We start from the raw sequence: 227,678 nt of genomic DNA on the forward strand, positions 1-227,678 counted from the left end.
CACGCTGCGTCGTGGGCTCAGCTGTCCCGAGTGCGCGCGACCGCTCGAGCCGCCGCGGCCCGGGCTGTTCTCTTACGAATCCCCCATCGGCGCCTGCGCGGAGTGCCGCGGCTTCGGCCGCACCATCGGCATCGATCTGGGTAAGGTGATCCCCGATCCGCGCCGCACGCTGAAGCAGCGCGCGGTCCGCCCCTGGGCCGGCAAGTCCACCACCTGGGAACGCTCCGAGCTCGCGAAGCTGTGCCGGCGCCACGGCATTCCCCTGGACGTGCCCTGGGGTGAGCTCGCCGCCGAGCAACGCCAGCTCGTCATCGGGGGCGATGGTAGCTGGGACGACGGGTACTTTCCCGGCGTGCTCGGCTGGTTCCGCTGGCTCGAGACGCGCACCTACAAGATGCACGTGCGCGTGCTGCTCTCGCGCTACCGCTCCTACGACGTGTGCCTTCGCTGCAACGGGCGGCGCCTGAGCGACACGGCGCTCGCCTACCAGGTGGGTGGGCGCGACATCGCGGAGCTCCACGCCATGGAGATCCGGAAGGCGCGACAGATCCTGGCGGAGCTCGAGACGCACACCGGGCAAGGCGAGCTCGCGCGGCGCGAGCTCGAGAGCCGGCTGGCGTACCTGGAGCGCGTGGGGCTCGGCTACCTGACCCTCGATCGCCAGGCGCGCACCCTGTCCGGCGGCGAAGCCCAGCGCGTCACGCTGACCGCAGCGCTCGGCACATCGCTCCACAACGCGTTGTTCGTGCTCGACGAGCCCACCGTGGGCCTGCACCCGAGCGACGTCGAGAGCCTGACCAGCATCTTCAGCGAGCTGGCGCTGCGGCACAACACGGTGCTGGTGGTCGAGCACGATCCGGCGCTGATCCGCGCGGCCGATCGCGTGGTCGAGCTGGGCCCCGGTGCCGGTAGCGACGGAGGACGCATCGTCGCCGACGGCCCGCCCGAGCGCGTGGTGGAGCTCGGGGGTGCCACGCGCCGAGCCGTGCTGCCCGAGCCCCGCCCCGCGCGGCCCGCGCGCGCGCCGCGCGGAGCGCTGAAGGTGTCTGGCGCGAGCGCGAACAACCTGAAGGACGTCGAGGTCGAGCTGCCGCTCGGCGTGTTGGTCGCGATCACCGGAGTCAGCGGCTCCGGCAAGAGCACGCTGGCGGTGGACGTGGTTTACCGGACGCTGGCGCGCCACTTCGGCGCGCTCGACGTCGAGGCCCCGGGCGCCCACACCGGCATCGAGGGAGTCGAGCTCTTGAAGAGCGTGGCGCTGGTCGATCAAGCGCCGCTCGGTCGCACCTCGCGCGGCAACGCGGCGACCTACACCAAGGCCTGGGACGTGGTGCGAGCTCTGTTCGCCAAGGAGCCCGAGGCGCGCGCGCGGCAGCTCTCGGCGGCCCACTTTTCGTTCAACGTCCAGGGCGGTCGCTGCGACGCTTGTGCCGGGGAGGGCTTCGAGACCGTCGAGATGCAGTTCTTGGCGGACGTGCGCCTGGTGTGCCCCGTGTGCCGAGGCCGGCGCTTCAAGGAGGAGGTGCTGGCGGTGCGCCAGCGCGGCAAGAGCATCGCGGAGGTGCTGGAGCTGACGGTGAGCGAGGCGCTCGAGCACTTCCCCGACGTGGCCATCAAGCGCGCGCTCGGACCCGTCGCGCGCCTGGGCCTGGGCTACCTGCGGCTCGGGCAACCGCTCTCGACGCTGTCGGGGGGCGAGGCCCAGCGGCTCAAGCTGGCGCGCGTGCTCGCCGACGATCACCGCGGCGCGCTCTTGATCTTGGACGAGCCGAGCGCAGGGCTGCACGCCGACGAGGTGCGTGCGGTGCTCGGCGCGCTGGACGTGATCCTCGAGGGCGGCGGCAGCGTCTTCGTGGTGGAGCACGACCTGGACGTGATCGGTGCCGCGGACTTCGTCGTCGATCTGGGGCCCGGCGCCGGCGCCGATGGCGGGGAGATCGTTGCCACGGGCACGCCGGCCGAGCTCCGAAGGCTGGGCACGCGCACGGCGCTGGCGCTCGCGGCCCACGGCCGACCGCTCTCTCCCTCGCGCCGCGCTCTCCAGCCGGCCGCGGAGCGCGCGCTCTCGGTCGAGCGTGCGCGCGAGCACAACCTCCGCGACGTGAGCGTGAGCATTCCCCACGGCGCGCTCAGCGTGGTGACCGGCCCCAGCGGCTCCGGCAAGAGCACGCTGGCGTTCGACGTGATCTTCGCCGAGGGCCAGCGTCGCTTCCTGGAGACGCTCACGCCTTACGCGCGGCAGTTCCTGCCCACCATGCCCAGGCCCGACGTGGACCGGGTGACGGGCGTGCCGCCGTCCATCGCCCTCGAGCAACGCACCCAACGCGCCGGCGCGCTCTCCACCGTCGCCACGGTGACGGAGGTCGCCCACTACCTGCGTTTGCTCTTCGCCAAGCTCGGCGTCCCGCACTGCCCGGAGCACGACGAGCCCATCGCCGGCACCAGCGCGGACGCGGTGTACGCCCTCGTGCGGGCCGAGAAGGCCGGCTTCGAGCTCTGTGCGCCGGTGGTGCGCGCCCGCAAGGGCCTGTACCTGGACGTGTTCACCGCCGCGGCGCGCGCCGGCATCGAGCGGGCCCACTGTGACGGGGAGCTCGTCTCCACCGAGGAGCCCCCGCGGCTGAAGAAGACTCGCGAGCACACCATCGACCTGATCATGGGAAGCGTGGACAAGCCCCGCGCGCTCTCGCGCGAGCTGTTCGAGCGCACGCTCGGCTGGGGTGGGGGTGCCGTGAAGCTCCGACACGCTGACGGCAGCGAGCGACTGCTCTCGACCAAGAGCGCCTGCCCGCGCTGTGGGCTCGCGGTGCCGGAGCTCGATCCGCGCTGGTTCTCGTTCAACACCGCGCAGGGGCGCTGCGCGACGTGCGAGGGGTCCGGCTCGATCGAACGACCGGCGCCGCGGCGCCGGGGCAAGAGGCCGCCGCCGCCGCCCAGCTTCGAGGTTTGCCAGGACTGCGGCGGTTCCCGCCTGTCGCCCATGCCGCGGGCGGTGCGCGTGAACGACCAGCGCTATCACGAGGTGGTTCGGCGCTCGGTCGCCCAGGCGCTGGGCCTGGTGAAGGGCTGGCGCTTCTCGGGCGACGCCCGGAAGATCGCGACGCCGGTGATGACCGAGCTGGTCCGTCGGCTCGAGTTCTTGGTCGAGGTCGGCCTCGACTACCTCTCGCTGGATCGCTCGGCAGCCACGTTGTCCGGCGGCGAGATGCAGCGCCTGCGCCTGGCGGCGCAGCTCGGCGCCGGGCTGACGGGGGCGCTCTACGTGCTCGACGAGCCGACCATCGGCCTGCACCCTCGCGACACGCGGCGCCTGCTCGACAACCTGAAGAACCTGGTGAGCATCGGCTCCACGGTGGTCGTGGTCGAGCACGATGCGGACACGATCCGCGCCGCGGACTACCTGGTCGATCTCGGCCCCGGCGGCGGCGCTCGTGGCGGCAGGGTCATGGCCGCAGGACCTCCGCGGGAGGTGCTCGAGAACCGGGACTCTCCCACCGCTCGCGTCCTCCGGGCCCCCGCGGAGGTTCGCCAGGGCCTCGGAGTGGGCCGCGCAGTGCCCTACCTCGAGCTCCTGGGCGCGTGCGAGAACAACCTGAAGGACGTCGACCTCCGCGTGCCGCACGGGCGGCTGTGCGTGGTGGCGGGCGTCAGCGGCTCCGGCAAGAGCACGCTCGTGCGCAAGGTGCTGCTCCCCGCGCTGCGGAGCGCGCTCGGCCTGAGCAGTGAGCCGGCGGGTGCGCACTCGAAGCTCACCGGGCTCGGATCGTTGGCGCGGGCCGTGGCGGTCGATCAGTCGCCAATCGGGCGCACGCCCCGCTCGGTCCCCGCGACGTTCCTCGGCATCTGGGACGAGCTCCGGCGCATCTACGCCCGCACACCCGACGCGCAGGTCGCCGGTTTCTCGGCCTCGCGCTTCTCGTTCAACACGCCCAACGGCGGGCGCTGCCCGACCTGCGAAGGGCAGGGCGTGATCAGCCACGAGATGAGCTTCTTGCCCGACGTGGTCACCCCGTGCCCCGCCTGTGGCGGCAAGCGCTTCGAGCCGCGCACCCTCGACGTGACCTACCAGGGGCTCAGCATCGGCGACGTGCTCGACCTCACCGCCGAAGAGGCCGCGCTGGTGTTCGAGCACCATCCGAGCATCGCCCAGCCGCTCCGCACGCTCACGGATCTGGGCGCCGGCTACGTTCACCTGGGACAAGGCTCGCACACGCTGTCCGGTGGCGAGGCGCAACGCTTGAAGCTCTCGGCCGAGCTCACCGCCAGCGTCCGCCACCTGCCCACCCTCTACGTGCTCGACGAGCCCACTACCGGCCTGCACCTGGCCGACGTCTCGAAGCTCGTCGCGGTGCTCAGCCGCCTGGTCGAGCGGGGGGACACGCTGGTGGTCATCGAGCACCACCCGCTGGTCATCGCCGGGGCGGACTGGGTGGTCGAGCTCGGCCCGGACGGGGGCGAGCGTGGTGGGCGGGTCGTCGCCGAGGGCCCCCCCGCGAAGATTGCCGGCAGGAAGACTCCCACCGGATCCGTGCTGCGGGAGGTCTTCGGGGCTCCTGCGGCGCCGGGTAAGCAGAACGACAGTGCTGCGGAGCGCACCGCGAACCCGCTATGATCGGCGCATGCGCCATCGGGGATCGCTGCTCTGCTTGCTCACCTGCATGACGGTCGCACCGCCACTGGCGGCTCAGGCTGGGAAGGACGAGAAGAAGGAAGACGACATCGTCATCGACAACCGTCCGCGCTCCAAGCAGCGGGAGATCAAAGAGGGGCAGACCGAGACCACGGAGTTCGAGAGCGACACACCGTTCGGCGGCGCGGCGCCGGATCCGCGAGTGCTCCGCGAAGAACGCTGGAAGCCGGGCGTCGGCTGGGGGTTCCGGCTGGGCTTCGCCTTCCCCATGGGCGACTACTCCGGGAACGCCAAGCTCTCGCAGGTGGCGGATGGCCTGATCTTCCTGGGCGGGGAGGTGGGCTACTGGTTCCTCCCGCAGCTCTTCACCGGCGTCGCGCTGAGCGGCGGCTACATGCTGCCGGACTGCGGCGACGACGCCAGCTGCATGGCCTGGCAGCTGCGCGGGGGCCCGCTGGTCTTGTGGAGGGTCGCGCCGTTCTCCAACCTGACGCCGTTCTTCGGCGTCGGTGCCGGCTACGAGTGGATCACCTTCAACGCCTCGACCGACACGATCTCGGCGAACACGTCCGCGCACGGCTTCGAATACGTGAACCTTCAGGCGGGCCTGGACGTCAGGTCGCGCAGCGAGATCTACGGCGTCTTCGTCAGCTGGTCCCTCGGCAAGTACACGAAGTACAGCAGCAGCGTCGAGAGCGATCTGCCCGGGTTCAGCAAGGAGGAATCCGGGAGCATCGAAGATCCACAGACCCACAGCTGGCTGGGCATCGGCGTGCGCGGCACGTTCGAGTGAGCTGCTCTCCCTACTACTTCGCGCCGCCCGGGAGCTTCAGCCGGCCGCCGCCGGTCTTTGCAGGCGGCGGTGGCGGCGGCAGCTCCGGCTGAGTGGGCTGCGTCGGAGGCGGTGGAGTGGTCGGCGCGGTCGGCGGCGGCGGCAAGGTGCTCGGGCTCGTCGTGGGCTTCGGCTTGGCGGTGCTCGCGGGCTTGGTCGTGCTCACCGGCGGAGGCGGCTCCGCGGGCGGCGGAGCCGGGGCCGCGGCCGGCTCCGGAGGCGGCGTGCCTTGCGGCTGAATCACCACCGGGCCGCCACCCGTGGGCACCGACAGCGTCTGCGTGGGTTCGTCGTCCTTGCCACGCATGACGACGACCAGGGCGATCACGCCGCCGATCACCGCGAGCAGGCCGAGCAGTCCGCCGACGAGGAGCCCGGTGCTCGAGCCGCCGCCGCGCGCTGGCGGCGGCGCGTAATAGGGCGCTGCGACGCGAACCGGCGGGGGCGCAGGCGAGACCGCCGGCGCGAACGGAGTCGGCGCGACCTGCGGGAAGGCGCCCGGTGCGGCGGGCGCGTCGAAGATCGGCGGCTCACCCGGTTGCGTCTTGCCAGCCTTCTCCCAGGGCGCGGCGTTTGCCGGCGGGCCGGGCACGGGCTCGTCCACGACGGTCGCCGCGACCTTCTTCGGCGGAGCAGCCTCTGTCGCCTCGGGCGCCGTCTCCGGCGCGATCGGAGCGTCGGCGCGCGGAGCGTCGGGCGCCGTCTCCGGCGGAGCGTCGGCGGCGTTCTTCTCCGTGTCCGGCGCCGTCGTCGGGTCGGACATCTCCTGTGTTCGTTTGGGCGCCGTGGGTTCGTCGCTCATCTGGGGCAGGCTCCGCGCCCTTCTTGGTACCGAATTCCGACCGGACGTGCAAACCTCGCCAGCGTCGTGCTGCGCGTCGTCGTCGATGCTCGGAGCATTTCCGGCAAGAAGAGCGGCGTCGGCAACGGCCTGGAGGCGCTGCTCCGGCACATGCTGCCGCTGGCCGAAGGCTTCCGCTTCCTGCTGCTCCGCCACCCGGATGCCGAGCAGCCCTTGCTGCGGGACGAACGCGTCGAGGAGCTCACCTTCCCGGGTGAGACGAAGAGCGCGGCGACGGTATTCGGTCTGGGCTTCGCCCACCGCTTCGGCGACTGGGACCTGTTTCACTCGCCGGGTGACATCGTGCCCCTCGGCCTCGGCTGCCCCTGGGTGGTGACGACCCACGATCTGATGTGGGTCGAGGCGCCGGAGCTGGCGTCAGCGTTCGCCCCGGTGCGCCTCGGCTACGGGCTCTGGTACCGCGCCACGTTCGGGCGCGCCATCCGCGGCGCGCGCCGGGTCATCGCGATCTCGGAGACCACCGCGCGCGCCATCGCGCGGATCTACCCGAGCGAGGCCGAGAAGGTCCGTGTCGTGCGCCACGGCTTCGATGCGTCGCGCCACGACGCGCGCCTCGCAGGCCCGCGCTCGCTGCTCGAGCCGTGGCTGCCGCGCGGGGTGCGCTACTCGCTGATCGTGGGGCAAGGCTCGCCCTACAAGAACCACGTGCGGATGGTCCGCGCCTTCGTCGAGGCCATGGGCTCCCGCAGCGATCACAGGCTGGTGTTGGTGCGGCGCTTCGCCCGCGTGGATCCGGAGATGGACCGCCTGCTCGCCCGCCCCGACGTTCGCGCGCTGGTCGTGCCTTTGCCCCACGTGACCGACGAGATCCTCTTTGCGCTGTACGCGCACGCACACATGCTCCTGTTCGCGTCGCTCTACGAGGGCTTCGGGCTGCCCGCGCTCGAGGCCATGGGCTTCGGCCTACCCGTCCTGGCCTCCACGACGGACGCGCTCCTGGAAGTGACGGGTGACGCCGCGCTGCACGCCGATCCGTGGGACCACGCCGACCTGGTCGCGAAGATCCGCGCGCTGGACGCGGACGTGGAGCTCCGCGGGCGGCTCTGCGAGGCTGGCAAGCGTCGTGCGCAGAGCTTCTCCTGGGAGCTCGCCGCGCGTAAGACGCTCGAAGTGTATCGGGAGGCAGTGGAGGCAAGATGACCGCATTCATCGCCGGCGCGACCGGCTACACCGGACGGGAGCTGGTTCGCGTGCTCCGCGAGGGCGGGCGGACGGTCGTCGCCCACGTTCGCCCCGACTCGCCCCGCCTCGACGAGTGGCGGGCTCGCTTCGAGGCGCTGGGCGCGGTCGTGGACGCGACCCCATGGGAAGCAGCGCCGCTCCGCGACGCCTTGGTCCGGCACGCGCCCTCCGTGGTCTACGCCTTGCTCGGCACCACGCGCGCGCGCGCCCGCGCCTCGGGCGGACACGACGACTACGAGCACGTGGACTACGGGCTCACCGCCTTGCTCCTGCGCGCGGCGGTGGCGAGCGGGCTGCGCCCGCGCTTCGTCTACCTGTCGGCGTTGGGCGCCACGCCGACCAGCAAGAACCGCTACCTCGCGGTGCGCGCGCGCCTCGAGCGGGAGATCGGCGAGAGCGGCCTGCCCTACAGCTTCGTGCGCCCGGCGTTCATCACCGGGCCCGACCGCGACGACGGGCGCCTCGGAGAGCGCGTCATGGCCGGCACCTTGGACGCGGCGCTGGCGCTCGCGGGCGCTCTGGGCGGGAAGGACCTCGCCGCTCGCTACCGCTCCACCACCGCCACGACGCTCGCGGCTGCGCTCGCGCGAGTCGGCTACGACCCCGCCTTCGAGAACCGCTCCGCGCAGGGCGACGCGCTGAGATAGTCAAAACTTTCCGAGCGCGCGCGACGTGTGGTTGCGGAGAGCCGCGTCGGATTGATTATGCCCGCGAGGCCGGTTCGGGCGCGGCGCGGGGTTCTCGAGTGCCCGGGGGGTGGCACGACGGTTGCTGATGGCTCGGCATGATCGACGAGCCTTCGCGCTATCAGACTTTCTGGCGCGTGCAGCACCATCGGACGGACAACGACGTCGTGCTCGCGCGCGTGCCCACCTGGCTCGCCGAGACCGTGCAGGGGCTCTTTCGCACCGCGATGTTGAGTCGGATCACGGCGCACCTCGGCGGTCGCGAGCTCGCTCACGCGCTGGATCTGGGCTGCGGCGTGGGAGACTGGACGCTCGGCTACCTCGGCTTCGCTCGGCGCGTGACCGGGGTGGACATCAACGAGAACTTCCTGGGCGTGGCTCGGCGTCGCGCGGCGGCGCTCGGGGTCGATGCGCGAGCGAGCTTCGAGGCGGCTGCGCTGGAGGCGTTTCCCGTCGCCTCGGACATCGACTTCGTCGGTTTGGGTGCGTGCCTGATGTACGTCCCCGACGTCCGGGTGAATCGCCTGCTCGCGAAGGTAGCGGGTGGGATGCAGAACGGCGGCTTCGTCTACGTCCGGTCGACGGTCATGGCACCGCTTCGGCGCCGCCAGACCACGGCCTTCGGCGTCTACCGCTGCAAGGAAGAGTACGAGACCTTGTTCCGCTGCAACGGCTTCTCCGTGCTCGACTGCGCCTATAGCAGCGGCGTGGTCGCCGACTTCGTCGGGGCGGGGATCTCGCACTCGGGTGCACGGAGACTCGCCACGCGCTCGCTCGACGCCGTGGCGCGGCTCGGCCGAGCCGCCAAGAACCACACCGAGTACTACAACTGGCTGCTCTGCCGATCGCCCGGCGGCGAGTGAGGCCCGTGCCACACCGATAGTGGTTAATCCACTACAGCGGGCCGGCGGGACACGCTTCGGCGGCCGAAACTGGCGAATTTGCACGGCACGTCGGTTGCAGTGCGTGGGGACGGTCATGCGGTACGGGCTCGAGATGTCGCTCGGTGCTCTGGCGCTGCTGGGAACCTGCGGTTGCGTCAGGACGACCACCAGCGAGCGCGATCTCGGTGCTCCGTCCAGCTTCGTTCGAGAAGATCCGCTGCCGGGCCCGCCCGAGCTCGAAGCGGTCGTGTCGCGCAGAGGCGGATCGCTCGAGCTCGAGCTGTCGCGCGTTCGTTGGTGCCGCCGGCAGGAGATCACCAAGGTCCGGCGGGTGAAGGTCGAGGAGTCGAAGCTCAGCGCTGGCACCGCGGTCGCGTCGTCCGTGGTGATGGGGGTCGGGGTCATCGCGATGAACGTCGCTCTCTTCGCCGTCGGCGGGGCATTCATCGGCGTGGGCTTGCTCCGCTCGGGCACGACCACCACCGAGCTTCCAGTGCAAGAGAGCGCTGCGCCGGGGAAACGCGTGGTCTGCCAGCGGGCGCCGGCTGCCGGCGTGGTGGTGCAGGTCACGGTCGACGACGCGCTCCACCAAGGCATCAGTGACGAGCGAGGCAAGCTCTCGATCGCCGACGTCGAGCGCGGGCGGGTGCGGGTGGCGGTGGACGGGGAAACGGTGCGAGCGCGTCGGGGCAAGCAACAGCGCGCGAAACCGCCGGCGCTCGAGGCGAAGACGCCGGAGCCGCGAGAGAAGCCGGAGCCCCAGGCGCAGGCGCAGCCGAAGCCGCAACCGCAGCCGAAGCCGCAGCCGCAGCCGAAGCGGACGGCGCCGTCGGACGCGGCCTTGCCGTTGCCGCCACCACCACCACCGCCGCCCGGCGTGCGCCTGTTCCCGGAGTGAGACGTCGAATTGACTACGGCGGCGGGCCGGAGTGTTCGTGGCACGAGGCTTGCTGAGCCATGAAGCGTGAGTACCGCGCTTCGCAGTCGTGACGACGCCACGAGCTTCCTCGGCGCGTATGCGCTGTCGAAGGGACCGCGCGAGGTCGAAGAGGCCAGCGACGTGATCCAGCGGCCGCTCGGCTATCTCCTGGCGCGTCTGCTCGAGCGAACGCCGGTCAGCCCCAACGCCGTGACTGGTCTGTCCGTGCTGAGCGCCTTCGGCGCGCTCGCGTGCTTCGTCGGGCAGCGGCCGCAGCTCGCGGCGGCGTTCGTCCTTCTCACGGCAGTCCTCGACAGCACCGACGGGCAGCTCGCCCGCATGCGCAAGAGCGCATCCCTCTCCGGACGCATGCTGGACGGAACCGCGGACATGGTCAGCGGAGTCTGCATCCTGACCGGCGCCGCCTGGATGCTCGTCGCCGAACATGGAACGTCGCCCTGGCGCGCCGGCCTGGTCGTGCTCGCCTGTTTCCTGACCGCGCTCACGACCTCGTTTCAGTGCTCGATGTTCGACCACTACAAGAACCTGTGGCTGCGCATGACGCTGCCGGGCGCCGCGGAGCCGGACGACTGGGAGAGCGCGCTCTTGCGGCGCTCGCGGGCGGGCCGAGTCGGACCCATCCAGAGCTTCGCCTGGGCGACCTACGTCTCCTACCTGAAGGGACAGGTGGACTCCGCGCGGCGCTACGACCCGTGGACCCGTTCTCGCAACTTGCCCCCTTGCGACGCGGAGCGGGCCGCCCGCTACCGCCAGGAGCACGCCGCCGTGATGCGCGTGTGGACGCTGTTTTTCGGCTTCGGGACCATGCTCCTGGGCGTGGCGGCTGCCAGCGCCCTCGACCTGCTCGAGGCCTACGTCGTGTTCCGTCTGCTGGTGCTGAACGCCATCTTCTACGGCCCCTTGCGGGCGGCGCAGCGCAGGGCGTCGCGCATCACGTTCGAAGAGGGGACCACGTTCGCGAGCGTCGCAGCCGTCGTGCCCGTGGGCTGCGAAGGGGAGCGGCCATGATCCGTCAGCAAGGCAGTCACCAGGGAAAGCGCATCTTCTTCGGCTGGGATCGTCACCTCTTGGGCCAGGTGGACGCCTACGTCGCAGCGCTCGGGCGCTTCGGTCCGGTGCTGTCCATCGACGCGATCGACGCTGCGCCGCATTACCTGGCTGCCAGCGAGTGGGTGTGCCGGAACGTCGCGGGGGCGCCCAGGCACGCGGGCGTGCTGATCTGCGCCACCGGTATCGGCGTATCCATCGCGGCCAACAAGTTCAGGGGGATCTACGCCGCACGCTGCTCGAGCGCCGAGGACGCCGAGCTGTCCCGGACGGTCAACAACTGCAACGTGTTGTGCCTCGCGGCCCGCTCCGGGCTGGAGCTGAACCAGCAGATCCTGAGCGCTTTCTTCGCGGTGCCCTACGAAGGCCGACGCCTGGAGCAACTCGAGCTGATCACCACGCTGGAGATGGAGCGGGTGAGCCCGTTGCGCCTGGTGGGAGTCGGCGAGCCACCGTCGCGCCGGCGCGTCGGTTGAAGCGCTCTCGAGCTACGCTCCGGCCGCGACGGCTCGGTGCGTCTGGGCGCCGCAGAGCACGCGGGTCAGCGCCTCTTTCAGCCCGGCCACCTGCTGCGGCTCGAGATCGCCGAGGGTGCTGAGCTGGAAATGCCCGTGGTCACCCGGGATGCCGTAGAGCAGGTAGTAGCCCTCCGCTTCCATTTGCGCCGCGAACGCCGGGTAGGCGAGCCCGGCCGGCAGGCGGAAGTTCACCGCCACCCAGGAGCGGTGCGCCGGGTCGAGCTGGGCGGGAACGCCCAGCGACTCGAGGTGCAGCACGAGCTCGTCCATTTGCGAGCGAATGCGCCGCATGTGAGCCTCGATGCCGATGCAACGCAGGTGCTTGCAGGCTGCGTGCAGCGCTGCGTGCAGGGCCACCGGCTGCGCGAAGCGCGGCTGGTGCCCGCGTCGCTGAGCCTCGAGCTCGGCGCGGAGATCGAGGTAATACGAGCGTGGGCTGGACCCGAGCCGCGACACAGCTGCCAAGCGCGTGAAGACGATGCCGAGCCCGGGCACACCCATCAACGCCTTGGCCGACGAGGTAACCGCCAGGTCGATGTGGGCGGCTTCAAGGTCCAAGGGGTAGGCGAAGGCGTGCGAGACCACGTCCGCCGCGACCAGCACGCGGTGGCGAGCGGCGGCGCGCCCGATCTGGGTGGTCGGATTCGCGAGACCCATCCGCGTCTCGTGGCTCACGAAGTAGACCCAACGGAGGCCCGGATCCGCCGCCAGCGCGGCGTCCACGGCGGCGGGGTCGATGGGGCGGTCGTCGGGCAAGGCGAGGCGGACGTGCTCCACCCCGCACGCCGAGGCCTGAGCCACCAGGCGCGCAGCGAAGAAGCCGTTTTCGACGATCAACCCGCGGCCGCTACCGCTGAGCGCGAGCAGGCAGGCTTCGTTGGCGCCGGTGCCCGTCGTGGTCAGGACGGCGGCGGACCAAGCGCGCGGCTCCCGGATGCCGAGCAACGACTTCAGGTCGGCCTGCGTGGTGCGGAACATCGTCCGGAACCCCTCCTGTCGGTGGTAGTTGCAGGGCGGGTCCGCCAGGTATTCGGCGACCATCTGCGGGATCTGAACCGGGCCAGGCGTGAAGAGCACGAGACGAGAGCGCATGCCTCCTGCCCAAGCAGCTTTCGTTCCGGCGCGTCTCCCCGCGAAAAACCGTGCCGCCGAGCCACGAGCGGTGTGCACGACTGCAACAGGTGTGCGCCGGGCGCCCACGCGCAGATGACCAGACGCGCGGGGAGCGTGACTTCCGTGCGCCGCCGGGCCGCTCCCGCTTGGCATCGAGCTTGCGACGCTCGGCTGGTCATGAAGGCCGTCATCCTCGCTGCGGGAGTCTCTTCGCGCCTGCGTCCGCACACCGACGCGCTGCCCAAGTGTCTCTTGCCCGTAGCAGGGGTCCCCATCCTGAGAGCCGCGCTCGAGACGCTGGACGCCGCCGGCGTGCACGACGTGGCCATCGTGTCGGGGTACCGCGAGCGTCAGCTCCGCGAAGCCGTGCGGCAGTGGTTCCCAGGACGCGACGTGACGTTCATCTCGAACGCGGCCTACGCCAGCACCAACAACTGCGTCTCCTTGCTGCTCGCGGAGGGCTTCGTCCAAGGCTCGGAGCTCCTGCTGCTCGACGGCGATCTGGTGTTCGACCGTGCGGCCATCCACGCGCTTTTGCGTGCCCCTCACGCCAACTGCCTGGCGCTGCGGCCCGCCCACGATCTGGGCGACGAAGAGATGAAGGCCGAGCTCGACGCCTCGCTGCGCGTGCGCGTCTTGTCCAAGGACCTCGACGTCGCTCGCGCCGCCGGCGAGTCGGTCGGCATGTTTCGCTTCAGGAGCACGCGCGAGCTGTACCAACACCTGCGCGCTCGCATCGTCGATCGCGGGCTCGTCGACGAGTGGTACGAAGCTGCGTTCCAGGAGGCGATCGACGCCGGCCTCGAGCTGTACGCCGTGCCCATCGGCGGCGCCTACGTCTCGGAGATCGACACGCCCGAAGACCTCGCGCGGGTGGACCGCGAGCTCCGGGCGCGGGCCGAGGCTCTGCCGCGGCCGCGGCGCGAGCCCTTCTGGGTCGGCCAGGCCTGGGGCAACGATCGCCGACTTCTCGAGCAGGCGGCTCGCATGGGCGTGAGCCGTGTCGAGGCCGACCTGATGCTGTGCTTTTCGAACGGAGGCTACGACGGCGCGTTGATGGTGCACCCGGGCCCGCTCCTGCCCGCTCGCACTCCGGAAGGTCACCTGGCCCATTCGGTGGCAGAGGTCCGCGAGAGATGCGGAGCCGACGTTCCTCGGCTGGAGGAGCTCCTCGCCGATCTCGAGCGCTTCGACCTGCACGCGTTCGTCGAGTCGAAGGTGCCCGGCACTGTCGCTCGCGTGCGGGAGCTGCTCAGGCCACATGCCCATCGTCTGACGCTGATCTCCTTCGACGGCGACGAGCTCCGCGAAGCGACGGCGAGCGGGCTCTCGACCGGGTGTTTGATGAAACACCGCCCGTCGGCCGCTGCCATAGAGGCTCTGCGCGCGCTCTACGGCTTCCGCGTGCTGCTGCTCGACGGCTGGTACCTCTCGCCGAGCACGATCGCCGCCGCGCACGCGCTCGGGCTCGAGGTCGTCGCGTTCGACGTTCCCGACGAGCGGCGAGAGGTGGTCCGGGAGATGGGGGTGGACGGCGTGGTGACGGTCTCGCCGAAATGACCAAGCGGGTCATGGCTGTCCGAGTTGCGTCCAGGCCAGACGGCACACGCCTTGCACTTCGGGTGCAAAATGCGCGACTCACTCTCGTGCCAGGGCTTGGGGACGTTGGTCGCCGTGCGCCGCGTTTCCGCAGCGGAGGCGGCCGCCACGTGGTGGCAGCTGCTGCGAGGGGCTTGGGTCGAGCTCGACCGCTTCGACGACGGGCGCGGGCGGCGGCTGGTGCTCGCGCGCCACGACGGAGTCCCAGCCAGGCCCTGGCATCGCCTCAGCCAGCGTGAGAAGAGCGTGGTGGCGGCGGTGGCCGCGGGGCGCTCGAATCGGCAGATCGCCGCCTTGCTCGGGGTCTCGGTGTCCACGGTCGCCGGACACCTGCGCAGTGCACGCAAGAAGCTCGGCGACCCGCGTCGCGTCGACCTGGTGCGGGAGTGGGGCTCTGGGTCTGTCGGGGAGGAGTAGCTCGATGACACCAGGGGACGACTCTCGGGGCGACCGCCCGCCACCGCTCCCGGCGGGGCTCGTGGTGTTCCACATCGACGTGCCGGGATCGCGCCTCGCTCTGCTCAGCTACGAAGTGGGCGAGTGCGCCGAGCTCCCGCCGCTGTCCGACGCCGAGCGTGCCGTCATGATCGCCGTGCTGCGCGGTAGGTCGAACGCGCAGATCGCCGCTGCCCGGGGCACGGCCACCCGCACCGTGGCGAACCAGGTCAGGAGGCTGTTCGAGAAGCTCGGCGTTCGCTCGCGAGCGGAGCTCGCGGCTCGGTATCGTCTGGAGGGCTGAGGTGGACGAGGCGTCAGGGCGCCGAGAGCCGCAAGCGAATCGCCTCCGCGAAGTCCAGCAAGTCCTGCAAATGGTGCTCGACGACGTCCCGAACGACGTCGACGTCGACCGATGCGTAGCCGTGCACGACTACATTTCGGAACCCGACCGCCCGGCGCATGGCCAGCGCGGTCTCTGGGGGCACCCAGCCTCCGGTGGCGAGCAAGTCGAACAAGGCCTGGTTGGTCCGGGGTTCGCCGAGTCGTTCGTCCGAAACGATGTGCGAGGCGACATCGAGAGCAGCCTGGATCGCGATCTGCAGCGTGTGCTCGACGAAGCGTCGCTCGCGCAAGTCCGTCGCGATCAAATCCGGACGAGCCAGACGCCTCAGCTCGGCAACGTAGGTCTCGACCTGCGCGAGCTTCTTCGCCACCAGCTCGGCATCGGTCACGGCGCCCTCGGTAGCCGGCGGTACTCGTTCAAAACCGGCTGGAGATCGAAGTACTGCGCTCGCTGCCGGGTCTCCACGGCGATGCGTTTCGAACGATCGGCCTCGAGCACGAGGATTCCGTCGGTCAAGATGCGGTGGGCCAAGTCCGCCGGAACCGCCTCGAGGTCCACGACCTCGACTGGACGTTCCAGCAAGCGCTCGAGCCGACCGGCGAGCTCGGTGTCCAGCCGATCGAGCGGGCTAGGAGCTGGGCGAAGGTGAATCACGGCGACATCGACGTCGCTCTCCGCCCGCGCAGCGGCGCGAGCGACGCTCCCGAACAGGTAGACGGCAGCGAGGTCGCTGGCGTTCGCCGCGAAGAACGCGCGGAGTCGGGCCATGACGTCGTCCCGCAGAGCCACCGCGTCGGGCTCGAGAGTGGACGTCGCCGGCGACACCATGCGCCGAGTATACGCCCAAGGCGCGCAGCGCGCCCAGCGTGCGCCCGGGTTCGTCGCTCAGCCGCCCAGCTGCACGGCCGACAGCACTGCGACCTGGATCTCCAGGCGGCGTCCCGGTTGAATGGGCCGACCGTCCAGCTCGACGATCTTGAAGCGGTCGAGCACACGGGCCCCCGAGGTCTTCACCTCGGACTCGACGATCTGCACCTTCTGCTCGAAGAGGGCCTGAGACAGCGCGAGGAGCAACCCGGAACGATCGTCCGTCTCGACCTCGAGCGTCGCCAGATCGCCGTCCGGGTTCTCGACGAAGCGCACCGTGGTCTCGCTGGCCTTGGCGACGGGGCGTCCGGTCCGCCGCGAGGCGACCTCACGGTCGAGCTTGCCCTCGAGCAGCTCGAAGAGCACGCGTCGGACCTCGTCGACGTCGCTCTGAGCGATCCGTGCCGCGCGCTTCGCCGGGTCCGCGTAGCGTACCCAGAACAGGTCCACGGCTTCCTTGCGGCCGCCGGAGGTTTTACGGGTGTGCGCCGTGGCGTCCACCACGTCGAGGTTCGCCAGCACGAAGGCGGCGCTGATGGTCGCGAGCAGTCCCGGCCGATCGTCGGCGACGACGCACAAGACCCCCGGTGCGCCGTGCGTGTGCTCGAGCAGCTCGACGTTGGCGACCGCGTTCCCGCGGCGGAGGGCTGTTCCCGCGTGCTCTGCCATCTCGGCTTGCCCGTGGGTGTTGCGGTAGGCGCGCGACATGCTCGCGACGAACTCGCGCACGTAGTCGGCGGAGGGATCTTTGCGACTCACTGCGGGGGTTCTAGCCTCGACTTGGGGAGTCTTGCCATGATCAGATTACGATCGTCAGGCGTGGCGAGAACCCACGGAAACTGCCGGCTAGGCCGGCGGAGGCCTCCTCGTGCGGGCGCGAGTCGCGACTTTCCGGCGGGTCGCGCTCCGCGGGTGACCTCGAAGAAACCCGCCCGCAGCGAGATTTTCGCGGCGCGAAGCTGGGTTTGCTCGAGTCTAACAGGCAATCCAGCGCGCTCACTGACTGTTTGCGGGCGGAGGCCAGACCGGGATCGGGAACGGCAGCGCCGACGGGAACGGCGGAAGGCCGCTCGGCATCGGCAGCGGCCAGGTCGGCATCGGGAGTCCAGCGTCTTCCCCGGCGTCGGCGCCTCCGTCCTTGGGCTTGGGCTTCGCAGTTCCGGTGGCGGTCGGCTTGGGGCCGGGACCGGGATCCGTCTGCGGAGGCGGGTTCTGCGGCACCTGGGGCGGCGTGTCGGTGCCGCCCTGCCCCGTCACCGTCGTGGCCGGAGTCGTGCCGCCGAGGTTCAGCGGCGGATCCTTGCCGGAGTCGTCCTTGTTCTGGCGCACCCACAAGATGCCGGCGGTGACGGCGCCGATCACGAGAAGCCCGCCGAGGAGCGCCAGGATCAGCCCGACGCCGCCGCCGCTCTTCTTGGAGGTGGCGCGCGGGTACGGCTGCGGTTGGAACGGCGCGGGCGAGGGGCTCGCTGGGCTCTGCCCGTAGGAGTGCGCCGTCGCGGCGGGGACGGCCTGCGCCGCCGCGTTGTGCGCTGCGATGTTCGCGATCAGGTCCTTGCTGGCCTCCTGCGTCCCGCCCATGGGGATCTGCTGCGCGGGCATGTCGCCCACGGTCGCCGGGTGGCCGCCTGCCGGCTCGTCTTCGGGAGGCAACGTGGGCGCCACGCCCGGCGTCGCCGGCTGGAGCGCGGGCTCGTCCGCGGTGATCGGCGGCTTCTGCGGCGTGGTCTCGACCGGCGGCGGAAAGCCCGACACGCCTGCGGGAACCGGCGTGGCCGCGAGCCTACCGGCGTGCGAGAGCTGGCCCGCGAAGGTCGCGAGCGCCGCGCGCATCTCGAGGGCGCTCTGGAAACGCCTGCCCTTGTCCGGCTCGATGCTCTTGTGCACCACCGCTACGAGGTCGGCAGGCAGCGACTTGTCGAGCTCGTCCAGGCGCTTGACCTTGCCGGCCATCACGTTGCCGACGATGGCGGCGGCGTCCTCGCCGATGGCAGGGCGCTCGCCCGCCAGCATCTCGAACAGGATCACGCCGATGGAGTAGAGATCTGCCCGGTGATCGACGCGGTCGGCGGAGTAGAGCTGCTCCGGCGACATGTACTCCGGCGTGCCCATCAGCGCGCCGGGCCGGGTCAGGCCTTTGTTCTCGGCGGATTGCTTGAGCTTTGCGATGCCGAAGTCGAGCAGCTTGCACACCGGTCCCCCGGTGCTCGGCGTGATGAACACGTTGTCCGGCTTCAGATCGCGGTGCACGACGCCGAGCGCGTGGGCGGCCTCGAGCCCCGAGAGGATCTGGAGCGCGAAGTCGATGGCCTGGTCCTTCGGGAGCTTGCGCTGCCGATCGATGAGCTGCTGCAAGGACTCGCCGGACAAGAGCTCCATCACCAGGTAGGGTGTTCCGTCCGGCGTCTGCTCGACGTCCGTGACCTTGGTGACGTGCGGGCTCTGGATGCTGGCGGAGACCCGCGCCTCCTGCAGGAAGCGCGTGGACAGCCCCTGGCGTCGCGTCAGCTCGGTGTGCAGGAACTTCAGCGCGACGCTGGTGCCCAGCACCTCGTGGCGGGCCTCGTACACGGCGCCCATGCCGCCGTCGCCGATCATGCGCAGGATGCGGAACTTGCCGCCGATGACGTCACCGGGATTGGGTCGCATGGTCGGGCGGGGCTCTCGAGGCCCAACATCGTAGCAGGCCTCGAGAGGAGCGAGGCAAGCGGGAGTTCCCGCGCGAATTTGCCCATCAGTCCACGAGCTCGACTCCGTCCACCAAGCGCAGCTCGCGAGGCACGTAGCGGTCGTACTCCCGGAGGAACGTCAGCGAGCGTGGGTCGGCGCGGTCCACGAATAGGATGCCGTCGAGGTGGTCGGTCTCGTGCTGCACCACCGCCGCCGGCACGCCCTCCCAGGTGAAATCGAGCGCGTGGCCTTCGCGATCGAGCCCACGCACGCGCACCTTGCGCGGGCGGCGCACGCGTCCGCGGATGCCGTTCACGCTCAAGCAGCCCTCGTACATCACGATCGAGTCGCGCTCGGCGAGCGGCGCGGTGCCGACCAACGGCTCGATCAGTGGATTAACCAGTACGGTGAACGGGATGCCAGGGAAGTCGGGGTAACGCGGGTTTCGAACCACCTCGATCACGGAGATGCGCAGCGACTCGTTCACTTGTGGAGCGGCGATTCCGGCGCCGTCGGCGTCGCGCATGGTCTCGATCATGTCGTCGATCAGGCGCTGGATCGCAGCGGACGCGAGCTCCGCTGGTGGAACCTCTTCCGCGCGCCGCCGGAGCACGGGATCTCCCATCTGAGCAATCTTGCGAATCGCCATCGCGCCATGTTAGCGAGCGCAGCTTGCGATGGTAGTCCGATCCGCGATCCTGGGCGTTGGTAGCCACGTTCCGAGCAAGGTCGTGACCAACGACGACCTGGCGAAGCTGATGACCACCAGCGACGAGTGGATCTTCCAGCGCTCGGGCATCAAGGAACGCCGCTACATCGAGGAGGACGGCATCGGCGCAGCCGACCTGGCGGTCCCCGCCAGCGAGCGGGCGCTCGAGCACGCGGGAGTGAAGAAGGAAGAGATCGACGCGATCATCTTCGCGACGCTCTCGCCCGACTACACCTTCCCGGGTTCCGGCTGCCTCTTGGGAAACAAGCTCGGGCTGCCGGGCGTCCCGGCCCTCGACATCCGCAACCAGTGCTCGGGCTTCATCTACGGGCTCAGCATCGCGGATGCCTGGATCCGCGCTGGCATGTACGAGAAGGTGCTGCTGGTCGGCTCGGAGGTCCACTCCACGGGCCTCGATTTCAGCGATCGTGGTCGGGACGTCGCCGTGCTGTTCGGCGACGGCGCCGGCGCCGCCGTGATCGGCAAGGCCAAGGACGGAGACACTGGCCTGCTCTCCATCGCGCTTCACGCCGACGGCTCCGCCGCGCAGGACTTGTGGCTCGAAGCGCCGGCGTCGAAGTACATCCCGCGCATCACCAAGGAGATGCTCGACGAGGGCCGGCACTTCCCCAAGATGAAGGGCAAGCAGGTGTTCCGCTGGGCGACGGACAAGATGCCGGAGGTCGCCCATGAGGTGCTGGGCAAGGCCGGGCTCGGCATCCAGGACGTGGACCTGTTCGTGCCTCACCAGGCCAACCAGCGCATCAACCAGCTGGTGGCGTGGCGCCTGGAGATCGACGAAGAGAAGGTCGTCCACAACATCGAGAAGTACGGCAACACCACCGCCGCGACGATCCCCATGGCGCTGGACGTGGCCATCAAGGACGGGCGTCTCGCCGCCGGCAAGACGGTGTTGCTCGCGGCGTTCGGCGCCGGCTTCACCTGGGCCGGCGCGGTGCTCAAGTTCTGAGCGCGGCTACTCCGCGTTGCGGGTCAGCTCGGCCTTGCCGGTTCCGGTGACGTCCAGCGTGCCCTTCTTGTGGTCGAGCGTGCCGCTGGCCTTGGCGGTGCCCTTGAGGGAAAGCGCGCTCACCCAGCCGGTCTTCATGTCGATCTTGGCCGGACCGCTCAGCGTCAGCTCGAAGCGCGTCTTGCCGCCGACGAGCGTCAGCGTCGCGGTCGCGTCGAGCGACAGCACGTCTCCGCTCTTGCCCTTGGAGGTGACGCTGACCTTGGAGCTCGCGTAGTCCACGCCGGCGAGCACGCCGACCAGCGCGCGCGTCTCCGCGGAGCCGCCTTCGAGCTTCTTGCCTTCGGCCAGGCCGTCCGCGCCCAGCCACTTGGCGAGCGGGCTCGGGCCGCCGACCCAGTCGTACTCCGCCATCAGCGCGTCGCGCTCCGCTCCGCTGAGCTCTTTGCCGTCGGCGCGGGTGATGTTCACGTCACCCCCCTTCGACTCGAGCTCGTAGGTGTGACCCGCCGTCGCCGCCGTGAGCTCCACGCCGAGCAACGGCTTCGACTCGCGCTTGCCGAAGACGACCCTCAGCTTCTGCACCGCGCTGCCCTCGCTCGCCAGCACCTCCAGCGCGCGCTCCTCCTCCAGGGACCAGCTGCCGGCCTGCATGCCGCCGGCGGCGTCACCCTTCTTGAGCGTCAGATCGAAGGTCAGCTGCGCGGTGCGCTTCTCGAGCGCCTTGGTGCCGGCGGCCGGCGCCTTGCCGGGCTTGGCCTGCGCGGGCTCACCCGCCGGATCGTCCGTGGTCTCGCCCGGCTCCTTGGCTCCGGGCCCGGAGCCTCCGGCACCACCGCCGCCGCAGCCGGCGACGAAGCCCAAGCAAAGCGCCACCCAGAGTCCCGAGCTCTTCCTGATCCCCATGGTGGGGCGGAGCTTAGCCCGGGCCACGCCCAGAGCCCAAGGGCGTCAGACGCGAGCTCCGCGGCTTTCAGCTTCCGCGCTTGCGGTCCGTGGTTTCCACGACGTCGCCCCGCTCGTCGTCGTGCTCGAGATCTTCGAAGCGCTTGGCCAAGGTGCCCAGGGCGCCGGCCGTGACGTCGAGGGTGCGGGCGCTGGTCTCGACCGAAGCGCGCGCGATGCTCAGGCCGTAGCGGGCCCAGGCCGCGCCCACGCGCAGGAAGGCGCCGGCGATCTCGGCGGCGTCGGAGCGGGTTTCGGCGGTGTGGCTCTGGTTCTCGATGTTCATGATGGACCTCTCCCGATGCGCGCCGAAGCGGCGCGTTTGACACACGTCCGGCTGCGCGAGCACTGCGCTCGCGTCAGGACGTTGGAAATTTTCTTCAGTCAGGCGCTGGGCATGCAGGACGCGCACACGAAGCGCGGGACACCGGGCAGCTCGCCGACGGCGAGCCCGGCTTTGTCGCCCTCCGCGAGGGCGGCGCCGCACTTGGCGCAGTCGCTCGCCTTCGCCATGACGACGGGTTGATAAGCCACCACGTCGTCCAGATTCGGTTTCTTCTCGACCTTCGAGCGCAGCCGCCCGCGCTCGTCGTGGACCGTCTTCGCGGCCCGGCTCAGCCGATCTTCCACGCGCTCCGAGGCGCGGTCGGCGATGCTGACCGCGTCCTCGAGGATGGTGCGCACCAGGTTCGAGACCGGAACCCGAAGCGCGCGGGCCGCCGCCTTCAGCTCGCCTTCGAGCACGGCGGGAATGCGCGTGTGCAGCACGCGTTCCTTCTTGGGCTCGCCGTCATCGGCCGCCTCCACGGTCTCTGGGTTTTCTTCCGGGGGCGGGGACTCGGAGGGTTTTTGTGTCACGACGTGATACATGTATCACCGTGTATCACGCTGGTCAAGGGGCGTCGGGATTTTTTTCGTGGGCGCCCGGGGTCAGGATGGGCGGGTGAGTCGCCTGGCCTGGATCACCCTCGTCGCCGCGGCCTGCGCGGGTCCCGCCGCCCAGGGCTCAGCCGGAGAGATCGTGGTCCCGCCCCAGCGTGCTCCGGAGCGAGGTGACGAAGCGCCGCCTCCCCGGGCCGAGCCGATGGGCGAGCGTGACGACCCTTACCTCTACTTCGTCGGCAGCTGGGAGGGGCTCGTGAACGACAAGCTCCAGACGCGCCTGATCGTCAGCGACGACGGCCGCTTCCACATCCACCTGCCCGTGCACCAGCACCGCCCCACCTGCGATCTCTGGGGCAAGCTGCGCGTGGCCGAGAAGGTCGTCTACTTCGACATCGACAAGAGCAGCTGCGAAGCCGAGAGCGTCGGTTCGACCCTGGAGCGACACGTCGTCACCAAGACCGACGACGTCCTGGTCGTGCGCGCCGCGGACTCGAAGATGCAGATCCGGTACACGCGGCAGAAGGAGCCCTAGGTCAGCGGCTGAACTCGATCTCGCGCAGGAAGCGCCGCATCTGACGGAAGTAGTCGCCGCGGTCCAGGTGCACGAGGTGGCTGCCGGGGAACCAGTGGATTCGACAGCGCCCCCAGTGGTCCCAGAGCAGGCGCGAGTGCGTGGGCGGCGCGAGCCGGTCGCCCACGCCGCCGATGATCATCAGCCGCTCGCGTGGGATGCGCGGCGGATAGGAGAGCGGGCAGCTGACCGAGAGCATCTGCCGCGCGTCGCGCACGTCCTTGCCGGTGGCAGCCAGGGCCGCCTTGAGCACGCTGGCGATGGGCTCCCACTCCAGCACCAGATCCGCGATGCTGGTCACCGGCACGTTGGGGATGGCGAATGCCAGGCGCGGCTCGACGCTGGCCAAGAGCGCGGAGGTGAAGCCGCCCAGGCTCACTCCCGTCACGCCCATGCGCGGCACGCCGAGATCGTGCTCCAGGTGGTCCATGAAGATGCGAAGATCGAAGATCGCCTGCGCCATCGCCTCGTTGATGCGGCTCACGCCGCCGGCGAAGAAGCCGTGGCCCGAGAAAGGCGAGAGCCGGGTCTGGCGCTTGCCGTGGAACGGTAGGGTCACCAGCATCACGTCGTAGCCCTCTCGGTAGAGCCACGGGATGGAGAAGAACCACTCGTTCAAGTGGTAGAGGTCCGCCGAGAAGCCGTGCACGGCGATGACCGTCGGCCGGGGCTCGTCGCCGTGGCGCCAGTGGCGAGCATGGGCCACGCGGTTCTTGCCGTGGTGCAGGTAGGCGCGTCGCTCGTGGGGGTTCACCGGCACGAACGGGCTCTGGAAGCGCACGTCTTCGCACACGCCGTCCTTGGGGCGGAACAGCGGCAGGCGGGCGCGCCGGCGCTCGAGCTTCACCCCGCGAGGCGGCGTCAGGAAAAAGCGATCCGGGTTCCTGCCTCTGGCCATGGAGCCGTACAGCTCGCGGTCGCCGAGCGCGCGGGAGAGCGCCCGCGGGTGGTAGCCGACGGGGATGGCCAGCGTGGCCACGAGCGACGCGCCCAGCGTGCGCAGCACCACGTCGCTGGCCGCCGTCGCGGTGACCTTGGCGCGCTCGCCGCGCGTCATCTCGAAACGCTCGCGCGACCGGTGGAAGTCCGCCGACAGCGACTCCCACCACGGGCGGTCGTCGTCCGACGGCTTGGGTCCCCCGTCCTCGTGCACGATGCGCGATACGACGGTCAAATGAGCGACTAGCTTAGCGCAGGCGGGGCACGCGGGCCTACTTCGGCACCAGCTTCATCTTGCACTTCGGGCAGCGGCTGGGCTTGGTGTCGGTGACTTCCGGGTGCATCGGGCAGGTGTAGACGTCGGCGGCCTCCGCCGCGTTCTGGGCCGCGTCAGCAACCGGAGGCGCGAAGACGACGAGGCAGGCCGCAGCGAGGGCCCAGGTGGAGAGCCAGCGCAACATCGCCGAGAAATCTGCCACGCCCTTCGGCGGGCGCCAGTGACGGGCGTCAACTACTTGGTGGCGCGCGTGCACATCGACACCACCAGCTCGCCGCTGAAGGCGCCCAGAGGCCCCTGACCGGTGAGGCGAGCGAAGAAGAACGGGGGCGGCGTCGGGAGCGCGGCGTCCATCGGCGCCGGGAGCGGGCAGGCCTCGCCCAGCGGGTCCTTGTCGCTGAAGGCGTTCAAGCTGGTTGAGAGCTCGCCGGTGACCGGGATGCTCGACTCACTCAGATTCACCGTCCAACCCGTGGTGTCGAACGGCGCGACGGGCGTGCCGCCGCCGAAGGGCGACGCGAACGGCACGATGCGGATGCTCGGATCAACCGAGGTCACGCCGGGGCCCGGTTCGTGCGGGAACTGACCGTAGAGTGTGGTGCCGGTGACGGGTCCCATCGGCTGAACCATGGCGTTGCCGAAGGCCGGCGGACGGGTGAGCCCGCTGTGACAGGTCAGCATCACCCGCGGCGGCCAAGAGCTGCCCATCTCGACCCCGGTGCCGCACTTGGCTTCGAACTTCCCGCCGTCGGAAAGTCCCTTCACGATGATGCCGTAGGGCTCGATGCGGTCGAGCTCGTCCTTGCAGCGCGCGCTGATCTCGGCTGCCGCGTCGGCGCTCGCCCAGTGCACGTTGTCCCAAGAGGTGAGCGCATCTCCGCTGGCCGTGAGCGTCTGCGCGACGCTCTTGTCCGGACGCACGAGCTCGATGCTCTCGGGCTTCAGGCAGGTGCCGTCGCTCGCCACCAAGCGGCCCGCGACGCGTAAGCCCGCAGGCTTGCCGCTCGTCTCCAGGACGGCCAGCGTGACGCCGTCGCAGTACACGTCGAGGGTGGCGCTGCCTCCGCTCGGCGTGCAGCTGGCGGTGCCGCCGCTGCCCGCGCTGCCGCCGCTGCCGCTCGAACCGGCGCTGCCGCCCGAGCTGCCGCCGCTCTGACCGCCGCCGCCGCTCGAAGTGCCGCCCAAGCCGGCGCTGCCCGCGCCGCCGGAGCCAGCGCCCGACGAACCGGAGCTCGAGCAGGCGGCGTTCGACACCAAGAGCAGCACGATGGGCACGAAACGCAGCGTCATGGGTGCGCGTCCGGTGCTGGCGGCGCGAGCTGCATTCAGCTGGCGATGCCGAACGCTCGCTGATAGCGCCGCCAGGCGTCCCGAGAGCCGGCAACGCGCAGCTTTCCGTTCTGCTCCATCGCCTCCGCGGAGGCACCGCCGTAGAGCAGGGCTCGGAACACCTCAGGGACGGTGTCGACCGTCGCCTCGGCTTCCCAGGGCGTCGCCTCGCGGACGTCCACGTAGTCGCGCTTGGCCCGCACCTGGAAGCGGCGCTCGCCGAAGCCGAGCTCGAGCGTGACCTCCGCCTTGCCGGTGTAGCGGCGCTTGCTGGAGAGCAGCGCCCAGCCGACATCGAGCTTGTCGCCCTTTTTGGGCGCAGCCATGAAGCGAAAGCCGAAGCGCCCCAGGGCCATCAGCACCGGCTCGAGCTCGCGCCCGAGCTCGGTCAGCTCGTAGGCGAAGGCACCCCGGCCGAGCGCGCGCTTCTGCACGATGCCGTTGTCCGCCAGCTCCTTCAGCCTCAGGGCGAGCAGGTTCGTGGTGATGCCGGGCAGCCCTTCGAGCAGGTCGGCGTAGCGGCGCGGGCCGAGCAACAGGTCCCGGGCGATCAGCAGAGTCCAGCGCTCGCCCACCAGGTCGAGCGCCCGGGCGACCCCGCAGAACTGCTGGTAGCTGCGCTTCACGAGTCTCTTCCTAACTTTATCTTAAGATAGTTGCAACTAATAAAAAGTAAAGTATACTCTCTTCATGGCGTCCCCCTCGCTGGCTCTGTCCCTGGGTTTCTGGGTCTTTCCTCCGCTGATGATCGCGCTCCTCCTGGTCGCCGTGGCGGCGGTCTCCAAGCGGGCGGGGCTCCAGCCGGCCGAGCGCTCGCGGCGTTTGCTCGGCATCGGGCTCGCGGTGGGCGGCTTCTGGCTGCTCGGCGTGGGGCTGGCCGCCGCTGGGCTGACCGCCTTCGGCACGCTGCCGCCGCGGCCCTTCCTGCTGTTCATGGCGGGCTTCGCGCTGACCGTCGTCTTCGCGCGCTCGCGCGCCGGCGCCGATCTGGCGCGCCACCTCCCGCTCTGGCTCCTGGTGGGGTTCCAGTCGTTCCGGATCCTCGTGGAGCTGCTGCTCCACCGCGGCGCCCTCGACGGGCTCACGCCGCCGCAGATGACCTACACCGGTTGGAACTTCGACGTGGTCACGGGGCTAGCGGCCGTCGTCGTAGCGATCGGGCTCGAGCGCGGCGTGCTCGGCCGGCGCGCTGCCTGGGCGTTCAACGTGCTGGGTATCTTGCTCTTGGCCAACGTGCTGACCATCGCGGTGCTCAGCATGCCGACGCCGCTGCGGGTGTTCGTCGACCATCCGGTCAACGTCTGGATCGCCGACGCACCGTTCATCGGCCTGCCGACCATCCTGGTGCCCTTCGCGATGCTCGGGCACATGCTGCTGTGGAAGCGCCTGCGCGACGAAGGACGTCAGGTCGGCGACGTCTTGGCGGCGGCCGTGGCGGCCGGCCGCGCCTCTTCGAATGGAGACGGCAGCGACGTGGGCCTAGCGGAGCGGATCAAGCCGAGGGCCAGCGCGACAGAGGCGAACAGGAACATCATCCGGAACTCGGGCGACCAGCTCTCCGTCCACTGATCGAACTGGGCGCTGAGCCGAGACGGCCAGGAGCGCAGGCGATCGATCCACTCGAGGTCGCGCGGATCGAGGCGCACGCTCGAGACGTCGATGGGCGGCGCGTGCGGAACACCGCGTCCCTCGGGCTGGCGATCGTCGTCACGGTCGGCGCGCATGCGGTCGTAGGCGGCCCGGCGGGCCGGGTCCATCAACACGCCGGCCGCGACGTTGATCTGCGCCATGCGGCGCTCGGCGCGGCTCATGTCGTGCGGGTTCAGGTCGGGGTGACTGATGGACGCGAGCCGGCGATGGGCTCTGCGAATCTGCTCAGGGGTGGCGTGGCGGGGGACCTTCAGGACCGCGTACAAGTCGACGTTCACGAGCGCCCGATCGAACCGCATGCGCACCTCCCGGCAGATGAAGGGGGCTGACAGCCCGAGCGTGCCGAAGTTCCGGACCTTGCGCGGCGCCCCGACCGGAGCCATGATTGCGATATTCCCGACCGGAATTATGTAGATTGAGGTTCTAGCGGAAAATGACCGACTTCACCCCTGCGCCGGCGTTGATCGGCGGGCTGCTCATCGGCGCCGCGGCCTCGCTCCTGTGGCTCGGGTCCGGCAAGGTCGCCGGCGTCTCCGGCATCCTGGCCGGCGCGCTCACGCGCTCGCCCGAGCGGGACTGGCGGCTGCTGTTTCTGCTGGGTCTGGTGGCGGGCGGCCTGGGTGTCAGCCTCTGGCGACCCGAGGCGCTGTCGCCTTCGCAGGCGCCGCTGCCGCTCCTCGCGGCTGCCGGCGCGCTGGTCGGCTTCGGCGCTCGGCTCGGTGGGGGCTGTACCAGCGGTCACGGCGTGTGCGGGCTCTCCCGGCTCTCGAAACGCTCCTTCGTCGCTACGCTGACCTTCTTCGCGACCGCCGCGCTGGTCGTCTGGCTGATGCGACACGGAGGCGGAGGATGAAGGCGCTGATCCCGCTCTTTTCCGGGCTGCTCTTCGCGCTCGGGCTGGCGCTCTCGGGCATGACGCGGCCGGAGAAGGTCACCGGCTTCCTCGATTTCACCGGGGCCTGGGATCCGAGCCTGGCCTTCGTGATGCTCGGAGCCATCGGCGTCCACCTCGTCGCGTTGCGCTTCGCCAAGCGGCTCTCCCGGCCCCTTGCGGCAGCGGCGTTCGAGCCTCCTGGTCGAGAGCGCGTGGACGGGCGCCTGGTGCTCGGAGCCGCCCTGTTCGGCGTGGGTTGGGGCCTCGCCGGCTACTGCCCGGGGCCCGCCCTGGTGTCCGTCGGAAGCGGGTCGCTCCCGGTGTTGGTGGTCGCGGGCGGGATGCTGGCCGGAGTGGCGCTCTTCCGCCTCTCCGCGCGGACGCGGCGCGAGCCACGACAATCCCCGGCATCCCTCGGCGCCCGTTCGGCGTGAATCCTCCCGACCACCGCTTGGCTCCCATCGACTGGGAGACACGAAAACATGCACACCACCGAGCTCACCTCCGCCAACTTCGAGAACACGGTCGAAAAGAACGGCATCGTCTTCATCGACTGGTGGGCTTCCTGGTGCGGCCCCTGCCGAGCATTCGCCCCCATCTACGAGCGCGTCGCGGCGCAGCACCCCGACATCGTCTGGGGCAAGATCGACACCGACGCCGAGCAGCAGCTGGCCGGTGGCTTCGGCATCCGCTCGATCCCGACGCTGATGGTGTTCCGCGACGGCATCCTGATCTTCGAGCAGCCTGGGATGATGAACGCCATGAGCCTGGGCGCGCTGGTGGACAAGGTCCGCGCGCTGGACATGGGGGAGGTCAAGCGCCGCATCGCCGAGCACCACCGCGAGCACGCCGCCGAGCAGCGGCACTGACGCCCTTGCCATGCGCCCGCGCCTTCATCAGGATGCGCGCGCATGAGGGTGAACGCGATTGGACTTTCGTTGTGCCTGCTCGCCTGCGACAAGCCGGCGGCACCTGGCGGGGCTCCGCCGAGCGCGAGCGCTCCGCTCGCCGCCAGCGCCCCGAGCCCGATTCCGACGTCGCTGACGCACGGCAACGCCAAGGAGATAGGGGTCACCTGGGCAGACCCCGCGGGCTGGAAGAAGGTCCCGCCGACCTCGCCGATGCGTAACGCGAGCTACGAGATCCCAGCGGCCGGCTCCGACAAGGAGCCCGGCGATCTCGGCGTGTTCTACTTCGGACCCGACAAGGGCGGCGCCGTGGAGAAGAACGTGCAGCGCTGGATCGAGCAGTTCGAGGGGATCGACCCGGCGAAGGTCGAGAAGAGCGAGCGCAAGGCCAACGGCCTCGCGCAGCGGCTGGTGGAGATCCCGAGCGGCACCTACAAGAGCGGCATGCCGGGCGGTCCCACCACCGCCAAGCCGGACTTCGCCCTCATCGGCGCCATCGTGGAGACGCCCACCGGGAGTCACTTCTTCAAGCTGGTTGGCCCCAAGGCGACGGTGGCCGGGGCCCGGAAGCAGTTCTTGGAGCTGCTCGACTCCGTGAAGCCGAAGTAGCGTAGAATGCCCGCGATGCGTTGGTCCTGGCTCATGCTCGCTCTGCTCGGGTGTGCGACGGGCGAGGGCGTCGGCGATCCGTCGCCAGGCGGCGGGGGCGGCCTCGCGGGCGCTGCGCAGGGCGGCGCTGCCGGGGCCGGCGGCTGGCCCAGCGGGGGCGCCGGCGGGCAGAGCGGCGGCGGAACCAGCACCGGCGGCGGCAGCGGCGGCGCCACGGGCGGGGCCGGCGGAGCCAGCGGCGCCGGGACCGGCGGCGGAACCGGCTGCGCGATCCAGGGCTGCCAGGACGGCGCGTCCAGCGGGTCGGGGTGCGCGCAAGCGCGGGTCATCGGTCGAGCGAGCGCGGGCAGCTCCCTGGGCTACGTCAAGACCGACACCACCTGCAACGCGACGAACCAGAGCACGGGTTTCGGCTCGGGCTGCACGGACGCCGGCCGCGACCACACCTACCGGATCTTCATGCGGGCCGGCGAGAGCTTCGCCGCAACGCTCACGCAGGGCGCCAAGTGCGCGTCAGCGCCGAGCTGGGATCGCACGTTCAAGATCTACGCCGGCACGAGCTGCTCCGACACGAGCTGCAGTAACGCGAACTTCTGCTACGCGCCCGGTGCCGGCAACTACAACAAGAGCCTCAACGTCACTCAAGAGGGCTGGTACCACCTGGTCGTCGACGGCGTGGGCGCCGAGGACAGCGGCAGCTACACCTTGACCGTGAAGCTCACCTGCAAGACCCCGGGCTGCGAGTGCTGAAGAAGCTCTGGAGCATCGCCGGCAACACCCAGCGCCTGGACGGCGGCGCGATGTTCGGCAACGCGCCGCGTGCGGTGTGGGAGCGCTGGATCGCCCCGGACGACAAGAACCGCATCCCGCTCGCGTGCCGCGCGCTGCTGCTGCGGGAGGACTCCGGTAGGAGCGTGCTCTTCGAGGCGGGGATAGGCGCTTTCTTCCCGCCCAAGCTGCGGGAGCGGTACGGCGTGGAGCAGGCCGAGCACGTGCTCCTCGTCGAGCTCGAGCGGGCGGGTACGCCCCACTCCGAGGTGGACGTGGTCGTGCTCTCCCACCTGCACTTCGATCACGCCGGGGGGCTGCTCGCGTCCTTTCAGGAGGGCAGGCCGCCGGAGCTCTTGTTTCCGAAAGCGCGCTTCGTCGTGGGGCGCGCCGCGTTCGAGCGCGCGAAACGGCCGCACGCGCGCGATCGGGCCTCGTTCATCCCCGAGCTCCCGGCGCTGCTCGAGGCGAGCGGCCGCCTCGAGCTGGTCGACGGCGAACGCTCGGCGCAGCTCGGCGACGACTACCGCTTCCACTTCTCCGACGGCCACACCCCCGGGCTGATGCTCGGTGAGATCGCCTGCTCCTCCGGCCCGCTGCTCTACGCCGGCGATCTGGTGCCGGGCGCGGCCTGGGTCCACCTGCCGATCACCATGGGCTACGACCGCTACCCCGAGCTCTTGATCGACGAGAAGGAGCGCATCCTCTCCAGCCTGGCCGAGCGAGGCGGGAGCCTGTTCTTCACCCACGATCCGCGGCTGGCGTGTGCCGCGGTCCTCTGGCGGGACGGGCGCTACGTCGCCGAGGCAGCGCAGGAGAGCCTCTGGGGCGCCGAGCTCTGAGCCGCAAAACCCGCGGATGACGCGCGTCGGTTGACGCCGGGCGAGCCAGGGGTAAAGCGCGCCTTCATGCCCAACGCCTACATCTCGGGGACCGGCTTCTACGTTCCGCCCAAGGTCGTGTCGAACGACGCGCTGGCGAAAGAGTACGGCATCGACACGACTCACGAGTGGATCGTGCAGCGCACGGGCATCGAAGAGCGCCGCTTCGCGGAGGAAGGCGTCGGCACCAGCGACCTGGCGGTGCCGGCGGCGCGTCAGGCCATCGAGCGGGCCGGTCTGACCCCGCGCGACCTGGACATGATCGTGTTCGCGACGCTCTCTCCGGACCACGCCTTCCCGGGGTCGGGCGTGTACCTGCAGCAGAAGCTCGGCCTGTGCGACGGGGACGACGCGAAGTTCGTCCCGGCGCTCGACGTGCGAAACCAATGCTCGGGCTTCGTCTACTCGCTGACGGTCGCCTCCTCGATGGTGCGCGCGGGCACGGCCAAGCACGTGCTGGTGGTCGGCGCCGAGACGCATTCGGCGGCGCTGGACCTCTCGGCGCGGGGCCGCACGGTGGCCTCGCTGTTCGGCGACGGCGCGGGCGCGGTGGTCGTCAGCGCCACCGACGAGGACCGCGGCATTCGCGGCACGTACCTGGGCGCCGACGGGCGTGGCGCGGACGTCCTGGCGCAGCGGGTGTGGGACATCAAGAAGCGTCCCTTCATCAAGCTCGACGAGAACGGCGTGGGACAGGTCCCGCCGGAGGACATCTGGGCGCAGATGGACGGTAAGCAGGTGTTCCGCAACGCCGTCGAGCGCATGATCGGCGTGCTGATGCAGGCCTGCGCGGATCAGGGCCTGACCCGAGACGACATCGACCTGTTCTTCTTCCACCAGGCGAACCTGCGCATCAACCAGTACATCGCGAAGGAGATCGGCCTGGGCGAGGAGAAGCTGGTCTCGAACATCCAGCGCTACGGCAACACCACCGCCGCGACGATCCCCATCTTGCTCGCCGAGGCGGAGCAGAGCGGAAGGCTCCGGCGCGGCATGAAGATCGCGATGGTGGCGTTCGGCTCGGGGTACACCTGGGGCGCCGTGATCGCCGACTGGTGAGCGTCAGGCACCCGGTGGGCCGCGGGGGGTCGCCGCCTTCGAGCAGGTGAGCTAACATCCGCTCATCATGCGCTTCCGGACGTTGTTCCTCACGGCTGGGCTCGGAGTGCTGAGCGCGTGTGGCAGCGCCAGCGATCAGGGGCTCAAGGGCGGTAGCAGCTACGGGCAAGGTGGTAGCGGCGCCGGTGGCAGCGGCGGCGCGACGGGTGGCGAAGCCGGCGGTGGCGCTCCGAGCGGCGGCGCCCCGTCTGGTGGAGCGCCGTCTGGCGGAGCGCCGAGCGGTGGTGGAGCGCCCGGTGGTGGCGGCGCTCCGAGCGGCGGTGCCCCGAGCGGCGGTGCCCCGTCTGGTGGAGCGCCGAGTGGTGGTGGAGCGCCGAGCGGCGGTGGAGCGCCGAGTGGCGGTGGAGCGCCGAGTGGTGGTGGAGCGCCGAGTGGTGGTGGAGCGCCGGGTGGTGGCGGCGCGCCGGGCCTCTGCGTGGGGCACTGCGGCAGCTCGAGCCCGCAGCCGGGCCCGACCGGCAATTGCTACTGCGACGCGCAGTGCGTGGCGCAGAACGACTGCTGTCCCGGTTACAAGGATGCTTGCGCGTCGGGTCAAGTGGCCTGCGGCGCCGATCAGTGCGAGCTCGGCTCGGGCGAGCGCTGCTGCCACAAGTACGGGAGCGGGAGCTGGAGCTCCGCTTGCCAGCCCCAGTCGCAGGCGTGCTCGGGGATCGCGACCTCGAACTGCGACGGTCCGGAGGACTGCCCGGGTCAGGTGTGCTGCGGCAAGGTCGCGAACAACTACCTCAGCAGCATGACTTGTGAGGCGGCCTCGGCCTGCCAGTACAGCAGCGGCTACCGGGTGATCTGCGGCGCCTCGGGCCAGTGCCCGTCGGGCTACGTGTGCAAGACCTTGTCCTCACCGCCGGGTTACAAGTACTGCGGCGTGCCCTGAGTCGGGCAGACCCGACGCGGCTCGAGCGCGGTCGCGAAGGGCGAAACCGCGGTCACAGCTCCTTGAGCAGCGCCAGGAGGGCCCGCGCCTCTTCGCCGTCGGTGACCTCGACCAGCGCGCGGTTCACCTCGCACACGGCGTGAGCGGCCAGCACCGCGAGCGCACCCGAGTCTTGGCTGCCCGCGCGGAGCAGCTGACTGGCGGGCGCGGTGTTCGGGCTCAAGAGCAGCCGCTTGCCGTCTTCGTCGTAGCGCAGCGCGCGCTTGCTGCGGGTGGTCGCCACGCTCTCGACCGGGCCCCCGGTCAGCCCGAGGCCGAGCACCAGCGCGAGCAGCGCGCGATGCTCCGGCGCGCTGGACTCCACTGGAGCCGCACCGGTCAGGCTCCTGGTCAGCGCCTTGGTGAAGCGCTCCCACCAGGACGGCCCTTCGCTGATCGCCTCGAGGTCCGGGGGCGCGAGGTCCCGAGGCGCCTCGATGGGCTCCGGCGGTGCGAGGTTTCGCGCGCCGGTCACCTCGCCCAGCGAGCGAAGGACGCCAGTCGGCGCGCGCGCGGCGAGCACCCGGACCAGCGCGGAGCCCTCCGGCAGGAAGAAGCGGGGCATCCCGGCGGGGAAGGCACCCTCCGAGAAGCCACGCCCGTCGCTGGTCCAGAGCGCACCGGCTCGCGCGAGCTCCGCGAGGACGCTGGCGACCTCGAGCGGGGATCCATCCGCGGCCACGAGCGCCGGAGCGGGTACGTCGAGCCCCAACAGGCGAAGCGACAGCGCGTGCTCGTCCAGGGTCGGCGTCTCCACGCCTCGCGAGCGCGCGTCGCGGACGAGGTCGGCGGCGACGCGGACACCGAACTCGTTCAACGAATCCCAGGTCTCCGAGAGCGTCTCCAGGTTGGAGAGTGTGGTCGCGATGTCCAGGGCGATGGCGTTCTTGCCTTCCGGAGCGCCGCCCTCCCAGCGCACGAGCAGGTCTCCCTCCAGCGGTAGGGCCGTGCCCAGGTGGGCGGCGTCGAGCCGGGCCTCGAGCGCGCGAACCATCGGGGCGGCGCGTTCGCCCATGTACACGCGCACCTTCGGCGCCTTTGGGAACGTCGTCCCGAGCCAGAGGCAGCCGGTGACGCGGAAGCCCCCGGCGGGCTCGTCCTCGAGCCAGCGGGCCGCGAGCGCGGCGCTCGGAGCGAAGGTACGCTCCAGCGCCAGACGCGCGACGTCGCGCGCGAGCCGGGCCAGGGGCGGCAGCACGTCGCGATCCGCCGGGCCCTCGAAGAAGCGATCCGGCACGACGGAGTCGTCGTTCAGCGCCATCACGAGCGGCCAGCCCTCGCCGTCGGCCAGCTTGCAGAGCGGACGGCGCTCCACGAAGAGCGTGCCGCCGCGCGCGTCGGCTCGGGCTGGCGAGAGCACGCCGACCTCGCCGCTCACGCCCTCGGTCCGCACCGGCGCCGTGACGAAGCAGGCGGTGCGTTGCTCGGCGGTGAGCATCACGGACGACAGCTGCGGAGCCGTGCGCCGGCGCTCCGCCTCCCGCGTCCGCTCGATCCGCCAGTCCACCTTGACCAGCTCGACTCCGCCGCGCAGAGCGGCGGCCTCCTGCTCCGAGAGCAGCAGCGTCGGGCGCTTCGCCGGTGGAAACGGCGGCTCGAGGGTGGTGTAGAGCCAGCGCGCCTCCGCCACCAGCCCGCCCAGGCTGTGCCAGTAGCCGCCGGTGTCCTCGAACACGGCCGCGGCGGCGAGCGAGTTCTCGTCGCGGAGCTCCGGGTGCAGGCAGAGCGCGCGTCGCGTGGCGTGACGCACGAAGGGCGGCAGCGAGTCGAGCGCGGCGGCCGCTCGCACCAAGAGTCGCCGGGCCGCGGCCTCGAGCTCCTGCGTCAGACGTGCCCGCACCGCTCGGAGCTCGATGGCATCGACCCGCGCCACCGCCCGGAGCGGACACGACAGGTCCACTTCGAAGCTCTCGCTGCGGCCGTCGAGCAAGAGCACGCTCACGCTGCTGCTCGGCCCGCGCGTGAGCTCGAGCTCGCCATCGCCGGACGTCACGCCGAGCTCCCCGAGAGGCGCGCGCAGCGCCGGGTGGACCGGCACGCCGTCGAGCTTCGGTGCAGCCGCGGCTCCGCCGCCCCTCTGGCGTTGGAGGGCGGCGAGCGCTTGGCTCACGTCGGCGAGCTCGTAGCCGTGGCGGCCGAGCAGCGCGGTGAGCTGCGCGCCGAGATCGCCAGGCGGGAGGAACGCCACCGGCTGGTCGAGCTCCGACGGACGCTCCGCCGAGGCCAGCCACTCCGGGTAGCGTTCGGAGCCGAACAGGAGGCGGAGGCCGTTCGCCGCGAGCTCGCCGAGGGCGGCGCTACCGCCCTGGACCGTCGGGAAACGCAAGTGCGGTCCCTGGAAGAGCAGGCGCACGAGCTCGCCGGCGCCCAGATCGTGCAGCGCCAGACACAGGGCGAGCGCCCTGCCGTCCGAGAGCAGCAGGCCCTGCCGAGCGAGCGCCTGCAAGAGATCGAAGGACGCCTCGCGCAACATGCTGCCCACGCGTCCCAGCCCAGCTTCGCTGGGCGCCGAGAAGGCGACGAAGTCCGAAGCGCGTGTGGAGCTGACGTTCGCGACGATCGGCAGCCCGACCTGGCTCGGCCCGAGCAAGTGGATCGGTCGCCCCGCGAAGCAAAGGCTCACCCAGCCGACCCCGGGCGACAGCCCTGCGGGCGGGAGCGCCACCGCGACCTCGAGCTCGCCGAGGAGCTCCGCCGCTGGCCGCGCCGGGACGTGCTGGACCAGGTCACCAGAAGCGTGGCGCGTGTCCAGATCGCGGATCTCGCGCGCCGGGCTCGCCAGGAGCTGCTGCTTCTGGAGCTCCGAGAGAGCGCGCTCGCGGCGCTGGCCCAGCTCCGGAGCGCCGCTCACGGCCCGCGGGAAGAGCCGCGTCAAGAGGTCGCGCTCGCGCTCGCTGCGTACGAGCAGAGGCTGCCAGTCGCCCGTCGAGAAACCCGGCGCGGCGTCGAGCAACGGCACGCTCTCGCCGTGTCGCGCGGCAATCGACGCGATGGACCGCGCGCATGGCGCCCCTCTGTCGTCGAGCGAGCACAAGATCGGCAGCTTCTCGATGCGCTCGAGCAGCTGGCGCTGCTGAGCGTCGGTGGGGCGCTCCGGCTTCCCTGCACGCCCGGCGACGCGGGCGCGTAGGTTCAGCGCGCGTCCGAGCAAGCACAGGACGAGCGCGAGATCTTCGCCGGCCAGCGGCGACACCAGACCCAGGGCTCGTTGCGCTTTCAGATCGCCCTCCAGCGCGTCTACCAGGCGCTCGACGAAGCGCTGCTCGAACCAGGACGGGAGGCGCTTCGGTTTGTAGTGGATGCCGTTCCAGGCGGCGTTCGGCACGGTCGCGGGATCGTCCATGGCCACGATCAGCGAGCTCAATCCGTCGTCGCGCGGGGTGCATGACAGAGCGACGCTCCGATGATGCTCGATGCTCGCTGCGAACACGGCCGGCGCGACGACCACGAGCGCACCTTCGCGCTCGAACCAGAGCTTCGCCGAGAGCGGGCTCAGCCCCTGGCGCACACGCTCGTCGGTGACGGCGCGCATCAGCGCCGCGCGGCGTCCTTCCGGCGTGTCCGTTCGCAGCGCGGCGTCGTCGTAGGGGATGCGCTCGACCTTGCCGTCCAAGAGCGCGAGGATGGCCTCCGTCTCCACGCCGCCGACGATGACCACCGGGCGTCCGTCGGCGGCGGGTCGAGCGGGCGCGTCCCTGAGACGCGAGGCCACGCACAGCGCCTTGGTCTTCTCGGCGTAGGCAGCCAGGCTCGCTAGGCTCACGTAATCGCCGGCGACGCTGGGATAGATCGGCGCGCGATACAGCCGGACGAAGTCCCGCTGGAAGCGCTTCGCGAGCGGGGCGTTCTGACCGAGGCGAGCCGGCACGACGCTGTAGGCCGCGACCGCGTTGCGCAGCACCAGCTCGAGGGCGGCTCGCTCGGGCGCGGGCAGCGTCTCGAGCCGCTCCGCCGCGCGGTCCGCGATGCCGATGGCCGCGAGCGTCACGGCGTGCAAGGCCTGATTCAGTCGCGCGTCGCGCTCCACGCCGTCGTAGTCGAAGCGCGGCCGCAGCGCGCTCGGCCAGGCGATGGCCGCGTCGAACGCCAACGGACAGAAGCTCGGCTCGACGGGGATCGCCTCGAGCATGCGCTCTTCGACGAAGACCCGGAGCAAGGACGGGCGGGTCGCGCCCGCCGGCAGCGGGGCGAGCAGCACCACCTCCCCGTGCAAACCCTGGGTGGTCCCCGAAGCGGTCGAGAAACTCTGCCGGAGGAGCTCGGCAGCCACCGGCGGCACCCGGGGCTCTCCCGGCGCGTGCGCCAAGAAGCGCTGGCGGCGTGCCGCGCCTTCCCGCGCGCGCTTCACCAGGCGCGCGGCGTCCTCGACGTCCATGTCGTCGAGCATTCGCTCCACGAAGTATCCGCGGAGCCACACCACGTCGGAGAGCCAGGGCGCGAGCTCCTCGGGCAGGTCCTCCTTGCTCCTCCAGACCCGCACCGGACGGCTCGAGAGCACCCGCCCGACCGAGACGCGCCCGCCGCCCGGAGAGTCGAACAGCGGCAGGTCGAACAGCGCGCGCACCTCGGGGTCGAGCTGGTGCCTGGCGCGGAGCGCTGCCGTCGCCAAGCACACCAGAGTGCCGAGCGAGGTGCGCCAGGCTTGCTCGGTGAGCGCCGGGGCCTCCACCCCCTCGGGCAGCGCTTCCCTCTGGGCGCGCGCCACCAACCCGGCGAGGAGCTTGCGAAAGGCGGCCTCGGCGGCCGGCAGGAGCTCGCGCGCCAGGGGCGAGTCTTCGCGCAGCGCCGAGCGAGATGCGTTGGTCGGCAGCTCGTCGGCATCGACGACCACGCGCACCGGCGCGGCCAGCCCTTCGGTGGCGCCCAGGCCGAGCAGGGGCGTCCAGCTCAGGGTCAAGAGGCGTACGCCGCGCTCCATCACGTCGATGCGGCACGGCGCGCCGGGCGCGCGGAGCTCCACGGCCGCGCGTCGCGCGAGCGGCAAGGTGAAGGGCACGCGAGCGAGGAGCGGGGGCTCCGGTTTGCGCGGCGCGGGACTGCCACCACACGAGAGCGCCAGCGGCGACTCGGCGGTGTGCTCGATCAAGAGCGCGACCTCGACCGGCACGCTGCTCGACACTGCGCGCTTGAGCACGTCGAGCCCCAGGCGCTTCTTGACGTGGACGTGAGTGCCGCGGGTGAACGCGTCCCTGGGCGGACTGCAACTCTTCGCCTGGAGCCCGAGGGGCTTGTCGCTCTCGTCGGCGAACAGCTCGGGGGTGAAGCGCACGGCGCACGCAGCGGCGTCGTCCGTGCTGGTCACGGTGACCGCTTCGGCGCCCAGGCCGAGCGCGGCGTTCACCCCCAAGGCCAGCGAGCGCAGCGGCGCCGCGCGCTCGTCCTCGGCGTCGCTCAGCGCAAAGTCGAGCAAGCGCGCGAGCCGCTCGCCGGGCAAGGCCGGGCCGTCGAACGCGAACGCCACCTCGTCCGCGTCCCAGCTCACGTTCATCGCGCCGGCGCCCAGCGCGATGGCGGCGCGTGCGAGCTCGAGCGAGTAGCCATGCAGATCCACGAGCAAGTGCTCGCGGAGCTTGGCGCGGGCGCGGCGTGCGTCCACGCGGATCGAGCCGCGCAGCACGACCCGCCGGCCGCTCACCCCATACCTCCGGCGTAGTCCTTGGCCAGGGCGTCGTTGACCCGCGCCTCGAGCGGGCCGCGGCGCGCCAGGAGCAGCATCCGCGCGAGCAGCTGTGCCGTGGCGCGGAGCCGGCGCTTGGCTCGATCACGCGCGACTCTCACGGGCTCGGTGCGGCAGTCGAGCAGGAGCACCGCCCCGCGGCCCCAGCGCTGGGTGGCGCGCGTGGCTGCTTCCACCGAGACGATGCCGTGGGTGGGCGCGCGGGCGAGCACCAGGTCGTGAGGAGCCGCGCCGTAGGCTCGCGCGAGCGTCACGCGTTCGACCACCGTGCCGCTGACGCCGATGCAGCGCCGGACCTCCTCGAGCAGGGCCAAATCCGTGGCGGAGAGCTCGCCGGGCGCGAGCTCGGCGACCAGCATGTGGCGCTCGTAGGCGGGCTCGACGCGGCGCCCGCCGCCGCCGCGCAGCGCGGCCAGGCGCCGCACCACGTCGGCGTGCGGACAGAGCACGACCGGACGCCCCGTGGCGGCGAACGCCGCGCCGAGCGCGTCGGGCTCGGCCACCGTCAAGATGGGAGCGCGCCAGGGCGTGCGCGCGGCGATGTCTTTCGCCGACATCGCCCGCTGGTCGGCGATCGGGCTCGCTAGCGGGAACCACGTTCGGCTCGCACCGAGCGGGGCGGCGTCGCTGCCCGCCGCCGCGAGCAGCGCCAGGTAGAGCTTCGGGCTGTCGCCGGCCGCGACTGCCTCCGCCTGCGCTCTCAGCGCCTCTTCCACCGCGCCGGGCAGGCTTCTTCGTGCCAGCTCCCGAGCGCGCTCGAGCAGATCGTCGAAGGCCTGCTCGCGGCGCACGTTGTCGCGGGACAGCGTGTGCTTCAGCTTCGAGCTCGAGATCTTGACCCGAAGGCCCCCGAGTCCGGGAAACTCCTCGGCGCTGGTCTCGAACAGCGTCAGGCCGCGATTGTAGAAGCCCGTGAACGAAGTGGCGTGCTCGTATGCCAGCGCGTGTGGTTCCGGCGGCAAGTGCTCGGCGCCCACGCCGGGCCCGAGCACGATGCTGTCCTCCCCGTCTACCTCGCTGACACTCACCGCGGCGTGGACCTGGAGCGGCGTGTCGAGCTGGGTGCGCGACGACCCCTGCGGGTTCGCGTAGTCCGTCACCGAGAGCCAGATGGGCACCCGGGCGTGCCGGCACCAGCGCAGGAGGCTCGCGCGCACTTGGCCCGCGTGCTCGTCGAATGCGCTCGACTCCATGGTCTGCGTCAGGGTCACGCTGGTACCCGAGAGCGGTCGCGGCGGGATCTCCTCGACGACGTAGGAGTGGTCGCGCTGGATGGTGGCTCGCCAGGCGCCGCCGTCGCGCCAGGTATCCACGATCACCGCGTCCGGGTCGATGGCCAAGACCGAGATGAAGCCGACGCCGTATTTCCCGATCATCGAGCCGTCGCCCTCCTTCGAGGACGAGAACAGCGTGAGCAGGGCGCTCTCGATGATCTCCGGCGTCATGCCAGACCCGCTGTCGGTGACCCGCGTGCGCGTGTCGCCGTCCGCGCTGCGGATCAGGTCCACCTCGATGCGCGTGGTGCCGGCGTCCATGCTGTTCTGCACGAGCTCGCGCAGGAACGCGTAGGGGTCGGCGAACTGCCGCACCATCTCCGAGACCAGCCCCGGCTTGTCCCCGTCGCGCGGCGCGGGCCGGTCCTTGCGGGCGCGATAGGGGCTCACGGGCCTTTTCGTAGAGCGGTTTGTGCCGCGATGGAACACCGAGCTGGCCCGGCATGGTCCGGCCTTGCCGGCCTGTGTAAGCTCCCCGCCGCGTCCGGCGTTGCCGTCCCGGCACTGCCAGATTTCGTTCGAATCCTTTTCGTTTCTGATGCGTCTCTCTGGCGCACCAAGGACATCGCATGACCCACGGAACATCTGCGCCTGGTTGGCGCGCGGCCGTCGTTCTCGCCGCGCTCACCCTTCCGGCCTGCGGCGGCAAAGGTCCCGAGCACGCCAAGAGCGATCACAGCGGCCCGGCCAAGGAGAGCAAGTCCACCGCCAAGGCGCGCGAGAAGGTGGCGATCACCGTCTACAACCAGAACTTCGGCCTGGTGCGGGAGATCCGCAAGCTCGATCTCGGGGAAGGCAAGGTGAGCCTGGAGTACCGGGACGTGTCGGCGCACATCCAGCCGGAGACGGTGCACATCAAGTCGCTGGAGGGCGAGGACGCGCTGGCGGTGCTGGAGCAGAACTACCGCTACGACCTGCTCAGCCCGCAGAAGCTGCTCGAGAAGTACGTGGACAAGAAGATCAAGGTCTACCGCTACAACGAGAAGCTCGGCCGCGAAGAGATGAAGGAGGCCAAGGTGCTGGCGGTGGAGCAGGGCACCGTGCTGGAGATCGACGGCGAGGTGACCTACGGCTTCCCAGGGCGCTTCGCCTTCCCGGAGGTGCCGGCGAACCTGATCGCGAAGCCCTCCCTGGTGTGGTTGCTCGGCAGCAAACGGGCGCAGCAGCGGGTGGAGGTCAGCTACCTGAGCCAGAACCTGAACTGGGTGGCGGACTACGTGATGGTGGTGGGCGCCGACGACAAGGTCGGCGACCTGAACGGCTGGGTGACGCTGACGAACCAGAGCGGCACGGACTACGAGAACGCCGAGCTGAAGCTGGTGGCCGGTGACGTGCAACGCGTGATGCCGCCGGCGAGCCCCGCGCCCGGGTACTACGCGCAGGCGGAGGCCTCCTCCCGGCCCCGCGAGCAGTTCAAAGAAGAGGGCTTCTTCGAGTACCACCTGTACACGCTCCAGCGACCGACGACGCTGCTGGACAAGGAGCAGAAGCAGGTGACCTTGCTGGAGGGTCACGACATCGGCATCGACAAGAAGCTGATCTTCTGGGGCGCCGAGTACTACTACCGGGGCAACTACGGGCAGGTGGTCAGTAACCAGAAGGTGGGCGTGTATATCGACATCAAGAACAGCGAGAAGAACCACCTGGGCATGCCGCTGCCGAAGGGCACGGTGCGGGTCTACAAGGCCGACAAGAGCGGGGCCAAGCAGTTCATCGGCGAGGACCGCATCGACCACACGCCGCGGGACGAAGAGATCCGCATCAAGATGGGCGAGGCGTTCGACGTGGTGGGGGACCGAAAGCAGATGGAGTGGAACGCCATCGGCAGCTGCACGTCGGAGAGCGCGTTCGAAATAGAGCTCCGGAACCACAAGGACACGGCCGAGAAGGTGGAGATCTACGAGCCCATCGGCGGCGATTGGGAGATGGTGCAGTCGAGCCATCCCCACGAGAAGAAGGACGCGCACACGTTCACGTTCACGGTGGACGTACCGTCCCGCGGCAAGACCAAGGTCACTTACCGAGTGAGGGTGCGATGGTGCTGAAGAGAGTCTTGATCCTGGGCGTGCTCGCCATTACGCCCGCCGCGCTGGCCGGGCCGAAGAAGGTCTCAGGCAGCGAGCAGCGCAAGGAGGTGAGCATCACCGTCTACAACCAGAACTTCGGTCTGGTGCGCGAGGTGCGGGAGATCGACGTCGGCACCGGCACGGTGGACCTGGAGTTCCGGGACGTGGCGGCGAACATCCAGCCGCAGACGGTCTCGATCAAGTCGCTCACCGGCGGAAATTCGCTGTCCGTGCTGGAGCAGAACTACCGCTACGACCTGCTCACGCCGCAGAAGCTCCTGGAGAAGCACGTCGGCAAGAAGGTGCGGGTCTGGCGCTGGAACGAGAAGCTCGGCAAAGACGAGGCGTTCGACGCCGAGGTCCTGAGCGTGGCCGACGGCCAGACGGTGATGAAGATCAACGGCGAGGTCACCTACAACTTCCCCGGCCGTATCGCCTTCCCCAACGTGCCGGACAACCTGATGGCGAAGCCCACGCTGGTCTGGAAGCTGGACAGCAAGCAGGCAAAGCAGCAGGTCGAGGCGACGTACCTGACGCAGAACCTGAACTGGCGCAGCGACTACGTGTTCGTGATCAACGACGCGGACACGGCCGGCGATCTGACCGGCTGGGTCACGCTCACCAACAACTCCGGCGCCGCCTACAAGAACGCCAAGCTGAAGCTGGTGGCCGGCGACGTGCAGCGAATCAGCGGCGGCGAAGACTACGAGTACGAGCGCGCCGCCAAGAAGTCCGCAGAAGCGCCGGCGCAGGACCGCTTCAGGGAAGAGAGCTTCTTCGAGTACCACCTGTACACGTTGCAGCAGCCGACGGACGTGCTGGAGAACGAGCAGAAGCAGGTGACGCTGCTCGAGGCGAAGAACGCCAAGGTGAAGAAGAAGCTCATCTACTACGGGCAGCAGTACTGGTACCGCGGCAAATACGGCGAGGTGCAGAAGAACCAGAAGGTCGGCGTGTACCTCGACATCGAGAACGCCAAGGCGAACGGCCTGGGTATCCCGCTGCCGAAGGGTACGGTGCGGGTCTACAAGGCCGACAAGAGCGGGGCCAAGCAGTTCATCGGCGAGGACCGCATCGACCACACGCCGCGCGACGAGAAGGTCCGCATCAAGATGGGCGAAGCGTTCGACGTGGTCGGGGACAGGAAGCAGATGGAGTGGCGCACGCTCGGGGTGTGCACCTCGGAGAGCACCTGGGAGATCGAGCTCCGGAACCACAAGGACAAGGCGAGTCGGGTGGAGGTCTACGAGCCCATCGGCGGCGACTGGACCATCATCGAGAGCACGCACAAGCACGACAAGAAGGACGTCTTCACCTTCACCTTCGACGTGGACGTGCCCGCCAACGGCAAGACCAAGATCAAGTACAAAGTGCGGGTGAAGTGGTGCTGAAGCGGGTGGGCGCGCTGGCCTTCGCGCTCGTGCTCGCCGCCTGCGGCGGCAAGGGGCCGGAGCACGCCAAGAACCAGGACGGCCCGGCGAAGGACAGCAAGTCGAGCGCGAAGCAGCGCGAGAAGGTCGCCATCACCGTCTACAACCAGAACTTCGGGCTGGTGCGGGAGATCCGGAAGCTCGATCTCGGGGAAGGCAAGGTGAGCCTGGAGTACCGGGACGTCTCCGCGCACATCCAACCAGAAACGGTTCACATCAAGTCGCTGGACGGCGACGACGCGCTGGCGGTGCTGGAGCAGAACTACCGCTACGACCTGCTCAGCCCGCAGAAGCTGCTCGAGAAGTACGTCGACAAGAAGATCAAGGTCTACCGCTACAACGAGCAGCTCGGGCGCGAGGAGATGAAGGAGGCCAAGGTGCTGGCGGTGGAGCAGGGCACCGTGCTCGAGATCGACGGCGAGGTTACCTACGGCTTCCCGGGGCGTTTCGCCTTCCCGGAGGTGCCGGCGAACCTGATCGCGAAGCCCTCGCTGGTGTGGCTGCTCGGCAGTAAGCGGGCCCAGCAGCGGGTGGAGGTCAGCTACCTGAGCCAGAACCTGAACTGGGTGGCGGACTACGTGATGGTGGTGGGAGCCGACGACAAGGTCGGCGACCTGAACGGCTGGGTGACGCTGACCAACCAGAGCGGAACGGACTACGAGAACGCCGAGCTGAAGCTGGTGGCCGGCGACGTGCAGCGCGTGCAGAGCCAGGTGATGACGCTCGACGAGAGCGGCTTCGGGCCCAACGACGCCACGATTCGCACGCGGCCGAACTTCAAGGAAGAGGGCTTCTTCGAGTACCACCTGTACACGCTCCAGCGACCGACGACGCTGCTGGACAAGGAGCAGAAGCAGGTGACCTTGCTCGAGGGCCACGACATCGGCATCGACAAGAAGCTGATCTTCTGGGGCGCCGAGTACTACTACCGGGGCAACTACGGGCAGGTGGTCTCGAACCAGAAGGTGGGCGTGTATCTCGACATCAAGAACAGCGAGAAGAACCACCTGGGCATGCCGCTGCCAAAGGGCACGGTGCGGGTCTACAAGGCGGACAAGAGCGGGGCCAAGCAGTTCATCGGCGAGGACCGCATCGACCACACGCCGCGGGACGAAGAGATCCGCATCAAGATGGGCGAGGCGTTCGACGTGGTGGGGGACCGAAAGCAGATGGAGTGGAACGCCATCGGCAGCTGCACGTCGGAGAGCGCGTTCGAAATAGAGCTCCGGAACCACAAGGACACGGCCGAGAAGGTGGAGCTCTACGAGCCCATCGGCGGCGACTGGGAGATGGTGCAGTCGAGCCATCCCCACGAGAAGAAGGACGCGCACACGTTCACGTTCACGGTGGACGTACCGTCCCGCGGCAAGACCAAGGTCACTTACCGAGTGAGGGTGCGATGGTGCTGAAGAAGGTTCTCGTTCTGGCTGTCCTCGTCGTGGCGCCGGCGGCTCTCGCCGGACCGAAGAAGACCTCGGGCAGCGAGCAGCGCAAGGAGGTGAGCATCACCGTCTACAACCAGAACTTCGGTCTGGTGCGCGAGGTGCGGGAGATCGACGTCGGCACCGGCACGGTGGACCTGGAGTTCCGGGACGTGGCGGCGAACATCCAGCCCGAGACGGTCTCGATCAAGTCGCTCACCGGCGGAAATTCGCTGTCCGTGCTGGAGCAGAACTACCGCTACGACCTGCTCACGCCGCAGAAGCTCCTGGAGAAGCACGTCGGCAAGAAGGTGCGGGTCTGGCGCTGGAACGAGAAGCTCGGCAAGGACGAGGCCTTCGACGCCGAGGTCTTGAGCGTGGCCGGTGGCCAGACGGTGATGAAGATCAACGGCGAGGTCACCTACAACTTCCCCGGCCGCATCGCCTTCCCCAGCGTGCCGGACAACCTGATGGCGAAGCCCACGCTGGTCTGGAAGCTGGACAGCAAGCAGGCCAAGCAGCAGGTCGAGGCGACGTACCTGACGCAGAACCTGAACTGGCGCAGCGACTACGTGTTCGTGATCAACGACGCGGACACGGCCGGCGATCTGACCGGCTGGGTCACGCTCACCAACAACTCCGGCGCCGCCTACAAGAACGCCAAGCTGAAGCTGGTGGCCGGCGACGTGCAGCGGGTCAGCGCCCGGGACGACTACCGCTACCCCACGGGCGGAGCCCGGGCCAAGGCCGAAGAAGGCGCCACCGGGTTCAAGGAGGAGGGCTTCTTCGAGTACCACCTGTACACGTTGCAGCAGCCGACGGACGTGCTGGAGAACGAGCAGAAGCAGGTGACGTTGCTCGAGGCGAAGAACGCCAAGGTGCAGAAGAAGCTCATCTACTACGGGCAGCAGTACTGGTACCGCGGCAAATACGGCGAGGTGCAGAAGAACCAGAAGGTCGGCGTATACCTGGACATCCAAAACACGAAGCAGAACGGCCTCGGCATGCCGCTACCGAAGGGCACGGTGCGGGTCTACAAGGCCGACAAGAGCGGGGCCAAGCAGTTCATCGGCGAGGACCACATCGACCACACGCCACGCGACGAGAAGGTCCGCATCAAGATGGGCGAGGCCTTCGACGTGGTCGGGGACAGGAAGCAGATGGAGTGGCGCACGCTGGGCGTCTGCACCTCGGAGAGCACCTGGGAGATCGAGCTCCGGAACCACAAGGACAAGGCGAGTCGGGTGGAGGTCTACGAGCCGATCGGCGGCGACTGGACCATCATCGAGAGCACGCACAAGCACGACAAGAAGGACGCCTTCACCTTCACCTTCGACGTGGACGTGCCCGCCAACGGCAAGACCAAGATCAAGTACAAGGTGCGCGTGAAGTGGTGCTGAAGCGGGTCTTGCTCGCGGGCGTGCTCGTGGCTGCCTGCGGGCCCCCGTCGCCGCCGTCGCCCCCGGGGCCGCCGGCGACGACCACTGCCGTGCCGCCGCCCGTTGCGGGCACGGCGCCGGAGGTGGCGGCGCCGGAGCGCTCGTCGCTCTCGTGTGCGACCCCGCTGCCGGAGGCGCCCAGCCTGCCCCCCGCCGATCCGAGGGCCGCACCGGTCAGCGCGGGGCAGATGAGCGAGGAGGCGGCCCAGGCCAAGCGCCTGTTCGACGGCGAGCGCTGGCCCGAGGCGATCAGCGCGATGGAACGGGTCGTCTCCGGCGCCAGCGGCGACGACGCCGGCAACCGCGAGCTCGCGGAGTACCACCGCGCGGTCGCCCTGTACCGGGCCGGGAGCGCCGACGACGCGGCGAGCGCGTTCTTGCAGATCGCGTCACGCCCCGCGCACCTGAAGCACACCGAGACAGTGCTCTGGATCGCCAAGCTCGCGGAGGCGACGCCGGTGGTGGTGCACGGGCTCCGGCACTACGACGGCAAGATCGCCGCGCGCTTCCAGAACGCCCAGCAGATGGAGACCTACCAGACCCTGCTGTTCCTGTTCGGGCGCGAGCGCCTCGCTCGCGGCGCGAAGGCCGAGGCGGCGGCGTTCTTCGAGCAGGTGCCCGCCGAGAGCCGCTTCCGCGCGCTCGCGGCGGAGTGCGAAAGGCTCGCCCAGGGGCGCTGAGGTCTACGGCAGGCTGGCGAGCGCGACGTTGTTCAGGGACGTGCCGCCGATGGCCACCGGCGTGCTCCAGGTGCTTCCCACCAGCCGCGAGTGGTAAGCGACACCGTCGCTCTCGATGAAAGCGACCTCCGCGCTGGCGGTGCCGACGCCCTTGGCGACCGCCGGGGAGGAGGTCGAATTCACGTTCGGCGACGAGAGCCCCGCCGGCGCCGACCAGCTGCCGCTGGCGAAGAAGGACAGATAGAGCTTGCCATCGGTGCCCTTGAAGGCGAGCACGGCGCCGCCGCTCGGCAAGGCGGCGAGCGACGGTCGCGCGGCGGTGCTGGCGCCGGTGATGTCGGCGGGGCTCGACCAGGTGCCGCTGGTGCGGGTGGCGTAGCGTAGCTGCCCGCCGCCGCTCTGGGCGTACACCAGGAGCAGCTCTGGCCCGCTGCCGAGGGCGACGACGGCCGGGATCACGTTGTGCTCCATGCTGCCGGAGATCGAGACCGGCGTCTGCCAGGTGCCCGAGGCTCGCTCGTCCACGTACAGGTCGTTGCTGGCGTCGCCGTTCGCGTAGGCCACGAAGGTGCTGGTGCCGACGCCGGCGAGCTCCGCCGCGTTTGGCCCGAACTGGTGGCTGCCGCTGGGGCCGACGGGCTCGACGCTGGACCAGCTGCCGGAGTGAGTGGCGAAGTAGTACTTGAAGTCGGTGCCCTGGAACACCAGCTGCGCGCTCGTGGCGCCGCCGACGATGGCGGGACGTGAGCGCGTCGTGATGCCCGCGCCGACGTTGGCGAGCGCGCCCCAGCCGCTCGTGCTCCAGGTCGAGTACTGGACCGCTTCGTCGTTCGTGTCACCAGAGGCGGTGAAGCGCACTGCAGCGATGGCCGACGTGCCGCCCACCGTCGCGATGGACATGCCGTCCACGGACTTGCCGCTGAGGCTGCTGGTGGCCCAAGCCCCGCCGGCGACGAGCTGACCGCCGAGCACGCTGCTCGCATTGCCCACCACGGCGAGCACGGTGGGGCAGAGCGGGCACGAGCCGCCGCAGTCCACGCCGGTCTCCGTTCCGTTTTGCACGTTGTCCGTACAGCTCGGCGCGCTGCAGGTGTGGCTCGTCGTGTCGCAGACCAGGGACGTGCACTGGCTGCCGCTGTTGCACTCCACGCAGTTCCCTCCGCCGTCGCAGAACTTTCCGCCGCCCTCGGTACACACCGTGTCCAGCGTCTTGTCCGAATGAGACGGCACGCCGGCGGTGCAGAGGTCGTTGGTGCACTCCTTGTTGTCGTTCGGCGTGTCGGTGTCGTCGGTCTGGGTGCTCACGACGCCGGCGCCGTCGCACATCACCTTCTTGCAGTCGCCGGCGGTCTGCTGGGGCGAGGGCCCGGCGGCGACGAAGTCCATGCCGCAGGTGTTCGACAGGCAGGTCCGCGTCTGACAAGCGTTGTCCTGGCCCGGACACTCCGACGCCGCGGTGCACCCGCCGGTGCCACCGGTCCCACCGGTTGCGCCGCCAGTACCGCCTGTCGCGCCACCGGTCCCACCGGTTGCGCCGCCAGTACCGCCTGTCGCGCCACCGGTCCCACCGGTTGCGCCGCCGGTGCCGCCGGTCGCGCCACCGGTCCCACCGGTAGCGCCGCCAGTACCGCCCGTGGCGCCACCGGTCCCACCGGTAGCGCCGCCAGTACCGCCGGTGGCGCCGCCAGTACCGCCCGTGGCGCCACCGGTCCCACCGGTACCGCCGCCAGTACCGCCGGTCGCGCCGCCGCTGCCCGCGGCGCCGCCGCTGCCCGCGGCGCCGCCGCTGCCGGCAATGCCACCGCTGCCAGCGCTGCCAGCGCTGCCAGCGCTGCCGCCGCTCCCAGCGCTGCCGCCGCTGCCACCACCACCGCCGCTGCCGCCGGTGCCACCGCTGCCACCGGTGCCACCGCTGCCGCCCGTGCCGCCGGTCGCGCTTCCCGCAGCGCCGCCGCTCGAGTCGATCTGGTCTCGATCGACGGAGGTGATGAGCGAGCAGCCGAACAGCGGCAGCGTTGCACAGGCGAACAGACCGGTACGGACGAGCGAAAGGCGCATGCGAGACCTCCGAGGGGTCAGGCGACGATATCAGCTCGACGCAGCTTGCCAACCCGTTCAGGCCCACCCACTCAAGGGAGCAGCTTGAACTCGATGCGCCGGTTCTTCTGCTTGCCCTCTTTGGTCGTGTTGTCGGCGATGGGCTCGTCCGGTCCGGCGCCGCGTGACTCGACGCGGCTCGGGTCGATGCCCTTGTCGGTCAGGTACTTCTTGACCGCGTTCGCGCGGGCCTTCGAGAGCAGCATGTTCGCTTCGCGCGACCCATCGGGATCGGTGTGGCCGCTGATCTCGATGCGCAGCTTCGGGTACTGCTTCAGCACCGCCACCGCCTCGTCCAGGGTTTTGTAGCTCTTCCTGCGGATGGTGGCCTTGGCGGTGTCGAACTCGATGCCCTGGATCACGCCGCTGAACTTCTGAATCTCCGCCGGCAGCTCGTCCGGGCAACCGTCGTCGTCCTCGAAGCCGTTCTTGGTCTCGGGCTCCGCCGGGCACTTGTCCACGTTGTCGAGGAGGCCGTCACCGTCGCTGTCCTTCAGCGGGCAGCCGTTCGGCGCGACGCCCTTCTCGTCGGGGCACTTGTCGTCCGGGTCGAGGAAGCCGTCGCCGTCCCGGTCTTTGATCGGGCAACCGTCGGGCGCGACGCCCTTTTCGGCCGGACACTTGTCGTCCGGATCGAAGAAGCCGTCGGCGTCCGTGTCCTTCGGCTTCACCGGGCAGCCGTCCGGGGCCACGCCCTTGTCGTCGGGGCACTTGTCTTCGGGATCGGCGAAGCCGTCCTGATCGCGGTCGCTCGGGGGCTTCGGCGCGGGGGGCGGAGTGCGTCCAAAGGTCAGGGTCAGACCGAGGAGGATCTCCGGGTTCAGCGCCTTGGCGTGGCGCGATGAGCGCGTGTCCGGGTTCTGGGTGATGAAGTGGTCGCGCAGATCCAGGCGAACGCCGAGCAGCTCGGAGAACGCCAGCTTCGCGCCGCAGCCGAGGTGGAACGTGGGATCGCCGTCGTCCTTCAGCTGGTCGCTGAACACTCCTAGTCGGCCGGCGCCCACGAGCGCGAAGGGCGTCACGCTGTAGCCCGGCAGCTGCGCGACGAGTTGCCCTCGTGCCCCCCAGAGCGTCAGGCTCTCGCCACCTGCCTTGCCCATGGGTCCCACCGCGGCTTCGAGCTCGGCGCCGAGGAAGCTCAGCGGGAAGTAGCCAGCGCGCAGGCCCAGCTCGAGGGTGGGGCGGTCGATGGTGTAGTGCTCGGCCTGAACGTCCCTGAGGTTGTGGTTCTGCGAGACCCAGATGGCGCCGGCGAACACGCCGAGCTCGAGCAGGCCGGCTTCGGCGGGGTACTTCTCCAGGAAGCCGGCGCTCGAGTCAGCGCTCGCGGCGTTGCTCGACAGTGACAGCGAGCCGGAGGCTTCTTGCGCGGCGGCAGGGGCGGCGGCGCTCAGGGCGAGGAGCAGAGGGAGGAAGTTGCGCGCGAACGTGCCGGGCATGTCGGGCGCGTTCTGCAAGCCAGATGCCGGGTTTCTCGCAGAGGCTTCGCGCAGGGCCTGTGGACAGGAATCAGCTGCGCGTATCGGCCTTCCTTCCGCCACTTCCGGCAATGCTTGCGCGCAGTTTGGCCGCGGTCTGCGTGAGCGATGCGCCTCGTCCATCCTTCGACGCAGAAGGTTCGTGAAACGCGTCGCGAAAAGCCCGATTTCGCTGAGCCCGGTTCTTGCAAAGGGGCCGTCACCGGTTGAGCGTCTCGGGGGGAGTACGGAGGTAATTTCCCATGGTCAGATTCCCGATTTGGGCCGCAGCCAGCCTAGGGCTGCTGTTCGCTACTGCTTGTAGCGGCGACGACGGAGGTGCGGGACCCAAGGGCTCGGAAGGGAAACCCTGCACCGTGACGAGCAACGGCGACGGCACGTCGACGATCAGCTGCGCGGACGGGACCAAGGTCACCGTCAAGGACGGCCAGCCTGGCGATCCCGGGACGCCTGGCGATCCGGGCGAGGCGGGGCCGCCCGGTGACCCCGCTGAAGCGGGCGTTTCCTGCACCATCGTGGACAACGGCAACGGCACCAAGACCATCACCTGCTCCGACGGGACGACGGTCACCATCGCGAGCGCGCTGAAGGACTACGCAGCCCTGTCGACCGACGAGAAGGCCGCCCTCGATCCGACTCTGACGATCACCAAGGTGACCTTCCCGACCGACGGGAAGCCCGTGATCGACATGAAGATCACCGACAAGATGGGCAACCCGGTCAAGGGCCTCGACGCGGCGACCGCCGGCGCCGGCCTGACCTGGCGGCTGTCGGTGTTGAAGCTCGTCGCCGGAGGCGCAACCGCCCCGGGCAAGAGCGGGAACGACACCTGGGTGAGCTACATCGCGGCCAACGCGACCAGCTCCGCCAGCACGGAGTCCGCCGCCGCCGTGACGCCGGCCCCGGCCGGCCAAGGCGCCCTCAAGGACAACGGCGACGGCACGTACACGTACACGTTCGCCAAGAACATCACCGACGAGGCCAACGCCGGGACCAAGTACGAAGCCGACAAGACCCACCGCGTGGTCGCCCTGGCCTACAAGAGCGGCAATCCGTTCCGGCCCATGGACGCCTGGCAGGATCTGATCCCGCAGACCGGCGCCGACGTGTCCGGTCAGAACGACAAGGTCAACGCGGCTTCTTGCATGAACTGCCACTCGGACTGGCGCGCTCCCGCTCTGGGGACGTCGGCCTTCCACAGCGGCACCCGGTACGAGCCGCACACCTGCGTGGCCTGCCACAACGACCAGCGCCGCTTCACCAGCACCGGTACCGCGAAGACCGAGCCGGCCATGACCGCCGGCACCAAGGCCGGCACCGTCAAGTGGACCGGCAGCGCCGAGATCATCAACGACGAGTCGGTGATCAACTTCCCAGTCTTCATCCACAAGATCCACATGGGTCACAAGCTCGGCCTGGTGCCCGACCGCGGCAACGGCAGCGGCGAGTACGCCGCCGTGCAGTACGACGAGGTGACCTACCCGCAGGACGTGCGCAACTGCACGAAGTGCCACAACACCGTGGCCAAGGCGGACAACTGGAAGAGCTCGATCAGCCGGCGCGCCTGCGGCGCCTGCCACGACACCCGCTCCTTCGCCGCCACGCCGCCGTTCGGCCGCGTCGCCCACAGCTTGGGAGCGTACTCGGACGACACGGAGTGCGCCAACTGCCACGGCGCCGGCAAGGCCAACGCGGTGGACGCGAAGCACGAGCCCATCGACCCGCCGAACACCATCACCACGGGTACGCTGCCGGCCTCGCCGGACGGCCAGTACGTGATGAACGGTTGGCAGGGCGACAGCTCGGCCCAGGGCTACAAGGCCTGCACCGTGGCCTCGCCGTGCACCTGCACGACGGCCGCGCCGTGTTTGCCCAGCGCCAACAGCAACGCCGCCTGGATGGCCGCCGCCGGCTACGTGCCGACTGGAGCCGCGAAGATCACCTACGACATCAAGGAAGTCCTGGTGGATGCCACCACCAAGAATCCCAAGATCGTCTTCAAGCTGCTCAAGGACGGCACCGACGTCGACTTCGGCACCTACGACGCCACCACCAAGCCGGAGCTCATCACTGGCTTCGTCGGCTCGCCGAGCGCGTACTTCGCCTGGTCGTTGCCGCAGGACGGCATCACCTCGCCGGCGGACTACAACGCCACCACCAGCGTCTACATCAAGGGCGTCTGGAACGGCTCGAACACCAACGCGACCCTGACCAAGGACGCGACGACCGGCTACTACACGCTGACCGTCACCAACCTGGCCCTGCCCTCCGTCGCGAAGATGGTCACCGGTGGCCTCGGCTACACCTACAGCATGTCGAGCACGCAACCGCTCACGCAGGTGGACCTGACCAGCAAGTTCCCGTACAGCGCGGTGACCAAGGTCGGCGGCCTGATCGTGCCGGCACCGAACGTCTACAAGGCGGCTACGGGCTACACGGCTCGCCGCGCCATCGTGGAGACGGCTCGCTGCAACAAGTGCCACGACGGTCTCGGCGTCGCGCCGACCTTCCACAGCGGCCAGCGCAACGACGCACCGACCTGCTCGTTCTGCCACAACCCGAACCGCGCCAATAGCGGCTGGGCGGTGAACTCCAAGGACATCATCCACTCGATCCACGCCGGCGCGAAGCGCACCGTTCCGTTCACCTGGCACGGCGAGATCAAGGCTTGGGAGGTCACGTATCCGGGCGTGCTCAACACCTGCACGCAGTGTCACATCGAAGGCACCTACGACTTCAGCGCCAACGCGACGAAGAACGCGCTGCCCAACATGTTGCACAGCACGGCCGCCACCGGCACCTACAGCGGGACCGCGAACGCACCGGCGACCATCCCGCCGTTCCTCTCGCCGTACGTCACGGCGGGCACGAACTACGGCAGCAACTACACCACCTCGGGCACCAGGACCGTGGGCTCGCAGAACACCACGACTGGCGTCGTGGCCTGCACCGTGGCCTCGCCCTGCACCTGCACGACGGCCGCGCCGTGCAACGCCGAGGACACCACGCTGGTCAACTCGCCCATCACCGCCGCTTGCGGCGCCTGCCACGACTCGGCGATCGCGAAGAAGCACTTCGCGGACAACGGTGGCTCGCTCTTCAAGCCGCGCGGCACGGCGCTGGCCACGCCAGAAGCCTGCTTGATGTGCCACGGCCCGAGCAAGATCGCGGCCATCGCGGAGGTTCACAAGTAACTAGCGCTCAGCAACGGTAACCGCGCGAGGCGTCGAGCAATCGGCGCCTCGCGTCTTTTTGTGCTCGAGAGCTGTCGAAGATTCGACAGCTCTTTCACTCTTTCATCGGGGAGGCACGCGCCTCCCCGCCCCGCCGAAGTGAATTCGTCGGGGCCCCACCCCACGCGGGCCGGCTTCGCCGGCTGTCACCAGGCCAGTCTTCGACGAGCTTTCAACCAGGCGAGCTGTCGGACGCATCGGCTGCGTCGCTGCCGCCGGCGTCGCTGGCGTCTCCCGCGTCGCTGCCGGCGTCGCTGCCGGCGTCGCTGCCGCAGATCGGCGGCAACGGCACGCACAGGCAGTTCGGGCTGCACACGACGTCGCCGGGCTTGACCGCGTCGTTCGAGCAGGCGAAGCACGCGAACGGGTTGAAGCAGAAGCCGATCTGGAACAATTGGCTGCTCTGCGCGTCCACCTCGGCCTGCGTCACGCAGTCGCCGAAGCCGCTGGCGCTGCCAGCGTCGGCCGCGGCGCTGCCGCCCAGACCGCCGCTGCCGCCGAGACCGCCGGAGCCGCCGACACCGCCGAAGCCCCCGCTGCCGCCGAAAGCGCTGGAGCCGCCGCTGCCGCCGAAGGCGCCGGAGCCGCCGAAGGCGCCCGAGCCGCCGCTGCCGCCGAAGGCGCCGGAGCCGCCGCTGCCGCCCTTCGCGCCGCCGAAGCCGCCGCTGCCGCCGAAGCCGGCGTCGGTGTCATAGCCCAGCTCGTCCTCCGGCGTCGCGCAGGCGACGAAGCCCGAGAGTCCCAGCACAGCGAGCGTCACCCCAACGCGCATGCCGCATTTCTACCACGGAGCAGAACGCGACAGCGTCGCGAAATCCGTGGCGCCCGCCGCCGACGAGCGCGGACTTCTGCGCGGTTACGCGCTCGGCTCGGCGCTTGCACCTTCATCTACCCACAGGAGAAGCCGAATGCGAACCGAGAGCTCGAGCTCGAGCCGGTGGCTCGATGTCGTGATGCTGTCCGCGGCGGGGGCGCTGCTCTTGCCGATCATCGCCCTGGCGCTCGCCCCAGTCCTGCTCACCTTCATGGCGCTGTGGCCGATCTTGATCCTGCCGGTGCTCGCGGCGCCGCGCTCGCTGCCGCTGGGAGAGCCGCGGCGACCGGCGCAGCGCCGCCGCCCGAGCGTGCGCGAGCTCGACCCGACGCGACACTTGCCGCAGGCGGCGTGAGGCGAGCGAGCGTGGTACCGTGCGCCATGCGCGCGGCGATCTACGGGTGGGCCGCCGTGGGGGCGCTCGCCCTCGCGGCGTGCGGCGGTGACGACTCGTCGGGGGGCACCGCCGGGGCCGCCGGAAGCGCCGGGACGAGCAGCGGAGGGGGAGGCAGCGGTGGCGGGCCGACCGGCGGTTCCGGCGGTCTGGCCGGCGCCGGCGGAAGCAGCGCTTCGGGTGGAGCGGGAGCTGGCGGCGCCGGGGGCTCCGGCGGCGCCGCCTGCGTGGACACCTGCCCGGCGCCCGGCGGCGGGATCACTTGGGAGTGCAAGAAGCGCTTCATGTACGGCATCAACTACGCCTGGAAGGACTTCGCCGGCGACTTCGGCGGCATCGCGCCCTGGAACATCAAGGGCGTCTCCGGTCAGGCGAGCGCTCACCAGAGCGCCCTCGCCGACATGCGCGCGCACGGCGTGAGCGTGGTGCGCTGGTGGATGTTCCCCGACTTCCGGGGCGACGGCGTCGACTTCGACTCGACGGAGACGCCCACCGGTCTCGGTGGCACCGCCGTGGCGGACATCCAGAAGGCGCTCGAGCTGGCGGAGCAGGCCGACGTCTACCTGATGCTCACCGTGTTTTCCTTCGACAACTTCAAGCCGAGCGAGGACGTCGCTGGGATCTGGACGCCCGGTATCACGCCGATGGTCAAGGACGCGGCGAAGCGCAAGGCATTGCTCGACAAGGTGGTGAAGCCGGTCGCGCAGACGGTGGCGCAGAGCCCCTACGCGCGACGGGTCGTGGCCTGGGACGTGATCAACGAGCCGGAGTGGGCGATGATCGGCAGTGACCCGTATGGTGATCCCGCGTTCGAGGCGGACTCGACGCTGGCCCCGGTCTCGTTCGCCGAGATGGAGACCTTCGTCTCCGAGACGGTGGTCGCGTTGCGCAGCGAGAGCCAGGCGCTGATCACCGTGGGCGGCGCGGCGGCGAAGTGGGCCAAGGCATGGACCAAGGTGGGCGTCGATTTCTACCAGCTCCACATCTACGACTGGGTCGACAAGTACTGGCCGCACACGAACCCCGCGTCGAGCTACGGCCTCGACAAGCCCATCGTGATGGGCGAGCTGCCGCCGGGTCCCTTGAACGGCGTGCCCTATTCGAGCGTGGTGAAGAGCTTCTGGGATCAGGGCTACGCCGGCGCGTTGCCCTGGATGTACGACGGCATCAGCGCCGGCGAGCTCGATGCCGTGAAGGCCCTCGCCGACGGCCACGTCTGCGAGACGCACTACACCCAGAAGGCCAATGCCTCCGTCGAGCGAGTGGCGACGACCCGTGCTCTGCCGCCCGTGCGCAGCGTCAGGCGTTGTAGTGTCGTGGGCGGGCGCCCGAGCTGCGTGCGGCTCTGACTACCGCTCCACGAAGTCGAACACCTCGCCGAGCACGCGGGGCGCCTCGGGTCCGAGCTCGCCGTGGCTCGCGCCGGGGAGCTCCCAGAAGCGCGCGCTGACGCCGGCCTTGTCGAAGTGCTCCGCCGCAAGCCGATAGGTGCGGCGATACTCACGCCCGCCGCGCAACACCGCGACGCGCTCGAGGCCGCGGACCTTTTCGAAGGCCGGCACCGCGGGCCCACTCATCAGCACGGCGCGCCGGTAGTGCTGCGGGAACAGCCAAGCCAACGACTCCGCGCGGGACGCCCCTTCGGAGTAGCCTGCGAGCGTCACGTCGCTCTGGGCCAGCTCGACGCCCAACGCCTTGCCGACCGAGCGAATGGCGCGCTGAACGCGGTAGTCAGTGAAGCGGATGTCGTTGCCCCAACGGAAGTGCCCCGGCTGCCCCGCGCAGCCCAGCTCGCCGTGGGGGGCGATCAGCGTGGCATGACGCTGCACGGCGGGCGCCCACTCGGCGATCGTGCTCGCGTCGCTGCAGAAGCCGTGCAGGTAGACCACCACACGCCTCGAGTCGCCTTGGGCCGGGGCCACCCGGGCGGGCGCCTCGCCGGAGATCGGCACGAAGCGCACCTCGGGCAGCCGAGCATCCGGCGCTCGCGCCTCGGGCGACGGCGCCGTTGCCGGGGCCGCGGGCTCGACCGGAGTGGCAGGGAGTCGCTCGGGCTCGGCGCCCCCGGCGGGTCGGGCGTGCCGGAGCGCCCAGAGAGCGCCGCCTGCGCCGACCAGGAGGCTCAGCACGAGGAGGCGGCGCATGAAGGCAATTGTGGCATGCGTCCAGAAACTGCGCCGCTTTTCGGCGGAAGCTCAGTCGGGCGAGAAGCGCGCGCGGAGCCGGATCACCGTCGTTCCCGCGTCGGTAGGGGGCAGCGCCACGGCGGACATCCGGCGCACCACGCACTCCATCACCGCCGAGTCCGGCAGGTCGGAGCCGGCGTTCTTCGCCTGCGTGATGCGACCGTCGGCGGCGACCGTGAGCTCGAGGCCCACGCTCCCCATCAGGATCGGGTTCCGCGCCAGGCCCCGCCCGTAGCAGCTGCGCAACCCAGGCTTGGCCGACTCCAGGGGTCGCTTGCACGCTTCGGCTGTCAGCGCTCCGCTGATCTCCAGGTTCGTGAGCTCGAGCTTGGTCTTCTTGCGCGGCGCGAGCTCTTCCCGAAGCCCTGGGTCCAAGGCCTCGCCGGCTTCGGTTGCGACTTCCGGCAGATCGCCGGCCGCCACCTCGCCGCGGAGCAGCGACAGGACTCTGGCCTCTCGCTCCGCGCGCGGCGCCGATGCGACAACCGGGGCCAAGGCGAGCGGCGGCGGGGAGGCGTCGGCGCTCTGGGCCGCGCTCGGCGTTGGAGCCACCGCCACGGTGGGCTCGGGCGTTCCCGTTCCAGGGTCGCGCGCGCAGCTCGCGCTCGCGAACGCGGCGAGGAGGACCCAGCGGTTGTTCATGGCGCCTCCTTTGCGCCGGCGAGGCTCGGATCGAGCGCCGACAAGAGCGGGCCCAGGGCGCGGGCGTCGAGCGCCACCTTCTGACCCGGCACGAACACCACGTCACCGAAGCCAGCGCGGGAGCGCTTCTGGTCCATGAACCGCTGAATGATGGGCCTGGCCGCGAACAGGAGCTTCTTGTCCGCGCCGAGGGCCTCCTCCAGATCCGAGCGGCGCGGGGCCTCGTAACGAAAGCCCTCGGCGAACGGGCGGACGAAGCTGGCGGTGCCGCCGCTCTCGCGCAGCGCGACGGGGATCGCCGGCCGCGGCGTGACCAGCCAGAGCTCCAGCAGGCGAGGCTCGCCCGAGTCCGGGCGCTCCGGCTCGAAGTACGGGTAGTAAGGCAGCGGAGTGTCGAACGAGAAGCGCACCGTCTCGGACTGCGTCTTACCGACTTCCCCGTCGTCGCTGGGGACCGGGTCGTAGCGCATCGCGACGAAGAAGTATTTGGCGCGCACGTAGTGAGCGAGCCACGCGCGGGTTTCGGGGCCGCTCTCGAGGCGATGCTTGGCCAGCCAACTCGAGAGCGCCGCCTCGTCGTCCGCCGCCAGCACGAAGGCGGTGAAGCTGCCGACCTTCTTGACCTCCAACACGCGCACGCCCCCGCCCTTCGGTCCCGCGCCGGAGCCGAAGCCTTGGCCCAACCCGTGACCGACGCCGAGCGGCGAGCGATACGGGAACGCGGCGCGCAGGCGTTCGAAGGGGTTCTTGGCGAGCTTGGCGACCTCCGGTCGGGCAGGAGTCGGAACCACGAACCCGAAGGGCTGGGAAGCCGCTCGGAACACCACCTCGCGCACGAAATGCTCCCGACCCAGCTCCGGGTCATGGACGATCAGTGTCTGCTCGTAGCTCAGAGAGGGCTTGCGCTCGTCCTTCTTCAGTCTCCCCGAGAACACTCCGCCGCAGGCCTTAGCCAGCTTCGGGCCAAAGGGCCCGCCGCTCCAGAATGCCGCTGAGGCGAGGGACACCGAGAGCAGAAGCCACGCCAGGCGCCGCATCCGTGCGAAGCTAACACGCGAGCTCAGCCGTGCTCCACCACGCGGTTTCGCCCCAGGTGCTTGGCCTCGTACATCGCGGCGTCGGCCTCGCCCAGGAGCGCCTCCGGTGCCTTGTAGGCGTGCTCTGGTCCGGCGAACGTCATGCCGATGCTGATGCTGATGTTCGAGCTGTCCTCGAGCGGCAAGGAGAGGCCGGCGATGTGCGAGCGCAAGCGCTCGGCGAGGATGTGAGCGTTCTCGCGGGTGATGCGCCGCGTGACGATCACGAATTCGTCACCACCGAATCGCGCCAGAAGATCTTCGGGGCGCAAGATGCGTTGCATCGCGGCAGCGACGACCCGGAGCACGGCATCGCCGACGTGGTGTCCGTGTACGTCGTTGATCTGCTTGAAGTGGTCGATGTCCACCAGCAAGACAGCGATGGTGTCCGAGTGACGTTGGGCGAACGAGATTTCACTCGCCAGGCGCTCGAGCAAGTAGCGGCGGTTGTGGACGGACGTCAGCGCGTCCTTCACCGTGGACTCGTACAGGCGCTGCGCTGCTTCTTCCTCCAGCTCATCGGCGCAGGTCAGCTTCAGCACAGTGTGGCCGCCCAGGCGGATTCGGGTGCCGTCCACGATCTGCGTGGGCTCGCGGATGCGCCGCTCGCCGACGAAGGTCCCGTTGGTGGTCCCCAGATCCTCGACGTAGATGTGCTCCCCGCGGCGGAAGATGCGGGCGTGGACCCAGGACAGGCCCGGGTCGTCGAGGACGAAGCTCGCGTTTTCGCCGCGCCCGATCACGATGTCGGCGTCCTCGACTCGGACCACGCGGCCGAGCGGGTCGCCCCGGAGCACGGTCAGGAGGTAGCGGTCGCCAGCGGGGGCCGCGCGCTCCTTGGCCACGAAATCGGCGATTTCGGCCGCGGTCGGGACCCTCAGCTTGGTGGTGCTGATGCGACGAGCCCGGTGCGCGGGCCGGTGGCCGGTGTCGCGCGGGCGGCGGCTCGTAGGCATCATTGCACTTTCGCAGGGATACAAGTCGCGTGCCCGCTGGGGTCGTTCGGGGAAAGCCGATTGGATCCGCGTGCGTCCGAGGCAGTTCCCCTACGGTGCTTGCGCACCATTTGCGATCGCTGCGTCTCGGCATGCGATTGTTGCAGACCGCATCGGGCGAGGTGTGCCGCGAAAACTACCAGCGCCGGCCCGGTGGTGCGTTCTTCAACACTGCATCACCGTGCACCTCTTCGTTGGGAATGCTCGCCGAGAGCTCCGTGTAGAGCTTCAGCATGCGACGGAAGTCGTCGCGACGCGTCTCGGTCAGGTTCTTCCGCTCTTTGGGATCACCCACAACGTCGTACATCAGCCATCGCTCGTCGTCGCCGCGGGAGATCAGCTTGAGCTCACCGTCCAGAACGGCACGCCTTCGGTCCTGAAGGTTGTCGCGCGGCAAGTCCGCGACGATGGGGCGGGGCGGCAGGTCTTCGCCGAACACCTCGCTGACCAGGCTCTTGCCGCGCAGCGGGGGAGAGGCCGGGACTCCCATCAGCTCGAGCACCGTCGGCGCCAGATCGATGTGGCTGCGCGGCGTGCCGATGCGGCGCGGTGGCGCGTCCGGCACCAAGAACAGCAGCGGCACGTGGATCAGCGCCTCCCAGAGCTCGTAGCCATGGCGGATTTGCCCGTGCTCGCCGAAGCACTCGCCGTGATCGGCGCTGACGATGATGGCGGTGCGCTTGCCCCAGGGCTGCTTCTCGATCCACGCGATCAGATCGCCCACCGCGCGGTCGGTGAACCAGATCTCCTGGTCGTAGAGGTCCCGGGGTTCGTCGCCGAAGTCCGGGGCGTCTTCGTGCTCGAGGTAGTCGTGATGCGGATCCAGGTAGTGAAAGTACGCGAACAGTCGCCGTTCTCCGCTCGGGTCGGCGTTCTTGGCGAGCATCCGCTTCGCGGCGGCGGTCAGGCGCTCGCTCGTCGGCTTGGGCTCGGGGTTGTTGTAGATGGTGCCCGGCAGCACGTGGTAGTCGTCGAACCCCTGCTTCATGCCGTTGCCGAAGAAGTAGGCGTGGGCGTGGGCGGCCACCGCGCGGTGCCCCGCGGCCTTCAGCCGCTCGCCCAGGAACAGGTTGTCCGGGTACCACTGCGTGAAGAAGTAGCCGTTGCGCGGCATCTCGCTGGCGTATTTCCCGACCAGGAGCGGCGCGACGGAGCGCGCGGTGACGCTCGAGAGCGAGTAGGCCCGCGTGTAGCTCACGCTGCGCTTCTCCAGCGCAGTCAGGCGCGGCGCGATCTTCCGCCGGTAGCCCGCCCAGGGCATGTCGGCGCGCATGCTGTCGATCAGGATCAAGACCACGTTCAGCGGCGCGCGCTCGGCCGCCGGCGGGGCCGCGTCGGGCGGCTCGGCCGCAGGCGCGCTGGGCGCCACCGCCACGCTGACGGACGCGGGAGGCGTGGGCGCGCGCTCGGCGCTCGGGTCCGCCCGCGAGGTGCTACAGGCCGCGCAAGAAAGCGCGAAGACCAGCTCAATCCAGCGCCGATGCATAGCGAGCGATGGCCTTCTCCACGAAGCGTGGGTCGATCCCGAGCCAGATGGCAGCCGTCCCCAGCACCTCTACCTCGGCGTCCGCCAGGTCTCCATCGGCCAGCGCGATGGCCACCAGGTCTTCGAGGATCTTCTGCCGGCGTTCCGGCGAGACGCGCACACACAGCTTTTCGGCGATGCCGAGCACGCGCCGCTCGAACTCCTCGTCACTCAGCTCTTCGATCAGCGTCCCGTCCGACAGCCGACCCTCCGGTCCCACCAGCCCGATCACCAGCTCGTGCTCGGCGTCCACCACCTTGCCGTCGGCCGCAGCGACCGCCACCCCGGCCAGTGCCAAGAAGTCGCGAACGACGACGCTGGCGTCGCGCCGGTCGTTCAGGCAGCTCGGGTCCATGAGCTGCATGATCGCCGTGACCTCGCGCTCGAGCTCGGTCTGGTCGAGCTCGCCGCCCGTCTTGCCCACCAGCGCGTGGTAGGTGAGCGAGCGCGCGAACACCTCCAAGGCCCTGAGCCGGAGCGGGCTGTAGGGGGTCAGCTTGAAGAAAGCACGCACCGCCGCGTCCGGGTCTTGGCAGCACACCAGGCCGACGCGGTCGGCGCTCAGCCCCGCGTAACGCATCCAGGCGTCGTAGCGAGCGAGCTGCGTCGGGGCCAAGCGACCGTCGCGCTCGAGCAACTCCGGCGAGAGCGAGAAGTGATCGAGCAACGCATGTCCGAGCTCGTGCCCCAACACGAACGTGAGCTCCGCGCCGTCCAGCGTCTCGAGCGCAGCGCTCGACACTCCGACGAGCAGTCGCCCTCGCTCCGGAGCCGTGACGAACGCGTCGGGCAGCGGCTCGGTCAGGCAGTATGCCTCGATTTCGGCCTCGATCCCCAGGTGCTCCACCACGCGGTCGAGCGCAGCGAAGAAGTCGGGGCGGGCCTGTCGGGTCAAGCGCAGGGACGAGACGAGCCGGTCACGGCGAGCGGAAGCCACTTCATCCTCCTCGACCAATTCGCGAAACTGCGGGTCGCCGAGCAGCGCCGCGCGCAGCTCGCGGTCGCCGGCGAGCACCAGCGCGGTGAGGTCGATGCGGGGAGTCAGGGTGCTCTCGGGCATGCGCTCACCACTCCAAGATGGCGTACTCTGCCACGGGGGTGCGGTTCATCAGCCCGTCGATGAAGACGAGCCTGGCCGTCGTCGCCAGCGGCGCCCCGCTCGGCAGGCCCGTGCGATAAGCCACTCGGGTGCCATCGCTCTCCAGGTGGCGCAGCGCGCCCGGGCGGGGTTCCTCGTCCCGGGCCCAGGGCCCGAGCAGCTCGCGACACTTCGCGTCGGCGACGTGCCCGATCACCTGCGTCAGCCCAGCGGGCAGTCGGCGCGGGTCGAAGCGGCGCCCGAGCGTGTCCCCGAGATCGTGCCCGCGGTTCTGGGCGACCTCGGGGTTGGCGGGGCGATGGTAGAGCATCCCTCCGCCCTCGCCGCCCTCCCACGCGCCGGGTCGGTGCAAGCCGCGCACCGAGAGCGCGCCCGCGCTGTGGTTCGACACTGCCGCGTCGAGCGCGGCGTTCAGCGCGCCAGCTACCGCGCTCGCACGCGCGTGCTCGGCTGCGGGTAGGCCGACGGCGGTGAGATGATCGCAGGTGACCCCGGCGTGGCAGAAGACGACTTCGTCGTTCGGCGCGTAGGCCAGGCGGAGGCGTCGTGCTCGGAGCAGCGCCCACACGAGCTCACGTTGCGCCACCGAGAACGCGGAGAAATCCCGCGCCGCGACCTCGGCCGTTGCCAAGCTCGGGTACGCCTCGCACAGCGCGCGCTCGAGGTCGGGCTCCGGATCGCCGTCTCGGTAGGCGAGTATCGCTTGCTCGTGGACCGTCGCGAACGTGTCGTCGTCGAAGTCGCAGAGCTCGCCGACGCGGCCCAGGTCGTGGTTGCCTGCGATCAGCACGACCTGATCGGGTGGGTGGGCGCCGAGCCAGGCCAGGATTGCCAGGCCATCCGCTGCCGCCTTGTGCCGCTCGGTGCTGCCGCCGAAGTCGAAATGGTCGCCGATCGAGACCAGCTCGACGTCGTCGGCGAGCCAGCCGTCTTCTCCCAGGAGCCCGTGGCGCTCCAGGATCTGGAGGAACACCGGGAGCGGGGCTTGCGGGTCTCCCACCGCGACGCGGCGCGAGCGCGGGCGGCCCTCTGCCTCCTGGGGTTGCCACGGCTCGGTCGCGAGAGCGCGAGCGCGGCGCTCGGCGATCTCGGCGCGCACGTCCGGGAGGTTGTCGCATCGCTCGCGCCTATGCAATCGGTGCGTAGCTGCGCGGTCCGAGTCAGTGCGGCATCCACGTGGAGCGCGGAATTCCCGAAGGAAAACTTGCGGCATGGACGCTGCATCCGGGTGGCGCGCGGAGGTTTCCATGCGGGCGAGCTGGTTCGTGGTGGTGGGCGCGGTGGTCTCGGCGGTGACCGCCTGCGGTGGGGAGGACCAAGGCGAGCTCTTCGGCTCCGGGGGCGGCGCCGGAGCCAGCAGTGGCGGGTCCAGCACCGGTGGCAGCGGCGCGACGGGCGGCACGTCCAGCACCGGTGGCAGCGCCGGAGCGCCGAGTGGTGGCGCTGCGGGCGCCGGGGCCGCGCCGACCGGAGGCGCGGGTGGAACCGGTGGCAGTGCAACCGGGGGCACGGGCGGCAGCGCGACGGGTGGAACCGGCGGCAGCGCGACGGGCGGAACCGGCGGCAGCGCGACGGGCGGAACCGGCGGCAGCGCGACGGGCGGAACCGGAGGCAGCGCGACGGGTGGAACCGGAGGCAGCGCGACCGGAGGCACGGGTGGCGCAGCGACCGGAGGCACGGGCGGCAGCGCGACCGGCGGCAGCGGCGGCAGCGCGACCGGCGGCAGCGGCGGCACGGGCGGCGGCTGCACCGTCAAGAAGTGGTGCAAGGACAGCGACAACGACGGCTACGGCTCGCCGTTGAATCCGACTTTCTCCTGCAACAAGCCGTCCGGTGGAGGTTGGATCGAGGACGGCTCCAAGGCGGAGGCGTGCGGCGACTGCGCCGATCTGGTCAAGGAGGCGTTCCCGTTCAGCAACTACTGCGGCGCCGTCGGTTATCAGACCAACACGGGGACGTCCTTCGACTACAACTGCGACACGAACGAGAACGCCTGCGCCGACTACCAGAAGGCGGGCACCTGTGTCCTCGACGCGACCAGCGGCAAGTGCACCGGCGCCGGCTACCTGCCGGTGCCAGGCAGCACCGCCAAGAACCCCTACTGCGGCAGCTCGCAGTTCCAGGACTGCCTCGCCGTTTCGGTGGGGCTCGACGCCGGCGGGACGCTGGCGTGCGTTCCCAGCGTGAAGACGGCGAATCACCTGACCTGCAAGTGACTCGCCCCGCGTGGCGGCAGCTCGCAGGCGTCCGTGCAGCGACCGGTCCACCTCAGGCGATTCTCCGCGAAGGTCTGGTAGGCCCAGTCGAGTAGCTCTGTGACGCCCGGCGCGCGGGACAGCCACACCAGCGGTCCGAAGCCGACGGCGCCGTACAGGCGGCGGAAGACCTCCACCCCCTGGATGAAGCTTCCGTCCGGCAGGCGCGCGTGGATGCGCTGCATCAGGGTGCTCCACTCGATACCTAGCGTGCTCGGGTCGAAGTCCGGCGCAGCGATGTCGGTGAAGCGGATGCGCTGCCGCTTGCGGTCGAGCCGCTGAAGCATGCGGATCTCCTTGGTGCAGAGCGGGCAGTCCCCGTCGAAGAACACCTCGACGTCGAAATCGGGTCGATTCACGGTCAACTCAGCATTGTCCTGGACGACCGAACGTCAAGCCCTCACAGCGACTCCAGGAACGCGATCAGATCCGCCAGCTCCTGCTCGCTCAGGTGACCGGTGGCGCCGTGTGGGTCCCCGCATGCCACGCCGTGGCACACCGAGCTCAGGCAGGTGCTCTCCAGGATGGGCGCAACGTCCCACAGCCGGCGCACGAGAGCGCCACGAGGCAGGCGCAAACTCGAACCTAGCGCTCTGCCGAGGCGTCAACGGGGGGCGAGGAGTGGGATCCGGGGCTCCCAGCCGGAATCAGGGACAGTTCCCGCTCGTGACCTTCTGCCCGGTGTTGGGCATCCCGTCCCCCGGCACGTCCTGGAACACCAGCTTGATGCTCTGCGAGCCGTCCTTGCTGCGCGCCACGTGAGCGTGCGGTCCGGTGGAGTAGCCGGTGGAGCCGGACAGGCCGACCTTCTGGCCGCGCGTCACCTTCTGCCCCTTGGTGACCAGCACCTTGCTCAGGTGGGCGTAGTGCGTCTTGGTGCCGTCGGCGTGCTGCAAGACAACGATGTTCGCGTACGCGATGCACGACGAGCCGCCGCCGTTGTAGCAGGGATCGCCGGGGCCGGTCTTGTCGTAGACGTAGCTCACCGTGCCGTCGGCCATGGCCGTCATGGGCGTGCCGATGCCGAGGGAGAAGTCGTAGGCATAGGCCGAGAGGCCCTGGTGGCTGTAGCTGCCGAAGTTGCCCTGCGTCACGGTCGCGGACTTGCCGCACGCGAGCGGCAGGTAGAAGCCCGGCTTGGTCGTCACGGGCTCGTCCGTCGTGCACTTCGCCAGACCCGAGAACACGAAGCCGCTCAGCGCGCCGGTCTTGATCTCGTACCAGAGGTCGTTGCCGTCGAGCGATTCGCCCTTCACGAACGCGATCACGTCCACGATGGCGCCGGGCTCGAGGGTGCCGACGGGAGCCTTCGCCGTGGACGGGTCGGGCCGCACGTTGGCGACGTTGCCCGCCGGCACGTCGATGCGCACGCGCGGGCAGCTCGCCGGCGGTGCGGTGGAGGTCGAGCCGGCATCGACGGCGGGCGCACCGGCCTGTCCCGCGGCGCCCGCCTGTCCCGCAGCGCCGGCCTGTCCTGCGGCGCCCGCGGCTCCCCCGGCGCCGCTCGCGCCGCCGCTCGCCCAGCTCCCCGCGTCGTCCACCACCACGCCGGGGTTTTCCTCCGGCGCCGGCACGTCCTCGATGTCTCCGCCGCCGCAGGCGCCGAGCGTGGCGATCAGGGCAGCCAGGATGAAGCGGCGCATCGCCTGCGGAAGTTGCAAGGCGCGGGCCCGCGCCAAGTGCGCGACACCACTCGGGCCCGCCGCCAAGCGCGGCTTGCGAATGCCAACGGGGAGTTGGCGGCAGCGCGCTAAGCTCCCCGCCGTGCGCCGCCCCCTCCTGCTCGCCGCCCTGGCGCTCTCCTCCGCCTCGGCGTGCCGCGAGAGCGACGAGCACGCAGCTGCCGGCGGCACGGCCGGAACGGGCGGCTCGGGGGCCTGGGCTGGCACCTCGAGCGGCGGCGGCAGCGCCGCCTGTACCAGCGTGCCGGCGGTCGTCAGCTTCCTCACCGACGACGGCGTGCAGCTCGAGGCCGACGACTACCCGACCGGCGAGGGTCTCGGCCCGAGCGTCGTGCTCCTGCACATGATCCCTCCGGCCAACGATCGCTCGAACTACCCGAAGGGCTTCATCGACGCGCTGGTCGCGAAGCAGATCCGCGTGCTCAACGTGGACCGGCGCGGCGCGGGCGCCTCCGAGGGCGACCCGCTCGAAGCCTACACGGGCGACAAGGGCAAGCTCGACGCGAAGGCCGCGATGTTACACCTGACGAGCGGCGCGTGCGGCGTGGATCCGCTGCGGATCGGCGTCGTCGGAGCGTCGAACGGCACCACCACGGCTCTCGACTACGCCATCCACGCCAGCGCAAACACCGAGCTGCTCTTCCCGAGCGCGCTCGTGTTCCTGACCGGCGGCGCATACACCGAGAACCAGAACAGCCTCGGCGCGCACCACGACGAGCTGGATCAGGTGCCGATCCAGTTCGTATTCTCCGCCGCGGAGAGCGCGTGGAGCAAGGGCTACCAGAACGGTGCGCCGAGCGCGTGGCGCTTCCAGGAATACGATCCAGGCGACCACGGCACCAACATGTTCGAGGCGCGCCCTGAGAGCATCGACGCGGTCGTCGGGTTCCTGGCCGAGGTGCTCTGACGGCCCTTCAGGGCTCGTCGCAGCCGAGCAGCCCGACGGCGCACACGACCACCGCGAAGCGGAGCACTTTCGAGGCTCCCCTACTCGTCCAGCGCGAAGCGCGGCGGGCGCATGCCTCGACCGGCGTGGGTCTGGAGGTGATCGGCCAAGGTCTCGAAGGCGATCTCGTCCGCGGTCCGCGCGGGGACCCCGAGCAGCTCCGCGCAGTGCTTCAGGAACGCGCGCTCGGCCTCGGACAGGTGTCCGTCGGCAGCGGTGACGTGGGCGATGGCGCGCAAGAGGTCGAAGCGCTCCTCGCCCGCGTTGTCGCGGAGCCAGGCCGCGCTCTTCTCCAAGATCTCGTCGGCCTCGGAGCGGTTCTTGATGCGCGCGACCTCGGCCTCCGGATCCGCCGACACCGGCAAGAGCAGCTGCACCAGCGTGTTCCAGCCGGCGTCGTCCATCTCGATGTCGCCGTCGGCGTAGGCGGCCAGCAGGCCGCCGGCCAGGATGAACTCCCGGGCGTTCACGTCCAGCGGCTCGCTGGCTGCGTAGTCCATCAAGCGTGCGATCTCCGCCACCTCGGCGTCCACCGCCGCCAGGGTGCGCTGGCCCGAGCGCACCTCGCCGAAGAGCTGGAGCGCGCGCACGCGGATGGGTGTGGCCGGGTGGCTGAACTCCGCGAACAGCTCGCGGCGGCTGGCCTTCTGCAGCGACTCGAGCTGCTCCAGGATGGCCGCGATGTCGAAGCGCAGGTGCTCCGGTCCGAGCCCGCTCTGGAGCTTGAAGAACGCGCTGACCGCCACCTCCAGGTTGCCGTCCACCGCGGAGAAGCCCGCGCGGTCGGCGCTGATCTCCGCCATGCGGTCCCAGCTCTCGAGCCGGCGTAGGAGCAGCGGCGGTGCCTTGCTCTCACCGCCGGCGCTCCGCCCGAAGGCGGCGTCCGCCAGGCGGGCACGGTAGTGCCGGTAGGCCAGGTGGCCGAGCTCGTGACCGAGCACGAAGGAGAGCTCGGCGTCCGTCATGCGCTCGACCAGCGCGCTGGTGAGCGACAGGACGTGGGGCTCGTCCCCGGACATTCGGTGCATCGCCGCGGCGTTCACCTGCGGGTTCTGCCCCACGAACATCTCCAGGGGCTCGTCGAAGGCGAGCTTCTCTCGCGCGGCGTCGAGCAGGTCCATCAAGCGCGGCGCGATCATGCGAGTCAGCCGCAGCTCCGACGCCAGCACCGCGTCGTACATGGAGCGCACGCCGCCGGACTCCACGAAGTGGTCGATGACCACGTCGAGGCCGAAGCGATCGAACAGCGAGCCGATGAGATCGCGCTCCGGCCCGAAGCGGATGGGATCGAGCACGCTGCTCACGCTATGATGCCTACCACGATCCGATGCCGAAGAGGTTCTCGGTCTGGGTGTTTCTCGCGCTCACGGCTTGCGGCCCGCCGATGCGTCCGGCGCGCACCAGCGAGAGCCAGGCCCCCAGCGAGCGCGAGCTCGAGGCGGCAGAGCGCGTTCGCGAGGCGGACTGCGGCCCGAGCGCGAGCCTCTTGTTCCCCGGCGTCGCGCAGCTCTGCCAGGGGCGCACCGCAGAGGGCCTGACCATGACCGGCCTCGGCGCCGCGGAGCTCGGCACCGGGCTCGCCGTGGGCCTGAGCCGAGACGAGGGCTTCGACGGCTTCTCCCACCCCGGCGCGGCGGTGCCGCTGATCGCCTTCCAGAACATCTACGCCTATTCCTATGCGGACGCGCTGTTCCAGGAGCAGCTGGCCGCGCGCCTGCTCTACGTCCCGGAGGACACCCCCGCCGAGCTGCTGGTGGCGCCGTTCAACAAGAACGTCATGGGGCACACCGACGTCTGGGCGGGGATGCTGGTGATGCTCGCGGCGGGGATCGGGCTCTCGGCGGTCGTGGACGAAGAGCTCGGCACCCGGCACCTGGGAGAAGACGCGAACCTGTTCGGCCGCCGATTCCCGCCCGCGTCGGGCTACCCCCTGGCGGCGGGGGTCGGCGCGGGCTTGTTCAGCCATGTGGCCATCGGCGAAGAGGCGCTGTTTCGCGGCGTCTTGCTCTCGCACATGGCGCGCGAAGCTGGTCCGACCGCCGGTTGGGTCGGGTCGAGCGTGGTGTTCGGGGTCGCGCACGCGCCGAACGCGCTGGCGCTCCCCCACGACGAGCAGCTGCCCTATCTGGCGCTCGGCGTCCCGTTCATCACCGTGCTCGGCAGCTACCTCGGTCTCACCTACCAGTGGCACGACTACAGCCTGGCCGCTCCCGTCGCCATCCACTTTTGGTACGACTTCCTGCTCAGCGCGACCTTCTTCGCGCTCGACCCGGCGCGCTCGCCCCTCGCCGCGAGCGTGCGCGTGCCGTTCTGACCCTCACCGAAAGCGAGAACGGAACGCCCTGACCACCATGTCCACGCAGGCGTCGACGGGCAGCGTCGCCGTGTTCAGGAGCAGGTCGTAGTCGTGCGGATCGGACTGATCGCGGTCGAAGTGCTGGCGGTAGAACGCGGTGCGCTCGGAGTCGATGCGCAGGATCTTGGTGCGGGCGTCGCCGCGGCCCAGGCCGTCGCGGGTCGCAATCCGACGCACGCGTGCGTCCAGCGGGGCGAAGGCGCGCACGCGCAGCGTGCGCTTCGGGTCCAGGATGTACTGCGCGCCACGCCCCACGATCACACCCTTGCCGTGACGCCCGAAGGACAAGATCACCTTGGTGAGGTTCCGCAGGTAGTCCGTCGGTGAGAACGTGCCGCCGTCCATCAGCTCGCTCACCCATTGCTCGATGTCGTCCCGCGCGCGCTCGTCGAGGGACGCGACGAGCTGCTGGCGCACGCGGGCCTGCTTGGCCACCTCGTGGACGAGCTCCTGAGAATGGAACTGGAAGTTCAAGCGCTCCGCCGCCAACCGGCCCACTTCCGCGCCGCGCGCGCCGTACTCGCGCGACATCGCGATCATCGGCTTCTGCTCGACGGACTCTGGCTGGTCGCGCTTCCCCTGGACCTTCTGCTGCTCCATCCAGCGCAGGAACTGCCGATTGACCAGTTGCTCGATGGTGCGGCTCATGCCGCCATCGTACCATCAGTGCGGATCGAGATCCTCCAGACCGTAGAGCGTGGCGCTGGTGCCGAGCGCGGGTTTTTCCCAGCTGCCGAGCCCAGCGGCGCCGAGCAACGTCCCGGCCTCACCTGCCAGGTACTCTCGCACGCCGTCGTGGGTGATCATCGCGGCGTTCAGTCGCTCGGTCGAGCCGGTGAGCGTCTCCGTCCAGTTGCCCGCGGCATCTCGGCGCAGCGCGATGCCGCCGTCTCCCGCCGCCAGGCCCTTCGAAGCATCGGCGGCGATGGCGACGCCGTTCAGCGGGCCCTTCGCCGTGGCCTCCAGCGCGAAGGTCTTGCCCAGGTCCTTGCTCGCCCAGATCTGACCCTTGGAGTCCACGCTGACGATCACGCTGCCGTTCGGCGCCATGTCCACTGCGCGCAGATCTCCCGCGCCCGGCAGGGTCTGGCTGTGCCAGGTCTTGCCCAGATCGGTGGTGCTGAGCACGGTGCCGGCGTCGCCCACGACGACGATCAGATCTGCGTTGAGCGCGGCCGACGCACCGCGCAGCGTCACCGACGTTCCCGTGTCGACGGCCTTCCAGCTGTCGCCGCCGTCGTTCGAGACCGCGAGGTAGCCGTTGTCTCCGGCGGTGACGCCCGTGTACGTGGCAGTCGCGGCGTGGTGGTCGTGCGCGAAGTGCACCGTGCGCAGCGCATCGCTCGTGCCCGAGCCCTGCTTCTGCCACGTCTCCCCGCCGTCGCGCGTGCGCCCGACGAAGCCGCTCTCGCCGGCTGCCCAGCCATCCAGGTTCCCGACGCAGGTGACCGCGAACAGATCGTGCGGCACCAGCGTGCGCGTGCTCCAGGTCACGCCGTCGAAGGTTTGTGCGAACGCGCCGTCGGCGCCGACCGCGGCCTGCCAGCCGCTCGGCGTGCCCGAGTCGCTCTTGCTCGTCTTCTTGTCGTCGTCGTTGCCACACCCCACGAGCAGGAACGCCAGCGCCAGCAGCCCGCCCAACTTGATCCCCGTCATGTCCGCCAGGGTACGCCCCCGAGGGCTGCTGCAAATAGCCCAGGGATTTCAGTACACTATCCGATAGTGTGCGAATTTGTGGGCCCATGTATGTTTTTGTGCGTGCGCGCCTCCGGTCATGGAGTTACAAAGCCCCGCCATGGCCAACCGCACCACCTCCCTCGGGCTCGCGGCACAGCTTGCCGCGCTCTGTTTCCTCGCGACCGCCGCCTGCGCAGCGCCGACAGGAATCGAGAACGAATCGGCCGAGGGCAACGGTGAGCCCGCGGCGCCGGCGGTGGGCAGCGGCACGGGGACCGACACGGTGACCGGCCTCGCGCCGAGCGCAGGCGGGGCGACCGGCAGCGGTGGCAGCGCTGGAGCCGCGGGCGCGGCGGGCGCGGCGGGCGCGGCGGGCGCGGCGGGCGCGCCGAGTGGCGGCGGCAGCGGTGGCGCGCCGACCACCACGCCGGGCCTCGAGGGCGAGTGGGGCTTCGACGACGTCGGAGCGCTGACGACCAAGGACGCCTCTGGGCATTCGCACCACGGCTCGCTCATCGGCACGGGTGTGAGCGTGGTCAACGGCGGCAAAGTCGGCTCGGCGGCGAGCTTCTCCGGCGGCGATGGCCGAATCTCGATCCCCAGCGCTCCGGCGCTGGATTTCACCAAGGCCGCCACCATCGAGCTCTGGGTGAAGCTGAGCAGCATGACGGCGGGCTCCATCGTCGGGCGCCTCGGCTCGTCGGGCGATGGCGTGGCCATCCGCACCGCGCAGGGCAACGTTCAGGCGTCGTTCACTCGCGCCGGCTTCGGCTCGGCCATCGTCACCAGCGAGCCGGGCGTCTTGGCCTCGGGCTGGACTCACCTCGCGGTGGTCAACGACGGCTCGACGCTCAAGCTCTACCTGAACGGGAAGCTCCACAAGACCGAGACCGGAGGGCAGCTCGGCTACGTGAACGGCAACCTCTCCGTGGGCAAGAGCGGCTCGGACATGGCACTGAACGGATACGTCGACGAGCTCAAGTGGTGGTCGATCGCGCGTAGCAACGAGGAAGTTTGCAGCGACGCTGGAGGAGTCTGGGCCAGCGGCGAGTGCGCGCTGTGAGCCGCATCCCGCGTCCGCGCCCCTGGTTTGTTGCACCTTGATTGCGCGGCGGGCGTTCTTCTGTGAAAATTGAAGCCTTGGGTACGCTCGGATTTCCCGAGCGCCCTGGAGGCATTCGATGCAGTCGCTTCTTCGATCCGCGGTCGTCGGGTGCTTGGTGGTCGTGGCGGCCGCCGCGGTCGGATGTGCGAGCGGGGAGAGCAGCGGCACACCCGCTGTCGGCGGCGGGACGAGCATCGGCGGCAGCGGCACCGGCGCGAGCGGCGGCACGAGCGGAACGGGCGGCAGCAGCGTCGGCGGTGGCGCGGGCACCGACGGCGGCGCAGGCACCGGCGGCGGTTGGCCGGGCGAGTGCAGCGGAGCGGCCGAGCAGCCCTGCTATGGCGGACCCGCCGGCACCGAAGGCGTCGGCGAGTGCAAGGCCGGCAAGCAGGTGTGCGAGAACGGCAAGTGGAGCGCCTGCCAAGGCGAGGTCATCCCCGCGGACGAGACCTGCGACAAGCGCGACAACGACTGCGACGGTCTCGAAGACGAGGACCAGGGACAGACGACCTGCGGCAAGGGCGCCTGCCAGGTGACCGTCGAGAACTGCGTCGCCGGTGTGGCTCAGACCTGCACTCCGAAGCAGGGCAGCGCGACGGAGCAGTGCGACGGCACCGATGACAACTGCGACGGCCAGGTGGACGAGGGCTGCTCCTGCACGAACGGCCAGACGCAGGCCTGCTACACCGGCGCCCCGGCCACCAAGAACGTCGGCGAGTGCAGCGCCGGCACGCAGACCTGCAGCGGCGGCAAGTGGGGCACGTGCAGCGGCGAGCAGCTCCCGGTCGCGGAGAAGTGCAACGGGCTCGACGACGACTGCGACGGGCAGACCGACGAGGGCAACCCGCAGGGCGGCCAGACCTGCAATACCGGCAAGCAGGGCGCGTGCGGCGCGGGCACGACTGCTTGTCAGAACAGCACGCTGGTCTGCAACCAGAACGTCCAGCCGAGCGCAGAGATCTGCGACGGCGTGGACAACAACTGCAACGGCAGCGCGGACGAGGGCAATCCGGGCAGCGGTCAGACCTGCAGCACCGGCAAGCTCGGCGTCTGCTCTGCGGGCACGACGCAGTGCCAGAGCGGCGGCATCGTCTGCGCTCAGAACGTCCAGCCGAGCACGGAGACCTGCGACGGCGCGGACAACAACTGCAACGGGAACGTGGACGAGGGCTGCAACTGCCTGAATGGCACCACCCAGGGCTGCTACACCGGCGCCCCGGGCACGCAGGGTGTGGGGCAGTGCAAGGCCGGCACCCAGACCTGCACCAACGGCAACTGGGGCGCTTGCACCGGTCAGGTGATCCCGACGACGGAGACCTGCAACGCCAAGGACGACAACTGCAACGGCTCCACGGACGAGAACAATCCGGGTGGCGGCGGCGGCTGCACCACGGGTCTGCCCGGGATCTGCAGCGCGGGCAGCTACCAGTGTCAGGGAGGCTCGCTCCAGTGCGTGCAGAGCCAGCAGGCGGCGCCGAGCGACACCTGCGGCAACAACCAGGACGACAACTGCAACGGCCAGGTGGACGAGAACTGCGGCTGCCCGCACGACGTGTGCTCGGCGGGCGTCGCGCTGCCCAACGGTTGTGACGCGGCGACGGGCAACTGTGTGTCCAAGGTGTGCGCCGTGGACTCGTACTGCTGCAGCGGAAGCTGGGACTCGATCTGCGTGTCGGAGGTCCGCACCGTCTGCAAGAGCCTGAAGTGCTCCGAGTCCCAAGGGAGCTGCGCGCACACGCTGTGTGTCACGGGCACCCAACTGGTCAGCGGCTGCGACAGCGCGAAGGCGAACTGCGTCAGCGCCATCTGCGCCGCTGACTCCTACTGCTGCACCTACGGCTGGGACAGCTATTGCGTGAGCGAGGTCGCCTCGGTCTGCGCCAACGGCTACAACTGCCTGTGAGCGAGCTCCGCCTCACGCCCATCGGCGTGGTGCGCTCGCCGTTCGGCGAGCCGGCGGAGGCGCCGCGACAACCCGCCGCCGCACGCGGCGTCGAGGCTCGGATCGAGCTCGACCCGGGGCGCGGCTTCGAGTTCGCGCTCGAGGACGTCGAGAGCTGGCGCTACCTGTGGGTGCTGTTCTGGTTCGACCGCGCCGAAGGCTGGCGCCCCAAGGTGCGACCGCCCCGCAGCCGGGAGCGCCGCGGAGTGTTCGCCACCCGCTCGCCGCACCGGCCCAACCCCATCGGCTTGTCGGTGGTGGAGCTGGTGCGCGTGGAGGGGCTCACGCTGCACGTCCGGGACGTGGACATCCTGGACGGAACCCCCGTGCTCGATCTGAAGCCCTACGTCGCCTACACCGACGTCCCACCGGACCCGGGCACGGGTTGGCTCGAGGCCGAGGCTCGACAGGATCCAGGGCCGCGCTGGGAGGTGCGGCTCTCGGCGCGGGCGGCGGAGCAGGCGGGCTTCCTCCGCGACCGCTTCGGCATCGAGCTGGTCGAGCCGGTGACGCAGGCGCTCTCGCTGGGGCCCGCGCCGCATCCCTATCGGCGCATCAAGCGGGACGGGGACGAGCTGGTGATCGCCCACAAGGACTGGCGCGCGCGCTTCCGGGTGGAGGGGACGAGCGTCACGGTCCTCGGCTTCGCGAGCGGATATCGCCCGCGCGAGCTCCACGCCCCGGCGGGCTCCAGCCTGGAGCCGCACCGCTGCTTCGTTCAGGCTTTCGGCTACCCCGGGGACCGGACGTAGCCGAGACGGCCGCGCTGAACTAGAATCGGGGCAGATGACCGGCTGGGCTTTTTGGTCACGGCTCGTCGCCATGCTCGGCGCGACGTTCCTCGTGGGGTGCGCCGTCTCGGACACCAACCTGTTCGGCATGAGCGACGCGGGTGTGAACGACTCGGGCACAGGCGGCGCCGGCAGCGGCGGAGGCCCGCAGAGCGGTGGGTCAGGCGGTGCCGTCGGCGGTGCTGCGGGGTCGGGCGGCGCCGCCACGGGTGGTGCTACGACAGGTGGCGCGGGCGGCAGCACGGGCGCGACGGGTGGCGTCGGCGGTGGCACTGGCGGCTTCGGCGGCAGCACCGGCGGCTTCGGCGGCAGCACCGGTGGCTTCGGCGGCAGCACCGGCGGCTTCGGCGGCAGCACCGGTGGGAGCGGAGGCACCTCCACGGCCAGCTGTTGCACGGCGCACAGCACGCCGGGGTGCGCCACCGCCAGCATCCAGAGCTGCGTCTGCGCGCAGGACTCCTTCTGCTGCACCACAGCCTGGGACTCCGGTTGCGTGAGCGAGGTGCAGACGCTCGGTTGCGGGAGCTGTGGCACCGGAGGCAGCGGCGGAGTTGGCGGTAGCGGCGGAGTTGGCGGTAGCGGCGGCTTCGGCGGCAGCGGCGGTTTCGGCGGCAGCGGCGGTTTCGGTGGTAGCGGTGGCAGCGGCGGAGCGACCGCCGGTGACTGCTGCGTCACGCACTCCACGCCGAGCTGCGGCAACGCCTCCGTCGCCTCCTGCGTGTGCCTCTACGACTCGTACTGCTGCACCTACTCGTGGGATAGCCTCTGCGTCAGCGAGGTCACTTCGTACGGCTGCGGCACCTGCTGACAAAGTGTCAGAGCGGCCCAAGCTGCGTGGCTCCAGCGCGTCAGATTGACTGAGCCACGGCGCTGTTCGGTCGAAATTTGGCCGGATTCTGCGGCGGCACGCGGCTTGCTGGAGCAAGAGCGATGTCTGGTTTTGGTCGTCCCGTGCGCCGTCGTTTCACCTGGCTCGAGCTCGCGCTCGGCGCCGGCATCGCCGCGGTGCTCGTCACCGGAGGCGCGTTCTTCTTTCGCCCCGGGGCGAAGGTCGATGAAGCGGATCTGGCGGTTCGCGACGCGCAGCGCATCCGCGAGGCGGCGGTCGAGTGGCGCGAGGGGAATCCGCGCGGTTGTCCGACCCTGACCCAGCTCCAGCACGAGAGGAAGCTCTCCTCCCAAGCTCGTACCGACGATCCCTGGGGCAGCCGCTACCGCGTCGCCTGCACCGAGAGCGGCATCGTCGTGCTCTCGCCGGGTCGCGACCAGAAGCCAGGGACGGCGGATGACGTGTCAGTCCCGAGGAGCTGACGGAACCTCGCGGAACGGAGCGCGGCCTGGGGGCGCGGTGAGCATCGCCTGCGAGAGATAGGGCATCGCCAGCGGCACCAGATCGATGGACGGATCGAGCTGCTTGCCCAGCCCTTCGGCCACCAGGAGCGCAATGTTCACCACGGTGAACGAGGGATCGATCTGCACGCGATGCCGCCGCAGGATGTTCATCATGCCGCTCACCGCCCGGCTGACCTCGACCTCGCCGAGCTTCTTGTCGTAGAGACCGCCCAGGAAGCCGACGACGTCGCGCTCGAAGGCCCGGTAGTCGGTGCCGCTCACGGTGGGCGCGTAGATGTAGAAGAGGCGCGCGCACTCCGCCCCGTTCTGCTGCGACAGCGCGACGAAGGTCTCCACCCAGGGTCGGAGCAGGTCGCTCGGGATCTCGCTCACCATGCCCAGGTCGATCAGCACCACGCGGTCGTCGGGCGTCAGGATGATGTTGCCGGGGTGCAAGTCGGCGTGGACGAAGCCGTCCGTGAAGATCATCTTCAGCACCGCTTCGCCGCCCAGCCGGGCCAGCTTGGCGCGGTCCCCGCCCACCTTCTCCGGCTCGGTCGCCTTCACGCCGTCGACGAACTCCATGCACAGCACGCGGCGCGTGCAGAGCTCGTCGATCAGCGCCGGCACGCCCACGTTCTCCACCTCGGCGAAGCTCTTGGCGAAGCGCCGGTTGTTCTCCGCCTCGCGGCAGAAGTCGAGCTGACCGTGCAGCGCCTCACCGAAGCGCTCCACCGCCCCGGGCAGCGACAGCATGCGCACGGTTTCGAAGCGGTCGAGCAGCCTGGCCCAGAAGCTCAGGATGCTGAGGTCACGCTCGATCTGCCGCTGGGCGTCGGGGCGCTGGACCTTCAGCGCCACGACCCGACCTGTCCTGAGACGCGCGCGGTGGACTTGCGCGACGCTGGCAGCGGCCACCGGCGTCTCGTCGATCTCGGCGATCAGCTCGCGTTCCTTGTCCGCGCCGACCTCGTCGTCGAGGACGCGGCGCACGGCGGGGAACGGCGCGGGAGGTACGGCGTCCTGCAGCCGCGCGAGCGGCTCGATGAAGCCGGGGCCGAGTAGGTCGGGACGCGTGCTCAGGATCTGTCCGAACTTGATGAACGTCGCGCCCAACTTCTGCAGCAGCCGGGCCAGCGCCTCGCCGCGCAGGAGCTCGACCTGCTCTGGGCCGAGCCGACCCGCCCAGGCGCGCCGCCACAGGTAACCGAGACAGGCCAGCGTGCACGTCACGAAGATGTGCAGGAAGCGCAGCCAGAGTCCGAGGTATCTGGTCAACTTGCGCACTTTCACGCGACGAAATGCCCGCTGTGCAGGCGCTTCTTCGTAGCGTGACCTGCCAGAGCGTCGCGAGTCATGGGAATGTCCAAGTCGAACCTAGTGGCTGGACTCGACCGCGTCGTCGCGCTCGGACTCGGGCGTGCCGGCCGCGCGCCGCCCGCACTCGCGAACGGCGACGACGATCACGGCGATGATCGCGACCACGGCGTACCACTCCCAGCGGTGCCGAGTCGCGGGCCTTGGCGTCGGCGTGGAGATCACCGCCGGGCGCTCGGGTCCGGGGCCGATAGCCGCCTGGATCACGCTCTGGTGCTTCTCCCGCCGCTCCGGCGGCGTGCCTTGGAAGGTGAGCCAGAACGAGCCCGCGCGCGCCTCCGCCTCGCGGGACGCCCCGTAGAGCTGCATTGCCGTCGGCAGGTCGGTTCGGAGCCAGCCCGGGGCTTGAAAGGTCGTCGTCTTGGTCCCGCACTGCGCGCACTCGAGGGAGTCGTCGGTGCCCGGCTCGACCAACATCAGCTCCGCGCGGCACTTCGCGCAGGTCGGCGCGCCCAGCGTGTAGCGGGCGACGAGCCGGCCGTCCGGCGTCACCTGCTCGGCGACTCGGGTGTCGGAGTCCGTCTCCGGCAGGTCGAAGCTCTTCTCGTCGATCTCGGCGAACAGCTGCGTCCAGCTGACGCTGCTCACCTCGACGGCTTCGCCGCAGGCGGAGCAGGCGACTCGCAGGTGCGGCGCGCCGAGCCCCACCGGTCGATGGCAGGCGGCGCACGACGCCTCGATCTCCAGCCGGACGGGGCGCTGGAGGGCAGCCCGGGGCGCGTTCGACATCGGCCCCGCATTCTATAGAAAAAGTGGGGCGCGAGCGGCGATTCGCTCGCGGCCTGGGCCTGCCGTAGCATTCCCTCAGCGTGCGTCGCCGTCGCCCCCCCCACTACGTCGAGCCGGGTGGTCCGCTCTATTTCCCGAGCCCGGAAGCCTACGACGACGAGGGCCTGGTGGCCGTCGGCGGCGACCTCTCCGTGCCCCGGTTGCTGCTGGCGTACGACAGCGGCATCTTTCCCTGGTACGACGAGGGCCTGCCGCCGCTCTGGTGGTCGCCGAACCCGCGCGCCATCATCGAGCCCGCCGCGCTCCACGTCTCGCGGAGCATGCAGCGAGTGATCCGGCACGGCACCTTTCGCGTGACCTGGAATCGAGCCTTCGGCGCGGTGATGCGGGGCTGTGCCGACCGCGAAGAGGGGACCTGGATTCTGCCGGAGTTGCTGGAGGCCTACTCCGAGCTCCATCGGCTGGGGCACGCCCACAGCCTCGAGGTGTGGCAGGGCCCGGACCTGGTCGGCGGTCTCTACGGCGTACAGCGCGGCGGCTTGTTCGCCGCGGAGAGCATGTTCCATCGCGCGACCAACGCCTCGAAGCTCGCCCTGATCGCGACGCTGCGCGCGCTCGCCTCGAGGGGCATCGAGCTGTTCGACACCCAGCTCTCGACGCCCCACCTGGTCTCGCTCGGGGCGACGGCCATCCCGCGCCGCGAGTACTTGGCGCGGCTCGCCCGAGCCAGGCACCTGGACGTACACCTCGACGGGCTCGATCCGGCAGCATTCCTGCTAGAAGACCAATCTTGATAATCCCGACGAAAATAGTGCTAGATTAGCGCCCCGTGTCGCCGATCCCGAGCGCCCGCCTGAGCCACCTCGCCAAGCTCGAGGCGGAGAGCATCCACATCATCCGCGAGGTCGCCGCCGAGTTCGACAACCCCGTCATGCTCTACAGCATCGGCAAGGACTCGTCGGTGATGGTGCACCTGGCGCGCAAGGCGTTTCATCCGGGGCCCTTGCCCTTCCCGCTCCTGCACATCGACACGACCTGGAAGTTCCGCGCGATGATCGAGTTCCGGGACCAGTTCTGCAAGGTGCTGGGGCTCGACCTCCGGGTACACGCGAACCAGCAGGGCCTGGACGAGGGCATCAACCCGTTCGACCACGGCAGCCAGAAGTACACCACCGTGATGAAGACGCAGGCGCTCCTGCAGGCGCTCGCGGCGGGCGGCTACGACGCGGCGTTCGGCGGCGCGCGGCGGGACGAGGAGCGCTCCCGCGCGAAGGAGCGCATCTACTCGTTCCGCGACCGCTACGGGCAGTGGGATCCGAAGAACCAGCGTCCCGAGCTCTGGAACCTGTACAACGCCAAGATCACCAAGGGCGAGAGCATCCGCGCCTTCCCGCTCTCGAACTGGACGGAGCTGGACGTCTGGCTCTACATCCACCTCGAGGAGATCCCCATCGTGCCGCTCTATTTCGCGGCCGAGCGACCGGTGGTGGAGCGCGACGGCGCGCTGATCATGGTGGACGACGAGCGCATGCGGCTCCGCCCCGGCGAGCAGCCCCGCCTCGAACGCGTGCGCTTCCGCACCTTGGGCTGCTACCCGCTCTCCGGCGCCATCCGCTCGTCTGCCACCACGCTCCCGGAGATCATCCGCGAGATGCTCCTGACCAAGCACTCCGAGCGGCAAGGGCGCCTCATCGACTTCGACGAAGAAGGCTCCATGGAGACCAAGAAACGCGAAGGGTACTTCTGAGCGTGAACAGCGAAGAAGAGCTGATCCAGGGAAACATCGAGGAGTACCTGCGCCGCCACGAGCAGAAGGAGCTGCTCCGCTTCGTCGCCGTCGGCTCGGTCGACGACGGGAAGTCCACGCTGATCGGCCGCTTGCTCCACGACACGCACGGCATCTACGAGGACCAGCTCAGCGCGGTCAAGCGCGCGTCGAAGCAGGGCAGCGACGAGATCGACTTCTCGCTCTTCACCGACGGGCTCAAGGCGGAGCGTGAGCAGGGCATCACGATCGACGTCGCCTACCGCTATTTCTCCACGGACAAGCGCAAGTTCATCATCGCCGACACGCCCGGGCACGTGCAGTACACGCGCAACATGGCCACCGGGGCCTCGACCGCCGATCTCGCCATCATCCTGATCGACGCCCGGCTGGGCGTGCTCCAGCAGTCGCGCCGGCACGCCTACATCGCCGCGTTGCTTGGCATCCCCGAGCTGGCCGTGTGCGTGAACAAGATGGACCTAGTCGGGTTCGAGCGCGGCGTCTTCGAGCAGATCCGCGCCGACTTCGCCAGCTTCGCGGAGAAGCTCGGCTTCTCCGGCGTGAGCTTCATTCCGGTGAGCGCTCTGGCCGGGGACAACGTGGTCAGCCGGAGCGAGCGGGCGCCTTGGTACGAAGGCCCGACCCTGCTCGAGCACCTTGAGACGGTGGACGTCACCGGGGCGGTGTCCGGCGCGGAGCTCCGCTTCCCGGTGCAGGTGGTGATCCGCCCGGACCTGAACTACCGGGCGTTCGCGGGCCAGATCGCGGCGGGCAGCGTCGCCAAGGGAGACGAGATCCTGGTCTTGCCCTCGCGCAAGCGCTCTCGGGTCCTCGCCATCGACAGCTTCGCCGGCGAGCTCGAGCGCGCGTCCGCGCCCATGAGCGTGTCCATCCGGCTGGCGGACGAGATCGACGTGAGTCGCGGCGACATGCTCGTGCACCCGAGCGCGATCCCAAGCGTGGGTCGTCGCCTCGACGCCATGCTGGTCTGGATGGGCGAGCGCGCCCTCGACCCGCAGCGCAGCTATTTCTTGAAGCACACCACGCAGTACGTCCGCGCGGAGGTGGAGCGCGTCTCGCACACCATCGACCTCGAGACGCTGGAGCCGGTCTCGGCCACCCACCTCGAGCTGAACGACATCGGGCGCGTCACGCTCTCGTGTCACCGCCCGCTCTACTCGGATCCCTACGCGAAGAGCCGAACCACCGGCGCCTTCGTGCTCATCGACGCCATCACCAACAACACGGTGGCGGCAGGCATGATCCTGGAGGCAGGGCTGGGCGAGCCGGAGAGCGAGCGCACCGGTCCGGTGGGGCGCCCGCGCTCGCTGGTCAGCCGGGCGGAGCGCCACGCGCGCCTCGGGCAGTCGGGGGCGGCGATCTGGCTGGCGGGGCTCCCGGCCTCGGGCAAGAGCAGCATCGCTTACGCGCTCGAGCGCGTGCTCTTCGACCGCGGCAAGGTCGCGGTCGTGATGGACCCGAACGACGATGTCACCGGCGAGCTGGGGCCGGGCGGGGGCAGCCCGCCGCACGCTCCGGAGGTGGCGCGGCGCCTCGCGGACGCCGGGCTCATCGGCATCTTCGCCTTCGAGTCACCGCTGGCCAGCGACCGGGCGCAGATCCGCGCGCTGGTCGGCGCGCTGCGCTACTTCGAAGTCCACGTGGCGACTCCCCTCGAGGTGTGCCGCGCGCGCGACACCCACGGCGCTTACGATAGAGCCCACGGCACACCACCGTTCGAGCCCCCCGCGAAGCCCGACATCGTCGTGTCCGCAGAGCACGACGACGCCGAGCACATCGCGAGCGCCATCGCAGCCGCGCTGGAGGCGCGCGGAATAGTCTGAGCTCAGCCCCGCTTGTCGTGCCGCTCGTACTCCTTCTGCAGGATCTTGGCCGCGACATCGCGCCCCCCTAGGCCGAAGGCCAGCGCCAAGGCCAGGCACACGGCGCCCAAGAGCAGCGCGAAGGCGATGGCGATGAGCTGACGGCCCACGCCGATCTGCTGCAGCGCCATCATCGACGAGAAGGCCACGATCCCGACGTGCGCCACGACGCCCAACGAGCGCACCAGGCGATCGGAGGAGGACTTGGTCAGCTCGTCGATGCGCTTCTTGGACCAGCTGCCTGCCCAGAGGCCCGCGCCCACCAGCACGGCCGCGACCAGCACGTTGGGCAAGAACGCGATCAGGCGGTCCAGCAAGCCGGCGAGCCCGCCCAGATCGAGCGTGCCGAGCACTTGTCGAGTGAACAGCAGCACCACCACCGCGCCCACGATCACTCCGGCGATGTCCGCCGGCGTGTGGATGCCGGCGCTGCCGTGGGAGCCGAGCAGGTCGTCCGTGCCTTCCTTGTCGGCGCCTTCGTCCCCCTTCATGCGCTGCTCGACCAGGTGCTTGGACTCCTCTTCCTGGGTCTTGGCCTCGGCGGTCAGGTGCTTGAACAGGCCGATGTGGACCATCAGCGTGTTGAAGCCCATGGCCGCGAGCAGCCGCGCGGCGACGTTGCCGGTCACGCGAGCCACCACCACGCCGATGGACATGAGCACCGCCGCCACCAGGAGCTTCGGCATGTAGACGTAGATGCGGTCGAGCATCGACCCGAGGGGCACGCTGATCTCCTTGATGTCCAGGCGCCCGACCGCGCTGATGGCGAAGTGCAGGAGCACGAACGCCATGGCGATGGAGCCCAGGATGCCGCTCAGGCTCTGATCCCGGGTCACGCGGCCGAAGCCGAGGCGCGCCATGCCTTTGTCCAGACCCACGCGCTCGAGCACGCCGGACACCAGCGTGCGCACCACACGCGAGAGCACGTATCCCACCGCGAGCAGGACCACGGCCGCAGCCACCTTGGGCAGGTAGGTCGTCACGGTCGCAAAGGCGCTGGACAGAGGCGCCGCCAGCGCGCCGATCTTCAGCGCTTCCAGCACCGGGATGGCGACCACCACCAGGATGAACCAATACGCCACGTCGCCGATGGTGTTGGTGAGCGGGTGCTCGGGGCGGACCTTGGCTTTCTTCTTCTTCTTGCCCTCGAGCTTCTCCTCGCTGACCTCTTCCGTGCGGACCGTGTCGGGCTCCTCGCCGGACAGCTTCTGCATGCGCTTCTCGAAGCCGATGCGTTCCAGCAGCGTCACGAGCAGCTTGCGGACGCCGGTCGCCACAAGGAATCCGACCAGGCCGATGACCACGGCTTTCATCAGGTTCGGCACGGCGCCGGCCACGTCGTTCAGCACCGTCAAGAGCGGTGCTGTTACGGCGGTGATGCCCAGGTAGCTGAAGAACGCCACCAGCACGAACGCCAAGAGCAGGTAATAGACGACCTTGGCCACTGCGCGCTCGACGCGCGAGCCGCGGTCACCGCCGGTCTCGAAGCCGACGAGCTCGGCGACCTTGTCGTCGACGGTGGTGCGCCGAAGCGCGGCGTAGAGCGACTTGTGAATGGCGTAGGCGATGAGCCATCCGCCGATCAGGACGGCGAGCGCGATGCCGAGCTTGGGGAGTCGGGGAATGGTGCTCTGCCAGAGATCTTGGAGCCACGGGGTGGATGCGAGCTGGGGCATGGGTCCTCCTCGCGGGGGAGCGTCCCCGAGCGGGCGAAGGACCACAAGAGCGCGCTCAGAACCGACGGACCGCGCCCACCCAGCCGGGCCCGACGCGGAGCGCGGTCGCGGGACCCTCCTTGTCGCTGCTCAGGAGCAGGTACGCGCCGCCGGCCAGCGCCAGCCCGCCGACGATGAAGCTCGCGCCGGAGACGGTGCCCAGCGTGCGACCCCGGTCCACCGCGTCCATGCCGTCGGCGTTGCAGCGCTTGTTCTCGTCGCAGTTGTCGTCCACGCGGCGCCGCTCGCCCAGCACCATCAGGCCCGTGATGGTGCCGACCGAGACCCCGACCAGGCCCACGCCGCCCAAGGCGTAACCCCAGGTCCGCCTCGAGCTGGACTTGGTCGCGCTCCGGTTGTCGCCTTCGTCTGGGGCCTTGGCACCGAGCGTCAGCACGACGCGCTCGGTCTGCCCCTCGCGCAGCGACACCCGGCGCTGGCTCGGCGCGTGACCCGGGGCTTCGACCGTGAGCTGGTGTGTGCCGGGATCCACGGGCAGCGCGGTGTCGAGCGCAGCGGCGCCCAGCTCGACGCCGTCACGCAGCACTCGCGTACCGGGCGGGGCTCCCGGCGCGAGCACTACCGTGAGCTTCGGCAGCTTGGGCTCGAGGGCGTTGGCGCGCCCGAGCGCGAGCGCGTGACGTTCGTCCGAGGCAGGCACGCGCTGAGTCACCTCGCGAAACAGCGTCCAAGCCGTGGCGAGGTGGCCGAGCCGCTCCTCGCAATCGGCTAGGTTCAGCACCGTGCCCGGCGCAGGATCCAGTCGATTGCTCTCACGGAACTTGGCGCACGCTCGGCTGAAGTCACCGGCCTTCGCCGCCTCGCGCCCCTCGGCGAACAGCGCCTCGGCCGTGGTCGCGTCACGCGTCTGGGCCGCGAGCCCCGGTGAGACCAGCGCCAGCGCGGCGACGACGAGTACGACCCTCATGCTCACCCTCCGGGACTATAGCCGCTTGTCGAACGGATTCGTGCTGGGAGGTTTGGGCTGCACCAACGTGGCCGTATTCGCGGGAGCCGCGCTCGCAGCGGGCTTCGGCGTCTTGGCCACCGGCTTCTTCACCGATGCGGGAGGAGCCGCGACCGGCGAGCGCGCCTCGGGCGTGACCTCCGGGGTCGGGGCCGGCTCGGTTGGTGGTGGAAGGGGCACGATGCGGGTCTCGGTCACCGTGGGCGCGATGCCTGCCGGCGTTGGCGCGATGGGCTCCGTCTTGCCTCGCCAAGCCAGCGCTCCCACGCCGAGCAGGAGCAGCAGCGACGCCGCGGCCGCGCCCAACACCCAGCGCTTCGGCCGAGCCGGCTCGCGCACCGAGTCGATGCCGGTGATCACCGGACGAGCCGTCGTGTAGCTCTTGCCGGTGATGACGCTCGACAGGTCCGGTGGCGCGACCAGCGTCTGGGCGTCCATCAGGCCCGGCGAGGACGGCGTCGGCAGCGAGAGCGGTGCGTCGTGCTCCGAGAGCCCCAGCGCCGAGAGCAACGCCAGGCGCATGCTGTGAGCGTCGGGGAAGCGGTCTGCTTTGTCGAACGCCAACGCGCGATCGACCAGGGACGCGGTCGCGTCGGGGACGCTGGGTAGAACCTCCCCGAGCGATGGTGCCTTGCTGGTGGCGCTCTTGATCAGCTGCTCCTGGACCGTCTCCGCTTCGTGGACGTGACGGCCGGTGAGCAAGTTGAAGATGGTCGCGCCGACGGCCCAGATGTCCGTGCAGGCGTCCACGTCTTCCCAGCGACCGCGGGCCTGCTCCGGCGCCATGAAGGCGGGAGTGCCGAGGAGCGAGCCCGCGCGAGTCGAGCTGCCGTCCGGCGTGAGCTCGCGGAGCCGCGCGATGCCGAAGTCCAAGATCTTCAGCTCGCCACCGCGGGTCAGGAACAGGTTCTCCGGCTTCAGATCGCGGTGGACGACGCCCCGCTCGTGGGCAGCGCCCAGGACGGACAGGACCTGGTTGGCGATGGCCAGGACCTCCGGCGGATCGAGCCGGCCCTTGCGCGTCAGGCGCGCGTCCAGGGTCTCGCCGTCCAGCAGCTCCATCACCAGAAAGGGGGCGCCGTCGTCCGTCACGTCGTCGTCGAGCACCTTCACCGTGCCCGGGTGGTCGACCGCGTTCGCGACGTAGCCCTCGCGCAGGAAGCGCGCCGTCACCTCGGCGTCGATGGCCAGCTCCGGGTGAAGGACCTTGATGGCCACGCGAGACTTGTTGCGATGGGTGGCTGCATACACCGTAGCCATTCCACCCACACCGACGATGCGCTCGAGCCGCCACTTGCCACGGAGCACCGTGCCCAGGCGCGCTTCCGCGCGATCAGTGACGTGGTCGGCCAGGGCCATGGTCTCCATGAGACGTCCGATCAACGGTGTTGGTTCGAACGCTCTTACGGCGGGTCATACGCTACATGGTTCCGGGCTGTTCCGTGCGACCCTTGAAGTAGGTGGTTCTCTCTCCGCGCTCCGCCCACAGCCCGGCACATCCGCGGTGTGGCGAAGGCGCCTACGTAAACATACGCCACCGGACAGTCTCGCACCAAAAACGCGCGGCACGGGAAGGAGGATTCCCCATACCTGGGTAAGATGCCTCGCCATTGGAGGAGCCGTCATGAAGCAGGGGATCAAGCGTCGCGGGTTGTTGATGGGCGTATTGGGTTTGGGTCTCGCGGGCGCATTCTACGCGGGCGTCGCCTACGCGGCGGACCAGCGCCTGGACGACGCCGATGCTGCGGTGGAGAAGGCCATCGCCCTCCTGCAAGCGGCAGAGAACCCCGGCGTGAATCCCCCGTTCGGCGGTCACCGGCAAAAGGCCATCCAGGATCTGAAGAAGGCCCGCGCTCAGATCGCCAAGGCCAAGGCCTACGCCGACAACCCGAAGAACAAGCCCAAGAAGCCGAAGAACTGAGCCCATGCGGGCCGCACTCGTGAGTGCGGCGCTGACCGCGCTCGCGGCTAGCGCCTGCGTGGTGTCCTTCGACGGCTACGAGCTCGGGTCGGGCGGAGGCAGCGCGGGTGCGCCTGCGGGAGGCGCTGGCGGCGGCTCCGGCGGAACCATCACCGCTGGCAGCGGAGGCGCGGCGACCGGTGGCAGCAGCGGCAGCGCGACCGGCGGAAGTGGCGGCGCGACCGGCGGAAGTGGAGGCACGACCGGCGGCGCTGGCGGAGCGACGGGTGGCAGCGGCGGCGCGACCGGCGGCAGCGCCGGCACGACCGGCGGAAGTGGCGGAGCGACGGGTGGCAGCGGCGGCACGACCGGCGGCAGCGGCGGCACGACCGGCGGCAGTGGCGGCACGACCGGCGGCAGCGGCGGCACGACCGGCGGAAGTGGCGGAGCGACGGGCGGCACCGGCGGGGCGACGGGCGGCACTGGCGGCGGACCCACCTGCCCAGGCGGGGGTGGCACCGCTCAGATGCTGGCGATGCCTGGCGGCTGCATCGACAAGACCGAGGTCACTCAGGAGCAGTACTCTGCGTGGCTCGGCGGGAGCCCCTCGACCAGCGGGCAGCCAACCGGGTGCAGCGGCAACACGAGCTTCGTCCCGAGCTGCAACTACAACCCGGTGACCACGGCGAACAAGCCGGTGGTCTGCGTCGACTGGTGCGACGCTTTCGCCTATTGCAAAGCCGCCGGCAAGCGCCTGTGCGGGGCCATCGGCGGCGGCACGGTAGCCCCAGCGTCCAACACCGATCCCGCGAAGAGCCAATGGCACCTCGCCTGCACGCAGAACGGAACCCGGACCTACCCCTACGGATCCATCTTCGACAAGCTCGCCTGCGTCGGTCTGGACAACAACAACTTCATCGCCACGCAGAACGTGGGCAGCGTTCCCACCTGCCAGGGCGGCTACCCGTTGCTCTACGACATGAGCGGCAACGCCGCCGAGTGGGAGGACTCCTGCGAGACGAACGGTGACTGCTACGCCCGGGGCGGGCACTACCTCTCGGTGCCAGCGGATCTGGCCTGCGCTGCGAAGCCGAAGTTCCCTCGCATGTCGCACGACAAGTCGCGCGGGTTCCGCTGCTGTGCGGATTGAGCCTCAGTAGACCGTCAGCGCCTTCTCGATCAGACCCGCGATCTCGTTCAGCTCGGGGTCGGTACCCCCGGGGTTCGCCGCCGCGGCCAGCTGCTTGGCCTTCGCGAGCTCCTGCTTCGCCGTGGACGGGTTCTTCAGCGCCTCGGCGTAGGCGATGATGGCCTTGGCCTTGGCCAGGTACTTGGGCGGGGTGGAGAGCAGCGCGCCGAGCGTCGACTTGGCCGACGTCTCTTGCTTCGCGTGTCCAGTCGGCAGCTGCCAGCGCACGACCACCTCGACCGGATCGGCGCCGTCGAACGCGGACGCAGCGCACGGCGCCACGACCTGGTTGAACACCATGGCATCGTCCGGCGCTAGGTGCTGCGGCTCGATGACCTCGGGGTTCGTCGAGTACTCCTCGCCGTAGAACTTCTGGATGCCCATGTACCAGGGCAAGCGCAGCTCCACGCCCACCGAGCGCGCTGCGATGTCCATGGTCTCGTCGAAGCGCTTGCCGAACATGTTCTTGGCTTCGCTCGTCGTGTCCAGGTACACGTAGGCGCCCCGGCCCGCGTCGGTGACGGTGTTCATCAAGGTGTCGTTCACGCCGGCGCCCACGCCGACGCCGACCAGATAGATGCCGTCGCCGTCGTTCGTGGCGGCGCCGTCGCCGATGATCTTCTCCTGCGTGACGCCCACGTTGGCGATGCCGTCGCTGATCAACACGACCCGGTTGAGCTTGCTCGGGTCGAAGCTCTTCTGCGCCAGGCTGTAGCCCTTGGTGAGCCCGCCGTTCAGGTCCGTGCCGCCACCGGCGGAGAGCGACTTGGCCAATGAGACGACCTTGGCGTCGCTCGGCCCGCTGGCGACGTGCGAGTCCAGCACCACCGCCTGCGCGGTGTTCCAGGTGACCATGCTGACGATGTCGCCGGGCTTCAGCTGCGCCGCGATGGCCAGCACGGCCTCCCGCTGCAACACGATCGGCTCGCCGCCCATCGAGCCCGAGGTGTCGAGGACGAAGGTCAGCACCATCGGGCGCCGTGGCTTCGTCGCCGCGGGAGAGGCCACCCCGATCTGAAGGTCGTAGCTGCCCGGCTCGTCGCCGGCGGCGAGCTCGGACACGATGGAGAGCTTGCCGGCGTCCGCGGCGGGATAGCCGACGTTGTAGTAGTTCAAGAACTCGTAGGTCCTGAGGATGTGGGGCGGGACTTGCTGGCCCGTCGAGAGCAGGCGTCGCGCGATGGTGGGCGACGCCATCGAATTCGAGTCGTCGGAGGACAGGAAGAACACTGCGTCCTCGGTCGGGTCGAGGGCCGCGCACAGGTCCGCGTCGCCGGCGTCGGCGTCGGTTCCCGCGTCCTCGGCTGGGCCGGCGCCCGCGGCGCCGCCGGTGCTGGCGCCGCCGAACCCACCGGTGGCCGCGCCGCCGGAGCCGCTGTAGGCGCCTGCCGCACCGCCGTAGCCGCCGCCGCCGCCGAAGCCCGGGCTCGCGTCAGAGTGCAGACCGCCTCCCATGGACCCGCCAAAGCCGGCGTTGCCGGCCGCGCCCGTCGGAGAAGCGTCACCACCGTCCGAGCTCGAGCACGCGCCGAGCGCCGCTCCCAAGAGGACCAGAACCGCCGCGCCAAGCAAGGTCGTCCGCATGTCTCACTCTCCTGTCGGGGGGCGGTTTGCAACGCCCGTGCCGGGGCGCGTGGCACAGGCTGGCACGCTCCCGATTTCGGGTGCGCCGCCGGGGCGCCTCTGCTTCGATCCCGACCGGAGGGCGTCGGGTTGGAGAGCGAGCTAAAACGCCTGACGCGGGCCTACCAAGCGCTGTGCTCGTGCCAGAGCCAGATCGTGCGCGCCGCGTCGGAGCAGGAGATGCTCGATTCGGTGTGCCGAACGCTGGTCGACGTCGGGCGCTACCGCATGGCTTGGGTCGGGTACGCCGAGCACGATCCGCAGCGAACGGTCCGGCCCGTGGCGGTCGCGGGTGAAGAGGCCGGCTACCTGAGCTCGATTCGCGTCAGCTGGGCAGACGACGTCCACGGTCACGGCCCGAGCGGCACCGCCATCCGCACCGGCCAGCCTCATGTCAACCGCGACAGCGACACGAACCCCGCGTTCGCGCCCTGGCGGGAGGACGCCCTGAGGCGTGGATTCCGCTCCTCGGTGGCGCTGCCGCTGTCAGCGGAGGGGGAGGTGTTCGGCGCGCTGTCCGTCTACTCGGCGGAGCCCGACGCGTTCGACGGCCACGAGTGCTCGCTGCTCATCCGCTTCGCCGAGGACCTGGCGTTCGGGGTGAGCGCCTTGCGCGCGCGCCGGAGCCTGGCGCAGCGCGACACCGAAGCCCGACAGTTGGTCCGCGAGCTGGGTGAACGCGTCAAGGAGCTCACGGCGCTGCACCAGGGAGCGCGCCTGTTGTTGCAGGGCACTGGCACCGTGGAGGACAGACTCCCGGAGCTGGCTCGCCTGCTGCCTCCCGCGATGGAGCATCCAGAGCACACGACCGCCTGCATCAGCTACGCGGGCCACACCTACGCGACCGAAGGGCACGCACCTTCGGCTCGAGTGCTGAGCGCGCAGTTCGAGACGGCCGCGGGCGGGCGTGGCTCGGTCGAGGTCGACGATCATGGCCCGGCCGACCGGGAAGGCGCGTTCCTTCCCGAAGAGCGCGCCCTCCTGGCATCGCTCGCGGACATGCTGCGGGTCGCGCTCGATCGGCAGCAGGCGGTGGAGGCGCTGCGGTCGGCGAACGAGCGCATGAACCTGGCCTTCGAGGCCGCGGGCATGGGTGTCTGGGAGTGGGACGTCGCCGAAAACCAGGTGCGCTGGTCCGAGCACCTGGCCCGCATGGTGGGGCTCGTCGGGGAGCAGCGCGGCCCCTTCGGGGAGCAGCGCGAGCTGATCCACCCGGACGACCGCGAGCGCCTGTACCAAAGGCTGGAGCGCGCGGGCCGAGGTGAGGACGACCTCCGCGGTATGGAGTTCCGGATCGTTCGCGCCGGAGGCGGCTGGCGCCAGATGCTGGCGCGCGCGCGGTTCTTCCCCGAGCCGCCCGCTCGTCCCACCCGCATCCTGGTGGTGCTGCTCGACGTCAGCGAGCGGCACGCGCTGGAGGAGGGGTTTCGCCAGGCGCAGAAGGTCGAAGCCCTCGGCCAGGTCGCGGCCGGTGTCGCCCACGACTTCAACAACCTGGTGACGGTGCTCCTGGGCGCCGCCGAGGCGCTCCGCGAGCAGGCCCCGGCGAACGCTTCATGGCGTCCGCTGGTGGAGGACGTGTCGGAGGCCAGCGAGCGCGCCCGACGACTGACCGCCCAGCTGCTCACCTTCTCACGCAAGAGCAAGTTCCAGCCGGCGGCGGTGGACGTCTGCGACCTGGTGACCCGGCTCGAGCCCGTCCTGACGCGCTTGGTCGGCGAGGCCGCCGAGCTGCGCTTCGAGCTCGATCTCGGCGCCGGCAGGGTCTGGGCCGACCCTGCGCAGATCGAACAAGTGGTGATGAACCTGGTCGTGAACGCGCGCGACGCCATGCCAGAGGGCGGGCGGCTGACGGTGAAGACGCACGCGAGCGAGGTCGTCGGCCGCTCGGGGGCGGGCGCCGGCCCCGCGCGCTACGCGGTGATCGAGGTGAGCGACTCCGGTCCCGGCATCGCCCCGGCGATTCAGGAGCGCATCTTCGAGCCGTTCTTCACCACCAAAGGAGTCGGCAACGGCACGGGGCTCGGCCTTGCGCTGGTGACCCGGGTCGCGCGGGAGTGGCAAGGCTTCGTGGAGCTGGAGAGCTCGCCGGGCCGCGGCGCGACGTTTCGCGTGCTCCTGCCTCGGCTGGCGGAGTGAGAGCTCACCCGTCGCCGCGCGACAGCGCGAAGGCGTGGCGGACGTCCTTGCCGCGCACCATGAACACCACCATCTCCGCGATGTTCGTGGCGTGGTCGGCGATGCGCTCCAGGTACTTCGCGATCGACTGTAGGCGGGTCGCGCGGAACACGCTATCGGAGTCCTTCATCATCAGCTGGAGCAGCTCCGGGAAGAGCTGGGCGTAGTAGGCGTCCACCTGCCCGTCGCGCTCGATGACCTCTTCGGCCGCCTCGGTGTTGCCGGCGACGAAGGCGTCCAGGGCGTCGTGCAGCATGGCCAGGGCGGCTTCGGCGATGCGAGTCACGCTGGTGGTGGCGGGCAGTGGCGGCTCCGCTGCCAGCTCGATCACGCGCTCGCAGACGTTCACGCCGAGGTCCCCCATGCGCTCGAGATCCGTGACCAGCTTCATGGTCGTGGTGATGAAGCGCAGGTCGCTGGCTACCGGCTGGCGACGGGCGAGGATCTTCAGGCACAGCTGGTCGATGTCGAGCTCGAGCTGGTCGATTTGGTTGTCGATGCGAATGGTGAGCCGGGCGAGCTCCGCGTCGCGCTCGCTGAACGCACGCATCGCCTGGGCGAGCAGCTCCTCGGTCCGGGCCCCCATCAAGAGCACCTGCTCCCGGAGCTTCTCGAGCTCCGCCTCGTACTCGCGATCAGTGTGCCTTTGCAGAGATGTCATCCGAACCGCCCCGTGATGTAGTCCTCGGTCTGCTTCTCGCTCGGCCGGGTGAAGATCACGTCCGTCCGGTCGTACTCCACCAGCTCGCCCAGGTAGAAGAAAGCGGTGAAGTCGGCGACGCGCGCCGCTTGCTGCATGTTGTGGGTGACGATCACGATCGTGTACCGCTCGCGCAGCTCGTGGATGAGCTCTTCGACCCGTGCCGTGGCGATTGGGTCCAGCGCCGAGCACGGCTCGTCCATGAGTAGCACCTCCGGCTCGAGTGCCAAGGAGCGGGCGATGCACAGGCGCTGTTGCTGGCCGCCGCTCAGGCTGGTGCCCGAGCGGCCGAGGACGTCCTTGACCTCGTCCCAGAGCGCGACCTGGCGCAGGACGCGCTCGGTCAGCTCCTCGGGGTCCTTGGGGCGGATGCCGTTCAGCTTGAGCCCGGCCAGTACGTTCTCCCGGATGGTCATGGTCGGGAAGGGGTTCGGCTTCTGGAACACCATCCCGACGCGGCGCCGGACCCGAACCGGGTCCACGTCCCGGGCGTAGATGTCCTCTTGGTCGAGCAGCACCTTGCCCGCGACCCGGGCGCCCGGCACCACCTCGTGCATGCGGTTCAGACAGCGGATGAAGGTGGACTTGCCGCAGCCCGAAGGACCGATGATCGCCGTCACGTGCTTGTCCTCGACGGGCAAGGTCACGCCTTTCAGGACCTCGGTGGCTCCGAAGTAGGCCTTCAGGGTGTCGGCGCGCATCTTCGGAGCGTCCGCCGCGGGCGGGGTGCTCTGGCGGGTTTTGGCCCGCGCGGGGCGCGTGGACTCGGCGACGCGGACCAGGGGTAGGGAGCTTTGCATCATCGGGACCTCACGCGGTTTCTCACCAACAGGCGAGCGGAGACGTTCAAGATCAGGACCATGCCGACCAACACCAGCGCGGCGGCCCAGGCCTTCTGGTGCCAGTCGTCGTACGGCGAGACGGCGTAGGTGTAGATCTGCACCGGCAAGGAGGCCGTGGGTTGGGCGAGCCCGCTCGGCCAGAACGAGTTGTTGAAGGCGGTGAACAAGAGCGGGGCCGTCTCACCGGCGACGCGCGCGACCGCCAGCATGATTCCAGTGGCGATGCCCGGCGCCGCGGTGCGTAGCACCACGCGCAAGGTTGCGCGCCACTTGGGGACACCCAGACCGAGCGCCGCTTCGCGCAGCGACTCGGGCACCAAGCGAAGCAGCTCTTCCGTGGTGCGGGTGATGGTCGGCAGCATGAGCACGGCGAGGGCGACGCCGCCGGCCAAGGCCGAGAAGCTCTTGGTCCTGAGCACGATCAGCGTGTAGACGAAGATGCCGACGGTGATGCTGGGGATGCCGGACATCACGTCGGCGGAGAAGCGCACCAGCTTGGCGAAGCGGTGGTTGCCGAACTCGGCCAGGTACACACCGGCCAGAACGCCGGGCGGAATGCCGAACAGACAAGCGAGGCCCACCAGCTCCAAGGTGCCGACCAGCGCGTTGGCCATGCCGCCGCCGGTCTCCCCGACGGGTTTCGGCAGCTCCGTGAAGAAGGCCGCGTCGATGCCGCCGATGCCTCGGGAAGCCACGTAGAACAGCACCAGACCCAGCGGGATCAGCGCGAGCAGCGTGGCTACCAGGCAAGCGCCGCGCACCACCGCGTCCACGAGCTTGCGCCGCGTATGCTTCATCATGAGCGGGCTCCCTGCGGGAGGCGTCCGACGCGCCACACCAAGAGGCGAGCGATGACGTTCAGGATCAGCGTCACCGCGAACAACAAGAGGCCGATCTCCGCCAGCGCGCCCAGGTAGACGTCACCCGTCGCCTCGGTGAACTCGTTGGCGATGACGCTGGCCATGGTGTAGCCGGGGGCGAACAGCGAGGTGCTGATGTCCGCGCGATTGCCGATCACCATGGTGATGGCCATCGTCTCGCCCAGCGCGCGACCCAGGCCCAGGATGATCGCGCCGATGATGCCCGAGCGGGCGTAGGGCAGGATGGCGAAGCGGAGCGCCTCCCAGCGGGTCGAGCCCAGGGCCAGGGCGCCCTCGCGGAGCGTGTCCGGGACCGCGCGCAGCACCTCGCGGGACACGCTCGAGATGGTCGGCGTGATCATGATGGCGAGGATGATGCCGCCCGCCAGCATGCCGAAGCCCTGGTGCGGCCCCTGGAACAGCGGCAGAAAGCCCAGCGTCTTGCCCAGGAAGGGCTCCAGGTGATTCCTGAGGAACGGCGCCAGCGCGAAGATGCCCCACAGGCCGTAGATGACGCTGGGTACCGCCGCGAGCAGCTCGACCAGGAAGCTGACCGGTGCCCGCAACCAGGCCGGAGCGAGCTCGGTCAGGAAGATGGCGACGCCCAGGGAGATCGGCACCGAGATGCAGAGGGCCAAGAGCGACGAGACGAGGGTGCCGTAGATGAAGGGGAGCGCGCCGAACGAGTCGCGCACCGGATCCCAGTCCCGCCCCACGATGAAGCGCCAGCCGGAGTGCTCGATGGACGGCCGGGCGGCCGTCCACATCTCCAGCGCCATGGCGGCCAGCACCAGCACGATGGCCATGGCGAACAAGCTCGCCACGCCGCGGAACAGAAAGTCGCCGAGGTTCACCTCGGGGCCGAGGCGCGCGAGCCAGCCGGGCCGCTTGCGAACCAGGGGGACTTCCGTCCGCGAGCTCATGTCACCCGCCAGAGAGCAGCTTCTCGTTGCCGGAGCGCAGCGACTTGATGCGCTCTTCGGTCTTCTTGATCAAGCTCTCCGGCAGCGGCGCGTAGTCCAGCTCCGCCGCGTGCTTCTGTCCGTCGTGGAGCGCCCACCACAGGAATTTGGCGATGGCCTCGCCTTTGACCTTGTTCTTGGCGTCCTCGTAGACCAGGAGATAGGTGAACGCGGAGATCGGGTACGCCGCCTCACCCGGGGGATCGGCCAGGGAGGCGGTCAGCGTGTCATCCACCTCGACGCCAGCCGCTGCGGCAGTGATGCTCTCCGGCTTGGGCTCGACGAACTTGCCGGCCTTGTTCTTGACGTGGGCGATGGGCAGCTTGTTCTGTCGCGCATAGGCCAGCTCGACGTAGCCGACGGTGAAGGGAGTGGTCTTCACCTGGCCGGTGACGCCCTCGTTGCCCTTGGCGCCCAGTCCCACCGGCCACTTCACGCTCTTGCCGGCGCCGACCTTGTCCTTGAACTCCGGCGAGACCTTGACCAGGTAGTCGGTGAAGACGGCGGTCGTGCCGCTGCCGTCGGAGCGGTAGACGACCGCGATGTCCTTGTCGGGCAGCTTCGCGTCCGAGTTGGCCTCGACGAGCTTGGGATCGTTCCACTTCTTGATCGTGCCGAGGAAGATGCCCGAGACAGCCTCGGCGCTCAGCTTCAGCGGGCCGCTCACGCCCGGCACGTTGTAGGTGATGATGACCGCGCCCAACGTGGACGGGATGTGGTGCAGCTTCGCCGGGGCCTTCTGCACTTCGTCGGCGGTCATGGGCGCGTCGCTCGCGCCGAAGTCCACGGTGCCGGCGCTGACCTGCCGAATGCCGCCGCCCGAGCCGATGGACTGGTAGTTGATGCGGACGTTCGGGTTGACCTTGTTGTACTCGCTCATCCACTTGCTGTAGAGCGGGTAGGGGAAGGTCGCGCCGGCGCCGACCAGGGTCACCTGTCCGGTCGCAGGAGCCGCCGAGCCGCTCCCTGCCGGGCCAGCCGCCGTGCCTTCGGTCTTCGAGCAGCCGAGCGCCAGGGCGATCGGCAGACACACCAACACGCTCACCGCATTCCTTCGGGAAATCATGACGTAGCTCTCCTAACAGCGGCGCCCGCCCGGGGCGGGGCACCTCCGCAACAACCCTGTGACGATTTGGTGACGGGCCGGGGGGCCGGGGATCAGAACGAGACCTGGGCCGCGAGGATCAGCTCGTGGCGCGTCTTGGCCAGCTCGTAGTCGAACACGCTGTAGCTCGCCTGGAGCTTCGCCTCGTGCTTCGCCAGGTAGTAGTTGAGCCCGCCCTCGAACACCCAGGTCTCGTCTTCCTTGGCGGTGGAGTCTTCCTCCACGTTCGGATCCAGGTAGCCGATGCGCGCGACCGGCTGGAGGCGATCGAAGAAGGTGTAGCCGGCGGCGGCATAGAAGCCGTGGCCCCGGATGCGATCACTGCCGGTGGCGGGCACGTCCCAGGCGCGGATGTACTCCGCTTGCAGGAGCGCGTTCGCCATTTCGATGCGGAAGTCTCCTTCCACGCGGTCCTTGGTGGCGGTGCGATCGCGATCGGTGATGCCCATGTAGCCCACCGCGCCGACCATGATCTCCTTGATCGGATAGGCCTCGACGCGCAGGCCGACGTCTTTCTGATTGTTGGAATCGGCTCGGTTCTGCCCTTCGCCGTTCAGGATGCTGAGCGAGTAGTAGAACTTGTCGTCGAACAGCTTCTTGTCGACGCGCAGGCCGATGTCGCGCTTGTCGCCCCACTTACGGGCGGCCGCGGCGCGCTCCGGGAACAGCAGCTTGGACGAACCGTTGTAGCCTTCCCAGCTCACCGGGATCTTGAACTGGCCCATCGAGACGTCGGCGTAGTCGCTCATGAAGGTGATGAAGAAGTCCTGCATGATCGACACGGTGCTCGACTGGCTGACCGTGACGCTGGTCGAGCCGTCGGCGGTCGGCACGGTGGTCTTGTCCGGATCGAGGACCTTGGCGGGGTCGATCATCAGCTGGTACGCGACCTGCTTGGGCAGGATCTCGCCTTTCACTCGGATCTCGGCGCGGCGCAGCCGGAAGGTCGAAGGGGCCTTCACGCCCTCCTGGCGCGGGACGAACAGCCAGCCCTGGAGCAGCGCGCTCGGTTGGAAGACCCCCTGCTTGCCCACCGACATCTTCTTGGGCGCCGGCGGCTCGTCCAACTTCTGGGGCGGGGGCGCGGGCTCGGGCGCGGCGACGGGGACCTCGGGCGCGGCGGCCGCGACCGGGGGCTCGGCGGCGGGCGGTGCTGGAGCCGGCGCTGGCTCGGCTGCCGCCGGCGGCGCGGGCTCGGGTGCGGGTGCGGGTGGCGGCGCGGGTGCGGGCTCGCCCTGGGCGAAAGCGGGTGCAGCGTTGAGGAGAACGAGTGTGACAGTGGCGAACGAGAGGGAGCGGTGCATCATGGTGACCTCGACACGGGCGTTATCTACTCCTCGTGTGACGAGAACGTGACGAGTCCGTGAGCTTCGAGAAAAAATGCCGAGCATTGGGACAGAACCAGCATGATTTGGATCAACTGCGCCACCGCCGTGACGGCAGCGTGTCTCAGCCTGGGGTGCGGCTGCGCGGCTTCCAGCGAGCGACGCCCCGAGCAGCGCGCCGCCGAGGTCGCCGATCACCACGAGGCTTGGGGTGCGACGTTCTCCCTCCCCGCGGGCTGGAGCGGCGGTGAGAACGACGCAGGCGGCATCGAGCTCACCGACGGCGAGCTCGCGTTGATGGTCGGTCGCAGCGCGCTCGCGGAAGGCGAGTCCCTCGACGCCTTCGCGAAGGGCCGGCGCACCACGCTCGAAGAGCTGGGCGCTGCGGAGTCGCTGGAGCAGAGCGAGCAGCGCTTCGGGGGAGAGCGTGCGCTCCTCTACCGCGGCCGTGGCAGCGACGGTGTCGAGCTCCGTCTGCTGGTGACGCGGCTCGACCCCCGCACGGGGCTGAGCTTCCTCCTGATCGGTGAGGCAAAGCAGGCTGCCCGAGCCGACGCCGCGTGGACCAAGCTCCTGGGCTCGCTCACGCTTCCGGGGAAATGACGCCGCGTTCGCCCTTCGGCGCTCCGCTTGCTATGGTTCGGCCCCGGTGACGGAACCCAAGGACTCCGCGGGCCTGGACACCGAGGCCATCGACGACGCCTGGGGCGACGAGCCTGGTCCGGCGCCCGCGCCTGCGAGTGCCCCCATGGTGCCTTCGAAGCCGGTGGCCCGCGCGCTCCGCCCGCCCCGTCCGCTCCGCCCGCTCCCCGCGCCAGCCCCCGCGGCAGCGGCGGACCTGCCGCCGGACGACGAGATCGAGTTCGAGGCCGACGCGGTCGCGCGGGACTCGATGCCCACCTTCCAGCACCCGAATCCGCTCGAGTTCGATCGCGACCCGGACGCCGAGGCCAAGCCGCGCCCTCCGCTGCCCAAGCCGCCGCGGCTGCCGAAGCTGCCGCGAGGCTAGTCTCGACTTGCGCACTTTCACGCCGCGAAGAACTCGCCGCGCGAGCGTTTCGTCGAAGTCAGCCCCGCAGCGTGACCTGCGAGAAAGTCGCGACTCATCCCGCGGGACGAGGAAGCATCCGCCGGCCCACCCCTCCGGGTATCGCGAAGCGCGTTCGCCGGCAGTTTCCGTGGGTTTTCGCCACTCCTGATGATCGTGATCTGATCGTGGCAAGACTGCCCAAGTCGAGGCTAGTCTAGCTCGTCTCCGTAACGTTCGGCGCGGAGCGCTCGGGAGGCATCTCGGTACGCAGCGTGAACGAGAATTGCGTGCCGGAGCCCAGCGTGCTCTCGACGCGAACGCTGCCGCCCATGGCTTCCACGAGATGCTTCACGATCGAGAGTCCGAGCCCCGTGCCGCCGAGCTCGCGCGAGCGACCCGCGTCCACGCGGTAGAAGCGCTCGAACAGGCGCGGCAGGTGGCGCGGCTCGATTCCGGGACCGTCGTCGGAGACCGATACGCGCACCAGGTCACCTTCTTCGGACGCGCGCAGGCTCACCGTGCTGCCGTTTGGGCAGTACTTCACCGCGTTGTCGATCAGGTTGGTGAGCACATGGTCCAGCGCCTTCGGATCCACGCAGACCTTCGGCAGGGCGGCTGGTAGGTCCGCCAGCAGACGGATGCGCTTCTTGTCCGCGCGCTCGCGGAACAGGTCGATCACGTGCGACGCGACGCTGCCCAGCTCGAGCGACGCGAACCCGAGTTTGTAGGTCTGCGACTCGATTCGGGAGAGGTCCAACAGGTCCTCCACCAGCTCGCGCAGGCGCTCGGCGTTGCGGTCGATGATCTCGACGAAGCGCCGGGCCGCCTCGGGGTCCTTCTCCAGCGCGGTGTCCAGCGTCTCCGCGGCCGAGCGGATGGCCGTCACCGGCGTCCTGAGCTCGTGGGAGACGTTCGCCACGAAATCCCGGCGCATCGTCTCCAATCGACGCATGTCCGTGACGTCCACGAACACCGCCAGCGTCCCGCCCTGCTCGCCTGCCAGGGGCGCCGCGCGCACCAGCAGGCGGCGCGGCTTGATGCCGCCCACCTCGATGTCCCTGGAGTGGGGCTCGTCGCTCTCGATCACGTCGTCGAGCAGGGATTTCAGCTGTGCGTGCCGGATCACCTCGAGCGGCGTCTTGCCTTGGGCGTCCGAAGGCAGCAGCAACATCTCGCAGAGCGCCGGGTTCACCAGCGCCACGCGGCCGTCGCGGTCGAGCAGGAGCACGCCCTCTTGCATGCCGCTCAGGATGCCGCTCACCCGGTCGCGCTCGGAGCGCAGCTCCGACAGCGTCGAGCTCAGGCTGCTGGCCAGGGCGTCCAGAGCGCGGCCGAGCTCGCCCAGCTCGTCGGTGCCGGAGCGTCGGGTTCGCGTGGCCAGATCTCCCGCCGCCATGCGCCGGGCCGCCTCCGTGAGCGAGCGGGCGTCCCTCCAGACCAGCTGCGCGGCCGCGCTCGAGAGCACCACCGCCACCGCGATGGCCAGCAGCGCCGCGATGAGCGCGAGGCGTCGCAGGTCCGCGACGGCGCCGTCCACGCGGGCGAGCGACAGCGCGACACGGGCGACGCCGCCCGGCTTGCCATCGCGCTGGAAAGGCTCCGCCATGTAGAGCATGCGCTGGCGCACCGTGGTGCTGTGGCGCACGCTCTCGCCGGTTCGTCCCGCCAGCGCCGCGTCCACCTCGGCGCGACCGCGGTGGTTCTCAACCCTGGGCAGCTCGGCCCAGGTGACGTCCGAGTCGCCGAAGACCTTGCCTTCGAGGTCGATCAGCGTGACGCGCGCCTCGGCGCGCTTGCCCAGATCCTGCGCGAGGAGCTGCCACTCCTCCGGCGAGTCGGCGGGGGCGTCCGAGAGCTCCCGCGCGATCAGCTTCACGCGGACGTGAAGGTCGGTGCGGACGCTCTGGAGCAAGGCGTCTTCGAGCGCGCCGCGCAGGTAGGCGTAGCTGGCGATGACCGACGCGATGATCAGCCCGAGCGAGAGCAGGAAGAGCTTCGCGCGGACACCAAGCCTCAAATGCTCGCCTCGTCGGGCGAGCCCTTGAACCGATAGCCGACCCCGCGCACCGTCTCGACGTAGTCGCGGGCGCCTTCGAGCTTCTCCCGCAGGCGCTTTACGTGCGTGTCCACCGTGCGCGTGGTGATGTCGGCCTGGATGCCCCAGACGTCATCCAGCAACGCAGCCCGAGTCTGCACGCGGTTCTTGCGCTCGTACAGCGTCACCAGCAAGCGGAACTCCAGCGCGGTCAGCTCGATCTCGTGCTCTTCGACCCAGACGCGGTGCGCCTCGCGGTCGATCTTCAGGCAGCCGAACTCGATGGTGGCGTCCGAAGGCGGGCGTTCGCTCTTGGCTCGGCGCAAGATGGCCTGGATGCGCAGCATCAGCTCCCGAACGCTGAACGGCTTGACGATGTAGTCGTCGGCGCCGAGCTCGAACCCGACCACGCGGTCGATCTCCTCGCCGCGCGCCGTGAGCATCACGACCGGGATGCCGCGGGTCGCGGCGTCCTCCTTCAGCGTGCGGCACACGTCCGTTCCGGGGACGTCCGGCAGCATCAGATCGAGCAGCACCAGGTCGGGGTGCTCGGCCCGGGCCAGCCGCAGGCCCTCGACGCCACGCTCGGCCGACAGAGCTTCGTGGCCCGCTTGACGCAGGTTGTACGTGAGCACCTGCTGCAGGTCTCGTTCGTCCTCGATGACGAGTACTTTTGCCATCGCGCCCTCGGAGTAGCCTGATTGTGTGACGAACCGGTGACGGAGTGGGTCCTGGTGTAGCAAAGCTTCTTCTCCTCTGCACTCGGGAAGAGGAAACTCGGGAGGGCAGCCCGAAGACGCGCGCTCACGCCACCGGCGGCAGTCGCTGGCTCGAAGTCAGGTAAGCGCGCGGCGGGACGGCCGTGCTCTCGATGGCGCGAAGGACCTCGTGCTGGACTTCCAGCCGGCGCTCCGGACGGATCGGAGCGCCGTCGAACTCGACCACCCAGAGGCGCTCCAGGCGCCGTCCCCTTTGGAGCTTGGACTCGGCGCGCACCAGCTGAATGCGCATCAGGAACAGCTGCGCCGCGATGCGACCGAAGAGCCCGCGCCCCCCGTCGCACTCGACCTCGAGCAAGCTCAGTACCCCGCTCCCCGACTCGACGAAGCGTACCACCGTGTTCTTCATGCAGCGGAGCATCGCCGCGCAGCGTAAGCGGCGGGTGACCGGGCAGTAGATTCGAGGTGACGCTACCCAGTCAGCGGCTGGTCCACGAACCGGTACCCGACGCCACGCACCGTCTCGACGTAGTCACGCGCGTCACCGAGCTTCTCGCGCAGCCGCTTCACGTGAGCGTCCACGGTGCGCGTGCTGATGCGTGCGTCCACGCCCCAGACCGTGTCGAGCAGGCTCTCCCGCGACTGGACGCGGTTCTTGCGGTCGAACAGCGTGAGCAGGAGCTTGAGCTCGAGCGCCGTCAGCTCCACCTCTTCGTCACGGACCCAGACGCGGTGCGCGTCGCGGTCGATCTTCAGGTCGCCGAACTCGATGGCACGGCTCGCGGCCGTCGGAGAGTCGTGGCGCCGGAGCACCGCGCGCACCCGGAGGACGAGCTCCCGCACGCTGAAGGGCTTGACGATGTAGTCGTCGGCGCCGAGCTCGAAGCCCACCACCCGGTCGATCTCGTCGTTCCGGGCGGTCACCATCACCACCGGGACGCGCCGCGTGGCGGCCTCGCTCTTGAGGGACCGGCACACGTCCATGCCCGAGGTGTCCGGGAGCATCAGATCCAGGAGCACCAGGTCGGGGCGCGACTCCCGCGCCATCCGCAGGCCCTCGCCGCCCTGGGTCGCCTTGAGCACCTCGAATCCAGCGGCGCGAAGATTGTATTCCAGCACGTCCTGGATGTCGTGTTCGTCTTCGATCACGAGCACGGTCGTCATTCAGCTCACAGAGCTAGCGAAGCCGTGTGACCACCGGGTGACGACTGGGTGCCAGGTCCGGCACGCCTCGGCGATGGAGCTCTCGCGAGGGCGCCGGATTGACCCAGGTCAACTCGCCGGAAACGCTGGCCGGCCTCGCCGGGTGGGGGTATCCTCGAGGCATCTTCTTCGTGTCGGGGGAACCGGCGCGTCTCTCTTCGTTGGCTTCGCAACGCGCGAGCGATCGGGAGGTGATTGCGATGGCGTATGTGGGATTCGAACGAAGGTCGAATCGGCGCGCCGATGTTCCTGCGACGGCGGTCCTGCTGAGGGGTGGCGCTGCCGGTGGCCGCTTCGACGTGGCAAACCTCTCCGCAGCGGGCGCGCTCCTGATTGGCGCGAGCGAGCTGGGCCGAGGTGACCACGCGCTCTTGCACCTCGAGGCGCCCGGCTGCGAGCCGGTCGTGGTGCACGCGCGCATCGTCAGGGGTGGCGACGGCGACGGCGTCAACGCGCTGGCCGTCGAGTTCCGGCACCGTTCGCCGGACACGGAGGACGCCATCCAGGACGTGGTGCTCTCTGCGCTCGAGGAGGACGCGCGCTCGAGCCGGAGCGTTCTCGCGGAGCAGGCCGAAGCCTGAGTGTGACGTCCGCGTAACCCGCGTGCGGATTCGGCGACGATCCGGTTCACTGGCAATTTCCAGGATTGCCACGGAGCCGTCACGGCCCTGAGGCAGTCTCCCGGTCGTCGCGATGGACCTCACGACCTGGACCACGACTCAGTCAGACCCGGTGCGCCGAAAGCGCCTGGTCTTCGGCTACACCGTCGGCTCCTTCGGGGCGGGGCTGGTGGCCGTGGTAGTCGCGGTGACCGCCGGCAAGGTGGTGATGGCCGACGAGGACGTGCCGGTGGACGTCACACTGGCGACGGCTCCCGAAGAGCAGAAGGCTCCCGAGCCCGAGCCCGAGCCCGAGCCGACGCCGGAGCCCGAGCAGAAGGCGCCTGGGCCGCGCTTGCCGAAGCTCGCTCCGCCCAAGGAAACCCCAAAGGACGAGCCCGCGGAGTCGAGCAGCGCGGACGACGCCTATGGGTACGGGGATCCGTATCAGCACGGCAGCGGCGGAGGCGGCGCTCCGAAGCCGGCCGCCACCGCGGTCGCTCCGCCTCCACCCCCGCCCCCGCCGCCTCCGAAGCCGAAGCCGGCTGGCCCGACGCGCCTCACCGAGAACGACGTCCCGCCGGTGTCGGTGTCGATGGGCGCGCCGCAGTACCCCGCCGCGGCCAAGGCCGCCGGCGTCGAGGGCACCGTGGTCGTCAAATACGTGGTCACCGAGACCGGCGCCGTCACCGGCGTACAGGTCGTGCGTGGCCCGAGCGAGCTCCACGCCGCGTGCATCGCCGCCGTCCAGAGCTGGCGCTTCAAGCCGGCGCTGCGCGACGGTGTGCCCATCGCGGTCTCCCGCGTCGCGCGCTTTCCTTTCCGCATCAAGACCTGACGAAAGTCGAACACCGGAGAACAACCATGTCCTTCAACCTCGCGCACATCTGGGAGTCGATGGGCCTGCTCGGCAAGGTGATCGCCGCCGTGCTGCTCGCGATGGGCATCGCCAGCATCGGTGTGGTCGTCGAGCGCCTGCTGGCGTTCTCGCGCTCCGCCAAAGAGTCGATCCAGTTCGCGCAGAAAGCGACGCCGCTGCTCCGAAGCTGGGAGGTGGAGACGCTGCTCACCACCGCCAAGGCCCACAAGAGCTCGGCGCTCGCCCGCCTGTTCGCGGCCATTGTCGAGCGCTACATCGGCGGCTTCGAGACCGTGGAGGGCAAGATCACGCCGGTGGAGCTGGCGCGCAACGAGGCCGAGCGGCAGAAGGAGCAGCTCGGCGCCGAGCTCCGGCGCGGCATGAGCGTGCTCGCCTCCGTGGGCTCGGTGGCCCCCTTCGTCGGTCTGCTCGGCACCGTGGTGGGCATCATCGCCGCCTTCCAGGGCATCGCCTCCACGGGCTCCGGCGGCCTGGGCGCCGTCTCGGCAGGCATCGCCGAGGCGCTGATCGAGACCGCCTTCGGCCTGATGGTCGCCATCCCCGCGGTGCTCTTCTTCAACTACCTGACCGCTCGGGTGAACAGCATCGAGCTGGCCCTGGCGCGCTCCGCCGGCGAGCTGCTCGACGAGATGGAGGCCCGCTACGTCCCGCCGTCGAGCTCTCGGGACTCGGACGTCGGCGAGCGCCGGGCGGCCTGAGGAGAGTCGGTCATGGGCATGAGCGCGAGCGCAGCGGCACGGCGACCCGAGCCGGAGATCAACGTCACGCCCTTGGTGGACGTGGTGCTGGTGTTGCTCATCATCTTCATGGTGATCGCTCCGGCGCTGAACGAAGGCGAGCACGTGGACCTGCCCGCGATCTTCCAACCCGACGCCAAGCCCAAGGACATGAATCCCATCGACGTGACCATCGCGCTGAACGGCACGGTGGTGATCGACAAAGAGCGCGTCGAGCCGACTACGCTGAAGGCGCGGCTCGTGGAGCTTCACGCCAAGGACCCCGAGCGGGCGCTGTTGCTCAAGACCGACGCGGCCGCACCCTACAAGCGCGTGCGCGAGACCTTCGCCATGCTCCAAGGCATCGGCTTCAAGGGCATCTCGCTGAAGGTGACCGAGAGGAAGAAGCCCGGTCAGGGCCAGTGAGGGCGCCATGGGAATACACGTCAGCGCAGGCAAGGGCAGCCGAAGGCAGCAACCGACACCCAACGTGAACGTCACCCCGCTGGTGGACGTGACGCTGGTGGTGCTGATCATCTTCATGGTCGTCACCCCGCTGATGACCAAGACCTTCTGGCTCAACCTGCCCAAGCAGGAGAAGACGGACCAGCCGCCGCCCCCTCCGAGTGACGACGCGAACAAGCCGCTGGTCGTGACGGTGGACAGAGCAGGTGCCATCCGAGTGAACCAGACCGTGCTCAGCAAGGAAGAGCTGAAGGAGCGGCTGCCGCGCATGCTGGCCGCCAAGAAGCAGAAGGTCGTGTACTTCGACGCCCACGACGAGCTCGGCTACGGCCGCGCCGTGGACGTTTTGGACGTGGCCCGCGCCGGTGGCGCTCGCTCGATCGCGATCTTGACCGAATCCGTAGTCCGCTGAGGAAAGCCTTCCGAGAGCTGCTCGGCGTCCGACTGGGACGTCCGGGCGGACGTGTACCCCCATGAGAGCTCGACGCTTCATCACCACCTGTTTGATCTCTCTCGTCACCTCGTCCGTTTGGGCCCAGGCGCCCGAGGAGGAAGAGGGGGACGAGGTCGCGCCCGCGCCGAGCGAGCCGGAGAAGGTCCCACCGCCGGCGGAGGAGGCCGCGGAGGAGGGCGGGGAGGAAGACCCCGCACGCCCGCCGCCCAGGGGCAAGGGCGTGATCTGGGGCACGCTCACCGACACCAAGCTGAAGGAGCCGCTGCCGGAGGCGACGGTGACGGTGGTCGGCACGAAGCACAAGACCATCACCGATCTGGACGGGCGGTTCCGCCTGGAGCTGCCGCCGGGCACGTACGTCCTCCGTTTCTTCTACGAGCTCCACAAGGCAGAGCGCGTGTCGGGCATCGTCGTCGGTGCCGGCGAGATCGCGAAGGTGGATGCCCAGCTGATCCCCGACGAGAAGGCCGTGGACGTGGTCGAGGTCGAGACCGAGGCCGATCGCGCCAGCATGGAAGGCCTGATCCTCACCCGCCGGCGCTCCGCCGCGAGCGGCGACGCCGTGGGTCGCGTCGAGATCGCCAAGACCCCGGACCGTACCGCGGCCGAGGCCGCGCGACGCGTGGTCGGCGCCAACATCGTGGACGGCCGCTTCGTGTACGTGCGCGGCCTCGGCGAGCGCTACACCAACGCGCTCTTGAACGGCGTGCCGCTGCCGAGCCCCGAGCCCGATCGCCAGGCCGTGCCGCTCGATCTGTTCCCTTCGCTGGTGCTCGAGGACCTCACCATCGTGAAGTCCTTCACACCGGACAGCCCGGCTGACTTCACCGGTGGCTCGGTGCGGATCAACACCCGGGAGATGCCGACGAAGTTCCTGCTCTCGGCCTCGCTGGGCATGGGCTTCAACACCCAGACCACGTTCGCGGAGCGCCTCTCGTACAAGGGCTCGAGCACCGACTGGCTCGGGTTCGACGGTGGGGCGCGCAAGCTGCCGGACAGCATCCCGAGCCACAAGATCGGCCCGAACGTGCCGCGTCCCGACGGCACGGTTCCGAGCCAGGCCGAGCTCACCGGCTGGGGGCGCGATCTGAACGCCTTCATGAGCCCCGAGGGCGCGACCAGCTTGCCGAACTACAGCCTGAGCCTGGTCGGAGGTGACAGCTTCGACCTCGGTGGCAAACGGCGCCTGGGCACGCTGGCGGCGCTGACCTACTCGCGCAAGTTCCTGCGCCGGAGCAGCGAGGAGATCCGGACCTTCGGCATCGACGGCAACGGGCAGCTCCAGCAGAAGAACGACATCGAGGGCGAGACCGGCCTCGACCAGGTGGGCTGGGGCGCGCTCGCCGGCGTCACCTACGAGTTCGACCCCAAGCACCGCGTCGGCGTGATCGGCTTCCACAGCCAGGCCGGCGACAAGGAGGCCCGGGTGTTCGAGGGCTTCCACGAGGAGCGCTCGGCCATCATCCGCGAGACCCGGCTGCGCTACGTCAGCCGCGGGCTCACCTTCGGCCAGCTCCGAGGCGAGCACGAGATCGACGAGCTCGACCAGGCCAAGCTCGACTGGAGCCTGTTCGCCTCCCGCGCCGGGCGCGACGAGCCCGATACGCGGGGCACCATCTACACCTACGACTCGGGGCTCGACGCCTACACGCTGGAGGACGACGCCCTCTCGGGCTCGCACTTCTTCGCCGAGCAGAGCGAGGAGACCTACGGCGGCGCCCTCGACTGGACGCAGCCACTATTGAAGGGAGACGCGCCCGCCAGCCTGAAGCTCGGCACGCTGCTGAGCTTCCGCGATCGCCAGTTCGATGCGCGGCGCTTCCGCTACCGCTCCATCCCGGGCTCCGACCCGAACCTGCTGCTCCTGCCGCCGGATCAGCTCTTCACCGACGGCAACATCGGGACCTCGCTGAACATCCAGGAGGACACCCGCGCCAACGACTCGTACACGGCGGACCTGAACGTGTACGCCGCGTACCTGATGAGCGACACCAGCCTGTCGAAGCGCCTGCGCCTGATCTTGGGCGAGCGCCTGGAGGTCGCCCGCCAGGGCATCGAGTCGGTCGATCCCTTCGCGCCCGCGGTAGGCAAGATCTCCACGCGCCTCGACACCACCGACCTCCTGCCCTCTCTGTCGCTGATCTTCAAGGCCTCAGAGAGAGCCAACCTCCGGGCCTCGGTCACGCGCACCATCGCGCGCCCGCAGCTGCGCGAGCTGGCGCCCTTCTCCTTCACCGACTACTTCGGTGGCAACAACGTCGAGGGCAACCCCAATCTGGATCGCACTCTGATCACCAACGGGGATCTGCGCTTCGAGTGGTTCCCCAGCGCGAGCGAGGTCCTGGCCTTCAGCACGTTCTACAAGCACTTCGACGGTGCCATCGAGCAGGTGCTCCAGGCGCAGGGCTCGAGCGCCGGCATCGCCACCTTCCAGAACGCCGACAGCGCGTCGCTCATCGGGGTCGAGCTCGAGGGGCGCAAGAAGCTCGACTTCCTGAGCCCCGTGCTGAGGGACTTCTCGCTCATAGCGAACCTGACGCTGGCCCGCTCTCGGGTCTCGCTCGACCCGCAGACGGCGACCTTCGTGACCAACCCGGACCGGCCGCTCTCGAACCAGGCGCCCTGGGTCGTGAACGCCATGCTCGACTACGGGAGCCAGGACCTGGGCCTGAAGGCGCGCGTGCTCTACAACATCGCGGGTAGGAGCATCGTGACGGTCGGCACCAACGGTCTGCCCGACGTGTACGAGCAGCCCCGCCACGCCGTGGACGCGGCGGTGGCCAAGGACCTCGGCAAGCATGTGGAGCTGAAGCTCGCCGCCACCAACATCCTGAACTCCGCCTTCGTGCGCACCCAGGGCGAGAGCGACGACGGCGACAACATCACGCGCAAGTACACCGACGGCAGCACCTACACGCTCAGCGGGACGTACACGTACTGAGAGAGCAGCGCCGCCGCGCGCCGATGTACGGCGCGCTCGGTGCGAGCCCCGGCGACGTTCAGGGCCTCGTCGCGCGAACGGGGAGCCCGGCAGCTCGAGAGCGCCCCGGTGACCGCAGGACGTACGCCGGCGCTGCCGGCGTGGAGGCACCACTCGAGCGTGCGCCAGCCGAGCTCGGCGTGGCGCGCTTCGTCGCGGGCGATGCCGCGGAGCACCGCGGCCTCGACGGGATCATCCACGACGGCGCTCTGGAGCTTCGCCAACCTCGCTGCCAGACCTTCCCCGAAACAGCCGTCGGTGAGGGACTCGCGGGCCAGCTTCTCCAGTGACGGGGCCAGGACCTTGGTTGGTCGCGGGAGCGGTCCGGGCCCCAGTCGGCGACCGAGATAGGCCGACGCCAGCGAGAAACAGCTGCGTGCGTGCCGGACCTCGTCCCAGGCAGCGCGCCCTGCGGCAGCCAGCAGCGATGCCGGTGCACCGAGCGCGCCCAGCTCGAGCGCGAGCTGGGCAAACGCCGCGATCGAGGCGTGCTCGTCGAGGGCCGCGCGGAGCCACTCGTGCCCGCGCGCGCGCCGCTCTCGGTCGCTCTTGCCGGCCAAGCGGAGCGCGTAGGGCTCTGCCCAATCGTCGATCTCGACGGGCTTGGCGGTGACGGCGTGACCGTCTACTCGCAGCACGCGGCCTGCCGGCACGGTGAAGCGCCCCAGGTGAAGCGATCCGAGGGACAGCGTAGCGCCGCCGATCAGGCCGCCTCGAATGTCGCCGCTGACCCCCGAGCCGGCGAAGAGCTCGAGGGAGAGCACCGTGGCGTCACCGCCGGACTCCGGCGAGAGGTCCACGAATGGGCCTCCGTTCAGCCCGAACGCGGTCCCGCTCGGACCGCTGAGCATTCCGGTGAAGCGCGGTCCCGCGACCCAGGCCCAGTTGCTCTCGCCGATGGGGCTCACCAGCTCACCTCCGGTCTCGAGGGCGAAGGCGGGCTTGCCGTCGTCGGTGGTCACGCCGCCGCTCAACGCGAGCGGGAACAAGAGCTGCTCGACGCCCCCTTCCACCGTCGCTTTGCCGCCCGCGGCCAGGCGCCCGTCGATGGACCGCACCTCCGGTCCGGCGCGATACCAGCTCGAGCACGCGGTGCCGAAGAGGGCCAGCGGCGCCAACCAAGCGAGCTCGGTCCGCATCGAAAGGAGTCTACCGCTTCGCGCCGCTCGCGTGGCGCGGGGATTTGGCTGTCGCGCCGCGTGGGCGCGCGAATTACTCTCGGGCGCCTTCGCCTCCGTCATGAGCCACGAGCAGCCCAAGAACCCGCTCCACGGCATCACGCTGGAGCGCATCGTCACCGAGCTCGCCGATCACTACGGATGGCCCGAGTTCGGCGAGCGGGTCGACATCCGCTGCTTCCAGGAGAACCCGAGCGTCGCTTCGAGCCTCAAGTTCCTGAGGCGCACGCCCTGGGCCCGCGCGAAGGTCGAGAGCCTCTACTTGTTCATGCTGCGCGAGCGGGAGCGAGCCGGACGGGCCTAAGGAGAGCACACCGCCTGGGTCACGCCGAAGTACGGCTCGACGTCGAAGTTGGTCCACTTCTGCCCGAGCTTCCAGATGCTGTTGTCGTCCTCGTACAGCACGACGTCGTCGTTGTCGCCGCTGGCGTAGGCGCCCCAGTGCCACTGGCAGATGTCATTGTCGGGGCGGCTGAAGGTGGCCTCGAAGACCTTCGTGCCGTCCTGCCAGGTGACCATCACGCCTTCGTGGTAGTTGATGTAGATGGTGGTGCGTACCCACTTGCCCATGGGAAAGCCGGGTGCGTTCGGGGCGAAGGTCACGGTGCCGCCGGTGTTCTTGATGTGTGCCGGCGTCAGCTTGTTCGAGGTGTCCTCGAGCCCGAGGGTGATCACGTTGTCCTTCCAGCCGCAGTCGTTGTTCACGGTCCAGAAGCTGAACCACTTCCCGTTCTGGAACGCGTACGGCGCCTCCAGCCAGCTCCAGTAGGTGTTCACCACGCCGTTCGGTGCGTCGATGCCGCTGCCCTGGTTGGTGTACGCGGGAACCACGCTGTCGCCGGCGAACTGCAGGCCGCCGTAGCCGCGGTGCGATTGGGTGTCCGCGCAGGTGATCTCGGAGCGGTGCGAGTGCGTGGGGCTGTTCGCCTGCGCGGTGGAGAAGCCGTTGTCGTGGCAGAAGCCGTTGTTCCAGTTCTTGTCGTAGGTCTTGCTGGTCCAGCGCGAGTAGTCGCCGGTCTCGAAGTCCTCGAACCACAGACGCTTGGCGTCGAAGCAAGGCGCGCCGCCGCTGCCGGCGCTGCCGCCGGTCCCGCTGCCACCGCCCGCGCCGCCGCTGCCGCTCGCACCGCCAGTGCCTCCTCCCGCTCCGCTGGTGCCGCCGGTGGCACCACCGCCGCTCCCGCCGACGGCGCCGCCGCTGCCGGACGCGCCACCCGTGCCACCGCCCGAGCTCGAGTCGTCGCCGCCGCAGGCGCTGGCGCCGAGCGCCAGTCCGAACACGATCACCAGGCCCCGCGCGTCGAGCATGCCCAAGAGTCGCCCCTGGGCCGGCGTTGTCAAGGCGCGTCTCACCAACGCTTGGACGAGAAGCGGATGTTCGGGTCGGTGTAGCTCGGGTCGGCGATGTCCGGCGCGGAGCCGAGCTTGGTCTTGGCCTCGCCGTACTTGCCGCCGTCCGCCAGATCCGTCGCAACCACGCCCCAGTGCAGCGCGCGGGAAGAACAGGTGAGTACGCAGGCCGGGATGCGCTTCTCCTGGGGCAGAGTGGTCGAGTTGATGCGGTGGAGGCAGCCCGTGCACTTGTCCATGATGCCGAGCTCGGCGTCGAACTGGGGCGCGCCGTACGGGCAGGCTGCCTCGCAGCGCCGGCAGCCGATACAATCGACGCCGTTGACTGGGTCCTCCGACTTGCTCGGCTTGATGTAAACGATGCCCGTGTTCGGATCCTTGGCGTAACGCTTCACCGGGCAGGCGTTGAGGCATCCCGGGGTCGTGCAGTGGTTGCAGGCCATGGACACGAAGCGCCGGGCCGGCTTGCCGCCGACCAGCGAGTCGTGGACCAAGAGCCTCCGCCGCATCAGCCCGGGCGGAAGGTCGTACTCCTGTGCACAGGCAGCCTCGCACGCGCGGCAGCCGATGCAGTTCGCGATGTTCAGGTGAAATCCGTACTGCGGCATGGTCGGTCTCCTTCGCGCGTCATCCGATCTTGTAGACCCGGCACGCGGCTTCCTTGTGTACCGCTTGTCCCGAGTGGACCTCGGCTCGGCCCTTCAAGAGCCAGCCGTCGTGCGAACCCCTGCCGATGGCGTTCTTGCCGAGCGCCCAGTGGCCGAAGCCGCGGACCCAGCCCACGCACTCCGGATGGATCATCGGCGCGACGTGCGCGCGCGCTTCGACCAGGCCGTCCGGCGACTCGACCATCACTCGGTCGTTCTCACCGATCCCCAGCGCGGTGGCCTTGATGGGGTGGATGATCAGGCGGTTCTCACCGCGCAGGGTCAAGAGCCAGCCGTTGTTGAAGGTGCGGGTGTGGGTGTGCTCGACCTCCTTCCACGACAGGAAGTAGAGCGGGTACGCCGAGGTCGGGACGTCGATGGGCGGGACGTAATACGGCAGCGGGTGGTAGTTGGCGTTGCCGGTGACCGTGACGTTGCCGGGCTTTATGGCTCCGGTCCACGCGCTCGCGAGCAGCGGATCCCAGAACTGAGCGAAGCGCGTCTGCGTCGCGAAACCGCCTTGGAACGGCTCGCCCTGCGGCAGGCTGTAGCTACCGCCTCCTTGGTCCACCACCTTGGTCGGATCGACCACGATGCCGACGGCACTCGTGCCCTGGAGCACGGTGTAGCTGACCGACGCGGTGCCGGCGGTGTTCTTCTTCACGCTCATGGTCGAGGTGTCGAACGTCTTGGCCGACTTGTACGAGTCGGTCTTGCTGCCACCGGCGGGGCCCGTCTCCACCCAGACGGCGTTCTTCTTCAGGTCGGCCCAGCTCATCTGGTTGGCCCACGGCTGGCCGCCGTTGCCGGTCGCCATGAAGCTCTCCCACTCGGTCCTCAGCCAGTTCTCGTCGTTGTCGTTCTTACCCGGTTGGTCTCCGAACCCCACCAGTCCCATGGCCTTGCCGAGGTCGATGACGAACTGCGCCTCCGGCCGGCCTCCGACCCAGCTCTTCACCACCGGTTGCCGCAGTCCCACGGCGTAGAAGGTCCCCCAGACGGCGTTGAAGTCGAAGCGCTCCAGGTAGTTCGCACCCGGGATGATGATGTCGGCCATCAGCGCCGTCTCGCTCAGGTGCGTGTCGACGCAGACGATGAAGTCCATCATCTCGAGCGCGTCCATCACCTTCTGCGCGTTCGGGGTGCTCATGACCAGGTTCTGGAACACGATCACCGCCGCCTTGATCGGGTATGGATTTCCCAGGAAGTCCTTCTGCTCGAGCATCCGGTTGATCGTCTCGACGTAGATCCCGGAGCCGTGGCTGTAGAGGTACTTCTTCGTGTACTTGACGCCCGAGATGGTCACGTCGTCGCGGCCGTCCACGCGCCACTTGTCCTTGGGCGGAAAGGTCGGCTTCAGGTTGCTCGGGCTGGCGCGGCGCGGGAAGCGCAGAGTGCCGTTGGCGTCCACGGCGCCGAACAGGAGTGGCAGGCAGGCGATGGCCCGACCGCCCTGAGTCGCGTTGGTGTGGTGGCCCGGGCCGCTCCAGCTGTCGATGAGGATCTTGCGTCCCGCGGTGTAGGCGTTCTCGAGGGTGGTCGCGATTTGGTCGATCTCCGCCGTGGCGATGCCGGTGATGCCGGCGGCCCAGGCCGAGTCCTTGACCACGCTGTCGTACGTCCCGTCGCCGTCCAGGTACTTGACGAACTCCTCGAATCCGTAGGTGTACTTCGCGACCCAGGCGTCGTCGTACTTGCCGCTCTTGATCACATGGCGGGCGATGGCGAGCGCCAAGGCGCCGTCGGTTCCGGGCAGCGGCGAGACCCACTGCGTCGCCTTGGAGGCCGTGGTGTTGAACACGGGGTCGACGTAGATGAACTGCTTGTCGCCGCCGTCCGAGGCCTTCTTGGACATGCCCCGCGAGAAGATGGCGGCTAGGTGGATCCACTTGATCGCGGACAGGAAGTTCCAGCCGAAGATCAGCATCGTGTCGGCGCCCTCCATGTCGGAAAGCGGGCGATCGTTGCCGAGCACGCTCTTGAACGCGCTCTTGCGCGACGTGTCGCACAGGTTCGCGTGATTCGAGTAGTTCGGCGAGCCGAAGGCGTCGCAGAAGTTCGACTGGGTGTGGGTGAACGAGTGGTCCTCGCTGAACCAGACCAGCGACGAAGCGCCATACTTGGCCTTGATGGTCTTGAGCCGCATCGCGCACTCCGAGATGGCCTCGGTCCAGGTGATGGGCTCGTACTGACCGGAGCCCCGGGGGCCCACGCGCCGGAGCGGTGTCTTGATCCGGTCCGGGTCGTACAGGGAGCGCAGACCCGAGTTGCCCTTGCAGCACAGCCTCCCCAGATCGCCGCCGGTCTGGGCTTGCGTGAAGAAGTCGTTCGGGGCCGCGCCGTTCACGTTGGCGACGTTGTTCGGATTGGTCTTCAGCGGCTCGATCTTCTTCGCCACGCCGTTCTCGACGAAGACCTCGATCCCGCACTGCCCGCCGCACATGTTGCAGCCGCTGGGGATCCAGGCGCCGGATGCCGAGTAGTCCTTGTACTCGGCGGCCTCGGCGGCGTTCACGCCGAGGCTTCCGTTCTTGTTCACCAGCTGCGCCGATACGGCGGCAGCTGAGCCCACGGCGCAACCTCGGAAGAAGTTGCGCCGGTTCATCCTGAACTTGGCGGCGCGCTCGATCGCCTTGGTGAAGTTCTGAGCCTCTTGTGCCCGGAGCGTCGGAAGCTTCTTGCCTGACATGACTCTAGTCCTCCAGATTCAGGGGAAAGTCGCCGGGTAGTTGCCGTGGCAGACGGAGCATTTGGCGACGTCCACCTGCTTGCGGAGGCTCCATCCGGAGCTGTTGCCCCAGCCGCCGGGGTTGACCTCCACTGCGCTGTGACAGCCCGAGAGGCAGTCGAGCTCGGAGTGCTTCTTGAGACCGTGGAAAGGCAGGAGCGGCGGGCTCGCGGTGCCGGTGGTCTTGAAGCCCTGCATGTCCGTGTGGCAGACCTTGCAGTTCGCCGTCTTGTAGATGGCCGTGGCCTGCTTGTGGATCGCGTGGAGGTTCACCTCGCCCGGGTCCCAGCGCAGCACGCGCACCTTCACGCTCGTCGTTTCGCCCTGCTTGACCACCACGGTCTCCTGCGGCGAGTCCACCAGCTGCGTGTCGAGCGCGACCGTGTCGGTGGTGATGCTCACCGCGGCCGAGGTCGCGGAGACCTCGTACACGCCAGCCGGCACCGCCAGCGTGACCTCGCCGTATTTGTCGGTCGTGCCAGTGGCGGCGTTCGGCTCCAGGCTGACGTCCGCCTTCTCCAGCGGCGCCCGGGTCTCGCGGTCGATGACTCGGATCAGGAGCGCGGTCGTCCCCGCGTCGGGCTCCACTCCGCCGTCACCCCCGACGCCGCCGTCGCCGGGCGGCCCACCTTCGCCCGGCGGCCCCGCTTCGCCCGGCGGCCCCGCCTCGCCCGGCGGACCCGCTTCGCCAGCCGGACCTGGCGCGCCCGAGTCGCCGTTGGTCCCCTTGGCTCCCTTCGCGCCAGGGTCGCCGTCACATGCGAAAGCCGCCAGGCTCGAGACCAGCGTGGCCAGGCAGAGTAGCTCGACGTGTCGCCTCGTCATGGTGTTTCTCCGTTCACCGACGCGCCCGCGAGTGCAGGCGGCGTGCCACGCAGATCACAGCGACAAAGCGCGTCTCCGCGCGCAAGGCACGTTACGGACGTCGGACGCGCGCGCGCCCGGCGTTACCCACGGGTAACGGAAACTTCAGCGCGCTCAGCGTGGCTCGCGCCGCTTGAGCTTCTCCCACAGCGTCTTCCGGCTGATCCCAAGCAACTCTGCCGCCTCCGCCTTCCGACCGTTGGTCTGGGCGAGCGCCTCGTCGATCCGCCGGTCTTCTTCGGCCTGGATTGAGTCGGACAGGGTGCTCCGCGGGGTCGGGCTCGAGCTCGCCTCAAGGCCGAGGTGCGCGGGCTCGATCGACTCTGCGGGGCTCATGGCGACGGCGCGCGCAACGACGTTCGCCAGCTCGCGGACGTTGCCTGGCCAGTCATGCGCGCCGAGCGCGTTGCGTGCGGCGCCGCTCAGCGTCTTCGCTGGCTTGCCTGCGTCGCGGGTTTCGCACCACAGGAAGTGCTCCGCCAAGAGCTGCACGTCCTCGCCGCGCTCGCGGAGCGGCGGCAGCCGGATGGGCAGCACCGCCAGGCGATAGTAGAGATCCTCCCGGAACCGACCCGCGGCTACCCTGCCCAGGAGATCGACCTTGCTCGCGGCGACGACCCGCACGTCCACTCGGGTCGGGGTCGCGGAGCCCAGGCGTTGCACCTCCTTCTCCTGGATCGAGCGCAGCAGCTTGGCCTGGAGCGACATCGGGATCTCGTCGACCTCGTCCAGGAACAACGTGCCACGGTCGGCCAGCTCGAAGTGCCCCTTGCGCTGCCGGTCCGCCCCCGTGAAGGCTCCGCGCTCGTGGCCGTAGAGCTCCGACTCGAACAGAGGTTCCGGGATGGACGCGCAGTTCAGCTTCACCAGCGGTCCCTTCGACCGAACGCTGCAGGTGTGGATGGCGTTTGCCACCAGCTCCTTGCCGGTGCCCGTCTCGCCGGTGATCAGGATGGTGGCTCCCCCGTCCGCGACCGCGCGGATCACCCGGTAGAGCTCCTGCATGGGCGGGGACCCGCCGACCATCCCGCAACACACCGGCTCCGGCGCGGCGAGCGTCAGGCTGGAGCTCTTCGCCAGGCGTACCTTCAGGTACCGCTGGATCGTCTCCAGCAAGGTGGCCGTCTCGAAGGGCTTGGTCAGGAAGTCGCGCGCGCCCAGCTTCATCGCCTCGACCGCTGCCGGTATGTCTCCGTGCGCGGTGATCATCACCACGTCCGTGCTGGCGCCGCGGCGCCCCAGCTCGCGCAAGAGGTCGAGGCCGCTCATGTCCGGCAGCCTCAGGTCGAGCACCGCGACGTCGAAGTGGCGGCTGCCGATCAGCCTCATGCCCTCGGCGCCGTTCGCCGCTGCCGCGACCGCGAGCCCGGACTCGTCCAGCGAGTCCGAGAGCGCGATGCGAATCAGGGGCTCGTCGTCCACGAGCAGCACGGAAGGTCGGTTCATGACGCGGGTGCCCTCGGCTCTCTGGCATCCAGGAAGTCGGGCCCGGCCAGGGGCAAGATCACCTCGAACGCGGTCCCCGCGCCCGGCTCGGACTCTACCTCGATGGTTCCACCATGGCGCTCGATGATCCCCAGACTGACCGAGAGGCCCAGGCCGGAGCCACCACCGCCAGACTTGGTCGTGTAGAAAGGATCGAAGATCCTGCCGATGGACTCCGGTGCGATGCCGCAGCCGTCGTCCTCGATGCGCACGATCACGAAGTCTTTGCGGCGACGCACGCTGACGTCGAGGTCTCCGCCGCTCGGCATCGCGTCGATGGCGTTCAGCACCAGGTTGAGGATCACCTGCTCGATGGCATGGACGTCGGCGCGAACCAACGGGAGTTTCGGCTGGCTGTCGAACGAGAGCCGCACGCGCGCCTGTTCGAAGGACGGCGCCAGGAGCTCGAGCACCTTCGGGACCAAGAGGCCCAGCTCGACCTCCGTGGGCGAGAGCTCGTGCTGCTTCGAGTACTCGAGGAGCTGGCGAACCACGCGTTGGGCGCGACCGACTCCGTCCACGACCAAGTCGTAGTAGGCCTTTCGCTTGGTCTCGTCGCGGTCGTTCTTCTGCAAGGCCTCCACGCAGTGGAGCACACCGGAGAGGGGGTTGTTGATCTCGTGGGCGACGCCGGCAGCGAGCCGCCCCACGGCCCAGAGCTTCTCGGAGTGAGCCAGCCTCTGAAAGGTCCTTTCGCGCTCCGCGTGCGCCGAATCGAGGCGCTCGGCCATGCGATCGAAGGCGGTCGCGAGCCGTCCGATCTCGTCTTCGCCCGGGTCGCGCACGCGGGCGGTCAGCCTGCCCTCGCCGATCTCTTCGGCGGCGTCGGCCACTCGCCGGATCCGCCGCAAGATCCGAGACGAGAGCGCGAAGGTGAGGATGAGGCCCGTGACCACGACGCTCACACCGACCAGCGAGAGCCTCGACAGCACCTCACGAGACGTCACCGTGGCGGACTCGGTCGAGACCCCGACGTGCACGTGCCCAGCCACGCCGCCCAGGACGGGCGCGACCAGATCGTGGACGTCGCGATCGCCCAAACGCACGAGCAACGCGGCCCGACCGTCGCGTGGGCTCTTGTGCGCGGCGAGCAGGTCCAGGGGAAATCCGCCGGGGAAGGTGTGAGCGAGCACCGCGTCGTCGCTCCCGACGACGAAGGCGTAGGCGATGTCGCGCTGCGAGCCCACGACGTCCGCCATGCGCCGCTCGGCGGCGTACCGTTCACCCGTCAGTAGCTCGTCGACCGTGACCGCGGCGAGCTGACTCGCCAGGGCCACTCCGCGCGCGTCGACGTGCTCGGCGATCGCCGTCCTCACGGCGCGGTACACGATGGCGACCGTGACCGGCGCGTAGACCGCAAGAGGCACCAGCAACGTCAGGAGCAGGCGCAGGCGCAGGGGGACGGCTCTCATGGCGTCCCGAAACCCCCGGCCACCACCACCGCGCGGTGCATCGCGGCGACACCCTCGTAGGCCTTGGGGTCTCCGGATGCGAAACGCTCGAAGCCCAACGCGTCGAGGACGGCCGTCCCGGCGGGGTGCAGGTGGGCCTCGAGGAGCGCCGTACGAAGCAGCGCGCGCAGAGCGGGCGTGAGCTTGGGCCCCGCGACGAACGGGGGAATGCCGAACTCGGGCGAGCGATGCAGCACTCTCAGCGACTCGACGCGGCCGGGCTCGGACTTGGCGAGTTGCTCGAAGATCAGGCTGTCCACGCCCGCGGCCCGTACGCGCCCGCTGGTCACCAGGTCCACCGAGCCAGTGTGCGAGTGCGAATAGACCGTCTCCGAAAACGGCGCGCGCTCACCCCCGGCGGCTTTGCGAGCGAACCATTCCGGGTAGATCCGCCCGCTCAGCGACAGGGGATCCACGTAGGCGAAGCGGTCGCCGGCCAGGTCCGTCACGTCGCGCGCGGGGTCGCTCTTACGCGCGACGATCAGTGACGCATAGGTCGACTTCCCCCCGACCACCGGGACCGCCAGAAGCTCCGCGCGACCCTTGAGCGCGACGTACGCGCCGGTGCAGACGAAGCCGAAGTCGGCCTCCCAGTTGTCGAGCAGGGCGTTGGTCTCGGAGTAGCCGCGCCGCTGCACGACCTCGACTCGGTGCCCTGTGCGCGACTCGAGGTAGTCCCCCAGCTGACGGTAGGCCCTGGCCGTCTCGCGCGGCGACAGCATGGTGCCGACGGCGAACCTCAGGGTCGGGCCCGGCACGCTGGGCTCCGGCTCGCCACGCCGGCTCAGATCGACGCGAACGTCGGGTTCTTCCCGCCCGCAACCGAGCACGCCGAGCAGCGCGCACCCGCCGGCGAGCAGACGGCGGCGTGACCAGGTCGTCCCCCCGGAGCGCGGGCGTCGGGTCAACATGTCGTCCGGCGCGAAGTGTACTCACTCGGCTGGCGCGAAGCCTGGAGTGGTGAGGCGTCTCTCGTGCAGAATTTTCACCTTTCCGAGCGCGAGCCCGTGCTAATTCAGGCGACGCCGATGGCCAAGAAGACCAGCGCGAAGCCGCAACCGCCCAAGCCCTATCGAGACTTCGTGCGCAAGTACCCGATGCTGGGGGAGGCCTGGGAGCTGACCGCCAAGGCCTCGGCCGCGGGCCCGCTCGACGCGCGCGAGGCGCGGCTGGTCAAGCTGGGCATCGCCATCGGCGCGCAGCGCGAGGGTGCGGTCCGCGCGAGCGTGCGTAAGGCGCTCGAGCTCGGGGTCACGCGGGCGGAGCTCGATCAAGTCGTGGCGCTCGCCGCGGGCACCGCCGGATTCCCTGCCACCGTCGCCGTCTTTGCCTGGGTCGCCGACGAGCTCGGGCGCAAGCGCCGCGGTTGAGTCAGCTGGCCACCGCCGGTTGGGACTCCTTCCCGGCGCGTTCGAGCACCCCGGCGACCGCGTCCTTCAAACGCCTCTCGATGCCCTCGTTGTCCGTGCCGCGGATGTCCACCGACACGAGGTGGCGCTCGTCGAACCCCGCGTTGCGCATGACGCGCTTGAACAGCTTGGCCTGCGTCTCCGGCGCGCAGGCGCCGACCAGCACGTAGGTGTCGGGGCCAGCCGCCTTGAAGACGTCCTCGAGAACCGCGTTCCCTCCTTGGCCACAGAGCTGCGGGTGCAGCAGGCTGTATTTCACGTCCAAATCGGACTCGACGGCGAAGGGCAGCGTATTCATGTTCGCGGCCTTGAACGAATCGCAGAGGCCCTTGCAGTTGCAGAGCAGAACCTTGATTTCCATGGGGCGCTCCTCGGTGCCGAATTTGGGAACGAGCGGAGGCGCTGACCAGCCCAGCGCATAGTTTTCGCGTGCTCGCGCCCTAGCGGCGTGTCGGCCTGCGGCTTGCACCAGCGGGGGACATGATGATGGCCCCGCTGCTCCGCCGAGCGCTCGAAGCCCTGGTGATCGCGCTGCTTCTATCAGTCGTGAGCCCGGCTCGGGCGGCGGGCGCGGCGGACGCCGCTGACGACGGCGATTGTTTCGACGCCAGAGGCTGTCCCATCGACCTGAGCGATCTGGACGACGCCGACGACGCGGGCGACGCGGGCGCTTCCGACGCCGGCAGCGACGCGCTCACGGCCCGGGATGAGCGCGATGCTGCTGCCCCTCCAGCCACCCACCTCGTCTTCTTCTGGGGAGTTGGCTGCACCCACTGCGAGGATGCCAAGCCATTCGTCGCCGCGCTCGGGAAGGAGCGCCCGGACCTGACGATAGAGCTCGTGGAGGTGAGGCAAGACGCGAAGGGCCGAGAGCGATTCCTCGAGACCATGAGGTCGCTCGGCGCCACCGCGGTGGGCGTCCCCACCTTCGTCGTGGGGCGCCGCTACGTGGTCGGTTTTGCGCAGGGACAGAGCGAGGCCGAAATCCGTGCGCTCTTGGGGCAAGGCCCGCTGACCGAGGCGCGGACCGTGGACCTACCGCTGGTCGGACGGGTGGACCCAGCGGCGATTCCGCTGCCGGTGTTCACGCTGATGATCGGCCTGTTGGACGGCATCAACCCGTGCGCGATGTGGGTGCTCCTGGTCCTCTTGAGCATCTTGATCCACGTGAAGTCGCGCGCCCGCTTGTTCCTCTTCGGCGCGACGTTCGTCGTCGCCTCCGGCGTCGTCTACTTCGCCTTCATGACGGCCTGGACGCAGGTGTTCGCGCTGGTCGGGCTGTCGCGCCACCTCACCGTCGCGCTAGGGGTCGTCGTGCTGCTGATGGGACTCGTCAATCTCAAGGAGCTCATCTGGTTCGAGAAGGGCGTGTCGCTCATGATCCCCGACAAGGCGAAGCCCGGGCTGTACCGGCGGATGCGGGGCATCTCCAGGAGCGCGAGCCTGCCGGCCGCCTTCGCGGGCATCGCCGTGCTCGCGTTCGTGGTGAACCTGATCGAGCTCGGGTGCACGCTGGGGTTGCCCGCCATCTACACGCGCATCCTCACGCTGCGCACCGACCTGTCCACGGCGACGCGCTACGGCTACCTGGTGCTCTACAATCTCGCCTACGTCGTTCCGCTCGCACTCATCGTCGTCGTGTACGCCGCGACCCTCCATCGCATCACGCTGGGCGAGCGGGGAGCCAAGGTGCTGAAGGGCGTGAGCGGCGTGCTGCTGGTCGCGTTCGGCGCGCTCTTCCTCGTCGCTCCCGACGTCTTGCGGTGAAGGCGGCGCGGAATGGCGTCTGCGACCGCGCGCAGGGCCTGCCAGGTTGTTCTTTGCTCGTGGCTGAAGCTGCGAGCTTGACGTCTGGCTACGCTAATCGTATATCGACGATTGCCGAATCCGGCGTAAAGTCGGCGTTGAATCGCCGGGCCGGTTACCAATTCTGGAACACCGCCGCTGCTGAAAGGACGCATGGCCACCCTGATCCAGAGCCCGACGCGCATCCTGTTCTTCACCGGCAAAGGTGGAGTCGGCAAGACGTCGTCGGCCTGCGCCACCGCCATCGGGCTCGCCGACGCTGGCAAGCGCGTGCTGCTGGTTTGCACCGATCCGGCGTCGAACCTCGACGAGGTGCTGGGCGTGGAGCTCTCGTCTGCGCCGACGCCGGTGCCGAGCGTGCCCGGTCTGTCCGCGCTGAACATCGATCCCGAGCGGGCGGCGCGCGACTACCGCGAGCGCGTCGTCGGACCGTACCGAGGCGTTCTCCCCGCGGCGGCCATCGCCAGCATGGAGGAGCAGCTCTCGGGTGCGTGCACGGTCGAGATCGCGGCGTTCGACGAGTTCTCGAAGCTGCTCGGCGACCCGGCCTTCACCGCCGACGTCGATCACGTCGTGTTCGACACCGCGCCCACCGGCCACACGCTGCGACTGCTCGAGCTTCCCGCCGCGTGGACCAGCTTCATCGACTCGAACGTGGGCGGGACCTCGTGCCTGGGACCGCTCTCCGGGCTGAGCCCGCAGAGGGCGCTGTACGCAGCCTCCAACGCCGCGCTCCGCGACCCCGCGCAGACGACCTTGGTTCTGGTCGCGCGTCCCGAGCGCTCCTCGCTGACGGAGGCCGAGCGCACGCGCGCCGAGCTCGGGACGCTCGGCGTCACGAACGTCCAGCTCATCGTGAACGGCGTGTTCTTCGCCAGCGACCCGAGCGATGCTACGGCGGTCGCGCTGGAGGCACGCGGCCGGATGGCGCTCGCGTCGCTGCCCGAAGGGCTCGCGGGGCTCGTGCGAGTGGACGTGCCGCTCCTGCCGTTCGGGTTGGTCGGCGTGGACGCACTGCGCAGCCTGGGCAAGCCCGGCGTGGGCGCGGCGCAGTTCCCGGCTTCGGCCGGTGCGTTCCGCGGGGAGAGCCTGGATGCCTTGGTCAGAGCCCTCGCGCAGCCAGGTCGGGGCGTGGTCATGACCATGGGCAAAGGTGGCGTCGGCAAGACGACCCTCGCCGCTCGCATCGCCGCCGAGCTCGCGCGGCTCGGTCACTCGGTCACGCTCACCACCACCGATCCCGCCGCACACGTCGAGGCGGCCGTCCGCGAGCACGGGGGCGGCCCGCCCGACCTCCGAGTGACTCGCATCGATCCAGAGCTGGAGACGCGCCGCTATGGCGAAGAAGTGCTGGCGACGGCGGGCAAGGACCTGGACGTGCAGGGACGGACGCTGCTCGAAGAGGATCTGCGCAGCCCGTGCACCGAGGAGATCGCGGTGTTCCGCGCCTTCGCCGCGACGGTGGCAGAAGGCGCGGACCGGTTCGTGATCATCGACACGGCTCCGACCGGTCACACGCTGCTCTTGCTCGACGCCGCCGAGTCGTACCACCGCGAGGTGCTGAAGAAGCCGAGCGGCAGCCCAGAGGCCGTACAGGAGCTCCTGCCCCGCCTGCGGGACCCCGAGTTCACCCGCGTCCTCCTGGTGACGCTGGCGGAGGCCACGCCCATCCACGAGGCCATGCAGCTCGAGCGCGACCTCGGGCGTGCCGGAATCAGGCCGTTCGCGTGGGTCGTGAACCAGACCCTCGCTCCGCTCGCGGTGACGGATCCCGTGTTGCGGGCGCGCAAGGCGCACGAGGCGGCGCACCTGGGAGAGCTTGCAGGCCACGCTGCGCGCGTCGTGCTCGAGCCGTGGAGCGACGGACTCGCAAGGAGCGCATCATCATGACGAACGCCAGCGCCGGCTTGATGGGCAAGCTGTCCTTCCTCGATCGATACCTGACGCTCTGGATCTTTCTGGCGATGGGGCTCGGGGTGGCGCTGGGCTTCACGACGCCCGGCTTCACCAAGGCGCTGAACAGCCTGAGCGTGGGGACGACCTCGATCCCGATCGCCGTCGGGCTGATCCTGATGATGTACCCGCCGCTCGCGAAGGTCCGCTACGAGGAGCTGGGACAGGTCTTCCGCAACAAGCGCGTGCTCGGGCTCTCGTTGGTGCAAAACTGGGTCATCGGCCCGCTCTTGATGTTCGGGCTGGCTGTCGTGTTTCTGCGCGACAAGCCCGAGTACATGCTGGGTCTGATCTTGATCGGGCTGGCGCGCTGCATCGCCATGGTCATCGTGTGGAACGACCTGGCGAAGGGCGACACCGAATACTGCGCCGGGCTGGTCGCCTTCAACTCGATCTTCCAGGTGCTGTTCTTCTCGGTCTACGCCTACTTCTTCGCCACCCTGCTCCCGACCTGGCTCGGGCTCGAGGGCGCCATCGTGAACATCACCATCGGCGAGATCGCGAAGAGCGTGGCCATCTACCTGGGCATCCCGTTCGCGGCGGGGTTCTTGACCCGGCGCGTGCTCGTGCGCGCGAAGGGCCGCGACTGGTACGAGAAGGCCTTCGTGCCGCGCATCAGCCCGATCACGCTGGTCTCGCTCCTCTTCACCATCGTCGTGATGTTCTCGCTGAAGGGTGAGACCATCGTGCAGCTTCCCCTCGACGTGCTCCGCATCGCGGTGCCGCTCCTGATCTACTTCGTGGTGATGTTCGCCGTGTCGTTCTTCATGAGCAAACGCGTCGGCGCCGACTACAAACAGTCGGCGACGCTGTCGTTCACCGCGGCCTCCAACAACTTCGAGTTGGCCATCGCCGTGGCCATCGCGAGCTTCGGCATCCACAGCGGCGCCGCCTTCGCCGCGGTCATCGGGCCGCTGGTCGAGGTGCCGGTGTTGATCGGGCTGGTGAACGTGGCCCTCTGGGCGCAGAGGCGCTACTTCCCGAGCACCGTGGAGACCGTGAACCCATGAGCCTTGGCACCAAGAGCATCCTGTTCCTCTGCGTCGCGAACTCCGCGCGCAGCCAGATGGCCGAAGGGCTCGGTCGGCTGATCTTCGGCGACCGCGTGCCCGTAGAGAGCGCGGGCAGCGAGCCTTCCAAGGTCAATCCCTACGCCATCGAGGTGATGCGCGAGCTCGGGGTGGATCTCACGGCGCACCACTCGAAGTCGGTGCAGACCATCGACCCCGCGACGGTGGGCACGGTCATCACGCTGTGCGCCGAGGAGGTGTGCCCGGTCTTCCTCGGCCGAGCGCGCCGTCTGCACTGGCCGATCCCCGACCCGGCCAGCAAGGACCTGTCCCTCGGCCGCGAAGAGATGCTCTCGCGCTTCCGCACGGCCCGGGACACCCTGCGCGAGAAGCTCGAGCGCTTCGCGCGCGAGGAGCTCGGGTCGGAGTAGCTCAGTCTGTCGGCTTGCCGCTGCACTCCGCCACGACCTCCCGCGCCACCTCGGCGGGATCGCGCGTGGCGCCAGTGTCGTCCTTGCGCGGATCCCAGCCGGTGATGCGGGCGAGGGTCGCCAGCGGTTGCGAGAGGCGGCGCTCGAGCACGGTCTGCTTGCGATCGGTGGCGGTCTCCCGCTCGGCCTCCCGGAGCCCGCTCTCGAGCACTCCGGCCAGCGCGGGCACCAGCTCCGGCGTGCCCAGGTGCTCGGCCAGCGCCACGTAGCGGTCGCGCACCCACCAGGCGAAGTCGTCGTCGAAGCGGGGCACGGCCGCGAGGAAGGCGCGCACGAAGAATGCGCGCTCCTCCTCGCTCGGGTTGGCGTCGGCGAGCGGGATCTTCTCCAGCAAGGGGGTGATCGCGGCGTTCGCCTCCTCGAGACCGAGATAGCGTGACTGGTCGCTGCTGCCCGGGTAGCCGGTGAAGTGGCGGACGAGCTCGTGCATGCCGTCGCTCAGGCGGAAGTAGAGGTGGAAGTTGCCGCTCGACGTCGAAAAACTACGGCCCCAGAGCCCGTTCGGCGGCGGCTCGAGCTCGCGGATGCGCGCGGTGAGCGCGGGGCGCGCGGTCGCGAGCGCCTTGTCCAGCGCCGGCCCGCCGATGCTGCCGCGCCCGATGCGCAGGGGCAGCACGCCCTCTCGGGTCCGAGCGTAGTACCCGACGTTGCCGATGCCGAGCACGTCGAAGTCGGCCTGCCCGCTCTTCCGGTGCAGGCGCCAGAGCTCCAGGTTGCCGCCGTGCCCAGAGCCGGTCTCGAGCACGACCTCTTCGAGCTCGCCGGTCAGCGGATCGCAGGCGAACGAGACGTCAATGGTGCTGCCGGTGACGGTCGGGTCGTACTCCTTCGTGAGCTTCCGCGCGAGCGCGCGCTCGGCGCTCCGATGATCGACGCAGGTGCTCGCCGCGTAGACCTTCGCGGCCGCCGGCGCCTTGGGCGGGCCGCTCGGCAGGCAGCGGTTCGGTCCCCGGGCGCGCGACGGGGCCGCCTGAGTCGGTGCATCGACGGGCGAGACCGCTGGAATTGCCGCCGCGGCCGGGGATCGCGGGGCCTCGGCGCTCCGAGCGCCGCAGCCGAGAAGTCCGAGACCAAGGAGGAGCGCGCGCCGCACGAGCGATGGAACACGGCGACGCCGTGAAAGTTCCCGACGTCCTTCACACGGCCGTCACCGAGCCGACACGCCGAGACGCTCCGTCCACACTCCATCCCCAAGCATGTGGAAAGTGACGGTCTGCGACGCGCTTCCGAAACACGAAAGTTACGCACGGGGCACTTCTTGGTCACTCGAGGCGCGCAGAGTCCCGCCCGTCCAAGGAGGAATCATCCATGCGTAACTTGTCTCGTCTCTTGCTGGTCTCGTCCCTCGTCACGCTGCCCAACCTCGTCGCGTGCGGTGACGACTCGGACTCCGACAAGCCGAGCTCCGGCGGAGGCGCGGGCGGCAGCGGCGCAACGGGGGGCAGCGGCGGCAGCACCTCTGGCGGCAGCGGAGGCAGCGTGGCTGGCGCCGGCGGAAGCATGGCCGGCTCCGGTGGCAGCATGGCGGGTTCGGGCGGCGGCGGCACCGGCGGCACCGACGGCGGAGTGACTTGTGACCTCAGCGCCACCAAGCCGGTGGAGGACATCACGGGCAAGATCACCGCGAACAAGACCCTCACCAACGACAAGCACTACATGCTCAAGGGCATCGTGACCGTCGAGGCCGGCGCCACGTTGACCATCCCGGCTTGCACCAAGATCATGGGCGACAAGACCTCGCTCGGCACCCTGGTCATCAAGCAGGGCGCCAAGATCATGGCCGATGGCAAGAAGGACGAGCCGATCGTCTTCACCAGCGCGAGCCCGGTGGGCTCCCGCGCGGCGGGTGACTGGGGCGGCGTGATCGTGCTGGGCAAGGCGCCGACCAACAAGACCAACCCGACCATCGAAGGCCTCACCACCAACGAGACCTACGGCGGCAGCGACGCGGCCGACGACAGCGGTGTGATTCGCTTCGTGCGCATCGAGTTCGGCGGCGTCGAAATCGCGGCCAACAACGAGATCAACGGCCTGACCCTGGGCGGCGTCGGCAACAAGACCATCGTCGAGAACGTGATGGTGAAGAACACGCTCGACGACTGCTTCGAGTTCTTCGGCGGCACGGTAAACGCCAAGAACCTGGTCTGCTATCGCAACGGCGACGACGGGCTCGACTTCGACTTCGGCTACTCGGGCAAGGTGCAGTTCTACTTCCACCAGTCCGACCCGGCCCTGGCCGACGAGGCCAACGGTTTCGAGTGGGACACGGACGGCACCAACTTCACCGCCACCCCGCCCACGAACCCCACCGTCTACAACGCCACGCTGTGTGGCCAGAACGCAGTCCTGGCCAAGCAGCAGTACGGGATGCTCCTGCGCCGCGGCGTGAAGGGCACCATCGTCAACGCGCTGGTCAGCGGCTTCGAAGCGGGCGTGGACATCCGGGACAAGCCCGCCACGGACGTGAGCTTGAAGAACAGCGTGTTCTTTGGCAACAACCCCGAGAACATCGCCTACGTCGAGGACGGGTCGAACGCCGACACCAAGAAGGACGACGACAGCGGCTTCGACGAGCTCGCCTGGTTCAACGCCAGCGGCTCGAACAACTCGACGGCGGATCCGAAGCTCGGCGATTGCTTCGCCGCCACGCCGAACCCCATCCCGCAGACGACCATCCCCGGCGCCGCGCCGCCGAACGACGGCTTCTTCGACGCGAGCGCGAACTTCGTCGGCGCGTTCAAGGACTCGTCGGGCAACTGGATGACCGGTGCCTGGATCGACTGGGCCGACAAGTGACCCCGCTTTGGGGCTTCTGATCTCTCGCGCCTCGACCCACAGCTAGGAGCCCCTGCCCCCATCCGCGTGAACTGCGCGGGTGGGGGTTTTTCTTCACCGGGTGGGGTCGCGGTACAGCTCGGACAGCGACAGCTCGCAGCCGAGCGAGGGCAGCTTGACGGGATCTTCGGCGCGACAGACGTCGAGCGTCCAGCGCTCGCCGTCGCGACGCCAGACCTCGGCCCGCTGCTCGTCGTGCGCCAGGAGCACGATCTCTTTCAAGGTCTCGACGCGCTGGTAATGCCCGAGCTTCTCGCCGCGGTCGTATTGCTCGGTGGACTTGCTCAAGACCTCCACCACGACGCTCGGGTTGACGATCGTGTGTCCGCTGGGGTCGTCGGGGTCGGTCTGGAGCGGACCGCAGACCACCGTGACGTCTGGATAGGTGCCGAGGCCCGTTCCCTTGACTCGGACCCGAAGGTCCGAGGTGAACACGCGGCACGGGCGATCGCGCACCGCCACCGTCAGGAGGCCGATGACGTTTGCCGCGATGGCAGCGTGGTCGGGGGAGCCCCCGGCCATCGCCCAGACCACGCCGTCCAGGAACTCGTGCTTGACCTGGCTTCGCTCTTCCAGGTCCAGGTACTCCTGGAAGGTGAACTGCTGGCGGACCGCATGGACCACGCACCCAGGCTAGCAGATGCCGCTCACGGATTCCGGGACAGCCGCACGTCCGCCGGTTCGAGCAGCTCCGCCAGGGCGTCGCTCGAACGCTCGGGGGCACCGACGCCACCGAGCGCGCGCAGGGTCGCCGTCACGTCCGCCAGGTGACGTTTCCCTCCGGCGCTCACCAGTCCGCGCCGCTCGATGCCCCAGCCGGCGGCCACCAGCCAGACCTGCGCCGACTCCGGCGCGTAGCCGCCGTGGCCGGCGAAGTCTGCCGCCCGACCGTGGTCGGTGGTGACCAGCAGGGTCGTGCGCCGGCCACTCCGCTCGAGGCGGCGCAAGGCCGAGGCCACCTGGCCGACGACGTGGTCCGCGTGGCCTAGCGCGCGCAGGTAGCCGCGGTAGTCGTTGCGGTGCGCGTACTCGTCGGTGTCCCCGAGGCCCAGGAAGAGGAAGCTCGGCTCCACCTGCCTCAGATAGCCGCTCGTCCAGCCTCTGCTCGAGCGTCGCCACGAGAGCCTGCGGTACCAAGCGTCCGCCCTTGCCCGAGCTCTCCGGCATGGGTGCGACGCCATGGTCGGCGCTGATCAACACGGCGACGCGCGTGAGCGCCTCGAGCTGCCGGAGCAGCCGGCCAAGCGCTCGGTCCGTGCGCACCAGGGCGTCGGCGTATTCCTGCGACTCCGGCCCGTGCGTGCCCCGGCGCCGTGTAGGTCGCCGAGTAGGCGTGAGCCACCCGGTGCTCCGCTCCGTTCGCCATCGCGGTGCGAATCGCGCCGTCGTCGTCCAGCAGCGGAAGGAGCCTCGCCAGGCTGGAGGCGCCGAGCTGGTCGAAGATGGCGACCACCACCAGGCGCGGCGGAGCCACGTCGGGCGCACGCTCTCCGCTCGGCGGTAGCCGCGTCCGGTCGTTCTGCGACAGCCCGACGCACCCGGCGGCGAGGGCCACCAGCGACAGCGCGACGCGCGTGAGACGCATGGACGGATCCTGAAGGCGCCGGGTGACGGAGCCGTGCCGAGTCCGTAACTAACCCGCTCAGTGCCCCGCGGTGAGGATGTCGCTCTCTGGGCTCCGATTCTGCGGCGCGCGCGCGTCGCTGCACGTGCCCACGAGCATCGGCAGGAGCAAGAGCGGAACGAGTGCGATCACCGCCAGGACCTCTCGAGTGTTCATCTCGATCGAGAGGTACGGGGCGGGGACCTGCCCGGCAATCCCTGGAGCCTCCGTTCGCGCAGGTTTTCCCGGAGCGTCACCCGTTCGCCCGAGGCGTCATCGAGCTGCCACGGACTTCAGTCCGACTTCAGCCGATACCCCACGCCGGGCTCGTTGAGCAGGTAGCGTGGTCGCGCGGGATCTTGCTCGAGCTTGTGTCGTAGCTGCCCGACGAACACGCGCAGGTACTCGGTGTGCTCCGTGTAAGGCGGGCCCCAAACGTCCTTGAGGAGCTGGCGGTGGGTGAGCACGCGGCCCGCGTTCCGGGCCAGCACCGACAGCAACCGATACTCGGTGGGGTCAAGTGCACCTCGCGGTCTTGGACGAACACCTGCCGTTTGACGAAGTCGATGCGCAGCTCCCCGAGCACGAACGACGGAGACTCCGAGCCGGGCTCGGTGCTCGCGGCGTGGCGCAGCGCGACGCGGATGCGTGCCAGGAGCTCGCCGACGCTGAAGGGCTTGGTCAGGTAGTCGTCGGCTCCGGCGTCCAGCGCGTTGATCTTGTCTTCGTCCTGTCCGCGGGCGGAGAGCACGATCACCGGCGTGCGCGTCCACTCGCGAAGCCGGCGCGTGACCTCCAGGCCGTCCATGTCCGGCAAGCCCAGGTCGAGGAGGATGACCTCTGGGTTGCGCTGCGCCGCCTGCGCCAGTCCGTCGGCGCCGGTTTGCGCTTCGGCCAGCCGGTAGCCGTGAGTCCCGAGGGACGCCCGCAAGAACCGCAGCATCTGCGGCTCGTCCTCGATGAGCAGGAGCAGCGGGCCAGGCGCGGTCATCCGAGTCGATCATTCTCCTTTTCGGTCATCTCGGGTAGCCGCTCCGCGGTGGGTTTACCCTCGAGTGGGAAGGACAGCCCGAACGTCGCACCACCGCCGTCGCGGTTCTCCGCCCAAGCTCTGCCGCCGTGCGCCGCGGCGATGGCGCGGCAGATGGCGAGCCCCAGGCCGAACCCCGGTGCTGGGCGCCGGCTCGAGCCGCGGTGGAACTTCTCGAACAAGAGGTCGGCGTCGCCTTGGGCGAGACCGTCGCCGCGGTCGGACACCGAGATCACGATCTCGTGGGGGGCGGCCTTCGCCGCGACCTCGATGGGGGTACCGGCAGGGGTATGCTTCGCGGCGTTCTCGAGCAGGTTCACCAGCGCCTGCTCGGCGAGCGCGCCGTCGCACGGCACCAATAGGTCGGCCGCCACGTCGATCTCGACCGCGCGGCCTTCGAGCAGGCGGTCTACGCGGCGCAGCGCGCCTCCAACGAGCTCCTCCACCGGTTGCCACTCGCTCTTGAGGTGGACTGCACCTGACTCGAGGCGGGTCATGTCGAGCAGGCTCGAGACCATGCGCTCGAGCCGCTCGGTCTCGACGAGCAGCGCCTGGGCGAGCTCGCTGCGCGCCGCTGGGGTCAGCGCCGCGTCGTCTTCGGCGATGGCGCTGGCCGTGCCCTTCAGAACTGCCAGCGGGGTGCGAAGGTCGTGCGACACGGACGAGAGGAGCGTGCTCCGCATCTGCTCGGCCTCGACGCGCAGGCGCGCCGCGCGCGTCTCCTCCATCAGCGTCGCTCTGTCCATCCCGAGCGCGATCTGGATCGCCAAGGCCCGTGCCAGGTCGCGTTGCTCGCGGTCATCGAAGCGGCCCGGGTCTCGCGGGTAGATGCCGAGCACACCGTGCGTCGCGCCGCCCGGGGTGCGGAGCGGCAAGTAGTAACCAGAAGCGCCCGGTGGGCCGTCGGCGGCGCAGCCACCCTGCACCCAGGCACCGAGCCGTGGCAGCTCCGCGACCGCCGGCTCGAATCCGGCGCTCGCACCCAAGAGCTCGAGCTCGGCGCCAGCGTCTTGCCCGAACAGCGCGACGTCCGCGTCGAAGACCTCCGCCAGGTGCTTGCAGGCCACTCGAGCCTGCGCGGAGAGATCGAACGTCTCGGCCAGCTCACGGCTGAGCGAGTACAGGGCGCTGGTTCGGCGCTCGCTCCGGCGAGCCAGCTCCGCCTGATCCTTCACCCGCTGCGTGAGGCTGGGGATCACTACCGCCACGAGGAGCATCACTCCGAAGGTGACGATGTGACGGAGCTCCGCCACGGAGAAGGTCAGGTACGGCGGGATGAAGAAGAAGTTGAACGCCGCCACGCTGAGGAGCGCGCCCAAGATCGCCACCTTGAAGTGCGCGCGCATCGACAGGAGCACGATGCCCAGGAGGTAGGTCATCACGACGTCGGTCAGCATCTTCCGGCCGAACACCGCCGCGGCGACCCCTGTGGCCAGCGCCACCATCAGCACCGCGGTCAGGTAGCCGGTGAAGGGCGGAGTCCGGCTCGCGCTGCTTCGTCCTGCCTCGGGCATCGCCCGAAGCGTACTCGGAATTCCCCAACGGCTACGTCCGGCGCAGCGGTCGCTTTGCCCTCGCGAGCAGCCCGAAGCCGAGCACTGATGCGCAGAGCAACGCCAGCGTCGGCTCCGCGGCGAACTCCTCCCGTGCCCACAGGGCGCTCAGAACCCGCGAGGTCGTCGCCGCGAACGCGGCCAACATCACGGGAGCCAACGGGCACTCCGGCGCTGGCTCAGGTGCCGGGGCCCGCGTCACCGAAGGCGCGGCGGTGCGGTAGGGGCCTAGAGCTGCCACACGGCCCTGATACCCCCGGACCGTGCAAGGAAAGGGTAAGCTTGGCGCCCTCGGCGTAAGGAATCGATCGGGGTCGCTTCTTTACGGAATCTTTATGCTCCCGGGGCCGGTCCTTATTCGGCGGGTGGTGGGCGCTCACTAGGCTGGCTTCTTGCGTGAGCTCGGAGGCCCAGGCCGCCATGTCCAGGAACGAAGCAGAGTGTCCGGCTGAGGCGGAGCAGGTGGCCGCCACGGACGCTGCCCCGGAGCCTGATGCTGCGCCCACTCCCGCGCCGGACCCGGAGCCCGAGCCCGCCCCCGATCCGCCCGCGGCGGCGGTGGCGCCCGAGGCGGCGGCGCCTCCGGCGGAGGTGGAGCCCGAGGCGGAGATGCGGCTCGAGCGAGAGCCGCCCGAAGTCGGGTCCAAGCCCGCACCCGCACCCGAGCCCGCACCCGCACCCGAGCCCGAGCCCGCACCCGAGCCCGAGCCCGAGCCCGCACCCGAGCCCGCACCCGAGCCCGAGCCCGAGCCCGAGCCGGAGACGCCACCGGTGCGCTCGCAGGCGCCGGTCAGCCTGCGGCACGGCGGCCACGCGGCCCCGGAGGGTCGCTACCTGCTCACGCTCTGCTTGAGCGCGCTGGGCGTCGTGTACGGCGACATCGGCACCAGCCCGCTCTACGCGCTCCGCGAGTGCTTCCACTCCGACCACGGGCTGGCGATCACCCCGGCGAACATCCTCGGAGTGCTCTCGCTGATCTTCTGGTCGCTGGTGATCGTCATCTCGCTCAAGTACCTGGTCTACGTGCTCCGGGCGGACAACCGGGGGGAGGGCGGCGTGCTCGCCTTGATGGCGCTGGCGCAGGGCGGCGCCAAAGGGCGGCTCGCGTCGGCGGTGATCGTGGGCTTGGGCATCTTCGGCGCCGCGCTGCTCTACGGTGACGGCATGATCACGCCAGCCATCTCGGTGCTCGGCGCGCTCGAAGGGCTCGTGGTGGCGACCACCGCGTTCGAGGCGTGGATCGCGCCGATCGCGATCGTGATCCTCGTGATTCTGTTCATGGCGCAGCGCCTGGGAACCGCCAAGGTCGGGGCGGTCTTCGGTCCCATCATGCTGGTGTGGTTCGTGACCCTGGCCGTGCTCGGTGTCACCCAGATCGCTCGGAACCCGTCGGTGCTCCTGGCGCTGAGCCCTCACCACGCAGTGGGGTTCATGCGCGAGCACGGTGGCGTCGCGTTCCTGGTGCTCGGGAGCGTGTTCCTGGTGGTGACGGGCGGCGAGGCACTCTACGCCGACATGGGCCACTTCGGCGCGCGGCCCATCCGGCTCACCTGGCTCTTCGCGGCGGGGCCCGCGCTGGTCCTCAACTACTTCGGTCAGGGCGCGCTCATGGTCGCGGACCCGCGCACCGCCCAGAACCCGTTCTTCTTCGCCGCGCCGCGCTGGGCGCTCTACCCGCTGGTGGGGCTGTCGCTGATGGCGGCGGTCATCGCCTCCCAGGCCATCATCTCGGGCGCGTTCTCGCTGACGCGCCAGGCGGTGATGCTCGGGTTCCTGCCGCGCGTGAGCGTGTTGCACACCTCCGCCCGCGAGATCGGCCAGATCTACGTGCCGCTGGTCAACTGGGCGCTGCTCCTCGCGACCATCGGGCTGGTGTTGGGGTTCCAGAGCTCGTCGAACCTCGCCGCGGCCTACGGCATCGCCGTCACCGCGACCATGATCATCACCACCCTGCTCGCGTTCGTGGTCGCGCGGAGGCGCTGGGGTTGGGGGCTCCTGCCCGCCCTCGCGCTCACCCTCGTGCTCGCGCTCATCGACCTGGCCTTCCTCGGCGCGAACGCGGTCAAGATCGCCCACGGCGGCTGGTTCCCGCTGGCGGTCGCCGCCGCCATCTTCATCCTCCTGACCACCTGGAAGCGCGGCCGCGAGTTGCTCGGCGACAAGATCCGCGAGCGCATCGTGCCGCTCGACGACTTCTTCGAGCTCTTGCGCGTCGAGCGGCCGGCGCGCGTCCCGGGGACCGGGGTGTTCATGAGCAGCAACGCCGAGGGCACGCCGCCGGCCCTGATGCAGACCTTCACGCTGACGCGCTCCGTGCACCAGGAGGTCATCCTGCTCACCATGCTGACGGTGGAACAGGCGCGCATCATGCCCGACGAGCGCGTGACCGTGGAGAAGCTCCCAGAGGGCTTCTCGAGGGTGATCGCTCGCTATGGCTTCATGGAGCAGCCCGACATCCCGGCGCTGCTCGAGGAGCGCCACATTCCGGGCTGGTCCCTCGAGCACACCACGTTCTTCATGGGCCGCGAGACGCTGTTGCCGGTGGGTGGCACCGGGATGTCGCGCTGGAGGCAGCACGTCTTCTCGTTCATGAACCGGAACTCCCAGCGCGCCGCCACGTTCTTCAACGTGCCGCCGGACCGCGTGCTCGAGATCGGGTCGCAGATCGAGCTGTGACTTCTCGAAGCAGACTCGGGCTCCGCTCTCTCGCTGCCCGTGTTTGACGCCGCGCCATGCCTTCGTGGAGATGCACTCGGGAAACGCCAGGCGATACCCCCCACACGGGACGGGGGGAGTGCGCCGGTCCCGCCGGTATTCCCGTGGGTCTTGCCCTCAGTGGCAGATCGCGATCTGCTCGTGCCAAGACGGCCAAGGTCGAGTCAGAGCCATAGGAACACCGAGAGCAGCGCGCCCACGCCGCTGATGGCGAACGCGAGCAGCAGGGACACCGTCGGCGCCATGCGCGTGCGCGGGCGTTCCTCCGGCACGAGCGTCTTCAGGAAGGTCAGGAACTGCGCGCCGGCGACCGCGGTGAAGAGCGCGCCCATGCCGACCAGGACGGTGCCGACCACGGCGCCCTTGCCCACCGAGGCGTGCGGGGCGGCGGCAGGGCTCACCAGCTGCAAGAACAGGCCGAAGCGGGCCACCACGAAGCCCAGGGCGATGACCGTGATCCCGGTGCGAACCCACGCCAGGAGCGTGCGCTCGGCCGCGAAATAAACGCGCGGATCGTTCGCTTTGGGCTCCTCGGGCACCGCCGTGCCATAGCCCTGAGCCCACCGCGGCCGCAAGAGACCAGGGTTTTCCGGGCGCCTCGCCGTGAAGGTTGACACCCGCGGTGCGCCGCCGGAATTTCCCCGCCGACCATCTGGAGGTTCTCGTGATCCCGAAGCGCCTTTTCGTGTCTTGCTTGGTTGTGATCGCCGCCCTCGGTTGCGGCTATTCCGAAGACGAGTGGCAGGCTCAGCTCGCCAAGTACGGCCAGCTGGACAAGCAGTTCAAGGACGAGCAGTCCGCGCACGCCAAGACTCGGGAGGAGCTCGAGAAGACCAAGAAGCGCGTCTCCGACCTCACCGACCAGCTCAAGCGGATGGGCGTGGACATGGATCAGCTGAACGCCGCGCTGCAGAAGACCGGCACCGAGAAGGCCGAGCTGGCCGCGAACCTGGAGCAGCTGACCAAGGCGCTCGCCGAGTACAAGGCGCGAGCCGAGCAGCTCGAGCGGATCAAGCAGCGCTTCGAGCTGTTGCGCGACAAGCTCAAGAAGCTGACCAACCTCGGCCTCAAGGTCGAGGTGCGCCGCAACCGCATGGTCATCCGCTTGCCTGGCGACGTGCTCTTCGAGTCGGGCAAAGACGATCTGAAGGACGAGGGCAAGAAGGTGCTGGAGGCGGTCGCCGACGTGATCCGCGGCGACGAGCAGCTGAAGAAGCGCTTCTTCCAGATCGCAGGCCACACCGACAACAAGCCGCTGAAGGGCGGACAGTTCGGCGACAACTGGGGTCTGAGCGTGATGCGGGCGCGGCGGGTGTTGCTCTACCTGGTGGCCTCCACCGACGCCAAGGGCGGTGGTGGAGGGCTCGACACCAGCCGGCTCCACGCGGCCGGCTACGGCGAGACGGATCCCGTGGCGGACAACGGAACCGACCAGGGCCGCCTGGCCAACCGCCGTGTCGAGCTCGTGATCATGCCCGACGTCGAAGAGATGCTCGACCTCAAGACCCTGATTTGACGGGCAATTCCGGGCGGAGATGGGGAACTTTGCCGGGCAGGCGGCTCGCTCGAAACCCGGGCGGGCCCGCCCGCGTAACTGCTCCTGTGGCCGCATTCGGTCCAGATGTCCCCATCGGGTGAGGCCGGCTTCGTCGGCGGACCGAGCTCCTGGGCGGGGCTCGATGTGAGCGAGACCCCGCTCTCGGCTGCCACGCTCGAGGAGCTGATGGAGCGCTACGTGGACGGAGACGCCGCCGCCTTCGACGTGCTCTACCAGCGCGCGGCTCCCAAGCTGTTCGGGTACATCCTGCGACTGACCCGCAATCGAGAGCGGGCCGAGGATCTCCTCCAAGTCACCTTCGCGAAGGTCCACCGCGCCCGGGGCAGCTACCTGCGCGGCGCGCCGGTGCTGCCTTGGTTCATCGCCATTGCGCGGCGCTCGTTCCTGGACGAGCGCCGTTCGGCGAAGGTCCGGACGGAAGACCTCAGCGCGGACGGCACGCTGCCGGAGCCGCGCGGCGACGACGAGGGCCTGGGCAACGACGTGACCGAGGCGCTCGAGCGCGCGCTCGACTCGCTGCCCGAGGCGTACCGCGAGGCGATCATCTTGACCAAGATCACTGGCCTTTCGCTGGCGGAGGCCTCAGAGATCCTGGGTGCCACCCCGACCGCGTTGAAGCTCCGCGTGCACCGCGGCTACGTGCAGCTCAGAGAACGGCTCGAAGAGTACAAGCGACGATGACCGCCCCCGACGAATCCTTCCCAGACCTGGAGTGGCGCGACGCCCCGGCGCCTCGGGCGGAGGTGTCGGCGGCGATCAAGCAGACCTGCACCAAGGAGCTCGACAAGGCCCGCGGGCTCGGCGCCTGGCAGCGCGCGATGCTCTCGGTGCTGGCCTCCGGCGTGGTGGTCGCGGCCTTGCTGGCCATGGGTCTCGCCCAGGACGATCACGACGGCGCGCTCCGGACGGCGATGTTCGGCGCCGCCGGCTGGGGCATCGTGCACCTGGCCGTACTGGTCGTGGGTCTGGTTCGACCGCCGGGCAAGCGCGGCTCCCGGGAGCTACGCTGGGCGCTGGCCTTGGGGTTGCCGCTGGCGTTCTTCGCCTACCTCACCCTCTCCGCGAGCTCCACGCTGCCGTTCGACCGCTTCGTGCGCGAGGACACCCACGCGCCGGTGTGCGGGCTCTTCACGCTCTTGTTCGGTGCGGCTGCCGCGGGGAGCACGCTCCTGGTCTGGCGTCGTACGGATCCGCTGACGCCGGGCCTGTCGGGAGCGCTCGCCGGCCTGTGCGGCGGGCTCGCCGGGGCCGCCGGCATCGGCATGGCGTGCCCGACGCACGAGGCGTGGCACCTGTGGTTGGCGCACGGCACCACGGTCCTGGTGTTCGTGGCGGCGGGTTGGGCGGTCGGGCGCAAGTGGCTCGCCCCGTGAGCCAAGAGAAGGGCTCGCTGCGCCTTCTGATCCTCTTGGTCGCGCTCGGCGTCGGAGTGTACTGGTTCGCGCGCCGCTCGTCGGGCCCGGAGACAGGCAGCCTGGCCAACGACTTCTCCCTCCCCGTGGTGAGCGGCGGAGTCGAGCGCGTGCAGCTCTCCGAGCTGCGCGGGCGGCCCGTCCTGGTCGAGGTCGTCGCGAGCTGGTGCGGCGTGTGCCGTCGCGCGGCGCCGACGCTGGCCGCTGCGGCCAAGGCGCCCCGCCAGCGCGAGGTGCGCTTCTTGGCCGTCAGCGTGGACGAAGAGCGCGCAGACGCAGCCGCGCTGGCGAAGAAGTGGGACATCCCCTACGACGTGGCGCACGACGACGGGCGCTTCGCGCGGAGCTACCGCATCGACCTTCTGCCCACGTTCGTGCTGATCGACGCAGAGGGGCGCATCCGTAAGGTCTCGACCGGCGCGCCGAAGCCGGCCGACGTCGAGCGCTGGCTCGCCGAAGTGGGCGCCGAGCGGCTGTAGTCGAGCTGATGCACCGCCACCGGCATGTCTTCGTCCAGGCCCAAGGTCACCTCGGCTTGACGACCTCTGACTGGCGTGGCGAGGCGCACGTCGCCCAGAGCGGCTCGGTGCGCGAGGCGGCGTACCTCGTGCCGGCACGCTCCAGGTCTGCATCCTGGCTCTCCCGGGCGCTCGATTGGCTGGCGACCCCTCTGGACGACCCGCGCGGCAGCGAGCCGAAGCTGCGCGTTCCCAGCGACGCGACCGGAGGTGATCGACTCGGGCTGTGCGCCGAAGAGCTGCCGGATTTCGACGAGGGGATCGCGCTCGGCGAGCTGTGCTCGGTGAGCGGCACGGTGATCGCGCTCGAGCCTCGCGTGGACGCCGATCCGGTCGTGGCGCGAGACTTCTGGCAGCTCGAGTCACCCGTTTGGCGCCTCGTGGAAGCGGTGGACTTCGGTGTCTTGCCGGAGAAGGGGCCCCCCGTCGCGGTGTGCTGCGCGATGGCGCCGCTCCTGATCGCGCCGGTGACGGCTGCGCCGAGCGAACGGGTCGAAGCGGGGCTGGGTGAGCGCGCCGCTGGGCGGATGCGCGAGCTGGCGCGGCGGAGCCAGGCGCTCTCGTGCCTCGAGCTGCGCGAGGGGGACCGCGTCGAGGTGCGCGGCGTGGTGTGCGAGCCCATCGGCAGCGTGACCCGCTTCGACGTGGTGGAGCGCGTCGCGGCGTACCGCGGCCGCCCCCAGCTGATCACGCGCATCGTCGGCGATGCGCCGGGGACCCGACTGGTGATCCGGAAATCCGGCTAGAAACCGGAGCTGCGTGCGCGCCTGCGGGTGGAGCAGGCTCGAGTGGCGCGCGAAGCGGAGAGACGAACCGTAGCTCGGGCCAAGTGATCGTGCGAGGATGAGCGAGCAGATGCGGCTCGGGGAAGGTCACGGATCGGCGTCACGCCCTCGGCTGACGCATCAGCTTGCGCTCTGGGTTTCGCTCCTTTTGTCGGCGAGCGGCTGCGGCTCGAACCAGGAGCCGAGCGCGGCCGCCGACGCCGGTGACGGTTTCGTGCCCTATTTCGACGGCGAGAGCGTCGAGGGTTTCGAGTTCGTCGGTATCACGCAGGACGACGTGAGCGTCGAGGACGGCGTCTTGAAGTGCAAGTGCCAGCCCAACGGCTACATGTACAAGAACGAGTCGTTTCGGAATTTCGTGATGAAGCTCGAGTTTCGTTTCGAACGCCCGGCGGGCCTCGCGCCCGGTGCAGACTCGACGTTCACGGGTAACAGCGGCTACTTCGTCTACTTGACGCCGCCCCACGAGATCTGGCCGCGCTGTCTGGAGGTGCAGGGCAGCTACCAGGAGAGCGGCGACATCTTCGGCTTGCCCGGACTGCTACCGGGCGCGGACGACCCGGACATGGCGAAGATCGCCGCACAGAGAAGGCCGGTCGGCGAGTGGAACACGCTCTCGATCTCGTCACAGGAAGGAGCGCTCGAAATCGATCTGAACGGCGTCGTGGTGAACACGAGCGCGGCGGGCGAGCTCGTCGAAGGACTGATTGCGCTCGAGAGCGAGGGGGCGGAGATCCACTGGCGAAACGTGATGATTAAGAAGAAGCCGTGAGTGTGTCGCCAGTGGAAGTCACGATTCTTCGCGCCACGCGGGCGCATCATCCGCGCTCCCCGGAGGGGCGCGCTCAGACTCGCCGAAACGGCCTCCGTCAATGCCCGGCGCTGGGCGCCGGGGCTGCCGAGCCCGACGGAGCCGGAGCCGGCGTCGGCGCGGGAGCGGGGGGAGGCGTCGGGTCTTCGCTGCCGCGCCCGCTCACCTTCCACTGCGCGCCTTCCTGCTCCAGCGTGTAGACCACGGTCTGGTTGCCGCCGGCGCCGCCGCGAGAAGCGACGCGCACCTTCGCGCTGCCGGGGCCCCGCGAGAGCAACGCTGCGGTCGCCAGCGCCTGATCGGCGAGCGCCTTCTTCTTGGACTCGCAGCCCGCGGAGTCTTTTTCGCAGTCGGCCTGGGCTTTCTGGAGCTCCTCGGCGATGGGACCCTTGGCGAGCTCGAGCGCGCCCTTGAAGTCGTACGAGCTCCAACGTTGTTGGAGCTCCAGCGCCGCGCCCTTGGGATCGCGGGATAGCTCTGCAGTGGACACCTCGCGTGGCTTGCGCGTCTGCGCCGGGTGCGCGTTGCAGGCAAAGCGAGCGGAGCCCCACATGAGTAGGGTCGCTCCGGCCATCGCTCCCAGCATGATCAACGTCTGCCGGCTCGGCGCCGCGATTTCCTTCTCCGGAGGCAGCGTCGCCTTGACCGGCTCGGCGCGGCGCTTGCGCTTCGCCTCCGGGGCAGGCGGCGTGGCGGCCGCGCGCTTGGCGGCGGACTTCTTCGGCGGAGGCGGAGGCTCTTCCTCTTCGTCTTCGGTCTCGTCGTCGGCCTCGTCGTCGGCCTCGTCGTCGGCCTCGTCGTCGGCCTCGTCGCGCGCGGCAGGAGCGTCTTCGCGCTCCTCGTCGGCCTCGTCGGCCTCGTCTTCCGCGTTCTTGCGATCCTGGTCGTCCGCCATGGGGCACGAAGCATCCACGGAGCGGGCGCCTTCTGCAACCGGATTTCGAGGCCCAGGGAGCTGGAGTTAGGCGAGACATATTCGACGGTTACCTGGCCTGACCAAGAAAATCGGAAACCCGCAGAGCCGCGCCGCCGATGAGCGCCGCAAATGCGCGCCTCCCTCCTCTTGGTCGTCGGGCTCCTGATCTCGGGTCTCACGGGATGCAAAGGGACAGCCCCATTGCCGCCCAAGGCTGTCGAGCTGAACCGCGCTGGAGTCGAAGCGCTGGAGCAGGGCGACCTCGAGACCGCGGACGCGCGCTTCGCGCTGGCCCTGGAGTACAACCCGAAGTTCGTCGAGGCGCTGGTCAACCAGGGGCTGGTGGAGCTGCAGCGCGGCAACTTCCGCCGCGCGCGCCAGCTGCTCACGCGGGCGCGCCGCCTGAACCCGGACGTGGCGCAACCGCACCACGGTCTGGGTGTGCTGGCGGAGCGCGAACGGCGCCCCGATGTCGCGGCCAAGCACTACGACGAAGCGCTGAAGGTGGACCCCGGGTTCGCACCGGCCCGAGCCAACCTGGCGCGGCTCTACTTCGAGAGCGGGCGTTTCGAGCATGCGCGCATCCAGTTCAAGCGGCTGATGGAGGTCGCGCCGGAGGAGCCCGCGGGTTTCGTCGGCCTGGCCGAAAGCCTCTTGCAGCTCGGCCGTCACGCGGAGGCGGAGGACGTTGTGGCGCGCGGCACGAAGCGCTTCCCCGAGTCCGCAGACCTCACCATCCTCTCCGCGCGAAACCTGCTGCGGCGCGGTGAGGTGGAGCCGGCGGTGAAGCTCTTGACGCCGCTCGCACGCTCTCGGGACGACGTGTCGGTGGCTGCGCTCGGCTGGCTGGCGACGGCCGAGCTCGCTCGCGGCCGTGCTCGCCACGCGGTGGGGGCCGCGGAGCGTGCGCTCGCGCTCGATCCTCGGGACCCGGTCTCGGTATACGTGATGGCCGCCGCGCTGACCGAGCTCCGGGACCCGGGCGCCGCGGCCTGGATCGAGCGCACGGAGCAGCTGGCACCGGGCTCCGCGCGGAACATCAAAGCCCCCTGAGGTTCGAGGTATGCTGCGCCGGCCGTGACCGCGCCAGACTCCGCCCTCGCCCCGAGCCCGCTCGCAGCGAGGCCGCGCCGCCTCGGCCCGCTGATCCGGTTCTACGACGGCTGTCTGCGCAGCCGCCTCGGCGCGCAGGTGGGCAAGCTGCTCGCCGTGCTGGTCGCGATTGGGCACGCCATCGCGCTGCCATTTGCGGCTCGGGCTGCCTCCGGCGACGCCGGCGACGCGGTCGTGGTGAACGCGCTCGGCTGGCTCACCTGGCTCGGGGCGGGTGCCATCGCGCTCTCGGCCGTGGGCCGCGGCAGCGACGAAGCGCCGGCCCGGGACCTCGCCTCCACGCGGGGCTTCTCAAAGCGTTCGATGCGCACGGCGGAGCTCTTGGCGAGCGGGCGGCGCACGCTGCGCGTCGTGGGAGTACCTGCGGTGTTGCTGGCGCTCCTGGCGATGGGGCTGTCACGCAGCGTCCCCACGCTCACTGCTCGCGGCCTCTTGCTCCTCGGGGTGCTGGGCTTCGTGAGCGTGATCGCGGCGCTGGTGGCCGGTCTCGTGCGGCTCTCCCGCGCGCTCGGCCCGCACCGGCCGCGCGCCGCGCTGCTCGCGCTGGTGGTCCTGCCGCACCTGTTGCACGAGCTGTTTCCCCGGGTGCCGAGCGTCCCCGCGCTGACCAGCTTCCTGACCACGCAGCTCCTTGGGATCGGAGCGTTCTTCAAATGAGCGCGCTCGAGCTCGAGGGTGTCTTCGCCGGCGCGCTGCAAGGCGCGACGCTGGCGATACCTGCTGGGCTCACGGTGGTGCTCGCGACGCCCGCCGACGGCGGCTCCGATCTGCCGCTGGTGTCGGGGGGCCTGCTCGTCCCACGCCGGGGCACGGTGCGCATCGGCGGTCTCGATCCGGCGCGCTCCCCCGAGGTGCGCGCTCGTCTCGGCCTGGTGCTGGCGGAGGAGTCGCCGTTCGCCGCGCCGAGCCTCCTCGAGGCGGTGCGGCAGATGCTCGCTCTGCGCGGCCAAGCCTCGGATCCAAGGGTCTTGCTCGACCGGCACGGCCTCGGCGCCGTCAGCGGAGTCTCCCCGGAGAAGGCCGGCGCCCAGGCGCGGCGGCACCTGGCCTGGGCGCTGGCGCTCGAGCTCGTCGAGCCGCACGCGCTGGTGGTTCACGAGCCGCTCTCGCTCGGCCCCCTCGCCAGCCGCGAGCGCACGCGGACTGAGCTCCTGGCGCGCGCCGAGTCCGGCGTGCCGGTGCTCGTGGTGACGGCGAGCCCGCGGGACGCCTCGGAGCTGGGAGGCTCGCTGGTGCTGCTCGACCGCGGGCGCTTCGTGCGCCGTCCGGGACCGCCGCTGGCGACGGAGCTGGTTCCCGGCGCGAACGCCACGCTCTGGCTGCACACTCCTGCCGCGCGCGCGCTGGCCGGGGCGCTCGTCGGCGATCCCGCGGTCGCGAGCCTCGAGTGGGACCAGGGGGAGATCCGGGTGCGTGGTGCCGACGTGGACAGCCTCTCGCTGGCGGTGCTCCGGCACGCCCGCGCGCTGAACACGCCGCTGTCGTCGATCGGGATGGCGCTGCCGGCGCTTGAGGAGGTGCGCGCGGCGACGGCCGGGCTCTGGCGCGCGGCCTACGACGCCGCGTTCCGCACCGCCACGGCCCAGGCACGCGAGCGCGAGGAAGCGCTCGCCCGCCAGCGTGCGGCTTCGGCGCCACCGCCGCCTCCGAGCACCGAGGGAGGCTCCGGCACATGACCGCCTTTCTCGCCGGCGCGCGCTTGGTCCGGCTGCGGCTCCTCAGCGTGGCCAGCCTGCTCGGCTTGGGCGTCGCGCTCCTGTCCGTGTTCGTGGTGGCGCTGCTCGAGCGCCGCGCCGGGTCGATCGTGGCCGCGGATCGGGCGCTCACCGGGGTGGCGCTGGGGTTCGTGCTGCCGCTCTTGGCGCACGGCACCGTCGCCCGCGCCCTCGCCGGGGCGCGTCTGGACGCGGCGCTCGGCGACATCGGACGCTGGGGCGGCGACCGGCGGGCGGGTGCGCTCGGAGTGGCGCTCTCGCTCTCGCTGGTGCTGGGCCTGGCGGGCGCGCTGATCGCGGTGCTGGCGGTCGGCGTCGTCCGGGCGCCGGCCGATCCGTTGCTGTGGCGCGACACGCTGACGAGCGCCTGGATCGGCGCGCTCGCCGGTGCGAGCTACGCCGGCTGGTTCTGCCTGGGCTCGACCCTGGGCAAACGCGGAGGCGGGCGCGGCGTGGTCTTGCTCGTGGACTGGATCGCCGGCGCGAGCGCGGGAGCCGCCGCGTTGTTCTGGCCCCGGGGGCACGTCCGCAACCTGCTCGGCGCCGAGCCCGTGTTGGCCATGCCACAATGGACCGCGACGCTGGCGCTCGTGGTGCTCGGCTCGGCCTACGTGGCGCTCTCGGCGTGGCGCGTGCGCCGTTGATCACTCGCCGCAGCTCGCAGGCAGAGTCAGCGTGCCGTCGGCTTGCCGTAGCTCGATGCCTTCGGAGCAGACGTCTTCCGGGGCCTTGGCGTAGTGCTCGTCGTAGAAGCGACGAAACGCGTTTGGGTCGAAACAACCCGCGCGCAGCGTGAAGCCCCAGGCGCTCGCCGCCCAGCGCACGTCGAGGAGCGGATCGGGCAAGAGCAACACGCGCTGCCCGCCGGGGCAGCTCGGATCCGCGGGCAGCCCCTCCAGAAACTGCTCGGCGTCGGCCACTTCGTCCGGGCAGCCGTCGGCGCAGTTGTAGCCGAGCACGACCGCGCCGTGCTCCAGGTTGTGTACCCAGAAGCCGCGGGGAAGCGCAGCGCGGTAGGCCCCGTGCGCCGCCCAGTTCTGGTAGTGCTGGCCCGACGAGGGCGGGTTCGACTGGTAGCTCACCGGGTAGCAGTCCGGGACGTGACCCGCCCCCTCGAGCGGCTCTGCCGCGCTCACCGCCTGGCAAACGCTGTCCGAGCCGTCGGGCAGGTCGCTCATCGCGCCGCAGCTCGTCCCGGAGAGCGCGAGCAGGACCAGGGCGAGGCGTCGGGTGGTCACGGCGGCAGTCTACCCCCGGATTTCGCGGATTTGTCGAGAGCTGGTCCGTTTCGGGACGGCGCGCTAGGCTCCCGCGGCCGTGAGGGGCATCGTCCTTCAATCCGAGAGCTTCGAGGCGCTCGCATTGCAGATGGAAGTCGGAGGCGACGAGCAGGAGCTCGAGCTGCCTTGCACCGACGGCCTCAAGGACGGCGAGTGGGTGCTGGCGACCTTCTGCGTCGGGGAGGACACCACCGCCGTGGCGGCCTGCGTGGTCGATCGCGGTGACGGCCTGCGCTTGGCGTTCACTGATCGGGACTGGTCGAGGCTCTGGCAGTTCGCGAACTCGATGGAGCCGCCCACCATCCCACCGCCCAGCATGCCGCTGCCGGCCTTCGAGATCCGGGCGCCCGAGGACGCCAGCGTCCTGATCGTGGACGACGACTCGGACTTGCAGAACGTGGTCTGCGCCATGCTGCGCGCGGCGGGCTTTCAGGCGGCAGCCGTGTCAAGCGCGGAGGAGGCCTTCGACTCGCTGCGCGAGTTCCGGCCCGACCTGATGGTGCTCGACTGGAACCTGCCGGGGATGAGCGGCGTGGACTTCTGCCGGCGCCTGCGCAAGGAGCCGCGCATGAACCGGCTGCCGGTGTTGTTCCTGACAGCGCACTCCTCCACCAGCGACATCGTCGAGGCGTTCGCTGCCGGAGCCGACGACTTCGTGAGCAAGCCCTTCCGCGCGCCCGAGCTCGCCGCCCGCGTCCTCGGGCTGATCCGGCGCGCCCACATGCCGCCGCCGTCGGTCAGGGGCGGCGGCAGGCCCGGCTGACGCTCACTGCTGTTCCCGGAAGGCTTCCGCAGGGCGCAGCCGCGCCGCGTACATCGCCGGCCAGACGGTGGCGAGCAGGCAGACCAATACCGCGAACACACCCACCAGCGAGAAATCGAGCGGCTTGACCTGAACCGGCAGCCGCGAAATGAAATAGACCTTCGGGTCCAAGGGGAAGCCGTAGACCAGGAGCCCCTTGCAGAACAGGAGGCCGAGGCCGAGGCCGATGGTGGCGCCGATCAGGCCGATGATGGCGCCCTGGTACAGGAACGCGCGCAAGAGGTCCCCGTCGCTGGCCCCCATGGCCTTCAGCACGGCGATCTCCTTCTTCTTGTCCAGCACCACCATGATCAACGTGGCGATGACGGTGAACGCAGCGACCACGATGATCAGCGCCAAGACGAGGCTCATCAGGATTTGCTGGATGCGCAGCGCCGTGAACAGGCCGTGGTTCAGCTCTTCCCAGTCCATGGTGTGGTAGATGCCGTCGGCCAGCCGCTCGTCGAGCTTTCGCGCCACGTCGCGGGCCGCCTCGATGTCGGACACCTTCATCTCGATGCCGGTGACGCTGTCGCCGGAATCGCCGAACACCTGGGCCTCGTAGAGATCGGTGTAGACGAGCTTCGAGTCGTACTGGTCGAAGCCCGCGTCGAACACCGCGATGACGCGGAACTGCTTGGCCACCGGGGCCAGAACGGCGCCGTGGGAATAGGCGTATCCGACGGTCGGAGAGGTCACCTGCACGCAGGAGCCGAGCTCGAGCTTCAGGTTCTCCTTCAGGGTCTTGCCCACGATGATCCCGGGCAGCTTCTTCACGCTCTCCGGATCTCGGCAGGGATCGGGATCCACGTCCGCCGGCAGCAGATCCTCGTCCGGGAGCTCGCTGCCGAACCCGCCGTCGGGCTCGATGGCGCCGGCTGGGGCGCCGCCGTCGAGCTCGTCCTCGGGAGGCTCGTCGTCGATCTCGCTCACCCCGGCGTCGCTCTCCGAAGGGGCGCCGGCATCGGCCCGCGCCGCTCCGGCGTCGGCGCCGCTGGGAGCTCCAGCGTCGTCGGCGAGCGCGAGCTCCTTCTCGATCTCGAGCATCAAGGGGCTCTTGCCCCCGTCCGCGCCGCTCTTCTTCGGCGCCGGCGTGGGGTCGTCGAACAAGCTCTTGCGCCGCCGCTCCGGAGGCTTCGCGTCGGTCAGGCGCAGGCCCTCGACGTTGCCTTCGACGATGTGGCGCGGCAGGTCCAGCACGGTCGGCATGCGAGCCGGATCGACGCCCTTCAAGAGCACGCCGGTCGCCGTCTTCTCCCCGTGCGTCACCATCATCGGGTTGATCACGAAGGGGGCGATGCCGGTGATGCCCGGCACATCCTCGACCTTCTTCATCACCTCGCGGTACTCGCGAAAGTCACTGGAGTACTTGAGGATCAGGACGTGCGCGTTCACGCCCAGGACCTTCTCGCGGAACTCGGCGCGGAAGCCGCCGGTCACGCTCATCACGGTCGCCAGCGCCGCCACGCCCAGGGCCACCCCGAGCACCGCGAAGATGGTCCCCACCGAGACGAAAGCCCGCTTCTTGGAGCGCATGTAGCGGACGGCGAGCTCCAGCGGGAATCCCATCTTGGCGGCCCATGTAGCAGACGGTGCGCTGCGGACGACAGCTCAAACTACCCGCGCATTCCCGCGCCCTTACGTGGGCCCGCCCCGTGCCCCGGCGGATGAACCCCTGACCAGTGCTCCACTTTGGGCGCCCTCGGCTCAGCACGTCCCGAAAAGTGGAGTAAGATTGGACCGTAGCGTAGCTTCGTCGGAACCGCCCAGGATGAGCGAGGGCAGCGAAAAACGGGTGCCGAGCCCGGTGGCGGAAGCCGCCACGGCGCACCCCACCGAGTCGGGCGGAATGCCCCAGGTGGCGCCGCTGAAGCTCGTCACCGTGGTGAACTCCTCGATGGTCGACATCGAGTTCGAGACCAGCCAGGTCACGCGCGTCCCCACCGAGAAAGAACGCACCGACCCGTACATCGGCACGACCATCGACGGCCGCTACCGCGTGGAACGCATCTTGGGCGAAGGCGGCATGGGTGTCGTCTACCGCTGCACCCACACCATCATCGGCAAGAAGGTGGCGATGAAGGTGCTGCGAGCGGATCTCGCGCGCGACAAGGAAGTGACGGAGCGCTTCCTCAACGAAGCGCGCTCCGCGTCGGCCATCGGCAACGCGCACATCATCGACATCAGCGACTTCGGGCTCCTGCCGGACGGCTCCACCTACTTCGTGATGGAGTTCCTGGAAGGGGATCCGCTGACGAAGATCGTCGAAGGCGGCAAGCCGGTGCCGGTCGAACGCCTGGTCAGTATCGCGCGACAGCTGGCCGAAGGCCTGGCGGCCGCCCACACCGCGGGCATCGTTCACCGCGATCTGAAGCCCGACAACATCCACCTGATCAGCCGCGGTGGAGAGAAGGACTTCGTCAAGATCCTCGACTTCGGCATCGCCAAGGTCTCGACCAGCACCGAGGGGCGGCTCACCCGCGCCGGGGCCGTGTTCGGAACTCCCCACTACATGGCGCCGGAGCAGGCCGCTGGCGCGCCGGTCGATCATCGTGGGGACATCTACTCCTACGGCGTGATCCTGTACGAGCTGGCCAGCGGCAAGGTCCCGTTCGACGCCGACAACTTCATGGGGATCCTGACGCAGCACATGTACAAAGCGCCGGTCCCCATCCGCGCTCTCGTGCCGCAGCCCCAAGAGGTGCCGCCGGGCCTCGAGGCCATCGTGCTGAAGTGCCTCTCGAAGCGTCCGGAGCAGCGCTACCAGTCGATGGAAGAGGTGCTCGCCGATCTGGACAAGCTCCGCGCCGGCGCGATCCCGGCGGCAGTGCCGGAGATGATGAACCGCTCTGGCGGGTTCAACGTGCCGGCTGACTACTTCAAGACCGGCGTGCAGGCAGGCATGCCCGCGCCGATGCCGGCGTCGCCGCTCGAGCTCGGGGTGGTGCGCTCGAAGTGGCCGCTCTACGCCGGCATCGCCGGCGTGCTCACCGCGGTGGGGATCGTCGGCGGCATCTTCGCCTTCGGCTCCGAGGGCACCGCGAAGCCCGAGCCCACGGCGAGCGTCGCGCCGCCGCCGCCCAAGCCGGAGCCGACGCCGGAGCCGCCGAAGGCCGCGAAGAAGCAGGTGGTGTTGGCCATCGAGCCCATCGACGCGCAGGTGTTCTTCGGCAGCGAGAGCCTCGGGCAGAGCCCGGTGGTGCTCGAGCTCTCCGAAGGCGAGAAGAAAGAAGTCGAGATCAAGCGTGACGGCTTCAGGCCGAAGAAGCTGACGGTCGACACCTCCGAGGCGAAGCTGTCGGTGAAGCTCGTGCGCATTCCCGGCGTGCGCTACATCCCACCGGTGAAGAAGCCCGAGGAGAAGAAGCCGGCCGGCGGCAAGACGGGCGGCGGCAAGACGGGCGGCGGGGACCCGGCGATCGTCGACCCGTGGAAGTGATGCCCAGCGCGCGGAGGTGCGTGCCGTGAGCGAGCTGCTCGAACGCTCGCTGCCGGACGCGGTGCGCGGCTTGTGCAAGCGACTCCGGGAGGCCGGCTATCGTTCCTGGGTGGTGGGGGGATGCGTGCGGGACCAGGTCTTGGCCGAGACACGCGGCCACGCCGACGCCGCGGTCCGCAACGACTGGGATGTGGCCACGAACGCCCTCCCCGAGGAGGTGATGCGGCTGTTCCGCCGGGTCATCCCCACCGGCATCAAGCACGGCACGGTGACCGTGTTGCTCGACGACGTCGGCTACGAGGTCACCACGCTCCGGGGCGAGACGACCTACTCCGACGGCCGGCGTCCCGACTCCGTGTATTTCGTCGACGACATCGTGGCGGATCTCGCGCGCCGGGACTTCACCATCAACGCGATGGCATACGACCCGCTCGAGCGCTCGCTGATCGACCCCTTCGACGGCATGGACGATCTGCGCGCGGGGGTGCTTCGTGCCGTGGGCAACGCGGCCGAGCGCTTCGCGGAGGACGGGCTGCGCGTGCTCAGAGCCGCGCGCTTCGCCGCGACGCTGGAGGTCGAGATAGAGCCGGAGACTGCCCGCGCCATCGAGCCCTCGCTCTCCAGCTACGCGAAGGTCAGCCCGGAGCGGATCCGCGACGAGTGGATGAAGGCGATGAAGGCCCGGCGCCCCAGCCGCGCCTTCGAGGTGATGAAGGACCACGGCATGCTGGCGATCAGCGCTCCGGAGCTGCTCGAGTCCGTGGGTTGCGAGCAGAACCGCTACCACAGCTTCGACGTCTGGGGTCACGCCATGGCTTGCCTGGACGCCTGCCCGCCCAGCGCCGTGCTGCGAGTCGCCGGGCTCTTGCACGACATCGGCAAGCCGCGCTCGCGTGCCTTCAGCGAGAAGACCAACGACTACACCTTCTACGAGCACGAGCGCATCGGAGCGGAGATGGCCGAGCCGTTGCTCGCCCGGCTCCGCTTCTCGAACGACGAGCGCGAGCGCGTGGTCGGGCTCGTGCGTCACCACCTGATCTGCTACGACGACTCCTGGTCCGACGCGGCGGTGCGGCGCTGGATCCGGCGCGTTTCACCGGAGCTGCTAGCCGACCTGTACGAGCTGAACCGCGCGGACGTGCTCGGCAAGGGCCGCGATGCCAGTGAGGACCTCGACCACCTCGCTGCGTTGAAGCAGCGGGTCGCCGCGCTGATGGCGGCCGGTGCGGCGATGAGCGCCAGGGATCTCGCCGTCAACGGTCACGACCTGATGGAAATCGTCGGGATGAAGCCAGGTCCCGGGCTCGGCAAGGTGCTGGCGGCGCTGCTCGACGAGGTCATCGAGAACCCGGAGCTGAACCAGCGCGAGCCCCTGCTGGAGCGGGCGCGCCAGCTCGCGGAAGGAGAGAGCGCGTGAGGCGCGGTGGTTGGGCTGTCGTTCTGGGGCTGTTTCTGAGCGGCTGCGGCTCCGACGACCAGGCGGAGCAGGGCGAGCCGCTCGACATCCCCGCCGGTTGCAGCCCCATCTCCGCCGAGTGGGACTGCATGCTCCCGTTCCCCTCGGACTTCTACCGCCTGCCGGACGAGACGCTGCCGGGCGGCCACCGGGTCGCCCTGACCGAAGCCGCGACGCCGCGAAACGCGGACGGCGAGCTGGTCGATCTCACGCTCTTGCACCCGAGCGACGGCTTCTCGCCCGGCTCGCAGATCCTGCTCTACCTGCCGGGCAGCGTGGGCTCGAGCGGGCTCACGTTCCACACGGACGACATCTCGAAGTCCCTGAACGCAGCGAGCGCGACCTTGCTCGTCGACACCGAGACCGGCGAGGCCGTGCCTCACTTCGCCGAGACGGATCCACGCGCGGAGTCCGACGACGATCGCGGACTGGTGATTCGGCCGCTGGTGCGCTTGGCGGACGCACGCCGCTACGTGGTGGCAATCCAGAAGCTCGCGGATCCGAGCGGCGCGCCGCACGTGGCCCCGGAGGGCTTCCGGCGCATCCGCGACCGGCAGACCTCGGGGGATCCCGTGCTGGGCCCGCTCGCAACCCGCTACGAGCAGGAGATCTTTCCGCCCCTGAACGCTCTGGGAGTCACGCGGCAGGACCTGCTCCTGGCCTGGGACTTCACCACGCGCACCGAGGAGAACGCGATCGGGGACATGCTCGCCGTTCGCGCCGACGTCCTCGAGTATCTGAAGAAGCCCCCGGCGTTCAGCATCGTCTCCAGCAAGGACGCCGTTGGCCCGCACATCTGGCGGCAAATCGAGGGCAGCGTGAAGGTGCCGCTCTACGTGGAAAAGGACGCGCCCTACGCCGCGCTCAGCCGCGACGCGAGCGGCAAGGTCGTGCCGAAGGGCGAGGTGGACGTGCCCTTCACCGTGTTGATCCCGCCCAGCGTCGGCACCCGGCCGCCCGGCTCGCCCCCGGCGCGGTTGCTGCAATACGGTCACGGCTTCTTCGGCACGCGGGCGGAAGCAGAGGGGCACCCGGCGGAGCTGGCCGACGAGAAGGGCTTCGTGGTCGTCAGCGCCAACTGGGTGGGCATGAGCGAAGAGGACCGCATCAAGGTCACCGACGCGCTGCTCGGCGACACCCAGAACCTGATGCGCTTCACCGATCGCCTGCACCAGGCGATGGCGAACTTCATCGTGGTGGGTGCGCTGGCGCAGACCGCCCTCGGCATGGCCCCCGAGCTCCAGACTCCGGCGGGGCCGGCCTACGATCCCACCAGGCTCTATTTCCACGGCAACAGCCTGGGCCACATCCTGGGCGCGAGCTACGTGGCGCTCTCGCCCAGCATCGAGCGCGCGGCGCTCGGCGTTGGTGGCGCGAACTTCTCGTTCATGATGTTCCGCGCCCAGCCGTTCAACCTGTTCCTGCTCCTGATGGGCGAAGTCTTCGAGCGCAAGCTGGACCAGCAGCGGGTGAGCTACCTGGCGCAGCTGTCGTTCGACCGGATCGACCCGATCTTCTACGCCTCGCGCCTGCTCTCGGGCACGCTGCCCGGCTCGCCCGCCGAGCGCCGCCTGCTCATGCAGATCGGCATCGGCGACCCTTCGGTGCCGCCGCTGTCCGCCGAGATCTTCGCGCGCTCCCTGGGTCTGCCCACCCTCGCGCCCGCGCCGCGGGACATCTGGGGCGTCGAGGCGAAAGCCGGAGCCATCGACGGTTCGGCGATCGTCGAGTTCGACTTCGACATCGACCCGGAGCCCGGCGTGCAGGCCATTCCGCCGGTGGCGAACAACCCGGTGCACGAGGCGGTGCGGCGCTTGCCCGCGGCCCGCGAGCAGCTCAGCCGCTTCCTGAAACCGGGGGGCAAGGTCGAACCGACCTGCGACGGCGTCTGCGATCCGGAGTGACCTGAGAGTTGCGCCGCGACGCCGCGACGCCGCGGAAGAAGGAGATTTCCGTGTTCGGAGGAGACCGGAGAGGGGCTGGTCGGGCTGACGAGCGGGGACCCCGTAGGAAGAGAGGGACGCCGCGGTTGCTCTTGTCTTGTGAAACTGACGAGGGCCCTTCCGACCCGGAAGCCCTGATCAGGTCGGTTGACGTGCTGGGATCAGCGCTCGGGGGAACAGGAGCATCGCAGGGGGCGAAGCGATCTCGGGTTTGAACACCAAGATGTTCTTCTTCTGCTACTTTTCTCGTGGCTTTCGTGGCGCAGTGGCGTTCGTGGCGCAAGTTCTCCGACGCGCTCACTGAGTGACAAGAACGGCTCAGCCGCTGGTCGCGGGCTTGGGGGCGCCGAAGATGCTGGCAGGGCGCTTCTTCTCTTTGTCGCGCGCCGAGCGCTTGTCGCTCCAGGTCGGGATCACCACCCGCTCCCGCGGGGGCAGCGGCTCGCCGGCGATGGCGGCCGTGATCTCCTGGGAGTCGAGGGTCTCGCGCTCGAGCAGCGCTTCGGCCAGGCGATCGAGCTTGTCGCGGTTCTCGGTGAGCACGCTCAGCGCCAGCTGGTGCTGCTCGTCCACGATGCGCCGGAGCTCCTGATCGATCTCCTTGGCGGTGTCCTCGGAGTAGTCCTCGCGGCGAGTGGTCATCTCGCGACCGAGGAACACGCTCTCCTCGTTCTCGCCGTAGGCGACCGGGCCGAGCTTGTCGGTCATGCCGAGCTCGCAGACCATCGCTCGAGCCAGCCGCGTCGCGCGCCGGATGTCGTCCTGGGCGCCGGTCGTGATCTCGTTGAACACGATCTCCTCCGCCGCGCGGCCTCCGAGCGCCATGGCGATGCGCGCCAGCGTCTGCTTGCGGGTCATCAGGTGCCGATCCTCCGTTGGCAGGAACTGGGTGACGCCCAGCGCGGCTCCACGCGGAATGATGCTGACCTTGTGCACCGAGTCGTTGCCTTCGACCATCTTGCCGACCAGCGTGTGCCCGGCTTCGTGCCAGGCCGCCGTGCGACGTTCCGCCTCGCTCATCACCATGCTGCGGCGCTCGCTGCCCATCAGGACCTTGTCCTTGGCCAGCTCGAAGTCCTGCATGGCGACGGCCTCTTTGTCCTGGCGCGCCGCCAGGAGCGCGGCCTCGTTCACCAGGTTCTCGAGATCGGCGCCGACGAAGCCGGGAGTTCCCGCCGCCAGGATGCCGAGGTCGACGTCGGTGGACAGGGGCACCTTCTTGGTGTGGACCGCCAGGATGCCCTCGCGCCCGCGCACGTCGGGGCGGGGGACGATGATGCGGCGGTCGAAGCGGCCGGGGCGCAGGATGGCCGGGTCGAGCACGTCGGGGCGGTTGGTCGCGGCGATGATGATCACGCCTTCGTTGGACTCGAAGCCGTCCATCTCGACCAACAGCTGGTTCAGGGTCTGCTCGCGCTCGTCGTGGCCGCCGCCCAGGCCAGCGCCGCGGTGCCGGCCGACGGCGTCGATCTCGTCGATGAAGATGATGCAGGGGGCGTGCTTCTTGCCCTGCTCGAACAGGTCGCGAACGCGGCTCGCGCCCACGCCCACGAACATCTCGACGAAATCCGAGCCCGAAATGCTGAAGAAGGGCACCCCGGCCTCGCCGGCGATGGCCCGGGCGAGCAGCGTCTTACCCGTGCCGGGCGGGCCCATCATGAGCACGCCCTTGGGGATGCGCCCGCCGAGCTTCTGGAACTTCTTCGGGTCCTTGAGGAAGGCGATGATCTCCTCGACCTCGTCCTTGGCCTCGTCGATGCCGGCCACGTCGGCGAACGTCACCTTGTTCTGCGACTCGTTCAGCAGGCGAGCCCGGCTCTTGCCGAAGCTCATGGCCTTGCCTCCGCCCGCCTGGAGCTGCCTCATGAAGAGGTAGAACAGCACGAGCAGGAACAGCATCGGCAGGAGGATGGTCAGCGTCGTCGTCAGGAACGGATTCGACTCGTCCTTCTGGTAGGTGATGCGGACGTCGTACTTGAGGAGCTCCGTCGCGATCTCGTCGCTGGCCGGACCGATGCTGATGCCGCGCTCGACCGGTCCCTTGGAGGTCGGGTTCTTGATCTGGAAGACGTACTCTCGGTCCTTGATCTCGACCGCCTCGACGTGGCGCTGGTCCTTCGGTGCCTTCACGAGCGCGATGAACTCGTTGAAGGGCATGGGCTGCTTCTGCGGCCCCTCGGGGCTCAGGAACTGCCAGATGGCCAGGAAGGCGACGATCAGGACGACCCAGAGCAGGAGGGTCTTGTGGGGCTGTTTCACTCTTGGACCTCGAGACGAGAAGACGACGAATAGCAGAATTCAGGCGGGTGACCGCGGGCCGAGCGCCCGATGGGGAAGCATACGATTGAGAGGCGGGGTCGTCGATTTGGACGGCCCGGGGACCGATCGGTATCAGTCGTTCGGGCCAACGAGAGGTGATTAATCACTTTTCCGCCTGTTGGCAGCCCCTCTGGGCGTCGCCCCTACGATCTGGGGTGCGCCCGAGCTGGGGTCGAGGCGGATCGCGAGCCCCCCCGCCAGCCAAATTTGCGCGTGCGCGTCTGGCTTCCCCAGCAGCCGGACGAACGCCCGGGTCTGGGCTCGGCCGAGCGGAATGGCGGTGCCGTCGGGACCCCGCAGCTCGGGGGGTGATTCCTGAGCGAGCTGATCGGCGAGCGCGTTCAGGTGCTCCACCACGCGGGGCGACAGGGATTCCATCAGCGGCAGTAGCTCGTTGCGCACCCGGGTGCGCGCGAAGCGCGGGTCGTCGTTGCTGGGATCGCTGGCGAACCGAATGGCGTGCCGCCCGAGGTGGGCCTGCACATCCGTTCGGCGCGCTCGGATCAGCGGACGCAGCAGGTCGCCGGTCCGCGGCGGGAGCACGGCGAGGCCCCGCGGACCCGAGCCACGGAGCAGGCGCAGGAGAAAGGTCTCGGCCCGATCGTCGGCGTGGTGCGCGGTGGCCAAGAGCTCGGCGCCGGCGGCGTCGCGAACGCGACGGAGCTCCCGATAGCGGGCCGCGCGGGCTCGGGCCATCAGGTTCCCGCCCGGCGAGACCGCGATCCGCGAGCGCTGGAACGGCACGGCGTGAGCGCGGGCCAGCTCCTCGGCGAGGTCGAGCTCCAGGGCGGCTTCCTTGCGCAGACCGTGGTCGACGCCGTGCGCGAAGAGCTCGAAGTCGAGGCGCTCTCGGAGCCGCGCGAGCGCGTGCAGCAGGGCCTGGGAGTCCCCGCCCCCGGAGACTCCGAGCAGAATGCGCGCACCTCTGGGCAGCCCACACTCGGTCCTGAGAGTTCGCTCCACGAGCTTGAGCACGGTCGGCGGGTGCGACCGCCGAGCGCGGGTCATGCGAGCTCGAAGTCCTTGCAGAAGGTGACCTCGTCTACCCGAGCCAGGTCGACGCCGTAGTGTGCGGCGACCGGGTAGCCGTTGCCGCAGGCGCGCTGGTCGCTGGCGAAGTGCGCGCAGTGGTCGCAGGTGAAGCGGAGCTCGAGTGCGCTCGCTTCACGGCGCAAGCGCTCGTCGACGACCGTGATCAATCCTTGCACCTGAGCGTTGCCCAGCCGCCCGTCGCGTCGCCATTGGCGAGCTTCGACTTCGAGACCCAGGTCACGACCACGCGCTCGCGGGCTGCCGCCATGGCGATGTGCGTCCCGTCGAAGGTCGTCAGGTTGTTGGGACCGAGCGAGACCGGGAAGTCCATCGAAACCACGGGCTTGCCGGAGAGGCTGCCGTCGGCGCCGTCGAGCCGGTGTACCGTGATGCCGCCGGCGCGGCCCTGCGCCACGAACAGATGGCTGCGCAACACGGTCAGAGCGCCGCCTTGGACCGTACCTGCACCGACCACGAAGGGCGCCTTGGGGGTGACGGTGCCGCTGAGGTACTCCGCGGCCTGCACGGTCATGCCGGCTCCTGCCGGGATCGCCGCGGCGACGCGGTTGTTCCAAGCCGTCAGGGCTGCCCACGGCGCCGCCTGCGGGAGCGAGAACTCGGCCGACAGGTTCAGCGTGTCGGTGGCCCGGTCGCCTACCTTGACCAGCGTCACGCTGCCGCCGTCGGTCTGCACTGGTGCCAGGAACGCGCGCACCTGCGGGCTGGTCGCGACCTGAGCGTAGGGGATGTCGGCGTCGCCGAAGGGGCGCGCGATCGGCACGACGGTCTTGAACACCGCACCCTGGAGCACGACGCGCTCGACCACCGGCGTGGTGTCCGTCAACACGCGGTAGATGAGCTCCCATTCACCCTCGGTCGCGGCGGGGGCGAGGGGGTTTCCCTGCGCCATCCACAGCTCCTTGAAGGCGCCGTTGCGCGGACCGGAGGCCTGGTCGACCTGCCCCTTGGAGGAGAAGGGAATGAAGACGGCGCCGGCGCCTTTGCCGCAGTCCGGCAGGCTCGCGGTCATCATGCCGAAGCCCTTGGCGTAGGCCATGCCCGTGCCGTCCACCGGCTCCTTGTTCGAGCAGCCGCCGAGGTCGAAGATCTGCGCGGGCGCGATCTCGCCGTCGTCTTTCAGGAACGACAGCACACCGCGCAGCGCGTCGCCGTCCTGGTCGCGATAGCCGATCACGAAGCCGTCGTCGGTGGCCACCACGGACGGACCCGACACGAGGGCCGTGGGCGTGATGGGCGGCGGCAGCTTGCCCGCCTTGTCGATCACCAGGCTGCATCCGCCCGGATCTGGCGTAGCGGGTGTCTTGCAGGCGCCGGTCTGGCAAGTCGTGGGCGGGAAGCAGCCGCCGCCCTTGAGCAGCTGGCAGTTGCACTTGGCTTCCTTCGGGTCGTCCCGGTTCGACCAGTCGCAGGCGGCGATCTTGACGCCGCTGATGCTCTCGAGATCGGCCTCAGTGCAGCCGTAGCCCAGCACGGTGCAGTCCTTGTCCCGCAGAATGACCGCGAAGCCGAACGTGGACTGCGGCAGCTCTCCGACATCGGGCAGCGCCGCGTCTGCCGCCACGGTCCAGGTCTTGTTGGCCTCGCGAGTGTCGCCAGCCGCCAGCTTGTCGTCCCCCGGGCAGGCGTTGGGGAACACGGCGAACTGAACGAAGTCGGCTGCCTCGCGGAACGAAGTGCCGTTGCCGCTACAGGCGTCGAGCAGCTCGATGGACACCGCGCGCTGCTTCGCGCACGAAGACGAGAAGACCGAGCCAAGTAAGAGCACCAGGGCGACCGAGCCCAATTTCCTCATGATTCATTCCATCGTTACGCGGCGAGCGGTGGTCTGCCCAGACACGATCGTCACGCTGAGCGACTTCTTGATTGCGCCTTTGCGCAGCCCGACCCCATGGGTGCCAGGAGGCAGAGCGGCGCGCACCACCGGCGAAGGGCCCAGGCTTCGTCCGCCGGCGGAGACCGCGTCGCAGCCGGGCACGCACATCACGGTCAGGTAGCCGGGCTCACCCTTGCCGGGTGTGGGGGTGGGCGTGGGGGTCGGCGTCGGCGTCGCCACCGCGGTGGCCTTGGGGGTGGGGGTCGGCGTCGGTGTCGGCGCGGGCCCGACCGGCTTCTGGGTGGTAGTAGCCGTTGGTGCGGTGGCGACGGCGCCTTCCTTCGGCAAGCTGTCCGGGTTCACCGCTTCCGTCGTGGCTGTCGGGACCGGGACCGGCGCCGACGTCGGCGTCGGCGCGGGCGTCGGGCCAACCGCCACGGTCGGGCTCGGCGCCGGCGTCGGGGCCACCGTCGCGGTCGCCGTCGTCACCGGGCGCTCCTTGGGGCTGTCGGTGATCTTCAGCACGACCAGCGCCGTCAGGGTCAGCGCGATCAGCGTGGTCGCGGCGGCGATGACGGCGATGAGCACGCTCGAGCGCTGCTGCTGCGCGTCAGTCTGGAGCGCCGGCGCCGCCGTCTGCATCGCGGCGTAGGACGGTCCCGGGAAGCCGATGCCCTGCGGCGGCGAGGTCATCCCCGGCATGTGCGGCGACGAGTGCTCACCCATCAGCAGCGTGGGCGCCACCACGATGGCGTCGTCCGGGCTCGGCGCTGGCTGGCGGCTCTTGGCCGGCTCGTGCACGGTGCTGATGGTGTGGGACTCCTCTTCGGTGTCCATCACCGTCGTCACCAGGTCTTCGTCCTCGGCGCCGTAGTCGTGCATGATGCCCGACGCCGGCGGCGGCGCGGCCGCAGGGCTGGAGCCGAAGGCGGGCAGCGGCGCCGTGACGCCGGGCGGCGGCCCGAGGCCGAGCATGGTCGGCTTGGGCGGGGCGCCCGCGGCAGGCGGCGGAGCCGCGTGGGGTGACGACCCTTGCGGGCTGACGACGCGAGTCTTGGCGAGCTCGTCGTCCTCCTCCGGCTCGAGCAGGTCTTCGGTTCCGGTCTGGCTCGTAGTCTCGAACTTGGGCAGAGGCCGAGCCGCCGGCATGGGCGCGGTGGCGGCCAGCGGCCGAGGCGCCGGCATCGGCGCGGGGCGTGGCAGCGGCGCGGGGACCGCACGCGCGTGGGACGCCGCGGGTGTCGGTCCGGTGGTCTTCACCGGCGCGCCCGCCGCGGGCCGCGGACCGCGGGGCACCTCCTGCACGTCGGACTCGAAGGTCAGGAGCGAGCCGTCCTCTCCAACGGGGGGCTGGGCGTTCTCCAGCGACTCGAGCGAAACCGTCTGAGTGACCTCTGCCGCCCACTGCAGGTGCGCCTCACGCTTCTGGAAGCGATCGGAGAGCACGTGCTTCACGTAGGCGCCGATCTCCTCCGGCCCGACGAAGGCGCCGGCGCGCATCACGTATTGCTGCAGCGCGCGCGACATGTCGCGGGCCGACGCGAAGCGCTTGTTCGCGTCCTTGGCCAGCGCCCGCATCACGATGGACTCGAGCTCGACCGGGTAGTTGTCGATGATGCTGGACGGAGGCGGCACGACGCACGCCTGCACTCGCTCCAGTGTCTCCAGGTCGCTGTCCATCCGGAACAGGCGCCGCCCCGTGGTCAGCTCCCAGAGCACGACACCCAGGGCGAAGATGTCGGTGCGCCGATCGATGGAGACCCCCTGGACCTGCTCGGGGCTCATGTACGCCAGCTTGCCCTTGAGGGTACCAGCGCGGGTGGTCGAGAGCCTCCCGGTGACCTTCGCGATGCCGAAGTCCACGACCTTCACCGCGCCGTCGTAGGTGAGGAAGAGGTTGTGCGGGGTGACGTCGCGGTGGACCAGGTTCAGGAGCCTGCCGTCCTTGTCCCGGAGCTCGTGGGCGGCGTGCAGGCCTTCCGCCGCGTCGGAGATCACCTTGGCGGCGAGCTGCGGGCCCATGGGTGGGGCGCCGCCTTCCTCCACCGCGCGCATGATCTCGCGCATCGGCTCGCCATGTAGGTACTCCATGGCGATCCAGTACGTGTCGCGTTGCTTGCCCAGGTCGAAGACCTGCGCGACGTTCGGATGCGAGATGCGCGCGGCGATGCGCGCCTCGTCGAGGAACATGCGGATGAACTGCTCGTCCTCCGCCAGGTGGCGGTGGATGCGCTTGATGGCGACCCACTTCTGGAAGCCGCCGGGGCCGTCGGCGCGCGCCAGGTGCACGCTGGCCATGCCGCCCACGCCGATCTCGTCCACGACGCGGTAGCGGCCGAGGAAATACGTGCCGCCGGACGGAACGCTCGGCTCGCTGCCCTCGGCCATCCGGCGCTCGCGATCGCTCGGGGACGACCCCCCGAGCTTCGGGCGCTGCGGACCACCGGGGACCAAGTCGTTCGCCATGCTACTTCTTCCACGCCGGTGAGCCGACGCTCACCTCGTCGGGCTTGCGTGTGACCGCGTAGATGACGATGCCGCCGACCAGCAGCGCACCGCCGATGATCCAGGGCAAGGGACCCGCGAAGAAGTCGTTGCCTTTGTCCTTCTCGGGTCGTTTGGTCGGCTCGGGAGTGGGCTCTTCGTCGTCCATTCCGCCTTCGCTGGCGCGCGTCCCTTCGACGCGGATCTTCCCTTCGGTGACCGTCCAGGCGTTGTTCTGCGCGTCCACGGCCGACGCCTTCACCTTGAGCCGCGCGCCCGCCATGGCGACACGCTTCGGGAAGTCGAAGGTGAGCGACGGCTCGGCGCTCTTCTTGCGCTTCCACTTCTTGCCGCTGACGGGGTCCTCGATCGCCACGACGACCTCGCTGACCAGCACCGCGAAGCCGGGCGGGATCTCCGTCTCCAGGGTGAAGCCCTGGCTGGCCGGGACCGTGTCGGGCGCCTTCAGCGTGATGCTCAGCTTCTCCCCGCCCTGCTGCTGGGCTTCCTTCCGCGCCTGCTGGAACAGCTTCTTGGCCTTCGGTCCGCTCTCCGCCGGCAGCTCGAAGTTCGGATCGATGGCCGCTGCGACGCGGAACGCGCTGAGAGCGCCGTTCGTGTCGTTCAAGGCGGCTTTGACCGTGCCGACGCGCGAGTGCGCGATGACCACGTCGCCGGGTTCGAGGCCGCCGGCCGCCAGGGACTGCTCGTAGAGCTCTTTCGCCTTTTCCAGCTCGCCCTGGTGCCAGGCCGTGTCGGCCTGGCCGAACGACTTCGGCGCCGCCGCCACGGGCGCGGCAGGGAGTAGAACCAGCGACGTGACACCGATGAAGATGCACGCCGCGACGAGCAGGGCTCGCGCTCGGGAAACCATCAGAAATCCTTGAGAAGCGTACCGGGCCCGGGGGGCTGGATCAACCCAAGCGACCCGGCTCGTCGAGTCTAGCACGCGACTTCGGGGGCCGCGGCCCGAGGACCGGTGTGCGACAGTGTATGGACACGAGCCCCGGGGCTCGGGACCCTCATGGAAACGGCTGCGCTGGTTGCCCGCGCTGGAAGTAGAAGCGGAACCAGCCCTCGACCTGGCTAGTGCGCTCGGGGTCGATGTCCCCGCTCGGCAGCACGTGGCGCGGATCCGCGAAGCTCGCCGAGAAGCGCGCTTCCGTAAGTCGATCGTCGGAGCTCTCTTCGTTCGGGTCACCGCTGAACAGGGCGTCGAACGTGATGCTGCCGCTCATCGAGTAGAGCGTGCCGTTCTGCTCGTGACAGGTGTCATGGAGGTACAGGGACAGGTGGACGAACGGCGGCTCCGGATCGAGCTTGATGGGCACGCCGGGCGGGCTCACGCCAGGGGGCAAACCGACCTTGAGGGGTTGACCCAGCGCCTCGTCTCGGATCTTGCCGACCTCCTTGACCAGCACGATGAGCCCGTCGGAGACCTCCTCCAGGTTGTCGCCACGCTGGATGCGGATGGTCTGCGTGTCCATGTAGGGGTTTGCGCCGAAGAAGGTCGGGTCGAGGCTGAACTTCCCGTTCCAGCAGTCCTCGACGTACAGGCGCTCGCTCGTGACCTCGCCCTTGCCCTCGGCGGTCGAACAGCCCAGGGCGGCGACTGCCAGCACGAGGAGCGCCGCCCGGGTCATGCCGACCCCCGTCGCGCGCTCTTCTTGATCCTCCCGCCGCCGAGCACGCGCTCTCCGTCGTAGAACACGGCGAACTGGCCCGGCACCACTGCCTGCACCGGCACCTCGAAGGCCACCTCGACTTCACCTCGGGGGGTCCGCCGGATCTCCGCGGCGTGGGGCTCGCCGCGATAGCGCACCGCGACCCCGGCCCGCAGCGGCAGGCCGACGCCCTCGGCGAGCGACAGCTCGTCGAGCTCGGCGAGCTCACTCTGCAGCTCCTCTCGCGAGCCCAGGCGGACGGCCGCCGAGTCCGCGTCGATGTCCACCACGAACGCGCGCTGTCCCAGCGCGACGCCCAAGTTCTTGCGCTGCCCGCGGGTGAAGCGGTGGATGCCGTCGTGCTGGCCTACCACCCGCCCCTCGGAGTCCACGATGGGGCCGGGCCGCAGTCGATCCTTGGCGCGGGCGTTCACCAGCTCATCGTAGCGGCCCGTGGGAACGAAGCACAGCTCTTGGCTCTCGCCCTTGCCGGCGCCGGGGAGCCCCAGGCGCTCGGCTTCGGCTCTCACCTCGTGCTTCGCACAGTCCCCGAGCGGGAAGTCGAGCCGCTCGAGCTCGGGTCTCCCGAGCATGTGCAAGAAGTAGCTCTGGTCCTTGGACGCGTCGCGGGCGCGGCAGAGGCGAGGTGCTCCGGCTTCTCGAACGATCCGCGCGTAGTGGCCCGTGGCCACGCGCTCCGCCCCGAGCTCGGCGGCGAGGTGGAACAACTCCTTCATCTTCACGCCGCGGTTACAGCGCACGCAAGGGCTCGGGGTCTCGCCGCCGAGGTAGCTCTCGACGAAGGGCGTGACGATCTCTCGCTCGAACTCGGCGCGCCGGTCGAAGGCGTAGTGCGGAATGCCCAGGACGTCCGCGACCCGCCGCGCGTCGTGGATGTCCTCCGGCGCGCAGCAGCGGCCGCGCACGCTACCGTCGTCGGGGTAGTCCCAGAGGTGCAGCGTGACGCCAACCACGTCCAGACCGGCGGCGACCAGACGGGCCGCCGCCACGGAAGAGTCGACCCCTCCGCTCATCGCGATCAGGACTCGGGTGGCCACGCCCCGCTCATTATGGCGAAGAATCCAGGAAACTCGCGCCGGCCTGCGGCCGAAGGGGGCCCATGATCGAGAAAACCCGCGGAAACGTCCGGACCGAGCTGCCCGAGCCTTCAGCACCGCGAGCTCGATCCCGGGCCCCGGAGAGCCTCCCGAAAGTCAGCGGCAGCTCCTTCGGCGAAGTCCTGGAGCGGCTCGGAACCCAGATCGACCGCGGCGAGGCGCTGGTGAAGCGGGCCGCTTCGGGGCGGCATTCGGGCATGGACGCCGGCGAGCTGATCGCGCTCCAGGCCGGTATCTACCGCTACACCGAGGCGGTGGACCTCGCCGCCAAGCTGGTCGATCGGTCGACCTCGGCGGTCAGGACCACGCTCCAGGGCTCCGGCGGCTGATCAGAGCCCGCGCAGGCGTTTGGTGAGGCGGCTCATCGCGCGCGTGTGCAAGCGGCTCGCCCAGCTCTTGCTCAGGCCCAGGTCCCGCGCCACGTGATCGAATCGCTCGCCCTCGAGGTAGTGGCGGCGGACCAGCTCCGCCTCCTCCTGGGGTAGCCCGGCGATGGTCTCCCGCACCAGGGCCGAGAGCTCGTTCTGCGCCGCCGCCTCCTCCGGGTCCAGGCCGCGGTCGATGCCCACGGCCTCGCCCTCTTCGCCGTGGGCGGTGCTGGCGACCAGCCCCATGGCGATGGCGGTGGCCATGCCCGCCAGGTGATCGGAGAGCGCCAGGTCGGCGTCCGCCGCGCTGGAGCCGGGTGGAGGCGGAGCTGCCAGGTCCTCGAGCGCCCCCTCGCTGTAGCGGGACCCGGCCGCCAGCCCCTGCAAGCGCGCGTGGATCCGCCGCGGCAGACGCGCCATGTCGCGCACGCCGTCCACGATGGCGCCCTTCACGCGGAAGTTGGCGTAGGAGCGGAAGGGTACCCCGCGCTCGGGATCGAAGCGGCGCGCTGCGTCGAGCAGACCCTCGCGGCCGAAGCTCATCAGGTCGCCGAGCTCGGCGTGTGGACCGACGCTCTTGGCGACTTGCCTCGCCACGATCTCGACCAGCTCGAGCTCGGCCTGGAAACGCGCGAGGACCTCTGGCGGATCGTCCTTCTTGGCCACCCGGCGGCGAGCCTAGCAACAAACCCGGGGGGCCCGGAAGCCGAGCCGCTGCCCGGTGCCGGGTCGGCCGAGCTGTGCCATAGTCCCCGCGTGTTGCGTTGGGGCCATTTCGCGCTCGCCTACGCCTTCCTCGGAGCGCTCTCCGCGGTGGTGGCGGTCGTGCTGCGTGCCGGCTCTCCGTTCTCGCACCCCGAGCCGCTGCTCTCGCTGGCCGAGCCCGCCCGCCACACCTACAGCGTGATGATGGGGCTCACGGTGGGCGCGCTGATCGTCATGTCCACGCGGCTCAGCGTGGCCCGCTTCGAGTGGGCGCGCCGCTTGCACCGGGAGCTGCGTCCGGTCGCGCGCGTGATGAGCACGCAGGGCATCGTCGCGCTCGCGCTGCTCAGCGCGCTGGGCGAAGAGCTGCTGTTCCGTGGGCTGCTCCAGCCTTGGATCGGTATCTTGCTCCAGGCCGTGCTGTTCGGCTTCCTGCACCAGGTGCGCGGGCCCAGCCGCTTCGTCTGGATGGCCTGGGCCACCGCGGTCGGGCTCTTGCTCGGCTCAATCTTCCAGATCACCGGCTCGCTGCTCGGTCCCATCGCCGCTCACGCCCTGGTGAACGGCCTGAACCTGGCCTACCTGAAGAGCCACGACCCGACGCCCGCGCGCCGCGCGCTCGGCGGGCTCCTGGGCTGAGCCCCGCCTGCCCATGCGCGTCGAGTGCCCGCACGCGGAGCGCTGCACGGGCTGCCCACTGATTGGCCTGGACTACGCAGCGCAGCTGGAGAAGAAGCTCGCCACCCTGCGCTCCGCGCTCGCGCGCTTTCCCGCGCTGGCTCGCCTGCCCGTGGGGGCGATGGTGGCAGCCGATCCGGTCAGCGGGTACCGCGTGCGCGCCAAGCTGGTCGTCGGCGCTGGCGGGGCCATCGGGCTCTACGCCGCCGAGGGCCACGAGGTCCTCGACTTGCCGGAGTGTCGCGTGCTCACGCCGGAGGTCGCGGCCGAGGTCGCCGCGCTCCGGGAGCTCTGCCGAAACCCACCCGCTGGCGCCGGCAAGCTGCTGGTGCCGCGCGCCGACGGCGGCGTGCTCTCGGGCGTGGACGTCCGCGAGGCCCGGGCCGGCGGCGTGCGCCTGCTGGTCACGTTGATCGTCGAGGGCGGCCGGGCCGGCACCGACGCCGAGGCGGCCGTCGCCGCCAGGGCCATCATGGAGCGCGAGCCGAAAGTGGCGGGCGTCGCGCTCAGCGTGCGCGGGTCGGGCCCGCGCCTCTTGGGCGGGGCGCCGCGCACGGTCGCCGGAGCCAGCGAGCTGCCCGACGAGATCGACGGCGTGGCACATCGAGCCACCCCCGGCGCGTTCGTGCAGACCCATCGCGGGCAGGCGGCGCGCTTGCACCAAGCCATTCGCGCGGCGCTGGGATCGGCGTTGGGCTCGCTCGCCGGGCGCCGAGTCTACGACGTGTATGGTGGCTCCGGCGCCATCGGACTGATGCTGGCGCGGGCCGGCGCAGAGGTCACGTTGGTGGAGTCGTTCGCGCCCGCCGCGCGCGCCGCGCGCGGCGCCGGCCTCGCGGTGATCGCCGACGACGCGGAGCTCGTGCGCGCCGAGGGGCGAGTCGACGCCGTGGTGGTCAACCCGCCGCGGCGCGGGCTCGGGCCGCGCGCGCGTGCCGCGGTGGCTTCGGCGAAGCCAAAAGCGGTCGCCTACGTCTCGTGCGCTCCAGACACGCTGGCGCGGGACCTCGACGCATTCCTGGTGCTCGGATTTTCGCCGCGGTTGCTGAGCCCGTTCGACATGATTCCGCTGTCCGAGCAGGTCGAGACGCTCGCGCTCCTGGAGCCCGGGCCGCGCCCGTCGCCGCGCGTGCTGTTCGAGAACGGCGACCTGATCGTGATCGACAAACCGCCGCACGAGCCGACCACGCCGCAGGGCGAGCACCCCTTCAGCCTGCTCGAGCGCGTGCGGCGGCTGCCGGGCGCGGAGCGAGCCGTGCCGCTGCACCGGCTCGACCTCGAGACCAGCGGTGTGATCGTGTTCGCCAGAGACGGGGAGAGCGCGGCACGCTGGCAGCCCGCCTTCACGGGGGAGGGAACCCAGAAGCGCTACCTGGCTCTGGTGCGGGGCGTCACCCGGGCGAAGGGCGCCGTGAACCGCGATCTGCTCGAGGCCGGGCGCGCTCGCGCGGCACACACCCGCTACCGGCGCGTCGAGGTCGCCGGCGGCCACAGCCTGGTCTTCGTCGAGCCGCGCGAGGGCAGGAAGCACCAGATTCGTCGCCACATGGCGGGGCTGGGGCACCCCGTGATCGGTGACGCTCGCCACGGCCACGGGCCCACGAACCGACACTTCGAGGAGAAACACGGGCTCGACCGCCAGCTCTTGCACCTCGAGCGGCTCGAGCTCGGGCAGCCCACCGGCGGCCCTCCCATCCAGGTTTCGAGCCCACTTCCGGGTGACTTCATTGCAGTCCTGCAACGTCTGGGTTTCCGGAACGCACGGGCGGGAGAAATCGGCGACTAGGCGCCGGATTCTGTTACGCTGAGAGCCCGCTTTCGGCGATGTCACAGCTCGACCTCGGACCGCTCGACGAGAGACCCCGCGTTCTCGTCGTCGATGACGAAAAGTTCATTCGCGACATCCTCGCCGACTTCCTCGGCATGGAAGGCTACGTCGTGCGCACGGCCGAGGACGGCTCCGCGGCGGTGACGGAGCTCTCGCGGGCCAGCTACGACATCGTCATCAGCGACCTGAAGATGCCGCGCATGGGCGGGCTCGAGCTCTTGAAGGAGCTGTCGCACGCTCACCCCGATACCATCGCAGTGATCATGACCGGCTTCGGCACCGTGGAGACGGCCATCGACGCGATGAAGCGTGGTGCCTACGACTACATCCTGAAGCCGTTCAAGGTCGAAGAGATCATCCACATCGTCCAGCGCGGGCTGGAGAAGCGGCGGCTGGCGGCGGAGAACCTCCGGCTGCGTGAGGCGCTGTCGCTGTACAAAGTGAGCGAGGCCATCGCGGCGAGCCTCTCGCTCGACGAGGTCATCGCCACGGTGACCGACAACAGCTTGCACGAGGTACGCGCCGACGTCGTCTCGACCTGGCTCGACGACGGCGAGGGCAGCTTCTTCGAGCGCAGCGCCACCCGCGCCGCGCCCCTGCCGCGCGACGAGTCCATCGGGCACTTCAAGCCGGACGCGGTGGTCTCGCGGCTCAAGCAGGGAGGCCCCATCGTCGAGCACGACGCGCGGGCGGCGGAGCTGTTCGCGGAGCTGCCGAGCCGTCCGGTCTCCAGCGTGGCGGTCGTGCCGATGAAGATGCGCGAGCGGCTAATCGGCTGGATCGGCGTGGTGTCGCTGACCTCGAGCCGGCGCTTCGACGAAGGCCAGCGCAAGCTGCTCAGCATCCTGGCCTCGCGCGCCGCGGCGGCCATCGAGAACGCGCGCCTCTACGAGGACCTGCAGGCGACGTTCAAGCAGACCATCAAGAGCCTGGCCCGCACCATCGACAAGATGGATCGCTACACTGCCGGCCACTCCGAGCGCGTGGCCATCTACTCGGTGGCGCTGGCTCGCTGGCTGGGGCTGTCCGAAGACCAGATCGAGGTGGTTCGCCACTCCGCCTTGATGCACGACATCGGCAAGGTCGGCTGCGTGATGAACCTGAACAAGCCGGGCAAGCTCACGCAGGAAGAGTACGAGATCTTCAAGAAGCACCCGGTCTACGGCCGCGAGATCCTCGACCCGATCAAGTTCTTGGAACCGGTCATCCCGGGCGTTTACCTGCACCACGAGCGCTGGGACGGTCGGGGCTACCCCATCGGCCTGGCCGGCGACGACATCCCGCTGATCGCGCGCATCATCTCCGTCGCCGACACCTACGACGCCATGACCAGCGATCGCGCCTACCGCCGGGCGTTGCCGCACGAGGTCACCGTCAACGAGATCACGCGCTGCTCCGGATCGCAGTTCGACCCGGACGCGGCCGGCACGTTCACCGAGAAGATCGAGGTGTTGCGCGAAGAGATGCGCGACGCCGGCGAGCCGATCCCGGAGTGAGCGTGCGCCGGCAGCTCCACGGGGCGTGGCTCGGACGGCGCCGCTACGAAGACGTGCACGAGCTGCAGAAGCAGCTCCAGGCCGCGCGCCAGGCCGGTCAGATCCCCGACACGGTGCTCTTGCTCGAGCACGAGCCCGTCATCACCCTGGGCCGCGGCGCCAAGGCCGACAACGTGCTCTTGCCGACCGAGCTCTTGAAGGCCGCCGGCGTCGATCTGGTGGAGACCGGACGCGGCGGCGACGTCACGCTGCACGCCCCGGGACAGCTGGTCTGCTACCCGATCTTGAGCCTGGCTCCGGATCGGCAGGACGTGCGCCGCTACGTCGCGGATCTCGCCGAGACGATGCGACGCCTAGCGCTGCGCCACGGCATCTCGTCCGGACCCGTGGAGGGGCTGATCGGCGTGTGGGTGGACAAGAGGTCTCCGGGCGAGTTCCGCGGCAGAGAGCACGCGCTCCACCTCGCCAAGCTCGGCGCCATCGGCGTGCGCATCTCGCGCTGGGTCACCATGCACGGCTTCGCGCTCAACCTGACCACCGACCTCGAGCTGTTCGGCATGATCGTGCCGTGCGGAATCCGTGACTACGGGGTGACCAGCGTGGCCGAGCTCACCGGAGAGCAGCCCGACGTGGCGGTCGAGGCCCGCGCGGCCATCGAGGCGCTGGCCGAGGTGCTCGACGCCGACGTGGCGAGCTTCGAGGACCGAGCCGGGGACGCGGAGCTCTCGGCCGGTCGCTCCGCGACCATCAGGTAGTTCGGCGAGCTCTTCCCGTCCGGGTGCGCCACCAGTGTCGGCGAGAGTCCCAGCGACTCCAGCTCGCCGTGCAGGGTCGCCGGCTCGATCAGCGTGAGGATGGCACCGCGGTTCACCCCGGCCCGCGTGCCCAGGCGCTCCGCCCATAGGGCCACGCGGCTCGCCAGGCCGCGGTTCGGATCGAGCTCGCGCACGAGCAGGCGTCCGCCCGGTCTGAGCGCCGCGGCCGCGCGGCGGAGCAGCGCGCGTTGGGCTTCGCCCGGCAAGTAGTGGAGCACGTCCACGAGCAGCACCGTGTCGGCGGCACCCAGCTCCGCGCTCGTCACGTCGCCCACTGAGGCCTCGCCCGCGCCACCCGCGGCGTGCCGCAGGAGCTCGACCTTGCGCTCGTCCCAATCGAACCCTCTGAAGCTGCTGGCGGCGCCGAGCTCGACCAAGAACAGCGCGAGCTGGCCGCGCCCGGTCGCCACGTCGAGCACTTCGCCGAAGGCGCCGCCCAGGCCGGCGACCTGTCGCACCACGGGATCGCTGGCGAGCTTGGCGGCCACGTAGGCGCGATCGCCCCGAGGCGCGCGCGCGTAACGCATGACCGTGCGATCGATCGCGTCGTCCACTCGAGCGTCCCGCGCTGGGGGATCACGGCGCACGACCAGCGCGGCGGCCGCGGCGCCGAGCAGCGCCAGCACCGTCCCCGTCGCCAGCGAGCCCACGGCGGCCTGCGCGACGAAGCCGGAGACGCCGGTCGCGCGCGCCTGCTCGATGCTGAACGGCACGAAGTGACCCTCGAGGATCAGCGCGCCGACCTGCACCTCCGCGGCGATCAGGAACGGCGCGAAGAACGGGTTGGAGATGTTCGCGGCGACGTACGCGGTCACCAGGTCGAGCGAGAGCGGCACGCACACCGCCACGCACAGCGGAAAATGCAGGCCAAACAGCGGGAGCGAGCCGATGAACAACCCCGCCGCCACCGAGCCGGCAGCTCGCCTCCGCGTGAGGCGTCCGCCGCGCAGGCGGCGCCAGAGCCGCGCCCACTTCATGGCGAAGCGGCGCGCTCAGTCGCCCTTGGCGGGCGGGGCCTCGCTCTTCTTGGGGTTCTTCGCGATGCGTAGGTAGGTCTGCGCGCTCTTGTTGTCCGGGTCTTGGGCGACGACGGCTTCGAACTCGGACACCGCGGCTTCGTTCTCGCCGCCGGAGAGCATCAGCACGCCCAAGAGCAGACGCGCCTGGAGGTACTTCGGGTTCGCCTCCTTGGCTGCAGCGAACTTCTCCCTGGCGCGCGCAGTGTCGCCGCTGTCACGGTAGAGGACGCCGAGGCGCGTCAGCAGATCCGCGAAGGTCGGGCACAGGACCGTCGCCTTCTCGAGCTCTCGAATGGCGTCCACCGTCATGCCGACATCGAGGTATGCCTGCGACAGCTCGGCGTGCATGTTGGCGATCTTGCCCTTGGCGAAGGGATCGAGCTCTCTGCCCTTCTCCTGACCGCGGCTGCGCATCTGCGCGTACAGCCGTCGGGCCTCGTCGTATTTCCCGAGGTCGTTGTAGGTGACCATCAGGTTGAGCTGCGCTTCGGTGTAGTTCGGGTTGATCTGCACCGCGCGCTCGAAGTGGCGCTCAGCTTCGGCGAAGTCGCCGCGGCTGTGCACGATCACGCCGAGCATGTGGTGGACGTCCGCGAACTGGTCGGCCTTGTCGGCCACCTGTCGGAGCAAGTACTCGGCCCGGTCGTACTCGCGGTTTTGGTAGTGCTCGCGGCCGAGCAGCAAGAGCTGCTTCAGGTGGTCATCCATCTCGGTGAACAGTCTCCCGGAAATTCGGGCTCGGGGAAAAACCCCTTGGTCCGGCCTCCTCCTCTATCACTGCTCCTGGCCGGCTTGCTCCGTCAACGAGCCGCTGCTACGCCCCGGCCGTGGCGGCTTCAGGGACACGCCACGTCGGCCGGGTCACGGACCCACTAGCGCGCGACGATGGCGAGACGGAGCCCGAGCTCGAGCTCGAGGCGGATGTTTCCTCGGGGGAACGTGCGCCCGCAGAGCCGGCCGCGCCCGGTGCGCCGGCTGAAGCTCCTGAAATCGAAGCGGAATCTCCGGTCGTCGAGGAGGCCCCGTCGCCCGCGCCGGAGGTGGCCGAGGCCAGCTCCGAGGGGGTGCATCCGGTTCGCGCCCGACTGCTCGCCCGCGCAGCGGTCGCTCGGACCCGCGCTCCGAGGCCCCCCGGCGGGGTCGACGAGGTCGGGCAGGCGAGCCGCGACGCCGGCGAGCTGGACTCCCTCGGCCCGCTCGGCGGCCCACCGTCGGCGCCCGTCGCCGGAGGCCCGCTCTCCCTGCGACCTCGCGCGCCGCTCTCGCCGAACATGATCGCGGTCTTCGGGACCCTGCTCGGGCTCGCGACCGTGGCGTCGATCATCGCGCTGGTGATGCGCGTCGGAACCGCGCCGACCGCGCCGGCGTCGTCGGCGGGCGCTGCCGTCGAGACCCCCGCCGCCGCCGAAGCCCCGAGCGCCGTTCCCAAGCGCCAGCGTGTGAAGCTGCCGGGCCCGTGGCGCGTGAGCGACGCGAGGGGCGAGGCCGGCGCCCGAGTGGTCGAGGGAAAGATCGGAACAAACTCGTTCCTGAAGGCCGTCGAAGACGCCGGAGTGGACAAGAAGGAAGCCTATCGGGTGTTCAACGCGCTCAAGGAGCTCCGAAACCTCGACAAGTGCGAGCGGAGCCACAGCTTCCTTGCGCTCGTCGACCGGGCGAGCTCCCGCGTGAAGGCCTTCGAGTACGTGGTGAACAAGGAAGAGGTGTACCAGGCGCGCGAGGCAGCCACGGGCGAGCTCGCGGGCAAGCGCCTCGACTTCAAGATCGAACGCGCCCAGGTCAAAGGGTCCTTCGTCGTGGACGGCGACGTCGATGCCTCCGCGGAGAAGGGCGGCCTCGAGCGCGGGCTCGCCAGCGTGCTCACGAAGGCGCTGGACGGCCACATGAGCCTGGACGACCTCGAGCGCGGCGACGTGGTGCGCGTCGTGGCCCAAGAGATAACGGTACTGGGTGAGTTCTCGCGCTACGCCGGCATCGAGGCGCTGGAGATCCGCCGCGCCAACGACAAGGACAAACCCTTCCGCCTCTACTACCACCGGGGGCAAAGCGAGCGCGGCTATTACGACGACAAAGGACGTTCGCCCTACGAGGGCGGCTGGCGCAAGCCGGTGAAAGACGCCCCCATCACCTCGCGCTTCAACCCGAAGCGACTGCACCCGGTGCTGAAGAAGGTGATGCCGCACACCGGCACCGACTTCGGCGCGCCGACGGGTGCTCCCGTCGGCGCCTCGTCGTACGGCACGGTGAGCTTCATTGGCCCGGCGGGTCCGAGCGGGAACCTGGTCAAGATCGACCACCCCGGCGGCATCGAGACGGGGTACGCGCACCTCTCGCGCTTCGCCGAGGGGCTGAAGGTGGGCGACAAGGTCAAGCGCTTGCAGCTCGTCGGCTACGTCGGCTCCACCGGTCGCTCGACCGGGCCGCACCTGCATTTCACGGCGAAGAAGAACGGCGAGTTCTTCGACGCCGAGACGCTGAACCTGGACGGCATGCGCGTCATCGGCAAGGACGAGCGCGACGCCTTCGCGAAGGTGAAGCAGCAATACGACGAGCTTCTCGACTCCGTGGCGCTGCCCGCCCCGCTGCCGACCAAGCCGGCGGTCGCAGCCCCGGCGGACAGCACGGATCCCGCCGAGGGTGACGACGAGTTCGCGAGCGGCGGCCCAGAGCCGACCGGCGCGGCGCCCGCCGCCGCTGCGCCCACGGGGGCCCCGGCCAAGACGCCCGAGCCGGCGGCGCCCAAGGCCGGCAACGCGGTCTACCTGACCGACAAGGACCTGCTGAAGGCCCAGGGCGCCAGCGACGACGGCGAAGTCTCGGAGTGAGTCGGGTCAGTTGTCAGGGTGCACCACCGCCCCGCCGGTCACCTCTCCCGACCACTTCGCGCGCATGGCGTCGTGGATCCGGGCCAGCGGAAAGCGGTGCGACACGTGCGGGTGGAGCTCGCCGCGCTCGGCCCACTCCAGGATCTTCGCCAGGCGCGGCGCGCGGATCGAGGGATCGTTCAGCGTGGCGATGACGGTCGGGCAGCCGAGCACGTCCAGACCCTTCATGATGATCAGGTTGGTGGGCAGCTGGTTCACGTTGGGAGCGCCGCGTCCGCCCTTGCCCTTGGCGACGAACGGCGTCGAGGCCCAACCGACGATCAGGAAGCGCGCTCCGAAGCGCGTGCAGCGCAGGCTCTCGACGGAGAGCGCGCCGCCCACGCCGTCGTAGACGACGTCCACGCCGCGGCCTCCGGTGAGGGCCTTGACCTGGTGCCTGAAGGGCTTCACGCCGGCGCCGTCGCTCTCCGTCACGACCAGGTGATCGGCGCCGTGCTGCGCGACCAGCGCGAGCTTCTGGTGGGAGCGTCCGGTGGCGATCACGGTCGCGCCGCTCAGCTTGGCGATCTGCACGGCAGCCAGACCCGTGGCGCCCGACGCGCCCAGGATCAGCACCGTCTCGCCCGCCGCGAGGCGCCCGCGGGCGATCAGACAGTGATACGCCGTCTCGTAGTTGCCGAGCAGGTTGCAGCCCTGATCGAAGTCGAGCTTGCCCGGGATGCGCAGGAGCGCTTCCACGGGCGCCACGGCGTACTTGGCCCAGCCGCCCCAGCGCTGGTGCGCGCCCAGCGAGCGCGGACCGGTGAGCGCGCCATCGGCGAGCACTCGGTCGCCGAGATCGAGACGATCGCCCACTGCGCTGCCCTTCCAGACCACGACGCCGGCGTACTCGAGGCCGGGTGTGTAAGGCGGCGCCGGCACGTGCTGGTACTGCCCGCTGGTCATGATCAGGTCCACCCAGCCGACGGAGGCGCTCTTGACCTCGACCAGCACGTCCGTCGACGCGAGCGTCGCCGGATCCGGCGCTTCTTGGGCCACGACGCTGACGAAGCGCTCGATGGCCTCCACTGGCGTCTCGGCCAGCTCCGAGACGACGACCTTCTGGCCCGGCGAGAGGGACGACATGAAACCCCGAGCCTACTCCCGGATCGCGTCCTGCGGGCGTAGCATCGTCCGGCGATGGCACGGGCGTATCTCGGTGTGGACGTGGGGACGGGCAGCGTGCGGGCCGGGCTGTTCGACGCCTCGGGGGCGCGGCTGGGGATCGGCGTCGAGCCGATCCTGATCTTCCGTCCCGAGGAAGACTTCGTGGAGCAGTCGTCCGACGACATCTGGCGCGCCGTCCAGGTCGCGGTGCGAGGTGCCATGAACGAAGCGGGGCTCGGACCGAGCGACGTCGCGGGTATCGGCTTCGACGCCACCTGTTCGCTGGTGGCGCTCGACGGCGCCGGGCAGCCGCTGAGCGTGAGCCCGACGAACCGGGACGAGCAGAACGTCATCGTCTGGATGGACCACCGCGCCACCGAGCAGGCAGCGCGCATCAACGCTCTGGGGCACGACGTCTTGCGCTTCGTCGGCGGCGTCATCTCCCCGGAGATGCAGACCCCGAAGCTGCTCTGGCTCGCGGAGCACCACCCGACGGCGTGGCAGCGCGCAAAGTCGTTCCTGGACTTGCCGGACTTCCTGGTGTGGCGGGCGACGGGTGAGGACGTGCGCTCGCTGTGTACGACGGTGTGCAAGTGGACCTACGTGGGCCACGAGGGCGGCTTCCGCGAGGACTACTTCCGGCAGGTCGGCCTGGGAGCGCTGGCCGACGAGGGTTGGGCGCGCATCGGCACCCGCGTGCGCCCGATGGGTGAGCGCGCCGGAGGGCTCACCGCGCGAGCGGCGGAGGAGCTCGGGCTCGCGGCCGGTACGCCGGTGGGCGTCTCGATCATCGACGCGCACGCGGGTGGCCTCGGGCTGCTCGGCGCGCCGCTCGACGGGCGGGCGCCCGACGCCGAGGGGCTCGAGAGGCGCGTCGCGCTGATCGGCGGCACCTCGAGCTGCCACATGGCGGTGAGCCGCGAGCCGAAGTTCGTGCCCGGGATCTGGGGCCCGTACTTCTCGGCGATGATCCCGGATCTCTGGCTGACCGAAGGTGGCCAGAGCGCCACCGGCGCGCTGATCGACCACGTGATCGAGAGCCACGCGCGCGGGGCGGAGCTGGCTACGGAGGCGAGCCGACGGGGCGAGAGCGTGTACGCGCTGCTCAACGAGCGTCTGGAGGCCCTCGCCGGTCGCGCGCCGTTCCCGGCGGAGCTGACCCGCGAGCTTCACGTTCTGCCGGATCACCACGGCAACCGCTCGCCGCGCGCCGATCCCACGCTGCGCGGCATGGTGAGCGGGCTCCGGCTCAGCGACAGCGTGGACTCGCTGGCGCTCGCGTATCTGGCGACCATCCAGGGCATCGCCCACGGCACGCGGCACATCCTGGACACCATGAACGCCCACGGCTACCGCATCGACACCATCCTGGCCTGCGGCGGTGACGTCAAGAACCCGGTGTTCGTGCGCGAGCACGCGGACGCGACGGGCTGTCGCATCGTGCTGCCGAAGGAGCCCGAGGCCGTGCTGCTCGGCTCCGCCATCCTGGGTGCGGTGGCGTCGGGCGACTCACCGAGCGTGCTCGAGGCCATGGCCAAGATGAGCTGCGCGGAGCGCGTGGTCGAGCCGGCGGGCGGCGCGGTGGCGAGCTATCACCAGAAGAAGCACGCGGTGTTCCAGCGCATGTACGCCGATCAGATGGCCTACCGCGAGCTGATGAAGTAGCGGCGCTTCAAGGCGCCGGCGCGAACGTGATCGGCACGCGCAGCTTCGCCGAGCCGCCGACGGGAGCCTGGAACTTCGCGTCCGCGACTCGATGCACCAGGCAGGCGCCGACCGACGCTGGCAGCGCGCCGGTCACCTCGTGAAGCGTCGCCTTGGCAACTTCGCCCGAGGCACCGACGTGGAGATCGAGCACGACCTTCCCGGCGGCCTTCGGATCAGCGCGTAGGCCAACCAGGTAACACTGCTTCAGCTTCGCGCGCAGCCTGCCGAGGACCTTCTGCGCATCGGGCAAGGCTGCTACGCCGATGACGCTGCCGAGCACGGCGTTTCCTTTGGGCGCGGGCGCCTTCTCGGGGGTGTCGAGCGGCCGCGGCGCGCCGGGCGGGACGTTCGGCGGCATCTTCGGCTCCACATACCCCGGCGGCGTGACCCATGCGTCGGCCTTCTTGCCGTCCTCCGTCACGTCTGCGACGACCCAGCGCAGCGACGGATCGAGCTCGAACAAGAGGTACACGAGATCGCACTTCCGCTCCCCTTCGCAGAGGATGTCCACCACGACCTGGACGTGGTTGTCGTGACGGCGCAACGACTCGCGACGCTCGGCGCGGAACTTCTTCCCAGCCTGCTGCGCGAAGCTCCCGCACTCCTTGGCCCAACAGTCGGCGCGGCTCGCGCCCTGCTGAGCGGCGAGGTCACCGGCGTTGGCGGCGGCGAGGTACGCGTCGACGGCTCGCACGAGCTCCGAGCTCACGCCCGGCGGAGAGTCGATGACGGGTGCAGGAGGCGTTTCGGGGGCGACTTCGCTCGCTGCGAAGATCGCGTCGCTCGCACCGGCGTCGGTGGCGGGCGCTGACATCGGGACGGGGCTCGCCTGCGGTGTCTCGGGTCGAGGCGCGCACGACGCCAAAGCCACCACGAGCGTCAGCTCTCCGCGCCGCACCTGACGAGTCGTACCAGAGGTCGGCCGCCGGAGAACGAGCCCCCGCGGCGCTGAGCGCACCGGTGCCCATGGCGCACGTGCAGCCGCAGTAAGTAGGCCTCGGTAAGAATTTGTGCGAGACAGTACGATAAACACCTACACAAGCGCACTTCGATGAGCTAGGTTCCGCGCCGTGTCCAAGACCTTCGCCCTGGTGTGTTTCGCTCTGCTCGGTGTCGGCTGCGCATTGGGCGAGGAAGTCTCCGACGACAAGAGCGCCGTTGCCGCGGCAGAACCCGCCGCTGGCGCGGGTGGTGAGCCTGGGAGCTCCGAGGGCGGAGCCGCCGGCCTCGGTGCCGCGGGCGCTCCCGACGACGGCACCGGAGGCGACACGCCGACCTCGAGCGGCGGCGCGGCCAACGCGCAGGGCGGAGACACTGGCGGCTCGGCCGGCGCGCCGCCCATGTGCGCGAGCGGGGAGAAGCTCTGCGATACGGGCTGCGTCGAGCGGACGCCGGAGGTCGGTTGCGGCTCGGTCGGTTGCACGCCCTGCAACAAGCCGCCGGCGAACTCGAAGCCGACCTGCGACGGAGCGCTGTGCGACTTCGAGTGTTTGCCCGGGTTCGTGCGGAGCGGCTTCGCGTGCGTGAGCGAGCAGGGCGGTGGCACCGGTGGCAGCGGCGGCTCGGGCGGCAGCAGCGGCAGCGGTGGCGCCGCGGCCGGCGGCTCCGGCGGTGGTCTGAACGTCTGCGTCGCGCCCTGCACGCCCAGCGATCCCACGTCGCAGTTCCTGTGTGTCGCCGCCTGCGTGTCCAAGGGCGGAGTGGGGCTCTGCGCGCCGGCGCTCAACTGCTGCGTGTGCGGCTGAGCAGTCAATCGTGGAGCGGCGCCGTGGTGACGGCGGTGCCGTAGCCCAGCATCAGTCCGACGAAGCCCTCGTGGGGCTGGTGAGTCCAACGCAGGTCGTACTCCGCGAACGCGGAGATCACGAACAGACCGAAGAACATGCCGAGCTCAGCGCGCGGGCCCAGCGCGCCGATGCTCGTGTCCCCGTCCACGACGCCGAGCTCGATGGCCGTCGCGCCGACCCGGGCGTAGGGCGTCGTCCAGGCGGAGTGCAGCCAGTAGAGGTGGGGTCCCAGGCCGAGCTGCTGCATGTCGCCCGTCCACTTGACGCGCACGTCGCCACCGGGTCCGAGGTGCTCCGCGCCATCGGCGCCGATGTTCAAGCCACCGGCGGCTTGCACCGCGGCGCCGTAGCGCCCCGCTTCGAACCGTGCCGAGGAGACCGCGCCCGCTTGCGCGTCCGCCATCAGCGAGAAGCAGCCGGAGCAAGACAGTGCCAGCGAGGGCGCGAGCCAGCGGATCATCCTCAGCCGCTCCTTCGTTCCCGCAGCTTGTCCAGCGCCATCGCCACCAGGATGATGCCGCCGGTCAAGATCTCCTGCACCCAGTTGGGCAGCCCCACGTGCGTGCAGCCGGTCTTGATCTCGGTGAGCAGGAGCGCGCCGAGCAGCGCGCCGGCGATGGAGCCCCGCCCACCGGAGAGCGAGCCGCCGCCGATCACCACGGCCGCGATCACCTCCAGCTCGAGCCCGATCGAGTCGGTGGGATCGCCGACCGTGAGCGTGGAGAACTCCATGACTCCGGCCAGGCCGGCGAGCGCGCCGGCGAGCACGTAGACCATCACCGTCACCCGGCCCACCGGCACGCCGCACAGGCGCGCCGTGAGCACGTTGGAGCCGACCGCCACCACGTGTCTCCCCGGGCGTGTGTAGGCGATGAAGGCCGAGAAGATCAGCGCCAGCCCGAGCGCGATCCAGACGCCCGTCGGGAGCAGGAAGCCGCCGTGCTGCCCGCCCGGCAGGCTCATCAGGCTCTCGAGCCCCTTCGGGTCGGCGTCCACCTTCTGCTCGTTGGCCAGGCCCTTCGCGACGCCGCGCAGCGCGCTCATGCTGCCGAGCGTGACGATGAAGGGCAAGAGACCCAGGCCCGAAACCAGCAGCCCGTTGATTGCTCCGACGCAAGCGCCCAGCGCCACACCGCCCGCCGCCGCGGTCCAGGCGCCACTGCCGCCGTCCAGCATGCGCGCGACGATCACCGTGGTCAGCGCGACCGTCGAGCCCACCGAGAGATCAATCCCACCCTGGATCATCACCAGCGTCATGCCGACCGCGGCGATGGAGACGACCACGGTCTGGCGCGCCATCGTCAGCACGTTCACCGAGCGCGTGAACGTGTCAGGGGCGAGCAGCGCGAACAACACGTAGACGGCCACCACCGCCAAGAGGGGCCCGAGCCAGGGTTGACGGAAGAGCTGCCTCACGCCGCACCTGCCGCTTCCCGCACCAAGCGGTGCTCGTCCAGCTCGCCCACCGGCAGAGCCGCGCCGAGCCGGCCGCGGTGCAAGACCGCGATGCGATCGCACACGGCCAGCAGCTCCGGGAACTGGCTCGACACGACCAGCACCGCCCTCCCGCCCTCGGCAAGCTCGTCGATGATCCGGTAGACGTCGGCGCGGCTCTTCACGTCGATGCCGCGCGTCGGCTCGTCGAGCAGCGCCACGTCCACCTCGTGGAACAGCAGGCGGGCGAGCGCGACCTTCTGCTGGTTGCCCCCCGAGAGGTCTCGCACCGGCTGGTCCGGGCCGGAGGTGCGGATGCCGAGGCGCTCGATGAAGCGCTGCGCGGCGGCGCGCTGCCCCCTCGGCCAGATCCAGGCCGGGAGCTTCGACAGGGTCAGGTTCTCGCGGAGCGAGAGGTTCTCCGCCAAACCCTCGCGCTTGCGATCCTCGCTGAGCAGCCCGACGCCGTCCGCCAGGCGCTGGGCGGGCGACGCGGGACCGACGCGCGCGGCCACTCGCAGCTCTCCGCTCTTGACGCGCTCGAGGCCGAAGATGGCGCGCAAGAGCTCGCTGCGCCCCGAGCCGACCAGCCCGGCGATGCCCAACACCTCGCCGGCTCGAAGCTCGAAGCTGGCCGCCACCGGCAGGCGCATTCCGCTGAGGTCGCGCGCCGAGAGCAGCACCCTCCCTCCGACACGGGGCTCGGCCCGACGGCGCTCGTCGACCGCATGTCCGGCCATCAGCTCCACCAGCTCGCTGGTCGAGGTCGAGGCGATCTCGCCGCCGCCGGCGTTCGTTCCGTCGCGGAGCACGCTGAAGCGATCGGCGATGCGCCGCACTTCTTCCAGGAAGTGGGAGATGTACAGGATGGCGATGCCGGAATCCGCGAGCCGGCGCACCACCTCGAACAGGCGCTCGACCTCCGGAGCCGCCAGGCTGGCGGTCGGCTCGTCCAAGATCAGCAGGCGGCAGTCGCTCTGTGCGAGGGCGCGCGCCAGCGTCACCAGCTGAACGTCCGCGGCGCCGAGCTCGCTCGTGCGCAGCGTAGGGGAAATGTGTGGCGCGACCAGAGCCAATGCGCTGGCGGCGTCGGCGCGCAAACGCCGCCGGTCGATCGAGCCGAAGCGCGTCGGCTCGTGACCGAGCAGCACGTTCTCGGCCACGTCGAGGTGGGAGCACACCGCCGGCTCTTGATGGACGATCGCCACCCCGGCGCGTCGCGCCTCCGCCGGCGAGCGCGGGGCGAACGGCTCGCCGTCGAGCTCCAACGAGCCCGCGTCGGCGCGCAGCACCCCCGACACGATCTTGGTCAGCGTGCTCTTGCCCGCCCCGTTCTCTCCGAGCAGCGCGTGGACCTCACCCGGCCGGAGCTCGAGCTCCACCCCCGAGAGCGCTCGGGTACCACCGAAGGCCTTGCCGAGCCCGCGGACCGTGAGCCGTGGCGTCACTCTTTCAGCCACTGATCGAGCTCGGGCGCGAGGAGCTGCTTCATCTCCGGTTCGTTCATGTTCGCCTTGGTCACGAGCTTGCTGCCGGTGTCGATGCGGCGCTCGACCTTCTCGCCCTTCAGGTGCTGCACCATGGTCTTCACCGCCAGGTAGCCCATGTTGAACGGGTCTTGGAGCACCAGGCCCTCGATGCCACCGCTCTGGACTCCGGCCACCAGCTTCTCCGAGGCGTCGAAGCCCACGAAGCTGAGCTTGCCCGCGAGGTTCGCCTTCTCGACGGCGCGCAGCATGCCGAAGGTGGTGGACTCGTTCGGGGTGAACACGCCGGCCACCTTGCCGTCCGCCGCGCCCTGCGCGAGCAACAGGCTCTCGCTGGCCTTGTGCGCGGTCTCAGTGGTCGCGCCGCCGTATTGGTTGTCGGAGAGGATCTTCACCCCGGCGGCCTTCAGCGCCGCGAGACAGCCCTCCTCGCGATGATTGGTGCTGGCCGATCCCTCTTGATAGCGGAGCACGATGGCCCCGCCTTTGTCCTTCACCCGGCTGGCCAGGTGCGCGCAGCCGAGCTTGCCGGCGGCGCGGTTGTCCGTGGCGACGAAGCTCACGTGATCCTCCGACGCCAGGTCGGAGTCGAAGATCACGACCGGGATTTTTGCGTCCTTCGCCGACTTCACGCTGGAGACCAGCGCCTTGTCGTTGAGCGGCGCGAGCACGATGCCGGACACGCCCTGGGCGGTGAAGCTCTGGACCAGGTCGATCTGCTGCTTCAGATCGTCCTCCTTCAGCGGCCCCTTCCAGACGATGTCGACGCCGAGCTCACGCGAGGCCTTCACCGCGCCGGCGTGCACGCTCTTCCAGAACTCGTGGGTCGTGCCCTTGGGGATGACGGCGATGCGGAGTCGCTTGTTGTTCGTGCCGCCCTCCATGCTGTCCCACTTGTCGCGTTTGCACCCGGAGAGTGCCAGCGAAAGCAGCCCCACGAAGACCATTGCCCTTCCCACGCCGCTCGACATCGGCGGGAGGGTATCAGTCTTCGCAGGGGAGCGTGCAGACGCAGATGTGATTGTCGAGGCACTTGAAGTTCTTCGGGCACGGCGTCGTCTCGCAGGCCGACGGGAATCCTCTCGCGCCGTTGCAGACGTCTTCGCACCTGGGCTTTCCGGTCTTTGGGGCCGCGCCGCTCTCGCCGGCTCCGGCTCCGGCGTCGAAGTAGATGCCTGGTGCGGGGGCGCCCTTGGGCCAAGTCGCGGTGAGCACGCGCTTGCCGCGCGCGCTCCAAGTGAAGGCGACCTTGGCGTCCATGCTCTCGCGCAGCGGAAGCACGATGCTGGCGACGCCCTTTGCCTCGTAGGTGAAGTACTCCGGGTTCTTGGCCTTGGGCTCGACGATGCTCACGGTCTGGATCTGCGGTCCGGAGCTGCCGCTCGTGCGGCAGCTCACGCGCAACCACTCGCGCACCCGCTTGGTCTCGCAGCCCAGCGGCCCGGAGTGCCGGACCGTGATCTCCGAAGCCGCGTTCCACTCGGCGACGCTCGGCGGCTTGCTGCGCTCCGTCGGGATGCCCTTGGGCACGATCTCCTTGGCGATGGCTTCGAGCTCCGGCGTGTTCACTTCTGCTGCGCCGGGCTGGCCGCTGGCTGCGGCGGCGGGCGCCGCGCTCGAGGCAGCGGGCGCCGCGGCGGCGCTGGCGGTGGAGGAGGGGGCGGAGCCTTCGGCGCCTTGCTTGCAGGCGAGCAGGCCGAGCAGCGCCAGGCAGAGCGGCTGCAGTGGGGTTCGAGTGAGTAGCATCCCATCGTTTCTAGCCAAGGCTCCGCTGGGTGGAAAGCCGGCCGGCCGCAGGACATTTGACCGGAGGCGGGGCGCATGAGAAGCCTGCCCGATGCACTTCAGCCTTCGTCCCTTGCTCTGCTCGTTCCCTTTGGCTCTCGCGCTCGCCGTCGCCTGCGGCGGTGACTCGGAGAGCTCGTCCGGTGGCGGCGGAGGCTCCGGCGGCGCCACCGGCGGTAGCGGCGGCGCAGCGACCGGCGGCAGCGGCGGTAGCGGCGGCGCCACGGGCGGCAGCGGCGGCGCCACGGGCGGCAGCGGCGGCGCCACGGGCGGCAGCGCAGGCGCCTCCGGTGGCAGCGCAGGCGCCGACGCCTCCACGGGCGGGGCGGCTGGAACGGACGCCGGGACGGACGCGCCCGTGGACGTGGGCCCAGACGCCGACCCCGCTTGCGCTACCATTCCCCAGACCGCAACGGTCAAGGCGCACCTCAAGATCACCGCCGACAACGAGTGCGAGGTGTTCGTGAACGGCACCAGCGTCGGCACCACCAACAACTGGGCCTCGGCCGTCACCATCGACGTGTCCCTGAACGTCCACCCCAGCAAGAAGAACGTGATCGCGGTGAAGGGCACCAACACCTCGAGTCAGGCCGGCAACGATCGGGGCATCATCGGCGAGCTGACCATCGACGTGGCAGACGCCGGGACCGCCGCGCTGGTCTTGACCAATGCCTCGTGGAAGGCGTCGAAGACCCTGGTGGCCGGCTGGACCGACGTGACGTTCGACGACTCGACCTGGATGGCCGCAACCGAGATCGCCAACCACGGGGACGGTCCTTGGGGGAACATCCTGACGACCACCGGCGCCAAGTGGATCTGGACCGGGCTCATCCCGGCCGCCGTGAGCGACAAGCCGAACCTGGAGGACGCCTACGTGCGGCGAGCGTTCTACTTCGACGTCAGCGGAGCGGGGATTTCGAGTCAACCCGGCTGCCCGTGAGCTTCACCCTGAGCACCCCGACAGAGCACTTGTCAGCCGCGTCCCACGCACCTCGTGCAGTCGCACTCTGGCTGCACCGGGCCATCCGGGATCTCGGCGCCGCATTGCGTGCAGTCCCTGGGGAACAGGCCGGCGAAGTAGCGCGTGTAGGACTGCACCAGCGGGCCGTCCACGATCGACAGGCCGCACTCCGGGCACACGCAGTCACGGACGCCGAGCCAGACCACGAGCGGCGGTAGCGGCAAGAGCGGCAGGGCGACGATCGAGGCCACGGGCTCGAAGATCACGAGCCCGGCGAAGAAGAGCACGCAGGCCCAGAGCAGCAGGTTGTAGAACAGCGTCTGACGCCGGTAGCTCTTCCAGCCGGGGTGCAGCGGCCGGGCTGGAATGTGCTCGGGACGTGGGGCGGAACGATACGGGTTCATGCGAGGCTCTCACTTGTCGTAGGTGCCGTACTGCCGGGCACGGAACAGGTTGTCGCGGGCGGCGTCTCTGGCGGCGTCGCGGTGGTCGGCTCCCGGCGCCGCGGGTTGCGCGCCGCGCGCGAGCGCGCCTCGCTCCATGCGGACCCCGAGCGGAACGTCGAGGACCTGGCCGGCCTGGTACATGCCATCCAGGATCTGGTAGTCCTCGCGGTCGAGCTCGCGGCCGTGGAGCCCGGCGGCAAGGCCCTTGCTCGCCGCGATGATGGGCGCGATCACGCCCGAGCTCCGCACGGCATCGAGCGAGCGGTCATAACGTGCGAGGCGCTGAGCGAAGCGCTCCGCGGTGGAGCCGATGTCACCGGCGAGCGCGGGTTTGGCTGCGCTACCTCGTCTCGCGCCGGGGCCGCTGGCGCGCCCGAGCAAGCCTTCGTAGGCGAACTTTGCAGCGTCGAAGTCGGCGTTCAGATCGCGGAGCAGCGCCTTGGCAACCGAGGCCTGACGCTCCGCGTGCCAAACGGCGCCACCGAGCCCTTCGCGGAAGAGGCCGCGCTTGGCGTCGTCGAGGGAGCTCTTGCGCAGCGCGGCCGCGGCTCCCGTCCAGTGCCGGATGCTGCGCTCGAGCTCTGCCTTCGCCTGCCCGTGCTTCGCTTCGAGGGCCTCGATGCGCTTGCCCGCCTCGAAGCGCGTGGCCACCGGCGCCGCGGGCTCGAGCGCCGAAGTCATCGGCTTCACCACTGGCTTGCCAAGGGCGTTGCGGATCGCAGCCTCGTCGCTCTGGGTTGCGGCCGGCGGAGGGGCCGTCGGGGCCTTCTTGTACGTGAAGAAGGGTGACGGCAGCGCTCGCTTGGCCAGTGGGCTCAACGGAGCGGGCTCGGGACGCGGCTTCTTGGGCGCGGGCTGTGCCGCAGGCTCCGGCTCCGAGTCCCGCGGTACGGCGGCGGGCTCACGGCGTTCGATGCGGGGACCCATGGCGCCCCATCGGCAGCTGGCCGGCCCGAGTTGCGAGGAATCTCGAGCTCACGCGCTCGTGGTCTTGCTCACTCCGGGAACGTCTCCCACTGCCCGATGGCGCGGCGCTTCCTTGCCTTGGCCACCGTGAAGGCGTCCAGGGCGACGATGGCGCTGACGATGTAGCCCACGCCGCAGGAGGCGATCACCAGCGCCATGATCACGAGCCCTTTGGCGACCTGGCCCAGGATCACGTGACCGAGCCCGGGGGCGAAGACGCTGATCACGACCGCCAGGATGTCGGTGCCGTCGAGCTCGCTCTGCATGGGGGATGGGAGCGCTTCCATTTCGGTTCTCTCTCTGCCTTTCGCGGTGCGGCCGTCCGGGGCCGTCCAGGACCAGTTCGGGGCGGGCGGTGGGGATATTTCGAAGCACCCGGCGCCGGCTGAGCGGGCTGCCGGGCCGAAATCCCCGCGCGCCGCGAATTGACGAGAAAATCCCGAGAAAAGGGGCTGACGGCGCGGCGAGCCGGGGAGTACCCTCCGCCCCCGCCCGGCCCCAGACATGGACCCCATCGCATTCGGCATCGTCGCGGCCTGCCTGCTCCTCGCGGCGCTCTGCGTCGTGACCAGCAAGAACCTGGTCCACGCGGTGCTCTGGCTCGCGCTGACCCTGGCCACCACGGCGGTGCTGTTCGTGCTGCTCCAGGCGCCGTTCCTCGCCGGCATCCAGATCCTGCTCTACACCGGCGGCGTCATCACGCTGATGCTGTTCGGCGTGATGCTGACCCGGCGGCAGGAGAGCGTCTTCATCGAGAACGAGACCTCCCCGCGGCGGAGGGTCCCGGCAATCCTGGCGGCGGCGGTGCTGTTCGGGGTCATCACGTCGGCGACCTACCGGACCCCCGGGCTGCCCGCGGGTCCCGGGCGCAACGTCGGCGCCGACGAGATCGGCAAGGCCTTCCTGACCGAGCACCTGCTCGCGTTCGAGGTGCTGAGCATCCTGCTCTTGATCGCCATGATCGGCGCCATCGTGCTGGCGCGCAAAGCGGACTTCGGCAAGGAGCGGGAGCGCGTGATCCCGGTCCGCGGCGAGAAGGCGACTTGATGCCGCTCCAGCCGCTCCTGCTCCTGTCCGCGGCGCTGTTCTGCGTGGGCATCTACGGCGTGGTCTCGCGCCGTAACGCCGTCGGCATCCTGCTCAGCGTCGAGCTGATGATGAACGCCGTGAACATCAACCTGGTGGCGTTCTCTCACTACCGCGGCGACCACGTTGGCCAGACCTTCGCGGTCTTCTCCATCGCGCTCACCGTCGCCGAGGTCGTGGTGGGCCTCGCCCTGGTGATCTTGCTCTACCGATCACGCAAAGACGTCGTGGTGGACACCGCGCACGCGCTGGGAGAGCCGCGATGATCCTCGGCCTCACCCCCGTCGCCTGGGCTCTCGTCGCGCTCTTCGGACCCGTGGTCGCGGCGCTGATCATCGCCGTCGTTCCGCCGCTGCGGAAGGCGGGCAAGCCCGCCGCGTACCTGGCGGTGGCGGCGGCTCTGCTGGCGTTCGTCGGCGCCGTCGCGCTCATGCTGCGCCAGCTCGGCGCGCCGGCGGACGCCATCGTCCAGACCACGCGCTGGCTGCCTTCCGGGGGCCAGACCATCGCCGAGATCGGCGTGCGCCTCGACGGCATCAGCGTGCCCATGCTGCTGGTCGTCACCACGGTGGCGCTCTCGGTGCAGGTCTTCTCGCTGGGCTACATGGCGGACGAGCCGCCCGCCGCCTTCGGGCGCTACTTCGGTTACCACTCGCTGTTCATCTTCAGCATGAACACGCTGGTGCTGGCGCCGAACGTGCTCCAGCTGTTCGCGGGCTGGGAGCTGGTGGGTCTGACCAGCTACTTGCTCATCGGCTTCTACTGGCAGAAGCAGACCGCGGCGCGGGCGGCGGTGAAGGCGTTCTGGACCACCAAGCTCGCGGACATGGGCTTCGTGGCGGGCGTGATCCTGCTGTTCGTCTCCACCGGCGGCTTCGCCTGGGCACCGCCGGCGGATCCCACGCTGCACATGTGGATCGGCTTCTGCCTGTTCCTGGGCGTGATGGGCAAGAGCGCGCAGTTCCCGCTGCACGTCTGGTTGCCCGACGCAATGGAGGGCCCCACCCCGGTCTCGGCGCTCCTGCACGCCGCCACCATGGTCGCCGCCGGCGTCTACCTGGTGGTGCGCGCCAACCCGCTGTTCCAGGCCGTGCCGGTGCGTGAGCTGATGACGTGGCTCGGCGCCTTCACCGCGCTCTTCGCCGCGATCGTCGCGGTGGTGCAGACCGACATCAAGAAGGTGCTCGCGTATTCGACCTGCTCGCAGCTCGGCTACATGGTCAGCGCCCTGGGCGCCGGCTCGCTGATGGGCGGGTACTTCCACCTGACCACCCACGCGGCCTTCAAGGCGCTTCTGTTCCTCGGCGCCGGCAGCGTCATCCACGCCGTGCACTCGAACGAGCTCCGGGACATGGGCTACCTCTGGCCCAAGATGAAGATCACGGCGGTGACCTTCATCATCGGCGCGCTCGCGCTCAGCGGGGTGCCGGGCCTGGCCGGCTTCTTCAGCAAAGATCTGATCCTCGAAGCGCTGTACGAGAAGCGGCTCTGGGGCCCGCTCGGCATGCTGATGGCCGCGGCGTTCTTGACCGCCTTCTACATGGGCCGCGTGGTGTTCCTGGCGTTCTTCGGCAAGCGCACCAAGAAGACGGAGCGCGCCCACGAGAGCGGCCCAGCCATGGCTGGGCCGCTGGTGCTCCTGGCGGTGCTCTCCGTCGCCGCTGGCTACTTCGGCAAGAGCTTCGCCGGGCTCTACGGCGTGGATTACCACTTCCACCTCGGTGCCGTCGGCGGCGTCGCCATCGTCCTCGGCCTGGGTGGCCTGATCCTCGCCTGGCTGGTCTACGGCAAGGGCTCGGTGCCGGAGTCGAGCTTCGCGTTCCTGGCGCCCGTGGGCCGGCTCGCGCGCTCCGGCGCGGTGGACAAGCTCTACCTGTTCGGGTTCCAGAAGCTGGCGCTGGGCTTGGCGAACGCCGTGGGTTGGTTCGACCGCTACGTCATCGACGGCGTGATGAACCTGCTCGGCTGGGCCACCATCATGGGCGGCCGGCGCGTGCGGCGCATCCAGACCGGTAACGTCGCCGACTACGTCTACGCCGTCATCGCGGGCGCCGTGGTGCTCGCCACCTGGGGGATCCTCAGATGATGGGTCTGCCCCTGCTCAGCCTGATCGTCGCGGCGCCCTTCGTGGCCGCCGTGCTGCTCTTCGCCATCCCGGACGCTCAGCGCCAGCTCGTGCGCTGGGTATCGTTGCTCGGCGCCACTGTCTCTCTGGTGGGCAGCGTGCAGGTCGCGCGGCTGTACGACATGGGCAAGGGCGGCCTCCAGCTCGCGGAGCGCTACCCGCTGGTGCCCAGCCTGGGCATCGAGCTCAGCCTGGCCGTGGACGGCTGGGGCGTGTCGCTGCTGCTGCTCACCGGCATCATCATCTTCGCGGGGGTGCTCGCCAGCTGGACGCTGAAGGAGCGCGGCAAGGAGTTCTTCGTCTTCCTGCTGGTGCTGGTGGCCGGCGTGTTCGGCGTGTTCGTGTCGCAGGACCTGTTCGTCTTCTTCCTGTTCTACGAGATCGCCGTGCTGCCGATGTACCTCCTGATCGGCATCTGGGGCTCGAGCCACGCGGTGACGGAGGCGGGGCCTTTCAGGTTCGTCTGGAAGCTGCTCGACATCGGCGGCCGCGAGTACGCTGCCATGAAGCTGACCTTGATGCTCTTGGTCGGCTCGGCCTTCATCCTGGTCGCCATCTTCGCCATGTACGTGGCGGCCGGCGCCCGCACCTTCGACATGGCGGTGCTGGGCAGCCACCCCTACAGCAAAGATCTCCAGCTCTGGGCGTTCCCGTTCCTGTGGCTCGGTTTCGGCTCGCTGGGCGGCGTGTTCCCGTTCCACACCTGGTCGCCGGACGGCCACGCCTCGGCGCCCACGGCGGTCTCGATGCTGCACGCGGGCGTCTTGATGAAGCTCGGCGCCTTCGGCGTCATGCGCGTCGGCATGGTCATGCTGCCGGAGGGCGCCGCGGTCTGGGCGCCCTGGGTCGGCGGCGTCGCCGTCATCAACGTGGTCTACGGCGCGCTCAGCGCCATGAGCCAGAAGGACCTCAAGTACATCATCGCCTACTCGTCCGTCAGCCACATGGGCGTGGTGATGCTGGGCGCGGCGACCTTGACCCCGAACGGCTGGAACGGCGCCGTCTACCAGATGTTCGCCCACGGCATCATGACCGGGCTGTTCTTCGCCCTGGTCGGCCTGGTCTACGAGCGCGCGCACTCGCGCCACGTGCCGGGTATGGGCGGCTTCGCCAAGAGCATGCCCGCGGTCGCGGTGTTCTTCACGCTGGCGGGGCTCTCGTCCCTGGGCTTGCCGGGCACGGCGGGCTTCGTCGCCGAGATGCTGGTGTTCCTGGGCGCCTGGCAGAGCGCGCACTGGTGGTGGGCCATCCCCGGCATCCTGGGCGCGTTCATCACCGCGGTATACGTGCTGCGCGCCGTGCGCCAGATCTTCTGGGGGCCGGGCCCGAGCGAGAAGTTCCACGATCTGTCGGACGCCACCCGGACCGAGTGGGGCGCGCCGCTCATCCTCGGCGCCTGCATCATCGTGTTCGGCTGCTACCCGGTGATCGTCCTCGACTTCATCGACAAGGCCACCCCCGGTTACCTGGCGCAGGCCAAGGGCGAGCTACGCTTGCCGCAGCAGGCCGTCTCCAAGCCCCGCCTGAGCCCGGTGCTCGGCACGCTGGCGCCGCGAGGTGAGCGATGAACGTCTCCCTCGCGGATCTCCTGCCGCTCGGCCTCGATCTCGCGCTCTGCGCGGGCATCTTGCTCACCTTTCTGGCGGACCTGTTCTCCGGTCCCAAGCCGAACCGCGCCATCGGCGTGATCCCGGCGGCCACCTTCGCGGGCGCGCTGATCGCCTCCTTCCAGATGGACCTGAACGGCAGCGCCTTCGGCGGCGTGTACGTCGGCGACCACTGGTCGCTGTTCTTCAAGCGCGCGTTCCTGGCGGCGGGCCTGCTCGTCACGCTCGGCAGCATGGATCACGTGGCCAAGCACCAGCCGCGCCGGCAAGGCGAATACTACCTGCTCCTGATGTGCAGCGTGCTGGGCATGACGCTCTTGCCCGGCGCCCGCGATCTGGTGCTGCTGATCGTCGCGTTCGAGCTGATGGGGCTGCCGCTGTTCGTGCTGGCGGCCTACGCCAAGACGGAAGACCCGAAGGGGGTCGGCAGGCACGGGCCCGAAGCCGGCCTCAAGCTCTACCTGGTCGGCGCAGTGAGCGCGGCCATCACGCTGTTCGGCCTGTCCTTCGTCTACGGCATGACCGGCTCGACGCGCATCGAGGCCATCGCGCACACGCCGATGACCCCGCTCTTCGTGCTGGGCGTGATGCTGGTGCTCGCCGGCATGGCCTTCAAGATCGGCGTGGTGCCCTTCCACATGTGGGTGCCCGACACCTACCAGGGCGCGCCCACGCCCTTCGTGGCGTTCCTGTCGGTGGCGCCCAAGCTCGCCGGTTTCGCCGCGTTGGCCACGCTCTTCCACCACGGCTTCGCGCAGGTCCGGAGCGAGTGGCAGCCGGTGTTCCTGGCGCTGTCGCTGCTCAGCATGGTGCTCGGCAACCTGCTCGCGGTGGTGCAGACGAACGTGAAGCGCCTGCTCGCCTACTCGGGCATCGGGCACATCGGCTACATGCTGATGGCCTTCGTGTCCGGCGCCGGTGGCACCACCATGCTGCTCTTCTACTTCGTGGCCTACCTGGTCACGAACATCGGCGCCTTCCAGATCGTGGAGGCCGTGGAGCGCGAGACGGGGGACTCCTCGATCGCCGCCTTCGAGGGCATGTGGAAGCGCTCGCCGACGCTGGCCTTCGCCATGCTGATCTTCCTGCTCTCGCTGGCAGGCATCCCGTTCGTGGTCGGCTTCTGGGCCAAGCTCTACGTGTTCATCGTCGCCTGGCAGGCCGGGCTCTACCTCTTGGTGATCCTCGGCGCCGTGCTCGCGGTGGTGGGACTCTTCTACTACATGCAGATTGCGCGCTCGATGTACATGTTGCCACCCAAGCGCGACACGGAGCTCCGCGCCGCGCCGGCGCTCGCGCTCTCGCTGGCGCTGTGCCTCGCTGGGGTAGTGCTGTTCGGCGCCTGGCCGAGCCCGGTGCTCGAGGACGCCGGCCGCGCCACCGAGCCGTTCGTGACGGCGCGGCAGGTCGGGCTGCGCTAGGAGCCTGTCGGGAAAGAGAAGCCATCGTTCGCAAACGGCGGCGCTGCCCGCGGTTCAACAGGGGCCAGGGGACAGGAAACAGGCAATGGTCCGGACGCGTGGAACGCCTTTGGCCCCGGCACTGGTCGCGCAGCGGACGAGTTGCATGGCGATGTGACGACCCGCGTGGTGCTTCACGGCCGTGAGTCGAGGCCTGGCGGGCCCGTGGCACAGCTGTGCCACGCCGCGCCTCGGCGATCCCGGCGGCGCGGGGCAAGGCGGCAAAACCCGCGCAATCGCCGCGTGGCGTGGCTCTTGCTGAAGGGGTGAGCGGAGGTCGTCACGCATGAATCGCATCTCTCGCTTCGCCATTCCCGTCGCCGTGTTGTTCGCCTTCTCCGCTCCCGGGCTCGCCGCCGCGCAAGAGTGCAAGACCGACGCTGACTGCGGCGCCGGGGAGCAGTGTTTGAAGGGCATCAGCGTGCCCGGCTGCGAGGATCCGAGCGCGGGCTGCCCCTCGGAGCCGGTGGAGTCCGAGCTCGGCTACTGCGAGACGAAGCCGATCTCGTGCAGCACCGACGCCGATTGTCCGAGCTTCATGCGCTGCATGGACGAAGAGGTCGCCTGCTGGTCGGAGCCGGGTGGCAGCTCGGGCTGCGACACCCCGGATCCGTCGAAGCGCACCTGCCGGCAGACGACCTTGAGCTGCGCCACCAGCGCGGACTGCCCGGCCCACTTCGACTGCGTGGAGGCACCCGTGCTCTGCGCCGCGCCCGACTGCGCACCGGGCACGGACTGCGAGCCGACGTTGTGCGAGGGCACGGAGAAGATGTGCGTGCCGCAGCAAATCGCCTGCACCGCGAGCAGCGACTGCCCGAGCGCCTGGAGCTGCGAAGACATGGGCACCGACTGTGCGGCTTCGCCCGGCGGTGGCGGGGTGGACTGCGGAGGGAGCAGCCCCACGCTCGCCTGCGTGCCGACGGGCTGGGGCTTCGCGTCCAACGAGTCCGCCAAGAGCGGCGCGGGTCAAGGCGCGGCGAGTGAGAGCAACGGCGGCTGCTCGGTGTCCGCACCTGCGCGCGGGAGCGAGGCGCTCTCGGGGCTCTTGGCGATGCTCGGGCTCGCGCTGTTCCGGCGCCGGCGCGCGGGGCGTTGAGGCTCGACCGCTCGAGCGCGGGAGCGATTCGCTGTTTCCTTTCGACCCTCGACCTTCAAATCCCGGCCGTGCGCCGCCCGGTCGCGAACAGCACGACCATCAGCAGACGCTCCAGCGCCGGGCCACCGGCGCCGCCCTCCGCGAGCGCGTTGCGCAGCTCCGGACGCCCGCGTCGCTCGAGCTCGCTGAGCCAGGCCGCGACGTCCGGGCTGTGCTGCTCGAGCTCGCGCAGGCAGGACTGCACCGCGTCGTCCGCGTGTGCCGCTAGCAGTGCTTCGAGGATGCCCGCGGAAGCGACGCGCTCGCGCTCGTAGCGTTGCGCCTCCAGCAGGCGCTCGCCGTTGCGGCGCACGGTCTCCGCCACGCTGAACGGCACCAGGCCCTCGGCCGCGCCGCGCAGCATCGGCGCCACGCCTCGGAGCGTGGCCAAGAGCGTGTTGCGCCGCGCCTCCGCCAGCTCGGTGTCGCCGAGCTGATCGGCGATCCAATACGCCATCAGCATCACGTCCTGCGCGAGCGCCACGTCGTGGCTCTCCGCCAGCCAGTGCTCGGGCCAAGGCGCCCGCGCCGCGCGGGAGGTCCAGGTCGGCGGCGGGGGGCGGGTCGTCGGGCGGCGCTTGGGCGGAGCGCTGGGCGCCGGCTTGGGCGCCTTCGCACGCTTCGGCTTCGTCGCCGTGCGTTTCTTCGCCGCCGCCATCGCCTTGGGATGGTAGTCGCGTGCGAGCGGCCAGGCGTCATTTATGATGAAGCCATGCGCTGGACGCCGTTGCTTGCAGGCCTGGCCCTCGGGTTGGCGTGTGGCAGCGAGTCCGGCGGCCCGGGCGCGCACGCCGAGGACGCAGGGGCCGATGCCGGCGTGGGAGACGGCGCATGGCCCGACCAGGGCGGGGGTGAGGTGTCCAGCGAGGCCCAACCCGACGCCGAGGCGGGTCCGCCCAAGCCCCCGCCGGGGAACGCGCTGCTCCGGAGCGACGGCTCCGTGGTACCCCTCTACCCGGTCACGGACCCCGCAGCCGCCACGCGCGCCATCGGTTTCGTGCAGTCAGGTACCGGCGTTCAGGTGCTCGACGAGGACGGCGGCGAGCTCGCCAAGCACGAGATCGGAGCGGGCAGCCTGTTCGGTGGCTTCGACTTCGACGCGGACGGCTGGCCCGATCTCGGCGTCGCTCGCAGCAAGGACAGCGGCCAGATCTGCGGCGCGACGGCGATGCTCGACACCTGGCTCGACGTCGTCTCGACGAAGACCGGCAAGCAGGCCGCGCTGACCAGCATGGCGCCGGCTCTGTGCTGGACCTTCGGCACGAGCACCTATCCGACCACCCAGTGGTCGGTGCTCGCGCCGCTCTTCGGAGCCGGCGGCAGCGAGCTCGCCCTCGCGCCGTATTACGCACAGAGCGGCAGCTTCGCCGCCTGGTCCGCCGGTGCCTTTCAGGTGCTGGGTACCTTCCAGTACCCGTCCACGGCGAGCTTCGACTCCACCTACACCGCCGATCAGCCGAACGCCTGGGGTGGCCCCGCGAGCTTCCTCGCCAACTCGCACGTGGCGAACGGTCTCGTGGTCACGGTCGGCGGCCAGCGTCGCCTGGCGTTCTTCACCAGCGGACGCGTCGTGCAGTACGCGGTGGGGCAGCAGGGGCCCGGGCAGCTGCTCTTCGACACGCCCTACGTGACCGGGGACCGCAAGGACCTGGCCGGTCGCAACTACGGCCTGGTGCTCCCCGATCCCGGCCTGCCCACCGACCTCGTGCTGGTGGCTGGCACGGGCGCCCACAGCGTGTACGACGACATGGTCTCGGCGAGCATGACCAGCGATCCCTGGGGGCAGATCGAGCGGCACGTGAGCCGCTACGACCTTCTCACGGGCAAGGTCTTGGACCGCTTCTTCTCTTACGCGCACGACGACGCGGACGGCAACAAATACGAGGGGCGCGTGGCCTACCCGGCCAACCCGATGGTGCGCGCCGCGAGCGGCCCATCGCGGCTGGCCTTCAACGTGTACGAAGGCGGCCACTGGATGTTGCACGTGACCCAGCCCGGCTCCCTCGGGGACGCTCTGGTCCTCCAGGATCTGTTTCTGTGGGACATCGCCGATCTCGACCGTGACGGGATCGACGAGTGGTTGGTCACGCCCAGCCGCGATCCGAGCGAGCCGGACGTGCCGGGTTACTACTACGTGAAGTGGCGCACGCAGATCGCGCACTTCGACGCGACGAAGCTCGAGCTCTCGATCACCGCCACCCACGAGGGTATGATCCCCCGGCTCGCGCCGACTTTCCGCCAGCCCGCGCGGACCAGCTCCATGGGCTACCTGTACCCGGCGCTGGTCGCGCGCACCTCCCAGGGCTTGGAGCTCTGCACGCGGAGCGCGGCCGGCAAGCTCGGCAGCGTGCTCGTCGGCAAGTGACGCTCAACGGATGGCGCGCTGGAGCTCGCCGGTGACGCGCGCGTAGGCTGCGTCCAGGTCGTCACCAACTTCGATGGGCGGCAGGAGGCGCATGCGGATGCGGGACGGCACCCAGGCTATCCACGGGGACGGGACCAGCGTCCAGGACAGCCAGCCCAAGGCAGCTCCCAGCCACGGGCCCGCGAGCACGTTGCCGTAGAAGGCGGCCGCGCCGCAGACGAGGAGCCCGAGCAGCGTGACTGGCACGCGCTTCACGCCGGCGAGGCGCGGCCAGACCAACAGCCAGGACATGAGCTCGGAGCGCCAGACGATGGGCACCGTGACGTGGCTGCCGGAGATCGCCAGCGGAACGACCCGGACGCCGTGCTGCTTTGCGATGCGCAAGAAGCCCTTTCGTCCGCCGAAGTCCACACGCCCAGCCTGCCAGACGGGCCGAAACGCCTCGTGGTCACCGCCCGGGAAGACCACCAGCGGCACCCCGCGCTCCAGCGCGGCTCCGGCGCCGCGATAGGTGGACGGCACGATGCCGAGACGCCGCACGAACGGGGCCATGATCGGCAGCCAGAAGGCCAGCGGGTGAGCGAAGCCGGCCAGCGGGCGCGACAGGCCGAACGTCCTCCACCAAAGGAGCACGAGGCACAGCACCTCGGCACCCCCGCCGCCCGAGTGGTTGGCGACGATCATGTAGGGCCCGCGCTCGGGCAGGTGCTCGGTGCCCTCGAGGCTGGGTCTGAGCCAGAGCCGCGCCCACGGCCCAACCCACCGATCCAAGCTGCGTACGAAGCCTTCGTGCGCGACACCCGGCTCGCCGTGCTCGATCGAGTCGTAGCGAGCGCGGCCGGCCATGCCTCAGCGCACGAACAGCATGCCGTGCTTCCAGTTGATGTCGGCGTTGTAGTCACACACGTTGGACTCGCCGAGGGCCCAGCCGTCCTCGCGCAGGCCAAAGGGCTCGAAGTCCGGGTGGTCGCGCACGAAGTAGACGTCGGTCTCGTTCGTGTAGCCGAGGTGGGACATCATCGACACGCCGCCGCTGGGCGGGCAGCTGCCGACCACCGTCGCGACCGCTGGCATCGGGTACGGCGTCGTAGCGTAGGTCTTCAGGAATCCATTCGGGATCTGGCCCACGAAGCCCTTCACCACGCCGTAGCCATCGTCGCGCTGTGCGAGCAAGAGCTCGGAGAACGGCACGCGGTGCACGCCGATGCCAAGCGAGTAGGGAGTGTTCGGATCGTCCGGCGCGCCGGCCACCATCCCCCAACCGAAGCCGTTGCCCGCGAGCGAGCCGTCCGCCGAGCGGGCCAGCAGCGTCCAGCCCCCGCCGGCGACGTCCATGTCGCAGCGCACCTGGATGGCGACGCCGTTCGGCGGCACGATGGTGTACACGCCGCTCTGGGTCACGCCGCTCTTCTTGAGCTCCCAGCAGCTCGGGTAGCTCGCACCGCCGCCCGCGCCGCCGCTCCCGCTGGTGCCGCCGGCGCCCGCGCTGCCGCCGGCGCCACCGCCCGCCGCGCCGCCGCTGCCCGCGGCGGAGAACTCTTCCCCGGAGCAGCCGAGCGCCAGGAGCAACGGAACGAGCGCGAACGCACGCGCGGTCATTGTCCCCGAGCGAAGCACTCGCGCGGCGGATCGTCAATCGGGAACTCGGTTCTCAGCCGCCAGCGTGGACGACGCGCGCGACGAACTGGTACTCGCTCCGCGTGATCAGCCGGAAGGGCAGCGAGTGTACGCGAAACGGCCAGGTGAGCTTGTCCACGCTGCCGCCTGCCTTGCGCACCAGCTCGATCCACTCGGGTGGCGACAGGTAGTTGCCCGTGACCAGGATGCCCTGCGCGTAGTTGCCGACCAAGTCCATCGCCAGGAGCACGCCGTTCGACCAGGCTCCGAAGCGAAAGTGGTCTTTGACGATGACCGCGCCGCCGCGCCGCGTGACCCGCAGCGCTTCCCCGAGCACGTCGAGCGGCGAGTCGGCGTGGTGCAGAACGTCGGAGATGGTGACCGCGTCGAAGCTCGCGTCGTCGAAGGGCAGCCGGTGACCGTCGTACGCCCGGGCGTCGAAGTCCAGGCCAGGCTGGAGCTTGACGTCGACGCCGGAGAACCGCTTCACGCCGGCGCGCGCGGCCACGAGCTTGACCAGCGTGCCATCGCCGCAGCCGACGTCGAGCAAAGCGTTCGTGGGTGGCAAGAGCTCCACGACCTCGGCCGCGATGCGCTCGGCTCGTGGCGCGGACACGGCGTCGAAGTGCCAGCGAAACGGCGAGAGCATTCCGAACGACGGCATGGCGCGTGGATCTCTCAGCGAGCCTGCACGCTGTAGCGGCGTCCCCGGCGGACGCGGTCGCCGTGGCCGATGGCGCCGGCGATGCGAATGAAGGTCCACACCGTGCCCCTGAGCTTCGCCAGCTTGGAGAAGCCGACCCGCTCGTTGTAGTCGATGGGGAACTCGACCACCTTGTAGTTGGAGCGCGCGGGGAGGATGAGCGTATCGAGCGGGATTGCGTCGCCTTCGCCGTCGAAGTCGAAGGCGCGCACCATCGACAGGCGGTAACCGCGCATCCCGCTGTGGACGTCGGTGGTCGGAACCCCGTGGACGAGCTGGGCCGTGGCCGCGAAGAAGCGGTTGGCCATGAAATTCGGGACGGGCATCGCCTTGGGGTAGGTGGACGTGCGGCTGGCGTTCACCAGGTCCACACCCGACTCCAGCATGGCGCGGATCTTGGGGATCATCTCCGCCGGGTAGGTGAAGTCGCAGTCGAGGTAGATGAGTGCTTCGCTCTCCTTCGCCGCCTCGTACATCAGCCGCTCCATCGCGGGGCCATGACCGCGGGGCGGAAGCTGGCGCACCACACGAGCGCCTTTGGCGCGCGCGAGCTCCGGGGTCTCGTCGCTCGAGCTGTCCACGAGTAGGATCTTCGCGTCCGGTGCGTAGCGCCGGATGTCGTCGATCATTCGCTCGACGCTCTCCTTCTCGTTGAGCGTGAGCATGCCGATGGTCAGCGTGAGCGGGCCCGGCTCGGGCGGGAGCCTCGCCACGATGACGTGCTCCGCGGCGAGGGCCCCCGGCGCGTTCTTGGCGATCAGTCGCTCGATCGGACGGAGCACGTGTCCATAGGTGAAACGCCCCGGCATCGTGTGCGTCGCTTTGAGGTCGGCCGCGTGCTGCGGATCGCCGTACCAGCCCAGGCGCATCGCCGCGGCGCGAATGATGTACGGGTTCACGTCGACGCGCATCACTTCGAGCCCAGCGGCCTCGATGCGCCGCACGGCGGCGGTCAACGAGTCGTCCGCCGAGCCGTTCTTGCGGTTCGCGACCGACGCGAGCACGTGCCCGCCGTCTTCCAGGAGCGGAGTGACGCGGCGCAAGAGCGCTTCCGGGTCGCGCACGCGGTCGAGCGTGCCTTCGAGCACGACGAGGTCGAACCTCTTCCCCTTCACCGGCTCCAACGCGGCGTCCGACTCGAGCTCGGCGAAATGGGCCTCATCCATCAGGTCCTTCGCACGCGGAAGGGAGTCCTTGATCATCTCCAGGCCCACGGTCCGAGTGCCGCGGCTGCGCGCGCGTTGGCTGCTCTGCCCGACGTCCGTGCCGATCTCCAGTAGCGTGCGCGGTCGGCCGATATTCTGCTCGATCGCGTAGTTCACTTCCTTGAAGAGGAAGGTCGTTTCTGCCATCGCGACGACGCCTATAGCACCATTCCGACACCGGGTCTTCGTGATGTAGATTCCGTCGGGCATGCCCGGAGAGCCAAGCGTCGCAACGGCCGGCCGGCGAGCGCTCGGCTGGTTGGAGCACCCGGCGCTTCGCGCCCTGGTCGCGATCGCGCTGCTCGCGACGCATCTCGGTTTGATCGGCGCGGCCGGTCAGCGCTTCAAGCTGCCGTTCAACCGTGCTCCCGCCGACGCGCCGGCGTTCCAGCCGGCCGACGCGGGCTTCGGCTCCGGCGCGCCGCGCTCCTGGAACCGCATGCTCGTGTCACGCTGGGACTCTCAGTACTACATCGGCACTGCGATCAGAGGCTACTCGCTGTGCCCACCCGAGGACCTGCGCGGCAAGCCACTCAAGGCGCTGATGGGGCGTTGCGCCTTCCACTTCTATCCGGGTTACTCGGTGCTCGGTCTTCCGCTCATCAAGGCGGGGCTGGCCGCCGATCACGCGCTCTTCGCGGTCTCCCTCCTGGCTAGCTTCCTGCTTTTGTATCTGTGGACTGGTCCCACGCTCAGAGAACGACTGGGCACCGGGCAGACCTACCTGTCCCTCCTGCTCTTCAACGCCTACACCACGGGCTTCACCCTGGTCACCGTGCAGACCGAGCCCGTCACGCTGCTCTGCGGCCTGGGCGCGTTCCTGCTCTTCAGCCGAAAGCAGCTGGTGCTTGCCGCGCTGGTGGCAGGCGCGGCCGGGACGTTCCGAGTCACCGGGAGCACGGTGGGTCTCGCCTTGTGCGTCGGGCTCGTCGGGGTCGCGCTCGCGGGTGGCTCCGAGCCGCCGTGGCGCCGCTGGCTCAAGTGCGGGCTCATCGGCCTCCTGGCGGGCTGGGGACAGCTCGCGGTGTTTGCGTACTTCTGGCTCCGCTACGCGGACCCGCTCTTGTACGTCCACTCGCACGCCGAGGCCTTTTCGCACGGCGTCTCCTTGCTCCAGACGGTCTGGCCAGAGCCGCGGACCTTCAATCGCGCCCTCTCGCTCGGCCCGCGCGAGGGCCTGTTCATGGTCTTCACCGGCTTGTTCCTGGGCCTGGGCCTCGCCGCCACGCTCCGGCGCTTCACCGGGCCCGAGCGCTGGTTCTGGGTGGGTCTGCTCGTGTTCTCGCTGGGCGTCTCGCTGATGGGCTCGGCCGGTCTGGCTTATGCCGGGATGAACCGCTACACGCTGCTCGCCCTGCCGGTCTTCTTCTCGATGGCGACAGTGCTCGGCAACAGACCGATCGCGCTCGCGGTCTGGCTGGCGTTCAGCGCCTGGAGCTACTGGCAGGCGGACATGTGCACGTACGTGGGAGATCGCGGCTCCGAGCGCCACTGCGGCATCTTCTGGATGTGACGCTCGCTCACCACTTCGTGGTCAGCACCGTGAGCTCGCCCGCGCTGGGCTTGACCGGGTAGCGCGGCGAGCTTCGGTGCGACACCCAGGAGCCGACGTGCTTCTCCGTACCGGGGCGCGGCCTGATCTCGCTCATCGAGCGGTAGATCATCCCTGCCTTCCAGAGAGGCGTCGGCATCTCGAAGGGCATGCCGGTGGCTCGCACGCGCGTCGGCTTGCCGATCAGGGTCCAGCGCCGGGTAGCGGTCACCTCCGCGGCGATGTTGAACATCGCCTCGGGGGCGATGGGGCCTTGCGCCAGGAAATACACGCTGAACTGCCCGCCGACGCCGGGCTCCATTCGGGTCCCGATCAGGCGCACGCCGTCGCCGACATCGGAGGCGGCGGACCTGTCGAGCTCCTGCTCGAGCTCCTGGCGCAAGCGATCGGCAAGCGCCACGTCCCCCGCAGCGATGGCAGCGTTGTGCGCGATACGGCGCTGCTCGAAGCTCGAGGGTACGGCAGCCGGCCGCGGGTTCGGCTCCTGTCCGAGGTGGTGCCGAAGCTCCCAGGTCACGAACGGATCGGGCGTGACCGTGTAGATGGGATCGTGGGCTTGCTTCAGGTACCACTCGAGCTTCGTGGGTTGTCGAGCGGCCAGCGAGAGTCCCTCGAGCGGGGCCTTGCCGCGCCCGCGATCGGCGATCCAGAAGGGCCCGACCGCCCGCACGGCGTACCCCTGCGCCAGCTTCTCGAGCTCCGTCGCGGTGGCGAAGCGGGTGTCGAGCACGTAGTACTGCCCGTCGCCGACCTGAGGCCCGCTGGGCACTCCGCCGACGCGAATCGGCCGGCGGAGCGCCCAATCCATGCTCCACGTGGGCTTCATGCCGTCGTGGAGCGAGACGCTCGTCCCGCTCTCCAGCTGCGGGCGCAGCCACTTGAGCACGCTGATCTTGTCCACGTCCTGGTGGATCAGATCGCCTCGCTCGTCGTAGCGGCCTCCGGTCCGGCGCGCCTGCACCAGGCCCGCGACCCCGTCCGGGAACATGGCCGCCGGCACGCACGCGCCGATGAGCAGCGCGACGACGGGTGGCCAGACCAATCCCGTGCGCCGGAAGCGCTGCACCAGCCGGCGCAAGAGTGCCTCCATCGTCCAGGTGAACAATCCCAGCGAGAAGGCCGAGTAGAGCGCGAAGGTCTGGGGCCAGAAGAAATGGATGTCGGCGCCTTGCTTGAACACGACGTACTGCACCACCGCCATGACCAGCATCGCGAGCGGGAAGATCTCCTGATCCTTGCGCAGGAAGAGCAGGCGAAAGACGAACAGAGGCAACGCCGCCTTGCCGATGAAGATGGCGAGGGGCGTGAAGGAGCACTCGATCCAGTCCGCTCGCGCGACGAGCACCGCGTCGAGCGACAGGTCGCTGCCCGCCGAGCGATGGATGCCCTGCGTGAGCAGGTTCCCCAGCTGACCCGCGCGCTGGAACATCGCGAGGTAGAACAGGATCAGGCCCACCGCGATGGACGCGCCCAGCGCCCACCACTGGGCGAAGCGCCTGCGATCGACCGACGGGTACCAGCGCCCGTTGAAGAGGATGCCGCGCGGGAGCCCGAAGGCGAGCACCACGGCTGCGAAGAAGTAGCCCTGCCAGTCGCTGTTCAGCGCGGTGAGAAAGCCGAACGCGCTGACCACGAGCCAGCGGCGGCGCCAGGTCTTCGTCAGGCGCAGGTAACCCCACGTCGCGCAGAGGGCGCCGAACATGACGGGAACTTCGAGGCTGTTGAAGTTGGCGAAGGCCAACGCGATGGGCGTGACCACGAAGCCGAGGCAGGCGACGGCCCCCGCGATCGGCCCCCACAGGTGCCGCCCCACGGCGAAGACCAGTGGCACCGACAGCGTGCTGTAGACGACCGCGGGCAGGCGACAGACGAAGTCCTGGTGACCGGCGAGCTTCACCAAGAGCGCGGTGGTCCAGAAGATCCCCCACGGGTGATTGCAGTAGTAGCTCGCTGGCGTGGGCGCATCGCTCAGGTGCATCGTCACCGGCGCGATGATCTTCCACTTCCACATGTTCTCGGCGCCGAGGCCGATCGCCGCGTTGCTCGCCCAGTGCCCGACCGCCACGGGCCCGAACATCTCCCAAGCGGCGACGGCACCGAACCAGAGCGTCGCCAGCGCGGCGATCAGGCGCGCCACGAGCTCGATGCGCGGGTGAGCCACGGCGGGCGCTTCGCTGGCGCAGGCCGCGCGCGCGCGCCCGAGCCAGCGCCGCAGCCGGCTCGACTTCGGCGGCACCGGTAGAGCGGGCTCGATCGGGGTGGGCTCGACCTCCATCATCTTCGGTTCGCCGGAGCGCGCCGGCGAGCGTACTACTGGTTGGCCGGAGTTTTCGCGCGGATTCTGTGCGCCCGGGCGACGAAGGCCGGCGCTGTCCCGGGGCGGGCGTCCCGCAGGGATTGCGTCGCCGCCACGAGCACGCCCCCGCCGAGCTGGGCTAACCTCGGCGCGCCATGCTGGAGCGGTTGGGCCACGTGCTCTCGGGGTGGGCGCGGCGCTACGTGCCGGATCCGTTCGTGCTCGCGCTCCTGCTCACGCTGCTGACGTTCGTGGCTGCGCTCGTGTTTACGCGCTTCGACGTCACGGGCGTGCTCTACGCCTGGGTGGACGGGAAGGGCGGCGGCAAGGGGTTCTGGAACCTGCTCGCGTTCGGCATGCAGATGTGCCTCATCCTGGTGACCGGTCACGCCTTCGCCGCGAGCCCACCCATGCGCCGGGTGCTCGACCTCGTGGCCGCCGCAGGGCGCACGCCGGCCCGCGCCGTGGTCGTGGTGGCGCTGGGCGCGATGCTGCTCGCCTACTTCAACTGGGGGCTCGGCCTGATCGGCGGCGCGCTGTTGGCGCGCGAGGTCGGGCAGCGCGCGCGAGAGCGTGGCGTGCTCGTGCACTACCCGCTGCTGGTGGCCGCGGGCTACAGCGGCCTGATGGTCTGGCACGGGGGTCTCAGCGGCTCGGCGCCGCTCAAGGTCACCCTGCCCAAGGATCTGAAGGAGATCCTGGGCGACTCCCTGGCGAGCCAGGTCGCCCCGATGCCACTCGGGCAGACCATCGGATCGTTCGGCAACCTCCTGGGTAACGCCGTCCTCTTGGTGCTCGTGCCGCTCGCGCTCGTGCGCATGCTGCCCTCGGACCCCAAGGCGCGCGTCGCCGCTCCAGAGCGGGCGCGGGGCGAGCTCGTGGAGAGCCCCACGCCCGAGCCCACGCCCGCGTCGCGGCTCGAGCGCTCTCGATTGGTCGGGCTCGGGTTCGCCCTGATCGGGCTCGCGACGGGCGTGCTCCTGCTGAAACGGCAGGGCGTCGCCAATCTCGATCCGAACCTCTTGAACTTCGTGTTCCTGTTTGGTGGCCTGGCGCTGCACGGCTCGGCGCTGTCGTACGCGAACGCGATCGGGGAGGCCGCCGAGGGCTGCGCCGGCGTCATCCTCCAGTTCCCGTTCTACGCTGGCATCATGGGGATGCTGCAGGGCACGGGGCTCTTGGCGGCAGTTGCGGGCGCCATGGCGCGGGTCGGTCCCGAGGCGCTGCCCGCCGTGTCGTTCTATTCCGCGGGGCTGGTCAACCTGTTCGTGCCGAGCGGCGGAGGGCAGTGGGCGGTGCAAGGGCCCGTGGTGATCGAGGCTGCCGTGAAGTCGGGGGTGAGCCCGGCCCGCATGGTGATGGCCCTCGCTTACGGCGACCAGTGGACGAACATGCTCCAGCCGTTCTGGGCGCTCCCGCTCCTGGCCATCACGGGGGCGAAGGCTCGCGACATCATCGGCTACACGGCGGTGATCATGCTGGTCGGCCAGGTCGGCTTCTTGCTGGCGCTGTACGTCGGCTGGTGACGCTCGCGCTCAGCCCGTGCCGACCACGAGCCCGCCATTGGACGCGAACAGCGTGGGCGCGCTCTCGGCCTCGAGGTTCTCCACCGGGGCGTCCACGGAGTCGTCACCGCGGGCCGGGTCACGGCCTTCGAGCAGGACGCTTCGCGCCACGTCCAGGAAGCGCTGAAGGGTCGAGGCGTCGCAGAGCACGAAGCGGACCTCGCGGAGCTTCGAGCCTCCCAGGGTCAGGTGACGCGCCAGCGCGCTCACCATGGCGTCCGCCGAGCCCTCGATGCCCACGCGGCCTTGCCCAGTTCCGATGGCCGGCAGCGCCAGGCTGGTGAAGCCGAGCTCTTCGCTCGCGAGCAGCGCGCGCTGCGTCGCCCGCGCCACGCACGAGACCTCGTTCCAGGCGCCGACGGCGTGCAGCACGCCGCGACAGTGGAGGCGTCCCGGACCGGTGGCGACGCAGTCGCCGAGGGGCCGTTCGCCGCTCTCCATCGCTTCCTGTTCGATCTCCACGCCACCGCGGGCGACCAACGCGGCCCCGACGCCGGCGCGCATGCGCAGGGCGTAGTTCGCGCTGCTCACGATGCCGTCGACCTTGGCGAGCGAAATGTCGCCGACCTCCAGCACGATGCGCGTCGAGCCCAGGCGGAGCTCGGTCTTCGCCAGCTCCGAGACAGGCTGCGCGGGGCGGGTGGCCCGCGCGAGCTGAGCGAACAGCTGCTCGACGGTGAACATGCCGTCGAAGCGCGCGTCCGGTCGCGGCGACATCATGCGCGCGACGATGTGCTGGAAGTAGGCCTCCTCCGGAGAGCGCGCGGGCGGCATGTGGAGCATCGCGTCGCGGCGGCGCTCCCCGGTCCCGTCGGCGAAGGGAGCCGCGCCGTAGCGCAGAGCGAACGCCGTCGCCCCGAGCGCGTAGACGTCCGAGCGGAAGTCGACACCCGCGCCCCGCTCTTGCTCGGGAGCCATGAAGCCGGGCGTGCCACCAGGCGCGCCACTCCGGCCGGCGACCGAAGCGGTGGCGACCCCGAAGTCACCGACCTTCAGCCGGCCGTGCGGGGAGTAGAACAGGTTGCTCGGCTTGACGTCGCAGTGAACCACGCCCCCCTGGTGGACCTCCTTGAGCGCGGCCGCTGCCTCCGCCACCAGCTCGGCGACGGCCCAGATGGGCAGGGGCCGGCGGAGCGCGTTGCGGCGGCGGCGATCGAGCTCACCGAGGTCGATGCCATCCACGTGTTCCTGGACCAGGAAGGGGGTCCGGTCTTCGTCCACGCCGAAGTCCAGAATGCGGACAACTCCGGACGAAGTGACGCGGGCCATCAGCCGGGCTTCGTCCCGGACCCGGTCGTGCGCCGAGCCGGTCGCGCCCGCCAGGAAAGCACGCAGCGTCTTGATGACCACCGGCATGGCCAGCTCGGTGTGGCGGGCCAGCCAGACCTCGCTCATCCCGCCCTCGCCCAGCTTGCCCCAGACCTCGTAGCCCTTGCACAGTTGGCCGCGCTGCATGGCGCCCTGTTCGGCACCGGGGGCGGCTCGGTTGCGGGTTATCTCGGGGTCAGCGCAGGAGCAGCCGGATCACCTGCGCCAGCTTGCTTTCGGCGCGTTTCCGGACCTCCGGCGCCCCCCGCGCCGCGTTGCGGATCAGGTCCCGCAGGTGCCGGCGGTCGGCGGCGGGGTGCTCCGCGCACAAGGCGTCGAGCGCTCGCGGGCCCTCGCCTACCAGGCGCACCACCCACTCTCGCTCCTTGCCCTCGGCGGCGCTCGGCTCGGCGCCGGGGCTGGGCGCCTTGCCGCGCACGAGCAGGTCGTCGAGGCGAGCGCGGATGGCGCCCCACTCGCCGTCCCGCAGGATGCCGCGCACCACGCGCAGCTGCCGCTCGCGGGCGCGGGGGCTCTTCATCGCCTGCGCGTCTCGGATGGCGTCCAGCAGGTGCTCGCCGAGCTCGAGACGGCAGAGCGTCTTGTCGCTCAGCACGAACAGCTCCTTGGCCAAGCGTGACAGCGCGTCCTCGCGCACGCGGCGCGAGCGCTTCTTGTCGCTGCGCGAGACCAGCTCGGGATCGTCGTCCGTGTCGGACATCACTTCCCGTAGACCTCGATCTCGCTGACGGCGATGTAGCCCTTGTCCTTCTTGCTGACGATCAACCGCACCCAGCGGGCGCGCTTGCCACCGAGCTTCGCCCGCCAAGGGTCGTTGGCCGTGAACAGCTCGCGGCGTGTCGCGACCTCGACGTAGTTGCTGCCGTCCTCGCTGAGCTCCAGCGTCAGCGGCAGCGACTCGGCCTGGAAGCCGTCGCTGCGGTGGTAGACCACGACCTCCGAGAGCGAATGGCTGGCGCCCAGGTCGATCTCGACCCAGGGCCGGTGCTCGAAGACGGTGTGGACGCCGAAGCCACGCCCGCGCACGCCGTCCGTCGCGCCGCCAGGGTCGGGCGTGCGAGGGAAGATGCTGCTCGAGCGCACGGGCTTCTCGTAGGCGAGGTTCGCCGGAGCCAGCGCCCAGGCCAGCGTGGCGACCAGCAGCGTGAGGCCCGCGGACGCGACGCCGACCAGCCGCAGCACGCGGTAGACGCGGATGCGCCGCACCGTTCGCACCTCGAGCCCGGCTTCCAGCCAGCCGAGCAGGCCCTCGAGCGCGGGGCGCAGGGCGAGGGCTTCGCGCGCCGTCAGCCGGTCCGCGTCGAGGACCTCGGTGCTCTTCAGGAACGCCGCGAGACCCGCGTGCTCGGGCGGGGTGCCGAGCGCTTCTGCGAGTGCCGCGAGCTTCTCCCAGGCTTCCTCCGCCGGCATTGTGCGTTCGCCGTCCGACTCGCCGCGGGCCGTCGCATGGGCGGTCATCAGGATCGCGAACGCCTCCGCCAGCAGGCGAAACGCCGGTGCTCTCTCCTCCGGCCCGCGCAGCCCCGCCGCGGCGCGTTGGCGCGCGCGCGCGGCAGCGAGCAGAAAGCGCATCTTGCCTCGCTGGTCGATGGAGCAGCCGGAGGCGCGGCGCTCGGCGCGGCGCAGCAGGAAGCGCTCGGACAAGAGCTCGCGGAGGAAGCGTTTCACGGCGGGGCTCGCGAAGTTATCGAAGCCTCCGAGGCCTAGCAACCCGAAGCCGGCGCACCGCCTCGCCGAGCTCGCGCTCGTTCAGGCTTCCATCCGGTCCAGTAGCGAGGCATCCATGAGCCGTCAATGAGCTCCGTCCTGCCCACCCCCCGCACCACCCTGCGCCGCCGGCGCGAGCGAGGCTCCTTCGAGCGCGCCGTCATCCACGCCATCCTCGACGAAGGCCTGGTCTGCCACGTGGCCTTCGTGCACGACGGGCAGCCATTCGTCTTGCCGACCGCCCACGTGCGTGTCGAAGACACGCTCTACGTCCACGGGGCTCGGCAGAGCCGCATGCTGGAGACGCTCGCGAGCGGCGCGCCGGCTTGCCTGACCGTGACGCTCCTGGACGGCTTGGTGCTCGGCCGCTCCGCCATGCACCACTCGATGAACTACCGCTCGGTGGTGCTCTTGGCCCAGGGGCGCGAGGTCGGCGAGCGGACGGAGAAGCTCCGGGCTCTCGCCGCCCTGGTGGACCACGTGGTGCCGGGGCGCGCGGCAGCGGTGAGGCCGCCGAGCGAGGCGGAGCTCTCCGCCACGCGGGTCGTGGCCTTCGCCATCGACGAGGCGTCGGCGAAGACGCGCGTTGGCCCGCCGGTCGATCTGGAGTCGGACTACGACCTGCCGTGCTGGGCCGGCGTGGTCCCACTCCGCCTCGTCGCCGGCACGCCCGAGCCCGACCCGCGCCTGCGGAGCGGCGCGGCCCCGCCGCCGGCGCGTCGGTGATACTGTCGCCCGCGTGCGTCGCCTCGCCGTCGTGCTCGCCGCGCTGCCCTTGCTCGACTGCGCCGGCACTCCGCCGTCGAGACCCGTGCTCATGCCCCGGCCTGGGCAGGCCCGAGGTCTCAGCATGGCCGAACGCAACCGCGAGTGCGTCCGCTGCCACGCGGACGTGGCCCGAGAGTGGCGAGGCTCGCCTCACCAGCGCGCCGATCTGAACCCCGCCTATCGCCGCGCGCTCGCGCGGGAGCCGCTGGCCATGTGCCGGAGCTGTCACGCGCCGGAGGCGGATCCCGGCGGCGCTGCGCCGGCCGCCCTCTCCGAGCTGGGCGTCGCCTGCGTGACCTGCCACCTGAGCGGGGAAGCCGTGCTGGCAGCGCCGCGCTCGGGCGGGCACGCCGAGCGCGCGCCCCACGCGCTGGTCCGCGACGCGCGCTTCGGGTCGCCCGCCGCCTGCGCGGCCTGCCACGAGTTCCCGTTCCCGGACGCGGCGCTTCGCTCCGAGCCGGAGCTGATGCAGTCCACGCTGAGCGAGCACCAGAGGAGCCGCTACGCGAAGCTCGCGTGCGCGAGCTGCCACATGCCGGCGACCGGCGGGCGGCGGCACCATGGTTTCGCGCGTCGCTCCGAGCAGGCCCTGCGCGAGGCGCTGGTCGTGCGCGTCACGCGCCCGTCACCCACGCGGCTCGCCCTCGTGCTCGAGAGCAGCGGGGTGGGGCACGCCTTCCCCACCGGAGACTTGTTCCGCCGTCTGGAGATCTCGGTGGAGGCGGTGGGCGACGACTACGCGAGCGTCGCGCGTTCGGTGCGCTACCTGACACGGCACTACCGGCCGATCGGCAAGCGGGGGCTGCCGCGCCGGGTGGTACGCGACGATCGTCTCGCGCCGCGAGCGCGCGTCGAGCTCGACCTTCCACCGGTGGCCGGCGACTTTCCGTTGGCCTGGCGCGTCGCCTACCAGCGGGTCGAGCACCCGGCCGGGGCCGGTGAAGAGAGCGCCGTGGTGGAGAGCGAAGTCACATTGGCAGAAGGCATCGTGGCCGTGCCGCAGGAGAAACCATGACCCAATGGAAATCGATCTTCCTCGTGATTGGCGTGACAGCCTGCGGAGGCAACCCGCCTCCCGAGCCCGCCGCCCCCGCGCCCGTGCCTGCGCCCGCACCGAGCCCGCCCGCAGCGAGCGCGAGCGTCAGCGCGCCCGCCGCGCCGGTCGAGGGGGAGGCGGCGGCGAAGGCCCCGAGCGAGTTCCACCTGGTGGCGAAGACCGAGGCGGAGCTCGAGCTCCTGCCGTTGGGGGACAAGCTGTTCGTGCGCGGCGGCCCGATCTTCCTCGCGGCGGTCGAGGGCGACCGAATCGTCGAGGACGAGCGCTACGGCAAGGGCCTGGAGGGCTTCATCGGTGTCCGCGGGCTGTTCGGCAAGTGGCCCGACGACGCCTTCGTCGCCATCACGCTGTCCAACGGTCGGGTCGGCTGGGGCGGCATCCGCAAGTGGAACGGCCAGCGCTGGGTCGTCACCGGCGCCGATCTCGGCCAGCGCTGGATCTACGCCGACGTGTCGCCCTGGTCCGGCGGGCTGCTCGCGATGCTGTTCAACGTGATGCCCTACGACACCAAGGAGCCGGTGCGCTTCAAGCTGGTGAGTCCCGGCACGGGCGCGAAGCTGCCAGTCCCCACGAAGGCCGCATGCGGCACGCTGGTCAAGGCCTCGGGCTTCGCGGCGCTGCCGAGCGGCGAGGTCTTCGTGGTCGGCGCCACCTGCGACGACGAGAAGCTGGCCGTGGAGTGGTGGCCTGCGGGCGAGACCCGCGGTCGGGTGGAGCGCCTGGAAGGCGTGGACCCCTACAACGAGGTCTACGTGCTGCCGCGCGCGGCGAACGACGTCTGGATCATCGGTGACGCCTGGAACAAGGCCACCACCGCGCACTTCGATGGACAGCGCTTCGAGGTCGTCCCGAACAGCTTCGACATGCCGGTGATCTCGGCCTCCTACGGCCCCGACGGCACGCTCTGGCTGGTCACCAGCCTGACCTCCGACCTGAAGCAGCCCCGCGGCGCGGTGTGGAAGCGCGCGCCGAAGGGCAGCTGGGAGAAAGTGACCCTGCCGGAGGGCGTGAAGCTCCCGACCAGCGTCCACGCGGCAGGGGACGGCGTCGTGTGGCTGGCCGCGGACAAGGCGCTCTACCGCACCACGCCGCCGAAGAGCGAAGCGCAGATCGTGAAGTGGGACTACGACCAGCAGTTCCCCGGCAGCGTGCGCATCCCCAAGCCCGCTACCGAAGGCTGCAAACAGATCTTCGTGCTCATGTACGGCATCACCAAGGTGACGCCGAAGGACTACGACTTCCCGCTCACGCGTCAGGCGCTGAAAGGGCACACCGACCTCGCCAGCGCGCGCTTCGCCGAGACCGAGGACAACGGCAAGCGCTACTTCGGCGCCTTCGTACCCACCCTCGCCATGGGAAAGAAGATCGAGAAGCTGGTGCGCGACAAGGTCAAGGGCAGCCAGCCCGCCGTGCTCTGCTACGCGCCCAAGGTCGTCCGCGAGATCGCGGTGGATCTGGCGACCGGCGAGGTGAAGAAGTAGCAGCGCGCCGGAGAATTTGCGCCACGACCGCCACGGCGCCACGACCGCCACGAAAGAAGAAGAAGAATATTTGGGTGTCAAACCCGAGAGCGCTTCGCCCAGAGTGATGCTCCCGTTCCCCCGAGCGCTGATCCCAGCACGTCATCCGGCCTGAGCAGGACCTCCAGCTCGGAAGATCCTCTTCAGGTCCGCAAAACAAAGAATCGTGGCGCCCGTGGCGTTCGTGGCGTCCGTGGCGCATTTCTCCTGCTGCCCAACGGATGAGCTGACCACGACGGCAGGAGTCGAGTCAGTTGCGCCGGGCCTTCTTGGCCTCTTCGCCGACCTTCTCCAGCATGCGCGCCAGCTCCGCCAGCGCCTCCGGGCTCGCCTTGCCGGGCTTGGTGGGCGCTGCGCCGCGGGGCGGCGGCGGCGTCGACGGCGGCTTCTTGCCGGCGGCGCGCCAGCCCGACCAGGTCGGCGGCGGTTGCCACGCCACCGCGTCCACGCGCTCCGCGCCGGGCTTCCGGCGCGACAGGCGCCCGCCCCGCGCCAGCGTGCCGACGAGCTTCCAGGCCTCGTAGCCGTCGAGGGGCGGCACCGGCAGCAGGTTGAGCCCGATCAGCCAGAGGTTGGTGGTCGTGAACACGCTGACCAGCTCGGCGACGAACGGCGTCCGCGGCCTGCCGAGCAGAGCCAGCGCGGCGAAGGTGCCGCCGAGCAGCAGGGCCTGCGCCAGGACGCCGCCCCAGGCGATGGCGCCACGCTCGGCGGCGGTGGCCCGGCCCGACCAGTGGCAGAGCCCGCCGAAGCCGGTGATGTCGATGCCCTCGACGCGCAGCCGGAAGGCCCGGACCAGCGCGGCGTGACCCAGCTCGTGGATCAGCACCAGGAGCAGGAAGCCGGTCCAGAAGCCGGGCGCGAAGCGGAAGCCGCTGAAGACCAGGGCGCCGAGCGGGACCGTCCAGTGCAGCCGGATCGGGATCCCACGCAGGCGGGCGATGGTGAGAGAGCCGCGGTCGAGCATCGGCGCTCATCGTAATCACCCACCCCGAGGAGCCCAAGGGGGGCCCCGGATCTGCTAGGAGGGGCCATGGATCCCAAGCTCTTCGCCACGGTCTTCACCACCGTGTTTCTGGCCGAGCTCGGCGACAAAACCCAGCTCGCGACGCTGCTCTACGCCTCGGACGCCAAGATCTCCAAGTGGACCGTGTTCGCGGCGGCGGCGCTGGCGCTGGTGCTGACCTCGGCCATCGGCGTGGCGGGGGGCGCGGTGATCTCGCGCTACGTCTCGGAGAAGACGCTGCACTGGGTCGCGGGCATCGGCTTCATCGCGGTCGGGCTCTGGACCCTGGTCAAGGCCTAGGCCTAAGCTCCGCGGGTGAGCGCTCGCGCGTGGCTCTATCTCGGCCTGCTCGGAGTCGCCTGCGCGCAGAGCGCGCCGCGCGCCGGTGACGCCTCACCGCCCTCGGCGCCGCCAACCGCGGGGAGCGCGAGTGCCCCGCCGGCAGCCCCGGCCTCCGCCGAGCCAGCCCCGCCCGCGCCCGTCGACCTCGGGGCCAAGGCCAAGGAGCTGGCTGACCGCTTCATCATCATCGACGGCCACATCGACGTGCCGCACCGCTTGTGGTCGAGCCGGGACAAGGCCGGCAAGCTCACCGAGGACGTCTCAGAGCGTACCGAGAAGGGCGACTTCGACTTCCCGCGCGCGCGGGCCGGCGGTCTCGACGCACCCTTCATGAGCATCTACGTGCCGGCCAAGCTCGAGGCCCGTGGGGCGAAGAAGCTGGCCGACCAGCTGATCGATCTGGTCGAGGGCATCGCCGCGAGGTCCCCGGACAAGTTCCGGATCGCGCGATCCACGGCCGAGGTTCGCAAGAACGCCCAGGACGGCAAGCTCTCGCTCCTGCTCGGCATGGAGAACGGCTCGCCCATCGAGAAGAAGCTCGACAACGTCCGGCACTTCTACGAGCGCGGCGTGCGCTACATCACGCTGGCGCACTCGAAGGACAACCACCTCTCCGACTCTTCCTACGACGAGCGCCACACCCACAAGGGTCTGAGCCCGTTCGGCGAGAAGGTCGTCGCCGAGATGAATCGCTTGGGCATCCTGGTGGACGTCTCGCACCTCTCCGACGATGCCTTCTGGGACGTGATGAAGGTGAGCAAGGTGCCGGTGATCGCCTCGCACTCGTCCTGCCGTCACTTCACGCCGGGCTGGGCGCGCAACATGGGCGACGAGATGATCCAGGAGCTGGCCAAGCAGGGCGGCGTCATCCAGATCAACTTCGGCTCGGGCTTCATCGACGGCACCATCCAGAAGCAGGAGAGCCAGCGCTGGAGGCAGCGGGCCGCGCTCTTGAAGAAGCACAAGCTCGAGTCGAACGATCCAAAGGCCAAGCCGCTGCTCGAACAGTTCGAGAAGGATCACCCGCCGAGCTTCGCCAGCGTGGCCCAGGTCGCCGACCACGTCGATCACGTGAAGAAGCTCGTGGGCGTGGACCACGTCGGGCTCGGCAGCGACTTCGACGGCGTGGGAGACTCGCTGCCGGTCGGGCTCAAGGACGTGTCGGAGTACCCTGGCCTAATCCGGGTGCTGCTCGAGCGCGGCTACAGCGAGGCCGAGATCGAGAAGATCTGCTCGGGCAACGTGCTGCGCGTGTGGGAAGCGGCGGAGCGCTTCGCCGCCGCCGCCAAGTGAGCGTCAAGCGCCCGACTTCACCCAGGGCACGTCGGTGACGCCGGCCGCGTGGTTCGCGCGCCGAGCCAGCACGAACAAGAGGTCGCTCAGCCGGTTCAAGTACACGATCACCTCGTCGCGTACCGGCGACGCACGCCGGAGCGCCACGACCCGGCGCTCCGCGCGCCGGCAGGCGGTGCGAGCCGCGTGCAGCGCCGCCGCGCCGGGCGTGCCCCCGGGCAGCACGAAGCTCGTGAGCGGGGCCAAGCCCTCCTCGGCGGTGTCGATGGCGCGCTCCAGGCGCTCGATGTCGGGCCCGCCGAGCAGCGCGAGCTTGAGCCGAGCCTCGTGGCCCGGGACGCAGGCCAGCTCGGCGCCGAGCGTGAACAGATCGGACTGCACCGCGGCGAGCACTGCGTCGATTTCGACGGTCAGGCCCGCCGCGCGCGCCACACCGATGGCCGCGTTGGTCTCGTCGACCGTGCCGTAGCCGTCGACCCGAGCGTCGTCCTTGTCCACACGCTCGCCGCCGAAGAGCCCGGTCGAGCCGGAGTCTCCGGTCTTCGTGTAGATCTTCACGCAGAGAAGATCTCTTGGATCTCGCCTTCGATGCTGGCGGCGGTCACCTTCTTGGCCAGCGCGAGCTCCTGGATCAGGAGCGAACGCGCCTGGTCGAGCAGGCGGCGCTCGCCGAAGGACAGGTCCTTGTCGAACTTGAGTCGGTACATGTCGCGGAGGACCTTGGCGATCTCCGCGGGCAGCCCGCTCTTCAACATCTCGGTGTAGGCGCGGAAGCGGCGGTTCCACGGCTGGACGTCCACCGCGACCTCCGGGGCGCGCAGGATGTCGAGGATCTTCTCGGCTTCCTTCTTCTTCATCACCGGCCGCAGCCCGACGCGGGCGGCTGCCTCTTGCGGCACCATGACCTTGAGGTCCGAGTCGATGATCTTGAGGACGTAACAGCTGGTGCGATGTCCCCCGAAATCGCGCTCCTCGAGTTGAACCACCTCACCGACCCCATGGGCGGGATGCACGGCCCTGTCTCCAACCTTGAAACTGGGCGCGCTCGAACCATTCACCTGCGACTGCATATCGGCTCCTGCTCGTCTCGTCGGGGTCCCCCTGAACGACGAGTCTGCGGCGCTTACTACGAGCGGAGTGTCCGGGTCAATCACGACGCGTCCCGGCCGGCATATTCGCTCAGGGGGGCAGCGGCTCCTTGGCGGCTGGCGGGCTCAGATCCAGGATTTCCCAGACCTCAGCCATCACTGCGGCGCGCAGGCCCTGGGCCAGGGGCAGGGCCGCCAGCTCGACCGAGAGTCGAAGCGCGTCCGGCGTCACGACCACGGACGGGGCCGCTGCCTGGTCCAGACCGAGCAGCTTGCCGAGACCGCTCTGGCTCAAGTCCGTCCATGCCTGCCCGACCTGCGTGGCCGGGTCGGCGTCGCCGCCGCCGAAGCTGCCCGCGATCACCACGACGACCGACAGTCGGCCCTCCGGCGCCGGTCGCACCGCGATGCCCACCGCCGTCGCCGCAGCCAGGAGGCCACGCGCGCCCCGGGTCCAGTCGCCGCTGAACGGGCCGGGGGCGTAGAAGCGCATCGGCGAGGTCTCGAGCTCCGCGACCGGCAGCGACGACAGCGCCGAGCCGCGCAGCGCCGAGGGCGACTTGGCGAGCTTTTGCCGCGCGTACAGCTCGACGATGCGGGCCGGCAGCGCGGAGCCCACCGACACGGCGACCAATCGCCCGTCGACGCGCACCAGCGTCTCCGGCGTCTGGCCGACGACGCCCGCGATGCGGTGGATGCGCGGGTGCGGTCGGGCGACCCGGGTTCCCGCCAAGAGCCGCTCCGCGAAGCGCTCTTCTGCGCTGCTCGAGCCGGTGCGCGCGTCCGCCAGGTAGAGCGTGGCGTGATCGAAGCCGGCGATCAGCCCGGCGTCCAGGGTCCGAAGATCGATGCCGCTCGACTTCGAGAAGGCATCGAGGCGCTCGCCCGGAAGGAGCAGCTCGATGGCCTTGGCGAGGGAGGCGTCGGACGCGAGCTCCTTCGGGCGACCGACGACCATCCAGCGCAGGCCCGCCGACGGAACGTAGTCGGTGAGCGGGCCGTCGTGCAGCGGAGGGGCGGTCGCCGACGCGGGCTTGTCGGCTGGGGGAGGCGGCGCGCCGGCGCCGCAGCCGAGCGCCAGGGCCGCGGCCAGGCACAGGGCGCCGAGACCCCTCACGGGGCGACCCGGATCCGGCAAAAACGCCGGTTCTTCGAGCCCACTCGGACCAGGTATTGGCCCCCCGGTCGAAGCTCGAACAGCGCGTCTTTCACGACGGCGCCGTCGACCTCGACGCCCCCGCCCTGGATCATCCGCCGGCCCTCGCCGTTGGAGCTGACCAGCTTGGCGTGGGCGAGGGCCTTGGCGAGCAGGAGCTTGCCGCCTTCGGCGGGCACCTCGGCCTCCGGCACCTCCGCGGGCACGCCGTCGCCCAGGTACGTGGCGCGGAAGGTGATCCCCGCGCTCTCCGCCGCGTCCGCGCCGTGGAAGCGCGAGACCATCTCGCTGGCGAACGCCGCCTTGGTCCCGATCGGATCGGCCTTGGCTCGAAGCTCGGCGATGTCGGCGCTGGTTCGCGAGGAGAGCAGCTCGAAGAAGCGCCACACGACCTGGTCGTCGATCTGCATGCACTTGCGGAACATGTCGACGGGCGCTTCCGTCAGCCCGACGTAGTTGTCCGCGGACTTGCTCATCTTCTTTCCGACGATCTGGCCGTCCTCGATCTTGGCGTCGATACCCTCGAGGATGGGAGTCGTCAGGACGATCTGAGGCTTCTGGCCGTAGCGCTGCATCAGGTCTCGGCCGACCATCAGGTTGAAGAGCTGATCGGTTCCCCCGAGCTCGACGTCGCTCTGGAGCGCCACGGAGTCGTAGCCTTGCAGCAGGGGGTAGAGGAGCTCGTGGAGATAGATGTCCTTGTGCTGCTCGAGTCGCTCGCGGAAGTCGCGCCGCTCGAGCGTGCGCGCCACGGTGCGCTTGGCGGCGAGCTCGACCACCTTGTCGAGCGACATCGCGCCCAGCCACTCGCTGTTGTAGCGGACCACCGTCTTGTCCGCGTCCAGCACCTTAAACGCCTGTTCTTGATAGGTTTTCGCTGCGGCGAGGACCGCCTCTCGGGTCAGCCGGGGGCGCATCTCGTTCTGCCCGGTGGGGTCGCCCACCATCGCGGTGAAGTCGCCGATCAGGAACGTCACCTCGTGACCGAAGTCCTGGAACTGACGCATCTTCTGCAAGAGCACGGTGTGGCCCAGGTGCAGATCGGGGCGCGTGGGATCGAAGCCGGCTTTGATCTTGAGGGGCCGGCCCGCTCGGAGCCGATCGAGCAGCTCGTCACGCTGCACCAGATCGACGACTCCGCGGCTCAGCTCGGTGAATTGCTCTTCGGCGGTCGGCATGCGTAAAGCTCAGGAAGGAGAGTGATTTCCGTTCTCCTTTGCCGCGTCCGCGACCGGAAAGCTACCCGCGAGCTGCTCAGTCGTCGTCGTCGTCGCTGTCGTCGCCGCCGCTGATCGCCGTGTGCCGGCTGGCGTTCACTAGCTCTTTCAGCTCCTTGCCGACCTTGAAGAACGGCAAGCGCTTGGCCGGAACGGGAACAGGTTGCCCCGTGCGGGGATTGCGCCCGTCGTAGGGCTTGTACGGCCGCACGGTGAAGCTCCCGAAGCCACGGATTTCAATGCCTTCGCCTTTCTGCAAGGCTTCGGTCATCGCGTCGAAGACGCAATTGACGACCATCTCGGCACGGGCTTTCGTGAGCTCCCCACGGGCCGCGATGGCTTCGATGAGCTCGCTCTTGGTCATGCCCCTCGAGCCTCCTCCAGAAGCCCTGATGCTTTGCCCTAACGCCTCAATTGTCAACGCCTTTTCCAGAGGGCGTCGCGGAGGGGGCGGGCCGGATGGCCAGCCCGTCGAGCACCAGGCCGTCTCCAGGGCTCGCGACTTCGACGCGGAAAGGGCCCTTCCGCAGCGGGATCGGTGGGCCCGGCGTCTCGAAGCACTCACCGGCCCGGGCGGGCCACTTGGCCGTCCACGAGAGGCCTCCGGCTCGGAGGGTCACCTCCGCCGGCCCGTCCGCCAGGGGGACCCAGCGGGCCGTCAGCCGGTGCTCGCCGACCTGCTCGGTCATCAGCTCGAGCTCCACCGCAGCGCCCCGCAGGCGCAGCCCGTAGTGGCCCTCGGCGCAGGCGGCGCCCGGATAGTCCGGGTGTGCCCAGCCGCGCCGAACCGCGAGCGGGGGCCACTGGGCGCCCGCTTCGAATTCGGAGCTCCGCGCCGGGACGAAGGGCTCGACGCGCGGCGGCCGGTCCAGGCTGAACACGTAGCGGTGGGCGGTGGGGCGTCCGAGCGCGTCCCAGAGCAGGTAGTCGTGGGCGTCGTTGCGCAACCGCGCCACCACCAGACCGTGCGTCGCGTCGCGTGCGCCGGGCACGAGGCCCAGGTTCAGGCCGTGGTCCGTGTTCACGAACACCAGCCCAGCGCGCACACCTGCCTCTGCCAGCACGCGCGGCTCGAACATCGGGCGTCCGCCTTCGCGATCGCGCAGGGCTTCGTGCTCCCGGCTGGCGTGGACGGCGAACGCCACACACGCGACCCCCGGCGCGAACCGAGCGATGCCCAGACGGCTCAGGCCCCAGGCCAAGAGCGCGTGCTCCAGCGGGAGCGCCTCCGCGAACAAGCGCGCGCCGCCTCCGGGGTAGTTGCCGTCGAAATAGAAGGGCGAGTACGCCGCGATCAGCGCGACCACCACGAAGCCCGAGAGCCGCACCGCGCGCTCGCGCCGGCCCGCGAACAGCGTCCAGAGCAAGAGCGCATAGAGCGGCCAGGCGTTCGAGAGGTCGCCGAAGTGCATCCACAGCCGGCGCCCGGTCGTGCCCAGCGCCGCGCCGAGCCCGTAGCCGCCCGCGAGACGCTCGCGCACGAAGTCGCCGTGCTCGAACACGCAGCCGATCCCGGCGCCGAAGCCGTAGCGGAAGCAGCCGGGGGGACCGTCGGCGAGGGCGTAGTAGCGGAGCTGAGTCGAGCCCAGCCACGACCCGGTGGCGGCGTGCTGGTGCAGGCCGAGGAGCGCGAGCCCCGGTAGCATGCCCAACAGAAGCGGCACGAGCTCGACGCGCCGGCGCCGCGCGCAGAGCAGGCCGGCGAAGGCCAACCCCACCAGGCCCGTCACCGGCCGCGTGGCCACGAGCCAGCCGAGGGCGAGGCCCGCGAGCAGCGTCGCGCGTCCGCCTTTGAGCGCGCCGAGCAGCGTGGCCGTGAGCAAGATCGCCGCCCAGCCGTGCGACATGGTGTCCGCGGTGTGATAGCGGAGCGCCGCGCACAGGACCGAGAGGCACGCCGCCATGAGCGCGATCTCGCGCTTGTCGAACAGCTCGAGCGCGAGCGCGTAAGTGACCACGGTCAGGAGCGCGGCGAGGAACGGCCCCACGGAGAGCGGCGCTCCCACCAGGAAGCCCAGCGCGAGCAGCGCGGGATAACCCGGCGGGAACAGCACGGCGAGCGTGGTCGCCTCCGGCGGCGTGAACAGGAAGCGCCCGCGGAACGAGCCGGATGGGTCGGGAACCGGAAACGTCAGGTAGCCCTGCGACAGCGCGCGCGCTTCGAGAAAGTAGCTGGTCGCGTCGATGATGCGCGGGCCGCCGCGCAGGTAGTGGACCAAGTAGCCCCAGGAGAGCAGCGCCGCCCCGAGCGAGAGCAGCGCGAGCGTGAGCCCGGGGCGCGCCCGGACGAAGCGTGCGACGGGCTCGCTGCGCAGCGCCGCCAGGGCGAGAGCTCCGAGGCCCAAGACCAAGAACGCCCAGCCCACACCCTCGCGTGGCAGACCGAAGGTGCTCACGCGCTCACCGCGGCTGGACCAGCCAGAGGTGGTGGAGCGAGTGCTCGCCGCGTTCTGCCGAGAGGGTCAGCGGCAGGCGTGCAGACCCGAGACCCGGGGGCAGCTCGAGGGACAGCTCGAGCCAGCCATCGGCGTGATCGAAGGAGAGCTCGCCCAAGCGCCGTTCCGCCAGCGAGAACGCCAGCGCGCCGCTCTTCGGCGGCGCCAGGCGCACGACCAGGCGCGCCGCCTTGCCCGGCGGCGGTGCGCTGAGCTCGAAGCGCGCGCTCGCGCCCTGTGGCAGGATGCGGCCCGCGTCGAACAAGTCGCGATGGGGCTCCTTGGGGTGAGCCAGCCGCTTCATCTCCACGTGCGGCACGCCGACGCTGGCCGAGTAGCGGTGCTCGCCCTCGCTGACCACGTCCGCGAAGTCCAGCTCGTCCACGATCAGGTCGCCTTCGGAGACGGAGAAGGGCTTGCCGCTGCCCTCGAGCGGCGACCAGTCCGGGCGGTACAGCACCTTCGCCGCCCCGCCGCAGATCACGTTGCCGGTCACTGGCACCTCGCCGATGACCTGCCCGAACCAGAGCGGCAAGACGCCCCACCACGACGGGTAGATGGCCATGATGTCCGGGCGCTCCGCCGCAGGCATTCGCTCGATGAGCTCCACCGCCGCGCCGACGCCCTGGCGCGTGGCGCGCGCGAAGGGCAGTCCCTTCATGCCGCCGAGCCCGATGATGTCCAACGCCGGCAGGTCCGCCGCGTAGGGGATGGCTCCGGCGTCGCCGAGCAGCACGCGCCGCGGAGGCGCCGGCAGCATGTCGCGCAGCAGGCGCCCGGTGCGTACGTGCTGGTCGCGGATGTTGCGCGACGCGCGCCCGAAGAACCAGACCTGGTCGCGGAACTTCGGCCGGTGCAGCCACGCGAACACGCCGACCGCCGAGAGCGCGAGCGCCGTGGCCGCCAGGCGCAACAAGAGCCCTCGCCGGCCGAGCGCGAAGCTCTTGCTCACGGCGGCTCCGACGCCGAGCGCTGCCGCGAGCAGCACCCAGGTCAGGGCCGGCATCGTGTAGCGCTCGTTCTGCCAGCGCACTTGACCGTTCAGCGCCACCACCAGCACCCAGAGCACGGCAGAGAACCACAGCACCGCCGCGAAGCGCCGCGTCTCGCGGGGGATCAGCGCGAACAGGCCGAGCGCGAACGGGACGTAGCCGACCACCATGTTCCCGCTCAGGTGGTACTCCGCGACACGCCGCACCTGGTACGCGACGTGGAACTTCCAGGCGTCCCAGGCTTGCTGAGCGCTCAGGTGAGGATGGTGCAGCTCGAGCTTCACCAGCGCTCCGGCCGCGGTGCTGTCGCCGGTGAAGAGCTCGTTGGCCACCGCTTGAGCGATGATGATCGCGAGCCCGGGCGCGCCGGCCACGATCGGGATCCACAACGCGCGCCGAGCGCCGAGCGAGGGCTTCAGCAAGAGCCCGGCGGAGAGCGCCAGCACGGCGACGATCACCCCGGCCTCCGGCCGCGTAGCCACCAGCACGGCGCCCCAGAGACCCAAGAGCGCCGCCGCGGCCCGCGGCGACCCGCGCGGCTGGCCGGGGACGCCGTGCACCAGGTCGTCCCAGGCGATCAACGCGCCGCCCCACACCGCCAGGAAGAACGCGACCTCCATCCCGCTGAACAAGCTCCAGCCGAGCACGCCGATGCCGAGCAGCGCCGGCGGAGCCAGGTAGCTCGTGTAGCGCGGAAGCTCGCGGAACAGGCGCCGCACGGCCAAGAGCAGCGCGAACGTGCACACGCAGGCCACGATCCCCGCCCACACCATCAACGACAGCTTCCGGAACCCGATCAGGTACCCGAGCGAGAGCACGAACGGGTAGAGCAGGCTGGTCCCGCCGCTCGAGTAGCCGTTGCCCTCCGACCACTGGAACGGATGCCCCCGCGCGCTCGCGCGCGCGAAGTCGAAGTGGATGAACACGTCGTCCAGCGGCGCCGACCAATCCGTCGGCGCGGCGAGCGGCTGGTCGGACGTGTAGAGGATCTGCTGGCGCATCGAGGCGTAGAACAGGCACGCCACCCACAGCGTCAGAGCCCCAGCGAAGAGCGCGTACAGCGCGCGCTCGGAAGCCGCGCCGAGCCCGCGCGGAGCTCGGTTCGCCCCGCTGCCTCGACCCGAGTCCATCGGGGCCGCTTTTAGCATTTGGGGTTGGCCAGAGTCCCCGGCGCCCAAGCGATCGGGGTTTGTCGCCAGACTCCCGCCAAATCGAAGCTTGCCCGGAGCCGGCGGAGGCGCTCTACTACCGGTCCCTCCCCGAGCGACACCCGCTTTGGAAATCGAGCTTCTCACCCCCCGCTTCGCCGGATAACGATGCGTTGGTTCATCGAGGTGTCTCGCCTCGGCGAGGACACGCCCATCGACAGGTACTGCCTCGAGGCCAAGCAGTGGCAGGCCGCGCTGCAGGAAGCGCGCAAGCGACGCGGCGACACGGGTCCGCTCTCGAAGTTCTCCATCGAGCTGCTCGAGCACGGCTACCGGGCGGTCGATCCGGCGCAGCAGATCCGCTACGTGGTCAACAAGGCGCCGGCCGACGCCTCGCTCTCCCAGCCCCCACCGCCCCAGCCCGGGGGCACTGCGCCGGGGTCCTTCCCCGCGCCGCCGAAGGTGCCGAGCGCTCCCAGCCCGAGCCCGGTGATCAAAACGGTACCCGAGCCGGTGCCCTCGACCGATCCGATGGCGTCGCCTCCTCCGCACAGCGACCCGCTCGCCGCCGGGCCCAAGACCGATCCGATGGCGGCGCTCCCGCCGGAGTCCCATCCTCCGCGCACCGATCCGCTGCCTCAGCCGAAGCCCGCGCCCATCCCCGTCCCGGCCGATCCGGTGCCGCCCATCGGCGCCGGTTCCCCGTCATCGACGACCCAGCCGATGACCCCACCGGGACGGCCCGAGCCCCCGCCCGGGCAGATGACCCAGCGCAGCATGGAGGCGGCGCGCGAGCCCGACTTCCAGGTGGTGAAGAAGCGCGAAGAGGAGCCGACCGAGAAGTCGCCGATCATCTACCGCGAGTACGCCTACGCGGTGAAACCTGGCACGGAGCGCGCGAGCACCGAGGTCCTGCTCTGGCTGCGCTTCCGAGAGCTGTCCAGCGCTCTGCAGAGCCGTTCGGAGCGTAAGTTCATTCAGCTCGCGGTCTTCGACCACGTGTTCGAGAAGAAGCCAGCGCGCCCGCCCCTGGCCACGCTGATGTGGAAGGACTGGCGCGGCGAGCCCGTCGTCCAGTTCATGGGCGCGACTCCCGCAGCGGCGCCCGCCCCGGCGGCCCAGTCCGCGCCGCCGCCGGCCGTTCCGCGCCCCACGCCGTCCGCGCCGCCGCCGCCCGTCGTGGCGCAGCCGTTTGCGCCAGCGCCGTCGTCACCGGTGTCGGCGCCGCCCCCGGCACCCGCCACCGCACCGCTGCCGGCGGCGCCACGGCAGCGGCGCCCGCGCCCGCGCCCGCTCCGGTGTCGGCGCCCGCCGCTGCGCCTGCGCCCGCCGCCGCGCCGGCTCCGCTCCGGTGTCGGCGCCCGCCGCTGCGCCGGCTCCTGCTCCGGTGTCGGCGCCCGCCGCTGCGCCCGCGCCCGCCGCCGCGCCGGCTCCCGCTCCGGTGTCGGCGCCCGCCGCTGCGCCCGCGCCCGCCGCCGCGCCGGCTCCCGCTCCGGTGTTGGCGCCCGCCGCTGCGCCTGCGCCCGCCGCTGCGCTTGCGCCCGCTGTGTCGGCGCCCGCCGCTGCGCCCGCGCCCGCCGCTGCGCTTGCGCCCGCTGTGTCGGCGCCCGCCGCTGCGCCCGCGCCTGCCGCTGCGCCGGCTCCCGCTCCGGTGTTGGCGCCCGCCGCTGCGCCCGCGCCCGCCGCTGCGCCCGCGCCCGCCGCTGCGCCCGCGCCCGCCGCCGCGCCGATCCCCACGCCCGCGACCTCTCCGCTGAAGCGGCGCGCCGACGAGGACCTGATCGGCGAGCTCTTCGAGTCGATGCACGACCTTCACTTCATCTCCGACATGATGTCGGGCGTGGATTTCGTGCTCGGCATCCTCAACAAAACGCTACCGAGCGAAGCCGTGATGATTCACGTCTTCGACATCAACTCGCGGCAGTTCGTCGTGGTTCGCGCCATCGGCCCGTCGCCGCAGGCGGTGATCATGCAGCGCACGCCGGATCAAGAGCCGCTGTTCCGCCGCGTCATGCGCGGTACTCGCGCCGCCGTCACCAGGAACGCGTCGAGCGAAGAGAGCTACAGGAACAGCCGCTGGAATCTGATCGGCGTGGTGCCGGAGGTGGCCATCATCGGCCCCGTGCAGCTGCACGGCCGATACCTCGGCGCCATCGAGCTCGCGAACCCGCTCGGGGGAGGCGCCTACACCGAGCACGAGTCCCACGCGCTGGACTACATCTGCGAGCAGCTGGCGGAGTTCCTCGCGCAGCGGCCCATCGTCGTAGACGCCGACGTGGTGCTGGGCAAACACTGAGCTCCCCGGGCCCGGCCCCGCCTGGGAGCGTTTCGGGTATGTTCGAGAGGCCATGGCCGTCCGGACCCGCAGGGAGCGTGTGCTCACGTTCTTCTTCGTGCCGGCGCTCGTGTTCGCCGTGGTGGTGCTGCTCGGCGTCACGTTCAGGAACAGCTTCCAGCTGGAGAAGCTGCGCGAGCAGTCGGTGGTCGAGGCCACGCTGACGCTCGCGAACGAGAAGGCGGATCGCCTCGACAAGCGCATCATCGAGCAGGACAACGCCGTGCTCTCGCTGGTGGACGTCGGTGACCGCGACGGCTTCGGACAGGCGTGGCTGGCGGTGGCAGCGCGGCAGACCCCCACCGTCAGCAACGTCTTCCTGGTCGACCTGGGCTCCACGGAGCGCGAGGTCGTCGCCTTCGCCACCCGCGTGACGCCGCTGGAGGCCGAGGCGGAGCGGCGGATCTTCGTCAGGTCGATCTTGCCCGAGCTCGACCTGGCGGAGCCCCGGACCCAGCTCCGCCACCTGCACAAGACGCTCGACGGTCAGACCTTCCTGGTCAGCTACTGGCAGCGCGACGTGCGCGGAAAGAGTCTGCTCTTGGTTGCCTGGCACGACGTTCCGCGTGTGGTGCACGATCTGTTTCCGGCGCTCTATTCCGAGCGCGATCAGAACGTGCGCGTGAACGTCGTCGACGAGAGCTCGCGCATCGTGTTCGGCCCGAGCTTGAGCCGCGGCAGCTTCACGCTGGGCCGGCCCTTCGAGACCACGCTCTACAAGTGGCGGGTCAACGTCACGCTGGTGAGCGCTGCCGAGCTCACCGAGGCGGTCGCCCGACGCCGCGCGCTGGAGCTAGCACTGGTCGGGACCTCGTGGTTGGTGGTGCTGGTCGGGCTCACCGTGGTGCTCGTGGCTGCGGCTCGAGAGCGCAAGCTCTCGAACCTGAAGAGCGACTTCGTGGCCAACGTCTCCCACGAGCTCAAGACGCCGCTGTCGCTGGTGCGCATGTTCGGCGAGCTGCTCCAGAGCGGTCGCGTCGAGAACGACGAGAAACGCCAGCAATATCTGCAAATCATCGTGTCCGAGAGCGAGCGTCTCGGGTCGCTCATCGAGAACGTGCTCGACTTCGCCAAGGTCGAGCGCGGCAAGGCCGCCTACCAGTTCTCCACCGCCAACGTCCGGGACGTGGTGTCGCGCGCGGTCGAGGCCTGCAAGGTGCGCGCGCTGCGCGAGCAGGTGGAGCTGGTGCTCGAGTTGGCCGACGACCTGCCGGCCACCGAGATGGACGAGCGCGCCATCGAGATCGCGGTGATCAACCTGGTGGACAACGCGCTGAAATACGCGCCGGACGGACGCCGCGTGCTGGTCAGCGCCCGGCGGGCGGTCGGGCAGATCGAGATCCGAGTGACCGACGAGGGACCGGGAATCGCCGCCGAGGACAAGAAGCGCATCTTCGAGCGCTTCGAGCGGGGTCGCGGCGCTCAGGCCCAGCAGATCCGCGGCAGCGGCATCGGCCTGGCGTTGGTCAAGCACATCGCCGAGGCCCATGGCGGCCGCGCCTGGTGCGAGCCCGCGGAGCCCCGCGGCAGCGTATTCGCGCTCAGCCTCAGGCTGCGCGAGGGAAACGGTCGCGAACGCGGCGTCGCTTCGCGTGAGGCGACGGCCTGAAGTGGGCTCAGCGCCCCTCTTCGTCCTGGAGCCGCGCGTGCTCGATCACCAAGGCCGAGATCGCCGAGCGCACCTCGTCCACTCCGCCCACCCGCTCTACGCTGAACTCGAACTGGCCCGTGTGCCAGTCCAGGATGTGCAGGAGCGCGTCCCGTGAGGACAACGTCGGCCCATCACCCTCGAGCTCGACGCGCAGCGCGCGCCCCTCGCGCAGGAACACGCGGGCCACGCGCTCGCCCACCACCACCAGGATGCCGGTCTTGCGCTCCACGGACAGGAACGACAGGAGCGACGCCGCCGAGACGTTCTCCAGATCGCCGCGCAGCGTGCCGGCGGTGTCGGCCTCCGCGGCCTGCCGGCGTCGGCGCACCACGCGATGGACGCGCAGGAGGAGCTCGTCCGGGTGGAAGGGCTTCGGGATGTAGGCGTCCACGCCGAGCTGGTAGCCCTTCAAGCGCTCTTCGTCGCCGTCCAGGGAGGTCAGGAACACGACGGGGACGCCGCCCAGGTTCGGGCGCGCGCGGATCATGCGGAGCAGCTGCCAGCCGTCCATCCTCGGCATGTTCACGTCGGTCAAGACGACGTCCGGCGGATCGCTCACGCACAGGGAGAGCGCTTCGAGCCCATCCGCCACGGTGCGTACGCGGTCGCCGCGGCGCACGAACGGCTCCGCCGAGTACTCGCGCCAGCGCGGGTCGTCGTCCACGACCAGGACGTCCAGCGCGTCGGGTCCGCGCCCCCCGGCCGGGACGCTGTGGCGGGAGCGAGGTCCGGTTTCCGAGGGCATGCGGGGCCCCAGATAGTATCGAAGAACCCGGCTTCTGCCGAATTCCGGGGCTTCAGGGTTGGGAGGCCAGGATTCTCACTTTGAAACCCAGCTCCTGACTGAGCGCGACCATCTCCCCGAAAACGTCACCGTAGGCCACGGCGACGTGGTTCGAGAGGTAGTGCGCCATCAGGTCGTCCCGCGAGACACCGAGGTCCGCGGCCATGAACGGCCACTGGGGCGTCGTGCCCTGCCACCAGGCGTCGCGGACCTCCGCTGGCAGCTTCACGACCTCACCGCGTCCGACGTCCATCCACAGCGTGTCGGCCTTGATGTAGGCGCGCGCCCAGGTGATGGCGCCGGGCAAGCTCTCGCCGGCGAAGGTGCCGCCGGGCGTCGGAAAGTAGCCTGCCGGCTGGCGGTAGCTATGGACGCCCGCGAGGCTGTCCGGGTCGTGGTTGAAAGCGTAGGCGCCCGAGGAGCCGCTGTTGAGCAGCACCCACAAGAAGCGCCCGCCGTGCTCGGCACCCCAGCGCACGTCGTGGAACATCACGGCCTGGTGGAGGCCCTTGGCCAAGAGCACGCGCTTCAGCATTTCCATCGGCACCGCGTTGCCCTGGTCGGCCTCGGTGGCGCAAGCGATGGTGTCCCCGTTCGATTCGGGACGGCAGCTCGAGTTGAAGAGCCCCTCGGCGAAGTCGCTGGGCGGCCGGAGCGGGATCAGGCCCAGCTGGTACTGCCAGCCCAGGCAGTCTGCCTTGTACTCTTTCAGCATGTCGAGCACCGCCAGGTAGTCGCGGAGCTGCTCGCGGGTGGCCCGCTCGTCGAAGTCCGCGGCGCCGCCCTCCCCCCAGTGAAAGGTCACGCCTTTGTCCTTCACGAAGCGGAATGCGTCCTCGATGCGCTGGTCGCCGATGCCTCGGCCGCGGTCGATGATCCAGGCCTGGTCGATCTTGTGCTCGGCGAAGCAGTGCTTCGAGAGCAGTCGCGGGCCGAAGTAGCCGTTGATCATGCCCATGCTGGTGTCGCCCAGCATCAGGATCAGCGGGTGCCGCGCGCGCATGCCGGCGGCGACCTTCTGGGCCAGCGTCGCGGCCTCCGGGCTCACCGGCGCGTGGCCCGAGAGCGCCGTCTCCGGGTAGCGCACCTGGCCGGTCGTGCACCACTCGTCCAGGCGCTCCATGAAGGTAGCGTCGCTGGTGAAGTCCTCCATCGACGTCCAGATGCGCGAGTGAGCGCGGCCCACGGTCTCGAGGCAGGCTCCGGTGTTGAGCAGGCCCACCAGCCCCGGCCACTGGCCGCTGAAGTTGGACGCCAGGAGCAGCGGGTTGTCCTTGCCGACGACGCCGTCACACGTGTGGGGTCCGTACACCCAGTGCGCGAACATGCCGACCATCGGGTCCGTGACCGGCCCGAGCTTCTCGATGGACTCGTGGGGCTTGGTCAGGAATCCGGGGACGCGGTAGGGCGTGCGCCCGACCTTCCGGAGCGCTGCTTCGAGCTTCTGCGTCGCCGCCTCCACGTTGGGCAGCGCCAGCTCGTTCGGGCGAGCTCGACCGTCACCGGGCCAGAAGACTGCGACCTGCTTCGCCATGAGTCCCTCCGTGCTTCGAGTCGCTATCTAGCACGGGCAAGGTCACTTCGGCGGCGGCGGGATCACCACCGCCTTCGTGGTCACTCCCGCGCCGCCGAAGTCCGCGTTCGGAAACGCAGACAAGAGGCAGGCGCTGCCGTCCGAGGTGTCGATCTCCACCAGGTTCCCGGTGCGCGAGAAGCCGTAGACTTTATCGGCCCAGGTGGTGATGCCGTACATGCTGCCGTAGGCCGTGTTCTGCGTGTCCGAGCAGTTGGGGCGCTTCACGATCTGACCGCGCACGGCCTTGGTCACGGGCAAGATGTTCGCCTTGGCGAGCTTCGGGACGTCAATCTCGATCAACGTGTCGGTGTTGCTACAGCTGGTGGTGGCGGGAGGGTTTGGGCAGTCGCGCACCGTGGCGAAGCCGATGGGGTTGCCGTCGTTCTCCACGAACACGATGTCACCGGACAGCTCCCACGCCTTGTTCTGGTGATCGGTCGGGTAGACGTGTCCGTTGCCGTCGCTCACCGGGACGTCGCCGAACACGCCGCGCTGCGACAGGTTGCCGGCCGCGTCGATGGCCCAGAGCTCACCGGCGGTGTTGCCGGCGACCAGCACCTCCTCCGTGGCGGAGATGACGCCGACGGGCGCGAAGGTGAGCGCGTAGAACTTCACATCCAGGCTGGCGGCCAGCACGATGCTCTTGGCGCAGTGGACGACCTTGTTCACCACCTCGAGCTGGTGGACCTGGGTGTGGCTGATGCCCCAGAGCTTGCCGTCCTTGTCCACGGCCACGTCGGTCATCGCCGGGTCTTGCCCGCTCGCGCCCACGCAGTCGAAGTCGCCGAGCTGAGCCAGGCTGGGCGAGGCGCTGGTGGGGTCGATCTGGAACAACGTCGTGTCGGTGTGGGCGTACACCAGCGTGGAGCTGCCCGCCGTGCCGTCACTCGGGGCATCCAGCAAGATGCCGCCGGAACCGCCGCTCCCACCGCCGCCGAGGCCGCCGGCCCCGGCGACGCCGCCGGCACCTCCGGTGTCGCTCCCTGCAGTCGCGCAGGCGGCGAAGGCGGACCCAAAGGCGAGC

At 69.9% G+C, this 227,678-nt stretch carries 204 protein-coding genes and 7 pseudogenes (1 of these 211 running past the window's edge); 97 read left to right on the forward strand and 114 right to left on the reverse strand.

Annotation, left to right across the window (positions count from 1 at the left end; all coding sequences use genetic code 11):
• Both HS104_30555 and HS104_30560 read left to right on the forward strand, forming a co-directional pair.
• A partial coding sequence (locus HS104_30555; GenBank protein ID MBE7484298.1) for an ATP-binding cassette domain-containing protein occupies positions 1–4,612 on the forward strand: 4,612 nt, incomplete at its 5' end.
• 7 nt (positions 4,613–4,619) lie between these two features.
• The gene (locus tag HS104_30560; protein MBE7484299.1) at positions 4,620–5,423 is read left to right on the forward strand and encodes a hypothetical protein; all 804 of its coding nucleotides are present in this window, start codon (positions 4,620–4,622) and stop codon (positions 5,421–5,423) included.
• Between the two features lie 13 nt (positions 5,424–5,436).
• Here the strand turns inward: HS104_30560 and HS104_30565 are convergent, their stop codons facing one another.
• Complete coding sequence (locus HS104_30565; protein ID MBE7484300.1) at positions 5,437–6,264, reverse strand: hypothetical protein; 828 nt, start codon at positions 6,262–6,264, stop codon at positions 5,437–5,439.
• Between the two features lie 66 nt (positions 6,265–6,330).
• On the opposite strand from HS104_30565, the gene HS104_30570 reads away from it, so the two are divergent.
• The 6 genes from HS104_30570 (at position 6,331) to HS104_30595 (ending at position 11,539) form a co-directional block, all read left to right on the forward strand.
• Positions 6,331–7,464 (forward strand): glycosyltransferase family 4 protein, encoded by a 1,134-nt coding sequence (locus HS104_30570; GenBank protein MBE7484301.1) that lies wholly within the window; start codon positions 6,331–6,333, stop codon positions 7,462–7,464.
• The gene (locus HS104_30575) at positions 7,461–8,153 is read left to right on the forward strand and encodes an NAD(P)H-binding protein (GenBank protein MBE7484302.1); all 693 of its coding nucleotides are present in this window, start codon (positions 7,461–7,463) and stop codon (positions 8,151–8,153) included. The genes HS104_30570 and HS104_30575 overlap by 4 nt, the downstream gene beginning before the upstream one ends.
• A 137-nt stretch (positions 8,154–8,290) precedes the next feature.
• A complete protein-coding gene (locus HS104_30580; GenBank protein MBE7484303.1) occupies positions 8,291–9,055 on the forward strand; it encodes a methyltransferase domain-containing protein in 765 nt (254 codons plus the stop codon).
• A gap of 133 nt (positions 9,056–9,188) precedes the next feature.
• Complete coding sequence (locus HS104_30585) at positions 9,189–9,974, forward strand: hypothetical protein (GenBank protein MBE7484304.1); 786 nt, start codon at positions 9,189–9,191, stop codon at positions 9,972–9,974.
• A 66-nt stretch (positions 9,975–10,040) separates the two neighbouring features.
• Positions 10,041–11,024 (forward strand): CDP-alcohol phosphatidyltransferase family protein, encoded by a 984-nt coding sequence (locus HS104_30590; protein ID MBE7484305.1) that lies wholly within the window; start codon positions 10,041–10,043, stop codon positions 11,022–11,024.
• Positions 11,021–11,539 (forward strand): RpiB/LacA/LacB family sugar-phosphate isomerase, encoded by a 519-nt coding sequence (locus HS104_30595; GenBank protein ID MBE7484306.1) that lies wholly within the window; start codon positions 11,021–11,023, stop codon positions 11,537–11,539. Before HS104_30590 ends, HS104_30595 begins: the two co-directional genes overlap by 4 nt.
• Before the next feature lie 12 nt (positions 11,540–11,551).
• On the opposite strand, the gene HS104_30600 is transcribed toward HS104_30595, so the two are convergent.
• Positions 11,552–12,673 (reverse strand): alanine--glyoxylate aminotransferase family protein, encoded by a 1,122-nt coding sequence (locus HS104_30600; GenBank protein ID MBE7484307.1) that lies wholly within the window; start codon positions 12,671–12,673, stop codon positions 11,552–11,554.
• 198 nt (positions 12,674–12,871) lie between these two features.
• Between HS104_30600 and HS104_30605 the strand changes: the two genes are divergently transcribed.
• From HS104_30605 to HS104_30615, 3 genes are all read left to right on the forward strand, one after another.
• Positions 12,872–14,254, forward strand: coding sequence for an NTP transferase domain-containing protein (locus HS104_30605; protein MBE7484308.1), 1,383 nt, complete (start codon positions 12,872–12,874; stop codon positions 14,252–14,254).
• Positions 14,255–14,323: 69 nt separating this feature from the next.
• Positions 14,324–14,710 (forward strand): helix-turn-helix transcriptional regulator, encoded by a 387-nt coding sequence (locus tag HS104_30610; protein ID MBE7484309.1) that lies wholly within the window; start codon positions 14,324–14,326, stop codon positions 14,708–14,710.
• A 4-nt stretch (positions 14,711–14,714) separates the two neighbouring features.
• The gene (locus HS104_30615) at positions 14,715–15,032 is read left to right on the forward strand and encodes a helix-turn-helix transcriptional regulator (GenBank protein ID MBE7484310.1); all 318 of its coding nucleotides are present in this window, start codon (positions 14,715–14,717) and stop codon (positions 15,030–15,032) included.
• Between the two features lie 13 nt (positions 15,033–15,045).
• Here HS104_30615 and HS104_30620 read toward each other — a convergent pair whose 3' ends face one another.
• The 5 genes from HS104_30620 to def form a co-directional block, all read right to left on the reverse strand.
• A complete protein-coding gene (locus tag HS104_30620) occupies positions 15,046–15,447 on the reverse strand; it encodes a DUF86 domain-containing protein (GenBank protein ID MBE7484311.1) in 402 nt (133 codons plus the stop codon).
• 11 nt (positions 15,448–15,458) lie between these two features.
• Complete coding sequence (locus HS104_30625) at positions 15,459–15,842, reverse strand: nucleotidyltransferase domain-containing protein (protein ID MBE7484312.1); 384 nt, start codon at positions 15,840–15,842, stop codon at positions 15,459–15,461.
• 117 nt (positions 15,843–15,959) lie between these two features.
• Positions 15,960–16,700 (reverse strand): hypothetical protein, encoded by a 741-nt coding sequence (locus tag HS104_30630; GenBank protein MBE7484313.1) that lies wholly within the window; start codon positions 16,698–16,700, stop codon positions 15,960–15,962.
• Between the two features lie 237 nt (positions 16,701–16,937).
• A complete protein-coding gene (locus HS104_30635; GenBank protein ID MBE7484314.1) occupies positions 16,938–18,590 on the reverse strand; it encodes a protein kinase in 1,653 nt (550 codons plus the stop codon).
• An 85-nt stretch (positions 18,591–18,675) separates the two neighbouring features.
• Positions 18,676–19,260: a peptide deformylase gene (gene def / locus HS104_30640; protein ID MBE7484315.1), complete on the reverse strand. Its 585-nt coding sequence runs from the start codon at positions 19,258–19,260 to the stop codon at positions 18,676–18,678.
• 28 nt (positions 19,261–19,288) lie between these two features.
• On the opposite strand from def, the gene HS104_30645 reads away from it, so the two are divergent.
• Positions 19,289–20,290, forward strand: a complete 1,002-nt coding sequence (locus HS104_30645; protein MBE7484316.1) for a ketoacyl-ACP synthase III — start codon at positions 19,289–19,291, stop codon at positions 20,288–20,290.
• Positions 20,291–20,296: 6 nt separating this feature from the next.
• Here the strand turns inward: HS104_30645 and HS104_30650 are convergent, their stop codons facing one another.
• From HS104_30650 to HS104_30660, 3 genes are all read right to left on the reverse strand, one after another.
• Complete coding sequence (locus tag HS104_30650; protein ID MBE7484317.1) at positions 20,297–21,196, reverse strand: hypothetical protein; 900 nt, start codon at positions 21,194–21,196, stop codon at positions 20,297–20,299.
• Between the two features lie 67 nt (positions 21,197–21,263).
• Positions 21,264–21,521 (reverse strand): hypothetical protein, encoded by a 258-nt coding sequence (locus tag HS104_30655; protein MBE7484318.1) that lies wholly within the window; start codon positions 21,519–21,521, stop codon positions 21,264–21,266.
• Positions 21,522–21,619: 98 nt separating this feature from the next.
• Positions 21,620–22,105 (reverse strand): hypothetical protein, encoded by a 486-nt coding sequence (locus HS104_30660; protein ID MBE7484319.1) that lies wholly within the window; start codon positions 22,103–22,105, stop codon positions 21,620–21,622.
• Positions 22,106–22,178: 73 nt separating this feature from the next.
• On the opposite strand from HS104_30660, the gene HS104_30665 reads away from it, so the two are divergent.
• The gene (locus HS104_30665) at positions 22,179–22,652 is read left to right on the forward strand and encodes a hypothetical protein (protein MBE7484320.1); all 474 of its coding nucleotides are present in this window, start codon (positions 22,179–22,181) and stop codon (positions 22,650–22,652) included.
• 1 nt (position 22,653) lies between these two features.
• Here HS104_30665 and HS104_30670 read toward each other — a convergent pair whose 3' ends face one another.
• The 5 genes and pseudogenes from HS104_30670 to HS104_30690 form a co-directional block, all read right to left on the reverse strand.
• On the reverse strand, positions 22,654–23,748 hold the full coding sequence (locus HS104_30670) for an alpha/beta hydrolase family protein (protein ID MBE7484321.1): 1,095 nt from the start codon (positions 23,746–23,748) through the stop codon (positions 22,654–22,656).
• 154 nt (positions 23,749–23,902) lie between these two features.
• Positions 23,903–24,091, reverse strand: a complete 189-nt coding sequence (locus HS104_30675) for a hypothetical protein (protein MBE7484322.1) — start codon at positions 24,089–24,091, stop codon at positions 23,903–23,905.
• A gap of 50 nt (positions 24,092–24,141) precedes the next feature.
• Positions 24,142–25,197 carry a hypothetical protein gene (locus tag HS104_30680; protein ID MBE7484323.1) on the reverse strand — a complete coding sequence of 352 codons (1,056 nt, stop codon included), beginning with the start codon at positions 25,195–25,197 and terminating at the stop codon, positions 24,142–24,144.
• Positions 25,198–25,565: 368 nt separating this feature from the next.
• A pseudogene (locus HS104_30685) lies at positions 25,566–25,862 on the reverse strand (helix-turn-helix transcriptional regulator).
• A 777-nt stretch (positions 25,863–26,639) separates the two neighbouring features.
• The gene (locus tag HS104_30690; GenBank protein ID MBE7484324.1) at positions 26,640–27,269 is read right to left on the reverse strand and encodes a J domain-containing protein; all 630 of its coding nucleotides are present in this window, start codon (positions 27,267–27,269) and stop codon (positions 26,640–26,642) included.
• A gap of 50 nt (positions 27,270–27,319) precedes the next feature.
• Here HS104_30690 and HS104_30695 point away from each other — a divergent pair, with 50 nt between their 5' ends.
• From HS104_30695 to HS104_30730, 8 genes are all read left to right on the forward strand, one after another.
• On the forward strand, positions 27,320–27,739 hold the full coding sequence (locus tag HS104_30695; protein ID MBE7484325.1) for a YeeE/YedE family protein: 420 nt from the start codon (positions 27,320–27,322) through the stop codon (positions 27,737–27,739).
• Positions 27,736–28,194, forward strand: coding sequence for a YeeE/YedE family protein (locus tag HS104_30700; protein ID MBE7484326.1), 459 nt, complete (start codon positions 27,736–27,738; stop codon positions 28,192–28,194). Before HS104_30695 ends, HS104_30700 begins: the two co-directional genes overlap by 4 nt.
• 48 nt (positions 28,195–28,242) lie before the next feature.
• A complete protein-coding gene (locus HS104_30705; protein MBE7484327.1) occupies positions 28,243–28,629 on the forward strand; it encodes a thioredoxin family protein in 387 nt (128 codons plus the stop codon).
• A gap of 42 nt (positions 28,630–28,671) precedes the next feature.
• Positions 28,672–29,277: a hypothetical protein gene (locus tag HS104_30710; protein MBE7484328.1), complete on the forward strand. Its 606-nt coding sequence runs from the start codon at positions 28,672–28,674 to the stop codon at positions 29,275–29,277.
• 15 nt (positions 29,278–29,292) lie between these two features.
• Positions 29,293–30,027, forward strand: coding sequence for a hypothetical protein (locus HS104_30715; GenBank protein MBE7484329.1), 735 nt, complete (start codon positions 29,293–29,295; stop codon positions 30,025–30,027).
• Positions 30,028–30,077: 50 nt separating this feature from the next.
• Entirely contained in the window at positions 30,078–30,887 is an 810-nt protein-coding gene (locus HS104_30720) for an MBL fold metallo-hydrolase (GenBank protein ID MBE7484330.1), read from the forward strand.
• 66 nt (positions 30,888–30,953) lie between these two features.
• Positions 30,954–31,985, forward strand: a complete 1,032-nt coding sequence (locus HS104_30725) for a ketoacyl-ACP synthase III (protein ID MBE7484331.1) — start codon at positions 30,954–30,956, stop codon at positions 31,983–31,985.
• Positions 31,986–32,052: 67 nt separating this feature from the next.
• A complete protein-coding gene (locus HS104_30730; protein ID MBE7484332.1) occupies positions 32,053–32,922 on the forward strand; it encodes a hypothetical protein in 870 nt (289 codons plus the stop codon).
• 52 nt (positions 32,923–32,974) lie between these two features.
• Here the strand turns inward: HS104_30730 and HS104_30735 are convergent, their stop codons facing one another.
• Together HS104_30735 and HS104_30740 are read right to left on the reverse strand one after the other, a co-directional pair.
• Entirely contained in the window at positions 32,975–38,596 is a 5,622-nt protein-coding gene (locus HS104_30735) for a hypothetical protein (protein ID MBE7484333.1), read from the reverse strand.
• On the reverse strand, positions 38,593–40,302 hold the full coding sequence (locus HS104_30740) for an ATP-binding protein (GenBank protein ID MBE7484334.1): 1,710 nt from the start codon (positions 40,300–40,302) through the stop codon (positions 38,593–38,595). The genes HS104_30735 and HS104_30740 overlap by 4 nt, the downstream gene beginning before the upstream one ends.
• A 179-nt stretch (positions 40,303–40,481) precedes the next feature.
• On the opposite strand from HS104_30740, the gene HS104_30745 reads away from it, so the two are divergent.
• Genes HS104_30745 through HS104_30765 form a run of 5 tightly spaced genes read left to right on the forward strand, consistent with a single transcriptional unit; the run spans position 40,482 to position 46,948 of the window.
• Positions 40,482–41,957, forward strand: coding sequence for a DUF4139 domain-containing protein (locus tag HS104_30745; GenBank protein MBE7484335.1), 1,476 nt, complete (start codon positions 40,482–40,484; stop codon positions 41,955–41,957).
• The gene (locus HS104_30750; protein MBE7484336.1) at positions 41,948–43,369 is read left to right on the forward strand and encodes a DUF4139 domain-containing protein; all 1,422 of its coding nucleotides are present in this window, start codon (positions 41,948–41,950) and stop codon (positions 43,367–43,369) included. Before HS104_30745 ends, HS104_30750 begins: the two co-directional genes overlap by 10 nt.
• Positions 43,360–44,817 carry a DUF4139 domain-containing protein gene (locus HS104_30755; protein ID MBE7484337.1) on the forward strand — a complete coding sequence of 486 codons (1,458 nt, stop codon included), beginning with the start codon at positions 43,360–43,362 and terminating at the stop codon, positions 44,815–44,817. The genes HS104_30750 and HS104_30755 overlap by 10 nt, the downstream gene beginning before the upstream one ends.
• Positions 44,808–46,229, forward strand: coding sequence for a DUF4139 domain-containing protein (locus tag HS104_30760; protein ID MBE7484338.1), 1,422 nt, complete (start codon positions 44,808–44,810; stop codon positions 46,227–46,229). The genes HS104_30755 and HS104_30760 overlap by 10 nt, the downstream gene beginning before the upstream one ends.
• On the forward strand, positions 46,220–46,948 hold the full coding sequence (locus HS104_30765) for a hypothetical protein (protein MBE7484339.1): 729 nt from the start codon (positions 46,220–46,222) through the stop codon (positions 46,946–46,948). Before HS104_30760 ends, HS104_30765 begins: the two co-directional genes overlap by 10 nt.
• A gap of 1,461 nt (positions 46,949–48,409) precedes the next feature.
• Here HS104_30765 and HS104_30770 read toward each other — a convergent pair.
• Positions 48,410–48,904: pseudogene (locus HS104_30770) on the reverse strand (hypothetical protein).
• 173 nt (positions 48,905–49,077) lie between these two features.
• Positions 49,078–50,484, reverse strand: a complete 1,407-nt coding sequence (locus HS104_30775; GenBank protein ID MBE7484340.1) for an OmpA family protein — start codon at positions 50,482–50,484, stop codon at positions 49,078–49,080.
• A 395-nt stretch (positions 50,485–50,879) separates the two neighbouring features.
• Between HS104_30775 and HS104_30780 the strand changes: the two genes are divergently transcribed.
• The gene (locus tag HS104_30780; GenBank protein ID MBE7484341.1) at positions 50,880–53,717 is read left to right on the forward strand and encodes an OmcA/MtrC family decaheme c-type cytochrome; all 2,838 of its coding nucleotides are present in this window, start codon (positions 50,880–50,882) and stop codon (positions 53,715–53,717) included.
• A 211-nt stretch (positions 53,718–53,928) separates the two neighbouring features.
• Here the strand turns inward: HS104_30780 and HS104_30785 are convergent, their stop codons facing one another.
• Positions 53,929–54,528: a hypothetical protein gene (locus HS104_30785; protein MBE7484342.1), complete on the reverse strand. Its 600-nt coding sequence runs from the start codon at positions 54,526–54,528 to the stop codon at positions 53,929–53,931.
• Positions 54,529–54,664: 136 nt separating this feature from the next.
• Between HS104_30785 and HS104_30790 the strand changes: the two genes are divergently transcribed.
• Together HS104_30790 and HS104_30795 are read left to right on the forward strand one after the other, a co-directional pair.
• Entirely contained in the window at positions 54,665–54,925 is a 261-nt protein-coding gene (locus HS104_30790) for a hypothetical protein (GenBank protein ID MBE7484343.1), read from the forward strand.
• Between the two features lie 26 nt (positions 54,926–54,951).
• Complete coding sequence (locus tag HS104_30795) at positions 54,952–56,313, forward strand: hypothetical protein (GenBank protein MBE7484344.1); 1,362 nt, start codon at positions 54,952–54,954, stop codon at positions 56,311–56,313.
• Here HS104_30795 and HS104_30800 read toward each other — a convergent pair whose 3' ends face one another.
• From HS104_30800 to HS104_30830, 7 genes are all read right to left on the reverse strand, one after another.
• Positions 56,314–57,108: a hypothetical protein gene (locus tag HS104_30800; protein MBE7484345.1), complete on the reverse strand. Its 795-nt coding sequence runs from the start codon at positions 57,106–57,108 to the stop codon at positions 56,314–56,316.
• 51 nt (positions 57,109–57,159) lie between these two features.
• Positions 57,160–57,792, reverse strand: coding sequence for an AgmX/PglI C-terminal domain-containing protein (locus HS104_30805; protein ID MBE7484346.1), 633 nt, complete (start codon positions 57,790–57,792; stop codon positions 57,160–57,162).
• Positions 57,789–58,829: a DUF2330 domain-containing protein gene (locus HS104_30810; GenBank protein ID MBE7484347.1), complete on the reverse strand. Its 1,041-nt coding sequence runs from the start codon at positions 58,827–58,829 to the stop codon at positions 57,789–57,791. Before HS104_30810 ends, HS104_30805 begins: the two co-directional genes overlap by 4 nt.
• A 23-nt stretch (positions 58,830–58,852) precedes the next feature.
• Positions 58,853–59,824 carry a GGDEF domain-containing protein gene (locus tag HS104_30815; protein ID MBE7484348.1) on the reverse strand — a complete coding sequence of 324 codons (972 nt, stop codon included), beginning with the start codon at positions 59,822–59,824 and terminating at the stop codon, positions 58,853–58,855.
• Between the two features lie 175 nt (positions 59,825–59,999).
• Positions 60,000–61,349: a sulfatase gene (locus HS104_30820; protein MBE7484349.1), complete on the reverse strand. Its 1,350-nt coding sequence runs from the start codon at positions 61,347–61,349 to the stop codon at positions 60,000–60,002.
• Positions 61,330–62,448, reverse strand: a complete 1,119-nt coding sequence (locus HS104_30825) for a M48 family metalloprotease (protein ID MBE7484350.1) — start codon at positions 62,446–62,448, stop codon at positions 61,330–61,332. The genes HS104_30820 and HS104_30825 overlap by 20 nt, the downstream gene beginning before the upstream one ends.
• 4 nt (positions 62,449–62,452) lie before the next feature.
• Positions 62,453–63,586 (reverse strand): transcriptional regulator, encoded by a 1,134-nt coding sequence (locus HS104_30830; protein ID MBE7484351.1) that lies wholly within the window; start codon positions 63,584–63,586, stop codon positions 62,453–62,455.
• A gap of 148 nt (positions 63,587–63,734) precedes the next feature.
• Between HS104_30830 and HS104_30835 the strand changes: the two genes are divergently transcribed.
• Entirely contained in the window at positions 63,735–64,703 is a 969-nt protein-coding gene (locus tag HS104_30835) for a hypothetical protein (protein MBE7484352.1), read from the forward strand.
• On the opposite strand, the gene HS104_30840 is transcribed toward HS104_30835, so the two are convergent.
• The 3 genes from HS104_30840 to HS104_30850 all read right to left on the reverse strand — a co-directional run bounded on the left by HS104_30840 (position 64,685) and on the right by HS104_30850 (position 66,385).
• Positions 64,685–65,029, reverse strand: coding sequence for a DUF393 domain-containing protein (locus HS104_30840; GenBank protein ID MBE7484353.1), 345 nt, complete (start codon positions 65,027–65,029; stop codon positions 64,685–64,687). The genes HS104_30835 and HS104_30840 overlap by 19 nt on opposite strands.
• A 113-nt stretch (positions 65,030–65,142) precedes the next feature.
• Positions 65,143–65,295 carry a hypothetical protein gene (locus tag HS104_30845; protein MBE7484354.1) on the reverse strand — a complete coding sequence of 51 codons (153 nt, stop codon included), beginning with the start codon at positions 65,293–65,295 and terminating at the stop codon, positions 65,143–65,145.
• Positions 65,296–65,389: 94 nt separating this feature from the next.
• The gene (locus HS104_30850) at positions 65,390–66,385 is read right to left on the reverse strand and encodes a M23 family metallopeptidase (GenBank protein ID MBE7484355.1); all 996 of its coding nucleotides are present in this window, start codon (positions 66,383–66,385) and stop codon (positions 65,390–65,392) included.
• A 121-nt stretch (positions 66,386–66,506) separates the two neighbouring features.
• On the opposite strand from HS104_30850, the gene HS104_30855 reads away from it, so the two are divergent.
• On the forward strand, positions 66,507–67,331 hold the full coding sequence (locus HS104_30855; protein ID MBE7484356.1) for an alpha/beta hydrolase: 825 nt from the start codon (positions 66,507–66,509) through the stop codon (positions 67,329–67,331).
• 80 nt (positions 67,332–67,411) lie between these two features.
• Here HS104_30855 and HS104_30860 read toward each other — a convergent pair whose 3' ends face one another.
• Positions 67,412–68,674, reverse strand: coding sequence for a M48 family metalloprotease (locus HS104_30860; GenBank protein ID MBE7484357.1), 1,263 nt, complete (start codon positions 68,672–68,674; stop codon positions 67,412–67,414).
• 23 nt (positions 68,675–68,697) lie between these two features.
• Here HS104_30860 and HS104_30865 point away from each other — a divergent pair, with 23 nt between their 5' ends.
• Positions 68,698–69,684: a CPBP family intramembrane metalloprotease gene (locus HS104_30865; GenBank protein MBE7484358.1), complete on the forward strand. Its 987-nt coding sequence runs from the start codon at positions 68,698–68,700 to the stop codon at positions 69,682–69,684.
• Positions 69,685–69,687: 3 nt separating this feature from the next.
• On the opposite strand, the gene HS104_30870 is transcribed toward HS104_30865, so the two are convergent.
• Both HS104_30870 and HS104_30875 read right to left on the reverse strand, forming a co-directional pair.
• On the reverse strand, positions 69,688–70,374 hold the full coding sequence (locus HS104_30870) for a cytidylate kinase-like family protein (protein ID MBE7484359.1): 687 nt from the start codon (positions 70,372–70,374) through the stop codon (positions 69,688–69,690).
• Between the two features lie 15 nt (positions 70,375–70,389).
• A complete protein-coding gene (locus HS104_30875) occupies positions 70,390–71,382 on the reverse strand; it encodes a hypothetical protein (GenBank protein ID MBE7484360.1) in 993 nt (330 codons plus the stop codon).
• A gap of 139 nt (positions 71,383–71,521) precedes the next feature.
• On the opposite strand from HS104_30875, the gene HS104_30880 reads away from it, so the two are divergent.
• The 5 genes from HS104_30880 (at position 71,522) to HS104_30900 (ending at position 76,552) form a co-directional block, all read left to right on the forward strand.
• On the forward strand, positions 71,522–72,466 hold the full coding sequence (locus HS104_30880; protein MBE7484361.1) for a LamG domain-containing protein: 945 nt from the start codon (positions 71,522–71,524) through the stop codon (positions 72,464–72,466).
• A gap of 118 nt (positions 72,467–72,584) precedes the next feature.
• The gene (locus tag HS104_30885; protein MBE7484362.1) at positions 72,585–74,411 is read left to right on the forward strand and encodes a hypothetical protein; all 1,827 of its coding nucleotides are present in this window, start codon (positions 72,585–72,587) and stop codon (positions 74,409–74,411) included.
• A complete protein-coding gene (gene tsaA, locus HS104_30890; protein ID MBE7484363.1) occupies positions 74,408–75,202 on the forward strand; it encodes a tRNA (N6-threonylcarbamoyladenosine(37)-N6)-methyltransferase TrmO in 795 nt (264 codons plus the stop codon). The genes HS104_30885 and tsaA overlap by 4 nt, the downstream gene beginning before the upstream one ends.
• Before the next feature lie 34 nt (positions 75,203–75,236).
• The gene (locus HS104_30895) at positions 75,237–76,049 is read left to right on the forward strand and encodes a hypothetical protein (GenBank protein ID MBE7484364.1); all 813 of its coding nucleotides are present in this window, start codon (positions 75,237–75,239) and stop codon (positions 76,047–76,049) included.
• A 122-nt stretch (positions 76,050–76,171) separates the two neighbouring features.
• Positions 76,172–76,552 (forward strand): hypothetical protein, encoded by a 381-nt coding sequence (locus tag HS104_30900; GenBank protein ID MBE7484365.1) that lies wholly within the window; start codon positions 76,172–76,174, stop codon positions 76,550–76,552.
• On the opposite strand, the gene HS104_30905 is transcribed toward HS104_30900, so the two are convergent.
• Both HS104_30905 and HS104_30910 read right to left on the reverse strand, forming a co-directional pair.
• The gene (locus tag HS104_30905; GenBank protein ID MBE7484366.1) at positions 76,535–77,851 is read right to left on the reverse strand and encodes an AarF/ABC1/UbiB kinase family protein; all 1,317 of its coding nucleotides are present in this window, start codon (positions 77,849–77,851) and stop codon (positions 76,535–76,537) included. The two genes, HS104_30900 and HS104_30905, sit on opposite strands and share 18 nt — an antisense overlap.
• A 99-nt stretch (positions 77,852–77,950) precedes the next feature.
• Positions 77,951–78,679: a hypothetical protein gene (locus HS104_30910; protein ID MBE7484367.1), complete on the reverse strand. Its 729-nt coding sequence runs from the start codon at positions 78,677–78,679 to the stop codon at positions 77,951–77,953.
• An 80-nt stretch (positions 78,680–78,759) separates the two neighbouring features.
• Here HS104_30910 and HS104_30915 point away from each other — a divergent pair, with 80 nt between their 5' ends.
• The 3 genes from HS104_30915 to cysN are packed head-to-tail and all read left to right on the forward strand — an operon-like array spanning position 78,760 to position 82,288.
• Entirely contained in the window at positions 78,760–79,473 is a 714-nt protein-coding gene (locus HS104_30915; protein ID MBE7484368.1) for a leucyl/phenylalanyl-tRNA--protein transferase, read from the forward strand.
• Positions 79,474–79,508: 35 nt separating this feature from the next.
• The gene (gene cysD, locus HS104_30920) at positions 79,509–80,426 is read left to right on the forward strand and encodes a sulfate adenylyltransferase subunit CysD (GenBank protein MBE7484369.1); all 918 of its coding nucleotides are present in this window, start codon (positions 79,509–79,511) and stop codon (positions 80,424–80,426) included.
• A 2-nt stretch (positions 80,427–80,428) separates the two neighbouring features.
• Positions 80,429–82,288 carry a sulfate adenylyltransferase subunit CysN gene (cysN, locus tag HS104_30925; protein MBE7484370.1) on the forward strand — a complete coding sequence of 620 codons (1,860 nt, stop codon included), beginning with the start codon at positions 80,429–80,431 and terminating at the stop codon, positions 82,286–82,288.
• Positions 82,289–82,290: 2 nt separating this feature from the next.
• On the opposite strand, the gene HS104_30930 is transcribed toward cysN, so the two are convergent.
• From HS104_30930 to HS104_30940, 3 genes are read right to left on the reverse strand one after another with little or no spacing between them, the layout of a single operon-like run.
• Complete coding sequence (locus HS104_30930) at positions 82,291–84,003, reverse strand: mechanosensitive ion channel (protein MBE7484371.1); 1,713 nt, start codon at positions 84,001–84,003, stop codon at positions 82,291–82,293.
• A 55-nt stretch (positions 84,004–84,058) separates the two neighbouring features.
• Positions 84,059–84,970, reverse strand: coding sequence for a PEGA domain-containing protein (locus HS104_30935; protein MBE7484372.1), 912 nt, complete (start codon positions 84,968–84,970; stop codon positions 84,059–84,061).
• 15 nt (positions 84,971–84,985) lie between these two features.
• Entirely contained in the window at positions 84,986–86,368 is a 1,383-nt protein-coding gene (locus HS104_30940) for a serine/threonine protein kinase (GenBank protein MBE7484373.1), read from the reverse strand.
• A gap of 265 nt (positions 86,369–86,633) precedes the next feature.
• Here HS104_30940 and HS104_30945 point away from each other — a divergent pair, with 265 nt between their 5' ends.
• Both HS104_30945 and HS104_30950 read left to right on the forward strand, forming a co-directional pair.
• Positions 86,634–86,930, forward strand: coding sequence for a hypothetical protein (locus HS104_30945; GenBank protein ID MBE7484374.1), 297 nt, complete (start codon positions 86,634–86,636; stop codon positions 86,928–86,930).
• A gap of 4 nt (positions 86,931–86,934) precedes the next feature.
• Positions 86,935–88,059, forward strand: a complete 1,125-nt coding sequence (locus tag HS104_30950) for an SUMF1/EgtB/PvdO family nonheme iron enzyme (protein ID MBE7484375.1) — start codon at positions 86,935–86,937, stop codon at positions 88,057–88,059.
• Positions 88,060–88,062: 3 nt separating this feature from the next.
• Here the strand turns inward: HS104_30950 and HS104_30955 are convergent, their stop codons facing one another.
• Positions 88,063–89,682 carry a VWA domain-containing protein gene (locus HS104_30955; protein MBE7484376.1) on the reverse strand — a complete coding sequence of 540 codons (1,620 nt, stop codon included), beginning with the start codon at positions 89,680–89,682 and terminating at the stop codon, positions 88,063–88,065.
• 129 nt (positions 89,683–89,811) lie between these two features.
• Here HS104_30955 and HS104_30960 point away from each other — a divergent pair, with 129 nt between their 5' ends.
• Entirely contained in the window at positions 89,812–91,860 is a 2,049-nt protein-coding gene (locus tag HS104_30960; GenBank protein MBE7484377.1) for a GAF domain-containing protein, read from the forward strand.
• A gap of 4 nt (positions 91,861–91,864) precedes the next feature.
• On the opposite strand, the gene phoU is transcribed toward HS104_30960, so the two are convergent.
• The 6 genes from phoU to HS104_30990 all read right to left on the reverse strand — a co-directional run bounded on the left by phoU (position 91,865) and on the right by HS104_30990 (position 97,672).
• The gene (phoU, locus tag HS104_30965) at positions 91,865–92,560 is read right to left on the reverse strand and encodes a phosphate signaling complex protein PhoU (GenBank protein MBE7484378.1); all 696 of its coding nucleotides are present in this window, start codon (positions 92,558–92,560) and stop codon (positions 91,865–91,867) included.
• Positions 92,557–93,402, reverse strand: a complete 846-nt coding sequence (gene pstB / locus HS104_30970; GenBank protein ID MBE7484379.1) for a phosphate ABC transporter ATP-binding protein — start codon at positions 93,400–93,402, stop codon at positions 92,557–92,559. The genes phoU and pstB overlap by 4 nt, the downstream gene beginning before the upstream one ends.
• Positions 93,399–94,241: a phosphate ABC transporter permease PstA gene (pstA, locus tag HS104_30975; GenBank protein ID MBE7484380.1), complete on the reverse strand. Its 843-nt coding sequence runs from the start codon at positions 94,239–94,241 to the stop codon at positions 93,399–93,401. The genes pstB and pstA overlap by 4 nt, the downstream gene beginning before the upstream one ends.
• Entirely contained in the window at positions 94,238–95,224 is a 987-nt protein-coding gene (pstC, locus tag HS104_30980; protein MBE7484381.1) for a phosphate ABC transporter permease subunit PstC, read from the reverse strand. The genes pstA and pstC overlap by 4 nt, the downstream gene beginning before the upstream one ends.
• 1 nt (position 95,225) lies before the next feature.
• The gene (gene pstS, locus HS104_30985) at positions 95,226–96,329 is read right to left on the reverse strand and encodes a phosphate ABC transporter substrate-binding protein PstS (GenBank protein MBE7484382.1); all 1,104 of its coding nucleotides are present in this window, start codon (positions 96,327–96,329) and stop codon (positions 95,226–95,228) included.
• Positions 96,330–96,421: 92 nt separating this feature from the next.
• Positions 96,422–97,672 (reverse strand): hypothetical protein, encoded by a 1,251-nt coding sequence (locus tag HS104_30990; GenBank protein MBE7484383.1) that lies wholly within the window; start codon positions 97,670–97,672, stop codon positions 96,422–96,424.
• A 102-nt stretch (positions 97,673–97,774) separates the two neighbouring features.
• On the opposite strand from HS104_30990, the gene HS104_30995 reads away from it, so the two are divergent.
• Both HS104_30995 and HS104_31000 read left to right on the forward strand, forming a co-directional pair.
• Positions 97,775–98,296 (forward strand): hypothetical protein, encoded by a 522-nt coding sequence (locus tag HS104_30995; protein MBE7484384.1) that lies wholly within the window; start codon positions 97,775–97,777, stop codon positions 98,294–98,296.
• A 46-nt stretch (positions 98,297–98,342) separates the two neighbouring features.
• Positions 98,343–98,702: a hypothetical protein gene (locus tag HS104_31000; protein ID MBE7484385.1), complete on the forward strand. Its 360-nt coding sequence runs from the start codon at positions 98,343–98,345 to the stop codon at positions 98,700–98,702.
• Between the two features lie 235 nt (positions 98,703–98,937).
• Here the strand turns inward: HS104_31000 and HS104_31005 are convergent, their stop codons facing one another.
• From HS104_31005 to HS104_31020, 4 genes are all read right to left on the reverse strand, one after another.
• Positions 98,938–100,740, reverse strand: coding sequence for a PAS domain-containing protein (locus HS104_31005; protein ID MBE7484386.1), 1,803 nt, complete (start codon positions 100,738–100,740; stop codon positions 98,938–98,940).
• Positions 100,737–101,438 (reverse strand): response regulator, encoded by a 702-nt coding sequence (locus tag HS104_31010; GenBank protein ID MBE7484387.1) that lies wholly within the window; start codon positions 101,436–101,438, stop codon positions 100,737–100,739. The genes HS104_31005 and HS104_31010 overlap by 4 nt, the downstream gene beginning before the upstream one ends.
• Positions 101,439–101,562: 124 nt before the next feature.
• The gene (locus HS104_31015; GenBank protein ID MBE7484388.1) at positions 101,563–101,886 is read right to left on the reverse strand and encodes a hypothetical protein; all 324 of its coding nucleotides are present in this window, start codon (positions 101,884–101,886) and stop codon (positions 101,563–101,565) included.
• A 62-nt stretch (positions 101,887–101,948) separates the two neighbouring features.
• Positions 101,949–102,641 (reverse strand): response regulator, encoded by a 693-nt coding sequence (locus HS104_31020; GenBank protein ID MBE7484389.1) that lies wholly within the window; start codon positions 102,639–102,641, stop codon positions 101,949–101,951.
• A 239-nt stretch (positions 102,642–102,880) separates the two neighbouring features.
• Between HS104_31020 and HS104_31025 the strand changes: the two genes are divergently transcribed.
• The 6 genes from HS104_31025 (at position 102,881) to HS104_31050 (ending at position 108,735) form a co-directional block, all read left to right on the forward strand.
• Positions 102,881–103,261: a PilZ domain-containing protein gene (locus HS104_31025; GenBank protein MBE7484390.1), complete on the forward strand. Its 381-nt coding sequence runs from the start codon at positions 102,881–102,883 to the stop codon at positions 103,259–103,261.
• Between the two features lie 112 nt (positions 103,262–103,373).
• Positions 103,374–104,117, forward strand: a complete 744-nt coding sequence (locus HS104_31030) for an energy transducer TonB (GenBank protein ID MBE7484391.1) — start codon at positions 103,374–103,376, stop codon at positions 104,115–104,117.
• A 26-nt stretch (positions 104,118–104,143) separates the two neighbouring features.
• Complete coding sequence (locus tag HS104_31035) at positions 104,144–104,857, forward strand: MotA/TolQ/ExbB proton channel family protein (protein ID MBE7484392.1); 714 nt, start codon at positions 104,144–104,146, stop codon at positions 104,855–104,857.
• An 18-nt stretch (positions 104,858–104,875) separates the two neighbouring features.
• Positions 104,876–105,301, forward strand: coding sequence for a biopolymer transporter ExbD (locus HS104_31040; GenBank protein MBE7484393.1), 426 nt, complete (start codon positions 104,876–104,878; stop codon positions 105,299–105,301).
• A gap of 7 nt (positions 105,302–105,308) precedes the next feature.
• Positions 105,309–105,752 (forward strand): biopolymer transporter ExbD, encoded by a 444-nt coding sequence (locus tag HS104_31045; protein ID MBE7484394.1) that lies wholly within the window; start codon positions 105,309–105,311, stop codon positions 105,750–105,752.
• Positions 105,753–105,813: 61 nt separating this feature from the next.
• Positions 105,814–108,735, forward strand: coding sequence for a TonB-dependent receptor (locus tag HS104_31050; protein ID MBE7484395.1), 2,922 nt, complete (start codon positions 105,814–105,816; stop codon positions 108,733–108,735).
• Here HS104_31050 and HS104_31055 read toward each other — a convergent pair.
• Positions 108,705–109,913, reverse strand: coding sequence for a ferritin-like domain-containing protein (locus tag HS104_31055; protein ID MBE7484396.1), 1,209 nt, complete (start codon positions 109,911–109,913; stop codon positions 108,705–108,707). The two genes, HS104_31050 and HS104_31055, sit on opposite strands and share 31 nt — an antisense overlap.
• Positions 109,914–110,013: 100 nt before the next feature.
• Between HS104_31055 and HS104_31060 the strand changes: the two genes are divergently transcribed.
• A complete protein-coding gene (locus tag HS104_31060) occupies positions 110,014–110,256 on the forward strand; it encodes a DUF2132 domain-containing protein (protein ID MBE7484397.1) in 243 nt (80 codons plus the stop codon).
• Here the strand turns inward: HS104_31060 and HS104_31065 are convergent.
• The 7 genes from HS104_31065 to HS104_31095 form a co-directional block, all read right to left on the reverse strand.
• The gene (locus HS104_31065) at positions 110,253–111,260 is read right to left on the reverse strand and encodes a hypothetical protein (protein MBE7484398.1); all 1,008 of its coding nucleotides are present in this window, start codon (positions 111,258–111,260) and stop codon (positions 110,253–110,255) included. The genes HS104_31060 and HS104_31065 overlap by 4 nt on opposite strands.
• A gap of 41 nt (positions 111,261–111,301) precedes the next feature.
• Positions 111,302–111,910 (reverse strand): 4Fe-4S dicluster domain-containing protein, encoded by a 609-nt coding sequence (locus tag HS104_31070; protein MBE7484399.1) that lies wholly within the window; start codon positions 111,908–111,910, stop codon positions 111,302–111,304.
• A gap of 19 nt (positions 111,911–111,929) precedes the next feature.
• A complete protein-coding gene (locus HS104_31075; GenBank protein MBE7484400.1) occupies positions 111,930–114,638 on the reverse strand; it encodes a molybdopterin-dependent oxidoreductase in 2,709 nt (902 codons plus the stop codon).
• Between the two features lie 18 nt (positions 114,639–114,656).
• The gene (locus HS104_31080; GenBank protein MBE7484401.1) at positions 114,657–115,502 is read right to left on the reverse strand and encodes a hypothetical protein; all 846 of its coding nucleotides are present in this window, start codon (positions 115,500–115,502) and stop codon (positions 114,657–114,659) included.
• Positions 115,503–115,655: 153 nt separating this feature from the next.
• Positions 115,656–116,987, reverse strand: a complete 1,332-nt coding sequence (locus HS104_31085; protein ID MBE7484402.1) for a sigma-54-dependent Fis family transcriptional regulator — start codon at positions 116,985–116,987, stop codon at positions 115,656–115,658.
• The gene (locus tag HS104_31090) at positions 116,984–118,438 is read right to left on the reverse strand and encodes a HAMP domain-containing protein (GenBank protein ID MBE7484403.1); all 1,455 of its coding nucleotides are present in this window, start codon (positions 118,436–118,438) and stop codon (positions 116,984–116,986) included. Before HS104_31090 ends, HS104_31085 begins: the two co-directional genes overlap by 4 nt.
• Positions 118,435–119,388, reverse strand: a complete 954-nt coding sequence (locus tag HS104_31095) for a PhnD/SsuA/transferrin family substrate-binding protein (protein MBE7484404.1) — start codon at positions 119,386–119,388, stop codon at positions 118,435–118,437. The genes HS104_31090 and HS104_31095 overlap by 4 nt, the downstream gene beginning before the upstream one ends.
• A gap of 117 nt (positions 119,389–119,505) precedes the next feature.
• On the opposite strand from HS104_31095, the gene HS104_31100 reads away from it, so the two are divergent.
• Complete coding sequence (locus HS104_31100; GenBank protein MBE7484405.1) at positions 119,506–119,847, forward strand: carboxymuconolactone decarboxylase family protein; 342 nt, start codon at positions 119,506–119,508, stop codon at positions 119,845–119,847.
• A 1-nt stretch (position 119,848) separates the two neighbouring features.
• On the opposite strand, the gene HS104_31105 is transcribed toward HS104_31100, so the two are convergent.
• Entirely contained in the window at positions 119,849–120,247 is a 399-nt protein-coding gene (locus tag HS104_31105) for a hypothetical protein (GenBank protein MBE7484406.1), read from the reverse strand.
• A gap of 125 nt (positions 120,248–120,372) precedes the next feature.
• Here HS104_31105 and HS104_31110 point away from each other — a divergent pair, with 125 nt between their 5' ends.
• From HS104_31110 to HS104_31125, 4 genes are all read left to right on the forward strand, one after another.
• On the forward strand, positions 120,373–121,653 hold the full coding sequence (locus HS104_31110; protein ID MBE7484407.1) for an NrdH-redoxin: 1,281 nt from the start codon (positions 120,373–120,375) through the stop codon (positions 121,651–121,653).
• A gap of 192 nt (positions 121,654–121,845) precedes the next feature.
• Positions 121,846–123,582, forward strand: coding sequence for an arsenical pump-driving ATPase (gene arsA / locus HS104_31115; protein ID MBE7484408.1), 1,737 nt, complete (start codon positions 121,846–121,848; stop codon positions 123,580–123,582).
• Between the two features lie 20 nt (positions 123,583–123,602).
• Entirely contained in the window at positions 123,603–124,655 is a 1,053-nt protein-coding gene (arsB, locus tag HS104_31120) for an ACR3 family arsenite efflux transporter (GenBank protein ID MBE7484409.1), read from the forward strand.
• Complete coding sequence (locus HS104_31125) at positions 124,652–125,086, forward strand: arsenate reductase ArsC (protein MBE7484410.1); 435 nt, start codon at positions 124,652–124,654, stop codon at positions 125,084–125,086. The genes arsB and HS104_31125 overlap by 4 nt, the downstream gene beginning before the upstream one ends.
• A 1-nt stretch (position 125,087) precedes the next feature.
• On the opposite strand, the gene HS104_31130 is transcribed toward HS104_31125, so the two are convergent.
• On the reverse strand, positions 125,088–126,239 hold the full coding sequence (locus HS104_31130; GenBank protein ID MBE7484411.1) for a hypothetical protein: 1,152 nt from the start codon (positions 126,237–126,239) through the stop codon (positions 125,088–125,090).
• Positions 126,240–126,454: 215 nt separating this feature from the next.
• Here HS104_31130 and HS104_31135 point away from each other — a divergent pair, with 215 nt between their 5' ends.
• Positions 126,455–127,942 carry a T9SS C-terminal target domain-containing protein gene (locus HS104_31135; GenBank protein MBE7484412.1) on the forward strand — a complete coding sequence of 496 codons (1,488 nt, stop codon included), beginning with the start codon at positions 126,455–126,457 and terminating at the stop codon, positions 127,940–127,942.
• Positions 127,943–128,035: 93 nt separating this feature from the next.
• On the opposite strand, the gene HS104_31140 is transcribed toward HS104_31135, so the two are convergent.
• The 6 genes and pseudogenes from HS104_31140 to HS104_31165 all read right to left on the reverse strand — a co-directional run bounded on the left by HS104_31140 (position 128,036) and on the right by HS104_31165 (position 132,128).
• Entirely contained in the window at positions 128,036–128,605 is a 570-nt protein-coding gene (locus HS104_31140; GenBank protein ID MBE7484413.1) for a Uma2 family endonuclease, read from the reverse strand.
• A gap of 23 nt (positions 128,606–128,628) precedes the next feature.
• The gene (locus tag HS104_31145; GenBank protein MBE7484414.1) at positions 128,629–129,054 is read right to left on the reverse strand and encodes a hypothetical protein; all 426 of its coding nucleotides are present in this window, start codon (positions 129,052–129,054) and stop codon (positions 128,629–128,631) included.
• Positions 129,055–129,136: 82 nt separating this feature from the next.
• Positions 129,137–129,664 (reverse strand): annotated as a pseudogene (locus HS104_31150) (alkaline phosphatase family protein).
• On the reverse strand, positions 129,624–129,761 hold the full coding sequence (locus HS104_31155; GenBank protein MBE7484415.1) for a hypothetical protein: 138 nt from the start codon (positions 129,759–129,761) through the stop codon (positions 129,624–129,626). Before HS104_31155 ends, HS104_31150 begins: the two are co-directional and overlap by 41 nt.
• A gap of 116 nt (positions 129,762–129,877) precedes the next feature.
• Positions 129,878–130,575 (reverse strand): annotated as a pseudogene (locus HS104_31160) (response regulator).
• Positions 130,572–132,128 carry a DUF4118 domain-containing protein gene (locus HS104_31165; GenBank protein MBE7484416.1) on the reverse strand — a complete coding sequence of 519 codons (1,557 nt, stop codon included), beginning with the start codon at positions 132,126–132,128 and terminating at the stop codon, positions 130,572–130,574. Before HS104_31165 ends, HS104_31160 begins: the two are co-directional and overlap by 4 nt.
• A gap of 873 nt (positions 132,129–133,001) precedes the next feature.
• Between HS104_31165 and HS104_31170 the strand changes: the two genes are divergently transcribed.
• Positions 133,002–134,843 carry a potassium transporter Kup gene (locus HS104_31170; protein ID MBE7484417.1) on the forward strand — a complete coding sequence of 614 codons (1,842 nt, stop codon included), beginning with the start codon at positions 133,002–133,004 and terminating at the stop codon, positions 134,841–134,843.
• A gap of 203 nt (positions 134,844–135,046) precedes the next feature.
• On the opposite strand, the gene HS104_31175 is transcribed toward HS104_31170, so the two are convergent.
• Complete coding sequence (locus tag HS104_31175) at positions 135,047–135,421, reverse strand: DUF202 domain-containing protein (protein MBE7484418.1); 375 nt, start codon at positions 135,419–135,421, stop codon at positions 135,047–135,049.
• 155 nt (positions 135,422–135,576) lie between these two features.
• Here HS104_31175 and HS104_31180 point away from each other — a divergent pair, with 155 nt between their 5' ends.
• From HS104_31180 to HS104_31205, 6 genes are all read left to right on the forward strand, one after another.
• Positions 135,577–136,398 carry an OmpA family protein gene (locus HS104_31180; protein MBE7484419.1) on the forward strand — a complete coding sequence of 274 codons (822 nt, stop codon included), beginning with the start codon at positions 135,577–135,579 and terminating at the stop codon, positions 136,396–136,398.
• 105 nt (positions 136,399–136,503) lie between these two features.
• Positions 136,504–137,121: an RNA polymerase sigma factor gene (locus HS104_31185; protein MBE7484420.1), complete on the forward strand. Its 618-nt coding sequence runs from the start codon at positions 136,504–136,506 to the stop codon at positions 137,119–137,121.
• The gene (locus HS104_31190) at positions 137,118–137,813 is read left to right on the forward strand and encodes a DUF1109 family protein (GenBank protein ID MBE7484421.1); all 696 of its coding nucleotides are present in this window, start codon (positions 137,118–137,120) and stop codon (positions 137,811–137,813) included. Before HS104_31185 ends, HS104_31190 begins: the two co-directional genes overlap by 4 nt.
• Positions 137,810–138,331 carry a TlpA family protein disulfide reductase gene (locus HS104_31195; GenBank protein ID MBE7484422.1) on the forward strand — a complete coding sequence of 174 codons (522 nt, stop codon included), beginning with the start codon at positions 137,810–137,812 and terminating at the stop codon, positions 138,329–138,331. The genes HS104_31190 and HS104_31195 overlap by 4 nt, the downstream gene beginning before the upstream one ends.
• A 56-nt stretch (positions 138,332–138,387) precedes the next feature.
• Positions 138,388–139,116 carry a hypothetical protein gene (locus HS104_31200; protein ID MBE7484423.1) on the forward strand — a complete coding sequence of 243 codons (729 nt, stop codon included), beginning with the start codon at positions 138,388–138,390 and terminating at the stop codon, positions 139,114–139,116.
• A 97-nt stretch (positions 139,117–139,213) separates the two neighbouring features.
• Positions 139,214–139,927: a DUF1080 domain-containing protein gene (locus HS104_31205; GenBank protein ID MBE7484424.1), complete on the forward strand. Its 714-nt coding sequence runs from the start codon at positions 139,214–139,216 to the stop codon at positions 139,925–139,927.
• 97 nt (positions 139,928–140,024) lie between these two features.
• On the opposite strand, the gene HS104_31210 is transcribed toward HS104_31205, so the two are convergent.
• Positions 140,025–140,861, reverse strand: a complete 837-nt coding sequence (locus HS104_31210) for a hypothetical protein (GenBank protein MBE7484425.1) — start codon at positions 140,859–140,861, stop codon at positions 140,025–140,027.
• 150 nt (positions 140,862–141,011) lie between these two features.
• Here HS104_31210 and HS104_31215 point away from each other — a divergent pair, with 150 nt between their 5' ends.
• Genes HS104_31215 through HS104_31230 form a run of 4 tightly spaced genes read left to right on the forward strand, consistent with a single transcriptional unit; the run spans position 141,012 to position 144,354 of the window.
• Complete coding sequence (locus HS104_31215) at positions 141,012–141,935, forward strand: tetratricopeptide repeat protein (GenBank protein MBE7484426.1); 924 nt, start codon at positions 141,012–141,014, stop codon at positions 141,933–141,935.
• A gap of 24 nt (positions 141,936–141,959) precedes the next feature.
• The gene (locus HS104_31220) at positions 141,960–142,652 is read left to right on the forward strand and encodes a hypothetical protein (GenBank protein ID MBE7484427.1); all 693 of its coding nucleotides are present in this window, start codon (positions 141,960–141,962) and stop codon (positions 142,650–142,652) included.
• Entirely contained in the window at positions 142,649–143,671 is a 1,023-nt protein-coding gene (locus HS104_31225) for a hypothetical protein (protein MBE7484428.1), read from the forward strand. Before HS104_31220 ends, HS104_31225 begins: the two co-directional genes overlap by 4 nt.
• Positions 143,668–144,354 (forward strand): hypothetical protein, encoded by a 687-nt coding sequence (locus HS104_31230; GenBank protein MBE7484429.1) that lies wholly within the window; start codon positions 143,668–143,670, stop codon positions 144,352–144,354. The genes HS104_31225 and HS104_31230 overlap by 4 nt, the downstream gene beginning before the upstream one ends.
• On the opposite strand, the gene HS104_31235 is transcribed toward HS104_31230, so the two are convergent.
• Positions 144,355–144,948, reverse strand: a complete 594-nt coding sequence (locus tag HS104_31235) for a DUF3105 domain-containing protein (protein ID MBE7484430.1) — start codon at positions 144,946–144,948, stop codon at positions 144,355–144,357.
• A 79-nt stretch (positions 144,949–145,027) separates the two neighbouring features.
• Here HS104_31235 and HS104_31240 point away from each other — a divergent pair, with 79 nt between their 5' ends.
• On the forward strand, positions 145,028–145,753 hold the full coding sequence (locus HS104_31240; protein MBE7484431.1) for a response regulator: 726 nt from the start codon (positions 145,028–145,030) through the stop codon (positions 145,751–145,753).
• 3 nt (positions 145,754–145,756) lie between these two features.
• Here the strand turns inward: HS104_31240 and HS104_31245 are convergent, their stop codons facing one another.
• Entirely contained in the window at positions 145,757–147,361 is a 1,605-nt protein-coding gene (locus tag HS104_31245) for an ABC transporter permease (GenBank protein MBE7484432.1), read from the reverse strand.
• 280 nt (positions 147,362–147,641) lie between these two features.
• Here HS104_31245 and HS104_31250 point away from each other — a divergent pair, with 280 nt between their 5' ends.
• The 3 genes from HS104_31250 to HS104_31260 are packed head-to-tail and all read left to right on the forward strand — an operon-like array spanning position 147,642 to position 152,591.
• On the forward strand, positions 147,642–149,231 hold the full coding sequence (locus HS104_31250) for a serine/threonine protein kinase (protein ID MBE7484433.1): 1,590 nt from the start codon (positions 147,642–147,644) through the stop codon (positions 149,229–149,231).
• A gap of 16 nt (positions 149,232–149,247) precedes the next feature.
• On the forward strand, positions 149,248–150,648 hold the full coding sequence (locus HS104_31255) for an HD domain-containing protein (GenBank protein ID MBE7484434.1): 1,401 nt from the start codon (positions 149,248–149,250) through the stop codon (positions 150,646–150,648).
• Positions 150,645–152,591, forward strand: coding sequence for a hypothetical protein (locus tag HS104_31260; protein MBE7484435.1), 1,947 nt, complete (start codon positions 150,645–150,647; stop codon positions 152,589–152,591). Before HS104_31255 ends, HS104_31260 begins: the two co-directional genes overlap by 4 nt.
• A gap of 357 nt (positions 152,592–152,948) precedes the next feature.
• Here the strand turns inward: HS104_31260 and HS104_31265 are convergent, their stop codons facing one another.
• The 9 genes and pseudogenes from HS104_31265 to mnmA all read right to left on the reverse strand — a co-directional run bounded on the left by HS104_31265 (position 152,949) and on the right by mnmA (position 162,997).
• On the reverse strand, positions 152,949–154,889 hold the full coding sequence (locus tag HS104_31265; protein MBE7484436.1) for an ATP-dependent metallopeptidase FtsH/Yme1/Tma family protein: 1,941 nt from the start codon (positions 154,887–154,889) through the stop codon (positions 152,949–152,951).
• A gap of 159 nt (positions 154,890–155,048) precedes the next feature.
• Positions 155,049–155,957, reverse strand: a complete 909-nt coding sequence (tilS, locus tag HS104_31270) for a tRNA lysidine(34) synthetase TilS (GenBank protein ID MBE7484437.1) — start codon at positions 155,955–155,957, stop codon at positions 155,049–155,051.
• Positions 155,954–156,148, reverse strand: coding sequence for a hypothetical protein (locus HS104_31275; protein ID MBE7484438.1), 195 nt, complete (start codon positions 156,146–156,148; stop codon positions 155,954–155,956). Before HS104_31275 ends, tilS begins: the two co-directional genes overlap by 4 nt.
• Positions 156,145–157,794, reverse strand: a complete 1,650-nt coding sequence (locus tag HS104_31280; protein MBE7484439.1) for a hypothetical protein — start codon at positions 157,792–157,794, stop codon at positions 156,145–156,147. The genes HS104_31275 and HS104_31280 overlap by 4 nt, the downstream gene beginning before the upstream one ends.
• 200 nt (positions 157,795–157,994) lie before the next feature.
• Positions 157,995–158,091 (reverse strand): annotated as a pseudogene (locus HS104_31285) (energy transducer TonB).
• Between the two features lie 1,263 nt (positions 158,092–159,354).
• Positions 159,355–160,281: pseudogene (locus HS104_31290) on the reverse strand (serine/threonine protein kinase).
• 1 nt (position 160,282) lies between these two features.
• Positions 160,283–161,173: a tetratricopeptide repeat protein gene (locus tag HS104_31295; protein ID MBE7484440.1), complete on the reverse strand. Its 891-nt coding sequence runs from the start codon at positions 161,171–161,173 to the stop codon at positions 160,283–160,285.
• Between the two features lie 148 nt (positions 161,174–161,321).
• Positions 161,322–161,942 carry a hypothetical protein gene (locus tag HS104_31300; GenBank protein ID MBE7484441.1) on the reverse strand — a complete coding sequence of 207 codons (621 nt, stop codon included), beginning with the start codon at positions 161,940–161,942 and terminating at the stop codon, positions 161,322–161,324.
• Positions 161,939–162,997 carry a tRNA 2-thiouridine(34) synthase MnmA gene (gene mnmA / locus HS104_31305; protein MBE7484442.1) on the reverse strand — a complete coding sequence of 353 codons (1,059 nt, stop codon included), beginning with the start codon at positions 162,995–162,997 and terminating at the stop codon, positions 161,939–161,941. Before mnmA ends, HS104_31300 begins: the two co-directional genes overlap by 4 nt.
• 86 nt (positions 162,998–163,083) lie before the next feature.
• On the opposite strand from mnmA, the gene HS104_31310 reads away from it, so the two are divergent.
• Positions 163,084–163,410 (forward strand): hypothetical protein, encoded by a 327-nt coding sequence (locus HS104_31310; protein MBE7484443.1) that lies wholly within the window; start codon positions 163,084–163,086, stop codon positions 163,408–163,410.
• Here the strand turns inward: HS104_31310 and HS104_31315 are convergent, their stop codons facing one another.
• Positions 163,411–164,115 (reverse strand): sigma-70 family RNA polymerase sigma factor, encoded by a 705-nt coding sequence (locus HS104_31315; GenBank protein ID MBE7484444.1) that lies wholly within the window; start codon positions 164,113–164,115, stop codon positions 163,411–163,413.
• A 90-nt stretch (positions 164,116–164,205) separates the two neighbouring features.
• Here HS104_31315 and HS104_31320 point away from each other — a divergent pair, with 90 nt between their 5' ends.
• Genes HS104_31320 through HS104_31330 form a run of 3 tightly spaced genes read left to right on the forward strand, consistent with a single transcriptional unit; the run spans position 164,206 to position 168,156 of the window.
• A complete protein-coding gene (locus tag HS104_31320; protein ID MBE7484445.1) occupies positions 164,206–164,793 on the forward strand; it encodes a CPBP family intramembrane metalloprotease in 588 nt (195 codons plus the stop codon).
• A 13-nt stretch (positions 164,794–164,806) separates the two neighbouring features.
• Positions 164,807–166,618 carry an RNA methyltransferase gene (locus HS104_31325; GenBank protein MBE7484446.1) on the forward strand — a complete coding sequence of 604 codons (1,812 nt, stop codon included), beginning with the start codon at positions 164,807–164,809 and terminating at the stop codon, positions 166,616–166,618.
• A gap of 38 nt (positions 166,619–166,656) precedes the next feature.
• Entirely contained in the window at positions 166,657–168,156 is a 1,500-nt protein-coding gene (locus HS104_31330; protein MBE7484447.1) for a response regulator, read from the forward strand.
• A gap of 583 nt (positions 168,157–168,739) precedes the next feature.
• On the opposite strand, the gene HS104_31335 is transcribed toward HS104_31330, so the two are convergent.
• Both HS104_31335 and HS104_31340 read right to left on the reverse strand, forming a co-directional pair.
• Positions 168,740–169,948 (reverse strand): DUF2062 domain-containing protein, encoded by a 1,209-nt coding sequence (locus tag HS104_31335; GenBank protein ID MBE7484448.1) that lies wholly within the window; start codon positions 169,946–169,948, stop codon positions 168,740–168,742.
• Positions 169,949–169,963: 15 nt separating this feature from the next.
• Complete coding sequence (locus tag HS104_31340; GenBank protein ID MBE7484449.1) at positions 169,964–170,698, reverse strand: tetratricopeptide repeat protein; 735 nt, start codon at positions 170,696–170,698, stop codon at positions 169,964–169,966.
• Positions 170,699–171,873: 1,175 nt separating this feature from the next.
• On the opposite strand from HS104_31340, the gene HS104_31345 reads away from it, so the two are divergent.
• Positions 171,874–172,815, forward strand: coding sequence for a M23 family metallopeptidase (locus HS104_31345; protein ID MBE7484450.1), 942 nt, complete (start codon positions 171,874–171,876; stop codon positions 172,813–172,815).
• A gap of 6 nt (positions 172,816–172,821) precedes the next feature.
• Here the strand turns inward: HS104_31345 and HS104_31350 are convergent, their stop codons facing one another.
• Positions 172,822–173,940, reverse strand: coding sequence for an NADPH:quinone oxidoreductase family protein (locus HS104_31350; GenBank protein ID MBE7484451.1), 1,119 nt, complete (start codon positions 173,938–173,940; stop codon positions 172,822–172,824).
• A gap of 54 nt (positions 173,941–173,994) precedes the next feature.
• On the opposite strand from HS104_31350, the gene HS104_31355 reads away from it, so the two are divergent.
• Positions 173,995–175,626 carry an FGGY-family carbohydrate kinase gene (locus tag HS104_31355; GenBank protein MBE7484452.1) on the forward strand — a complete coding sequence of 544 codons (1,632 nt, stop codon included), beginning with the start codon at positions 173,995–173,997 and terminating at the stop codon, positions 175,624–175,626.
• 7 nt (positions 175,627–175,633) lie between these two features.
• Here HS104_31355 and HS104_31360 read toward each other — a convergent pair whose 3' ends face one another.
• Positions 175,634–176,482, reverse strand: coding sequence for an AgmX/PglI C-terminal domain-containing protein (locus tag HS104_31360; protein MBE7484453.1), 849 nt, complete (start codon positions 176,480–176,482; stop codon positions 175,634–175,636).
• A gap of 256 nt (positions 176,483–176,738) precedes the next feature.
• Here HS104_31360 and HS104_31365 point away from each other — a divergent pair, with 256 nt between their 5' ends.
• Positions 176,739–177,413 carry a hypothetical protein gene (locus HS104_31365; protein MBE7484454.1) on the forward strand — a complete coding sequence of 225 codons (675 nt, stop codon included), beginning with the start codon at positions 176,739–176,741 and terminating at the stop codon, positions 177,411–177,413.
• A gap of 4 nt (positions 177,414–177,417) precedes the next feature.
• Here HS104_31365 and HS104_31370 read toward each other — a convergent pair whose 3' ends face one another.
• Genes HS104_31370 through HS104_31390 form a run of 5 tightly spaced genes read right to left on the reverse strand, consistent with a single transcriptional unit; the run spans position 177,418 to position 182,122 of the window.
• Positions 177,418–177,915: a hypothetical protein gene (locus HS104_31370; GenBank protein ID MBE7484455.1), complete on the reverse strand. Its 498-nt coding sequence runs from the start codon at positions 177,913–177,915 to the stop codon at positions 177,418–177,420.
• A 2-nt stretch (positions 177,916–177,917) separates the two neighbouring features.
• Positions 177,918–178,871, reverse strand: a complete 954-nt coding sequence (locus HS104_31375) for an ABC transporter permease (GenBank protein MBE7484456.1) — start codon at positions 178,869–178,871, stop codon at positions 177,918–177,920.
• Entirely contained in the window at positions 178,868–180,337 is a 1,470-nt protein-coding gene (locus tag HS104_31380) for a sugar ABC transporter ATP-binding protein (GenBank protein ID MBE7484457.1), read from the reverse strand. Before HS104_31380 ends, HS104_31375 begins: the two co-directional genes overlap by 4 nt.
• Positions 180,334–181,347, reverse strand: coding sequence for a substrate-binding domain-containing protein (locus tag HS104_31385; protein ID MBE7484458.1), 1,014 nt, complete (start codon positions 181,345–181,347; stop codon positions 180,334–180,336). The genes HS104_31380 and HS104_31385 overlap by 4 nt, the downstream gene beginning before the upstream one ends.
• A gap of 13 nt (positions 181,348–181,360) precedes the next feature.
• Positions 181,361–182,122, reverse strand: a complete 762-nt coding sequence (locus HS104_31390; GenBank protein ID MBE7484459.1) for a hypothetical protein — start codon at positions 182,120–182,122, stop codon at positions 181,361–181,363.
• Positions 182,123–182,213: 91 nt separating this feature from the next.
• Between HS104_31390 and HS104_31395 the strand changes: the two genes are divergently transcribed.
• Positions 182,214–183,101, forward strand: coding sequence for a hypothetical protein (locus tag HS104_31395; GenBank protein ID MBE7484460.1), 888 nt, complete (start codon positions 182,214–182,216; stop codon positions 183,099–183,101).
• Between the two features lie 32 nt (positions 183,102–183,133).
• Here HS104_31395 and HS104_31400 read toward each other — a convergent pair whose 3' ends face one another.
• From HS104_31400 to HS104_31410, 3 genes are all read right to left on the reverse strand, one after another.
• Positions 183,134–183,526: a hypothetical protein gene (locus HS104_31400; protein MBE7484461.1), complete on the reverse strand. Its 393-nt coding sequence runs from the start codon at positions 183,524–183,526 to the stop codon at positions 183,134–183,136.
• A gap of 9 nt (positions 183,527–183,535) precedes the next feature.
• On the reverse strand, positions 183,536–184,495 hold the full coding sequence (locus HS104_31405; protein ID MBE7484462.1) for a hypothetical protein: 960 nt from the start codon (positions 184,493–184,495) through the stop codon (positions 183,536–183,538).
• 68 nt (positions 184,496–184,563) lie between these two features.
• A complete protein-coding gene (locus tag HS104_31410; protein MBE7484463.1) occupies positions 184,564–184,821 on the reverse strand; it encodes a hypothetical protein in 258 nt (85 codons plus the stop codon).
• Positions 184,822–185,038: 217 nt separating this feature from the next.
• On the opposite strand from HS104_31410, the gene HS104_31415 reads away from it, so the two are divergent.
• The 6 genes from HS104_31415 (at position 185,039) to HS104_31440 (ending at position 191,908) form a co-directional block, all read left to right on the forward strand.
• Positions 185,039–185,581, forward strand: a complete 543-nt coding sequence (locus HS104_31415) for an NADH-quinone oxidoreductase subunit J (GenBank protein ID MBE7484464.1) — start codon at positions 185,039–185,041, stop codon at positions 185,579–185,581.
• A complete protein-coding gene (gene nuoK, locus HS104_31420) occupies positions 185,581–185,886 on the forward strand; it encodes an NADH-quinone oxidoreductase subunit NuoK (GenBank protein MBE7484465.1) in 306 nt (101 codons plus the stop codon). Before HS104_31415 ends, nuoK begins: the two co-directional genes overlap by 1 nt.
• Complete coding sequence (nuoL, locus tag HS104_31425) at positions 185,883–187,706, forward strand: NADH-quinone oxidoreductase subunit L (GenBank protein MBE7484466.1); 1,824 nt, start codon at positions 185,883–185,885, stop codon at positions 187,704–187,706. The genes nuoK and nuoL overlap by 4 nt, the downstream gene beginning before the upstream one ends.
• Positions 187,703–189,313, forward strand: a complete 1,611-nt coding sequence (locus HS104_31430) for an NADH-quinone oxidoreductase subunit M (GenBank protein ID MBE7484467.1) — start codon at positions 187,703–187,705, stop codon at positions 189,311–189,313. The genes nuoL and HS104_31430 overlap by 4 nt, the downstream gene beginning before the upstream one ends.
• Positions 189,310–190,773: an NADH-quinone oxidoreductase subunit N gene (locus HS104_31435; GenBank protein MBE7484468.1), complete on the forward strand. Its 1,464-nt coding sequence runs from the start codon at positions 189,310–189,312 to the stop codon at positions 190,771–190,773. Before HS104_31430 ends, HS104_31435 begins: the two co-directional genes overlap by 4 nt.
• Positions 190,774–191,098: 325 nt before the next feature.
• Positions 191,099–191,908 carry a hypothetical protein gene (locus HS104_31440; GenBank protein ID MBE7484469.1) on the forward strand — a complete coding sequence of 270 codons (810 nt, stop codon included), beginning with the start codon at positions 191,099–191,101 and terminating at the stop codon, positions 191,906–191,908.
• A gap of 55 nt (positions 191,909–191,963) precedes the next feature.
• On the opposite strand, the gene HS104_31445 is transcribed toward HS104_31440, so the two are convergent.
• A complete protein-coding gene (locus HS104_31445; GenBank protein MBE7484470.1) occupies positions 191,964–192,605 on the reverse strand; it encodes a hypothetical protein in 642 nt (213 codons plus the stop codon).
• A gap of 54 nt (positions 192,606–192,659) precedes the next feature.
• On the opposite strand from HS104_31445, the gene HS104_31450 reads away from it, so the two are divergent.
• A complete protein-coding gene (locus HS104_31450; GenBank protein ID MBE7484471.1) occupies positions 192,660–194,312 on the forward strand; it encodes a hypothetical protein in 1,653 nt (550 codons plus the stop codon).
• A gap of 3 nt (positions 194,313–194,315) precedes the next feature.
• Here HS104_31450 and HS104_31455 read toward each other — a convergent pair whose 3' ends face one another.
• Genes HS104_31455 through HS104_31470 form a run of 4 tightly spaced genes read right to left on the reverse strand, consistent with a single transcriptional unit; the run spans position 194,316 to position 198,047 of the window.
• Complete coding sequence (locus HS104_31455; GenBank protein MBE7484472.1) at positions 194,316–195,158, reverse strand: 1-acyl-sn-glycerol-3-phosphate acyltransferase; 843 nt, start codon at positions 195,156–195,158, stop codon at positions 194,316–194,318.
• Positions 195,159–195,161: 3 nt separating this feature from the next.
• Complete coding sequence (locus HS104_31460; protein MBE7484473.1) at positions 195,162–195,911, reverse strand: hypothetical protein; 750 nt, start codon at positions 195,909–195,911, stop codon at positions 195,162–195,164.
• Positions 195,912–195,963: 52 nt separating this feature from the next.
• Positions 195,964–196,593 carry a class I SAM-dependent methyltransferase gene (locus HS104_31465; protein MBE7484474.1) on the reverse strand — a complete coding sequence of 210 codons (630 nt, stop codon included), beginning with the start codon at positions 196,591–196,593 and terminating at the stop codon, positions 195,964–195,966.
• A gap of 14 nt (positions 196,594–196,607) precedes the next feature.
• Positions 196,608–198,047, reverse strand: coding sequence for a methyltransferase domain-containing protein (locus tag HS104_31470; GenBank protein ID MBE7484475.1), 1,440 nt, complete (start codon positions 198,045–198,047; stop codon positions 196,608–196,610).
• Between HS104_31470 and HS104_31475 the strand changes: the two genes are divergently transcribed.
• Positions 198,046–199,350, forward strand: coding sequence for a hypothetical protein (locus HS104_31475; protein MBE7484476.1), 1,305 nt, complete (start codon positions 198,046–198,048; stop codon positions 199,348–199,350). The genes HS104_31470 and HS104_31475 overlap by 2 nt on opposite strands.
• A gap of 7 nt (positions 199,351–199,357) precedes the next feature.
• On the opposite strand, the gene HS104_31480 is transcribed toward HS104_31475, so the two are convergent.
• The gene (locus tag HS104_31480; GenBank protein ID MBE7484477.1) at positions 199,358–201,667 is read right to left on the reverse strand and encodes a glycosyltransferase family 39 protein; all 2,310 of its coding nucleotides are present in this window, start codon (positions 201,665–201,667) and stop codon (positions 199,358–199,360) included.
• A 176-nt stretch (positions 201,668–201,843) separates the two neighbouring features.
• Between HS104_31480 and HS104_31485 the strand changes: the two genes are divergently transcribed.
• Complete coding sequence (locus tag HS104_31485; protein ID MBE7484478.1) at positions 201,844–203,211, forward strand: short-chain fatty acid transporter; 1,368 nt, start codon at positions 201,844–201,846, stop codon at positions 203,209–203,211.
• 9 nt (positions 203,212–203,220) lie between these two features.
• Here the strand turns inward: HS104_31485 and HS104_31490 are convergent, their stop codons facing one another.
• Genes HS104_31490 through HS104_31500 form a run of 3 tightly spaced genes read right to left on the reverse strand, consistent with a single transcriptional unit; the run spans position 203,221 to position 206,247 of the window.
• Positions 203,221–204,705: a serine/threonine-protein kinase gene (locus HS104_31490; GenBank protein MBE7484479.1), complete on the reverse strand. Its 1,485-nt coding sequence runs from the start codon at positions 204,703–204,705 to the stop codon at positions 203,221–203,223.
• A gap of 49 nt (positions 204,706–204,754) precedes the next feature.
• On the reverse strand, positions 204,755–205,279 hold the full coding sequence (locus HS104_31495; GenBank protein MBE7484480.1) for a DUF615 domain-containing protein: 525 nt from the start codon (positions 205,277–205,279) through the stop codon (positions 204,755–204,757).
• Positions 205,279–206,247, reverse strand: coding sequence for a discoidin domain-containing protein (locus HS104_31500; GenBank protein MBE7484481.1), 969 nt, complete (start codon positions 206,245–206,247; stop codon positions 205,279–205,281). The genes HS104_31495 and HS104_31500 overlap by 1 nt, the downstream gene beginning before the upstream one ends.
• A 126-nt stretch (positions 206,248–206,373) precedes the next feature.
• Between HS104_31500 and HS104_31505 the strand changes: the two genes are divergently transcribed.
• From HS104_31505 to HS104_31515, 3 genes are read left to right on the forward strand one after another with little or no spacing between them, the layout of a single operon-like run.
• A complete protein-coding gene (locus HS104_31505; protein ID MBE7484482.1) occupies positions 206,374–207,012 on the forward strand; it encodes a pyridoxamine 5'-phosphate oxidase family protein in 639 nt (212 codons plus the stop codon).
• A gap of 13 nt (positions 207,013–207,025) precedes the next feature.
• A complete protein-coding gene (locus HS104_31510) occupies positions 207,026–208,069 on the forward strand; it encodes a hypothetical protein (protein MBE7484483.1) in 1,044 nt (347 codons plus the stop codon).
• The gene (locus HS104_31515; protein MBE7484484.1) at positions 208,066–209,592 is read left to right on the forward strand and encodes a hypothetical protein; all 1,527 of its coding nucleotides are present in this window, start codon (positions 208,066–208,068) and stop codon (positions 209,590–209,592) included. The genes HS104_31510 and HS104_31515 overlap by 4 nt, the downstream gene beginning before the upstream one ends.
• Positions 209,593–209,881: 289 nt before the next feature.
• On the opposite strand, the gene HS104_31520 is transcribed toward HS104_31515, so the two are convergent.
• Positions 209,882–210,598: a hypothetical protein gene (locus tag HS104_31520; GenBank protein MBE7484485.1), complete on the reverse strand. Its 717-nt coding sequence runs from the start codon at positions 210,596–210,598 to the stop codon at positions 209,882–209,884.
• Positions 210,599–210,664: 66 nt separating this feature from the next.
• Between HS104_31520 and HS104_31525 the strand changes: the two genes are divergently transcribed.
• Positions 210,665–210,937: a TMEM165/GDT1 family protein gene (locus HS104_31525; GenBank protein ID MBE7484486.1), complete on the forward strand. Its 273-nt coding sequence runs from the start codon at positions 210,665–210,667 to the stop codon at positions 210,935–210,937.
• A gap of 15 nt (positions 210,938–210,952) precedes the next feature.
• Positions 210,953–212,272: a membrane dipeptidase gene (locus HS104_31530; protein ID MBE7484487.1), complete on the forward strand. Its 1,320-nt coding sequence runs from the start codon at positions 210,953–210,955 to the stop codon at positions 212,270–212,272.
• 3 nt (positions 212,273–212,275) lie between these two features.
• Here HS104_31530 and HS104_31535 read toward each other — a convergent pair whose 3' ends face one another.
• The 10 genes from HS104_31535 to HS104_31580 form a co-directional block, all read right to left on the reverse strand.
• Complete coding sequence (locus HS104_31535; GenBank protein ID MBE7484488.1) at positions 212,276–212,830, reverse strand: cob(I)yrinic acid a,c-diamide adenosyltransferase; 555 nt, start codon at positions 212,828–212,830, stop codon at positions 212,276–212,278.
• Positions 212,827–213,342 (reverse strand): CarD family transcriptional regulator, encoded by a 516-nt coding sequence (locus tag HS104_31540; GenBank protein MBE7484489.1) that lies wholly within the window; start codon positions 213,340–213,342, stop codon positions 212,827–212,829. The genes HS104_31535 and HS104_31540 overlap by 4 nt, the downstream gene beginning before the upstream one ends.
• A gap of 109 nt (positions 213,343–213,451) precedes the next feature.
• Complete coding sequence (locus HS104_31545; protein MBE7484490.1) at positions 213,452–214,477, reverse strand: hypothetical protein; 1,026 nt, start codon at positions 214,475–214,477, stop codon at positions 213,452–213,454.
• Positions 214,474–215,694 carry a tyrosine--tRNA ligase gene (locus HS104_31550; protein ID MBE7484491.1) on the reverse strand — a complete coding sequence of 407 codons (1,221 nt, stop codon included), beginning with the start codon at positions 215,692–215,694 and terminating at the stop codon, positions 214,474–214,476. Before HS104_31550 ends, HS104_31545 begins: the two co-directional genes overlap by 4 nt.
• 76 nt (positions 215,695–215,770) lie before the next feature.
• A complete protein-coding gene (locus HS104_31555) occupies positions 215,771–216,097 on the reverse strand; it encodes an integration host factor subunit beta (GenBank protein MBE7484492.1) in 327 nt (108 codons plus the stop codon).
• Between the two features lie 46 nt (positions 216,098–216,143).
• Entirely contained in the window at positions 216,144–218,129 is a 1,986-nt protein-coding gene (locus HS104_31560) for a hypothetical protein (protein ID MBE7484493.1), read from the reverse strand.
• A 4-nt stretch (positions 218,130–218,133) separates the two neighbouring features.
• Positions 218,134–220,290: a hypothetical protein gene (locus tag HS104_31565; protein MBE7484494.1), complete on the reverse strand. Its 2,157-nt coding sequence runs from the start codon at positions 220,288–220,290 to the stop codon at positions 218,134–218,136.
• 380 nt (positions 220,291–220,670) lie between these two features.
• The gene (locus HS104_31570; protein ID MBE7484495.1) at positions 220,671–220,934 is read right to left on the reverse strand and encodes a hypothetical protein; all 264 of its coding nucleotides are present in this window, start codon (positions 220,932–220,934) and stop codon (positions 220,671–220,673) included.
• Positions 220,935–220,946: 12 nt separating this feature from the next.
• Complete coding sequence (locus HS104_31575; GenBank protein MBE7484496.1) at positions 220,947–221,162, reverse strand: hypothetical protein; 216 nt, start codon at positions 221,160–221,162, stop codon at positions 220,947–220,949.
• 123 nt (positions 221,163–221,285) lie between these two features.
• Complete coding sequence (locus HS104_31580) at positions 221,286–221,552, reverse strand: hypothetical protein (GenBank protein MBE7484497.1); 267 nt, start codon at positions 221,550–221,552, stop codon at positions 221,286–221,288.
• A 33-nt stretch (positions 221,553–221,585) separates the two neighbouring features.
• Here HS104_31580 and HS104_31585 point away from each other — a divergent pair.
• Positions 221,586–222,040, forward strand: a pseudogene (locus HS104_31585) (hypothetical protein).
• Between the two features lie 616 nt (positions 222,041–222,656).
• Entirely contained in the window at positions 222,657–224,252 is a 1,596-nt protein-coding gene (locus tag HS104_31590; GenBank protein ID MBE7484498.1) for a HAMP domain-containing histidine kinase, read from the forward strand.
• 7 nt (positions 224,253–224,259) lie between these two features.
• Here the strand turns inward: HS104_31590 and HS104_31595 are convergent, their stop codons facing one another.
• The 3 genes in view from HS104_31595 to HS104_31605 are tightly spaced (at most 52 nt apart) and all read right to left on the reverse strand, a layout consistent with a single transcriptional unit that may run on beyond the window.
• A complete protein-coding gene (locus tag HS104_31595; protein ID MBE7484499.1) occupies positions 224,260–225,039 on the reverse strand; it encodes a response regulator in 780 nt (259 codons plus the stop codon).
• 52 nt (positions 225,040–225,091) lie between these two features.
• Positions 225,092–226,612: a fucose isomerase gene (locus HS104_31600; GenBank protein ID MBE7484500.1), complete on the reverse strand. Its 1,521-nt coding sequence runs from the start codon at positions 226,610–226,612 to the stop codon at positions 225,092–225,094.
• A gap of 42 nt (positions 226,613–226,654) precedes the next feature.
• A protein-coding gene (locus HS104_31605; protein ID MBE7484501.1) for a hypothetical protein crosses the window boundary here: on the reverse strand, positions 226,655–227,678 show its 3' portion. 32 nt of this gene lie beyond the right edge of the window; the window shows 1,024 of its 1,056 coding nt (coding positions 33–1,056); the start codon falls outside the window, past its right edge; the stop codon is at positions 226,655–226,657.

The sequence above is a fragment of the Polyangiaceae bacterium genome (assembly GCA_015075635.1).
Classification (GTDB): domain Bacteria; phylum Myxococcota_A; class Polyangia; order Polyangiales; family Polyangiaceae; genus JADJKB01.

Excerpts from the sequence above, each read along its gene's own strand:
- HS104_30955 (MBE7484376.1), bottom strand. The coding sequence starts at position 89,682 with ATGCGGACGACCTTGCTTGGCGCGGCGGTTCTGGTCCTCTTGGGAGCG.
- HS104_30680 (MBE7484323.1), bottom strand. The coding sequence starts at position 25,197 with ATGACGCTGCGTTTCGTGCCCATCGTGCTGCTCTTGGTGTCGAACGCC.
- arsA (MBE7484408.1), top strand. The coding sequence starts at position 121,846 with ATGGCCACCCTGATCCAGAGCCCGACGCGCATCCTGTTCTTCACCGGC.
- HS104_31490 (MBE7484479.1), bottom strand. The coding sequence starts at position 204,705 with ATGCAGCGCGGCCAACTGTGCAAGGGCTACGAGGTCTGGGGCAAGCTG.
- HS104_31215 (MBE7484426.1), top strand. The coding sequence starts at position 141,012 with ATGCGCGCCTCCCTCCTCTTGGTCGTCGGGCTCCTGATCTCGGGTCTC.
- HS104_31075 (MBE7484400.1), bottom strand. The coding sequence starts at position 114,638 with ATGTCAGGCAAGAAGCTTCCGACGCTCCGGGCACAAGAGGCTCAGAAC.
- HS104_31385 (MBE7484458.1), bottom strand. The coding sequence starts at position 181,347 with ATGTCGAGCGGCGTGGGAAGGGCAATGGTCTTCGTGGGGCTGCTTTCG.
- HS104_30840 (MBE7484353.1), bottom strand. The coding sequence starts at position 65,029 with ATGCTTCAGCGGCTCGACCGCAAGCGGCAGCGCATCCGCTTCACCGAC.
- HS104_30670 (MBE7484321.1), bottom strand. The coding sequence starts at position 23,748 with ATGACGCGCGGCGAGCGCGCCAAGGTCACCGCGACGGCGGCCAGCGAC.
- HS104_31395 (MBE7484460.1), top strand. The coding sequence starts at position 182,214 with ATGCACTTCAGCCTTCGTCCCTTGCTCTGCTCGTTCCCTTTGGCTCTC.
- HS104_31040 (MBE7484393.1), top strand. The coding sequence starts at position 104,876 with ATGAGCGCGAGCGCAGCGGCACGGCGACCCGAGCCGGAGATCAACGTC.
- HS104_31155 (MBE7484415.1), bottom strand. The coding sequence starts at position 129,761 with ATGAACACTCGAGAGGTCCTGGCGGTGATCGCACTCGTTCCGCTCTTG.
- HS104_30730 (MBE7484332.1), top strand. The coding sequence starts at position 32,053 with ATGCGCTTCCGGACGTTGTTCCTCACGGCTGGGCTCGGAGTGCTGAGC.
- HS104_31460 (MBE7484473.1), bottom strand. The coding sequence starts at position 195,911 with ATGACCGCGCGTGCGTTCGCGCTCGTTCCGTTGCTCCTGGCGCTCGGC.
- HS104_31405 (MBE7484462.1), bottom strand. The coding sequence starts at position 184,495 with ATGGGTCCCCGCATCGAACGCCGTGAGCCCGCCGCCGTACCGCGGGAC.
- HS104_31095 (MBE7484404.1), bottom strand. The coding sequence starts at position 119,388 with ATGTTGACCCGACGCCCGCGCTCCGGGGGGACGACCTGGTCACGCCGC.
- HS104_31465 (MBE7484474.1), bottom strand. The coding sequence starts at position 196,593 with ATGCCGTCGTTCGGAATGCTCTCGCCGTTTCGCTGGCACTTCGACGCC.
- HS104_31370 (MBE7484455.1), bottom strand. The coding sequence starts at position 177,915 with ATGATCCGCTGGCTCGCGCCCTCGCTGGCACTGTCTTGCTCCGGCTGC.
- HS104_31125 (MBE7484410.1), top strand. The coding sequence starts at position 124,652 with ATGAGCCTTGGCACCAAGAGCATCCTGTTCCTCTGCGTCGCGAACTCC.
- HS104_30595 (MBE7484306.1), top strand. The coding sequence starts at position 11,021 with ATGATCCGTCAGCAAGGCAGTCACCAGGGAAAGCGCATCTTCTTCGGC.
- HS104_31035 (MBE7484392.1), top strand. The coding sequence starts at position 104,144 with ATGTCCTTCAACCTCGCGCACATCTGGGAGTCGATGGGCCTGCTCGGC.
- HS104_31165 (MBE7484416.1), bottom strand. The coding sequence starts at position 132,128 with ATGCCCGAGGCAGGACGAAGCAGCGCGAGCCGGACTCCGCCCTTCACC.
- HS104_30805 (MBE7484346.1), bottom strand. The coding sequence starts at position 57,792 with ATGAACAACCGCTGGGTCCTCCTCGCCGCGTTCGCGAGCGCGAGCTGC.
- HS104_30785 (MBE7484342.1), bottom strand. The coding sequence starts at position 54,528 with ATGCGCGTTGGGGTGACGCTCGCTGTGCTGGGACTCTCGGGCTTCGTC.
- HS104_31280 (MBE7484439.1), bottom strand. The coding sequence starts at position 157,794 with ATGAGGAAATTGGGCTCGGTCGCCCTGGTGCTCTTACTTGGCTCGGTC.
- HS104_31470 (MBE7484475.1), bottom strand. The coding sequence starts at position 198,047 with ATGCCCGACGGAATCTACATCACGAAGACCCGGTGTCGGAATGGTGCT.
- HS104_31230 (MBE7484429.1), top strand. The coding sequence starts at position 143,668 with ATGACCGCCTTTCTCGCCGGCGCGCGCTTGGTCCGGCTGCGGCTCCTC.
- HS104_31410 (MBE7484463.1), bottom strand. The coding sequence starts at position 184,821 with ATGGAAGCGCTCCCATCCCCCATGCAGAGCGAGCTCGACGGCACCGAC.
- HS104_31495 (MBE7484480.1), bottom strand. The coding sequence starts at position 205,279 with ATGTCCGACACGGACGACGATCCCGAGCTGGTCTCGCGCAGCGACAAG.
- HS104_30615 (MBE7484310.1), top strand. The coding sequence starts at position 14,715 with ATGACACCAGGGGACGACTCTCGGGGCGACCGCCCGCCACCGCTCCCG.
- HS104_30865 (MBE7484358.1), top strand. The coding sequence starts at position 68,698 with ATGCCGAAGAGGTTCTCGGTCTGGGTGTTTCTCGCGCTCACGGCTTGC.
- HS104_30605 (MBE7484308.1), top strand. The coding sequence starts at position 12,872 with ATGAAGGCCGTCATCCTCGCTGCGGGAGTCTCTTCGCGCCTGCGTCCG.
- HS104_31335 (MBE7484448.1), bottom strand. The coding sequence starts at position 169,948 with ATGAAGTGGGCGCGGCTCTGGCGCCGCCTGCGCGGCGGACGCCTCACG.
- pstB (MBE7484379.1), bottom strand. The coding sequence starts at position 93,402 with ATGATGCAAAGCTCCCTACCCCTGGTCCGCGTCGCCGAGTCCACGCGC.
- HS104_31030 (MBE7484391.1), top strand. The coding sequence starts at position 103,374 with ATGGACCTCACGACCTGGACCACGACTCAGTCAGACCCGGTGCGCCGA.
- HS104_31435 (MBE7484468.1), top strand. The coding sequence starts at position 189,310 with ATGAACGTCTCCCTCGCGGATCTCCTGCCGCTCGGCCTCGATCTCGCG.
- HS104_30560 (MBE7484299.1), top strand. The coding sequence starts at position 4,620 with ATGCGCCATCGGGGATCGCTGCTCTGCTTGCTCACCTGCATGACGGTC.
- HS104_30760 (MBE7484338.1), top strand. The coding sequence starts at position 44,808 with ATGGTGCTGAAGAAGGTTCTCGTTCTGGCTGTCCTCGTCGTGGCGCCG.
- HS104_30610 (MBE7484309.1), top strand. The coding sequence starts at position 14,324 with ATGCGCGACTCACTCTCGTGCCAGGGCTTGGGGACGTTGGTCGCCGTG.
- HS104_30565 (MBE7484300.1), bottom strand. The coding sequence starts at position 6,264 with ATGAGCGACGAACCCACGGCGCCCAAACGAACACAGGAGATGTCCGAC.
- HS104_31340 (MBE7484449.1), bottom strand. The coding sequence starts at position 170,698 with ATGGATGACCACCTGAAGCAGCTCTTGCTGCTCGGCCGCGAGCACTAC.
- HS104_30690 (MBE7484324.1), bottom strand. The coding sequence starts at position 27,269 with ATGGCTCCGGTCGGGGCGCCGCGCAAGGTCCGGAACTTCGGCACGCTC.
- HS104_31400 (MBE7484461.1), bottom strand. The coding sequence starts at position 183,526 with ATGAACCCGTATCGTTCCGCCCCACGTCCCGAGCACATTCCAGCCCGG.
- HS104_31600 (MBE7484500.1), bottom strand. The coding sequence starts at position 226,612 with ATGGCGAAGCAGGTCGCAGTCTTCTGGCCCGGTGACGGTCGAGCTCGC.
- HS104_31450 (MBE7484471.1), top strand. The coding sequence starts at position 192,660 with ATGCGCTGGACGCCGTTGCTTGCAGGCCTGGCCCTCGGGTTGGCGTGT.
- HS104_31225 (MBE7484428.1), top strand. The coding sequence starts at position 142,649 with ATGAGCGCGCTCGAGCTCGAGGGTGTCTTCGCCGGCGCGCTGCAAGGC.
- HS104_30940 (MBE7484373.1), bottom strand. The coding sequence starts at position 86,368 with ATGGCCCTGGCCGACCACGTCACTGATCGCGCGGAAGCGCGCCTGGGC.
- HS104_31190 (MBE7484421.1), top strand. The coding sequence starts at position 137,118 with ATGACCGCCCCCGACGAATCCTTCCCAGACCTGGAGTGGCGCGACGCC.
- HS104_30655 (MBE7484318.1), bottom strand. The coding sequence starts at position 21,521 with ATGAACATCGAGAACCAGAGCCACACCGCCGAAACCCGCTCCGACGCC.
- HS104_31205 (MBE7484424.1), top strand. The coding sequence starts at position 139,214 with ATGAGCGAGCAGATGCGGCTCGGGGAAGGTCACGGATCGGCGTCACGC.
- arsB (MBE7484409.1), top strand. The coding sequence starts at position 123,603 with ATGGGCAAGCTGTCCTTCCTCGATCGATACCTGACGCTCTGGATCTTT.
- HS104_30930 (MBE7484371.1), bottom strand. The coding sequence starts at position 84,003 with ATGCCCCAGCTCGCATCCACCCCGTGGCTCCAAGATCTCTGGCAGAGC.
- HS104_30600 (MBE7484307.1), bottom strand. The coding sequence starts at position 12,673 with ATGCGCTCTCGTCTCGTGCTCTTCACGCCTGGCCCGGTTCAGATCCCG.
- HS104_31555 (MBE7484492.1), bottom strand. The coding sequence starts at position 216,097 with ATGACCAAGAGCGAGCTCATCGAAGCCATCGCGGCCCGTGGGGAGCTC.
- HS104_30635 (MBE7484314.1), bottom strand. The coding sequence starts at position 18,590 with ATGCGACCCAATCCCGGTGACGTCATCGGCGGCAAGTTCCGCATCCTG.
- HS104_31360 (MBE7484453.1), bottom strand. The coding sequence starts at position 176,482 with ATGTCAGCGCCCGCCACCGACGCCGGTGCGAGCGACGCGATCTTCGCA.
- HS104_31055 (MBE7484396.1), bottom strand. The coding sequence starts at position 109,913 with ATGCGGACCGAGCTCGCTTGGTTGGCGCCGCTGGCCCTCTTCGGCACC.
- HS104_31080 (MBE7484401.1), bottom strand. The coding sequence starts at position 115,502 with ATGACGAGGCGACACGTCGAGCTACTCTGCCTGGCCACGCTGGTCTCG.
- pstS (MBE7484382.1), bottom strand. The coding sequence starts at position 96,329 with ATGATTTCCCGAAGGAATGCGGTGAGCGTGTTGGTGTGTCTGCCGATC.
- HS104_31430 (MBE7484467.1), top strand. The coding sequence starts at position 187,703 with ATGATGGGTCTGCCCCTGCTCAGCCTGATCGTCGCGGCGCCCTTCGTG.
- HS104_31295 (MBE7484440.1), bottom strand. The coding sequence starts at position 161,173 with ATGGTTTCCCGAGCGCGAGCCCTGCTCGTCGCGGCGTGCATCTTCATC.
- HS104_31085 (MBE7484402.1), bottom strand. The coding sequence starts at position 116,987 with ATGAACCGACCTTCCGTGCTGCTCGTGGACGACGAGCCCCTGATTCGC.
- HS104_31590 (MBE7484498.1), top strand. The coding sequence starts at position 222,657 with ATGGCCGTCCGGACCCGCAGGGAGCGTGTGCTCACGTTCTTCTTCGTG.
- HS104_31105 (MBE7484406.1), bottom strand. The coding sequence starts at position 120,247 with ATGGAAATCAAGGTTCTGCTCTGCAACTGCAAGGGCCTCTGCGATTCG.
- HS104_31065 (MBE7484398.1), bottom strand. The coding sequence starts at position 111,260 with ATGCTCGACGCGCGGGGCCTGGTGATCGTGTTCGGACTGGCGCTCGGC.
- HS104_30715 (MBE7484329.1), top strand. The coding sequence starts at position 29,293 with ATGCGTTGGTCCTGGCTCATGCTCGCTCTGCTCGGGTGTGCGACGGGC.
- HS104_30990 (MBE7484383.1), bottom strand. The coding sequence starts at position 97,672 with ATGCACCGCTCCCTCTCGTTCGCCACTGTCACACTCGTTCTCCTCAAC.
- HS104_30825 (MBE7484350.1), bottom strand. The coding sequence starts at position 62,448 with ATGCCCGAGAGCACCCTGACTCCCCGCATCGACCTCACCGCGCTGGTG.
- HS104_31325 (MBE7484446.1), top strand. The coding sequence starts at position 164,807 with ATGCGCGTCGAGTGCCCGCACGCGGAGCGCTGCACGGGCTGCCCACTG.
- HS104_30710 (MBE7484328.1), top strand. The coding sequence starts at position 28,672 with ATGAGGGTGAACGCGATTGGACTTTCGTTGTGCCTGCTCGCCTGCGAC.
- HS104_30575 (MBE7484302.1), top strand. The coding sequence starts at position 7,461 with ATGACCGCATTCATCGCCGGCGCGACCGGCTACACCGGACGGGAGCTG.
- HS104_31020 (MBE7484389.1), bottom strand. The coding sequence starts at position 102,641 with ATGACGACCGTGCTCGTGATCGAAGACGAACACGACATCCAGGACGTG.
- HS104_31440 (MBE7484469.1), top strand. The coding sequence starts at position 191,099 with ATGAATCGCATCTCTCGCTTCGCCATTCCCGTCGCCGTGTTGTTCGCC.
- HS104_30875 (MBE7484360.1), bottom strand. The coding sequence starts at position 71,382 with ATGACGGGGATCAAGTTGGGCGGGCTGCTGGCGCTGGCGTTCCTGCTC.
- HS104_31210 (MBE7484425.1), bottom strand. The coding sequence starts at position 140,861 with ATGGCGGACGACCAGGATCGCAAGAACGCGGAAGACGAGGCCGACGAG.
- HS104_30775 (MBE7484340.1), bottom strand. The coding sequence starts at position 50,484 with ATGCCCGGCACGTTCGCGCGCAACTTCCTCCCTCTGCTCCTCGCCCTG.
- HS104_31110 (MBE7484407.1), top strand. The coding sequence starts at position 120,373 with ATGGCCCCGCTGCTCCGCCGAGCGCTCGAAGCCCTGGTGATCGCGCTG.
- HS104_31540 (MBE7484489.1), bottom strand. The coding sequence starts at position 213,342 with ATGCAGTCGCAGGTGAATGGTTCGAGCGCGCCCAGTTTCAAGGTTGGA.
- HS104_30995 (MBE7484384.1), top strand. The coding sequence starts at position 97,775 with ATGATTTGGATCAACTGCGCCACCGCCGTGACGGCAGCGTGTCTCAGC.
- HS104_30935 (MBE7484372.1), bottom strand. The coding sequence starts at position 84,970 with ATGAGGGTCGTACTCGTCGTCGCCGCGCTGGCGCTGGTCTCACCGGGG.
- HS104_30705 (MBE7484327.1), top strand. The coding sequence starts at position 28,243 with ATGCACACCACCGAGCTCACCTCCGCCAACTTCGAGAACACGGTCGAA.
- HS104_31135 (MBE7484412.1), top strand. The coding sequence starts at position 126,455 with ATGCGTAACTTGTCTCGTCTCTTGCTGGTCTCGTCCCTCGTCACGCTG.
- HS104_30725 (MBE7484331.1), top strand. The coding sequence starts at position 30,954 with ATGCCCAACGCCTACATCTCGGGGACCGGCTTCTACGTTCCGCCCAAG.
- HS104_31520 (MBE7484485.1), bottom strand. The coding sequence starts at position 210,598 with ATGCTCGACCGCGGCTCTCTCACCATCGCCCGCCTGCGTGGGATCCCG.
- HS104_31565 (MBE7484494.1), bottom strand. The coding sequence starts at position 220,290 with ATGGACTCGGGTCGAGGCAGCGGGGCGAACCGAGCTCCGCGCGGGCTC.
- HS104_30815 (MBE7484348.1), bottom strand. The coding sequence starts at position 59,824 with ATGCCTACGAGCCGCCGCCCGCGCGACACCGGCCACCGGCCCGCGCAC.
- HS104_30650 (MBE7484317.1), bottom strand. The coding sequence starts at position 21,196 with ATGGGGATCAGGAAGAGCTCGGGACTCTGGGTGGCGCTTTGCTTGGGC.
- HS104_31070 (MBE7484399.1), bottom strand. The coding sequence starts at position 111,910 with ATGCCGCAGTACGGATTTCACCTGAACATCGCGAACTGCATCGGCTGC.
- HS104_30945 (MBE7484374.1), top strand. The coding sequence starts at position 86,634 with ATGAAGCAGGGGATCAAGCGTCGCGGGTTGTTGATGGGCGTATTGGGT.
- HS104_31015 (MBE7484388.1), bottom strand. The coding sequence starts at position 101,886 with ATGAAGAACACGGTGGTACGCTTCGTCGAGTCGGGGAGCGGGGTACTG.
- HS104_31505 (MBE7484482.1), top strand. The coding sequence starts at position 206,374 with ATGAGCTCCGTCCTGCCCACCCCCCGCACCACCCTGCGCCGCCGGCGC.
- HS104_31455 (MBE7484472.1), bottom strand. The coding sequence starts at position 195,158 with ATGGCCGGCCGCGCTCGCTACGACTCGATCGAGCACGGCGAGCCGGGT.
- def (MBE7484315.1), bottom strand. The coding sequence starts at position 19,260 with ATGGCGATTCGCAAGATTGCTCAGATGGGAGATCCCGTGCTCCGGCGG.
- HS104_31390 (MBE7484459.1), bottom strand. The coding sequence starts at position 182,122 with ATGCTACTCACTCGAACCCCACTGCAGCCGCTCTGCCTGGCGCTGCTC.
- HS104_30720 (MBE7484330.1), top strand. The coding sequence starts at position 30,078 with ATGTTCGGCAACGCGCCGCGTGCGGTGTGGGAGCGCTGGATCGCCCCG.
- HS104_30675 (MBE7484322.1), bottom strand. The coding sequence starts at position 24,091 with ATGTTGCGCTGGCTCTCCACCTGGGCCCTCGCTGCGGCCTGCCTCGTC.
- HS104_30750 (MBE7484336.1), top strand. The coding sequence starts at position 41,948 with ATGGTGCTGAAGAGAGTCTTGATCCTGGGCGTGCTCGCCATTACGCCC.
- HS104_30790 (MBE7484343.1), top strand. The coding sequence starts at position 54,665 with ATGCGAACCGAGAGCTCGAGCTCGAGCCGGTGGCTCGATGTCGTGATG.
- HS104_30910 (MBE7484367.1), bottom strand. The coding sequence starts at position 78,679 with ATGTCGAACGCGCCCCGGGCTGCCCTCCAGCGCCCCGTCCGGCTGGAG.
- HS104_31310 (MBE7484443.1), top strand. The coding sequence starts at position 163,084 with ATGATCGAGAAAACCCGCGGAAACGTCCGGACCGAGCTGCCCGAGCCT.
- HS104_30645 (MBE7484316.1), top strand. The coding sequence starts at position 19,289 with ATGGTAGTCCGATCCGCGATCCTGGGCGTTGGTAGCCACGTTCCGAGC.
- HS104_31090 (MBE7484403.1), bottom strand. The coding sequence starts at position 118,438 with ATGAGAGCCGTCCCCCTGCGCCTGCGCCTGCTCCTGACGTTGCTGGTG.
- HS104_31045 (MBE7484394.1), top strand. The coding sequence starts at position 105,309 with ATGGGAATACACGTCAGCGCAGGCAAGGGCAGCCGAAGGCAGCAACCG.
- HS104_31345 (MBE7484450.1), top strand. The coding sequence starts at position 171,874 with ATGAGCCTGGACGACCTCGAGCGCGGCGACGTGGTGCGCGTCGTGGCC.
- HS104_31050 (MBE7484395.1), top strand. The coding sequence starts at position 105,814 with ATGAGAGCTCGACGCTTCATCACCACCTGTTTGATCTCTCTCGTCACC.
- pstA (MBE7484380.1), bottom strand. The coding sequence starts at position 94,241 with ATGATGAAGCATACGCGGCGCAAGCTCGTGGACGCGGTGGTGCGCGGC.
- HS104_30880 (MBE7484361.1), top strand. The coding sequence starts at position 71,522 with ATGGCCAACCGCACCACCTCCCTCGGGCTCGCGGCACAGCTTGCCGCG.
- HS104_31515 (MBE7484484.1), top strand. The coding sequence starts at position 208,066 with ATGACCCAATGGAAATCGATCTTCCTCGTGATTGGCGTGACAGCCTGC.
- HS104_30895 (MBE7484364.1), top strand. The coding sequence starts at position 75,237 with ATGACCGGCTGGGCTTTTTGGTCACGGCTCGTCGCCATGCTCGGCGCG.
- HS104_30820 (MBE7484349.1), bottom strand. The coding sequence starts at position 61,349 with ATGCATCGGCGCTGGATTGAGCTGGTCTTCGCGCTTTCTTGCGCGGCC.
- nuoK (MBE7484465.1), top strand. The coding sequence starts at position 185,581 with ATGCCGCTCCAGCCGCTCCTGCTCCTGTCCGCGGCGCTGTTCTGCGTG.
- HS104_30700 (MBE7484326.1), top strand. The coding sequence starts at position 27,736 with ATGAAGGCGCTGATCCCGCTCTTTTCCGGGCTGCTCTTCGCGCTCGGG.
- HS104_31595 (MBE7484499.1), bottom strand. The coding sequence starts at position 225,039 with ATGCCCTCGGAAACCGGACCTCGCTCCCGCCACAGCGTCCCGGCCGGG.
- HS104_30745 (MBE7484335.1), top strand. The coding sequence starts at position 40,482 with ATGACCCACGGAACATCTGCGCCTGGTTGGCGCGCGGCCGTCGTTCTC.
- HS104_30950 (MBE7484375.1), top strand. The coding sequence starts at position 86,935 with ATGCGGGCCGCACTCGTGAGTGCGGCGCTGACCGCGCTCGCGGCTAGC.
- HS104_31480 (MBE7484477.1), bottom strand. The coding sequence starts at position 201,667 with ATGATGGAGGTCGAGCCCACCCCGATCGAGCCCGCTCTACCGGTGCCG.
- HS104_30585 (MBE7484304.1), top strand. The coding sequence starts at position 9,189 with ATGTCGCTCGGTGCTCTGGCGCTGCTGGGAACCTGCGGTTGCGTCAGG.
- HS104_30800 (MBE7484345.1), bottom strand. The coding sequence starts at position 57,108 with ATGCGCCGCCTCCTCGTGCTGAGCCTCCTGGTCGGCGCAGGCGGCGCT.
- HS104_30885 (MBE7484362.1), top strand. The coding sequence starts at position 72,585 with ATGCAGTCGCTTCTTCGATCCGCGGTCGTCGGGTGCTTGGTGGTCGTG.
- HS104_31415 (MBE7484464.1), top strand. The coding sequence starts at position 185,039 with ATGGACCCCATCGCATTCGGCATCGTCGCGGCCTGCCTGCTCCTCGCG.
- HS104_31100 (MBE7484405.1), top strand. The coding sequence starts at position 119,506 with ATGGCCAAGAAGACCAGCGCGAAGCCGCAACCGCCCAAGCCCTATCGA.
- HS104_31060 (MBE7484397.1), top strand. The coding sequence starts at position 110,014 with ATGAGCCACGAGCAGCCCAAGAACCCGCTCCACGGCATCACGCTGGAG.
- HS104_31330 (MBE7484447.1), top strand. The coding sequence starts at position 166,657 with ATGTCACAGCTCGACCTCGGACCGCTCGACGAGAGACCCCGCGTTCTC.
- HS104_30850 (MBE7484355.1), bottom strand. The coding sequence starts at position 66,385 with ATGCGCCGCTTCATCCTGGCTGCCCTGATCGCCACGCTCGGCGCCTGC.
- mnmA (MBE7484442.1), bottom strand. The coding sequence starts at position 162,997 with ATGAGCGGAGGGGTCGACTCTTCCGTGGCGGCGGCCCGTCTGGTCGCC.
- HS104_30870 (MBE7484359.1), bottom strand. The coding sequence starts at position 70,374 with ATGAGCCGCACCATCGAGCAACTGGTCAATCGGCAGTTCCTGCGCTGG.
- phoU (MBE7484378.1), bottom strand. The coding sequence starts at position 92,560 with ATGACATCTCTGCAAAGGCACACTGATCGCGAGTACGAGGCGGAGCTC.
- HS104_31185 (MBE7484420.1), top strand. The coding sequence starts at position 136,504 with ATGTCCCCATCGGGTGAGGCCGGCTTCGTCGGCGGACCGAGCTCCTGG.
- HS104_31245 (MBE7484432.1), bottom strand. The coding sequence starts at position 147,361 with ATGGGATTCCCGCTGGAGCTCGCCGTCCGCTACATGCGCTCCAAGAAG.
- tilS (MBE7484437.1), bottom strand. The coding sequence starts at position 155,957 with ATGACCCGCGCTCGGCGGTCGCACCCGCCGACCGTGCTCAAGCTCGTG.
- HS104_30695 (MBE7484325.1), top strand. The coding sequence starts at position 27,320 with ATGACCGACTTCACCCCTGCGCCGGCGTTGATCGGCGGGCTGCTCATC.
- HS104_31350 (MBE7484451.1), bottom strand. The coding sequence starts at position 173,940 with ATGTCGTCCCTCTCGCCGGGCCAGAAGGTCGTCGTCTCGGAGCTGGCC.
- nuoL (MBE7484466.1), top strand. The coding sequence starts at position 185,883 with ATGATCCTCGGCCTCACCCCCGTCGCCTGGGCTCTCGTCGCGCTCTTC.
- HS104_30900 (MBE7484365.1), top strand. The coding sequence starts at position 76,172 with ATGTCTGGTTTTGGTCGTCCCGTGCGCCGTCGTTTCACCTGGCTCGAG.
- pstC (MBE7484381.1), bottom strand. The coding sequence starts at position 95,224 with ATGAGCTCGCGGACGGAAGTCCCCCTGGTTCGCAAGCGGCCCGGCTGG.
- HS104_31475 (MBE7484476.1), top strand. The coding sequence starts at position 198,046 with ATGCCCGGAGAGCCAAGCGTCGCAACGGCCGGCCGGCGAGCGCTCGGC.
- HS104_31525 (MBE7484486.1), top strand. The coding sequence starts at position 210,665 with ATGGATCCCAAGCTCTTCGCCACGGTCTTCACCACCGTGTTTCTGGCC.
- HS104_31250 (MBE7484433.1), top strand. The coding sequence starts at position 147,642 with ATGCCCCAGGTGGCGCCGCTGAAGCTCGTCACCGTGGTGAACTCCTCG.
- HS104_30660 (MBE7484319.1), bottom strand. The coding sequence starts at position 22,105 with ATGTATCACGTCGTGACACAAAAACCCTCCGAGTCCCCGCCCCCGGAA.
- HS104_31575 (MBE7484496.1), bottom strand. The coding sequence starts at position 221,162 with ATGATCGGCGACTTCTCGGTCGGCTCCTCTTCGCGCTTCTTCACCACC.
- HS104_30625 (MBE7484312.1), bottom strand. The coding sequence starts at position 15,842 with ATGGCCCGACTCCGCGCGTTCTTCGCGGCGAACGCCAGCGACCTCGCT.
- HS104_31550 (MBE7484491.1), bottom strand. The coding sequence starts at position 215,694 with ATGCCGACCGCCGAAGAGCAATTCACCGAGCTGAGCCGCGGAGTCGTC.
- HS104_31445 (MBE7484470.1), bottom strand. The coding sequence starts at position 192,605 with ATGGCGGCGGCGAAGAAACGCACGGCGACGAAGCCGAAGCGTGCGAAG.
- HS104_31300 (MBE7484441.1), bottom strand. The coding sequence starts at position 161,942 with ATGACCCGGGCGGCGCTCCTCGTGCTGGCAGTCGCCGCCCTGGGCTGT.
- HS104_30835 (MBE7484352.1), top strand. The coding sequence starts at position 63,735 with ATGCGGGCGAGCTGGTTCGTGGTGGTGGGCGCGGTGGTCTCGGCGGTG.
- HS104_31010 (MBE7484387.1), bottom strand. The coding sequence starts at position 101,438 with ATGGCAAAAGTACTCGTCATCGAGGACGAACGAGACCTGCAGCAGGTG.
- HS104_31355 (MBE7484452.1), top strand. The coding sequence starts at position 173,995 with ATGGCACGGGCGTATCTCGGTGTGGACGTGGGGACGGGCAGCGTGCGG.
- HS104_30810 (MBE7484347.1), bottom strand. The coding sequence starts at position 58,829 with ATGCGGCGCCTGGCGTGGCTTCTGCTCTCGGTGTCCCTCGCCTCAGCG.
- HS104_30580 (MBE7484303.1), top strand. The coding sequence starts at position 8,291 with ATGATCGACGAGCCTTCGCGCTATCAGACTTTCTGGCGCGTGCAGCAC.
- HS104_31025 (MBE7484390.1), top strand. The coding sequence starts at position 102,881 with ATGGCGTATGTGGGATTCGAACGAAGGTCGAATCGGCGCGCCGATGTT.
- HS104_30795 (MBE7484344.1), top strand. The coding sequence starts at position 54,952 with ATGCGCGCGGCGATCTACGGGTGGGCCGCCGTGGGGGCGCTCGCCCTC.